The organism is Stenotrophomonas forensis, from assembly GCF_028752115.1.
GTDB classification, from domain to species: domain Bacteria; phylum Pseudomonadota; class Gammaproteobacteria; order Xanthomonadales; family Xanthomonadaceae; genus Stenotrophomonas; species Stenotrophomonas forensis.
In genome coordinates this window covers 3,459,202-3,686,769 of record NZ_CP082270.1, presented here as the reverse complement: position 1 = coordinate 3,686,769, position 227,568 = coordinate 3,459,202, and the positions used below count along the sequence as shown (strand labels likewise).

The 227,568-nt window shown below is 67.1% G+C and carries 198 protein-coding genes, 1 tRNA gene, 1 pseudogene and 2 riboswitches (2 of these 202 cut by a window edge); of the genes and pseudogenes, 109 read left to right on the top strand and 91 right to left on the bottom strand.

Annotated elements, in window-relative coordinates:
- The 9 genes from cysQ to K5L94_RS17000 all read left to right on the top strand — a co-directional run.
- Positions 1 to 79, top strand: partial view of a 3'(2'),5'-bisphosphate nucleotidase CysQ gene (gene cysQ, locus K5L94_RS17040; protein WP_053450542.1) — the final stretch only. The gene continues 725 nt to the left of window position 1, outside the view; the window shows 79 of its 804 coding nt (coding positions 726-804); the start codon falls outside the window, past its left edge; it ends in the stop codon at positions 77 to 79.
- Between the two features lie 13 nt (positions 80 to 92).
- Positions 93 to 932, top strand: coding sequence for a nucleoside triphosphate pyrophosphohydrolase (gene mazG / locus K5L94_RS17035; protein WP_053450541.1), 840 nt, complete (start codon positions 93 to 95; stop codon positions 930 to 932).
- Positions 929 to 1,258, top strand: a complete 330-nt coding sequence (locus tag K5L94_RS17030; protein ID WP_053451368.1) for a YnfA family protein — start codon at positions 929 to 931, stop codon at positions 1,256 to 1,258. Before mazG ends, K5L94_RS17030 begins: the two co-directional genes overlap by 4 nt.
- Positions 1,259 to 1,474: 216 nt before the next feature.
- Positions 1,475 to 1,777: an Mpo1-like protein gene (locus K5L94_RS17025; RefSeq protein WP_053450540.1), complete on the top strand. Its 303-nt coding sequence runs from the start codon at positions 1,475 to 1,477 to the stop codon at positions 1,775 to 1,777.
- A gap of 67 nt (positions 1,778 to 1,844) precedes the next feature.
- The gene (locus K5L94_RS17020) at positions 1,845 to 2,804 is read left to right on the top strand and encodes an SPFH domain-containing protein (protein WP_008268117.1); all 960 of its coding nucleotides are present in this window, start codon (positions 1,845 to 1,847) and stop codon (positions 2,802 to 2,804) included.
- A gap of 1 nt (position 2,805) precedes the next feature.
- Positions 2,806 to 3,249 carry an NfeD family protein gene (locus tag K5L94_RS17015; RefSeq protein WP_053450539.1) on the top strand — a complete coding sequence of 148 codons (444 nt, stop codon included), beginning with the start codon at positions 2,806 to 2,808 and terminating at the stop codon, positions 3,247 to 3,249.
- 81 nt (positions 3,250 to 3,330) lie between these two features.
- On the top strand, positions 3,331 to 4,443 hold the full coding sequence (gcvT, locus tag K5L94_RS17010; protein WP_164087788.1) for a glycine cleavage system aminomethyltransferase GcvT: 1,113 nt from the start codon (positions 3,331 to 3,333) through the stop codon (positions 4,441 to 4,443).
- Between the two features lie 93 nt (positions 4,444 to 4,536).
- The gene (gene gcvH, locus K5L94_RS17005) at positions 4,537 to 4,932 is read left to right on the top strand and encodes a glycine cleavage system protein GcvH (protein ID WP_053450537.1); all 396 of its coding nucleotides are present in this window, start codon (positions 4,537 to 4,539) and stop codon (positions 4,930 to 4,932) included.
- Between the two features lie 775 nt (positions 4,933 to 5,707).
- Positions 5,708 to 6,223: a hypothetical protein gene (locus K5L94_RS17000; protein ID WP_053450536.1), complete on the top strand. Its 516-nt coding sequence runs from the start codon at positions 5,708 to 5,710 to the stop codon at positions 6,221 to 6,223.
- Positions 6,224 to 6,467: 244 nt separating this feature from the next.
- Here the strand turns inward: K5L94_RS17000 and K5L94_RS16995 are convergent, their stop codons facing one another.
- Positions 6,468 to 7,868: a serine hydrolase domain-containing protein gene (locus K5L94_RS16995; protein WP_006464418.1), complete on the bottom strand. Its 1,401-nt coding sequence runs from the start codon at positions 7,866 to 7,868 to the stop codon at positions 6,468 to 6,470.
- Positions 7,869 to 8,154: 286 nt separating this feature from the next.
- Here K5L94_RS16995 and K5L94_RS16990 point away from each other — a divergent pair, with 286 nt between their 5' ends.
- Both K5L94_RS16990 and K5L94_RS16985 read left to right on the top strand, forming a co-directional pair.
- Complete coding sequence (locus K5L94_RS16990; protein ID WP_053451367.1) at positions 8,155 to 9,483, top strand: NTP/NDP exchange transporter; 1,329 nt, start codon at positions 8,155 to 8,157, stop codon at positions 9,481 to 9,483.
- A 30-nt stretch (positions 9,484 to 9,513) separates the two neighbouring features.
- Entirely contained in the window at positions 9,514 to 9,864 is a 351-nt protein-coding gene (locus K5L94_RS16985) for a DUF1304 domain-containing protein (protein ID WP_053450535.1), read from the top strand.
- A gap of 495 nt (positions 9,865 to 10,359) precedes the next feature.
- Here the strand turns inward: K5L94_RS16985 and K5L94_RS16980 are convergent, their stop codons facing one another.
- From K5L94_RS16980 to K5L94_RS16970, 3 genes are all read right to left on the bottom strand, one after another.
- A complete protein-coding gene (locus tag K5L94_RS16980) occupies positions 10,360 to 10,827 on the bottom strand; it encodes a hotdog fold domain-containing protein (protein WP_053450534.1) in 468 nt (155 codons plus the stop codon).
- Between the two features lie 76 nt (positions 10,828 to 10,903).
- Complete coding sequence (locus K5L94_RS16975; RefSeq protein WP_274510913.1) at positions 10,904 to 13,381, bottom strand: acyl-CoA dehydrogenase; 2,478 nt, start codon at positions 13,379 to 13,381, stop codon at positions 10,904 to 10,906.
- Complete coding sequence (locus tag K5L94_RS16970; RefSeq protein ID WP_133935352.1) at positions 13,378 to 14,295, bottom strand: alpha/beta fold hydrolase; 918 nt, start codon at positions 14,293 to 14,295, stop codon at positions 13,378 to 13,380. The genes K5L94_RS16975 and K5L94_RS16970 overlap by 4 nt, the downstream gene beginning before the upstream one ends.
- Before the next feature lie 140 nt (positions 14,296 to 14,435).
- On the opposite strand from K5L94_RS16970, the gene K5L94_RS16965 reads away from it, so the two are divergent.
- Positions 14,436 to 15,038 (top strand): TetR/AcrR family transcriptional regulator, encoded by a 603-nt coding sequence (locus K5L94_RS16965; RefSeq protein ID WP_006464233.1) that lies wholly within the window; start codon positions 14,436 to 14,438, stop codon positions 15,036 to 15,038.
- 137 nt (positions 15,039 to 15,175) lie between these two features.
- Here K5L94_RS16965 and K5L94_RS16960 read toward each other — a convergent pair whose 3' ends face one another.
- The 3 genes from K5L94_RS16960 to hslO form a co-directional block, all read right to left on the bottom strand.
- Positions 15,176 to 17,929, bottom strand: a complete 2,754-nt coding sequence (locus tag K5L94_RS16960; RefSeq protein WP_053450531.1) for a TonB-dependent receptor plug domain-containing protein — start codon at positions 17,927 to 17,929, stop codon at positions 15,176 to 15,178.
- A 389-nt stretch (positions 17,930 to 18,318) separates the two neighbouring features.
- Complete coding sequence (locus tag K5L94_RS16955; RefSeq protein WP_274510912.1) at positions 18,319 to 19,167, bottom strand: XOO1806 family protein; 849 nt, start codon at positions 19,165 to 19,167, stop codon at positions 18,319 to 18,321.
- 116 nt (positions 19,168 to 19,283) lie between these two features.
- Positions 19,284 to 20,177: an Hsp33 family molecular chaperone HslO gene (gene hslO, locus K5L94_RS16950; RefSeq protein WP_274510911.1), complete on the bottom strand. Its 894-nt coding sequence runs from the start codon at positions 20,175 to 20,177 to the stop codon at positions 19,284 to 19,286.
- 77 nt (positions 20,178 to 20,254) lie between these two features.
- Between hslO and mtgA the strand changes: the two genes are divergently transcribed.
- From mtgA to K5L94_RS16935, 3 genes are all read left to right on the top strand, one after another.
- Positions 20,255 to 21,004, top strand: a complete 750-nt coding sequence (mtgA, locus tag K5L94_RS16945; protein WP_006464101.1) for a monofunctional biosynthetic peptidoglycan transglycosylase — start codon at positions 20,255 to 20,257, stop codon at positions 21,002 to 21,004.
- A 64-nt stretch (positions 21,005 to 21,068) separates the two neighbouring features.
- Positions 21,069 to 22,088 carry a glycosyltransferase family 2 protein gene (locus K5L94_RS16940; RefSeq protein WP_053450529.1) on the top strand — a complete coding sequence of 340 codons (1,020 nt, stop codon included), beginning with the start codon at positions 21,069 to 21,071 and terminating at the stop codon, positions 22,086 to 22,088.
- Positions 22,048 to 22,479 carry a CBS domain-containing protein gene (locus K5L94_RS16935; protein WP_180879293.1) on the top strand — a complete coding sequence of 144 codons (432 nt, stop codon included), beginning with the start codon at positions 22,048 to 22,050 and terminating at the stop codon, positions 22,477 to 22,479. The genes K5L94_RS16940 and K5L94_RS16935 overlap by 41 nt, the downstream gene beginning before the upstream one ends.
- A 493-nt stretch (positions 22,480 to 22,972) precedes the next feature.
- Here K5L94_RS16935 and K5L94_RS16930 read toward each other — a convergent pair whose 3' ends face one another.
- The 4 genes from K5L94_RS16930 to K5L94_RS16915 form a co-directional block, all read right to left on the bottom strand.
- Positions 22,973 to 24,946, bottom strand: coding sequence for an AsmA family protein (locus K5L94_RS16930; RefSeq protein WP_274510910.1), 1,974 nt, complete (start codon positions 24,944 to 24,946; stop codon positions 22,973 to 22,975).
- Between the two features lie 84 nt (positions 24,947 to 25,030).
- Complete coding sequence (trhA, locus tag K5L94_RS16925; RefSeq protein WP_005418403.1) at positions 25,031 to 25,669, bottom strand: PAQR family membrane homeostasis protein TrhA; 639 nt, start codon at positions 25,667 to 25,669, stop codon at positions 25,031 to 25,033.
- 174 nt (positions 25,670 to 25,843) lie between these two features.
- Positions 25,844 to 27,448 (bottom strand): peptide chain release factor 3, encoded by a 1,605-nt coding sequence (locus K5L94_RS16920; RefSeq protein ID WP_053450526.1) that lies wholly within the window; start codon positions 27,446 to 27,448, stop codon positions 25,844 to 25,846.
- 66 nt (positions 27,449 to 27,514) lie between these two features.
- Positions 27,515 to 28,399 carry a M23 family metallopeptidase gene (locus tag K5L94_RS16915; RefSeq protein ID WP_274510909.1) on the bottom strand — a complete coding sequence of 295 codons (885 nt, stop codon included), beginning with the start codon at positions 28,397 to 28,399 and terminating at the stop codon, positions 27,515 to 27,517.
- A gap of 149 nt (positions 28,400 to 28,548) precedes the next feature.
- A riboswitch (SAM riboswitch) is annotated at positions 28,549 to 28,667 on the top strand.
- Positions 28,668 to 28,744: 77 nt separating this feature from the next.
- Between K5L94_RS16915 and metX the strand changes: the two genes are divergently transcribed.
- From metX to K5L94_RS16900, 3 genes are read left to right on the top strand one after another with little or no spacing between them, the layout of a single operon-like run.
- Positions 28,745 to 29,776, top strand: a complete 1,032-nt coding sequence (gene metX / locus K5L94_RS16910; protein ID WP_274510908.1) for a homoserine O-succinyltransferase MetX — start codon at positions 28,745 to 28,747, stop codon at positions 29,774 to 29,776.
- Positions 29,773 to 31,008 carry an O-succinylhomoserine (thiol)-lyase gene (locus K5L94_RS16905; protein WP_053450523.1) on the top strand — a complete coding sequence of 412 codons (1,236 nt, stop codon included), beginning with the start codon at positions 29,773 to 29,775 and terminating at the stop codon, positions 31,006 to 31,008. The genes metX and K5L94_RS16905 overlap by 4 nt, the downstream gene beginning before the upstream one ends.
- Entirely contained in the window at positions 31,005 to 32,072 is a 1,068-nt protein-coding gene (locus tag K5L94_RS16900; RefSeq protein WP_053450522.1) for a homoserine dehydrogenase family protein, read from the top strand. Before K5L94_RS16905 ends, K5L94_RS16900 begins: the two co-directional genes overlap by 4 nt.
- Positions 32,073 to 32,104: 32 nt before the next feature.
- On the opposite strand, the gene K5L94_RS16895 is transcribed toward K5L94_RS16900, so the two are convergent.
- Both K5L94_RS16895 and K5L94_RS16890 read right to left on the bottom strand, forming a co-directional pair.
- Positions 32,105 to 33,100 (bottom strand): alpha/beta fold hydrolase, encoded by a 996-nt coding sequence (locus tag K5L94_RS16895; protein ID WP_164087689.1) that lies wholly within the window; start codon positions 33,098 to 33,100, stop codon positions 32,105 to 32,107.
- Positions 33,101 to 33,178: 78 nt separating this feature from the next.
- Positions 33,179 to 34,561, bottom strand: a complete 1,383-nt coding sequence (locus tag K5L94_RS16890) for an L-serine ammonia-lyase (protein WP_006464040.1) — start codon at positions 34,559 to 34,561, stop codon at positions 33,179 to 33,181.
- A 99-nt stretch (positions 34,562 to 34,660) separates the two neighbouring features.
- Here K5L94_RS16890 and K5L94_RS16885 point away from each other — a divergent pair, with 99 nt between their 5' ends.
- A complete protein-coding gene (locus tag K5L94_RS16885; protein ID WP_053451366.1) occupies positions 34,661 to 34,933 on the top strand; it encodes a glutaredoxin family protein in 273 nt (90 codons plus the stop codon).
- Positions 34,934 to 34,966: 33 nt separating this feature from the next.
- On the opposite strand, the gene K5L94_RS16880 is transcribed toward K5L94_RS16885, so the two are convergent.
- The 3 genes from K5L94_RS16880 to K5L94_RS16870 are packed head-to-tail and all read right to left on the bottom strand — an operon-like array spanning position 34,967 to position 36,758.
- A complete protein-coding gene (locus K5L94_RS16880; protein ID WP_008268387.1) occupies positions 34,967 to 35,539 on the bottom strand; it encodes a YceI family protein in 573 nt (190 codons plus the stop codon).
- Between the two features lie 3 nt (positions 35,540 to 35,542).
- Positions 35,543 to 36,115 carry a cytochrome b gene (locus K5L94_RS16875; RefSeq protein WP_005410672.1) on the bottom strand — a complete coding sequence of 191 codons (573 nt, stop codon included), beginning with the start codon at positions 36,113 to 36,115 and terminating at the stop codon, positions 35,543 to 35,545.
- 10 nt (positions 36,116 to 36,125) lie between these two features.
- Positions 36,126 to 36,758 (bottom strand): YceI family protein, encoded by a 633-nt coding sequence (locus K5L94_RS16870; protein WP_274510907.1) that lies wholly within the window; start codon positions 36,756 to 36,758, stop codon positions 36,126 to 36,128.
- Positions 36,759 to 36,923: 165 nt separating this feature from the next.
- Here K5L94_RS16870 and K5L94_RS16865 point away from each other — a divergent pair, with 165 nt between their 5' ends.
- Positions 36,924 to 40,469, top strand: a complete 3,546-nt coding sequence (locus K5L94_RS16865; RefSeq protein WP_274510906.1) for a hybrid sensor histidine kinase/response regulator — start codon at positions 36,924 to 36,926, stop codon at positions 40,467 to 40,469.
- A 95-nt stretch (positions 40,470 to 40,564) separates the two neighbouring features.
- On the top strand, positions 40,565 to 44,092 hold the full coding sequence (locus tag K5L94_RS16860) for a hybrid sensor histidine kinase/response regulator (protein ID WP_274510905.1): 3,528 nt from the start codon (positions 40,565 to 40,567) through the stop codon (positions 44,090 to 44,092).
- A gap of 509 nt (positions 44,093 to 44,601) precedes the next feature.
- On the opposite strand, the gene mdtD is transcribed toward K5L94_RS16860, so the two are convergent.
- From mdtD to K5L94_RS16835, 5 genes are all read right to left on the bottom strand, one after another.
- Positions 44,602 to 46,011 carry a multidrug transporter subunit MdtD gene (gene mdtD, locus K5L94_RS16855; protein ID WP_049457960.1) on the bottom strand — a complete coding sequence of 470 codons (1,410 nt, stop codon included), beginning with the start codon at positions 46,009 to 46,011 and terminating at the stop codon, positions 44,602 to 44,604.
- Positions 46,012 to 46,103: 92 nt separating this feature from the next.
- Entirely contained in the window at positions 46,104 to 47,186 is a 1,083-nt protein-coding gene (gene hemE / locus K5L94_RS16850) for a uroporphyrinogen decarboxylase (protein ID WP_053512071.1), read from the bottom strand.
- 26 nt (positions 47,187 to 47,212) lie between these two features.
- Entirely contained in the window at positions 47,213 to 47,452 is a 240-nt protein-coding gene (locus K5L94_RS16845) for a WGR domain-containing protein (RefSeq protein WP_019660053.1), read from the bottom strand.
- 143 nt (positions 47,453 to 47,595) lie between these two features.
- Entirely contained in the window at positions 47,596 to 48,708 is a 1,113-nt protein-coding gene (gene aroB, locus K5L94_RS16840; RefSeq protein ID WP_274510904.1) for a 3-dehydroquinate synthase, read from the bottom strand.
- The gene (locus K5L94_RS16835; protein WP_010482764.1) at positions 48,705 to 49,247 is read right to left on the bottom strand and encodes a shikimate kinase; all 543 of its coding nucleotides are present in this window, start codon (positions 49,245 to 49,247) and stop codon (positions 48,705 to 48,707) included. Before K5L94_RS16835 ends, aroB begins: the two co-directional genes overlap by 4 nt.
- Positions 49,248 to 49,345: 98 nt before the next feature.
- Between K5L94_RS16835 and K5L94_RS16830 the strand changes: the two genes are divergently transcribed.
- Positions 49,346 to 49,549 carry a dodecin family protein gene (locus K5L94_RS16830; RefSeq protein WP_005410663.1) on the top strand — a complete coding sequence of 68 codons (204 nt, stop codon included), beginning with the start codon at positions 49,346 to 49,348 and terminating at the stop codon, positions 49,547 to 49,549.
- A gap of 6 nt (positions 49,550 to 49,555) precedes the next feature.
- Here K5L94_RS16830 and K5L94_RS16825 read toward each other — a convergent pair whose 3' ends face one another.
- Positions 49,556 to 50,383 carry a kinase gene (locus tag K5L94_RS16825; protein ID WP_053451365.1) on the bottom strand — a complete coding sequence of 276 codons (828 nt, stop codon included), beginning with the start codon at positions 50,381 to 50,383 and terminating at the stop codon, positions 49,556 to 49,558.
- Positions 50,384 to 50,423: 40 nt separating this feature from the next.
- On the opposite strand from K5L94_RS16825, the gene pdxH reads away from it, so the two are divergent.
- Entirely contained in the window at positions 50,424 to 51,023 is a 600-nt protein-coding gene (gene pdxH, locus K5L94_RS16820) for a pyridoxamine 5'-phosphate oxidase (RefSeq protein WP_053450514.1), read from the top strand.
- Positions 51,024 to 51,231: 208 nt separating this feature from the next.
- Positions 51,232 to 51,705 carry a DoxX family protein gene (locus K5L94_RS16815; protein ID WP_053450513.1) on the top strand — a complete coding sequence of 158 codons (474 nt, stop codon included), beginning with the start codon at positions 51,232 to 51,234 and terminating at the stop codon, positions 51,703 to 51,705.
- A gap of 77 nt (positions 51,706 to 51,782) precedes the next feature.
- Here K5L94_RS16815 and prpR read toward each other — a convergent pair whose 3' ends face one another.
- Positions 51,783 to 53,366 carry a propionate catabolism operon regulatory protein PrpR gene (gene prpR / locus K5L94_RS16810; protein WP_274510903.1) on the bottom strand — a complete coding sequence of 528 codons (1,584 nt, stop codon included), beginning with the start codon at positions 53,364 to 53,366 and terminating at the stop codon, positions 51,783 to 51,785.
- Between the two features lie 154 nt (positions 53,367 to 53,520).
- On the opposite strand from prpR, the gene prpB reads away from it, so the two are divergent.
- The 8 genes from prpB (at position 53,521) to pbpC (ending at position 69,375) form a co-directional block, all read left to right on the top strand.
- Positions 53,521 to 54,414: a methylisocitrate lyase gene (gene prpB / locus K5L94_RS16805; protein WP_010482769.1), complete on the top strand. Its 894-nt coding sequence runs from the start codon at positions 53,521 to 53,523 to the stop codon at positions 54,412 to 54,414.
- Between the two features lie 36 nt (positions 54,415 to 54,450).
- A complete protein-coding gene (gene prpC / locus K5L94_RS16800; protein ID WP_008265338.1) occupies positions 54,451 to 55,608 on the top strand; it encodes a bifunctional 2-methylcitrate synthase/citrate synthase in 1,158 nt (385 codons plus the stop codon).
- Between the two features lie 97 nt (positions 55,609 to 55,705).
- Positions 55,706 to 58,324, top strand: coding sequence for a Fe/S-dependent 2-methylisocitrate dehydratase AcnD (gene acnD, locus K5L94_RS16795; protein ID WP_053450511.1), 2,619 nt, complete (start codon positions 55,706 to 55,708; stop codon positions 58,322 to 58,324).
- Between the two features lie 94 nt (positions 58,325 to 58,418).
- Positions 58,419 to 59,123, top strand: coding sequence for a hypothetical protein (locus tag K5L94_RS16790; protein ID WP_053450510.1), 705 nt, complete (start codon positions 58,419 to 58,421; stop codon positions 59,121 to 59,123).
- Between the two features lie 29 nt (positions 59,124 to 59,152).
- Positions 59,153 to 60,331 (top strand): 2-methylaconitate cis-trans isomerase PrpF, encoded by a 1,179-nt coding sequence (gene prpF / locus K5L94_RS16785; protein ID WP_053450509.1) that lies wholly within the window; start codon positions 59,153 to 59,155, stop codon positions 60,329 to 60,331.
- Positions 60,332 to 60,402: 71 nt separating this feature from the next.
- Positions 60,403 to 61,863: a bifunctional 2-methylcitrate dehydratase/aconitate hydratase gene (locus tag K5L94_RS16780; protein WP_053450508.1), complete on the top strand. Its 1,461-nt coding sequence runs from the start codon at positions 60,403 to 60,405 to the stop codon at positions 61,861 to 61,863.
- Positions 61,864 to 62,036: 173 nt separating this feature from the next.
- On the top strand, positions 62,037 to 66,944 hold the full coding sequence (locus K5L94_RS16775; protein WP_274510902.1) for an alpha-2-macroglobulin family protein: 4,908 nt from the start codon (positions 62,037 to 62,039) through the stop codon (positions 66,942 to 66,944).
- Between the two features lie 49 nt (positions 66,945 to 66,993).
- Positions 66,994 to 69,375, top strand: a complete 2,382-nt coding sequence (pbpC, locus tag K5L94_RS16770; protein ID WP_053450506.1) for a penicillin-binding protein 1C — start codon at positions 66,994 to 66,996, stop codon at positions 69,373 to 69,375.
- An 84-nt stretch (positions 69,376 to 69,459) separates the two neighbouring features.
- Here the strand turns inward: pbpC and K5L94_RS16765 are convergent, their stop codons facing one another.
- Positions 69,460 to 70,035, bottom strand: coding sequence for a ferritin-like domain-containing protein (locus K5L94_RS16765; protein WP_164087459.1), 576 nt, complete (start codon positions 70,033 to 70,035; stop codon positions 69,460 to 69,462).
- Between the two features lie 29 nt (positions 70,036 to 70,064).
- Complete coding sequence (locus K5L94_RS16760) at positions 70,065 to 70,547, bottom strand: peroxiredoxin (protein ID WP_274510901.1); 483 nt, start codon at positions 70,545 to 70,547, stop codon at positions 70,065 to 70,067.
- Positions 70,548 to 70,808: 261 nt separating this feature from the next.
- On the opposite strand from K5L94_RS16760, the gene K5L94_RS16755 reads away from it, so the two are divergent.
- Positions 70,809 to 71,696 carry a DnaJ C-terminal domain-containing protein gene (locus K5L94_RS16755; RefSeq protein WP_049457947.1) on the top strand — a complete coding sequence of 296 codons (888 nt, stop codon included), beginning with the start codon at positions 70,809 to 70,811 and terminating at the stop codon, positions 71,694 to 71,696.
- Positions 71,697 to 71,770: 74 nt separating this feature from the next.
- On the opposite strand, the gene pilH is transcribed toward K5L94_RS16755, so the two are convergent.
- Together pilH and K5L94_RS16745 are read right to left on the bottom strand one after the other, a co-directional pair.
- Positions 71,771 to 72,142 carry a twitching motility response regulator PilH gene (gene pilH / locus K5L94_RS16750; protein ID WP_005410644.1) on the bottom strand — a complete coding sequence of 124 codons (372 nt, stop codon included), beginning with the start codon at positions 72,140 to 72,142 and terminating at the stop codon, positions 71,771 to 71,773.
- Positions 72,143 to 72,230: 88 nt separating this feature from the next.
- Positions 72,231 to 73,226: a YhdH/YhfP family quinone oxidoreductase gene (locus K5L94_RS16745; protein WP_274510900.1), complete on the bottom strand. Its 996-nt coding sequence runs from the start codon at positions 73,224 to 73,226 to the stop codon at positions 72,231 to 72,233.
- 153 nt (positions 73,227 to 73,379) lie between these two features.
- Here K5L94_RS16745 and hflK point away from each other — a divergent pair, with 153 nt between their 5' ends.
- The 4 genes from hflK to K5L94_RS16725 all read left to right on the top strand — a co-directional run bounded on the left by hflK (position 73,380) and on the right by K5L94_RS16725 (position 77,293).
- A complete protein-coding gene (hflK, locus tag K5L94_RS16740) occupies positions 73,380 to 74,513 on the top strand; it encodes an FtsH protease activity modulator HflK (RefSeq protein WP_006463285.1) in 1,134 nt (377 codons plus the stop codon).
- Complete coding sequence (hflC, locus tag K5L94_RS16735) at positions 74,510 to 75,373, top strand: protease modulator HflC (RefSeq protein WP_006463283.1); 864 nt, start codon at positions 74,510 to 74,512, stop codon at positions 75,371 to 75,373. The genes hflK and hflC overlap by 4 nt, the downstream gene beginning before the upstream one ends.
- Before the next feature lie 67 nt (positions 75,374 to 75,440).
- Positions 75,441 to 75,626, top strand: a complete 186-nt coding sequence (locus K5L94_RS16730) for a DUF2065 domain-containing protein (RefSeq protein ID WP_005410640.1) — start codon at positions 75,441 to 75,443, stop codon at positions 75,624 to 75,626.
- Between the two features lie 374 nt (positions 75,627 to 76,000).
- Positions 76,001 to 77,293 carry an adenylosuccinate synthase gene (locus tag K5L94_RS16725; RefSeq protein WP_006463282.1) on the top strand — a complete coding sequence of 431 codons (1,293 nt, stop codon included), beginning with the start codon at positions 76,001 to 76,003 and terminating at the stop codon, positions 77,291 to 77,293.
- 116 nt (positions 77,294 to 77,409) lie between these two features.
- Here the strand turns inward: K5L94_RS16725 and K5L94_RS16720 are convergent, their stop codons facing one another.
- Together K5L94_RS16720 and K5L94_RS16715 are read right to left on the bottom strand one after the other, a co-directional pair.
- Positions 77,410 to 78,933, bottom strand: coding sequence for a P-loop NTPase family protein (locus K5L94_RS16720; RefSeq protein WP_274510899.1), 1,524 nt, complete (start codon positions 78,931 to 78,933; stop codon positions 77,410 to 77,412).
- 12 nt (positions 78,934 to 78,945) lie between these two features.
- Positions 78,946 to 81,537: an ATP-binding protein gene (locus K5L94_RS16715; RefSeq protein ID WP_274510898.1), complete on the bottom strand. Its 2,592-nt coding sequence runs from the start codon at positions 81,535 to 81,537 to the stop codon at positions 78,946 to 78,948.
- A 200-nt stretch (positions 81,538 to 81,737) separates the two neighbouring features.
- Here K5L94_RS16715 and K5L94_RS16710 point away from each other — a divergent pair.
- From K5L94_RS16710 to K5L94_RS16700, 3 genes and pseudogenes are all read left to right on the top strand, one after another.
- Positions 81,738 to 81,968, top strand: a pseudogene (locus K5L94_RS16710) (adenylosuccinate synthetase); the annotation flags it as partial.
- A gap of 703 nt (positions 81,969 to 82,671) precedes the next feature.
- Positions 82,672 to 83,028 carry a hypothetical protein gene (locus K5L94_RS16705; protein WP_049457945.1) on the top strand — a complete coding sequence of 119 codons (357 nt, stop codon included), beginning with the start codon at positions 82,672 to 82,674 and terminating at the stop codon, positions 83,026 to 83,028.
- 154 nt (positions 83,029 to 83,182) lie between these two features.
- Positions 83,183 to 83,827 (top strand): hypothetical protein, encoded by a 645-nt coding sequence (locus K5L94_RS16700; protein ID WP_274510897.1) that lies wholly within the window; start codon positions 83,183 to 83,185, stop codon positions 83,825 to 83,827.
- A gap of 103 nt (positions 83,828 to 83,930) precedes the next feature.
- Here the strand turns inward: K5L94_RS16700 and K5L94_RS16695 are convergent, their stop codons facing one another.
- Both K5L94_RS16695 and K5L94_RS16690 read right to left on the bottom strand, forming a co-directional pair.
- Positions 83,931 to 84,575, bottom strand: a complete 645-nt coding sequence (locus tag K5L94_RS16695) for a M23 family metallopeptidase (RefSeq protein WP_274510896.1) — start codon at positions 84,573 to 84,575, stop codon at positions 83,931 to 83,933.
- Between the two features lie 4 nt (positions 84,576 to 84,579).
- Positions 84,580 to 85,539, bottom strand: coding sequence for a L,D-transpeptidase family protein (locus K5L94_RS16690; protein ID WP_274510895.1), 960 nt, complete (start codon positions 85,537 to 85,539; stop codon positions 84,580 to 84,582).
- A 235-nt stretch (positions 85,540 to 85,774) separates the two neighbouring features.
- On the opposite strand from K5L94_RS16690, the gene K5L94_RS16685 reads away from it, so the two are divergent.
- Positions 85,775 to 87,898, top strand: a complete 2,124-nt coding sequence (locus tag K5L94_RS16685) for a methyl-accepting chemotaxis protein (RefSeq protein ID WP_274510894.1) — start codon at positions 85,775 to 85,777, stop codon at positions 87,896 to 87,898.
- Between the two features lie 69 nt (positions 87,899 to 87,967).
- Here K5L94_RS16685 and K5L94_RS16680 read toward each other — a convergent pair whose 3' ends face one another.
- On the bottom strand, positions 87,968 to 88,399 hold the full coding sequence (locus tag K5L94_RS16680; protein WP_053450499.1) for a hypothetical protein: 432 nt from the start codon (positions 88,397 to 88,399) through the stop codon (positions 87,968 to 87,970).
- Between the two features lie 108 nt (positions 88,400 to 88,507).
- Here K5L94_RS16680 and K5L94_RS16675 point away from each other — a divergent pair, with 108 nt between their 5' ends.
- From K5L94_RS16675 to K5L94_RS16665, 3 genes are all read left to right on the top strand, one after another.
- Positions 88,508 to 89,230 (top strand): helix-turn-helix transcriptional regulator, encoded by a 723-nt coding sequence (locus K5L94_RS16675; protein ID WP_274510893.1) that lies wholly within the window; start codon positions 88,508 to 88,510, stop codon positions 89,228 to 89,230.
- An 82-nt stretch (positions 89,231 to 89,312) separates the two neighbouring features.
- Positions 89,313 to 90,680, top strand: coding sequence for an amino acid permease (locus K5L94_RS16670; RefSeq protein ID WP_053450498.1), 1,368 nt, complete (start codon positions 89,313 to 89,315; stop codon positions 90,678 to 90,680).
- Positions 90,681 to 90,782: 102 nt separating this feature from the next.
- Positions 90,783 to 91,193, top strand: coding sequence for a VOC family protein (locus K5L94_RS16665; protein WP_053450497.1), 411 nt, complete (start codon positions 90,783 to 90,785; stop codon positions 91,191 to 91,193).
- Positions 91,194 to 91,285: 92 nt separating this feature from the next.
- Here K5L94_RS16665 and gcvP read toward each other — a convergent pair whose 3' ends face one another.
- Positions 91,286 to 94,153, bottom strand: a complete 2,868-nt coding sequence (gcvP, locus tag K5L94_RS16660) for an aminomethyl-transferring glycine dehydrogenase (RefSeq protein WP_053450496.1) — start codon at positions 94,151 to 94,153, stop codon at positions 91,286 to 91,288.
- A 62-nt stretch (positions 94,154 to 94,215) separates the two neighbouring features.
- A riboswitch (glycine riboswitch) is annotated at positions 94,216 to 94,318 on the bottom strand.
- 300 nt (positions 94,319 to 94,618) lie between these two features.
- Between gcvP and K5L94_RS16655 the strand changes: the two genes are divergently transcribed.
- From K5L94_RS16655 to K5L94_RS16645, 3 genes are all read left to right on the top strand, one after another.
- A complete protein-coding gene (locus K5L94_RS16655; protein WP_053451363.1) occupies positions 94,619 to 95,845 on the top strand; it encodes a multidrug effflux MFS transporter in 1,227 nt (408 codons plus the stop codon).
- A gap of 141 nt (positions 95,846 to 95,986) precedes the next feature.
- Positions 95,987 to 96,883, top strand: a complete 897-nt coding sequence (locus tag K5L94_RS16650; RefSeq protein ID WP_164087451.1) for a siderophore-interacting protein — start codon at positions 95,987 to 95,989, stop codon at positions 96,881 to 96,883.
- An 82-nt stretch (positions 96,884 to 96,965) separates the two neighbouring features.
- Positions 96,966 to 97,358 carry a hypothetical protein gene (locus K5L94_RS16645; RefSeq protein WP_053450494.1) on the top strand — a complete coding sequence of 131 codons (393 nt, stop codon included), beginning with the start codon at positions 96,966 to 96,968 and terminating at the stop codon, positions 97,356 to 97,358.
- 121 nt (positions 97,359 to 97,479) lie between these two features.
- Here the strand turns inward: K5L94_RS16645 and K5L94_RS16640 are convergent, their stop codons facing one another.
- The 4 genes from K5L94_RS16640 to K5L94_RS16625 all read right to left on the bottom strand — a co-directional run bounded on the left by K5L94_RS16640 (position 97,480) and on the right by K5L94_RS16625 (position 104,296).
- Entirely contained in the window at positions 97,480 to 99,441 is a 1,962-nt protein-coding gene (locus K5L94_RS16640; protein WP_274510892.1) for a M2 family metallopeptidase, read from the bottom strand.
- Positions 99,442 to 100,055: 614 nt separating this feature from the next.
- Positions 100,056 to 101,705, bottom strand: a complete 1,650-nt coding sequence (locus K5L94_RS16635; protein WP_274510891.1) for a phosphoethanolamine transferase — start codon at positions 101,703 to 101,705, stop codon at positions 100,056 to 100,058.
- Positions 101,702 to 102,454 carry a phosphatase PAP2 family protein gene (locus K5L94_RS16630; protein WP_053450491.1) on the bottom strand — a complete coding sequence of 251 codons (753 nt, stop codon included), beginning with the start codon at positions 102,452 to 102,454 and terminating at the stop codon, positions 101,702 to 101,704. Before K5L94_RS16630 ends, K5L94_RS16635 begins: the two co-directional genes overlap by 4 nt.
- A 111-nt stretch (positions 102,455 to 102,565) precedes the next feature.
- The gene (locus K5L94_RS16625; RefSeq protein ID WP_425507570.1) at positions 102,566 to 104,296 is read right to left on the bottom strand and encodes an ArnT family glycosyltransferase; all 1,731 of its coding nucleotides are present in this window, start codon (positions 104,294 to 104,296) and stop codon (positions 102,566 to 102,568) included.
- A 103-nt stretch (positions 104,297 to 104,399) separates the two neighbouring features.
- Here K5L94_RS16625 and K5L94_RS16620 point away from each other — a divergent pair, with 103 nt between their 5' ends.
- Together K5L94_RS16620 and K5L94_RS16615 are read left to right on the top strand one after the other, a co-directional pair.
- A complete protein-coding gene (locus K5L94_RS16620) occupies positions 104,400 to 105,113 on the top strand; it encodes a response regulator transcription factor (RefSeq protein WP_133935311.1) in 714 nt (237 codons plus the stop codon).
- The gene (locus K5L94_RS16615) at positions 105,100 to 106,386 is read left to right on the top strand and encodes a sensor histidine kinase (RefSeq protein ID WP_053450488.1); all 1,287 of its coding nucleotides are present in this window, start codon (positions 105,100 to 105,102) and stop codon (positions 106,384 to 106,386) included. Before K5L94_RS16620 ends, K5L94_RS16615 begins: the two co-directional genes overlap by 14 nt.
- 471 nt (positions 106,387 to 106,857) lie before the next feature.
- Here K5L94_RS16615 and K5L94_RS16610 read toward each other — a convergent pair whose 3' ends face one another.
- Complete coding sequence (locus K5L94_RS16610; RefSeq protein ID WP_274510889.1) at positions 106,858 to 107,247, bottom strand: VOC family protein; 390 nt, start codon at positions 107,245 to 107,247, stop codon at positions 106,858 to 106,860.
- Positions 107,248 to 107,381: 134 nt separating this feature from the next.
- Between K5L94_RS16610 and K5L94_RS16605 the strand changes: the two genes are divergently transcribed.
- Together K5L94_RS16605 and K5L94_RS16600 are read left to right on the top strand one after the other, a co-directional pair.
- On the top strand, positions 107,382 to 108,632 hold the full coding sequence (locus tag K5L94_RS16605; RefSeq protein ID WP_274510888.1) for a DUF819 family protein: 1,251 nt from the start codon (positions 107,382 to 107,384) through the stop codon (positions 108,630 to 108,632).
- 186 nt (positions 108,633 to 108,818) lie between these two features.
- Complete coding sequence (locus K5L94_RS16600; RefSeq protein ID WP_274510887.1) at positions 108,819 to 109,949, top strand: DUF3103 family protein; 1,131 nt, start codon at positions 108,819 to 108,821, stop codon at positions 109,947 to 109,949.
- Positions 109,950 to 110,479: 530 nt separating this feature from the next.
- Here K5L94_RS16600 and K5L94_RS16595 read toward each other — a convergent pair.
- Together K5L94_RS16595 and K5L94_RS16590 are read right to left on the bottom strand one after the other, a co-directional pair.
- Positions 110,480 to 110,704 carry a YbdD/YjiX family protein gene (locus tag K5L94_RS16595; RefSeq protein ID WP_005410613.1) on the bottom strand — a complete coding sequence of 75 codons (225 nt, stop codon included), beginning with the start codon at positions 110,702 to 110,704 and terminating at the stop codon, positions 110,480 to 110,482.
- Positions 110,704 to 112,785: a carbon starvation CstA family protein gene (locus K5L94_RS16590; protein ID WP_274510886.1), complete on the bottom strand. Its 2,082-nt coding sequence runs from the start codon at positions 112,783 to 112,785 to the stop codon at positions 110,704 to 110,706. The genes K5L94_RS16595 and K5L94_RS16590 overlap by 1 nt, the downstream gene beginning before the upstream one ends.
- A 215-nt stretch (positions 112,786 to 113,000) precedes the next feature.
- Between K5L94_RS16590 and K5L94_RS16585 the strand changes: the two genes are divergently transcribed.
- Positions 113,001 to 113,852, top strand: a complete 852-nt coding sequence (locus K5L94_RS16585; RefSeq protein WP_274510885.1) for a pirin family protein — start codon at positions 113,001 to 113,003, stop codon at positions 113,850 to 113,852.
- Positions 113,853 to 113,980: 128 nt separating this feature from the next.
- Here the strand turns inward: K5L94_RS16585 and K5L94_RS16580 are convergent, their stop codons facing one another.
- The 4 genes from K5L94_RS16580 to K5L94_RS16565 all read right to left on the bottom strand — a co-directional run bounded on the left by K5L94_RS16580 (position 113,981) and on the right by K5L94_RS16565 (position 119,083).
- On the bottom strand, positions 113,981 to 114,439 hold the full coding sequence (locus K5L94_RS16580; protein ID WP_008266318.1) for a hypothetical protein: 459 nt from the start codon (positions 114,437 to 114,439) through the stop codon (positions 113,981 to 113,983).
- 196 nt (positions 114,440 to 114,635) lie between these two features.
- Positions 114,636 to 115,355 (bottom strand): aquaporin Z, encoded by a 720-nt coding sequence (aqpZ, locus tag K5L94_RS16575; protein WP_006462519.1) that lies wholly within the window; start codon positions 115,353 to 115,355, stop codon positions 114,636 to 114,638.
- A gap of 120 nt (positions 115,356 to 115,475) precedes the next feature.
- On the bottom strand, positions 115,476 to 116,339 hold the full coding sequence (locus K5L94_RS16570; RefSeq protein WP_053450482.1) for a pirin family protein: 864 nt from the start codon (positions 116,337 to 116,339) through the stop codon (positions 115,476 to 115,478).
- Positions 116,340 to 117,019: 680 nt separating this feature from the next.
- Positions 117,020 to 119,083 carry a 3-hydroxyacyl-CoA dehydrogenase NAD-binding domain-containing protein gene (locus K5L94_RS16565; protein WP_049456079.1) on the bottom strand — a complete coding sequence of 688 codons (2,064 nt, stop codon included), beginning with the start codon at positions 119,081 to 119,083 and terminating at the stop codon, positions 117,020 to 117,022.
- Between the two features lie 235 nt (positions 119,084 to 119,318).
- Here K5L94_RS16565 and rpoE point away from each other — a divergent pair, with 235 nt between their 5' ends.
- The 9 genes from rpoE (at position 119,319) to recO (ending at position 127,999) form a co-directional block, all read left to right on the top strand.
- Positions 119,319 to 119,939, top strand: a complete 621-nt coding sequence (gene rpoE / locus K5L94_RS16560; RefSeq protein WP_006462516.1) for an RNA polymerase sigma factor RpoE — start codon at positions 119,319 to 119,321, stop codon at positions 119,937 to 119,939.
- Positions 119,940 to 119,947: 8 nt separating this feature from the next.
- Complete coding sequence (locus K5L94_RS16555) at positions 119,948 to 120,829, top strand: sigma-E factor negative regulatory protein (protein WP_274512638.1); 882 nt, start codon at positions 119,948 to 119,950, stop codon at positions 120,827 to 120,829.
- Positions 120,830 to 120,903: 74 nt separating this feature from the next.
- The gene (locus K5L94_RS16550) at positions 120,904 to 122,439 is read left to right on the top strand and encodes a DegQ family serine endoprotease (protein ID WP_053450481.1); all 1,536 of its coding nucleotides are present in this window, start codon (positions 120,904 to 120,906) and stop codon (positions 122,437 to 122,439) included.
- Positions 122,440 to 122,619: 180 nt separating this feature from the next.
- The gene (lepA, locus tag K5L94_RS16545; protein WP_040007303.1) at positions 122,620 to 124,413 is read left to right on the top strand and encodes a translation elongation factor 4; all 1,794 of its coding nucleotides are present in this window, start codon (positions 122,620 to 122,622) and stop codon (positions 124,411 to 124,413) included.
- 54 nt (positions 124,414 to 124,467) lie between these two features.
- Positions 124,468 to 125,262 carry a signal peptidase I gene (gene lepB / locus K5L94_RS16540; protein ID WP_180880303.1) on the top strand — a complete coding sequence of 265 codons (795 nt, stop codon included), beginning with the start codon at positions 124,468 to 124,470 and terminating at the stop codon, positions 125,260 to 125,262.
- 52 nt (positions 125,263 to 125,314) lie between these two features.
- Entirely contained in the window at positions 125,315 to 125,698 is a 384-nt protein-coding gene (locus tag K5L94_RS16535; RefSeq protein WP_274510884.1) for a DUF4845 domain-containing protein, read from the top strand.
- On the top strand, positions 125,688 to 126,368 hold the full coding sequence (rnc, locus tag K5L94_RS16530; protein WP_053450480.1) for a ribonuclease III: 681 nt from the start codon (positions 125,688 to 125,690) through the stop codon (positions 126,366 to 126,368). The genes K5L94_RS16535 and rnc overlap by 11 nt, the downstream gene beginning before the upstream one ends.
- Positions 126,365 to 127,261 (top strand): GTPase Era, encoded by an 897-nt coding sequence (era, locus tag K5L94_RS16525; protein WP_005410599.1) that lies wholly within the window; start codon positions 126,365 to 126,367, stop codon positions 127,259 to 127,261. The genes rnc and era overlap by 4 nt, the downstream gene beginning before the upstream one ends.
- An 18-nt stretch (positions 127,262 to 127,279) precedes the next feature.
- Positions 127,280 to 127,999, top strand: coding sequence for a DNA repair protein RecO (gene recO / locus K5L94_RS16520; protein WP_274510883.1), 720 nt, complete (start codon positions 127,280 to 127,282; stop codon positions 127,997 to 127,999).
- A 528-nt stretch (positions 128,000 to 128,527) separates the two neighbouring features.
- On the opposite strand, the gene K5L94_RS16515 is transcribed toward recO, so the two are convergent.
- Positions 128,528 to 129,256 carry a response regulator gene (locus K5L94_RS16515; protein WP_040009454.1) on the bottom strand — a complete coding sequence of 243 codons (729 nt, stop codon included), beginning with the start codon at positions 129,254 to 129,256 and terminating at the stop codon, positions 128,528 to 128,530.
- 127 nt (positions 129,257 to 129,383) lie between these two features.
- Here K5L94_RS16515 and rlmD point away from each other — a divergent pair, with 127 nt between their 5' ends.
- From rlmD to K5L94_RS16470, 9 genes are all read left to right on the top strand, one after another.
- The gene (gene rlmD / locus K5L94_RS16510) at positions 129,384 to 130,718 is read left to right on the top strand and encodes a 23S rRNA (uracil(1939)-C(5))-methyltransferase RlmD (RefSeq protein WP_164087806.1); all 1,335 of its coding nucleotides are present in this window, start codon (positions 129,384 to 129,386) and stop codon (positions 130,716 to 130,718) included.
- Between the two features lie 33 nt (positions 130,719 to 130,751).
- Complete coding sequence (locus K5L94_RS16505; protein ID WP_274512637.1) at positions 130,752 to 131,237, top strand: CYTH domain-containing protein; 486 nt, start codon at positions 130,752 to 130,754, stop codon at positions 131,235 to 131,237.
- A gap of 113 nt (positions 131,238 to 131,350) precedes the next feature.
- Complete coding sequence (locus K5L94_RS16500) at positions 131,351 to 132,046, top strand: DsbA family oxidoreductase (RefSeq protein WP_053450477.1); 696 nt, start codon at positions 131,351 to 131,353, stop codon at positions 132,044 to 132,046.
- Between the two features lie 163 nt (positions 132,047 to 132,209).
- On the top strand, positions 132,210 to 133,217 hold the full coding sequence (gene nagZ / locus K5L94_RS16495) for a beta-N-acetylhexosaminidase (protein WP_053450476.1): 1,008 nt from the start codon (positions 132,210 to 132,212) through the stop codon (positions 133,215 to 133,217).
- Positions 133,217 to 133,771 (top strand): hypoxanthine-guanine phosphoribosyltransferase, encoded by a 555-nt coding sequence (locus K5L94_RS16490; protein ID WP_006461210.1) that lies wholly within the window; start codon positions 133,217 to 133,219, stop codon positions 133,769 to 133,771. The genes nagZ and K5L94_RS16490 overlap by 1 nt, the downstream gene beginning before the upstream one ends.
- A gap of 82 nt (positions 133,772 to 133,853) precedes the next feature.
- The gene (locus K5L94_RS16485) at positions 133,854 to 134,600 is read left to right on the top strand and encodes an S-methyl-5'-thioinosine phosphorylase (RefSeq protein WP_008266351.1); all 747 of its coding nucleotides are present in this window, start codon (positions 133,854 to 133,856) and stop codon (positions 134,598 to 134,600) included.
- Between the two features lie 88 nt (positions 134,601 to 134,688).
- Positions 134,689 to 134,895: a cold-shock protein gene (locus K5L94_RS16480; RefSeq protein ID WP_005410590.1), complete on the top strand. Its 207-nt coding sequence runs from the start codon at positions 134,689 to 134,691 to the stop codon at positions 134,893 to 134,895.
- Positions 134,896 to 134,996: 101 nt separating this feature from the next.
- Positions 134,997 to 136,265: an FAD-dependent oxidoreductase gene (locus tag K5L94_RS16475; protein ID WP_180880309.1), complete on the top strand. Its 1,269-nt coding sequence runs from the start codon at positions 134,997 to 134,999 to the stop codon at positions 136,263 to 136,265.
- 181 nt (positions 136,266 to 136,446) lie between these two features.
- Positions 136,447 to 136,716, top strand: coding sequence for a hypothetical protein (locus K5L94_RS16470; RefSeq protein WP_040009460.1), 270 nt, complete (start codon positions 136,447 to 136,449; stop codon positions 136,714 to 136,716).
- 1 nt (position 136,717) lies between these two features.
- Here K5L94_RS16470 and pdeM read toward each other — a convergent pair whose 3' ends face one another.
- The 4 genes from pdeM to K5L94_RS16450 are packed head-to-tail and all read right to left on the bottom strand — an operon-like array spanning position 136,718 to position 142,407.
- A complete protein-coding gene (pdeM, locus tag K5L94_RS16465) occupies positions 136,718 to 137,359 on the bottom strand; it encodes a ligase-associated DNA damage response endonuclease PdeM (RefSeq protein WP_197586648.1) in 642 nt (213 codons plus the stop codon).
- The gene (locus tag K5L94_RS16460) at positions 137,349 to 139,808 is read right to left on the bottom strand and encodes a ligase-associated DNA damage response DEXH box helicase (RefSeq protein ID WP_274510882.1); all 2,460 of its coding nucleotides are present in this window, start codon (positions 139,806 to 139,808) and stop codon (positions 137,349 to 137,351) included. The genes pdeM and K5L94_RS16460 overlap by 11 nt, the downstream gene beginning before the upstream one ends.
- Positions 139,805 to 141,412 (bottom strand): ATP-dependent DNA ligase, encoded by a 1,608-nt coding sequence (locus tag K5L94_RS16455; RefSeq protein ID WP_274510881.1) that lies wholly within the window; start codon positions 141,410 to 141,412, stop codon positions 139,805 to 139,807. Before K5L94_RS16455 ends, K5L94_RS16460 begins: the two co-directional genes overlap by 4 nt.
- Positions 141,409 to 142,407 carry a ligase-associated DNA damage response exonuclease gene (locus K5L94_RS16450; RefSeq protein WP_164087801.1) on the bottom strand — a complete coding sequence of 333 codons (999 nt, stop codon included), beginning with the start codon at positions 142,405 to 142,407 and terminating at the stop codon, positions 141,409 to 141,411. The genes K5L94_RS16455 and K5L94_RS16450 overlap by 4 nt, the downstream gene beginning before the upstream one ends.
- A gap of 113 nt (positions 142,408 to 142,520) precedes the next feature.
- Here K5L94_RS16450 and K5L94_RS16445 point away from each other — a divergent pair, with 113 nt between their 5' ends.
- A complete protein-coding gene (locus tag K5L94_RS16445) occupies positions 142,521 to 144,158 on the top strand; it encodes an acyl-CoA dehydrogenase family protein (protein ID WP_053450470.1) in 1,638 nt (545 codons plus the stop codon).
- Between the two features lie 289 nt (positions 144,159 to 144,447).
- Here the strand turns inward: K5L94_RS16445 and K5L94_RS16440 are convergent, their stop codons facing one another.
- From K5L94_RS16440 to K5L94_RS16430, 3 genes are all read right to left on the bottom strand, one after another.
- Positions 144,448 to 144,858 (bottom strand): hypothetical protein, encoded by a 411-nt coding sequence (locus tag K5L94_RS16440; protein WP_006461120.1) that lies wholly within the window; start codon positions 144,856 to 144,858, stop codon positions 144,448 to 144,450.
- A gap of 157 nt (positions 144,859 to 145,015) precedes the next feature.
- A complete protein-coding gene (locus tag K5L94_RS16435) occupies positions 145,016 to 145,357 on the bottom strand; it encodes a hypothetical protein (protein ID WP_004153024.1) in 342 nt (113 codons plus the stop codon).
- Positions 145,358 to 145,481: 124 nt separating this feature from the next.
- Entirely contained in the window at positions 145,482 to 146,657 is a 1,176-nt protein-coding gene (locus tag K5L94_RS16430) for a thiolase family protein (RefSeq protein WP_053450469.1), read from the bottom strand.
- Between the two features lie 183 nt (positions 146,658 to 146,840).
- On the opposite strand from K5L94_RS16430, the gene K5L94_RS16425 reads away from it, so the two are divergent.
- Positions 146,841 to 149,681, top strand: coding sequence for an autotransporter serine protease (locus K5L94_RS16425; RefSeq protein WP_274510880.1), 2,841 nt, complete (start codon positions 146,841 to 146,843; stop codon positions 149,679 to 149,681).
- Between the two features lie 46 nt (positions 149,682 to 149,727).
- Here the strand turns inward: K5L94_RS16425 and K5L94_RS16420 are convergent, their stop codons facing one another.
- On the bottom strand, positions 149,728 to 150,825 hold the full coding sequence (locus K5L94_RS16420; protein ID WP_049456104.1) for a Glu/Leu/Phe/Val dehydrogenase dimerization domain-containing protein: 1,098 nt from the start codon (positions 150,823 to 150,825) through the stop codon (positions 149,728 to 149,730).
- A gap of 279 nt (positions 150,826 to 151,104) precedes the next feature.
- Between K5L94_RS16420 and K5L94_RS16415 the strand changes: the two genes are divergently transcribed.
- Positions 151,105 to 152,181, top strand: a complete 1,077-nt coding sequence (locus K5L94_RS16415; RefSeq protein WP_053450467.1) for an HDOD domain-containing protein — start codon at positions 151,105 to 151,107, stop codon at positions 152,179 to 152,181.
- Between the two features lie 3 nt (positions 152,182 to 152,184).
- On the opposite strand, the gene K5L94_RS16410 is transcribed toward K5L94_RS16415, so the two are convergent.
- The 3 genes from K5L94_RS16410 to K5L94_RS16400 all read right to left on the bottom strand — a co-directional run bounded on the left by K5L94_RS16410 (position 152,185) and on the right by K5L94_RS16400 (position 155,121).
- Positions 152,185 to 153,774 (bottom strand): phospholipase D family protein, encoded by a 1,590-nt coding sequence (locus tag K5L94_RS16410; RefSeq protein WP_274510879.1) that lies wholly within the window; start codon positions 153,772 to 153,774, stop codon positions 152,185 to 152,187.
- Positions 153,775 to 153,865: 91 nt separating this feature from the next.
- Positions 153,866 to 154,564, bottom strand: coding sequence for an RNA pseudouridine synthase (locus tag K5L94_RS16405; RefSeq protein WP_274510878.1), 699 nt, complete (start codon positions 154,562 to 154,564; stop codon positions 153,866 to 153,868).
- A 56-nt stretch (positions 154,565 to 154,620) separates the two neighbouring features.
- Entirely contained in the window at positions 154,621 to 155,121 is a 501-nt protein-coding gene (locus K5L94_RS16400; protein ID WP_274510877.1) for a M48 metallopeptidase family protein, read from the bottom strand.
- Between the two features lie 62 nt (positions 155,122 to 155,183).
- Here K5L94_RS16400 and K5L94_RS16395 point away from each other — a divergent pair, with 62 nt between their 5' ends.
- Together K5L94_RS16395 and K5L94_RS16390 are read left to right on the top strand one after the other, a co-directional pair.
- On the top strand, positions 155,184 to 155,741 hold the full coding sequence (locus K5L94_RS16395; protein ID WP_274510876.1) for a DUF2058 domain-containing protein: 558 nt from the start codon (positions 155,184 to 155,186) through the stop codon (positions 155,739 to 155,741).
- A gap of 170 nt (positions 155,742 to 155,911) precedes the next feature.
- Positions 155,912 to 156,178: a DksA/TraR family C4-type zinc finger protein gene (locus K5L94_RS16390; RefSeq protein WP_006460850.1), complete on the top strand. Its 267-nt coding sequence runs from the start codon at positions 155,912 to 155,914 to the stop codon at positions 156,176 to 156,178.
- 574 nt (positions 156,179 to 156,752) lie between these two features.
- Here the strand turns inward: K5L94_RS16390 and K5L94_RS16385 are convergent.
- On the bottom strand, positions 156,753 to 157,346 hold the full coding sequence (locus K5L94_RS16385; RefSeq protein WP_006462204.1) for a mechanosensitive ion channel family protein: 594 nt from the start codon (positions 157,344 to 157,346) through the stop codon (positions 156,753 to 156,755).
- Positions 157,347 to 157,379: 33 nt separating this feature from the next.
- The gene (locus K5L94_RS16380; RefSeq protein WP_053450463.1) at positions 157,380 to 157,559 is read right to left on the bottom strand and encodes a hypothetical protein; all 180 of its coding nucleotides are present in this window, start codon (positions 157,557 to 157,559) and stop codon (positions 157,380 to 157,382) included.
- A 126-nt stretch (positions 157,560 to 157,685) separates the two neighbouring features.
- Between K5L94_RS16380 and K5L94_RS16375 the strand changes: the two genes are divergently transcribed.
- Genes K5L94_RS16375 through K5L94_RS16365 form a run of 3 tightly spaced genes read left to right on the top strand, consistent with a single transcriptional unit; the run spans position 157,686 to position 159,692 of the window.
- Entirely contained in the window at positions 157,686 to 158,264 is a 579-nt protein-coding gene (locus K5L94_RS16375; RefSeq protein ID WP_053450462.1) for an RNA polymerase sigma factor, read from the top strand.
- Positions 158,261 to 158,800 carry a hypothetical protein gene (locus K5L94_RS16370; protein WP_274510875.1) on the top strand — a complete coding sequence of 180 codons (540 nt, stop codon included), beginning with the start codon at positions 158,261 to 158,263 and terminating at the stop codon, positions 158,798 to 158,800. Before K5L94_RS16375 ends, K5L94_RS16370 begins: the two co-directional genes overlap by 4 nt.
- A gap of 10 nt (positions 158,801 to 158,810) precedes the next feature.
- Positions 158,811 to 159,692, top strand: coding sequence for a DUF4097 family beta strand repeat-containing protein (locus tag K5L94_RS16365; protein ID WP_053450460.1), 882 nt, complete (start codon positions 158,811 to 158,813; stop codon positions 159,690 to 159,692).
- Positions 159,693 to 159,741: 49 nt separating this feature from the next.
- Here the strand turns inward: K5L94_RS16365 and K5L94_RS16360 are convergent, their stop codons facing one another.
- The 3 genes from K5L94_RS16360 to K5L94_RS16350 form a co-directional block, all read right to left on the bottom strand.
- Positions 159,742 to 159,924 (bottom strand): hypothetical protein, encoded by a 183-nt coding sequence (locus K5L94_RS16360; RefSeq protein ID WP_005410566.1) that lies wholly within the window; start codon positions 159,922 to 159,924, stop codon positions 159,742 to 159,744.
- Between the two features lie 11 nt (positions 159,925 to 159,935).
- A complete protein-coding gene (locus tag K5L94_RS16355) occupies positions 159,936 to 160,187 on the bottom strand; it encodes a YkgJ family cysteine cluster protein (RefSeq protein ID WP_053450459.1) in 252 nt (83 codons plus the stop codon).
- A 271-nt stretch (positions 160,188 to 160,458) separates the two neighbouring features.
- Positions 160,459 to 161,820, bottom strand: a complete 1,362-nt coding sequence (locus K5L94_RS16350; RefSeq protein ID WP_008266863.1) for an Hsp70 family protein — start codon at positions 161,818 to 161,820, stop codon at positions 160,459 to 160,461.
- Positions 161,821 to 161,988: 168 nt separating this feature from the next.
- Here K5L94_RS16350 and K5L94_RS16345 point away from each other — a divergent pair, with 168 nt between their 5' ends.
- Positions 161,989 to 162,324, top strand: coding sequence for a zinc ribbon domain-containing protein YjdM (locus K5L94_RS16345; RefSeq protein WP_274510874.1), 336 nt, complete (start codon positions 161,989 to 161,991; stop codon positions 162,322 to 162,324).
- A gap of 7 nt (positions 162,325 to 162,331) precedes the next feature.
- On the opposite strand, the gene K5L94_RS16340 is transcribed toward K5L94_RS16345, so the two are convergent.
- A complete protein-coding gene (locus tag K5L94_RS16340; protein WP_274510873.1) occupies positions 162,332 to 163,483 on the bottom strand; it encodes a transglutaminase domain-containing protein in 1,152 nt (383 codons plus the stop codon).
- Between the two features lie 229 nt (positions 163,484 to 163,712).
- Here K5L94_RS16340 and K5L94_RS16335 point away from each other — a divergent pair, with 229 nt between their 5' ends.
- From K5L94_RS16335 to K5L94_RS16320, 4 genes are all read left to right on the top strand, one after another.
- Positions 163,713 to 164,315, top strand: a complete 603-nt coding sequence (locus K5L94_RS16335) for an HD domain-containing protein (RefSeq protein WP_053450457.1) — start codon at positions 163,713 to 163,715, stop codon at positions 164,313 to 164,315.
- Positions 164,316 to 164,364: 49 nt separating this feature from the next.
- On the top strand, positions 164,365 to 164,538 hold the full coding sequence (locus K5L94_RS16330; protein ID WP_008265759.1) for an oxidoreductase-like domain-containing protein: 174 nt from the start codon (positions 164,365 to 164,367) through the stop codon (positions 164,536 to 164,538).
- Positions 164,535 to 165,152 carry a DUF998 domain-containing protein gene (locus K5L94_RS16325; RefSeq protein WP_274510872.1) on the top strand — a complete coding sequence of 206 codons (618 nt, stop codon included), beginning with the start codon at positions 164,535 to 164,537 and terminating at the stop codon, positions 165,150 to 165,152. Before K5L94_RS16330 ends, K5L94_RS16325 begins: the two co-directional genes overlap by 4 nt.
- 78 nt (positions 165,153 to 165,230) lie before the next feature.
- Positions 165,231 to 166,577: a virulence factor family protein gene (locus tag K5L94_RS16320; RefSeq protein WP_053450455.1), complete on the top strand. Its 1,347-nt coding sequence runs from the start codon at positions 165,231 to 165,233 to the stop codon at positions 166,575 to 166,577.
- A gap of 201 nt (positions 166,578 to 166,778) precedes the next feature.
- Here K5L94_RS16320 and mprF read toward each other — a convergent pair whose 3' ends face one another.
- Entirely contained in the window at positions 166,779 to 169,343 is a 2,565-nt protein-coding gene (gene mprF, locus K5L94_RS16315) for a bifunctional lysylphosphatidylglycerol flippase/synthetase MprF (protein WP_274510871.1), read from the bottom strand.
- A gap of 192 nt (positions 169,344 to 169,535) precedes the next feature.
- Here mprF and K5L94_RS16310 point away from each other — a divergent pair, with 192 nt between their 5' ends.
- Entirely contained in the window at positions 169,536 to 169,883 is a 348-nt protein-coding gene (locus K5L94_RS16310) for a RidA family protein (RefSeq protein ID WP_049465077.1), read from the top strand.
- A gap of 64 nt (positions 169,884 to 169,947) precedes the next feature.
- Here the strand turns inward: K5L94_RS16310 and rnfB are convergent, their stop codons facing one another.
- The 9 genes from rnfB to K5L94_RS16265 form a co-directional block, all read right to left on the bottom strand.
- A complete protein-coding gene (rnfB, locus tag K5L94_RS16305) occupies positions 169,948 to 170,361 on the bottom strand; it encodes an Rnf electron transport complex subunit RnfB (protein WP_053450453.1) in 414 nt (137 codons plus the stop codon).
- A gap of 24 nt (positions 170,362 to 170,385) precedes the next feature.
- Complete coding sequence (locus tag K5L94_RS16300) at positions 170,386 to 170,976, bottom strand: HAD family hydrolase (protein WP_008264672.1); 591 nt, start codon at positions 170,974 to 170,976, stop codon at positions 170,386 to 170,388.
- 77 nt (positions 170,977 to 171,053) lie between these two features.
- Positions 171,054 to 173,135 carry a methionine--tRNA ligase gene (gene metG / locus K5L94_RS16295; protein WP_053450451.1) on the bottom strand — a complete coding sequence of 694 codons (2,082 nt, stop codon included), beginning with the start codon at positions 173,133 to 173,135 and terminating at the stop codon, positions 171,054 to 171,056.
- A gap of 100 nt (positions 173,136 to 173,235) precedes the next feature.
- The gene (locus K5L94_RS16290; protein WP_006462411.1) at positions 173,236 to 173,679 is read right to left on the bottom strand and encodes a DUF2147 domain-containing protein; all 444 of its coding nucleotides are present in this window, start codon (positions 173,677 to 173,679) and stop codon (positions 173,236 to 173,238) included.
- A gap of 337 nt (positions 173,680 to 174,016) precedes the next feature.
- A complete protein-coding gene (gloA2, locus tag K5L94_RS16285) occupies positions 174,017 to 174,421 on the bottom strand; it encodes an SMU1112c/YaeR family gloxylase I-like metalloprotein (protein ID WP_049457550.1) in 405 nt (134 codons plus the stop codon).
- Positions 174,418 to 175,488, bottom strand: coding sequence for a serine hydrolase domain-containing protein (locus K5L94_RS16280; protein WP_053450450.1), 1,071 nt, complete (start codon positions 175,486 to 175,488; stop codon positions 174,418 to 174,420). The genes gloA2 and K5L94_RS16280 overlap by 4 nt, the downstream gene beginning before the upstream one ends.
- A gap of 16 nt (positions 175,489 to 175,504) precedes the next feature.
- Complete coding sequence (locus K5L94_RS16275) at positions 175,505 to 177,445, bottom strand: DUF885 domain-containing protein (protein WP_053450449.1); 1,941 nt, start codon at positions 177,443 to 177,445, stop codon at positions 175,505 to 175,507.
- 94 nt (positions 177,446 to 177,539) lie between these two features.
- The gene (locus tag K5L94_RS16270; RefSeq protein ID WP_053450448.1) at positions 177,540 to 178,325 is read right to left on the bottom strand and encodes a queuosine precursor transporter; all 786 of its coding nucleotides are present in this window, start codon (positions 178,323 to 178,325) and stop codon (positions 177,540 to 177,542) included.
- Positions 178,322 to 179,005, bottom strand: a complete 684-nt coding sequence (locus tag K5L94_RS16265) for a DUF502 domain-containing protein (protein WP_006460795.1) — start codon at positions 179,003 to 179,005, stop codon at positions 178,322 to 178,324. Before K5L94_RS16265 ends, K5L94_RS16270 begins: the two co-directional genes overlap by 4 nt.
- A 76-nt stretch (positions 179,006 to 179,081) precedes the next feature.
- Here K5L94_RS16265 and K5L94_RS16260 point away from each other — a divergent pair, with 76 nt between their 5' ends.
- A complete protein-coding gene (locus K5L94_RS16260) occupies positions 179,082 to 180,395 on the top strand; it encodes a hypothetical protein (protein WP_053450447.1) in 1,314 nt (437 codons plus the stop codon).
- 8 nt (positions 180,396 to 180,403) lie between these two features.
- On the opposite strand, the gene K5L94_RS16255 is transcribed toward K5L94_RS16260, so the two are convergent.
- Both K5L94_RS16255 and K5L94_RS16250 read right to left on the bottom strand, forming a co-directional pair.
- On the bottom strand, positions 180,404 to 181,120 hold the full coding sequence (locus tag K5L94_RS16255; RefSeq protein ID WP_274510870.1) for a hypothetical protein: 717 nt from the start codon (positions 181,118 to 181,120) through the stop codon (positions 180,404 to 180,406).
- 47 nt (positions 181,121 to 181,167) lie between these two features.
- Positions 181,168 to 181,620, bottom strand: coding sequence for a DUF4442 domain-containing protein (locus K5L94_RS16250; RefSeq protein ID WP_053450445.1), 453 nt, complete (start codon positions 181,618 to 181,620; stop codon positions 181,168 to 181,170).
- Between the two features lie 226 nt (positions 181,621 to 181,846).
- Between K5L94_RS16250 and K5L94_RS16245 the strand changes: the two genes are divergently transcribed.
- Positions 181,847 to 182,299 (top strand): REP-associated tyrosine transposase, encoded by a 453-nt coding sequence (locus K5L94_RS16245; RefSeq protein ID WP_080374944.1) that lies wholly within the window; start codon positions 181,847 to 181,849, stop codon positions 182,297 to 182,299.
- A gap of 52 nt (positions 182,300 to 182,351) precedes the next feature.
- Here K5L94_RS16245 and K5L94_RS16240 read toward each other — a convergent pair whose 3' ends face one another.
- From K5L94_RS16240 to K5L94_RS16225, 4 genes are all read right to left on the bottom strand, one after another.
- Positions 182,352 to 183,974 carry a CHASE2 domain-containing protein gene (locus K5L94_RS16240; RefSeq protein ID WP_197586608.1) on the bottom strand — a complete coding sequence of 541 codons (1,623 nt, stop codon included), beginning with the start codon at positions 183,972 to 183,974 and terminating at the stop codon, positions 182,352 to 182,354.
- Positions 183,971 to 185,677, bottom strand: coding sequence for a FecR family protein (locus K5L94_RS16235; RefSeq protein WP_053450443.1), 1,707 nt, complete (start codon positions 185,675 to 185,677; stop codon positions 183,971 to 183,973). Before K5L94_RS16235 ends, K5L94_RS16240 begins: the two co-directional genes overlap by 4 nt.
- Positions 185,678 to 185,784: 107 nt before the next feature.
- The gene (gene trxA, locus K5L94_RS16230; RefSeq protein WP_053450442.1) at positions 185,785 to 186,642 is read right to left on the bottom strand and encodes a thioredoxin; all 858 of its coding nucleotides are present in this window, start codon (positions 186,640 to 186,642) and stop codon (positions 185,785 to 185,787) included.
- 142 nt (positions 186,643 to 186,784) lie between these two features.
- Positions 186,785 to 187,051: a hypothetical protein gene (locus K5L94_RS16225; RefSeq protein WP_053450441.1), complete on the bottom strand. Its 267-nt coding sequence runs from the start codon at positions 187,049 to 187,051 to the stop codon at positions 186,785 to 186,787.
- A gap of 156 nt (positions 187,052 to 187,207) precedes the next feature.
- Here K5L94_RS16225 and K5L94_RS16220 point away from each other — a divergent pair, with 156 nt between their 5' ends.
- The 9 genes from K5L94_RS16220 to K5L94_RS16180 all read left to right on the top strand — a co-directional run bounded on the left by K5L94_RS16220 (position 187,208) and on the right by K5L94_RS16180 (position 195,203).
- Positions 187,208 to 187,807 (top strand): DUF998 domain-containing protein, encoded by a 600-nt coding sequence (locus K5L94_RS16220; protein ID WP_053450440.1) that lies wholly within the window; start codon positions 187,208 to 187,210, stop codon positions 187,805 to 187,807.
- Between the two features lie 105 nt (positions 187,808 to 187,912).
- Positions 187,913 to 190,555: a leucine--tRNA ligase gene (gene leuS, locus K5L94_RS16215; protein ID WP_274510869.1), complete on the top strand. Its 2,643-nt coding sequence runs from the start codon at positions 187,913 to 187,915 to the stop codon at positions 190,553 to 190,555.
- 136 nt (positions 190,556 to 190,691) lie between these two features.
- Positions 190,692 to 191,276: an LPS-assembly lipoprotein LptE gene (locus K5L94_RS16210; RefSeq protein WP_053450439.1), complete on the top strand. Its 585-nt coding sequence runs from the start codon at positions 190,692 to 190,694 to the stop codon at positions 191,274 to 191,276.
- A gap of 9 nt (positions 191,277 to 191,285) precedes the next feature.
- Positions 191,286 to 192,323: a DNA polymerase III subunit delta gene (holA, locus tag K5L94_RS16205; RefSeq protein WP_274510868.1), complete on the top strand. Its 1,038-nt coding sequence runs from the start codon at positions 191,286 to 191,288 to the stop codon at positions 192,321 to 192,323.
- A 3-nt stretch (positions 192,324 to 192,326) separates the two neighbouring features.
- Positions 192,327 to 192,992, top strand: a complete 666-nt coding sequence (gene nadD, locus K5L94_RS16200; RefSeq protein ID WP_053450437.1) for a nicotinate-nucleotide adenylyltransferase — start codon at positions 192,327 to 192,329, stop codon at positions 192,990 to 192,992.
- A gap of 58 nt (positions 192,993 to 193,050) precedes the next feature.
- Positions 193,051 to 193,461, top strand: a complete 411-nt coding sequence (rsfS, locus tag K5L94_RS16195) for a ribosome silencing factor (protein WP_008265938.1) — start codon at positions 193,051 to 193,053, stop codon at positions 193,459 to 193,461.
- Positions 193,462 to 193,525: 64 nt separating this feature from the next.
- Positions 193,526 to 193,996, top strand: a complete 471-nt coding sequence (gene rlmH, locus K5L94_RS16190) for a 23S rRNA (pseudouridine(1915)-N(3))-methyltransferase RlmH (RefSeq protein ID WP_005418108.1) — start codon at positions 193,526 to 193,528, stop codon at positions 193,994 to 193,996.
- 22 nt (positions 193,997 to 194,018) lie between these two features.
- Positions 194,019 to 194,095 (top strand) — tRNA-Asn (locus K5L94_RS16185).
- Between the two features lie 160 nt (positions 194,096 to 194,255).
- Positions 194,256 to 195,203: an alpha/beta hydrolase gene (locus K5L94_RS16180; RefSeq protein WP_425507587.1), complete on the top strand. Its 948-nt coding sequence runs from the start codon at positions 194,256 to 194,258 to the stop codon at positions 195,201 to 195,203.
- Positions 195,204 to 195,223: 20 nt separating this feature from the next.
- Here K5L94_RS16180 and arcD read toward each other — a convergent pair whose 3' ends face one another.
- The 4 genes from arcD to K5L94_RS16160 all read right to left on the bottom strand — a co-directional run bounded on the left by arcD (position 195,224) and on the right by K5L94_RS16160 (position 201,405).
- Entirely contained in the window at positions 195,224 to 196,645 is a 1,422-nt protein-coding gene (gene arcD, locus K5L94_RS16175; RefSeq protein WP_053450436.1) for an arginine-ornithine antiporter, read from the bottom strand.
- A gap of 137 nt (positions 196,646 to 196,782) precedes the next feature.
- Positions 196,783 to 199,590, bottom strand: coding sequence for a TonB-dependent receptor (locus K5L94_RS16170; protein ID WP_053450435.1), 2,808 nt, complete (start codon positions 199,588 to 199,590; stop codon positions 196,783 to 196,785).
- Positions 199,591 to 199,790: 200 nt separating this feature from the next.
- Positions 199,791 to 200,450 carry an energy transducer TonB gene (locus tag K5L94_RS16165; RefSeq protein WP_053450434.1) on the bottom strand — a complete coding sequence of 220 codons (660 nt, stop codon included), beginning with the start codon at positions 200,448 to 200,450 and terminating at the stop codon, positions 199,791 to 199,793.
- A 217-nt stretch (positions 200,451 to 200,667) separates the two neighbouring features.
- Positions 200,668 to 201,405 (bottom strand): SIMPL domain-containing protein, encoded by a 738-nt coding sequence (locus tag K5L94_RS16160; protein WP_006460407.1) that lies wholly within the window; start codon positions 201,403 to 201,405, stop codon positions 200,668 to 200,670.
- 131 nt (positions 201,406 to 201,536) lie between these two features.
- Between K5L94_RS16160 and K5L94_RS16155 the strand changes: the two genes are divergently transcribed.
- Genes K5L94_RS16155 through tldD form a run of 4 tightly spaced genes read left to right on the top strand, consistent with a single transcriptional unit; the run spans position 201,537 to position 209,007 of the window.
- Positions 201,537 to 202,145 (top strand): Maf family nucleotide pyrophosphatase, encoded by a 609-nt coding sequence (locus K5L94_RS16155; protein ID WP_274510867.1) that lies wholly within the window; start codon positions 201,537 to 201,539, stop codon positions 202,143 to 202,145.
- Positions 202,138 to 203,625: a ribonuclease G gene (rng, locus tag K5L94_RS16150; RefSeq protein WP_008264487.1), complete on the top strand. Its 1,488-nt coding sequence runs from the start codon at positions 202,138 to 202,140 to the stop codon at positions 203,623 to 203,625. Before K5L94_RS16155 ends, rng begins: the two co-directional genes overlap by 8 nt.
- Positions 203,626 to 203,655: 30 nt before the next feature.
- Positions 203,656 to 207,501 (top strand): YhdP family protein, encoded by a 3,846-nt coding sequence (locus K5L94_RS16145; RefSeq protein WP_274510866.1) that lies wholly within the window; start codon positions 203,656 to 203,658, stop codon positions 207,499 to 207,501.
- 60 nt (positions 207,502 to 207,561) lie between these two features.
- On the top strand, positions 207,562 to 209,007 hold the full coding sequence (gene tldD / locus K5L94_RS16140; RefSeq protein ID WP_180878493.1) for a metalloprotease TldD: 1,446 nt from the start codon (positions 207,562 to 207,564) through the stop codon (positions 209,005 to 209,007).
- A 41-nt stretch (positions 209,008 to 209,048) separates the two neighbouring features.
- Here tldD and yjgA read toward each other — a convergent pair whose 3' ends face one another.
- Positions 209,049 to 209,636 (bottom strand): ribosome biogenesis factor YjgA, encoded by a 588-nt coding sequence (yjgA, locus tag K5L94_RS16135; protein ID WP_008267776.1) that lies wholly within the window; start codon positions 209,634 to 209,636, stop codon positions 209,049 to 209,051.
- Between the two features lie 68 nt (positions 209,637 to 209,704).
- Between yjgA and pmbA the strand changes: the two genes are divergently transcribed.
- Both pmbA and K5L94_RS16125 read left to right on the top strand, forming a co-directional pair.
- On the top strand, positions 209,705 to 211,072 hold the full coding sequence (pmbA, locus tag K5L94_RS16130; protein ID WP_274510865.1) for a metalloprotease PmbA: 1,368 nt from the start codon (positions 209,705 to 209,707) through the stop codon (positions 211,070 to 211,072).
- 87 nt (positions 211,073 to 211,159) lie between these two features.
- Positions 211,160 to 211,531 carry a DUF4870 domain-containing protein gene (locus K5L94_RS16125; RefSeq protein WP_053450429.1) on the top strand — a complete coding sequence of 124 codons (372 nt, stop codon included), beginning with the start codon at positions 211,160 to 211,162 and terminating at the stop codon, positions 211,529 to 211,531.
- Positions 211,532 to 211,624: 93 nt separating this feature from the next.
- On the opposite strand, the gene K5L94_RS16120 is transcribed toward K5L94_RS16125, so the two are convergent.
- The 5 genes from K5L94_RS16120 to K5L94_RS16100 all read right to left on the bottom strand — a co-directional run bounded on the left by K5L94_RS16120 (position 211,625) and on the right by K5L94_RS16100 (position 216,882).
- Entirely contained in the window at positions 211,625 to 212,503 is an 879-nt protein-coding gene (locus tag K5L94_RS16120; protein WP_274510864.1) for a polyprenyl synthetase family protein, read from the bottom strand.
- On the bottom strand, positions 212,493 to 212,753 hold the full coding sequence (locus tag K5L94_RS16115; RefSeq protein WP_010482975.1) for an exodeoxyribonuclease VII small subunit: 261 nt from the start codon (positions 212,751 to 212,753) through the stop codon (positions 212,493 to 212,495). The genes K5L94_RS16120 and K5L94_RS16115 overlap by 11 nt, the downstream gene beginning before the upstream one ends.
- 36 nt (positions 212,754 to 212,789) lie before the next feature.
- A complete protein-coding gene (gene tilS / locus K5L94_RS16110) occupies positions 212,790 to 214,076 on the bottom strand; it encodes a tRNA lysidine(34) synthetase TilS (RefSeq protein ID WP_274510863.1) in 1,287 nt (428 codons plus the stop codon).
- Between the two features lie 557 nt (positions 214,077 to 214,633).
- Positions 214,634 to 215,179, bottom strand: a complete 546-nt coding sequence (locus K5L94_RS16105) for a WG repeat-containing protein (RefSeq protein WP_053450426.1) — start codon at positions 215,177 to 215,179, stop codon at positions 214,634 to 214,636.
- Complete coding sequence (locus K5L94_RS16100) at positions 215,176 to 216,882, bottom strand: alkaline phosphatase (RefSeq protein WP_274510862.1); 1,707 nt, start codon at positions 216,880 to 216,882, stop codon at positions 215,176 to 215,178. Before K5L94_RS16100 ends, K5L94_RS16105 begins: the two co-directional genes overlap by 4 nt.
- A gap of 154 nt (positions 216,883 to 217,036) precedes the next feature.
- On the opposite strand from K5L94_RS16100, the gene K5L94_RS16095 reads away from it, so the two are divergent.
- Positions 217,037 to 218,371, top strand: coding sequence for a dicarboxylate/amino acid:cation symporter (locus tag K5L94_RS16095; RefSeq protein WP_008266950.1), 1,335 nt, complete (start codon positions 217,037 to 217,039; stop codon positions 218,369 to 218,371).
- A 197-nt stretch (positions 218,372 to 218,568) separates the two neighbouring features.
- On the opposite strand, the gene K5L94_RS16090 is transcribed toward K5L94_RS16095, so the two are convergent.
- Positions 218,569 to 219,339: a C40 family peptidase gene (locus K5L94_RS16090; protein ID WP_274510861.1), complete on the bottom strand. Its 771-nt coding sequence runs from the start codon at positions 219,337 to 219,339 to the stop codon at positions 218,569 to 218,571.
- Positions 219,340 to 219,470: 131 nt separating this feature from the next.
- Positions 219,471 to 220,010, bottom strand: a complete 540-nt coding sequence (locus K5L94_RS16085) for a C40 family peptidase (protein WP_053451358.1) — start codon at positions 220,008 to 220,010, stop codon at positions 219,471 to 219,473.
- Positions 220,011 to 220,121: 111 nt separating this feature from the next.
- Here K5L94_RS16085 and K5L94_RS16080 point away from each other — a divergent pair, with 111 nt between their 5' ends.
- The 7 genes from K5L94_RS16080 to K5L94_RS16050 all read left to right on the top strand — a co-directional run bounded on the left by K5L94_RS16080 (position 220,122) and on the right by K5L94_RS16050 (position 226,767).
- Entirely contained in the window at positions 220,122 to 220,604 is a 483-nt protein-coding gene (locus K5L94_RS16080; protein WP_008266927.1) for an FKBP-type peptidyl-prolyl cis-trans isomerase, read from the top strand.
- 99 nt (positions 220,605 to 220,703) lie between these two features.
- The gene (locus K5L94_RS16075) at positions 220,704 to 221,948 is read left to right on the top strand and encodes a DUF418 domain-containing protein (protein ID WP_274510860.1); all 1,245 of its coding nucleotides are present in this window, start codon (positions 220,704 to 220,706) and stop codon (positions 221,946 to 221,948) included.
- Between the two features lie 3 nt (positions 221,949 to 221,951).
- Positions 221,952 to 223,202, top strand: coding sequence for an NAD(P)/FAD-dependent oxidoreductase (locus K5L94_RS16070; RefSeq protein WP_274510859.1), 1,251 nt, complete (start codon positions 221,952 to 221,954; stop codon positions 223,200 to 223,202).
- Entirely contained in the window at positions 223,199 to 224,557 is a 1,359-nt protein-coding gene (gorA, locus tag K5L94_RS16065) for a glutathione-disulfide reductase (RefSeq protein ID WP_180878486.1), read from the top strand. The genes K5L94_RS16070 and gorA overlap by 4 nt, the downstream gene beginning before the upstream one ends.
- 186 nt (positions 224,558 to 224,743) lie before the next feature.
- Positions 224,744 to 225,664: a DMT family transporter gene (locus K5L94_RS16060; RefSeq protein WP_180878485.1), complete on the top strand. Its 921-nt coding sequence runs from the start codon at positions 224,744 to 224,746 to the stop codon at positions 225,662 to 225,664.
- Positions 225,661 to 225,999, top strand: a complete 339-nt coding sequence (locus K5L94_RS16055; RefSeq protein WP_224329410.1) for an MGMT family protein — start codon at positions 225,661 to 225,663, stop codon at positions 225,997 to 225,999. Before K5L94_RS16060 ends, K5L94_RS16055 begins: the two co-directional genes overlap by 4 nt.
- Positions 226,000 to 226,092: 93 nt before the next feature.
- Positions 226,093 to 226,767, top strand: a complete 675-nt coding sequence (locus K5L94_RS16050) for a rhomboid family intramembrane serine protease (RefSeq protein WP_008267505.1) — start codon at positions 226,093 to 226,095, stop codon at positions 226,765 to 226,767.
- Between the two features lie 134 nt (positions 226,768 to 226,901).
- On the opposite strand, the gene K5L94_RS16045 is transcribed toward K5L94_RS16050, so the two are convergent.
- Positions 226,902 to 227,568: the 3' end of a phytoene desaturase family protein gene (locus K5L94_RS16045; RefSeq protein ID WP_274510858.1), read on the bottom strand. The gene runs 917 nt beyond the window's last position; 667 of the gene's 1,584 nt are visible here — the last part of the coding sequence; its start codon lies beyond the right edge, outside the window; its stop codon occupies positions 226,902 to 226,904.

The following is a 227,568-nucleotide window of genomic DNA, read 5'->3' as shown; positions in this document are numbered from 1 at the left end:
CCGCGAAACCCTGTTGAACGGCGATTTCATTGCCCTTGGCGACACTAGCCTGCCGTGGCGCGACTGGTTGTCCGATTGACCCTGGAGGCCGCATGAGCGCGCATGACACCCCCACCCCGCGCAGCGCAGCCAGCACCGAGCTGGAGCGCCTGCTGTCGATCATGGCGCGCCTGCGCGATCCGCAGGGCGGCTGCCCGTGGGATCTGGAGCAGAACTTCGCGACCATCGCGCCGTACACCATCGAGGAAGCCTACGAGGTCGCCGATGCGATCGACCGTGGCGACCTCGACGATCTCTGTGACGAGCTGGGCGACCTGCTGCTGCAGGTGGTATTCCATGCGCGCATGGCCGAGGAGCAGGGCGCTTTCGCCTTTGCCGATGTCGCCCGCGCGATCAGCGACAAGATGCAGCGCCGCCATCCGCATGTGTTCGCCGACGTCAGCGTCGATGATGCCGACGGGGTGATGCGCAACTGGGAGGCGATCAAGCGCGCCGAGCGCGCCGCCAAGGGCGAGCAGGATACCTCCGCGCTGGCCGGCATCTCGCGCGGCCTGCCGGAATGGCAGCGGGCGGTGAAGCTGCAGTCGCGTGCGGCCAAGGTCGGTTTCGACTGGCCGGGCCCGCTGCCGGTGCTGGACAAGGCGGCCGAGGAGCTGCAGGAACTGCGCGAGGAGTTCGAGCGCGGTGACCTTGCCGGCAACAAGGTGCGGCTGCAGGAAGAACTGGGCGACCTGCTGTTCGTCTGCGCCAACCTGGCCCGCCACGCCGAGATCGACCTGGGCGCCGCGCTGCGCGGGGCCAATCACAAGTTCGAGCGTCGCTTCCGTTCGATGGAAGCGCAGGCCGAAGCTCAGGGCAGCACGTTGGCAGCGATGGACCTGGATGCGCAGGAAGGCTTGTGGCAGCGCGCCAAGGCGGCGGAAAAGGCGTGAAGACACTCGCCCTGTTCCTGCTGACCGCGCTGGCCGAGATCGTGGGCTGCTACCTGCCCTGGTTGTGGCTGCGCAAGGGCGGGAGCATCTGGTTGCTGCTGCCGGCGGCGGCCAGCCTGGCCCTGTTCGCGTGGCTGCTGACCCTGCATCCGACCGCCAGCGGCCGCGTCTATGCCGCCTACGGTGGCGTCTACATCGGCACCGCGCTGTTCTGGCTGTGGCTGGTCGACGGCATCCGCCCCAGCCGCTGGGATCTGATCGGCGCAGCACTGTGCCTGGCCGGCATGGCGGTGATCATGTTCGGGCCGCGCACCCCCTCTGTGTAGCGTCGAGCGTACTCGACTGCTCCGGCGTTCTATAGCGCCGGGCCATTCCCGGCGGATTCCGCTCTTCTGTAGAGTCGAGCCATGCTCGACTGCATCTGCGAGGGCCAGCCGAGCATGGCTCGACTCTACAAAGGCAGCGCCACCGGATCATGCACTGCCGCTTTCCCTCCCGGGAAGGCGCATGATGGCGGTGACCACGGCCCCCGGAGCACGTGCATGTCCCGATTCGCCAGCTTCCGCGAGTTCTATCCGTTCTACCTCAGCGAGCACCGCCATCCGGTGTCGCGCCGGCTGCACTTCATTGGCAGCTGCGGGGTCCTGCTGCTGCTCGCCGCGGCAATCCTGCGTGGACAGCCGGTGCTTCTGCTGGCCGCCCTGGCCTGCGGTTATGGATTCGCCTGGGTTGGCCACTTCTTCTTCGAGAAGAACCGCCCGGCCACCTTCCGGCATCCCCTGTATTCGTTCGTGGGTGACTGGGTGATGTTCGTGGACATCCTCCGCCGACGGGTTCCCTGGTAGCCCAGGCTGTGCATGCCGCCTTCACGCGCTATGCTGGGGCCTGGACGTCATAGATAAGGAAAGCGCGATGTTCCCCACCATGTTCTTTACCGTGGTACTGGCCTTCGTGGCCGTGGTCATTCTGTTCAAGGCAGTACGGATGGTGCCGCAGGGATACGAATGGACCGTCGAGCGCTTCGGGCGCTACACCCACACCATGACCCCTGGCCTGCACTTCCTGATCCCGATCGTCTACGGGGTGGGGCGCAAGGTGAACATGATGGAGCAGGTGCTGGACGTACCCAGCCAGGAAGTGATCACCAAGGACAACGCGGCCGTTCGCGTGGATGGCGTGGTGTTCTTCCAGGTACTGGATGCGGCCAAGGCCGCCTACGAGGTGGCCAATCTGGAAGTGGCGATGATCGCCCTGGTGCAGACCAACATCCGTACCGTGATCGGTTCGATGGACCTGGACGAATCGCTGAGCCAGCGCGAGGTGATCAATGCGCAGCTGTTGAGCGTGGTTGACCATGCCACCAACCCCTGGGGCGTGAAGGTCAACCGCATCGAGATCCGCGACATCCAGCCACCGCGCGACCTGCTGGATGCGATGGCCCGGCAGATGAAGGCCGAGCGCGAGAAGCGCGCGCAGATCCTCGAGGCAGAAGGTTCGCGGCAGTCGGAGATCCTGCGCGCCGATGGCGAGAAGCAGGCTACCGTGCTGGAAGCCGAAGGTCGCCGCGAGGCCGCGTTCCGCGATGCCGAGGCGCGCGAACGCCTGGCCGAGGCCGAGGCCATGGCCACCAAGGTGGTGTCGGCGGCGATCGCCGAGGGCGACGTGCAGGCGATCAACTACTTCGTCGCCCAGAAGTACGTGGAAGCATTCAAGGAACTGGCGAGTTCGCCGAACCAGAAGCTGGTGCTGATGCCGATGGAAGCCAGTGGCGTGATCGGTTCCATCGCCGGCGTGGCCGAGCTGGCCAAGCAGGCGCTGGCGTCCCAGGGCAATGCACCGGCGGGCAAGCGACCCCCGCCGATCGGGGGCTGACATGCGTTGGGAAGTCGTAGGCTGGGGCGCACTGGCATTGCTGCTGTTTGCCGCCGAGGCACTGGCGCCAGGCGCGTTCATGTTGTGGATCGGCATCGGTGCGGCGGCCGTGTTCGTACTGGTTGCCGTGTTCAGTGGCATTCCCCTGTTGTGGCAGGTGGTGGCGTTCGTGCTGCTGAGCATTGTTTCGATCCAGTGCTACCGGCGCTGGGGCAGGGCAAGGGCGCGGCCCAGCGATGCGCCCTTGCTCAACCGCCGCGCCGAGCAGCTGGTCGGACGGGTGGTGCCGTTGCAGCAGGGCATCGTCGGCGGGCAGGGCCGGGTCAGCATCGACGACGCGTACTGGCAGGTCAGCGGCCCGGAACTGCAGGCCGGCAGCCTGGTGCGGGTGGTGGCGGTGCAGGGCAGCACGCTGCAGGTCGAGCCGGCAGACCGCCCCCTGTAGAGCCGCTGCGCTGCGGCACGCCTGCGGGCGACCGATCTGGGATAATGGGGATTCTTGTTTCCTCTGCTGCCGGACCCGGTCATGACCCAGAAGACGCTGCTCAACGATACCCACCGCGCCCTCGGCGCCAAGATGGTCGATTTCGGGGGTTGGGACATGCCCATCCACTACGGCTCGCAGCTCGACGAGCACCATCTGGTGCGTCGCGAGTCGGGTGTGTTCGACGTCAGCCACATGACCGTGGTCGACCTGCGCGGTGACCAGGTCAAGCCGTTCCTGCGCCGCCTGCTGGCCAACTCGGTCGACAAGCTGAAGGTGCCGGGCAAGGCGCTGTACTCGTGCATGCTGAATCCGCGCGGCGGCGTCATCGACGACCTGATCGTCTATTACCTCGGCGACGATTTCTTCCGCATGGTGGTCAACGCCTCCACCCGCGAGAAGGATCTGGCCTGGCTGCGCGAGCAGGCCGCGCCGTTCGGCGTCAGCGTCGAGCAGCGCCCGGACCTGGCCATCCTCGCCGTGCAGGGACCGCAGGCACGCGACATCGTGGCCGGCCTGGTCGGCGGCGCCGACCGCGACGCGCTGGCCAAGCTTGGACGTTTCGCTGCCCTGCAGGTCAAGGCCGACGATGGTGTCGAGCTGTTCGTCGCCCGCACCGGTTACACCGGCGAAGACGGCTTCGAGATCCTGCTGCCGCAGGAAGCAGTGGTCGCGTTCTGGAACCGCCTGCTGGCCGCGGGCGTGAAGCCTGCGGGCCTCGGTGCGCGCGACACCCTGCGCCTGGAAGCCGGCATGAACCTGTACGGCCAGGACATGGATGAAGAGATCAGTCCTTATGAAGCGGCACTGGCCTGGACCGTGTCGCTGGACGAAGGCCGCGACTTCATCGGCCGCGACGTGCTGGAAGCGCAGAAGGCTGCCGGCACCGCGCGCCAGATGATCGGCCTGGTGATGGACGAGAAGGGCGTGCTGCGCCACGGCCAGGCGGTGACCACCGCCAGCGGCCAGGGCGAGATCCTGTCCGGCACCTTCTCGCCAAGCCTGGCCAAGGGCATCGCGTTTGCCCGCGTGCCGGCCGGCGAACTCGGCGAGGTTACCGTCGATATCCGTGGCCGGCAGGTGCCGGTGCGCGTGGTCAAGTTCCCCTTCGTGCGCGAAGGCCAGGCCCAGCCCGGCGTGCTTGCCGACGCCTGATCCGAACATGCCGGTCGTCACTGACAGCAGTGGCGGCCGGTTGGTTACACTAGCCCCGTTTTTTCCACCCCTGCATATCTCTGGAGCAGTCCCATGAGCGAGATCCCCGGCGACCTCAAGTTCCTCAAGTCCCATGAGTGGGCCCGTGTCGAAGGCAACGGCCGCGTCACCGTCGGTATTTCCGACCACGCCCAGGGCCTGCTCGGTGACCTGGTGTACGTCGAGCTGCCGGAAGTCGGCGCGACCGCCAAGGCCGGCGAGCAGATCGCCGTCGTCGAATCGGTCAAGGCCGCTTCGGACGTCTACAGCCCGATCAGCGGCAAGGTCGTCGAGGTCAACTCGGACCTGTCCGACAAGCCGGAAACCATCAACGAAGATGCCTACGGCGAAGGCTGGATGTTCGTGGTCGAACTGACCAACGCCGAAGAGCTCAACGAGCTGCTGGACCCGGACGCATACGCCGAAGCCCTGGAAAACGAAGACCACTGAGTCGTCGTTCCCGGGTTCGGACACGGCCACCTTCGGGTGGCCGTTTTTGTTTTGGCGAACGCGCCGGACTCATGACGCAGGGTTCGCTGCACACCCTCGACGCGGCATCAGCCGACCTGCGGGCGGTGCCGACGGGCGTGCGCAGTTTTGCGCAAATCCGCGTTTCCACCCTGCGTCGGCGCGTCCGGATGTGAAAACTTTTCGCCCCCCGTTGCGGTGCCGTTGTGCTGGCGTTGGCACTGGCGACGACCGCCGTTGGCGATGCGTGTCCGTCACTGCGAATCGCATCCGTGCATCTACGCGGAGTGCTTATTTCAAGTGTTTTTTGTTCAACGCATGCATTGCTGGTGTTGTCGCCAGCGTGCGTGCGTTGTGCTTTGAGGGTCGTTGCGGGCGGAGCGCAACGGCCGTGCAGGCGCCACCGGGAATGGCGCGGATGTGAAAATTTTTCGCGGGGGTTGTTGACAGTAAAAAAAACCGTGATTAGGTTTCGCCTCAGCAGACCTTGCCTGCCCAACCGAGTGCGCAGAATCAATCGTCCGATGCGAAGCAGCCCCTTCAAGACCACCGCGACCCTGATGACGGTGGACATGGCCCCGCTTCCCCCGGAGAAATGCAAGGCACCTCCCGTTCCGATGCCCGCTCCGCCGATCGAGGCGGGCATTGCCGCATCCGTAACGGCGCGCCTGACGCGCCGGCGGTCCCCGCACGCAGCACCTGCGGGTTTGATCCACCTGGGCGTTTCAACTCCCTATCACTGACGAGGAGCCATCCCATGGCAACCAAGAAAGCTGCGAAGAAGAAGCCCGCCGCCAAGAAAGCGGTGAAGAAGGTCGCGAAGAAGGCCGCTGCCAAGAAGGCAGTGAAGAAGGTCGCGAAGAAGGCGACCGCCAAGAAGGCAGTGAAGAAGGCTGCGAAGAAGGTCGCCAAGAAGACCACTGCGAAGAAGGCAGTGAAGAAGGCGGCGAAGAAGGTAGCCAAGAAGTCCACTGCCAAGAAGGCCGTCAAGAAGACCGCGAAGAAGGCCGTCAAGAAGGTAGCCAAGAAGGCCACCAAGAAGACTGCCAAGAAGGCCACTGCCCGCAAGCCGGCCAAGAAGGTCGCCAAGAAGGCAGTAAAGAAGACTGCAAAGAAGGCGGTGAAGAAGGCAGTCAAGAAGACCGCGAAGAAGGCGACCAAGAAGGCTGCCCCGAAGAAGGCAGCGAAGAAGGTTGCCAAGCGCAAGCCGGCCGCCCGCAAGAAGAAGGCCGCTCCGGTCGCTCTGCCGGCAACTCCGGCGCCGCTGATCTAAGTACTTCCCGATAGCCGCATCCTGAAACCCCTTCCCTGTTGCCCAGCAGGGAGGGGGTTTTTTTATGGGCGCTCGCCGCCATGGGCAACGGTAGAGTCGACTGCCAGTCGACTGCTTCACCGCCCTTGTAGGGTCGAGCACGCTCGACTCCATCGATCACCGGCGGTCGAGCACGGCGCTGTGCAGACGAACAAAAAGGGCGGCCCGCAGGCCGCCCCTCATGCTTACGGCACAGCTCGCCAGATCAGCGCGGCGACGCCACCGCGCGGTTGCTCGAAGCCCCCTTGCCCTTGCGCTTGTCCTGCTGCGCGGGGCTCGCGCCCTCGGCCATCAGGTTGTCGCTGCCGAAGTCGGTGTCCACGTCCAGCCAGCGCTGCGCCGGCAGGCCGAGCGCGGAATCGAGCACGGTCGGCAGCAGGCCACTGGGCAGGCCGCTTTCGCCGTTCCACATGATGGCGATGCCGAGATCGCGTTCCGGCACCAGCGCGACCAGGCCGCGATAGCCCTGCACCGCGCCGGCATGGAACACCACGTCGTGGCCGGCGTAGTCGAAGGTGCGCCAGCCCAGTGCGTAGCCGGCAGAATGCAGGCGCTCGCGGCGCCAGCCCGAACGCATCTCGCCGGGGGTGTTGATCAGGCTGGAATGCAGCGTCGCCAGCAGCGGTGCCGGCAGCACGTCCGGGCGGTGCCCGGTATGGGCCAGCAGCCACTGCGCCATGTCGCTGGCGCTGGCATTGACGCCGGCGGCCGGGGCGACGCGGTAGTAGGTCGGCTTCGGCGTCAGCGATACCCAGCCGTTGCGGCTGCGCACGTGCGGACGCGCCCAGCGCGAGCTGGCCTGGATGCCGGCCAGGCCGAGGCTGGCATCGTTCATGCCCAGCGGCTTGAAGATGCGGCGTTCGACCGATTGTTCGTAGAAGCTGCCCGAGGCGGCATAGACCACGTCGCCGATCAGGCTGAAGGCCACGTTCTGGTACGCGTAGCAGTCGCCCGGCAGGCACTTCAGGCTGGTGTTGGCCAGCTTCTGGGTCAGCGCGTAGTACTCGGCGTTGCCTTCGATGTCGCGGTCGTAGGCGTTGTAGGGCAGGCCGACGCGATGGCTGAGCACGTCGGCGACGGTCAGGCGGTCGGTGGCCTCCGGTGAGTTCAGGCGGAAGCCCGGAACATAGTCGGTGACCTTGCTGTCCCAGCGCAGGGTGCCGTCGTTGACCAGCAGGCCGGCCATGGTGCCGGCGAATGCCTTGGACAGCGAGGCCAGGCGGAACACGGTATGCGCATCGACCGGCAGCGGGTTGTTGACGTCGGTGACGCCGTAGCCGCGCGCGCTGAGGATGCGGCCGCCCTGCACGATCGCCACTGCCATGCCCGGCACGCGCTCGCCATAGGTGAGCTGCTGTGCCATCGACTCGATGTTGGCGACGTTGAAGCCTGCGGCCGGGGCCTGCACCTGCGGCACCAGGCCGGTGCGGTAGGCCGCCGGCTGGGTGTGGGCGACGGCGGTGGCGGCGGCCGATTCGATGTTGGCCGGCATCGGTGGCAATGCCGGCGGGGTCTGCGCGGTGGTGGACAAGGCAACGGGCATCAACATGCCCAGCAAACCGGTGGCCGCCGAACGGATCGGACGGCGCAGGCTGTTCTTTTTCATCGGTTGGACCCGTGCGCGACTGCTGATGGCGATTCTAGCGCCGCTTTTCCCCTGTGCACAAACAAAGCGAAGATGAATGCGCATCTCGTTGAAAAAGTTGGAATTTTGACGCTCCAAATGCGTGTGTCGGAACGTGTCATCCGGACCTTCCGTAGACCTGGCCCCAACGTCCATCGGCGGTCGCCTGCTGGCGATGTTGCATTGCATTGGCTAACGTACGCGCTTCACTGCGCCCGGAGCCTGCGATGCCACTGTCCAACCGCCGTCTGTGGGCGAGGGACGCCGCGTGAGCGCGGCATCGGGCAAGGGGCCGCTGCGCGGACTGGTGGCGGCGCTGCGCGAGTCGCCGGCGCTGTGGTGGTCCTTCCTGTATTTCTTCTGCCTGCTCAGCGGTTACTACGTGCTGCGTCCGGTGCGCGAGGCGATGGCGGCCTCGGCAGACCTGGAAACGGTGTTCCCGCCGATCCTGATCGGCTGGTTCGACCGTCATGGGATCGCGTTGAAGGACTTCGTCCTGCAGTTCCTGTTCACCTGCGTGTTCGTGATCATGCTGGTGTTGCAGCCGGTGTACGGCTGGCTGGTCAGCCGTTTCCCGCGCCGGGTGTTCCTGCCGGCGGTGTATGGCTTCTTCATCGTCACCCTGCTGGGGTTCTACGCGCTGTTCGACAGCGGGGTACCTGGCCGGGGCATGGCCTTCTTCCTCTGGGTCATGGTGTTCAACCTGTTCGCGGTAGCGGTGTTCTGGAGCTTCATGGCCGACGTGTTCTCCAACGTGCAGGCGCGCGCGTACTACGGCTACATCGGCGCCGCCGGCACCGTCGGTGCCTTCCTCGGCCCCATCATCACCAGTGCGCTGGTGATGCGCGTGGGTATCGCCAACCTCATGCTGGTCTCGGCCGGCTTCCTGCTGGTGTGCCTGCTGTGCATCTGGCGGTTGCGGCATTGGGCGGTACTGCGCGAACGCGAGCAGCAGCTGGTGTCGGGCGAGCAGCCGATGGGCGGCAGCGTGCTCGATGGCCTGAAGCTGATCGTGCGTGAGCCGCTGTTGCGCTGGCTGGCGGTCATGGTGGTGTTCGGGGTGGGCGTGGGTACGCTGCTGTACAACCAGCAGGCCAGCATCGTGCGCGCGGCCTTCACCGACCCGGCGGCCAGTACCGCGTTCTTCTCACGCATCGACCTGGCGGTGAACGCGCTGGCGCTGTTGATGCAGCTGGGCCTGACCCGCTGGCTGCTGTCACGCCATGGCATCGCGCCGGCGCTGCTGATCCCGGGCTTCGCGATCCTGATCGGCTTCTCGGTGCTGGCTGCCTCGCCGATGCCACTGATGGTTGCGGTGGTGCAGGTGATGACGCGCGCCAGCGAATTCGCGCTGGCCAAGCCGGCGCGCGAAACCATCTACACCCGCGTGGACCGCCAGTGGCGCTACAAGGCCGGCGCGGCGATCGACACGGTGGTCTACCGCGGTGCGGACCTGAGCTTCACCTGGGTGCACAAGGCACTGTCGTTGTTTGGATCGCATGTGGTGTTCATCGGTGGCGTACTGGTTGCCGGCTTCATGACCCTGGCCGCGTTCGGCGTGCTGCGCGAAGAAAAGAAGCTGCCGCGCGACCGCTGAACCGGTCCGGCTTTTTCGAGGAGAGGAACGATGTTGATGATCGCGCTGTTGCTGACCGTGCTGGTCGCGGTGCTGCACCTGTACTTCCTGGTGCTGGAGATGTTCCTGTGGACCCGCCCGCTGGGCCTGAAGACTTTCCGCAATACGCCGGAGAAGGCCGAGACCACGCGGGTACTGGCGGCCAACCAGGGCCTCTACAACGGCTTCCTGGCGGCGGGGATCGTGATGGGGCTGGTGATCGATCAGCCGGTGCTGGTGACGTTCTCGCTGGCCTGCGTGGTGGTGGCGGGGTGCTATGGCGCGTACAGCGTGAGCCGGCGCATTTTCATGATCCAGGCGGTGCCGGCGATTCTGGCGTTGGTTGTTCGCGCGGTGGTGTGAGTTTCCGGCCAACGGCGCAGCCCCTCGTGGGTGGGTCGCGTAGAGCTTGTTATGGGGTTGGTCGGGCGGGTGGACTGGGCAGGGGACGCCGTGAACCCGTCCCTGGGGGCTTGGCCGCCGCATCCATGCGGCGGACACCCCTGCCCAGCCCACCCGCCCGACCCCTGACAGTTTCCGTGCGCGGCCAGCCCACGGAGAAAAAAAGAAGATCAACAGCAACAGCAATAGCAACAGCAATAGCAACAGCAATAGCAAAAAGCGGCCGGTGGGCCGCTTTTGCTTTTGCTCTTCTTTTTTCTCTTCCGTGGCTGGACGCCGCAGAGATCTGTCAGAGGCCGGAGGGGTGGGGCCGGGCGGGGTATCCGCGCCATGGATGGCGCGGCTAAGCCCCCAGGGATGGGTTCACGGCGTCCCCGCCCGGCTTCACCCCTCCGGCCCAACCGATAAACCGCTTTCAGCGTCCAACCACGAGGGGCTGCGCCGTTCGCGGGAACCCTATTTCGCCGGCGACATCCACATGTCGATCACCGCGCTGAACACCTCGATGCCCGCACGGTCGCGCACGCTCACCGTCACCGGCAGTGCGTAGCCTTCAGCGGCCGCCACGATCGGCTGTGCCGGCAACGCCACCGCCTGCAGCGTGCCACGTGCCTTGGCCAGGTACTGCACCTGCATGCCCTTCGGAATCCAGCGCATGCCCTTCGGCAGCGAGGCATCCACCATCAGCCCGGCGGTCAGCTCGGCCAGGTTGCACATCGCGATCGCGTGCACCGTGCCGATGTGGTTGCGCACGCTGCGGCGGTCGGCCAGCGTGCCTTCGCAACGGCCATGCTCCAGGCGGGTGATGCGCGGCGCGATGCTGGCGAAGTAGGGCGCCTTGAAGCACACCGCGCGCGAGAACAGCCAGCTGCCGGCGGGCCAGCGCTGCAGGCGGTGATAGAGCGAGAGCAGGGGCGTGGACATGGTGGGTATTCCGGTCGGCGGATAAAGCGACGGCGGGCCGAGGCCCGCCGTCGAAGGCAACGCGTGTCGCGGGCGGTCAGGCTGCCTGCGAATGCGGGTCCTTGTGCTGGCGGTCGTAGTAACTGGCCGCGCGCAGTTCGTGGGTGTCGAAGTCGTCCACGGTGATCGTGTCCAGGGTCAGCGTGCGCAGCTCTTCCAGCAGGCTGCGCTCGTCCTGGGTGATCACGCCTTCGGCCACGGCTTCGTCCAGCTGCGCCTTGAAGTCCAGCGCCTCGATGCCCTTGCTCTTCAGCGCCTTCAGGAACTTGCGCTCCACCGGTTCGGCCATGATCGCCTTGCTCAGGTAGCTGTTGATGCGGCCACCCGGATTGTTCTCGCACGGGGTCAGGAACACGCCATTGGCCAGGCGGTCGCGGGCTTCGTTCGGCGCCATCAGCAGGGCGGCGACGCGGCGGCTCAGGCGGTCGCCCGGGGCTTCAGCACGACGGCCCAGCGGGAAGATCAGCGCCCACATCAGCCAGCCGATCGGACGGATCGGGAAGTTGCGCAGGGCGGCCGACAGCGATTCCTCGATCTTGTGCACACTGTCATGGAAGGCCCAGGCCAGCAGCGGCTGGTCGGCCTGCGGTGCGCCTTCGTCGTGGTAGCGCTTGAGCATGGCGCTGGTCATGTAGACATGGCTCAGCACGTCGCCCAGGCGGCCGGACAGCGATTCCTTGAACTTCAGCTTGCCGCCGAGCGTCATCATCGAGATGTCGGCCATCAGCGCCAGGTTGGCCGAGTAACGGTCCAGCTTGCGGAAGTAGCGGCGCGTGTAGGCGTCGCCCGGGGCGGCACCGAAGCGCGCGCCGGTCAGGCCGAACCAGAACGAACGCACGGCATTGGAGATGCCGAAGCGGATGTGGCCGAACAGGCTGCGGTCGAACTCCTGCAGGCCGGCACGGGTGTCCGGATCCTGCGCCGCCTTCATTTCCTTCAGCACCCACGGGTGGCAGAGGATCGCACCCTGGCCGAAGATCAGCAGGCTGCGGGTCATGATGTTGGCACCTTCCACGGTGATCGCGATCGGCGCGGCCTGCCAGCTGCGGCCGGCGAAGTTGCGCGGCCCCAGGATGATGCCCTTGCCGCCGATCACATCCATCATGTCCGAGATCACTTCGCGGCTCATGGTGGTGCAGTGGTACTTGGCGATCGCCGACGGCACCGACGGCACGTCGCCACGATCAACCGCCGCGGCGGTCGCCTGCGACAGCGCGCTGATCTTGTACGCCTTGCCGCCGATGCGGGCCAGCGCCTCTTCAACGCCCTCGAAGCGGCCAACCGACAGGCCGAACTGCTTGCGGATGCGCGCATAGGCGCCGGTCACGGCGGCACCGGCCTTGGCGCCGCCGCTGGCGGTGGACGGCAGGGTGATCGAGCGGCCCACGGCCAGGCACTCGTTGAGCATGTTCCAGCCCTTGCCGGCCATCGCGGCGCCACCGATCAGCTGGGTCAGCGGGATGAACACATCCTTGCCCTTGATCGGACCGTTCTGGAAGGTCGAGTTGAGCGGGAAGTGGCGACGGCCGATTTCCACGCCGGCGGTGTCGCGCGGCAGCAGGCCCAGGGTGATGCCGATGTCGCGGGTATCGCCGATCAGGCCATCCGGGTCGTACATGCGGAAGGCCATGCCGATCAGGCTCGCGACCGGGGCCAGGGTGATGTAGCGCTTGTCGAAGGTCAGGCGCACGCCGAGCACCTGCTCGCCGTTCCACTCGCCCTTGCAGACGATGCCGTAATCGGGAATCGAGGTGGCGTCGGAACCGGCGAACGGACCGGTCAGGCCGAAGCACGGAACCTCGCGGCCATCGGCCAGGCGCGGCAGGTACTGGTCCTTCTGTTCCTGGGTACCGTAATGCACCAGCAGTTCACCCGGGCCCAGCGAATTCGGCACGCCGACGGTGGAACTGACCACCGAGGACACCGAGGCCAGCTTCTGGATCACCTTGTGGTGGGCCAGCGCGGAGAAGCCCAGGCCGCCATATTCCTTGGGAATGATCATGCCGAAGAACTTGTTCTTCTTGATGAAGGCCCACAGTTCCGGCGGCAGGTCGGCATGGACATGGGTGATTTCCCAGTCGTTGACCATGGTGCACAGCTCTTCGACCGGGCCATCGAGGAAGGCCTGCTCTTCAGCGGTCAGCTGCGGCTTGGGGTAGTTCAGCAGGATGTTCCAGTCCGGATCACCGGTGAACAGCTCGCCTTCGAAACCGACCGAGCCGGTTTCCAGCGCGATGCGCTCGGTCTGCGACAGCGGCGGCAGCACCTTGCGGAACACCTTCATCATCGGGGCGGTCAGCAGCGGCTTGCGGATGAACGGCAGTAGCAGCGGCACGCCGATCACCGCCAGCACCGCGGCCGCGACGATCGTGGCGGTCTGGTTGACGTAGGGAATGAACCAGCAGGCGACCAGCAGGGCCACGCTGATCAGCGTCCAGGTAACCAGCCGCATGCGGTGGTAGGCGACGAACGCGCCTGCCAGCAGCAGGGCGAGGAAGGGAAGAACGATGCTCATGAGCGTGCTCCGGTGACGTGCTCGTTTGTGGCGGACGAAGCTGCAGCATCCGCTGCGGGCAACACGTCCAGATAGTCCAACACAGTAGCGGTAAAGGCGTCGTTGTCATCGCCGGCGACCATATGCGTGGCCTGCGGCAGCTGTACATGGCGCGCGTGCGGCGCCAGCGCCAGGAATTCGGCAACGGTCTGTGGCGTGACCAGGTCGCTGCGGCCGCCGCTGACCAGCAGCAGCGGGCATTTCACCTGGCGTGCGGCTTCGGCCAGCGCATCCTGGTGCTGCTCGCTGTCGCGGGCCAGCTCGGCCACCAGGCGCGGATCCCAATGCCAGCGCCAGCGGCCGTGGCCGTCCTCGCGCAGCAGCGCACGCAGCGACTGCTCGGACTTGCGTGGACGGTGCGGCATGTAGGCCGAGATCACATCGGCGGCCTGGGTCAGCGACGCGAAGCCGTCCGGGTGGGCCGTCATGAACGCAAGGATGCGTTCGACACCGGCGGTATCCCAGCGCGGGGTGATGTCGACCAGCACCATCGCCGAGAACAGGCCGGGCCAGCGCGATTCGGCCAGCAGGCCGAACAGGCCGCCCATCGACGCGGCAACCAGTACGGGCGGGCGTGGTTGCTCGCCAGCCAGGACGATCAGGTCATCGGCGAACTGTTCGCCGTGGTAAGGCAGGTCGGCGGCATTCCAGTCCGAATCGCCATGGCCGCGGGCATCGTAGGCCAGGGTCTGCAGGCCGGCCGCGTTCAGCGCGCGCGCAGTGGCATTCCAGGCGTGGCGGGTCTGGCCAAAGCCATGCGCGAACAGCACCCGGCCGCGGCGGCCGTGGTCACTGGCGGTCGCCGCCAAACGCGCGCCATGGGCAGCGTCCAGGCGCAGGTCATGGAACGCAGCGGGAGTAGGGGACGTAACCATACCGGATAGTATGGATTGCCTGAGGGGGAAGTCAATACTGCAGGGTATGGTGCACTGCGGCAGGGGGCCGGCAGGGCGCGTAACGGTTTCCACCGCAACGGCGTACTGCAACGAACCCCGGCGTATGGTTAAATCAGCCCATGAATCAACCTGACGCTTCCGCCGGCGAACCGCGCGCCGGCCGCAACAGCCGCCTGAGTGCCGAAGACTGGGCCCAGGCGGCCCTCGACCTGATTGCTGAACAAGGTGTGGGTGCCGTCGCGGTGGAACCGTTGGCACGGCGCCTGGGTGTGACCAAGGGCAGTTTCTATTGGCATTTCCCTTCCCGCGATGCCCTGCTGCAGGCGGCGCTGGAACGCTGGGAACTGTTCGAACAGGAACAGGTGTTCGGCAGCCTCGAGGACGTGCCCGATCCGCGCGTACGCCTGCGCCAGCTGTTCCAGATGGTGGCGCACGAAGTGCAGCCGCACATCATCTACAGCGAACTGCTGAAGGCGCTGGATCATCCGATGGTGCGCCCGGTGATCGACCGCGTGTCGCAGCGTCGACTGGACTACCTGATTGCCTCGTTCCGCCAGGCCGGGCTCAGCTCCACCGATGCGCGGCATCGTGCGCGCCTGGCCTATGCCGCGTATGTCGGCTTCCTGCAGCTGTCGCTGCAGCTGCAGCAGCCCAAGCAGGCCCGCGAGGATTTCGAGGCCTATGTCGAGCATCTCATCGAGACGCTGATTCCGAACGGCTGAAGCTCGCCGTACTGGTTACGAGAAAGCCGCGGCACTGCCGCGGCTTTTTTCTTGCCTGCCATCCACGTATTGCCGGCGGCACAAAGAACAACGGCCCCTTGCGGGGCCGTTGCTGCATCAGCCGATCAGTGGATCGATCAGAACTTCTGCTTGTACTGCATGTACATGTAGCGGCCCGGCAGGTCGTACTGCGGGTCGAACATGTTGGCGCGGACCGAGTAGGACACCGGCGGATCCTTGTCGAACGCGTTGTTCAGACCCAGCATGATGGTGCCCTTCCACGGGGTGTTGTAGCGAACCTGGATGTCGTGGTAGGTGGTCGACGCGATGTGGTTCTCGCCCTTCGCACCGTCGGAGCAGTACGGGAAGGTATCCGGGTCCTGGGTCGGGCTGAACGGGCATTCTTCGCGCATGCCGGACTTGTAGCGCAGGCCCCAGTTGACGCCGAAATCACCGTAGCTCCAATCCACATACAGGTTGGAGCGGATGCGCCAGTACGGATCCTGGTCGCGGTAACGGCCCTGACGGCCTTCAACCGGCGAATCCTGGGTCGACTTGGTATCCCACTTGGACAGATAGGTGCTGTCCCAGCTGATGGTGAACTGGCCGAACGAGGTCTCCGGCAGGCGGTAGGCCAGGCCCAGATCCCAACCTTCCACCTTGTACGATGCCAGGTTCTGCAGCGGCATGTTGACGTTGGTGATGGTGTAGCGCTGGTTGACGGTGCCGTAGTTCGGATCACGCGTGATCAGGCCGCAGTAGGCTGCCTGCTGCTGCGGGGTGCCGCCGTAGCAGTAGCTCATGATGTCCTGGATCGCCGGGCGGGTGATCGCGTCTTCAACCTTGATCTGCCACCAGTCCAGGGTAACGTTCAGGCCGGTGACGAAGCTCGGGCTCCACACCAGGCCCAGCGTCTTGCTGGTCGAGGTTTCCGGCTTCAGGTTCGGATTGGCCTGCCAGGTGAACGGCACAACCGTCTGCTTGCGGCCCGCACCGGCGCCCGGCTGAATGAAGTTGGCCGGGACGCCCTGTGCGGCACACTGTGCGGCAACCGCACCGGTACGCAGGCCGGCGTTGGACGAGCAGGGATCGATGTAGGTCTCGAAGGAGTCCGTGTCGCCGCGATACAGGTTGTTGATGCTCGGCGCGCGGAAGCCCTCGGAGTAGTTACCGCGGATCATCAGGTCGTCGATCGGCTTCCAGCGGAAGCCGAACTTGTTGTTGGTGGTGTTGCCGAAGTTGCTGTAGTCGGAGTAGCGCGATGCCACGCTGAAGTCCAGCAGCTTGGCGCCCGGCAGGTCCGCCAGCACCGGAATCGACAGTTCCACGAAGAACTCGTTCAGATCGTAGCCGCCCTTGGTCGGCGCCGCACCGTTGCCGGTGCTCAGGCCCGAAGCAATGAAGGCGTCCGGATCGAACTGACCGGTTTCCTTGCGGTACTCGTAACCGGCAGCGAAGCCCAGCGCACCGGCCGGCAGCTGCACGATCTCACCGGAGATGTTGGCGTAGTAGCCCTTCGACACCAGGCTCGCCGAGTCGTGTGCGGTGAACGAGGTGTAGTCCAGAGCTTCCTGCGAGATCGAACCCAGGCCGCCCAGCGGATTGATCGGCACGCAGCCGGCAATGACGGCACCCGCCGAATTCAAGCAGACCGGCTTGCCATCGCGCAGAGCCGACGGGCCATAGGCCTCGGCCAGACGCTGCCTGTTGAACAGGCCGTAGGTCAGGTCGTTCTGGTCGGTCTTGTCGTAGCGGTAGCCGACGTCCCAGTCGAAGTTGCGATCGGCGAACTCGAAGAAGCCTTCGAAGCCACCGTAGAAGTGCCAGTTCTTGACGTTCTGGTTGAACGAACGACCGCCGGATTCATTGAAGCGACGATTGACGCCGGTCAGTTCGACACCATACGGGTTGTACATGCTAGCCGCGCTCAGGCGCTGGCCGGTCACCGGCATGGAGGCCAGCAGCTGCTCGGACTTGCGCTCGTTGTACATCGCCTCGGTACGGAAGGTGATGTTGTCGGTCACGTTGTACGAACCCAGCACGAACAGCGAAGTGCGCTCGTTCGGGGTCAGCAGGTAGTTGTCCGGCGCGGTGTTGTAACCGTGGACGTTCGCATCGAACGGGGTTTCAACGCCATTGATGATGATGTACTGGTTGCCGTTGCGAACATAGCTGCCCGGGATGCCGGTTGCGCTCTGGCCACTGAAGAACGGCGGGCCACCGGCGGAGATCTTGCGATCGCCGGCCATCACGGACTTTTCGTTGACGTAGGACGCGCCGACGGTGATCGAGGCGCGGTCGGTCACGGTGCCCAGGGTGAAGTCATACGCTTCACGCTCGCCGTCGCCATCGCTGTACTGGCCCTTGTAGGCGTTGACTTCAGCACCATCGAAGTTCTGCTTGGTGATGATGTTCACCACGCCGGCGATGGCGTCCGAACCGTAGATGGTCGAGGCGCCGTCCTTCAGGATGTCGATGCGCTCGATCATCGCGGTCGGGATGGTGTTCAGGTCGACGCTGCCGTCCAGGCCGGTGGTCCAGCGGCGGCCGTTGACCAGCACCAGGGTGCGCTCGGAACCGAGGTTGCGCAGGCTGACGCCGGCCGAGCCGTCACCGCCGTTGTTGAACGTACGGTTCAGGGCGGCACCGTTGGCGGCGACGCGCTGCAGGATGTCGGCGACCGAGGTCACGCCCTGCTTTTCGATGTCGGCGCGGGTCAGGCTGAGCACCGGCTGCGAGGTTTCGATGTCGGTGCTCTTGATGCGCGAACCGGTGACCGAGATGCGGTCCAGGTTGGTCGCTTCCTGAGCCTGGGCGGTGGCAGTGGACGCCACACCGGCAACGAGCGCGACCAGGACGGCGTCGCGCAGCTTGTTGGACTTGAAGTTCATTGGCTCTCTCTCTCCAAGAAATCTTGGCTGGGTGATTGCCTGCGTACGGAGCGAAAAGGCGCTCCAAAAAACGCGAGGCTGAGCCGATAGTACTGGTGCGTTCTCAAAAATTAAAGGTGTGTTAATACAGGCCGTGGCAGGGCTGAATACGATAGGGGTAGGCCGTTGACGTCATTGAATTCAATGACTTGAGGTCGTTCTTGCCCAGCTCGCCAGTACTTCGTTAGTTTCATGTGAAAGAAAATATTTCGGTTGTTGCAGCGCGCAGGCGAAAGAATTCTGTCTGTCCATCGTCCATTCAGCATTGCTGCGGCGCAAAAAAAGAACGGGCGCCCTGCGGCACCCGTTCCCATTCAACCCCGAATTGTGAGCCCGCCGGTGATGTCCGGTCAGAGGTCCTGCTCGTAGCGGACGTACGGCACGGTGCCGTCGTCATTGCTTTCATTGCGCGGCGAGAACGGATTCTTGCCGCGGCTGATCACGTTCTCGGCGCCCACAGTGAGCTGGCCGGACCAGGGGGTACGCCAGGTCAGCCCGATTCCCAGGCCTTCCCACTTGCCAGGCTTGCCCGGCACGTCGACGACACGCCCGATGATGCTGCCGGTGAAGTTGCCGTAGCCGGCGCCGATGCTCAGGCTCTTGCTGTCCCAGCGATCGACGATGGCCGGTGAGGCATCAGCCAGCGGTACCAGGCGGGCCTTGGCATAGGTGCCGGCGATGGAGACGAAGCCCTCGCGGCCGATGTTCTTCTGCGCGAACACGGTCAGGTCGTTCTGCTCGGCGCGCAGCGAAGGGGTCTTGTTCGGGCCTGACAGCCAGGCCGGCAGGGTTTCACGGCCGGTACCGGCGGTGATGCCCAGGCGGCTGTTGCCACGGTTCAGTGCGGCGGTGCCGGTGAAGCGGCGGCTGTTGAGGTCGTCATCGTCGCCGAGGCTGGCCAGCATGCAGTGACTGGCCAGGCCGCTGATGCTGGTTCCGCTGCTGCTGTTGCAGAGCAGGCCCAGCGAATCGCCGGAGGACAGACCGAAGGCGGCATCCAGCGAGTTGCGGCCGAAGTGCCAGCGGGCGCCGGCCGCCTGTTCGCCGGTAGGTTCCAGATACAGCAGGGCCTCGACCTTGCCGCTGCCCTTGTTCCATACCGGCAGCACGGTACGGGTGTCCTTGCTCTGCGCATGCGCGCCCGTAATCGCGCCAAGGGCGATCAGCAGGGCCAGCGGTAGACGCAGGAAGGTACGCATCGGACCAGTTCAGACAGGGATGAACAACGGAAGTTCCCGCGGAAACGGGAACTTGATCGTAGGGCGTTTATGAATTCTTAACAAGCCTTGATCCCCCCAGATGCAAGACAAGCCGATTACTGAAGCCGTTCAGGTGCCGGCACAGTCCCCTCGGCACCGTGGAACAGTATGCCGAACTCCGTCAAAGGAAAGTGATACTCGCGCCCGCAGAATTCGCAGCGAACCTCGACCGCGTTGGTGGCCTCGGCGGCGGCACGGGCTTCGTCCTCGCCCAGCGATTGCAGCATCGATGCAACCCGTTCACGCGAGCAGGAGCAGGCGAAGGACAGCGGCTTGCCGCCCATCAGCTCGGGCTTCTCCTCGTGGAACAGGCGGTGCAGCAACTGCTCGGCCGGGGTGGCCAGCAGTTCGGCCTTGCCCAGAGTCTCGAACAGGGCGCTGGCGCGGGCCCAGCCGTCCTCGTCGCCCTCGTCGCCCGGCAGCTTCTGCAGCAGCAGGCCGGCGGCGCCGGTGCGGTCGGCGGCCAGCAGCAGGCGGGTGGGCAGCTGTTCGGACTGGCGGAAGTAGTCCTCGAAGGCTTCGTCCAGTTCCGGTGCGGTCAGGCCGACCAGGCTCTGGTACCGCTGCGGTTCGCGCGGGTCCAGGCCCGGGTTCTCGATGGTGATCGCGAGCAGGGCGTCATCGCCCAGGCTGGACAGGTCGCGCGGCGCATCGGCACCGTCGCTGAGCTGGGCGATGCCGCGCAGGGTGCCGGCGGCGGTGCATTCGGCGAACAGGGTGCGCAGGGCGGTGCTGCTGCGCAGCTGGATCGACAGGCGGCCATCGATCTTGGTGTGGCCGGTGAACAGTGCCGAGGCCACGCAGGCCTCGCCGAGCATTTCGGCAGCGGTATCCGGGTACTGGGCGTGGGACAGGATCTCCTGCCAGGTGGCCTGCAGGCGCACGTGGACGCCACGGACGCCAGCGTCGGGCAGCAGGAAGCGGATCAGGGAATCGGAGTTGGCGGTCATCGGCTCACATCGCGCGTAAACGGAGGCGGTTGCCGGATAATGCGCCGACAACCAGACAGAAGAAGGATGCACCAGTAATGGGGGCAGCGGGAGAGCAGCACAAGGTCGAGGCCGGGGCGGACGTGCCTCGGCGCAGGCGCTGGCGCTGGAAGCGGCTGCTGTGGCTGCCGGTGCTGCTGGCCGCCTTCAGCTGCCTGCAGGTACTGGTACTGCGGTTCATCGATCCGCCCGGGTCCATGGTGATGCTGTGGCGCTACGGCGAGGCGCTGGGCGAGGCGGACTGGTCCTATCGGCTGCACTACCAGTGGCGCGACCTGGACCAGATGGCGCCCAGCCTGCCGATCTCGCTGGTGGCGGCGGAGGACCAGCGCTTTCCCGACCACAATGGTTTCGACCTGCAGGCCATCGAGAAGGCGCGCGACCACAACGCAAAGGGGGGCCGCCTGCGCGGTGCCAGCACGATCAGCCAGCAGGTGGCCAAGAACCTGTTCCTGTGGCAGGGCCGCAGCTGGGTCCGCAAGGGCCTTGAGGTCTGGTACACGGTGCTGATCGAAGCGCTGTGGCCGAAGGAGCGCATCCTGGAGATGTACGCCAACATCGCCGAGTTCGGTGATGGCGTGTATGGCGCGCAGGCCGCGGCGCAGAAATTCTGGGGCAAGGACGCGGCTCGGCTGAGCCCGGCCGAAAGCGCGCGGCTGGCGGCGGTGCTGCCGGCACCACGGCGCTACAACGCGGCGGCGCCGGGGCCCTATGTACAGCGGCGTGCGGCATGGATCCAGCGCCAGGCGCGGCAGCTGGGTGGGGCGGCGTACCTGTCGGAGGAGTGAGGAGGCGGCCTGCCGGGTCTGCAGGCGGCGGCCCGCATGCGTGCCGGCAACGTACAATCCGGGCATGACCCGTGAACGGCTTACTTTTGTCATCGCCGCCTACAACGAGGCCCTGGCACTGCCGTTGCTGCATCCGCGGTTGTGCGCGGTGCTGGATGGCATGCCCGACATCGAAGGCCACATTCTGTATGTGGACGACGGCAGCCACGACGACACCTGGCCGGTGATCGCCGGCCTGGCCCAGGCCGATGCGCGGGTCTCGGCGCTGAAGCTCTCGCGCAACTTCGGCAAGGAGGCCGCGCTGACGGCCGGCCTGGACCTGGTGCGCGAGGGGGCGGCGATGATCCTCGATGCGGACGGCCAGGATCCACCGGAGCTGGTGCCGCAGTTCGTCGCGCGCTGGCGCGAGGGGCACGACAACGTCTATGGCACGCGCATGGCCCGCGATGGCGAGGCCTGGGTCAAGCGCGCCACGGCGGCGATGTTCTACCGGGTGATGGGGCGCCTGTCGCGCACGCCGATCCCCGCCGACACCGGGGATTTCCGCCTGTTGTCGCCTCGCGCGCTGAGCGCACTGCGCGAGATGCGCGAGCGCCATCGGTTCATGAAGGGCCTCTTCAGCTGGGTCGGGTTCAAGCGGGTGGCCGTGCCCTATCACCGCCACGCGCGCGTGGCCGGCACCAGCAAGTTCAGCCTGTGGCGGCTGTGGAACTTCGCCCTGGAGGGCATCACCGGCTTCTCTACCGTGCCGCTGCGGGCCGCCACCTATCTGGGGCTGGCAACGGCGGCGGTGGCCTTCGTGTTCGGCCTGTGGGTGATCGTCAAGGCGGCGCTGTATGGCGACCGGGTGGCGGGCTGGCCGACGATGATGGCGGTGATCCTGTTCCTGGGCGGGGTGCAGCTGATCGCGCTGGGCCTGATCGGCGAGTACCTGGGGCGGCTGTATGAAGAGTCCAAGCAGCGCCCGCTGTACCTGGTTGACGCATGGCTAGCATCCACCGTGGCAGACTCGGCCCTGCAACCCACCCTCGGAGGGCAGGCGGATGACCACGGTACGGCAACTGTTGGACGGCAAGTCTCCTGAAGTACACGCAGTCGCACCGGATGCGGCGGTGATCGATGCGATCCGGTTGATGGCGGAAAAGGGTATCGGCGCGGTGCTGGTGATGGATGGGCCGCGACTGGTCGGGATCCTGTCCGAGCGCGACTACGCACGCAAGATCGTGCTGCGGGATCGTTCGTCGCGCGATACGGCGGTGGCCGAGATCATGACGGCGCAGGTGGTGACGGTGTCGCCGGGCGAGCAGGTGGAACACTGCCTGCAGCTGGTGACCGATTTCCGTATCCGCCACCTGCCGGTGGTGGACGGCGCGCAGGTGCTGGGGGTGATTTCCATCGGTGACCTGGTGAAGTCGGTGATCGATGCACAGCGCAGGGAGCTGGATCAGCTGCAGCAGTACATCGTGGCGGGATGAGTTGTTCGCTGGCGGGCCTGCGGCCCGCCGGCCCGCTTCTCGAAGCTCAAAGTCAACGCCAAAGCCAAAGCCAAAGCAGCGCCTTCCTGATACGTTGGGAGGCGGAGGGCGCGGCTGGGCAGGACACGCCGTAAACCCATCCATGGGGGCTCGATGGCGCCATCCATGGCGCCAACGGTCCTGCCCAGCCGCACCCTCCGCCTCTGGACACGTTCCCGCGAGCGCGGTGCGTTTCAGTGCCGATCCCCCGCTCCTGGTAGATGCCAACCTTGGTTGGCATTGGCTTTTGATTCTGCTCATTCTTTTGACTTTGAACTTCGCTCTCGTTCCGCGCGCGCAGGAAACTGTCCGGAGCCGGAGCAAGGCGGCAGGCAGGACCGTGAGGCGCATGGATGCGCCGACCGAGCCTACAGGGACGTATTTACGGCGTGTCCTGCCTGTCGCCTTGCTCCGGCTCTACGCGCGGAAAAACGAGGCGCCGCGAACAAACGCCCTACTTCGCATACTGCCCACCGCAGTCGGCATCCTTGCCCGGCCCCAGTTCGATGGTCGCCAGCAGCGCCGCCGGCGGGGCGATGCTGCCCAGCGCCAGGGCCACCGCGCCACGAATGCCCAGCGCCTTGAAGTCCGGCCGGAACGATGGATCCTTGAATGTGCCGGTGATGTGCAGCGGCGAACGCAGCACCAGGATGCTCTTGTCCTTCGGGCGCGGCTTCAGCAGCAGGTCGAGGGTCTCATCGCGCAGGCTGACCGTGCCCTCGCCGATGATGATCGTATCGGTGGTATCCACCGCCAGCGCCTGGCTGGTCATCAGCCCGTCGCGCACGCCGAAGTCGGCGAAGGCGCAGCGCAGGGGAATCTGTTTGTCACCGGTCACCAGGAACTTCAACGACTCGGTGACATCCAGCCCGGCCAGTTCCATCACCAGGTTGCCGACATGGCCGCGGCCCATCGCCAGGCCGACCTTCCCGCTGCTGCTGCCCAGCATCGCGGCGATCGAATTGCCGCGACCGCTCAGGTCGACTTCGCCGCCGATGCCGCCCTTGGCCTGCTCGGCCAGTTTTGCATCCGGGAACAGCTGGCCCAGCTGCACGCCGCGCACGCTGGCTTCTAGCGCGGTGCTGATCTGCGCCTGACGTGCATCCATGCGGATCGTGCTGCGGATATCGCCGCCGGCCACGCCGAAGTTCAGCGGGTCCAGCCGCAGCACGCCGTCATCCAGCAGCAGGTGCGCATCCATGTCGTCCAGCGGCAGCGAGGGTGCGTTGATGCGATGGGCCTTCCAGCGCACGTCGGCATCCATCGCACGCAGCTTGCCGAGGTTGTAGGGCGTGTCGGGCAGTACCCGGGCACGGGCGGCGATACGCGCGGCCTCGGCCTTCTGCTCGGCGTTCGCGGTCTCGCCGCTGCCGGTCTTCGGTGGTGCACCGACGAAGCCGGCCAGATCGTCGAAGTCCAATCGCCGGGATTCGAGCGTGGCCGTCAGCCGCGGGCGTGCACCGCCGACGTCGAACTGCAGGTTGCCACCGAGATCGCTGTCGCCGACCTTGCCGGTGAACTGCTCGTAGCGCCAGGTGTCGTGGTCGCGCTTGAGGCGGCCATTCAACGCGTATGGCGGCGAGGACGGAATGGCGATGCCGAGCAGCGGGTACAGGTCGGCCAGGTCCTGGCCACTGAGTGCGAACTGCAGGTCGAACACGCGCAGCTGGAACGGATTGGTAAGCGTGCCGCTGGCCACCGCGTGGGTTGCCCCGGCGCGGCCATCGAGGTGGATGCGGAACGGATGGTCGCTGTCGGTCAGCTGCAGCGGTGATTCGGTGCCGCCGCGCAGGGTGAACGGATTGCCCTGCCAGCGGCCCTTGCCCTGCACCAGCAGCGGCGGTGCGGCATCGGCCTGTTTCGGCTGGCCGCTGCGCACATCCAGTCGGATGTCGGTGCGGCCGAGCGCATCCAGGAACTGCAGGCGGCCGTCGTCGATACGCAGGCGCTTGAGCTGGGGGCCTGGCCCGCCAGCGCTGTCACCGAGGAAATCCCAGTTGCCCGGCTCGCCCTTGCGCGGGGCCGTTTCCAGCAGGACGTCCGGCCGGGTCAGGCGCACTTCGGGCAACTGCACGCTGCCACGCAGCAGCGGCCACACCCGCACGTCGATCTCGACGCGATCGGCGTTGGCCATGTCCGGCTGCTTTGCCCAGCTGGCATTGGCGAAGGTGATCGCGTCGGCGCGGATCGTGCTGGTGCGGCCGAGATCCACATCCAGGTGGCCGATGTGCAGTACCCGGCCGGTACGCGCCTGCACGGCGCGTTCGACCGGCCCCTTGAACCAGTTCCAGTCCCACAGTGCGATCAACAGCAGGACCGCCGCCAGCAGGAAGATCAGGACCGTCAGCCAGCGCCGGCCGCGCGGGCCGGGTCGGCGGAGGCGCCAGCGGGAGGTGCGCGATGTGGCGGGGGAGGCGGCAGCATTCACGCTGTCATGGTTGCCCCCTCATCGTGGACGGGGCGCGAAGCACCCATGTGCGCGGTGTGCACAACCCGCGCGCGGGCCCCTGTCTTACAGCACCTGCATGGTGACCGCGACGAAGTGGCAGACGCTGCCGCCGATCACGAACAGGTGCCAGATCGCATGCGAATAGGGGATCGATTCGCGATGGTAGAAGTAGGTGCCCAGGGTGTATGACAGGCCGCCGGCCAGCAGCCAGCCCAGCGTCCAGCCGTCGATCGAGGCCAGCATCGGCTTGACTGCCACGATCACCAGCCAGCCCATGGCCACGTAGATCGCGGTGGACAGGCGCTTGAAGCGGCCGGTGTAGAACAGCTTGAACACCACGCCGGCCAGGGCCAGGGTCCAGATCGCCGCGAACAGCCCCCAGCCCCACGGACCGCGCAGGCCGATCAGGGTGAACGGGGTATAGGTGCCGGCGATCAGGACGTAGATCGCGCAGTGGTCGAACACCTTCAGGCGACCCTTGGCGACCGGGTGCTGGATGGCGTGATAGAGGGTGGAGGCCGTATACAGCAGCAGCAGCGCGATGCCGAACACGATGGCGCCGGCCAGCTGCCAGCCATCACTGTAGATGGCGGCCAGGGTGATCAGTACCGCGCCCGCGCCGAGGGCGAGCACGGCGCCCAGGCCGTGGGTCAGGGCGCTGGCGATTTCTTCGCGGATCGAAGCAACGGAAGTCGTGGACATGGCGTAGGCATCGTTCGCGGGGAGGGGGACCCGCACCCCCCTATCATCGCCGCGATGGGCGGCGCATGCACGCCCATCACCGTATGGTCGGTGAATCCCCGCGTTGCGCGGATGCGCCCGCGATCAGCAGATCCACGCCATGCGTGGATGAACCGCCGCGGGGCCCCTTGCGGTTCAGCTTGCCGACACCGTATGCGCCGCTTCGCGGGTGGCCGAGAAGCGCACATCCGGAGAACGTTCCTGCGCCAGCTGCAGGTTGACCCGGGTCGGTGCCAGGTAGACCAGGTGGCCGGCCGCGTCCAGCGCCAGGTTCAGCGCGTTCTTCTCGCGGAACTCTTCCAGCTTCTTCTCGTTGCTGCAGTGGACCCAACGCGCGGTGGTCACGCTGACCTGCTCGAACGTGGCTTCCACGCCGTACTCGTCCTTCAGGCGATAGGCGGCCACGTCGAACTGCAGCACGCCCACCGCACCCAGGATCAGGTCGTTGCTGGTGAGCGGACGGAAGAACTGGGTTGCACCTTCTTCGGACAGCTGGGCCAGGCCCTTCTGCAGCTGCTTGAGCTTGAGCGGATCGCGCAGGCGTGCACGGCGGAACAGTTCCGGGGCGAAATTGGGAATACCGGTGAAGGTGACCGCTTCGCCTTCGGTGAAGGTATCGCCGATGGAGATGGTGCCGTGGTTGTGGATGCCGATCACATCGCCCGGCCACGCTTCGGCGGCGATCTCGCGGTCGCTGGCCATGAAGGTCAGGGCGTTGGCCAGCTTCATCTCCTTGCCGGTACGCACGTGGAAGGTTTTCATGCCGGCGCTGAAACGGCCCGAGCAGACGCGCATGAACGCCACGCGGTCGCGGTGCTGCGGGTCCATGTTGGCCTGGATCTTGAACACGAAGCCGGTCAGCTTGTTTTCTTCCGGTGCGATCTCGCGGCCGGTGGTGGAGCGCGCCTGCGGTGACGGCGCATGCTCGACGAAGAAGTCCAGCAGCGGCTGCACGCCGAAGTTGTTCACGCCCGAACCGAAGAACACCGGGGTCTGCTTGCCGGCGCGGTACGCGTCCAGGTCGAAGGGGTGGCTTGCGCCCTGCACCAGTTCCAGTTCGTCGCGCAGGTCGGCCAGCATCTGCGCACCGATCTTCTCGGCCAGACCGGGGGCATCGATGGACGGGAAGATGGTCGAGTCCTGGCGGGTGAAGTTGCGGCCCGGTTCGTACAGGTGCACTTCGCCGGTCAGCAGGTGCACCACGCCCTTCAGGCGCTGGCCCATGCCGATCGGCCAGGTCACCGGGGCGCACTGGATGCCGAGCACGGTTTCCACTTCATCCAGCAGCTCGATTGGGTCCTTGCCCTCGCGGTCGAGCTTGTTGATGAAGGTCATGATCGGGGTGTCGCGCAGGCGGCACACTTCCATCAGCTTGATGGTGCGCTCTTCCACGCCCTTGGCCACGTCGATCACCATCAGCGCCGAGTCCACCGCGGTCAGCACGCGGTAGGTGTCCTCGCCGAAGTCGGCGTGGCCGGGGGTGTCGAGCAGGTTGACGATCTTGCCTTCGTACGGGAACTGCATCACCGAGGAGGTCACGGAGATGCCGCGCTCCTTTTCCAGTGCCATCCAGTCGGAGGTGGCGTGGCGGGCGGCCTTGCGGCCCTTGACCGAACCGGCCATCTGGATCGCGCCTCCGAACAGCAGCAGCTTTTCGGTCAGCGTGGTCTTGCCGGCGTCAGGGTGGGAGATGATGGCGAAGGTGCGGCGACGCGACGCTTCGTTGGCGACTTCGGACATGGCAGTGGCGCCCGCCCGGGGCGCTTTTCAAAGAGATAAGCGCCCGATTATACCGGCCGGCGCCGGTCAGCGCCCGATGCCGCCGTCTGCCCCGGCCTGGCGGGCGAACTGCAGCTGGCCCTGTGCGGCGAAGATGCGCACCGGCACCGAGCGCAGGCCCATTCCGCGGTTGACCTGCACCACGAAGTGCAGGTGCGGGGCACTGCTGTAACCACTGTTGCCGGACAGGCCGATCGGCTGCCCGGCCTGCACCGCCTGGCCGCGACGCACGCGCATGCCACCGGCCTGCAGGTGGCCATACAGGGCCATGCTGCCGTCGCTGTGCAGCACGCGGATGAAGTTGGCACGGGCACCATCGCGTTCGCGGTCCTGCCCGTTGCCACGGAAGCCATCCTGCATCTGCATCACCGTACCCTCGCGCGCGGCCAGCACCAGGGTGCCCTCCGGCAGTGCGAAGTCGACCGCCTCGCGGTTCTCCTCGTCATCGTGGCTGAACCGGCCCTGCGGCGCCTGGTCCACGCGCAGGCGGGCGGCCTCGAAGGGCAGGCGATAGGCGACATCTTCGGCCTGTGCGGCCGGGTTGCCCGGCACCGACTGCAGGCGCAGATCGAGCATGCGGCCATCGATCGGGGCGGGCAGATGGCCGACCACCAGGCTGCTGTCACCCTGCAGCAGTGATTCGACCGGGAGACCCTCGACCGGGTGTCCCGGCGCCGCGCGCAGTTCGATCTGCAGCGGCCCCGCCAGCCCGTTGTCGATCCGCGCCTGCCATTGTTCGCCCACCGGCTGCAGGCGCAGTCGAGCCATCGGCGTGGCATCCCGGGCCGATTCCCCAGCGGCGGCAGGGGCGGTCTTGGGCACCAGCCCCCAGCCCTGGCGCCAGTCGCCTGCATGGGCCGTCGCGCTCGCCAGCAGGCACAGCAGCAGGCAGGTCAGGGGCAGGCGTGGCATCCGTGGTTCCGGTCAAAAGGGGCCGCCGGGACTGTACCCGATCCTGAACGGGACGACCGGGACGGCCTCCGCAGAGTTCATCTGCAAATATCCATCGCTTTATCCGCATGAAGGGATTGACAGTGCTGGAAAGGGCTGGCATCGTGGCCCCACCATCGAGACCGGCAGAGGGACAGGCCCTTTGAAGCCGGGGCAGCCCGCAGGCGCGCAAGCGACTGCGTAGGTGCCAAATCCTGCGGGGACCGTGGCGTCCACCGAAAGATGGTTCGAACCATGCACCCCACGTGCATCTCGAACGCGGGCCCCGCGAAGGCTCGATGGCCGATTCCCCAACCGGATCCCGCCATGAGCTTCGCTGCCAGTACCGCACTTCGCCCCGAACCCTTTGTCCCCGTCAGCGTGCCGGTCGATGACCGCGTGCATGCCGAGCGCGGTGAGTTCGCCGCGGTGCTGTCGATGCGTCACGCCGGCCCCAGCCCGGTGCGCCTGCGCTATGAGTGGGTCGGCCCGGCGAATGCGCCGGTGGTGGTGCTGGCCGGTGGCATTTCCGCCCACCGCCATGTGGCGTCCAACGCACAGTTCAGCGAGAAGGGCTGGGCCGAGGATCTGGTCGGCAAGGGCCGCGCGCTGGACCCACAGCAGCTGCGCGTGCTGGCCTTCGACTTCATCGGGGCGGATGGCGCGCTGGACGTTCCGGTCGATACCGCCGACCAGGCCGATGCGCTGGCGCTGCTGCTGGATCATCTGGGCATCCGCGCGCTGAAGGCGTTCGTCGGCTATTCGTATGGCGCGCTGGTTGGCCAGCAGTTCGCGATCCGCCATCGTGCCCGCGTGCGCCAGCTGGTGCTGGCCAGCGGCGCGCATCGCCCGCACCCGTATGCCGCGGCCTGGCGCGCACTGCAGCGCCGCGCCGTCGCGCTGGGCCAGCTGCAGTGCGGCGAAGACCACGGGCTGGCGCTGGCCCGCCAGTTCGCCATGCTCAGCTATCGCACGCCGGAAGAATTCGGCGAGCGCTTCGATGCCGCGCCGGAAGTGATCAATGGCCGCGTGCGCGTGGCCGCCGAAGACTATCTCGACGCCGCCGGGGCGCAGTACGTCGCGCGCACGCCGGTAACCGCCTACCTGCGCCTGTCCGAATCGATCGACCTGCACCGCGTGGACCCTGCCTCGATCCTGCCGCCGACCGTGGTGGTGGCCGTGGAGGGCGATCGCCTGGTGCCGCTGGCCGATCTGGTCGGCCTGGTTGAAGGACTGGGCCCGCGCGGCAGCCTGCGCGTGCTGCGCTCGCCCTATGGCCACGACGCCTTCCTCAAAGAAACCGATCGCATTGACGCGATCCTCGCCACCGCCTTCCGTACTTCTGGAGAGTCCGCATGAGCCTGCACGCCAACGAGCCGTCCTGTAGCCGTACCACTGCCGCTGTCCGTGCCGGCATCGATCGCGATACCGCGCATGGTGCGGTCACTCCGCCGATCGTGTTGTCGTCGAACTTCAGCTTTGAAGGCTTCGGCAACAAGCGCCAGTACGACTACACGCGCAGTGGCAACCCGACCCGCGACCTGCTGGGCGAAGCACTTGCGGAACTGGAGGGCGGCGCAGGTGGGGTCGTCACCGCCACCGGCATGGGCGCGATCAATCTGGTGCTGAACGCGCTGCTGCAGCCGGGCGACACCCTGGTGGTGCCGCACGATGCCTACGGTGGCAGCTGGCGGCTGTTCAATGCGCTGGCGAAGAAGGGCCACTTCGAACTGGTCACCGCCGACCTGACCGATCCGCGTGCGCTGGCGCAGGCACTGGCCACCCAGCCGAAGCTGGTGCTGGTGGAAACCCCGTCCAACCCGCTGCTGCGCATCACCGACCTGCGCTTCGTCATCGACGCCGCGCACAGGGCGGGCGCGCTGGTCGTGGTCGACAACACCTTCCTGTCGCCGGCCCTGCAGCAGCCGCTGTCATTCGGCGCGGACCTGGTGCTGCATTCCACCACCAAGTACATCAACGGCCACAGCGACGTGGTCGGTGGCGCAGTGGTCGCGCGCGATCCGGCACTGCACGAGCAGTTGGTGTGGTGGGGCAATGCGCTGGGCCTGACCGGCTCGCCGTTCGATGCCTTCCTGACCCTGCGCGGCCTGCGCACGCTGGATGCGCGCCTGCGCGTGCACCAGGAAAACACCGCCTCGATCGTTGCCCTGCTGGACCAGCATCCGGCGGTCGGCGCGGTGTACTACCCGGGCCTGGCCGATCACCCGGGCCATGCCATCGCCGCACGCCAGCAGGACGGCTTCGGCGCGATGCTGTCGTTCGAGCTGGCGCACTGTGCCGGCGACGATCCGCATGCGGCGGTGCGCGCGTTCGTTGATGGCCTGCGTTGTTTCACCCTGGCCGAATCGCTGGGCGGCGTCGAAAGCCTGATCGCGCATCCGGCGACCATGACCCACGCGGCGATGACCGCCGAAGCGCGTGCGGCGGCCGGGATCAGCGAAGGGCTGCTGCGCCTGTCAGTGGGCATCGAGGCCGAGCGTGACCTGCTGGCCGATCTCGGCGCGGCACTGCAGCGCGCCGAAGCGGTGATCGATGCCGCTGCACGCCGCAAACAGGTGGTGGACGCATGAGCGCACTGGCCGCTGAAATTCCCGCGCTGGGCGCGGGACGCCTGGCGCTGCTCGGCACCGGCACGGTGGGTTCGGCGTTCGTGCAGCGCTACCAGGCGCTGCAGGCACGCGGGCTGGAACTGCCCAGCGTGCAGTGGTTGGCCAATTCGCGTACCGCGCTGGCGATCGATCGTGACCTGGCGTTGCCGTTGGAGCTGGCACGGCGTGCACCGCGTGATGGCCACAGCGCTCCGCCGTGGGCCAGCGCCGAAGGACTGGAGCGTGGCGACGTGGTGGTTGACGCGACCGCCAGCGAGGACGTGGCCGCACGCCACGTGCAGTGGCTGGCGCGCGGCGTGCACGTGGTGACCGCCAACAAGCTGGGGCGAGGCGCGCAGCTGGCGCGCGCTCAGGCAATTGCCGAAAGCTGCGCCGACAGCGGTGCACGCTACGGCGACAGCGCCACCGTGGGGGCAGGCCTGCCCCTGCTGAGCAGCCTGCGCGCGCTGGTGGCCGGCGGTGATCATATCCATGCCATCGAGGGCGTCCTGTCCGGATCGCTGGCGTGGCTGTTCCATCGCTACGATGGCCAGTCACCGTTCTCGGCCGCAGTGCGCGAAGCGCTGGCGGCAGGCTACACCGAGCCGGATCCGCGCCTGGACCTGTCCGGCGAGGATGTACGCCGCAAGCTGCTGATCCTGGCCCGCAGCAGCGGGTTGGCGCTGGACGCGTCGCAGGTGCAGGTGGATTCGCTGGTGCCTGAAACGCTCGCCGCGTTGCCGCTGGAAGATGCGGTAGCCGCGCTGGAACAGCTGGATGCGCCGCTGCAGGCACGCTGGCAGCAGGCGCGCGACAACGGCCGCGTGCTGCGTTTTGTCGGTCGCGTCGATGGCCAGGGTGCGCAGGTGGGCCTGCGCGAGCTGCCTGCCGATCATCCATTGGCGCAGGGCGCGGGCACCGACAACCGCGTGGCCATCCACAGCGATCGCTATCAGCGCCAGCCGTTGTTGATCCAGGGGCCGGGCGCGGGCGCGGAAGTCACCGCCGCCGCGTTGCTGGATGACGTGCTGCGCATCGTGCGGTAAGGGATCGCCGGGCATCGCCCGGCGCGCCCCCCTCAGCGCGCCTTCAACGCCTTCAACAACGCGGCGTTGAACTGTTTCGGATCCTGTACCTGCGGCGAATGGCCCAGCTCGGCGAATTCGACCAGTGTTGCGCCGGGGATCGCTGCCGCCGCGGCCTTGCCCAGTGCCGGGTAGTTGCCCAGCGTGGCCTTCAGCGCCGGTGATGCGCGGTCGCGGCCGATCGCCGTGCGGTCCTTCTGGCCGATGAACAGGGTGGTCGGTACCTGCAGGTGCTTCAGTTCGTAGACCACCGGCTGGTTGAACACCATGTCCGAGGCCAACGCCTGGCTCCAGGCAACGGCCTGCTTGCCCGGCCCTTCGTACATGCCCGACTGCATCCGGGCCCACGGCTCGTAGTCGGCTTTCCACTGGCCATCGTAGTAGACGTCCAACTGGTAGCGCCGGATGCTGTCGTAGCTGGTTTTCAGTTCGCCGGCATACCACTCGTCGACGCTGCGCCACGGCACGCCCAGCGCCTTCCAGTCTTCCAACCCGATCGGGTTGACCAGTGACAGGCTGCGCAGGTCCTGCGGGTACATCAGCGCATAGCGCACGGCGAGCATGCCGCCCATCGAATGGCCGACCAGGTGCACCGGCACATCACCCAGCTGCAGCTGCTGCAGCAGGGCGTGGGTGTTGGCGGCGAGCTGCGCGAAACTGTACTGGTAGCGCTCGGGCTTGCTGGATTTGCAGAAGCCCACCTGGTCCGGTGCGATCACCCGGTAGCCCGCGGCCAGCAGCGGGGCGATGGTCTGCTGCCAGGTGGCCGCGCAGAAGTTCTTGCCGTGCAGCAACACCACCACCCCGATGGCACGCCGTTTGGGCAACACATCCAGGTAGGCCATTTCCAGCGGCTGCTGCTGCGATTCCAGCGCGAAGGTCTTCACTGGATAGCCGTAGTCGAAACCTTCCAGCCGCGGACCATAGGTCGGCGCGGCCAGGGCGGACATCGGCAGGCAGGCGAGCAGGGCGGCAGCGAGCAGGCGCATGGCGTTCTCGGGGGCGAGGGAGCCCCCAGCGTAATGCATCCCGTCATGCGAAGCCGAGCATGGGCTCGGCTCTACACCTCAACACTCGATGACGTTCACCGCCAGGCCGCCGCGGCTGGTTTCCTTGTACTTGTCCTGCATGTCGCGGCCGGTATCGCGCATGGTCTTGATGACCTTGTCCAGCGATACCTTGTGCTTGCCGTCACCACGCATGGCCATGCGCGAGGCGTTGATTGCCTTCACCGCGCCCATCGCGTTGCGCTCGATGCACGGAATCTGCACCAGGCCGCCGATCGGATCGCAGGTCAGGCCCAGATTGTGTTCCATGCCGATTTCCGCGGCGTTCTCGATCTGGCTCGGGTTGCCGCCCAGCGCCGCGACCAGGCCGCCGGCCGCCATCGAGCAGGCCACGCCCACTTCGCCCTGGCAGCCCACTTCGGCACCGGAAATCGAGGCGTTCTCCTTGTACAGGATGCCGATCGCCGCCGAGGTCAGCAGGAAGTCGAACACGCGCTGCTCGTTCGCGCCGGGGCAGAAGCGGTCGAAGTAGTGCAGCACCGCAGGCAGCACGCCGGCGGCACCGTTGGTCGGCGCGGTCACCACGCGGCCACCGGCGGCGTTTTCCTCATTCACTGCCAGCGCGTACAGATTGACCCAGTCCAGCGTGGTCAGCGGGTCGCGCATTGCTGCTTCCGGCTTCGACGACAGTTCGCGGTACAGCGCCGGTGCGCGCCGGCCGACCTTCAGGCCACCCGGCAGCACGCCTTCCTCGCGGATGCCGCGCGTCACGCACGATTGCATCGCGCTCCAGATCTCGCGCAGCTGGGCGCGGATCTCGTCCTCGCTGCGCCAGCACTTCTCGTTCTCGAACATCAGCTGGGCGATGCTCAGGCCGCTGCGCGCGGTCTGCGCCAGCAGCTCGTCGCCGCTCTTGAACGGGTAGGGCAGCGGCGTCTCGTCGGGCACGATGCGGTCATCGGCCGCGTCGTCCTGGTTGACCACGAAGCCGCCACCAACGGAGTAGTAATCGCGGGTGGCGATCACTTCGTCGTCGGCGTTGTACGCGGTGAAGCGCATGCCGTTGGTGTGGTACGGCAGCTTCTGGCGCTTGTTCATGCCGAGGTCGCGCTTCTCGTCGAAGGCGATCTCGTGCTGGCCCATCAGCTGGATGCGCTTGCTGCTGCGGATGCGCTCCAGGGTGGCCGGGATGATGTCCGGGTCGATCAGGTTCGGCCGCTGGCCTTCCAGGCCGAGCAGGATCGCCTTGTCGGTGCCGTGGCCGCGGCCGGTCAGCGCCAGCGAGCCATAGACATCGGCGCGGATGCGCGCGACCTCGTGCAGGCGGCCCGGATCGAGCAGCCAGCGATGGATGAATCGCTCGGCGGCCTTCATCGGCCCGACGGTGTGCGAGGAACTCGGACCAATGCCGATCTTGAAAACGTCGAACGTGCTGACAGCCATGGATGCCAAACTGCGGGTACCGGACAAGCCGCTATTCTAGCGGCTTGCCGGGCCATGCGATGGCTGCGGCGCAGCATTTCCGCCACGGGAGCCGAACCGGTGTTGACCCTGATCCAGCGTGACGATTGCCACCTGTGCGACCTGGCCCTGGCCGAACTGGCAAAGGCGCGGGCACCGGAGTTCGAATCGGTGTTCCTGGACGACCAGCCTGCGCTGGAGACGCGCTATGGCGCGCGGGTACCGGTGCTGCGCGACGAGGCGGGGCAGCGCGAACTGGACTGGCCGTTCGATGCGGCCACCGTGCAGGCCTGGCTGGCCGAATGCGATCAGGTAGTGCCGGCCGCTGGCCGGCAACCACCCGATATCCGTTAATGCCGGGCAGCGCCCGGCACTACCGGGATCGTCTTATTTCGCGTTGAACTTCACGATCGTGCTGATCGCGGTTTCGTCGGGGATGGTCTTGGTGTCGGCCCAGTCACCGCCGCCCACGCCGAAGTCCAGGCGCTTCACGGTGGCCTTGCCGGTCAGCACCGGCTGGGTGCCCGGCTTCCAGGTGAAGGTGAGGGTGACCGGCTTGCTGACGCCGCGCAGTTCCAGGGTGCCATCGGCGGCGAACTGGTCGTTGCCCACTGCGCGGAAGCCCTTGGCGGTATAGCGTGCGGTGGCGAACTTGCCGACGTTGAAGAAGTCGGCGGTCTGCAGGGTCGAGTCGCGGTCGCTGTTGCCGCTCTTGGCACCGGCCAGCGGGATCACCACGTCCAGCGAGCCGGCGGCCGGGTTGGCCGGGTCGAAGCTGAGCTTGGTGGCGAAGCCCGGGAAGCTGCCGGTGAAAACTTCACCGTCGTACTTGGTGGCAAACACCAGGATCGAACCGGCACCGGGAGCCTGCGCGTAGTCGGCGGCGAGCACCGGGGCAGTGGCCAGCATGCCGGCCAGGGCGGCGGCCACGGCGGCCGGGGTGGTCAGTTTCAGGGTCATCGGTCAGTCCTTCTGAGGGGAGGCGAGCCAGCCGCGCGGCAACATGCGGGACAACGTTGCATCGCGCTGGAACAGGTGGTGGTAGAAAGCAGCGCCGGCATGGGCCAGCACCACCGCGATCAACAGCCAGAAGCCGTATTCGTGGATGGCATGGGACACCGCGACAACCTGAGGGTCGGGGCCGCTCAGCTTGGGTACGTCAACCAGCCCGAACCAGCGGAACGGGCGCAGGCCACTGGCCGAGTCGTACAGCCAGCCCGACAGCGGAATGGCGAACATCAGCACATACAACAGCACGTGGGTTGCACTGGCGATGCGCTCCTGCCAGCTGGGCACACCCGGCACCGGCTTGGGCGCGCCGGCATACAGGCGCCAGCCGAGGCGGAACAGCACCAGCGCCAGCACGGTGATGCCGATCGACTTGTGCGCGGTGTAGACCCAGAAATACTTCGGGGTCTTGGGCAATTCACCCATGGTCAGGCCGACCACGCCCAGGGCGAGGATCAGCAGTGCAATCAACCAATGCAGGATCTGGCTGACACTCCCCCAGGCGGCGGGGGTGTTCTTGGCGGTCATGAAAGGTCCTCTAGCGGGCCGTCTTGGGGTCGGAGTGCGGGACGGGAGCGGGAGTTCCCGGGGCGTCGCTGCGGTCGAGAGTGGCCTCAGCCTCGATCCTCAGCTGTACGGCATCACCGATGACGCCCGGCCAGGCGGTGATGCCGAACGCGCGCCGGCTCAGCGTGGTGCTGGCGGAAAAACCGGCGGTGCGTCGAAATGGGGGAAGGGGATAGCGCTTGATGGCATTGAGCGTCACCTCCAGCGTGATCTCCTGGCTGACCCCGCGCAGGGTGAGGGTGCCGATCACGTGGGCACGCCTGGCATCGATCGGTTCCACGCGGCTGGAGACGAATCGCGCGTTCGGGAATCGTTCGCCGTCGAGCAGGCTGCGGGCCAGCGTGGCCTGGTTCCACTTGGCATCGCCAAGGTCCAATCGCGACACGGGTACCTCGACGTCCAGCGTGGCTTCGCGCCAGTTGTCGGGATCGAACTGAAGGCGGCCTTCACTGCCCGAGACCGTGCCCATGGCCTGCGAGTAACCCGCGTGGTCGATGCTGAACAACACCCGGGTATGCACCGGATCGAGGCGATAGGTGTCTGCATCCGCCCAGGCGGGGGCGGTGGCGAGCAGCATCGGCAGCAGGGCCAGGCAGGGACGCATCGATGGCGGGCTCCGGAAGGGGGACGTTGCGATCATACGCACAGGCCCCTGCCAACGATGCGTGCATGGCTGCAACAGTTCGTGGTGCCACTGCCCGTGGAAACAGGCTGTTGCAGTCATGAACCCGTGCCTGTGTGACAATCGGCCCAGGACAGGGGGTTCAGGATGACGAGCAGCTGGCGCCTGTGGTGGCGAGGCATCGCGGGATTGGGGCTGTTGCTGATGGCGTTCGCCGCAGCGGCTGCGCCCCTGGAAATGGCGGAAACACCGCGCCTGCGACGTTTCGGCGCGGCTGAAGGCATGCCCTCACGCATGGTGCTGGCGCTGGCCGAGGATCGCCAGGGCCACGTCTGGGCCGCCACCGATGGCGGCCTGGTGCGTTACGACGGCAGCAGCCTGCGGGTCTGGGAGCACGATCCGGAACAGCCGGGCTCGCTGCCGGGCAATGAGATCGAGACGCTGCTGGTCGATCCGCTGGACCGCGTCTGGGTGGGCATCAATGGCAAGGGGCTGGCCCGCCTGGATGCCGACCGTGAGCGCTTCAGGACCTTCGATGCGGTCAATGGCCCATGCCTGGGCCAGTTCTGGACGCTGGCCTATGCCGAGGACGCCTTGTGGATCGGCACCAGCAGCCAAGGGATCTGCCGGCTCGGAGAGGACGGCAGCCTGCGCTTCTTCAAGCATGATCCTGCGCGCGCGGACGGCCTGCCCAGCAACACCATCTACAGCAGCCTGGTCGATGCGCGCGGGCGCCTGTGGATCGGCACCGAGGCCGGCGTGGCACGCTGGAACGGCCATGGGTTCGAGCCGGTGGCGGCGCGGGAGCTGGGCACGTTGAGCGTGCTGCGGATGAGCCGCGATGCGGATGGCTCGATCTGGATCGGCAGCCAGAACGACGGCCTCTATCGCATCGATGCGCAGGACCGGGTCAGCCGCCCGCGGTGGACCGACAGCGCCCGCCTGCGTTCGGCACTGGTACTGGCCGACCGCCAGGGCGGCTACTGGGCGGGTACGTCCGACGGTCTGCTGCGCGGAGATGCCAGTGCGTTGTGGCGGCTCGACGGCGACCGTGGCAGTGGTTTCCTTACCGCCCAGAGCGGTGTGCTCGATCTGCTGCAGGACCACGAGGGCGGAGTGTGGGTGGCGCTGCTGACCCAGGGGCTGGCTTACCTGCCGCCGGACTGGCGCCGTTTTTCGATCTGGAACCAGCTCGATGGCAAGCCGTTGGACAGCCAGTACCTGCTGAGCGCGGCCAGCGACGGCCAGGCGTATTACGTGGGCTCGGCGCACGGTGTGTACCAGCTGGATGCGCACGGCACGCTGCGCCTGCTGGCCAGCGACCGCCAGATTGGCAGTGGCGCGGTGTGGTCGGTGCTGCCGCGGCCGGACGGGCGCCTGTGGCTGGGCCGTGCCGGCCGCATCAGCGTGTACGACCCGGCCAGCCGCGCGCTGCAGGATTGGCGGATCGACGGTGGCGCCGACCTGCGCCAGCGTATCGATCTGATGCGGCAGGCCCCCGATGGCACGGTCTGGCTGTCGGTGATGAACCTGGGCCTGCAGCAGCGCAGCGCCGATGGCCGGGTGCTGCGCAGCTATCCGCTGGATGATTTCCGCAAGGCGGCCGATTCACCGATCGAACAGATCCGCTTCGATGCCCATGGCAAGGCGTGGGTCATGGGTGAAATGGGCATCTGGCGCGAGCAGGCGGGGCGCTTCGAGGCGGTGCCAGGGGTATCCAGCGGGCTGATCTTCGACCTGGTGTGGGTCGACCCGCAGCAGCTGTGGCTGGCCCGGCAAGGCGCGCTCGAACGCTACCAGTGGGATGGCATGAGCCTGCGCCTGATCCAGCGCGTTGATGGAAGTGCCGGCGTGCCGCCGGTGAGCATGGGCGGACTGGCATTGGCCGACGACGGCCGGGTGTGGGCGACCACGCCGCGCGGCCTGTTGCGCTGGGATCCCAAGGCGCGGCGACTGCAACTGTTCAATGAACGCGATGGCCTGTCCGATGCCGAATTCACCAGCCGGCCTCCGGCAGTGAACGCCGATGGCCGCGTCCTCGCCGTGGCCCAGACCGGCCTGGTCGCGTTCGACGTGAATGCCGTTGACGTCGCGTTGCCCGCGTCGTCGCTGGTGATTGCCGAGGTGCGCGTGCGCCGCGATGACGCGCGCGGCTGGCAGCCCCTGCCGGACACCGGCACCCTGTTGCTGGGGCCGGATGATCGTGACCTGCAGATCGACGCACGCCTGCTGTCGTATGCCAATCCGCAGGGCAACCGCTACCGCTTCCGGGTGCGCGGCTATGACCAGGACTGGGTGGAGCAGGGCGGGGATGGCCAGCGTACGCTGTCCCGGCTGCCCACCGGCAGCTACGTCATCGAAGTGCAGGCGGCCACCGCCAACGGTGCATGGACGCCTTCGCAGCAGTTGAAGGTGAAGGTGCTGCCGCCGTGGTGGCGCAGTGGCATGGCGATCTTCGGCTACATCCTGATCGGTTCACTGCTGCTGCTCACCCTGGCCTGGTCGATCAGGGGGCGCCTGCGCCGTCGCCAGCAGTGGCAGTTGACCGTGCACAAGCAGGAACTGGCCGAGCAGGCTTCGCAGGCCAAGAGCCGCTTCCTGGCCACGCTGGGCCATGAGGTACGCACGCCGATGACCGGTGTGCTGGGGATGAGCGAGCTGCTGCTGGCCACGACGCTGGACCCGGTGCAGCGCAGCTATGCCGGCTCGATCCAGCAGGCCGGGAGCCACCTGTTGCGACTGGTCAACGATGCGCTGGACCTCGCCCGCATCGAGGCCGGCCGGCTGGAGCTGGACCTGCGTCCGTTCGATCTGGCCGGCCTGCTCGACCAGGTGCAGGTGCTGATGCAGCCGATGGCCAAGCAGCGCAGGCTGGATTTCCAGCGTGGCAACGATCCGCAGGGTCCGATCAGCGTCAGTGGTGACGAGATGCGGGTGCGCCAGATCCTGCTCAACCTGCTGGGCAACGCGATCAAGTTCACCGAGCGCGGCCATGTCGGCCTGGCCGTGCGCCTGGAGGACAACGGCGGGGGCGTCTGTTTCGAGGTGTACGACAGCGGGCCGGGCATCAACGCCGAGCAGCAGGAGCGCCTGTTCCACCGTTTCGAGCAGGCCGATGGCCCACGCACGGCCTCGCGCTATGGCGGCAGCGGGCTGGGCCTTGCGATCTGCCAGGAGCTGGCGGTGGCGATGGGCGGGCGCATCGACGTGGAAAGCTCGCCCGGCAAGGGCGCGCGCTTCCGGGTGCGGTTGCCGCTGCCCTGGACGCGGCAGGCGGCCGCTGCCGCAGGTGACGTTCCGTCGCTGCCGGTACTGCCGCCGCTGCGCATCCTGCTGGTGGAGGACGATGCCACCGTGGCCGAAGTCATCGCCGGCCTGCTGCGCAGCCGGGGGCATGACGTCGTGCACGTGCTGCACGGCCTGGGGGCCTTGTCCGAGATCGCCACCGACGGCTTCGATGTTGGCCTGCTCGATCTCGATCTGCCGGCATTGGACGGCACCGCGATCGCCCGCCAGCTGCGCGCGCTGGGCTATGAGCTGCCGCTGGTGGCGGTGACCGCGCGTTCCGACGCCTATGCCGAGTCGCAGGTTCTCGCCGCGGGATTCGATGGTTTCCTGCGCAAGCCGGTCACCGGCGACATGCTGGTGGCGGCGATCGTGCAGGCTCGTGCCAAGCGACAGGACATGGCCTGAAAGCGTCGGAGCCAAGCGTGAACGACGCGACTTTCGGTTTACCATGCCGACGCCCGCAGCGCGGGAATCATCAGGGCAGCGTGAGGAGGCAATCGGTGGCGTATCTGCGGGCGGCGATGCTGCTGCTGATCCTCCTGTGTGGCCTGTCACCCGCTGCCGCGCAGCCTGTGCCCCCGAGTCCGCGCCAGGTGACGGTGTTCGACGGCCTGCCGTCCAATACCGTCAACCGCATGGCCGAAGACCGCTACGGCTACCTGTGGATCGCCACCAACGACGGCCTGGCCCGCTACGACGGGCGCAACTACCGGATCTGGCGTTCGGAGGACGGATTGCGCGACAACCGGATCTGGACGGTGCTGGTCGATGCGCGCAACCAGCTCTGGATCGGGACCGAGAATGCCGGCCTGGTGCGGATGTCCGCCGACCGCCGCCAGCTGCACTTCTACGACCGCAGCAGCCAGCCGCTGATGGGGACCAACACGGTCTGGAGCCTGGCGGCCACGCCGGACGGTTCGGTCTGGTTCGGTACCCACGAGGGAGGGTTGTACCGGCTGGACAACCAGGATCGGCTGCAGCGCTTCCTGCCGGAGGCCAACAATCCGCGCAGCCTGCCGGCCGCATCGGTTCCGTATCTGGCAACCCTGGCCGACGGCAGCCTGTGGATTGGTACCAAGCATGGCGTAGCGCGCTGGACCGGGACCGACTTCGAACGTGTCGGCACCGACGTCATCCCCAGCCTGCTGATCAATGGCCTGACCGCCGAGCCCGACGGCAGCCTGTGGATCAGCACGATGGCCGGTGCCACCGTGCGCCGCCCCGACGGTCGCTTCGAGACTCCGCCGTGGAAGCTTCCGCAAGGGGAGCAGGTGTTGGGCATGATGCTGCGCGACGAACAGGGCGGCTACTGGCTGGACACCCGAACCGGCCTCGGCCGTGCGGTCGACGGCCAGTACCAGGCCGTGCCGTTGTACAGCGCGGTGGCGCGTGGCCCGGTACGACCGAACTGGACCGGTGCCTACGAAGATCGTGAGGGTGGAATCTGGCTGGCCAGCACCAATGCCGGGCTGTGGCACCTGCTGCCCCGCTGGTGGCAGTTCTCGGTGCTGTCACGCTTGGAGGACGACCCCAGCTCGCTGCGCAACGCCTTTGTCCTGGGCACCAGCCCCTCCAGCAATGGCGGCATCTGGACGGTGGGTGGCCATGGTGCGCTGGACCGCTTCGACCCAAAGACCGGCAAGGTCGAACAGCACCGCACCTGGGTCAATGGCATGCACTGGCTGACCTCGGTGCGCGAGGATCGACGCGGCCAGGTCTGGATCGGTTCGAACGATGCACTGCTGCGCTATGACCCGAAGCTGCGCGATCTGCGCCGCTGGGGGCGTGATGCCGGTGCCGATGCGACCATGGAAGGGGTCATCGAATCGATGATGACCTGTGATGGCGACAGCCTGTGGCTGATGCTGCCGTCCGGCCTGCAGCAGCGCGACCTGGACGGGCGCCTGCGCCGCCAGCTGGACAATGGCCAGCGCGGCCTGCAGCAGGGGCAGCTCAACCTGGATGTGGAGTGCGGGCCGCAGGACCACATCTGGCTGGCCAGCAGCCGCGGCCTGCTGCAGTGGTTGCCGGAAAGCGAGCGCTTCCAGCCGGTACCGGGCGCCCCTGCGACCGCGATCCATGCGCTGCACGTAGGCCGCGATGGCCAGGTGTGGTTGTCCGAGGATGGCCGGCTGTCGCGCTATCGCTGGAGCCAGGGGCGGCTGGAACGGCAGGCGGTGGTCGGCGCCGAGCAGGGCTATCCGGCGATCTCCGCGTCGGGGTTGGTGGTCGACGCGCAGGGCGTGGCGTGGGCCACCAGTGCGCGCGGCCTGGTGCGGATTGGCGCCGACGGCCAGAGCGTGCGCCTGTATGGGGTGCACGATGGCCTGCCCAGCCAGGAATTCCGCGAGCACACCCTGGTGATGTCAGGCGACGGCCACCTGGTGGCGGGAACGCCAGCCGGCGTGGTGGTGTTCGATCCGGAACTGGTGCGGCCATCGGTGCGGCGCGCGCCCCTGGTGATCGAACGGGTCGAGGTGCGCCGCAACGAGCAGGTGCTCGACCTGACCCATGACACGCCGCTGCAGATCGTCGATGGTGATCGCGACCTGCGCATCGTCGCACGGCTGCTGTCGTTCGCCGATTCGGCCTCCAATACCTATCGCTACCGCCTGGCCGGCTACGATCCGGATTGGGTCGAAGTCGGGCCGGCCGGTGAGCGCCTGTTCTCGCGCCTGCCCCCGGGCAGTTATCGGCTGGAAGTGCAGGCACGCTCGGCCGACCATGTCTGGTCGCGGGTGCAGAGCCTGGAGTTCCGCGTGCAGCCGCCGTGGTGGCGCAGCCTGTCTGGCCTGCTGGTGCTGGCCTCCATCGCGTTGCTGCTGACCAGCTGGTTCGCCTGGTTGTACCGGCGTCGCCTGCAGCGTCGTCACGCCTACCAGCTGGCGTTGCACAAGCAGGAACTGGCCGAGCAGGCCTCGGCGGCCAAGACCCGTTTCCTGGCCAACCTCGGCCACGAGATCCGCACGCCGATGACCGGCGTGCTGGGCATGAGTGAACTGCTGCTGGCCTCGCCGCTGGACCCGCAGCAGCGGGGCTACACGCAATCGATCCGGCATGCCGGCGAACATCTGCTGCACCTGGTCAACGACGCGCTGGACCTGGCGCGTATCGAGTCCGGGCGACTGGAGCTGCAGCACAAACCCTTCGCGCTGAGCTGCCTGCTGCAGGATCTGGCCGCGCTGATGGGGCCGCTGGCTGCGCAGAAGGGGCTGCGCTTCACCCTCGACAACCAGCTGCCGCCCGGCCTGCAGGCCACCGGCGATGCGATGCGGGTGCGGCAGATCCTGCTCAACCTGCTCTCGAACGCGGTCAAGTTCACCAGCCGTGGCACCATCACGCTGCACGCGCGCAGCGATGGTGAGCTGCGCGCGCTGCATTTCGAGGTGCGCGACACCGGCCCGGGCATCAGCCAGGAACAGCAGCAGCGCCTGTTCCGGCGCTTCGAGCAGGCCGACGGTGCACGTACCGCCGCACAGTACGGTGGTAGCGGCCTGGGCCTGGCGATCTGCCGCGAACTGGCGCAGGCGATGCAGGGGCGCATCCAGGTGGAAAGCCAGCTGGGCCGCGGCACCTGCTTCGGCGTTACCCTGCCGTTGCCGCTGGTGGTCGATGCCAGTGCCGAAGCCGAGGGCGGAACGCATCGCGAGGAGGCTGCGAACATGCCACCGCTGCGGGTGCTCCTGGTCGAGGACGACGCGACCGTGGCCGACGTGGTGCGCGGCCTGCTGAGCGCACGAGGCCACGAAGTGGTACATGCCGGGCATGCGCTGGCGGCGCTGCGCGAGATCAGTGCCGGCGATTTCGACGTCGGCCTGCTCGATCTGGACCTGCCGGGCCTGAGTGGATTCGAGCTGGCCCAGCACCTGCGCAACCAGGGCTACATGCTGCCGCTGCTGGCGGTGACCGCGCGTACCGATCCGGATTTGCAGCAGCAGGTTGAAGCGGCGGGTATTGGCGGCTTCCTGCGCAAGCCGGTCACCGGCGAACTGCTGGTGGAAGCGATCGCCCGGGTGATGGGCAGGTAGGTTCGGCAGGGCCGTAGGCCCTGCACCCGCCGGATCAACGTCAACGTCAAAAGCGTGCATTCCGTGGAATGGCGGGGTGGGTCCGGTTGCGGGAGACGCCGTAAACCCGTCCGTGGGGGCTTGGCCGCGGCATCCATGCCGCGGACACTCCCGCAACCGGACCCACCCCGCCTTCGACAGTTTTCTCCGATCTGTCGGAACGACGCTCGGGGTCAGATCCGTTTTCCGAAGGAAAACGGATCTGACCCCAGATGTATTTCGATTTCTGACCGATGTGTCGACCAAGGTCGACACCCACCAACAGCAGCGACCATCTGTCAGAGGTGGGGCGGTGTCGGGTTGCGGGGTGTCCGCGGCATGGATGCCGCGGCCAAGCCCCCATGGACGGGTTCACGGCGTCCCCGCAACCCGGCACCGCCCCGCCATCCCACGGAATACCGCTTTGGCTGCTGTTTCAGCTGTTGCCGTTGCCTGTAGCAGGTGCAGGGCCGCAGGCCCTGTCGACCCCTTCACTCCGCGACGTGCTCGACCTGCCGCGGTTCGGGCTTGGTGTCCGGCAACTGCCAGAAAATCATCGTCGACGTCAGCGTGATCGCACCCACGCACAGGAACGTGGCATGCAGCGCAGCGGTGGCACTGTTGCTGTCCAGGTGGGTACCGAACGCAGCCAGCAGGCTGCCCGCCGCCGCGGCACCGAAACCGGCGGCGAGCATCATCACCATCGACAGCAGGCTGTTGCCGGAGCTGGCGAACTCGCGGTCGAGATCGCGCAGGGTCACGGTGTTCATCACGGTGAACTGCAGCGAATTGACCGCACCGAAGAACGCCAGCTGCAGCAGGCGCCACGCCAGGTGCTGGCCCGGTGTCATCAGGATGAAGCTGGCCATCGCCAGCCCCACCAGCACGGTGTTGACCATCAACACGCGGCGGTAGCCGTAGCGCTCGACCAGCTTCACCGCCAGCTTCTTCGACACCATGCCGGCCGCAGCGACGGGCACCATCATCAGGCCGGCGTTCATTGGGCCCAGGCCCAGGCCGACCTGCAGCAGCAGCGGGATCAGCATCGGCATGGCACTGCTGCCGATGCGCGAGAACAGGTTGCCAAGGATGCCGATGCGGTAGCTGGGCACGCGGAACAGTGCCAGCGAGAACAACGGCGCGGTGGAGTTGGCCGCGTGCAGCCAGTAGCCCACCAGCGCTGCCAGGCCGGCAACGGTCATCAGCATCACCAGCGCGTGCGGCGTGCCGAGGCCGGAGATGCCGTCCAGCGCCAGCGACAACACCACCATCGCGAAGGCCAGCATGACGTAGCCGCGCAGGTCGAAGCGGGTGCGATGGCTGGCGTAGTGGTCGGGCATGATCTTCATCGCGGCGATGAAACCGATCACGCCGATCGGCAGGTTGATCAGGAACACCCAGTGCCAGGACGCGATCTCGACCAGCCAGCCGCCCAGCGTCGGGCCGATCAACGGGCCGATCAGGGCCGGAATGGCGATGAAGCTCATCGCGCGCAGGAAATCCTCGCGCGACACCGAACGCATCACCGCCAGGCGACCGACCGGCAGCAGCATCGCGCCGCCGATGCCCTGCAGCACGCGCGCACCGACCAGCTGGTGCAGGTGCTGGGCCAGCGCGCAGGCCAGCGAGCCGAGAGTGAACAGGATGATCGCCACCAGGAAGGTGCGCCGCGTGCCATAGCGGTCGGCGATCCAGCCGGAGGCGGGAATGAAGGTGGCGACCGCCAGCGCGTAGCTGAACACCACCGACTGCATCTGCAGCGGGCTCTCGCCCAGGCTGGCCGCCATCGCCGGCAAGGCCGTGTTGACGATGGTCGAATCCAGCATCTGCATGAAGATCGCCAGCGACACCAGCCACAGCAGGGGGCGGTGGCGGGTGTAATTCGATGACGATGTGGACATGGCGTGCGGCCGGTGCAGCGTGGGGGATGCCATGATCGCGCAATGCGGGTCACGGCGCGATCAACATCGCGCCGTGGTTGCCTGCGCAATGCTCAGCGCTGGCTGTGCGCGTGCACCGCGTCGACCAGTACCTGCACGTGTGTCGGGTCCATGTCCGGTGACATGCCGTGGCCGAGGTTGAACACATGGCCCTCGCGCGAACCGCCATTGCCGGCGGCGTAGGTGTCGAGCACGCGCGCGGCGGCCGCGGCGATGGCATCAGGCGAGGCGTACAGCGTGGTCGGGTCGAGGTTGCCCTGCAGGGCGACGCGGCCGCCGGTGCGGCGCAGGGCCTCGTCCAGGTCCAGCGTCCAGTCCAGGCCGAGCGCATCGGCGCCGGTCTGCGACAGCGCTTCCAGGTGCAGGCCGGTGCCCTTGCCGAACAGGATCAGCGGCGTACGCTCGCTGCCTGCGCCACGGTCCAGGCCCTGGGCAATCCGCTGCAGGTAGCGCAGCGAGAACTCGCGGTACATCGCCGGCGACAGCACGCCGCCCCAGGTGTCGAACACCTGCAGCGCCTGCGCACCGGCGGCGCGCTGCGCGCCGAGGTAGGCGATCACCGCCTCGGTGGTCACTTCCAGCAGGCGGTGCAGGGCCTGCGGGTGGTTCAGCGCCATGGCCTTGATGCGCGAGAAGTCCTTGCTGCCGCCGCCTTCCACCATGTAGCAGGCCAGCGTCCACGGGCTGCCGGAGAAGCCGATCAGCGGCACCTGGCCGTCCAGCTCGCGGCGGATCAGCCGCACCGCGTCCATCACATAGCCCAGGTCCTGTTCCATGTCCGGCACTGCCAGCCTGGCGATGGCGGCTTCATCGCGCACCGGGTGGCGGAATTTCGGGCCTTCGCCTTCGACGAAGTACAGCTCCAGGCCCATCGCATCGGGAATGGTGAGGATGTCCGAGAACAGGATGGCCGCGTCCAGCGGGAAGCGGCGCAGCGGCTGCAGGGTGACTTCGCAGGCGATCTCCGGGGTCTTGGCCATGGCCAGGAAGCTGCCGGCCTTGGCCCGGGTCGCACGGTATTCCGGCAGGTAGCGGCCGGCCTGGCGCATCAACCAGACGGGGGTGCAGTCCACCGGTTCGCGGCGCAGGGCGCGCAGCAGGCGATCGTTGCGGAGAGGGCTGGTCACGATGGGCATTCCTTGGGCGAAAGTTGGCAGCGGCGTCAGTCGCCGTGCGAAAGGATCTGGAAGCCGCGATGCAGTTCGGCATCACGGGCCTTCTCGAAGGCATGGCGTGCTTCATCGGCCTGCAGGAACAGCTCGCGCCGAAGCTGCGAGCGGCCACCGACGCGACCGCTCTCACGCAGCAGTTCCCAACCGCCGAACAGGTCCGGCTGCAGGCTCAGGCGCAGGAAGCGCGGTGCCTGGGCACCGGCATCGGGATGTTGCAGGTAGACGTGCATGGCACTGATTGTAGCGGGGCACGGGTGACCCCTGCCGCAACGCGGTAGTGCCGGCCGCTGGCCGGCAATGTCAGCAACGGGGAAGCCGGCCAGCGGCCGGCACTACCGGGCTGCGCGGGAGGATTGCCGGCCAGCGGCCGGCACTACCGGGCCGACAGCACCTTCAGCACCGCTGCCTCATCCACGTCCGGCACCACTTCGGCACGGCCCATGCCCCGCCACAGCACCAGGCGCAGGCGGCCGGCCACGTTCTTCTTGTCCAGCCGCATGCGGCCGAGCAGGGCCTGCGGGTCCAGCCCGGCCGGGATCGCCACCGGCAGGCCGAGGCGCTCAAGCAGCGCCTGCAGGCGCACGCGGTCGGCGTCGTCGGCCAGGCCGAGATCGGTGGACAGCTTTGCCGCCAGCACCATGCCCACCGCCACCGCTTCGCCGTGGTTCAGCGCATCGCGGCCGGGGGCCGAGTAACCCTGTTCGGTCTCGATGGCATGGCCGAAGGTGTGGCCGAGGTTGAGCAGGGCGCGCTCGCCCTTCTCGAACGGATCGCGTTCGACAATCGCGGCCTTGTGCCGGCAGCTGCGTGCGATCGCTTCGGACAGCACGCCGTCTTCGCCAGCAACCAGCGCCTCGGCATTCTGCTGCAGCCAGTCGAAGAAGGCGGCATCGCCCAGCGCACCGTACTTCACCACTTCGGCCAGGCCGGCACGCAGTTCGCGCGGTGGCAGGGTGGCCAGCACGCGGGTATCAGCGATCACCGCGCGTGGCGGGTGGAAGGCGCCGACCAGGTTCTTTCCGGCCGGAATGTCCACCGCGGTCTTGCCGCCCACCGACGAATCGACCATCGCCAGCAGGGTGGTCGGCAACTGCACGCAGTCCACGCCACGCATCCAGCACGCCGCAGCGAAGCCCGCCAGGTCGCCGACCACGCCGCCGCCCAGCGCGAACACGCAGGCATCGCGGGTGGCACCCAACGTGGCCAGCGCTTCGATGGCGCGGCCGAACTCGGCCAGGGTCTTGGAGGCTTCGCCCGCAGCCAGCACGTGTTCGCCGATGATCAGGTCGGGACGTGCCGCCAGCAGCGTCTGCTTCACCGACGCCAGATAGCGCGGCGCCACTTCACTGTCGCTGAGCAGCAGCACATGGCGGCCGCGTACGTGCGAGGCCAGCGCGGCGCCGTCGGCCTGGGCGCCAGCGCCGATGGTGATGGTGTAGGGACGGTCGCCGCCAACGGCGACCTGCAGCGGTGCGGGGAAAGTCATGCGGTCAGGTCCTGGCGCTGCCATTGCGTGGCCAGCTTGACCACCAGATGGGCGGTCGCGTCGGCAGCGGTGTATGGGTCGGTATCGAGGGTGAGGTCGGCCAGCTCGCGGTACAGCGGGTCGCGGTGTGCGGCCAGATCGTGCAGCACCTGCTCGCGGTCCGGGCGCTGCAGCAACGGCCGGCCCTTGTCGCGGGCCAGGCGTTCCAGCTGCGCGGCCACACTGACCCGCAGGTAGACCACGAAGCCGCGCTGGGCGATCAGCGCACGGTTGCCGGGGTCCAGCACCGCACCGCCGCCGGTGGAGACCAGCTGGCCACGGCCTTCCAGCACGCGCGCCAGCGCCTCGCGTTCATGGCTGCGGAAGCCGGCTTCGCCCGAATGCTCGAAAATGGTGGGGATGCTGGCGCCGGCGGCATCGACGATGGCCTGGTCGACATCGACGAAGTCCAGCGTGAAGCGCTCGGCCAGGCGGCGGCCGATGCAGGTTTTGCCGGCGCCCATCGGGCCGATCAGGATCAGGTTCGGAGCAGGATTCATGCCCTCTGATGCTAACACCTCCGTGCCCCGGCCTTTACGTTCTTCACGTCAGGGTAGGCGTTCCTGCGGGGTCTCCCGCGCCAGCCGGAGTACAGGCCATGACGGTCGCCAAGGTCATCGAAATCACCGCCTCCTCGCCGAAAAGTGTGGAGGACGCGGTGCGCAGCGGGCTGAAGAAGGTTTCCGAGACGGTCAAGGGCATCCAGGGCGCCTGGGTGAACGAGACCAAGGTGGTCACCAACGGCAGCGGCGAGATCACCGAATGGCGGGTCAACCTGCGGGTGACGTTCCTGGTGGAGTAGATGGCCTCAGCGCACGTCCTGCACCTGGCGCTGCCCGTCCAGCACCACCACGTGGTCGGCCAGGGCGGGCAGGGCCTGCAGCGCCTGGCGGCTGACCCGCTCGTAGTACTGCACGAAGCGCTCCAGCTGCGGCCGGCTCATGCCGTGCCGGCCCGGCTGTGCCGCCTGTAGATTCTGTTCCTGCTGCCAGCGCCAGCGCGGCACCACCGAGAAGTCCGGTGGCTGCAGGAACCACAGGCGGTGGCAGCGCTGCCACAGCGCCGGGTAGTCGCGGGCCAGCGCCTGGTTGCACCAGCGCCGCCAGCGGCCATCGGTGTCGGCCTCGCGTTCCAGTGCGTTCAGCGGGCTTTCCAGCGCCTCTTCATCCTGCGCGGGCGTGCCGAGGAACCAGCCTTCGAATACCAGCAGGTCCAGCGGTTGTTGCAGGCGAGGCCACTGCGCCTCGGGCAGGCGCTCATCGGCCAGCTTGTCGAAGCGTGGCATTGCGAAGGGCTGGCGCGCGGCCACGGCGTCGAGCACGGCGTGGGCCAGTGGCAGATCGTGGGTGCCGGGTGGGCCACGGGTGATCAGCAGCGGATGCACCTGGCGGGCCAGCCGTTGACGCTGCACCCGGGTGAGGTAGACGTCATCGATCGACAGCGTGGCCGCGTTCAGGCCGCGTGCCTGGGCGCGTGCCACCACCTGCGCGGCCAGCGTCGATTTGCCGCTCCCCTGCAGGCCGCTGATCGCCAATACTGGAACCGTCATGCCGCTGCCCAGCACATCGTCCAGAACCCGCTCGGCCAATGTTTCGGGGAATCCTTTCACCTGGGGCATATACGCAGCAGCGACCATGCCGCCACAATAGCCCAAACCGTGTGAGAAGAACGCAATCATGAGCGACCTGTACGCCGAAGCCCTGTCCACGTTTGCCGGCCTGTTCGAAGAGGCCAAGCAGAGCCGCGAGGTCGAGCCGAACGCGATGACCGTGGCCACCGCTGATGCGCAGGGCCGCCCCTCCGCGCGCACCGTGCTGCTGAAGGCGTTCGACGAGCGCGGCTTCGTGTTCTACACCCACCTGGACAGCCACAAGGGCCGGGAACTGCAGGCCAATCCGCAGGCCGCGCTGCTGTTCCTGTGGCGCAGCCTGCGCGAGGCGGGTATCCAGGTGCGCATCGAAGGCCGTGTCGAACAGGTCGCCGATGCCGAAGCCGATGTCTATTTCGCCAGCCGCCCGCGCATGAGCCAGATCGGCGCGTGGGCTTCGCAGCAGTCGAAGACGCTGGCGACGCGTGAGGAATTCGACGCGCGCGTGGCCGAGATCGAAGCCCGCTTCGAGGGCAAGGACGTGCCGCGACCGGAAGGCTGGAGCGGCCTGCGCGTGGTGCCTGACCGCATCGAGTTCTGGTACGGCGCGCAGTTCCGCCTGCACGAGCGCTGGTGCTATGAGGCCGGTGCCGAAGGGCGCTGGAGCAAGCGGCTGCTGTACCCGTGAATGATGCGGCCCGGCTGACGTGTCCTCTGTAGGGCCGAGCCATGCTCGGCCGCTTTCGTAGAGTCGAGCTTGCTCGACTGCTCTATACCCAGTCGAGCAAGCTCGACTCTACGAAAGCGGGTTGTCGTGTTCGGACTGGCCCGCTTCATCTGCGAGCAGGCTGCCAACCGGCACACTGCGATCGATTCCCTCGACATCCGGAGTTGCCATGCCCTCCTGGCGTTGCCTGTTTGCCGTGCCATCACCGCGCCGTGGCGTGGAAGCGTCTCTTCTGCTGCTTGCCCGCATCGTGGCCGGGGTAATGTTCTGCGTCTCCGGCTGGAACAAGGTGTTCACCGAGGCCGGCCGCGAACGCATGGTGCATACGCTGGTCGATGCCGGCATTCCGTTCCCGGTGTTCAATGCGCCGGTGCTCGGCGCAATTGAGTGGATTGCGGGTGGACTGCTGGTGTTGGGCCTGCTCAGTCGCCCGTCTGCCCTGCTGCTGGCCGCGATCTGCGCGGTGGCGGCGCTGACCGATGGCATTGCGCGCATTCCGGCAGGACTGAGCGTGCCGGACTGGCTGAGCTGGTTCTTCTACCTGAGCGAAGTGCCACTGGGCGTGCTGTTGCTGTGGATAGCGGCAGTGGGCAGTGGCCGCTTCGCCATCGAGGCACGCTGGGCGCGCTCGCGCAATCTGTAGAGTCGAGCTTGCTCGACTGCTTTTCTGTGGGGCCGAGCCATGCTCGGCTGATTTTCTCTAGTCGAGCAAGCTCGACTCTACAGCCCTTCCGCGCGCAGCCAGCGCCATAGCGTGGTGCGTGACACGCCCAGCGCCTGCGCCATGCCTTCGCGGTCATTGCGGTGTTCCTGCAGCACGGCTTCCAGCTGCGCACGCGGGGGGCGCTTGCCGTTGCTTTCCACCGGCATGGCAGGGGTGCCCTCGCGCATCAGCTCCGGTGCCAGCTGCATCAACCGCGCGGTGTTGATCAATTCTTCGCCCGGCTGCCAGTGGATGCGCAGGCGATCCACCAGGTTGCGAAGCTCTCGCACGTTGCCGGGCCATTCGGCGTTGGTCAGTGTGGTCATTGCAGCCTCGTCCAGCGGCGCGTCGATGCCACGCAGCTGGCGGAAGAAATGCTGTGTCAGCAGCGCAATGTCACTGCGCCGCGCACGCAGCGCGGGCAGGGCAATGCGCAGCGCAGCCAGGCGGTAATACAGGTCGCGGCGGAAACTTCCGGCGGCGGCGCGCTGTTCCAGTGACTGCAGCGTGGCAGCGACGACGCGCAGATCCACGGGGGTGGGTTCGGTGGCACCCACGCGCAGCACTTCGCGTTCTTCCAGCACCCGCAGCAGGCGGGTCTGCAGCGGTAGTGGCAGTTCGCCGATTTCATCCAGGAACAGAGTGCCGCCATCGGCCGCCTCGACCAGGCCGACACGGCCCCCCCGCCGCGCGCCAGTGAAGGCGCCATCGCTGTAACCGAACAGCTCGGCCTCCAGCAATGATTCGCTGATCGCACCGCAGTTCAGCGCCACGAAGCGTCCACGACGACCACTGGCCGCATGCAGCTGGCGCGCGACCAGTTCCTTGCCGGTGCCAGTCTCGCCGCTGACCAGCACGGTGCTGTCATGCGGCGCATACAGCGCGATCTGTGCGCGCACCTGCGCCATCGCGTCGCTGTCGCCGAGCAGCTCATGCGCATCGGCGCGCGACGCGGCGCGGCGACGCGGGGCAGGGCGGGTGCCACCGGAGCGGGCCAGGGCCTGGGTCAGTTCCAGTGCGTGTTCAAACGCCTGCCGCACCGAATCGGCCGAATACAGCAGCACGCCCGGCAGGCCGGCCTGCTCGGCGTGGTCGATGGCCATGCCGGTGCCGACGATCACCTCGATGCCGTTGGCGCGCAGGTCTGCGATGCAGTCGCGCGCGTCCTCGCGGGTGACAAAGCGCCGATGCTCGATATCCAGGCCGAAGCTCTGCTGGAAGTTGCTGAATACCGGTACGTCACTGGCGTGGGTGACCAGGCCGATGCGGCTGGCGATGCGCCGTGCACGCGCCAGTGCCTCCATCAGGTCGAAGCCGTTGGCCTGGATGGGCACCAGCGGCAGGTCGAGCCGGCCGCGCAGCCAGGCGGCGTTGGAGCCACCGGCGATGACCACGTCGCAGTGCTCGCGGCGCAGGCGCTGGCCGATCACGTCCACCGCTTCCTCGAAGCCGAGGTTGATCTGCTCGATGCGCGCACGGCGGTCGAACTCGGGAATGACGTCGCCGAGCAGGCCGGTCAGGCGCGAGACGCTGACCGTCCAGATCACCGGGCGGCCGGGGTCGGTGTCGGCATGGCGCAGGGGCGAGCGGGGCAGGTACATGGCGGTGGCAAGGACGAATGATGTTTCATGATACATCCGTTTCAATGTTTCATATGTTTCACTGCTGCGCCATGGTCATGCCTTTGAAATCAACCGCTTGCAGCTTGGCACGGTGTTTGCGCCTACCCCTGCGTTCTTCAACCTGGATTGCCGCATGACCGCTTCCACTCCTTTTTCCGCCGGTGCCCGCTTCCGTGAGGCGCTGGCTGCCGAATCGCCGCTGCAGGTGATCGGCGCGATCAACGCCAACCACGCCCTGCTGGCCAAGCGCGCCGGCTTCCGCGCCATCTACCTGTCCGGTGGCGGCGTTGCCGCCGGCTCGCTGGGCCTGCCGGACCTGGGCATCAACACCCTGGAAGACGTGCTGGTGGATGTGCGTCGCATCACCGATGTCTGCGACCTGCCGTTGATGGTCGACATCGACACCGGCTTCGGTCCGAGCGCGTTCAACATCGCGCGCACCGTGAAGTCGCTGATCAAGGCCGGCGCCGCGGCCTGTCATATCGAAGACCAGGTCGGCGCCAAGCGCTGCGGCCACCGCCCGGGCAAGGAGATCGTGTCGCAGGGTGAAATGGTCGACCGCGTGAAGGCCGCAGCTGACGCCAAGACCGATCCGGACTTCTTCCTGATCGCACGTACCGACGCCATCCAGGTGGACGGCGTGGACAAGGCCATCGAGCGCGCCATCGCCTGTGTCGAGGCCGGTGCCGATGGCATCTTCGCCGAGGCCGCCTACGACCTGGACACCTACCGTCGCTTCGTCGACGCGGTGAAGGTGCCGGTGCTGGCCAACATCACCGAATTCGGCGCAACCCCGCTGTTCAGTCGCGATGAACTGGCCTCGGCCGGCGTGGCCATCCAGCTGTTCCCGCTGTCCGCGTTCCGCGCGGCCAACAAGGCGGCGGAGAACGTCTACCAGGCGGTGCGCCGTGATGGCCACCAGCGCAACGTGGTGGAGACCATGCAGACCCGCGAAGAACTCTACGACCGCATCGGCTACCACGCCTTCGAGCAGCAGCTCGATGCACTGTTCGCCGCCAAGAAATAAGCAGTACCCTGCACCATCAGTTTTCGGAGGGAAAACATGAACGATACGACCGCAACCCCGACCTTCAAGCCGAAGAAGTCCGTCGCCCTGTCCGGCACCGCCGCCGGCAACACCGCGCTGTGCAGCGTCGGCCGCAGCGGCAACGACCTGCACTACCGTGGCTACGACATCCTGGACCTGGCCAACACCAGCGAGTTCGAGGAAATCGCCTACCTGCTGGTGCACGGCAAGCTGCCGACCCGCGCCGAGCTGGTTTCGTACAAGGCCAAGCTGAAGTCGCTGCGTGGCATTCCGGCTGCGGTGAAGGCCGCGCTGGAGGAGCTGCCGCCGTCGGCGCACCCGATGGACGTGATGCGCACCGGCGTGTCGGTGCTCGGCTGCGTGGCGCCGGAGAAGGACGACCACAACCACCCGGGCGCGCGTGACATCGCCGACAAGCTGATGGCCTGCCTCGGCTCGATGCTGCTGTACTGGTACCACTGGAGCCACAACGGCCGCGCCATCGATGTGGAAACCGACGATGACTCGATCGGCGGCCACTTCCTGCACCTGCTGCATGGCGAGAAGCCGCAGGATTCGTGGGTGAAGGCGATGCACACCTCGCTGATCCTGTACGCCGAGCACGAGTTCAACGCCTCGACCTTCACCTGCCGCGTCATCGCCGGCACCGGCAGCGACATGTACAGCGCGATCTGCGGTGGCATCGGCGCGCTGCGCGGCCCGAAGCATGGCGGCGCCAACGAAGTGGCGTTCGAAGTGCAGAAGCGCTACGACAACCCGGATGAGGCCGAGGAAGACATCAAGGCCCGCGTCGAGCGCAAGGAAGTGGTGATCGGTTTCGGCCACCCGGTCTACACCGTCTCCGATCCGCGCAACAAGGTGATCAAGGACGTCGCCCGCGAGCTGTCCGAAGAACAGTCGAGCATGAAGATGTACGACATCGCCGAGCGCCTGGAATCGGTGATGTGGGACATCAAGAAGATGTTCCCGAACCTGGACTGGTTCAGCGCCGTCAGCTACCACATGATGGGCGTGCCGACCGCCATGTTCACCCCCCTGTTCGTGATCGCCCGCACCGCCGGCTGGAGCGCACACATCGTCGAGCAGCGCATCGACGGCAAGATCATCCGCCCGAGTGCCAACTACATCGGCCCGGAAGACCGCGACTTCGTCGCCATCGACAAGCGCGTCTGATCCACCTGCTGTATCCATCCGGCCGGCCCTATGCCGGCCGGGTGCTTTCGCCGCCGCACCGCCGGCACCCGGCCCGCCTCAAGCACTCCGCCAGCCCATGAATACCGATTACCGCAAGACCCTTCCCGGCAGCGCGCTGGACTATTTCGACGCGCGTGCCGCCGTCGATGCGATCCAGCCCGGCGCCTATGCCACCCTGCCGTACACCTCGCGCGTGCTGGCCGAGAACCTGGTGCGCCGCTGCGATCCGGCCACGCTCAGTGACTCGCTGAAGCAGTTGATCGAGCGCCGCCGCGACCTCGATTTCCCGTGGTTCCCGGCCCGCGTGGTCTGCCATGACATTCTCGGCCAGACCGCATTGGTCGATCTGGCTGGTCTGCGCGATGCGATCGCCGACAAGGGCGGTGATCCGGCCAAGGTCAATCCGGTGGTGCCGGTGCAGCTGATCGTCGATCACTCGCTGGCGGTGGAGTGTGGTGGTTACGACCCGCAGGCGTTCGAGAAGAACCGCGCCATCGAGGATCGCCGCAACGAAGACCGCTTCCACTTCATCGACTGGACCAAGCTGGCGTTCCAGAACGTGGACGTGATTCCGCCCGGCAACGGCATCATGCATCAGATCAACCTGGAGAAGATGTCGCCGGTGGTCTACGTGCAGGACGGTGTTGCGTTCCCCGATACCTGCGTGGGCACCGACAGCCATACCCCGCACGTGGATGCGCTGGGTGTGATCGCGATCGGTGTAGGCGGACTGGAGGCGGAGAACGTGATGCTCGGCCGCGCCTCGTGGATGCGCCTGCCCGATACCGTCGGCGTCGAACTGAGTGGTCGCCCGCAGCCGGGCATCACCGCCACCGACGTGGTGCTGGCCCTGACCGAGTTCCTGCGCAAGGAGCGCGTGGTCGGCGCGTGGCTTGAATTCTTCGGCGAGGGTGCGGCGGCACTGACCATCGGTGACCGCGCCACCATCTCCAACATGTGCCCGGAATACGGCGCGACCGCGGCGATGTTCTACATCGACGCGCAGACCATCGACTACCTGCGCCTGACCGGCCGCGAGGAGTCGCAGGTGGCGCTGGTGGAAAACTACGCGCGCACCACCGGCCTGTGGGCCGATGACCTGGCCACCGCGCAGTACGAGCGCGTGCTGCGTTTCGACCTGTCCAGCGTGGTGCGCAACATGGCCGGGCCGTCCAACCCGCACAAGCGCGTGGCCACCGCCGAGCTGGCCGAGCGCGGCATCGCCGACGAAGCCAAGCTGGAAGCGGGCAAGGCCGAGCAGGCGCAGGGCCTGATGCCCGATGGCGCGGTGATCATCGCGGCCATCACCAGCTGCACCAATACCTCCAATCCGCGCAACGTGATCGCCGCCGCGCTGCTGGCGCGCAATGCCAATGCGCGTGGCCTGCAGCGCAAGCCGTGGGTGAAGTCGTCGCTGGCGCCGGGTTCCAAGGCCGTGCAGCTGTACCTGGAAGAGTCCGGCCTGCTGCCGGACCTGGAACAGCTGGGTTTCGGCATCGTGGCGTTCGCCTGCACCACCTGCAACGGCATGAGTGGCGCGCTGGACCCGAAGATCCAGCAGGAAATCATCGATCGTGACCTGTACGCCACGGCTGTGCTGTCGGGCAATCGCAACTTCGATGGCCGCATCCATCCGTACGCCAAGCAGGCCTTCCTGGCTTCGCCGCCGCTGGTGATCGCCTACGCCATCGCCGGTACCGTCCGCTTCGATATCGAGAAGGACGTGCTGGGCGTGGACGCCGACGGCAACGAGGTGCGCCTGAAGGACATCTGGCCGAGCGATGCTGAAATTGATGCCGTGGTGAAGGCCTCGGTGAAGCCCGAGCAGTTCCGCAAGGTCTACAACCCGATGTTCAACGTGCGCGTTGAACATGGCGCTGCGGTCAGCCCGCTGTACGACTGGCGCCCGCAGAGCACCTACATCCGCCGCCCGCCGTACTGGGAGGGTGCATTGGCCGGTGAGCGCACGCTGGCCGGCATGCGCGCGCTGGCGGTGCTGCCGGACAACATCACCACCGACCACCTGTCGCCGTCCAACGCGATCATGGCGTCGAGTGCCGCTGGTGAATACCTGGCGAAGATGGGTTTGCCGGAAGAAGACTTCAATTCGTACGCCACCCACCGCGGCGACCACCTGACCGCGCAGCGCGCCACGTTCGCCAATCCGAAGCTGTTCAACGAGATGGTGCGCAACGACGACGGCAGCGTGAAGCAGGGTTCGCTGGCGCGCGTGGAGCCGGAAGGCAAGGTCATGCGCATGTGGGAAGCGATCGAAACCTACATGGACCGCAAGCAGCCGCTGATCATCATCGCCGGTGCCGACTACGGCCAGGGCAGCTCGCGTGACTGGGCTGCCAAGGGCGTGCGCCTGGCTGGCGTGGAAGCGATCGTGGCCGAAGGCTTTGAACGCATCCACCGCACCAACCTGATCGGCATGGGCGTGCTGCCGCTGGAGTTCAAGCCGGGCACCACCCGCCTGACCCTGGGCATCGACGGCACCGAGACCTTCGACGTGGTCGGCGAGCGTACTCCGCGTGCCGAGCTGACCCTGGTCATCCATCGCCGCGATGGCCAGGACGTGATCGTGCCGGTCACCTGCCGCCTGGACAGCGATGAGGAAGTGGCGATCTACGAGGCCGGCGGCGTGCTGCAGCGCTTCGCCCAGGACTTCCTGGAAGGCGCCAAGGTGGCGTAAGGCAGCGGCTGGCTGCCTTGTGTCGAGTTGCCGCCATGCTGGCTTCGGCCCGCATGGCGGTGGTCACGAAGGAGAGGGGCGTTGCCCCATCTGCATGGGAACCGCGTTCTACAACATCGCAGGTACGGTCAACACCGCCTTCATCCTGCTGAGCCTGTTGGGTGTGGGCGCGCAGCTGCGGCTGGTGCGCCGCCGCCGGGAACGTGCGGGCGCGGCTGACAGCGCCACTGCGGTGCTTTCGCTGAACCAGTTCACGGTCAGCTTCCTGGCCTACCTGTCCTTCTTCGTCTATGGCTACAGCATCACGCCGTTCAATCACTTCATTGTCTGGCCGCGCTTGCTCGCGTCGCTACTGGTCATGGCCATCCTGGTGGAGATCTGGCGCGACCGACGGAGCCGCTCCGCTACGACCAGCGTGCTGACAGCCGCCCTGTTGTTGCTCTGCGCACTGGCCGGGCTGGCCTGGGGTGACCGGCATGTGGATGAGGGCAGGGTAGTCGCCAGCGCGATGATAGTGGTCATTACTGCCTTGCTGGCGCAGGGCTACACGCATCAGATCCTGCTGATCCTGCGCAATGGCCATACCGGTGCAGTGTCGCTGCGGATGAGTCAGTTGATCCTGCTGATGGACCTGTCGACGATCGTGTTTGCCTTCGCCATGGGGATGCAGATGGGATGGCCGTTGCTGCTGCTGGCCGTGGTGAGCGGCAGCACCAAACTGGTCATCCTGTATCTGTTCCGCTGGCAGCAGGGGGCCTCCGCCGCAGATCGTCGGCGACAGCGGTTGCAGCCTGCGTAGTGCGTGTTCCTTACCTTATCGAGAATGTCATGAGCTTCCTTCCGCAACTCCGTATTCCCGCCACCTACATGCGCGGTGGCACCAGCAAGGGCGTGTTCTTCCGCCTGCAGGATCTGCCTGAAGCCGCGCAGGTGCCGGGCGCCGCACGCGATGCACTGCTGATGCGCGTGATCGGTTCGCCCGATCCGTATGGCAAGCAGACCGACGGCATGGGCGGTGCCACCTCCAGCACCAGCAAGTGCGTGATCATTTCCGCCGCTTCGGTGCCTGACCACGACGTGGATTATCTGTACGGCCAGGTCTCGATCGAAACCGCCTTCGTCGATTGGAGCGGCAACTGCGGCAATCTCAGCACCGCGGTCGGCCCGTTCGCGATTGCCAACGGCCTGATCGATCCGGCCCGCGTGCCGCGCGATGGCCTGTGTACTGTGCGCATCTGGCAGGCCAACATCGGCAAGACCATCATCGCCCACGTGCCGATGCGCGATGGCCAAGTGCAGGAGACCGGCGATTTCGAGCTGGATGGCGTGACCTTCCCGGCCGCCGAAATCCAGCTGGAATTCATCGATCCCTCCGACGACGGTGATGCCGGCGCGATGTTCCCCACCGGCAATCTGGTGGACACCCTCGACGTACCCGGCGTGGGCAGCTTCGAGGTGACCATGATCACCGCCGGTATTCCGACCATCTTCCTCAACGCCGCCGATCTGGGCTACACCGGCACCGAACTGCAGCCGGCGATCAACGAGGACAAGGCGGCGCTGCAGAAGTTCGAAGCCATCCGTGCGCATGGAGCGCTGCGCATGGGCCTGATCTCGAAACTTGAAGACGCGGCGACCCGCCAGCACACGCCGAAGGTGGCCTTCGTGGCGCCGGCACAGGACTACGTATCGTCCAGCGGCAAGGCCATTGCGGCCTCGGCCATCGACCTGCACGCGCGTGCGCTGTCGATGGGCAAGCTGCACCACGCGATGATGGGTACCGCGGCCGTGGCGATCGGCACCGCGGCGGCGATTCCAGGCACCCTGGTCAATCGTGCCGCCGGTGGCGGCGAACGCGAGGCGGTGACCTTCGGCCATCCCTCCGGCACGCTGCGCGTGGGCGCGCAGGCCGGCCGCGTTGACGGCCAGTGGACGGTGACCAAGGCCATCATGAGCCGCAGTGCCCGCGTATTGATGGAAGGCAAGGTGCGGGTGCCGGCCGAATAGTGCTCTGGTAGCTGCCAACCTTGGTTGGCTTGGTGCACGGGCAACCGTGCACCGCAACGAGGAGATCGACGATGTCCAGCAACCCCGTTCCATCCAACGAACGTGCAGCGTGGGATGCGCTGCTGGTGGACATTGTCGACTACGTGCGCGACGCGCGCATCGACTCACCGCTGGCGTTCCAGACCGCGCATCACTGCCTGCTCGATACGCTGGGCTGCGGGCTGGAAGCGTTGTCCTTCCCGGCCTGCAGCAAGCTGCTCGGGCCGCTGGTGCCGGGCATCAGCGTGGTCAACGGCGCGCGCGTGCCGGGTACGCACTACGTGCTGGACCCGGTGCAGGCCGCCTTCAACCTCGGCGCGATGGTGCGCTGGCTGGATTTCAACGACACCTGGTTGGCCGCCGAATGGGGGCATCCGTCGGACAATCTCGGCGGCATCCTCGCCGTCTGTGATTGGCTGGGACGAAACGCACAGGCCCTGCGTCGCCCGCCGCCGACCCTGCACGACGTGCTGCTGGCGATGATCAAGGCGCACGAGATCCAGGGCGTGCTGGCCCTGCAGAATTCGTTCAACCGGGTCGGGCTGGACCATGTGGTGCTGGTCAAGGTGGCCACCACCGCGGTGGTCGCGCACCTGCTCGGGCTGGATCGCGAACGCATGCTCAATGCGCTGTCGCTGGCCTGGGTCGATGGCCAGGCGCTGCGGACCTACCGTCATGCGCCCAACACCGGCTCGCGCAAGAGCTGGGCGGCGGGCGATGCGACCAGCCGTGGCGTGCGCCTCGCCTTGATGGCGGCCAGTGGCGAGATGGGTTACCCAAGCGTGCTGAGCGCACCGACCTGGGGCTTTGAGGCAGTGTCGATGCATGGCCAGCAGCTGACGCTGGGGCGGCCGCTGGGCAGTTATGTGATGGAGAACGTGCTGTTCAAGATCAGCTACCCGGCCGAGTTCCACGGCCAGACCGCGGTCGAGGCCGCGATCACGCTGCACCAGCAGCTGCGCGCGACGGGGCGCCGGGTCGAAGACATCGCGCACATCGCGATCCGCACCCAGGAAGCCTGCATCCGCATCATCGACAAGCAGGGCCCGCTGCACAATCCGGCCGACCGTGACCACTGCGTGCAGTACATGGTCGCCATCGCGCTGCTGCATGGGCGGCTGGTGGCCGAGGATTACGAGGACGACGTTGCCGCCGATCCGCGCATCGACGCGCTGCGCGCGAAGATGGCCTGCCATGAGGATCCGCGGCTCAGCGCCGATTACCTTGACCCGGACAAGCGCAGCATTGCCAACGGCCTGAGCGTGCGTTTCACCGATGGCAGCGAACTGCCGGAGGTGCTGGTGGAGTACCCGCTCGGTCACGCCCGGCGCCGCGAGGAAGGCATCCCGCTGCTGATGGACAAGTTCCGCCGGCACCTGGCCCACCGTTTCCCGACCGTCCAGCAGCAACGCATCCTGGCCGCGTCGCTGGACCCGGTGGCACTGGCGGCGATGCCGGTGACCGACTACGTGGACCTGTACCTGCCGGGGTAGGGGCGCGTTGGTGGGTGCCAATCTTGGTTGGCATGAGGGCGCCAACCAAGGTTGGCGGCTACCGGTCCTGCCGGTCAGCGGCCGGCACTACCCGCCCCGGGCAATTGCCGGATTCGCGTCAACACCTTGACGCGGCGCGCCTATAATGGCCACCTCGATCAAGGAGTGACGATATGAGCGGTCCGGCGCGGCGGAAGCGGTGGGGATGGGCGGCGGCGGTACTGGCAGGAGGCCTGTTGCTGGGCCTGGCCGGCTGCCGCAACGACAGCGGGCAGTTGCCCAAGACCAGCGGTGAAGCGATCACCGCCAAAGCCGAGCAGGTGAAGGAATTCACCCTGCTGCGCGCCTACCCGGACCAGAAGAATGACGGCCTGTCGCTGGCGCTGGAGTTCTCGCGCCCGCTGGTCGGCACCCAGGACTTCGACAAGCTGGTGCGCTTCGAAGAGAAGGTCGGCACCGATGACAGCAGCTGGACGCTGTCCGACGACGGCCTGACCCTGCGCTACCCGTTCGTCGAGGCCGGCAAGGAATTCAGCCTGGTGGTCTCGGCCGACCTGCTGGCCGCCGATGGCAGCCGTCTCGGCAAGGAACTCAAGCAGAAGGTATTCAGCGGCGAACTGAAGCCGGTGGTCGGCTTCGCTTCGCAGGGCAGCGTGCTTCCGGCCAAGGACAGCCGCGGCCTGCCGGTGGTCTCGGTGAACGTGCCGGAGGTCGACGTCGAGTTCCTGCGCGTGCGCGAGAAGGACCTGCCGACCTTCTTCAGCCAGTACCAGCGCGGCGGCCGCCGTGGCAGCTGGGAACTGAGCAGCGACTATGAGCGCAGCCCGATCAACAAGCTGGCCGAACCGGTCTACGTCAACCGCTTCATCCTCGGTGGCAAGCAGAACGAGCGGGTGCTGACCTACCTGCCGACCCAGGACATCAAGGAGCTGCAGGAGTCGGGCCTGTATTTCGCCCTGCTCAAGCGTACCGGTGACTATGAAGGCGAGTTCGATACCGCGTTCTTCTCGGTCAGTGACATCGGCCTGCATACCCGTGCCTACAAGGACAAGCTGTTCGTGCACACCGCCGGCCTGAAGGACGGCGCGCCGCTGAAGGGCATCGACCTGCGCGTACTCGATGCCAAGGGCGAGGTGGTGCTGAAGGGCAGCACCGACGGCAACGGCAACGCGTTGCTGAACTACACCCTGGATGCGACCCACGTGCTGGTCGCCAGCAGCGGCAAGGACACCAGCTTCCTGCCGTTCAACCAGCCGGCGCTGGACCTGAGCGAATTCGCCGTGGCCGGTCGTGACAATGCCTGGTTCGACGTCTACGCGTGGTCGGGGCGTGACCTGTATCGCCCGGGCGAGACCGTGCGCCTGTCCGCACTGCTGCGCGACAACGATGGCAAGCCGGTCAAGGCTCAGCCGGTATTCCTGCGCCTGAAGCAGCCCGACGGCAAGACCTTCCGTGAGACCCGCCTGCAGCCGGGCGACCAGGGTTACATCAACTTCGAACAGGTGATTCCGGCCGAGGCGCCGACCGGGCGCTGGCAGGTCGAGTTCCGCACCGACCCGGCCAGCAAGGAAGCGATCCAGGGCATGACCCTGCGCATCGAGGAGTTCCTGCCCGAGCGCATGAAGCTGGACCTGGACAGCGCGCAGAAGACCCTGAAGCCGGGCGAGGCGCTGCGCCTGCAGGCCAATGGCGCGTACCTGTATGGCGCGCCGGCCGATGGCAACCGCTTCACCGCGCGCATGGCGGTGGCGGCCGAACAGAAGCCGGTGGACGGCCTGCCGGGGTATTTCTTCGGCGACCCGACCCTGCAGCTGCCGCGCGAAGCCAAGGACGTGGTCGATACCACGCTGCCGGCCAATGGCCAGCTGCGCGAGGACGTGGCATTGCCGGAAGAGGCGGCCAAGGCCAAGGCGCCGATCGCGGTGGTGCTGTCCGGCAGCCTGTATGAAACCGGTGGCCGCACGGTCACCCGTACCCTGAAGCGGGTGATGTGGCCGGCCAATGCGCTGGTCGGCGTGCGCCCGCTGTTCAACCCCGATGATGGCGCCGATTCCAACGGCAATGCGCGCTTCGAGCTGATGCGCGTGGACGCCGCCGGTAACCCGCAGCCGGCCAAGGGCCTGAAGGTCACCCTGGTGCGCGAACTGCGCGATTACCACTGGACCTTCAACGACAACCGCTGGGATTACGATTTCACCCGCCGCTTCGAGAACAAGGAAACCCGTACCGTCGATGCCGGCAGCAGCGCGGTCGCCTTCGATTTCCCGGTGGAGTGGGGCGAGTACCGGGTGGACGTGTTCGATCCGTCCACCGGCCTGACCAGCCGCTACCCGTTCCGCGCCGGCTGGAGCTGGGGCGATGACAACCGCGGCCTGGACGCACGCCCGGACAAGGTCAAGCTGGGCCTGGACAAGACCGGCTACAAGGCCGGTGACACGCTGGAAGTGACGGTGACCCCGCCGCACGCTGGCAAGGGCATCCTGATGGTCGAGACCGACCGCATGCTGTACGTGCAGGACATCGAGGCCAAGCCGGGTTCGACCTTCAAGATTCCGGTCACCGCCGACTGGGAGCGGCACGACGTCTACATCACCGCGCTGGTGTTCCGTGGCGGCAGTGCGCCGAGCAAGATCACCCCGGCCCGTGCCGTGGGCGTGGTGCATGTGCCGATGGACCGCAAGGGCCGCACCGTGGCCGTCGGCCTGGTCGCGCCCAAGCAGATGCGCCCGGAGCAGGACCTGCCGGTAACCGTCAGCGCACCGCAGCTGGCGGGCAAGACCGCACACGTCACCGTGTCGGCGGTGGACGTGGGCATCCTCAACATCACCCGCTTCCCGGTGCCGGATGCCGGCGCGCACTTCTTCGCGCAGCGTCGTCTCGGCATTGATGCCTACGACATCTACAGCCGGGTGATCGAGAGCTTCGACGGTGGCGCCGGCAAGCTGAAGTTCGGCGGTGACATGGCGCTGCAGGCGTTGCCGCAGGCCAAGCGCCCCACCGCCCGCGTGCAGACCGTGGACCTGTTCTCCGGCCCGGTGCAGCTCGATGCCAAGGGCATCGCCCGCATCCGCCTGAAGGTGCCCGACTTCAACGGCACCCTGCGCGTGTCGGCACTGGTCTACAGCGATGACCAGTACGGCAAGCGCGACGTGGAAACCGTGGTGCGTGCGCCGATCCTGGCCGAGGCCAGCATGCCGCGCGTGCTGGCGCCGGGCGACCGCAGCACCGTGACCCTGGACGTGCAGAACTTCACCGGCAAGCCCGGCCAGTTCAACGTGAAGGTGGAAAGCGAGGGCCCGCTGAACCTGGGCGAGGGCAGCCGCAGCGTGCAGTTGAATGCCGATGCCAAGACCACGCTGAGCTTCCCGCTGTCGGCACGCGAGGGCCACAGCGTGGCCAAGGTGCGCGTGCGCGTGGACGGCAACGGCTTCAAGGCTGACCGCCGTTACGAGCTGCCGGTGCGTGCGGCCTGGCCGCAGGTGCTGCGTTCGCAGGTGCGCACGCTCGATCCGCTGGCTGCGGTCAGCCTCGACAACAGCCTGACCGATGGCCTGATGTCCGAGTCGGTGAATGCGCGCCTGCTGGTCAGCCCGCTGCCGCCGATCCCGTTCGCCAGTGCGCTGCAGGGCGCGTTGAACTACCCGTATGGCTGTGCCGAGCAGACCACCAGCAAGGGCTACGCCGCGCTGATCCTGGACCAGGCCACGTCGTCGATGCTTGGCGCCGACGGCCTGGACGCCAAGACCCGCCGCGAGCGCATGGAAGGCGCGTTTGGTCGCCTGGCGTCGATGCAGGTGGCCAACGGCAACTTCTCGATGTGGGGTGACGATGGCTACGTGAACCCGTGGCTGACCCCTTACATCACCGAGTTCCTGCTCGACGCCAAGGATGCTGGCTTCGCGGTGCCCGACAACGTGCTGCAGAAGGCGCTCAACCGCCTCAGCGAGGACCTGCTGTCCGGTGGCAATCAGTTCTACGGCCAGGACGACCGCGAGAAGCTGAAGTTCGCCAACCAGGCGTATTCGGGCTACGTGCTGGCCCGGGTCAACCGCGCTCCGCTGGGGACGCTGCGCACGCTGTATGACAACGAGCGCAGCAAGGCGGTCGGCGGCCTGTCGCTGGTCCATCTGGGCGTGGCGCTGTCGCTGCAGGGCGATGCCAAGCGTGGCCAGGCGGCATTGGCCGCGGCCTTCGCCAAGTCCAGCATCGAACGCCCGTCGTACTTCGGCGACTACGGCAGCGCGATCCGTGATGACGCGCTGATGATCGCGCTGACCCACGAGAACAAGCTGGCCAAGCCGGCCTGGGATGCGCGTGCGGTGGATCTGGGCCGTGGCCTGGACGCGCGCCGCAATGCTGGCTGGATGTGGCTCAGCACGCAGGAACAGGTGGCCATCGCCCGCCTCGGCAAGGCCTTGGCCGCCAACCAGAAGGCGCTGGTGGCCGGTGAGCTGGTGATCGGCGGTACGACCGAGGCGATTGGCGAACGCAAGCTGTTCGGCCGCAACTTCAGCGCCAGCGAACTGGCCAGTGGCGTGCGCTTCACCCCGCAGGGCCAGCCGCCGATGTTCGCCAGCATCGACGTGGCCGGCATCCCGCGCAGTGCACCGGCACCGGACAACAGCGTGCTCGGCATCGAGCGCAGCTACTACGGCACCGATGGCAAGCCATGGTCGCCGCGTCCGCTGAAGGAAGGCGAAGCGCTGATCGTGCGCGTCACCGTCACCGCCGATACCACGATGCCCGACGCGCTGCTGACCGACCTGCTGCCGGCCGGCCTGGAGATCGAGAACTTCAACCTGGGCGATGCGAAGCAGTGGGCTGACGTGGTGGTCGATGGCATCACCATCAGCGACCGCGGTGAAGCGGCCGATACCAAGCACGAAGAGTTCCGCGACGACCGCTACGTGGCCGCGCTGAAGCTCTCGCGTGGCAGCAAGGCCAACGTGTTCTACCTGGTGCGCGCGGTGACCCCGGGTACCTACTCGGTGCCGCCGCCGCTGGTGGAGGACATGTACCGCCCGCAGCTGCGTGGCGTGGGCCGCAGCAACCCGACCACGATCACGGTGGTGCAGCCGTGACCGCGCGGACGGGCCGCGACGGCGCGGCCCGTCCCCCTGGCAACCTGCAATGAAACGCACGATGACGACCCGGCTGGCGGCCCTGCGCCGCTGGCTGCGGCCGCTGTGGCCGTGGCTGCGATGGGGCACGGCAGCCATGCTGGCGCTGCTGCTGGTGCTGGACGTCGCCTTCCCGCCACCGCTGCCGAAGCAGCGCGATACCAGCACCCTGGTGGTGGCTGCCGACGGCACGCCGCTGCGTGCATTTGCCGATGCCGAAGGCGTGTGGCGCTATCCGGCGTCGATCGACAGCGTCTCGCCGTTGTACCTGCAGGCGCTGCTGACCTACGAAGACCGCTGGTTCTGGCGGCATCCGGGCATCAACCCGCTGGCGATCCTGCGTGCCAGTGGCCAGCTGCTGCGTGGCGGCCGCATCGTGTCCGGCGGTTCGACCCTGACCATGCAGGTCGCACGCATCCTCGACCCGCACACGCGCACGCCGTGGGGCAAGCTCAAGCAGATGCTGCGCGCGGTGCAGCTGGAAGTGCACCTGAGCAAGCGGCAGATCCTGGCCCTGTACCTGGAGCGCGCGCCTTACGGGGGCACCATCGAGGGCGTGGAAGCGGCCAGCTGGGCCTACCTGGGCAAGCCGGCGGCGCAGTTGTCGCACGCCGAGGCTGCGTTGCTGGCGGTGCTGCCGCAGGCGCCGAGCCGGCTGCGCCCGGACCGCCACCCGGAAGCGGCGCAGAAGGCGCGCGACAAGGTGCTGTCACGCATGGCCGAACTGGGTGCATGGACGCCGGACGAGGTGGAGGACGCGCGCATCGAGAACGTGGTGGCACGCTCGCTGCGGCCGCCGCTGCACGCCGCGCTGCTGGCCCAGCGCCTGCATTCGGCGCATCCGGGCCAGGCGCGCATCCAGAGCAGCATCGACATCGGCCTGCAGCGCACGCTGGAAGAACGCGTGGCCAGCTACTTCTCGACGCTGCCGGAACGCACGTCTGCAGCGCTGCTGGTGGTCGACAACCAGACCCTGCAGGCGCGCGCTTATGTCGGCACCCTGGCGTTCGGTGACCGCCAGCGGCTGGGTCACGTGGACATGGTGCAGGCGTGGCGCTCGCCGGGCTCCACGCTCAAACCATTCCTGTACGCGATGGCGCTGGATGATGGCCTGATCCATTCGGAAAGCCTGTTGGTCGACGCACCGCAGAGTTTCGGCAGCTACCGCCCCGGCAATTTCGACATGGCGTTCAACGGGCCGATCGGCGCCGCCAGCGCGTTGCGGCTGTCACTGAACGTGCCTTCGGTGGACCTGCTGCAGCGGGTCGGCGCGGCGCGCTTTGCCGCGCGCCTGTCGCACGCCGGCATCCAGCTGCGCTTCCCGCCCGGCAGCACGCCCAACCTGTCGTTGATCCTGGGCGGCACCGGCGCGCGCCTGGAGGATCTGGTCGGCGCGTTCGCTGCGCTGAACCGCAACGGCATCGCCGGTCGCGTGCGCTACACCGATGACGAGCCGATGATCGAGCGCCGCCTGGCCTCGCCGGGGGCCAGCTGGATCGTGCGCGAGATGCTGGAGTCGAACCCGCGCCCGGGTTACAGCGTCGGCACGTTCGACGTCGGTGGCCGCCCGCGCGTGGCCTGGAAGACCGGCACCAGTTATGGCTACCGCGATGCGTGGGCGATCGGCAGCACCCGCCACTACACCGTGGGCGTGTGGGTGGGGCGTCCGGACGGCACGCCGCTTCCCGGCCAGTACGGCGCGGTCACCGCTCTGCCGCTGATGTTCGAGGTAGTGGACAGCCTGCCGCGCCAGCGCGGTGACTCGGCTGCCGCACCGATGCCGGCCAGCGTCAGCCAGGAAGACATCTGCTGGCCGACCGGCGAGCGGGCCGAAGGCCTGCCGGCGGCGCTGTGCCAGCGGCGGATGCCGGCGTATCTGCTTGAGGGCGCCGCACCGCCGACCTTCCCCGAGCGAGAGGCGCGGCGCTGGCAACCAGGCCGCCAGCGCTACCTGGCCGATGCGCGCAGCGGCCTGCGGGTGTCTGCTGATTGCAGCGCGCCCCATGAAGAAGTGGCGCGCGAGATCGCGCGCTGGCCGGCGCTGCTGTCGCCCTGGCTGTCCAAGGCCACGCGCGAGGCCTCGCAGCTGCCGCCGTTGTCGCCGGATTGCCGTGATGATGGCCGCGAGGCCAGCGTCGCACTGCACATCGACGGGCTCAATGATGGCGCCACGCTGGCGCGCGCGCCGAATGCCGAGCATGGCGTGCGCCTGCAGCTGCGCGCGCTGGGCAGCGAGCAGGCGGTGGACTGGCTGCTGGATGGACGCTGGATTGCACAGACCCGTGGCGCGCAGCTGATGCAGCGTGAGTTTGCCGACCCGGGCGCACACACCCTGACCGCGCTGGCGGCCGATGGGGCATGGACGCAGGTGCGGTTCAACGTCCTGCGGTAGCGCCAGGCCCTTGTAGAGTCGAGCCATGCTCGACTGCTTCTCCCGAGTCGAGCATGGCTCGACTCTACCGGGAGCGTTATAAGGCTATTCGCCGATCCACCCATCCAGCAGGTCGGCGAATTCGTCGGCGTGTTCCTCTTCCTGCGCGAGGATCTCTTCGAGGATGCGCTTGGTGGTGGTATCGCGGTCGCCGATGAAGTTGATCATCTCGCGGTAGCTGTCGATGGCGATGCGCTCGGCCACCAGGTTCTCGCGGACCATGTCGCGCAGGTCGCTGCCTTCCTTGTACTCGGCATGCGATCGTGCGGTGAGGGTATCGGGGTTGAAGTCTGGCTCGCCGCCGAGCTGGACGATGCGCTCGGCCAGCTTGCCGGCATGTGCCTGTTCCTGCTGGGCGTGTTCGAGGAACTCGGCCTTGACCGCGTCGGCCAGCATGCCCTTGGCCATGAAGTAGTGCCGGTAGTAGCGCAGCACGCACACGTATTCGGTGGCCAGGGCATCGTTGAGCAGCTTGATCACCACCTTGCGGTCGGCGCTGTAGCTGTCGGTGATCGCACCATCCTCGATGTTGCGGCGGGCGCGGTCACGCAGGGTCTTGCGGTCGCTGATGCCGGGAATCTTCGCGGTGGGCTTGGGGGCTTTGGCTGGCTTGCTGGACATGGCTGGCCGTTTCCTCTTGCGGTTGGTAGTCAGGTGGGCAGGTGCTCCAGCACGTACTCGGCTGAAGAGACTTCGAACTGGCCGGGCTGTTCGATCCAGGCTGCGCGCACCACGCCGTCGACCACGTACAGGGCGAAGCGGCGCGAGCGGATGCCCATGCCCGAGGCGCTGGCATCGAGTTCCAGGCCGAGCGCGCGGGTCAGTTCGGCATTGCCATCGGACAGCATCAGCAGGCCATCGGGCACATTCTGCTCGGCCGCCCAGGCCTTCATCACGAACGGATCGTTGACCGCCATGCAGTAGACGTCGATGCCGCGCTTGCGGAACGCCTCGAACTGCTCGACGTAGCCGGGCAGATGACGGGCCGAGCAGGTCGGGGTGAACGCACCGGGCACGGCGAACAGCACCACCTTGCGTGCGTCGAACAGCGAATGCGTATCGAGCGTTTCGATGCCCTCGCGGATGCGCTTGAGGGTGACTTCCGGAATGTGGTCGCCAACGTGGATGGTCATGGGGAACTCCTTGCTGGGGCAGGCTAGTGGGCCGGATGGGACAGGGGCGTCAAGACATTGGAAAACCCGTGTGCAGGCCCCATCTTCAGGCGTTGCGGCGGGGGCTTCCAGCCACAGCCTGGGGCATCGGGATGGCAGCCGCATTGCGCAGGATCAGTCGGCCTCACCGGGGCCGCACGATGGGCGGCGTAGCATCGCTGGCGCGTAGAATGAACCCGGGGCGGCGCCACCGGCGCGGCCGAAGCGAATCGAGGTAGCTGGATGGAATTCAAGGATTACTACGCCACCCTGGGGGTGGAACCGAGCGCGGGCGAGGCGGAGATCAAGACCGCCTATCGCCGGCTGGCACGCAAGTACCACCCGGATGTCAGCAAGGAGGCCGGGGCCGAAGACAAGTTCAAGGCGGTCAACGAGGCCTACGAGGCGCTGCGCGATCCCGAGAAGCGCGCAGCCTACGACCAGCTGCGCGCGCAGGGGTACCGCCCGGGCGAGGAATTCAACGTGCCGCCGAACTATGGCGGCGCCGGTGGCTTCAATTTCGAGGAAGTGTTCGGCGGTGGCGGCCCCAATGGCGGCTTCAGCGACTTCTTCGAGAGCCTGTTCGCACGCCAGCGTGGCGGTGCCGGCCCGGGGCCGGGCTTCAGCAGCCAGGGGCATGCGCCCAACCGTGATACCCGCGCCAAGCTGTCGGTTCCGCTGGAGGCGGCCTACAACGGCGACAGCCTGCGCATCACCGTCAACGGCAAGCAGCTGGACGTGCGCGTGCCCAAGGGCATCCGCCCGGGCCAGGTGATCCGCCTGGCAGGGCAGGGCAACCACGGTGGCAACCTGCTGCTGGAAGTGGAGTACGCCGCGCACCCGCAGTTCGAGGTCGATGGCCGCAACATCCTCTACACGCTGCCGGTCACGCCATGGCAGGCCGCGCTGGGCACCAGCATCAGCGTACCGACCCTGGGCGGAGCGGTGGAGCTGAAGATCCCGGCCGACTCCGATGCCGGGCGCAAGCTGCGCCTGCGCGGACGTGGCCTGCCGGGCAATCCGGACGGCGACCAGATCGTCGAAATCGAGATCGTGGCCCCGGCTGCGACCGACGAGGCGCAGAAAAAGGCCTACCGGAACCTGGCCAAGGCGTTCGGCGAAACCATTTGAAGGTAGTGCCGGCCGCTGGCCGGCACCCACCAAGCAAAGGCGTGCCAACCAAGGTTGGCACCCACCGGAATGTTTCAGCCCTGCCCGGCGAACACCCGCTCCAGCACCTCGGACAGTTCGTCTTCCGAGAACGGCTTGGTGATGTAGGCCTTGGCGCCCTGGCGCATGCCCCACATGCGGTCGGTGTCCTGGTCCTTGGTGGTCACCAGGATCACCGGGATGTGCCGGGTGGCCTCGTCGCGGGCGAGGGTGCGGGTGGCCTGGAAACCATTGAGATTGGGCATCACCACGTCCATCAGGACCAGGTCGGGCAGTTCGGCCTTGGCGGTTTCGACCCCAGCGGCGCCATCGGTGGCGGTCAGGATCTGGTGCCCGAGCTTCTCGACGATGCGCTGTATCCCCAACAGCTGCGACGGTGAGTCGTCGACGATCAGAATGCGTGCCATGTTGTTCCCCATGTAATGCCCGCAGTGTAGTGCGGGCACATTACCGGCGGGAGGGCCACGTCTGCCGTCCGTCGCCTGCCTGCGACGTTCAGTCGATCCGCACCACGGTGCGGCCCAGCGAGCCGCCGGCCAGCATCCGCTCGAACACCGCCGGCAGGCCATCAAGGCCGACCTCGGCGGTGCAGATGCGGTCCAGGTGCTGCGGTTTCCACTCGTTGCCCAGGCGTGCCCACACTTCCTCGCGCAGCGCGCGTGGTGCGTTTGCCGAAGACACGCCCAGAAGCGACACACCGCGCAGGATGAACGGCATCACCGTCATGTCCAGCGTCGGGCTGGCCGCCAGGCCGGCGCTGACCACGCTGCCATAGGGCACGGTCTGCGCCAGAAGGCTGGCCAGCATCGGGCCGCCGGCATTGTCGAGGCCACCGCCGAAGCGCGCCGACTGCAGCGGGCCGGTGTCGGCCAGCGCCGCGCGCGGCAGCACCTCGCTGGCACCGATGGCGCGCAGGAAGTCGGCCTGGTCCGGCTTGCCGCTGATCGCGTGCACGCTGTAGCCGGCACGGCTGAAGATCGACAGTGCCAGCGCACCGACGCCACCGCTGGCCCCGGTGACCGCCAGCGGGCCGAGGTCCGGGGTCTGCCGGTTGTCCTGCATGCGCAGCAGCGCCAGCGCGGCAGTGAAGCCGGCGGTGCCCAGCACCATCGCCTCGCGCGGGCTCAGCCCGGCCGGCTGCGCGATCACCGCGCGCGACTCCAGCCGCACGTACTGGCTGTAGCCGCCGTCACGGGTCTCGCTGAGTCCGCAGCCGGTGGCCAGTACTGCATCGCCTTCACGCCAGTCCGGGTCGGTGCTGGCGACCACGGTGCCGGCCACGTCAATGCCGCCCACCAGCGGGAAACGGCGCAGGATCTTCCCCTTGCCGGTGCCGGCCAGGGCGTCCTTGTAGTTGACCGAGGACCAGTGGGCGCGGATCAGCACCTGTCCAGGGTTGAGGTCGTCCACCCTGAGCTGGGCCAGGCCACTGCGGTAGCCGGCGTCGTCGTTTTCGATGCGGAAGGCGGTGAACGGGGTGGTGGGGGCCATCGGCGCTGCCTGACTTCGAGGAAAACGTCACCTTACCCCGTTGCCCCCCTTTCGATCCTGCCGATCCGCCCCATCTTGTATGATCGGTAATGGTTTCACGGCTGGCGCCGCGGGAAGGGCCCGCGCCGCAGCCCACATCTTGATGGAGCGTGCATGGCCTGGAATACACCCGGCGGCAACAAGGGCGGACAAGGCCCCGAGGACAATCGACGCGGGCCGTTCGGGTCGCGCGGCGGTGGCAATGGTGGTGGCTGGGGCGGACTGCCCGGGCCGCTGAAGGACCTGTTCGACGGCGGCATCATGCGTTGGGTGGTGGCAGCCGTGGTGCTGCTGGTGCTGTTCTCCAGCTTCCAGCTGATCGGCGAACAGCAGCGTGGCGTGGTGCTGCGCTTCGGCCAGTTCTCGCGGATCCTGCAGCCCGGCCCGAACTTCAAGCTGCCGTGGCCGATCGAATCGGTCACCAAGGTCAACGCCACCGAGATCAAGACCTTCTCGATCCAGGTGCCGGTGCTGACCCGCGACGAGAACATCGTCAACGTCTCGTTGAACGTCCAGTACCGCATCGACGACCCGCAGCAGTACCTGTTCGGCACCGTTGATGCCAACCAGGTGCTGGAGCAGTCGGCGCAGAGCGCGGTGCGTGAGGAAGTCGGCCGCGCCGACCTCAATGCCGTGCTGAACAACCGTGGCCCGCTGGCCGTGGCCGCCGAAGAGCGCCTGCAGGCGCTGCTGAAGGCGTTCAAGACCGGCCTGACCGTGACCGGCCTGACCCTGCAGGACGCCCGTCCGCCGGAAGAAGTGAAGCCGGCGTTCGACGAGGTCAACGGCGCCCAGCAGGTCAAGGAACGCCTGATCAACGAAGCCCAGGCCTACGCCGCCAAGGTCGTGCCGGAAGCCCGAGGCCAGGCCTCGCGTGCCCGTACCACCGCCGAGGGCTACAAGCAGGCCGTGGTGTCCAAGGCCGAGGGTGACGCGCAGCGCTTCAGCCTGTTGCAGGCCCAGTACAAGGACGCCCCTGAAGTGACCCGCAAGCGCCTGTGGCTGGAGACCGTGCAGCAGGTGCTGAGCGAGAACCGCAAGGTGATCGGTGGCGATGGCCGCCAGTTGATCTACGTGCCGATGACCGGCGATACCCGTCCCAGCACCTCGGCCCCGGCCGCAGTGGCGAATCCGGACGTGGTGATGCCGTCGCTGCCGGGTGCAGCGGCGGAAGCTTCCCGTGATCCGGGCCGGCCGGTGGGCCGCCCGACCGGGCGACCGAGCGGCCGTGAGGAGGGCAGCCGATGAAGAGTCCTATCTGGATCGCCGTGATCGTGGCGGTGGCGCTGGGCCTGCTCGGCTCGGTGTACGTGGTCCGCGAGGACCAGACTGCCATGGTCCTGAACCTGGGCAAGGTGGTGCGTTCGGACATCAAGCCGGGCCTGCACTTCAAGGTGCCGGTGGTGGAAACGGTGAAGGTCTTCGACCGCCGCTTCCAGGTGCTCGACACCGCGCCGGCGCGCTACTTCACCGCTGAGCAGAAGGACGTCAGCGTCGACTTCTTCGCCATCGGCTACATCTCCAACGTGGGTGACTACTTCCGTGCCACCGGCGGCGATCCGCGCATCGCCAATGCCCGCCTGGCCCCGATCATCACCGACTCGCTGCGCAACCAGATCAACTCGCGCACCCTGCAGCAGCTGGTCTCCGGCGACCGCAGCGAGCTGATCGCCGAGCAGCTGAAGGGGATCAACGAGGCCGTGGCCGGGCTGGGCATGCAGATGATCGACCTGCGCATCAAGCAGGTGGACCTGCCGACCGACAGCCAGGTGATCAATGATGTGTACGAGCGCATGCGCGCGCAGCGCAAGCAGGAAGCGGCCAAGCTGCGTGCGGAAGGCGAGGAACAGTCGCTGACCATCCGCGCCCAGGCCGACCGTGACAGCACCGTGCTGATCGCCGAAGCCGAGCGTGATGCACAGCGCCTGCGCGGTGAAGGCGATGCCGATGCCGCCCGCATCTACGGCAAGGCCGGCTCGGCCGACCCGTCGTTCTATGCCTTCTACCGCAGCCTGGAGGCCTACCGTGGCTCCATGACCGACGGCAACGGCGTGATCGTGCTCGACAAGAACGACCCGTTCCTGCAGTACCTGAAGAACGACCGCTGAGGTCACAGGGCATTACCCCACGGGGCCCGGCCAGATGCCGGGCCCCGTGCTTTTTCCGGAGTCCCCCATGAAAGATCTGTTCGCCGCCGTCTGCCTGGTGGCGGTGCTGGAAGGCCTGTTCCTGTTCGTTGCCCCGTTCGCCTGGAAGCGCATGGCCGAGCGCCTGCTGGACCTGCCCAGCCCGGCCCTGCGCAGCTTCGGCGGGCTGGTGCTGCTGGCCGGCCTCAGCCTGCTGTGGTGGGCCCGGCATTGAAAGGGTAGTGCCGGCCGCTGGCCTGGGATCGCCGGCCAGCGGCCGGCACTACCGGGAGGCGCCTGACCGGCCGGTACATGCGTGGCCCGGCTCTGGTAGAGGCCAACCTTGGTTGGCATTGCCGGCCAGCGGCCGGCACCACCGGGAAGGCGCCTGACCGGCCGGTGAAGCCGCCCGTCGGAAAGGTGGCACCCGACCCCGGAAACCCGGATAATGCACAAAAGCCGGACGGGCCTCCCCGTTCGGCTTTTTCCGTGTCTGGGCCTTCCATCGCCGGCGCTCCCCGTTTGGAGCCGCCATCCAGGTGCTGGCCAGCCCCGCCACGGTTTACCCGTCCGCGGCCCCGATGGCCGCAACAAATCGAGGAGCCCGTCATGGGTCAGTCTGTCGTAGTGTTGGGTGCCCAGTGGGGCGATGAAGGCAAGGGCAAGATCGTCGATCTGCTCACTGAGGAAATCGGCGCCGTGGTGCGCTTCCAGGGCGGCCACAATGCCGGCCACACCTTGGTCATCAATGGCAAGAAGACCGTCCTGCACCTGATCCCGTCGGGCATCCTGCGTGACGATGCGCTGTGCCTGATCGGCAACGGCGTGGTGATCTCGCCGGCCGCGCTGCAGAAGGAAATCGCCGAGCTGGAAGCCTCCGGCGTGGAAGTGCGTTCGCGCCTGAAGATCTCCCCCGCCGCGCCGCTGATCATGCCGTACCACATCGCCCTGGACCAGGCGCGCGAACGCGCTGCCGGCGGCAAGGCGATCGGCACCACCGGCCGTGGCATCGGCCCGGCCTACGAAGACAAGGTGGCGCGCCGCGGCATCCGCATCGCCGACCTGCACTATCCGAAGCAGCTGGAAGAACTGCTGCGCACCGCGCTGGATTACCACAACTTCGTGCTGACCAAGTATCTGAACACCGATGCGGTCGACTTCCAGAAGACCTTCGACGAAGCACTCGCCTTCGGCGAGTACGTGCAGCCGATGAAGTCCGACGTGGCCGGCATCCTGCACGACCTGCGCAAGCAGGGTAAGCGCGTGCTGTTCGAAGGTGCGCAGGGTGCGCTGCTGGACATCGACCACGGCACCTACCCGTACGTCACCAGCTCCAACACCACCGTCGGTGGTGCGCTGGCCGGTTCCGGCGTCGGCGCCGATTCGATCGACTACGTGCTGGGCATCGCCAAGGCCTACGCCACCCGCGTCGGCGGCGGCCCGTTCCCGACCGAGCTGGACGACGAAGTCGGCCAGGGCATCCGTGACCGTGGCGCCGAGTACGGTGCCTCGACCGGCCGTCCGCGTCGTTGCGGCTGGATGGACATCGTCGCGCTGAAGCGCGCCGTGGCCATCAACGGCATCAGCGGCCTGTGCATCACCAAGCTGGACGTGCTGGATGGCATGGAAAAGCTGAAGGTCTGCATCGCCTACGAATACAACGGCAAGCGCACCGAGTACGCGCCGCTGGACGCACAGGGCTGGGAAGACTGCACCCCGGTGTACCTGGAGTTCCCGGGCTGGAGCGAGAACACCCACGGCATCACCAACTGGGACGAGCTGCCGCCGGCCGCACGTGCTTACCTGCGTTCGCTGGAAGAACTGGCCGGTTGCCCGATCAGCATCGTCTCCACCGGCCCGGACCGCGACCACACCATGGTCCTGCAGGACCCGTTCGCCTGAGTGAGTGACCGCTGGCGACGGGCCATGCCCGGCATCGCTGCAAGGAAAGCCCCGCACATGCGGGGCTTTCCTTATCCGCAAACATAAAAAATCTAATGATTTGCAGAGATGGTGGTTTAAGATGCTGGAGGGATCCTCTCACTTTTCTCTAAAATCACTATTAGATCGTCACATGCTATCCGGCACCTTTCTAGCTCTTTGGCGGGGACCTGCGAGAAGTGTGCGCGGTCGTTTCGTACTGGCGCGATGGCTCTAATCAAGTCCTCCAATTGTCTCTTGTCGCGGAAAAGATCCCTAAATTGCGCCCACGCGGAATTGCTTAGAATAAGTGATTGGAGATCTCCAATATACATGCATGACATTATTTCCCTTTCATTACCGCCTTTACTAAGTGGATACTGGCGTGAGCTTTTATCTCTCACGGCCTCAATTTTGGACCAGCTAATCTCTCCTAGGACTGACTTCATTTTGTCCTGATAGTTCTCGCCAAAATGCTCCTCGTATTTCGACCGAACAATCTCACGGAGAAGTAGTTCGGCAGCCTCGATCAATCTCCAGGTTTCATTGGTTGATGGTTTGATGTTTGAGTCCGGGATGAATGAATTGAAGTACTCCCAGAATATTTCGGATGACCGGATGGCGGACCCGTTTGATTTGACAGAAATTCCGGTAAAACAAAGCTCATCCAGTGCGCGATGGCTGTGAAATCTGTTGTGCCCATTAGCATCCAAGATGCTGGCGGCTTCTGAAATGCTTACTTTTTGTTTAGATGCTAATGCTTGCGCTATGCACAGCGCATCCGTTGTAAGTGAAGATATCCAGTTGTCAAAAAGTGGCCGGCTATGCTCTGCAATCCAGGCTGACGCCTGCTCGACATCCTGTAATGAGTTGTAGGGCCTATGCTCCGCCATTCTCCGAGAAAGGCCAGCGTGTCCTCCCGAAAGTTGGTGGATGCGCTCGGAAACGTTTGGTTGACACTCTTCCTCTACATCACGTGCGATGATCTCGTGCACTGCTTGCATGTTCAAGTTGCACAAGTGGACAGGCGCGGCTCGGCTTGCAATAGGTGATGTGTCGTCCTCCGAAAGCTTGTATAGGTGTTGAGAGCCAGCAAAGACCATTGAAATCCTTATGGGGCGCAGGTCTTCTTCGCCGTAGAGAAGGGCAAATAAATTGTCTTGAAACCCCCTTCCAAACCGATCTCCGAGAACTCGCTTTGCTTCATCTAAGAGAAAAATTAGATGCATTTCCACTTCGCCGCTAGATATTTTTAGCTGTGAAAGGAATGCAGAGAAGCTGGATAAGGGGTCTATTTTTGAATCAAGTGGCGAAATTATGTCGCGATTAAATCCGTCGATCTGAGACGAACACTGATCAACCGCGCTCGTGGCGAGAAAGTGGAAAAAGTCTGATGCTGCAGCATCTACAGGTAGTCGCATGAGGTCGACATACACAGCGATGTCGACGCTCGATAGAGATTCGCGATCAATCCTAGGTGATGATAATTCTTGGCATATTTTCCTCAGGATGGTTGTTTTTCCTGACTGCCTCCCGCCAAAAAGCAGTACTGATCCGTGCTTGGTGGCAAGGGTGACGATGTTTCGCTGGAGAATTTCTCTTCCTACGCAAAATACATTCATCAAATTATTCCATTAATTCGCATTTTTGCTTGGTGGGCTTGACTCTTTCTCAAGCCAGAGCCTCATTAATTCGATAGACATTGCAGCCCTTCCTTCTTTGACTTCAATTATCTGATAACCAATAAGGTGGCGAATGTTTATGCTTGAGTTCCCGCCTTTTGTCGTAATCTCAGAAATCGAGATTGGTGTAGGGCTGTGCGCGATTTTTACGCAGGCTTCTAGTTCATCAGGATAGTCTCTTGAAAATCTCTCTGTGATCTCCTGGAAGTCTTTTCCAGAAAATTCAAGATATCCTTCGGATAGTGAGTTCACTATGTCTGACGTAACCTGTAGTGGGCGCTCTGAATTCTGCTCAGAGATATAACTGCATAGCTGTCTTGTGAAGAATGGATGCCCGCCAGTTAGTCTGTGTATGTGGTTGCAGGCGTCGTCATCTATTGTTATTCCCATGCCTCGACCAAGGGTTCTGACCATTGTTTTCATTTCCTTCAATTGCAGGAGAGGTAGGTATATCTCCCTGAAGAAGTTGAAAACGGGGTTGTCTCGTTCATTGAACTGAGAAACCTCTGCAATAGCCGCGTTGGCTGCGGTGACAATAGGAACAAAATCCTCGGATTCCTGTGAAACGCCCCGGAGGTAACTTAATAGATCGAAGAATCCCTCAAACCCTTCCTTTCCAAGTGTATTGGGTAGAAGTCTCTCAACTTCGTCCAGCATGATCACGATTTTTGGTGTGGGCGCATTTTCGTTGTGTGCAGTTGCGCGCAACGCCTGAGTTAGGTCGGAGTCAAACGCAGTGGCGATCGGAAAATCACTCGGAACGTCAAGGAAATCTCTATATTGCGGGCCGATACGCCATCTTATATCCTTTAGCCCAGCTCTTGTGGCTGCTGTATGGAGTTCGACACCAAGCTTCCAATAGATCCATCGGGCATTTTTGATATCAGCAGGAACTCGGAGTAGATCGACATAAATTACAATATCGCCTGCCTCTGTTCCTCGTCGCTCTACTTCCTTCAATATCGATGTCTTGCCAACTTTGCGTAATCCAAAAACTCCGGCCGCTGTGCCAGATGATATGGCCTCTCGCAATTCCGTTATGGCCTTCTCCCGACCGAAGAATCGCCTTCCGGAGACGGGAGTGTTTAGAGAGAAGAGATCTCTTCTGTATAGCCATTGGTCTAAGGTCTTTCGCAATGTGTCCATTGGGTCGGAGCTAGTCTCCAACTCCTCTTGAGTTATGGGCACGATTGCTGGAACGGACCTGGATCGGTCTTCGAGCCTTCGATAGAGGGTGCTTTGTAAGGTTTCCGGTAGCGACGAAACGACCGCGATCACTACCTGCTCATCAATTAGGCCTGACTCTCCTTCTGATTTGGCGTAGTTGTCAATGCTCTCAAGATCGCTTCTGTTTATGTCGGATTTAAAGAAGCATCTAACTAAAATGCTTCCCGATATTCCGTAGCTTTCAAGTAGCTCTGGCCTATTTATTTCGACAATAAAGTCTGCGCCAGCGGTTGCTTGGTCAAACAGTCTTGCTCGCTCAATTTTAAATCCTGAAGATTGGATGAAATCAAAGGTGACACTGCCGCGATGATGTTGAACTCGAACACGAGCATTTTCCTTCATGAGGATGTCATTTCGAGGTAATGATTGTCGCCTTGAGCTCGTTTGCGAGTGCTCTCGCTCGGCTGCTTCATACGTGGCAATGCAATTTCTCAAGTCGCTGCGAGAGCCTCCTTTGTAATACGCACGTGCGAGCGAAAGTAGAAGCCCTCCTGTTGGAGAGGCTGGCGTGCTCTTTGCTAAATCTAGGCCGCCTTTGAAATAGATTATGGCCTGCTTCAAGTTGTTCATTGAGATGGCGAGATTGCCCGCGTCATCTCTCAATTTTATATTGTTGGGGAATAGCTTCATTCCCTCTTCATATATGCGCATTGCTTCTGCGCGCCGGTTGCGGTTCTTCTGCATAGCAGCATAACTCGTCACAAGTTGCACAGAGCCATGCTTTTTCATGCCTAGTTCGTAGAGCCTTTCTGCCTCACTAAATCTTCTTGCATCCCTAGCAAGAATCGCTTGGGCTAGGATGTTGCTTCCATTCTTAGGGGCGGCATCGCTCCCGCCTCGAAGTGCTCCCACTTCCTCGATGCTTTCAATCTCAATTCTAACTTGCGACGCCTGTGCGCCAATAGAGTTTCTCGTTGGCAAGAAAGAAACTCTATCCCCTATTTGAGGTGGGTGGTCGCTATTTGTAATTTCTGACGTGTGGAAGGTGTACGATTTCTGTTGCGCTGTCCTTAGAACTCCTTGGCTGGTCGAATTGTCGAATTTATGAATCGATCCAAACGCTTCCTGTGCGTTACTTGGAGTTGGCGGAGCTTCTAGATGAACGTCCGCCGCTAGTGCTCCGCGAGGGACAATTTCAGTTTTGAATACAACCCGGTCGCCCTTGCTGAGTAAGAGTGATGGCTTCTCTAGGCTGCGCCGATGGACGATATGCTTGGCGGCGTCAGCTCCGTCGCCGATGACGGGATCAGGGATGATTATTCCATATCCCCCTTTGTCGTCGTAACTATCTACAGTTCCGCGCTTAAATTCGCTCATGATGCTCGAATTCTTCCAGTGAATTAATTGAGGAATTAGTGAATGTAAACTTGTCGTCGGTGTACAGTCATGACGGTGTTGGGAATTGCGAATATATAATATGAATTTGCAAGGGCTTGTTCTATAAATTTTCTCATCTGTTCGACCCTGCTCGCTTGCGGTTGATCCGCGGTGCAGATTACATGAATAGTTCAAGCTGCACCGAGTACGCGCCGCTGGACGCGCAGGGCTGGGAAGACTGCACCCCGGTGTACCTGGAGTTCCCGGGCTGGAGCGAGAACACCCACGGCATCACCAACTGGGACGACCTGCCGCCGGCCGCACGTGCTTACCTGCGTTCGCTGGAAGAACTGGCCGGTTGCCCGATCAGCATCGTTTCCACCGGCCCGGACCGCGACCACACCATGGTCCTGCAGGACCCGTTCGCCTGAGTGGGCGGTAGCGCCGGGCCATGCCCGGCGTGGTGGTAACGCTGTTCAATTGAAAAAGAGCGCCGCGACTCCCTGAGGGTCGCGGCGCCTCTTTTTTGGTTCTCCACCAACTCCCGTAGTGCCAGCCCATGGCTGGCAGAACCGAAGCCACCAGCATGTCGCTTCCGGCACTCTAAATCGGCCATCCACGTCAGATTCCCCCAAGCCAAACGCCACTCGTAATTCCCGCACGCCCCCCGCATACAACTTCTAGTAAGCGATAAACGTCACGCGGCATTCGGACGTTCGGGTTGTTTGCGTCACCGCGCGTCGCTCTCGCCCGCCTACCAGCACGGTCGCGCCTATTCCTGTCGCATCCACCGCTCTCCGCGCATGCAAGAATTCCCGGAGTGCGCTCGACTCAGCCGAAATTTTCGGATTTTTCTCATTGAGCCGATCGTGCAGGCGTAGACACCATGGCGCGCCACCGGAAAAGGGTGGCCGGGCGTGCAAACCCGAGATAGGTGTTACTTACGCTTGCCAGCCGGCACCGTCCTGAAGCGGTGCCGGCTGGCAATCCGTCGGCCTTTATGGCGGGCGGTGCGTGGGGGTCTTCGGACCCGCCGGTCATTGGTAACTATCTATCCCGGTTTGCAACCCGCACCGTCCGCCACCCCGCTTCCGCGCGGTGGCGATGTTACGTACAGCCACGGAAGCCGACGCCATGACCAGTCGCAAGACCCCGCCGTTCCATGTTGTTGAGCCCATCAACGACGACGCCAATCCCGCCGACGATCTCAGCACGTTCCAGGGCTGCCTCACCCGCATCCGTGATGGCGAAGGCTCCGATGGCATGTTGTGGCCGGAGGAGGCCCTGTCCGACGGACGACGTCAGTCCCTGGCGCGGATCGACCGTGCGGCTGTGGGCATCCTCACCGCGGTGGAGATGCTGCATGCGGCCAACCGTTGCGCCAGCATGGCGACGCCGCGCAGGCACCTGGACGAAGGTGTGGTGGAAGGGCTGTTCTTCGCCTGCCGCGAACTTGCCGAGCTGGTGTGCAGGGAAGTCAGGCCGGCCTGACTCCTTCCGCATGTGCGATGCCCGGCCTCGCCATATGGCGAGGTACCGGGTGGGTTCACGCGCTGCTTTACGCCGGCACTGTGGGCACGTGCAGTTCTGCGCTACGTTGTGGCCAATGCCAGCAGGGATGCAGCGCGATGACCGGAGGTTCGGCATGAAGGGCGAGACGGTCGCACGGGTGGCCCTGTGGCTGCTGTGGAGCCTGTGGACGCTGGCCTGCATCGTGCTGCTGCTGGGCGCGGTCGCCAACCATCTGGCCTCGCGCACGCAGACCCTGCCACTGGTGCTGCAGCCGGGCGCCTCGGCCGAGATCACGGTCTACCGTTTCATCGATGATCCGCTGCGCCTGCGACTGCGCTATGCGGGCGATGGCCTCGAGCCGTCGATCGATCCGGAGGTGCGCCTGCGCGCTGAAACGCCGACCGATCGCAATGAGTTCCGCGCGGATACGCGCTCACCTTCGGCAACGGCCGACGTCATTCGTGCACTGGAATCGGTCGAGCCCGACCGCTTCGCCGCCTCGTACTTCGGCTACGGCCGCGGTGATGCATTGCCGCGTGGGCGTTCCTGGCTGCGGCTGACCGTGCTGGCGGTCGACCCGGCGCTGGCTGGCCGTGCGGCCTCGGTGGACCTGCTGCCGCCGATGGACGTGCTGAAACTGACCGACCTGGACTACCTCTGGCTGTGGCCGTTCTTCTTCTGGCAGCCGGTGGCGCTACTGCTGCTGATTGCCGGTGGTGGGCTGGCGGCTGCCAGCATCGCGCTGCGGCGCTGGCGACGCCGTCCTCCACCCCGGTAGCGCCGGGCCATGCCCGGCAGTGCACTTGCCAGATAGCCAATTTGGGTAGGATCGTGCCCAGATCGGGCATCACTGCGACTGGCTCTGCCACGCGGCAGACGCGCTAGCCTCCCGCCCGCAGCAGCGGGTATGGATTGATCGACTCGCCTTTCCACCATTGCCTCTCCGGGCCCAGCACATGCACCTCGAAATGCAGGTGCGGGGCCTCGGCGCTGGCATTGCCGGTGCTGCCGACGTAGCCGATCACTTCCCCGCGCTTGATCACCTTCTTTTCCGCCAGCCCATCGGCATAGCGTTGCAGGTGGGCGTAGTAGTAGCACCAGCGTCCGCTGGGTTCGAACTGGTAGATCGTCAGGCCGCCGCGCTCGCTGTCGAACAGCTTTTCCACGGTGCCATCAGCCACGGCCAGCACCGGCGTACCGGCGTCGGCCATGATGTCGATGGCATCGTGTACGCGCCCTTCGCTGCGTGCATCGGTGAAGGTGTCGCGCAGCTGCGAGGCTTCGATGCCCTGTACGGGCAGCAACAGGCCGGTTGGCGTGTCGCCCGCGTTGGCCGACGGTGCCACCGATGCGGAAGGCGCTGCATCCACCTGCGGAGCTGCAGGCGCCTTCACCGGCGTTGCAGCCACTGCGGGTTGCGGGGCAGGCTGGGCAACGGCCACCGGCTGAGCCACATCCCGGCGCAGCCACCAGCCAGCACCCAGGCCCAGCAGCACGCCCAGCACGATCAGCTGCGAAAGACGCATCGCATCACTCCTGCATCACGACGGGAACGGAGGTATCCACCGCATCGGCTACGCGCAGCGCATCCCAGTTGGTCATGCGCACGCAGCCATGCGATTCGGTCTTGCCCACGTGGCCGGGCTCGGGCGTGCCGTGCAGGCCATAGTGCGGCTTGGACAGATCGATCCAGACCCGGCCCACGGGATTGTTCGGGCCCGGCGGCAGCGTGGCCTTCTTCTCGCCCTTGCGCGCATCCCAGAACAGCTTCGGGTTGTAGTGGAAGGGCGGATCGCGATACACGCCGAGGATCTTCCATTCACCGATCGGCAGCGGGTCATGCTGGCTGCCCGAGGACACCGGCACCTGCGCAATCACCTTGCCCTGCGCATCCAGCAGCTGCAGCGTGGAATCGGATTTGTCGACCACGATCTTCGTGGCCTTCGGCAATGCAGCCGGTGCGATGTTGGGGACCTGGATGCGGCTGCCCGCCTTGGCCAGATCGACGCCGGGGTTGAGCACCTTCAGCAGTTCCGGCGAGGCGTGGAAGCGCTCGCCGAGGGCTTCGGCCACGCTGCCGTAGCCCAGCGATTTCAACTTGGCCTGTGCGGCCGGTCCTTTGGGAATCGCCTGGAAGGGGCCGGCCACATCCTCGGCGGTCAGGGTGTAACTGGCCAGCGGCCCAACCGTATCGGCCTGCAGCGCTTTCCAGGTGGCGTCGTCCAGTTCCCCCGTCACGGTCAGCCCGCGCGCTGCCTGGAAGCCGGATACCGCCCTGCGCTGGTTGCTGCCGACCTCGCCGTCAATCTGGCCCGGCGAGAAATTCGCGCGATCCAGCAGCACCTGGGCGTGCAGGGCAGAGCGCGGCGCGGTATCGGGTCCTGCCTTCTCGGCAATGGGCTCGGGCAGCTGGGCCGGCGGCGGCACCTGCGCGAAGGTGGGCGAGATCAGCAAGGACAGGGCGAGCAGGGCGGGGCGGGGTACGGGCATGGAGGACTCCGGCAGATGGCAGCTCTACCCTGCCCGGAGAGGCTGCGCAGCCCCCGTGAAAGCGACCTGATGCCGGCATGAGCGGGGCAGCCCCGGCGTGGCCTGGGCCCTTGTCGCAGAAGCGCCGTGCGTGCCATCACCAAGGTGAACGGCTGCCGACGCCCGTGCGTGTTGCCGATCAAGAATGCCGGCGGCGCGGCCGATACGGGCGCATCCCCCCGTTTTGGATGTACCGATGAACTACTTGAGGAATGTCAGGGTTGCCTGGCGTCTTGGGCTGGGCTTTGGCCTGTTGTTGCTGCTGGTCGCCGCCGTGGTGGCCACGGGTGCCACCGCCAGCGTCGTGCAGAAGCGCGCGATGCAGCAGGTGGTCGATGTCAGCGTGGCCAAGGTGCGGTTGCTGTCGCAGATGCTCGATGCCAACAACCAGATGATGGTGGTGCGCCGCGAGATGCTGATCCGCCAGGGCGATGACCGTGGCCACGACGAGCAGCGCATTGCCGATCTGGTCAAGCGCTATGAGGCCAGCTGGTCCGCCTACCAGGCGCTACCCAGCGATGCCGACGGCAAGGCCATTGCTGAAACCATCGCAGCCAAGCGCGCCCTCGCTCGCCCGCTCAACAAGCAGACCAGCGAGTTGATGGAGCAGGGTGACTATCCCGGCGCGGTGGCGCTGACCCTGGGCCCGGTGCAGGAAGCGGCCAACGGCTGGAACAAGGCGCTGTCCGACGGTGTGGACTTCGAAGAGAAGGAAAGCCGTGATGCAGCCGCCGAGGCGATCCGCCTAGGCGAGCGCAGCCTGCTGCAGCTGCTGGTGCTGGGCGGCGTTGCATTGCTGGTTGGCATTGCTGCCTCGGTGATGATCGGCCGCAGCCTGACCGGTCCGCTGGCGCGCGCAGTGAACCTGGCCGAGCGCCTGGCCAAGGGCGAGCTGGATCAGGAATTCCGGCTTGGCGGTCGTGACGAATTGACCCAGCTGGGCCAGGCGATGGCCAGTGTGCGGCAGAGCGTGCAGGCCGCGATCGGCGCGCAGCTGCAGATGGCCGAGCAGCATGAGGCGGGCGCGATCCGCTATCGCATGGATGCCAGCGCGTTCCCGGGTGATTTCGGCCGCATGGTGCAGGCCACCAACAGCCTGGTCGAATCGCACGTGCAGGTGGAACTGCTGATGGCCGAGGTGATGCAGCGCTACGCCATCGGTGACCTCAGCCGTGACCTGCCGGACTACCCGGGCGAGAAGGGCGCGCTGACCCGCACCCTGTCCGCCGTGAAGCAGAGCCTGATGGCGATCAACGCGCAGATCGATGAACTGGCCCGCGCCGCGCGCGCCGGCGACTTCAGCATGCGCGGCGATGCCGCCGCATTCCAGTACCAGTTCAAGGCGATGGTCGAGCATCTCAACGGCATGATGGCCAGCTCGCAGGCCAGCATCGCCGATGTCTCCGACGTGCTGCGCGCGATCTCGCATGGCGACCTGACCGCACGCATGGACGGCGAGTACGACGGCGTGTTCGCGCGCATGCGCGACGACGCCAACACCACCACCGCGCAGCTGACCGGCATTGTGCGTGGCATCCAGGTGGCGGCCGACAGCATCAACAACGCGGCACAGGAACTGGCCGCCGGCAACAACGACCTGTCGCGCCGCACCGAGCAGCAGGCGGCCAACCTGGAAGAGGCCGCTGCATCGATGGAGGAACTGACGTCCACCGTGCGCCAGAATGCCGAGCTGGCCCGTCAGGCCGACAGCGAAGCACACGCCGCCGGTGCCGCGGTGCGCGAGACCGAACAGGCGATGGCACAGATGGCTTCGGTGATGGGCGAGATCGACCAGTCGTCGGCACGCATTTCCGAGATCTCCACGGTGATCGACGGCATCGCGTTCCAGACCAACATCCTCGCGTTGAACGCCGCAGTCGAAGCTGCCCGTGCGGGCGAGCAGGGCCGTGGTTTTGCCGTGGTCGCCAGCGAAGTGCGCACGCTTGCACAGCGCGCCGGTGTCGCCGCCAAGGAGATCAAGGAACTGATCGAAGACGCCGCTGCCAAGGTGAAGAGTGGCCTGGCGGTGACTGTTGAATCCGAAGCGGCGATCGCACGCGTGGCCCAGGCCAGTTCGCGCACCACGCAGCTGATGAGCGACATTGCCGCGGCCAGCAAGGAGCAGGCGGCCGGCATCGAGCAGGTCAACCAGGTGGTGGTGCAGATGGACCAGGTGACCCAGCAGAACGCTGCGCTGGTGGAGGAAGCCACCGCCGCCAGCCGCGCGCTGGAAGAACAGGCGCATGCGCTGACTACGTCGGTGTCGGTGTTCAAGGTGGAAGGCGCAGCAGTTTCCGCCGTGCCGCGCCGCGCGGCCTGAGCACGTCACTTCCGTTGAAATTGTGCGGCCGCAGGGCACTGCGGCCGCGTTCCAGTGGAAGGATCGCGATCAGCCACTGGCGCGGGTGCGCGCCGCCTTCTTCGCCGCCGCTTTGCGCACACTCTTCTTCGCGGCACGGGTCTTGGCTGCCTTCTTCGCGGCCGCACTGCGCGAAGCAGCGGTGCTGGCCTTCTTTGCCGCTGCCTTGCGAGCGGGAGCCTTCTTTGCGGCGGTCTTCTTCGTTGTGGCCTTGCTGGCAGTCGTCTTCCTGGCTGCCGACGTCGTGGCCGATTTCTTTGCCGGTGCCTTGCTGGCAGTCTTCCCGGCACTCTTGCGCGCGCTGCCGCTGCGCTTGCCACCCCCATCCTGCTTGTTCACCGTGGCCCAGGCGATGCGCTCGGCCGTGCCTTCGCTGGCACCGCGCTGGCGCTCGCTCTCTTCGATGTGCTCGGCCTGGCGCTTCTGCTTGTCGGTATAGGCGGATTTGTCACCGCGTGGCATGGCAGGGTCTCCGGTGGGGGCTGGCCCCCACGGTGGCCCTGGCGGCGTTAAGCACAAGTCCCGCAAGGGTGATCGCACCGGCAAGGCCGCCTCGGCTATGCTTGCCGCATGCGAGTCGAGCCCGCCGACATCGAAGCCCTGTTCGACGCCATTCCGGATGTGCTGTTCTTCATCAAGGACCGCCAGGGGCGTTACACCCACGTCAACCAGACCATGCTGCGGCGGCTGGGCCTGCGCGCGCGCAAGGATGTGATCGGGCGTACCGCGGCCGAGATCTACCCGACCGGGCTCAGTGCGGACTATGTCGACCAGGACGCCCGCGTGCTGTCCGGCGAGGTGATCGAGAACCTGATGGAGCTGCACCTGTTTGCCAACCGCGAACCGGGCTGGTGCCTGACCTGCAAGCGCCCGCTGCTGGTCGATGGGGCCATCGAGGGCCTGATCGGCATTTCCCGCGACCTTGGCCAGAAGGACAGCCTCGGCACCCAGTACGAGCAGCTGCGGCTGGCCCTGGCCCACCTCAATGCGCACTACGCCGAGAACGTGCGCATGCAGACCCTGCTGGATATCACCGGCTTCTCGCTGTCCAAGCTGGAGCGCAGCTTCCGCAAGGTGTTCCAGATGACCCCGCAGCAGGTGCTGACCCGGCTGCGGATCCAGATGGCCATGCACCTGCTGCATGGCGACGACAGCGTCGCCTGCATCGGCCAGGCCTGCGGTTTCAGCGACCAGAGTGCGTTCACCCGCAAGTTCAAGGCTGAAACCGGTTTCTCGCCGCGTGCCTATCGGGCCCGTATCGGTGGGAACGTCGGCGAACCGGCCCTGGCCTGAGCCGCCTGCTGCGCTGTGCCTATCCCCGTGGGCATGGGACAGGGTAAGGTGTCGCCCCTGTAGCCCGCCGCCAGCCCTGCCGATGCCCAATTCGATTCCGACCGCTTCGCCGTCCCGCCTCGGACATTCGCTCAAGCCCCGCCAGCTGATCATGATGGGCCTGGGCAGCGCCATCGGCGCCGGATTGTTCCTCGGCTCGGGCGTGGGTGTGCAGGCGGCCGGTCCGGCGGTGCTGGTGTCCTATCTGGTCGCCGGTGCGCTGGTGATCATCGTAATGAACGCGCTGGGCGAGATGGCGGCGGCCAAGCCGACCAGCGGTGCGTTCTCGGTGTACGCCGCCGACGCCATGGGCGCCACGGCCGGCGCCACCGTCGGCTGGCTGTGGTGGGTGCAGCTGGTGATCGTGATCGCCGCCGAGGCGGTGGGTGCGGCTGGCCTGCTGGCCACGGTCTGGCCATCGATACCGGTACCGATGGCGGCGCTGGCGTTCATGCTGTTCTTCACCGCGATCAACCTGCTCGGGGTGAAGAACTTCGGCGAATTCGAGTTCTGGTTCGCGATTCTCAAGGTGGTGGCGATCCTGGCGTTCATCGCCATCGGCGTGGCGCTGCTGATGGGCTGGCTGCCCCAGGTGACCTCACCGGGCCTGAGCAACTTCACCGAGCATGGCGGCTTCGCACCGAAGGGGCTGGCCGGCATCGGTGCAGCGCTGCTGGTGGTGGTGTTCGCCTTCGGCGGTACCGAAATCGTGGCCGTCGCCGCCGCTGAAACCGAAGACCCCGAGCGCAGCATCGCGCGTGCCATTCGCACCGTGGCCTGGCGCATCCTGGTGTTCTACATCGGCTCGCTGAGCGTGATCATCGCCGTGGTGCCGTGGACCAGCGAAGCGCTGAAATCGCCGTTCGCCGCGGTGCTGGATATCGCCCGTATTCCGGGTGCGGGCACCGCCATCACCCTGATCGCGGTGATCGCGCTGCTGTCGGCGCTCAATGCCAACCTCTACGGTGCCTCGCGCATGATGTATTCGCTGGCGCAGCGCCGCGAAGCCCCGGCCGTGCTCGGTTGGACCGATCCGCGCCAGGTGCCGGTGGTCGCCGTGCTGGCCAGCGTGCTGTTCGGCTTCGCCGCCACGGTGATGGAACTGCTGTTCCCGGACCGGGTACTGCCGGTGCTGCTGAACATCGTTGGTTCCACCTGCCTGCTGGTGTGGACGCTGTCGCTGGTCTCGCAGCTGGTGCTGCGCCGCCGCGCGGATCGCCTGGGCACGCGCCTGCCGTTCCGCATGGCCGGCTTCCCGTGGCTGACCTGCTGCGCGCTGGCGATCCTGGCGCTGATCTTCGGCCTGCTGCTGAGCGAATCGCATACCCGCCTGCAGTTCCTGTCGATGGTGGCACTGACCGCCACCATCGCCGCTGGCAGCGCCATTGCGCGGCGGATGCGCGAGGCGTGATGAAGCTGCCGGCCAGCGGCCGGCACTACCACGGGGGCTGCACATCCGGCGTGCGATGCTGATCGTGTGGGTCGTCACCGGCCCGTCGAACAGGAGTTCCGCATGCTGCGCAGCCGTCCGTTCCTGATGTTTACCGGCCAGGCCGAAGCCGCCCTGGCCCTGTATGCCGAGGCCTTTGCCGATTTCCGGCTGCTGGCGCTGCAACGCCACCCGGAGGGGCCCGGTGCCGGCGTGCCCGGCCAGGTCCGCCAGGCCATCTTCCTGCTCGGCGGCACCCACTACCTGTGCTTCGACAGCCTCGATGTGCACGGTTTCACCTTCACCCCGTCCATCTCGCTGTTCGTGGAGTGCTCCGGCGCCGAGCAGTTCGAGCGCGCGGCGCGCGTGCTGGGCGAGGGCGGCCATTGGCTGATGCCGGTGGGCGACTACGATTTCAGCAACCGCTACGGATGGGTGCAGGACCGCTTCGGCGTGTCCTGGCAGTTGAGCCTGGGGCAGATGCCGGACCCGTGATCGGATTTTTGTGGGTGTGGACCTTGCTCCACAGACCCTTGAAAAAACGGCCCGCTTGCGCGGGCCGTTTTCATTTCCGATGGATCGAAGGCTTACGCCTCGACTTCATCGTCCTTGTAGGCATCGACCGGGATGCAGGCACACATCACGTTCTTGTCGCCGTACACGTTGTCGACGCGCGCTACCGGCGGCCAGTACTTGCTCTGCTTCAGGCTGGCCAGCGGGAAGGCGGCCAGTTCGCGCGGGTAGGCGTGGGTCCACTCGCTGGCGGTCACTGCGGTGGCAGTGTGCGGTGCGTTCTTCAGCGGGTTGTCCTCGCGGTCCAGGCGGCCGTCTTCGATCGCGCTGATTTCCTCGCGGATCTGGATCATCGCGTTGATGAAGCGATCCAGTTCGTGCAGCGATTCGCTCTCGGTCGGTTCGACCATCAGCGTGCCGGCCACCGGGAAGCTCAGGGTCGGGGCGTGGAAGCCGAAGTCGATCAGGCGCTTGGCCACGTCCTCGGCACCGATGCCGCTGGTCTTTTCCAGCGGGCGCACGTCGAGGATGCACTCGTGCGCCACCAGGCCGTTGCGGCCGGTGTACAGGGTCTTGAAGTGCGGGGCCAGGCGCTTGGCGATGTAGTTGGCGTTGAGCTGCGCGACCTGGGTGGCCTTGCGCAGGCCTTCGCTGCCCATCATGGCGATGTACATCCAGCTGATCGGCAGGATCGAGGCGCTGCCGAAGCTGGCCGCGCTGACCATGCCGACCGGGCCGTGGTCACCCAGCTTGCCCGGCAGGAACGGGGCCAGGTGCTCCTTGACCGCGCACGGGCCGACGCCCGGGCCGCCACCGCCGTGTGGGATGCAGAAGGTCTTGTGCAGGTTCAGGTGCGAAACGTCCGAACCCCACTTGCCCGGCTTGGCCACGCCGACCAGCGCGTTCATGTTGGCACCGTCGGTGTACACCTGGCCGCCGTGCTTGTGGATGATCTCGCAGATCTCCACCACCTCTTCCTCGAACACGCCGTGCGTGGACGGGTAGGTCATCATGATCGCGGCCAGGCGGTCGCTGTACTTTTCGGCGTTGAGGCGGATGTCTTCGACATCGACGTTGCCGTTGGCGTCGGTCTTGGTCACCACCACCTTCATGCCGCACATCTGCGCCGAGGCAGGGTTGGTGCCATGCGCCGAGTCCGGAATCAGGCAGATATCGCGATGACCTTCGCCGCGCGAGCGGTGGTAGGCGCGGATCGCCAGCAGGCCGGCGTATTCGCCCTGCGCGCCGGAGTTCGGCTGCAGGCTGACCGCGTCGTAGCCGGTGCACTCCACCAGCATCGCTTCCAGCGTATCGATCAGTTCCTTGTAGCCCAGCGCCTGGTCGGCCGGCACCAGCGGATGGATCTGCGAGAACTCCGGCCAGGTCACCGGAATCATCTCGGCGGTGGCGTTGAGCTTCATGGTGCACGAGCCCAGCGGGATCATCGTGCGATCCATCGCCAGGTCCTTGTCGGCCAGCGAACGCAGGTAGCGCAGCAGTTCGTGCTCGCTGTGATGGGTGTTGAACACCGGGTGGGTCAGGAACGCGGACTGGCGCTGCAGGCCGGCCGGCAGCGCATCGGCGGTGCTGGCATCCAGCGCGTCGACATCCAGTGCGGCACCGAATACGGCAGCCACGGCAACGATGTCGGCGCGGGTGGTGGTCTCGTCCAGGCTGATGCCGACCGAGTCGCTGTCGATCGCGCGCAGGTTGTAACCGGCGGCGCGGGCCTTGGCGTGGATCTCATCGGCGTGCACGCCGGTGACATGCAGGGTGTCGAAGAAGTCGCCACCGACCTGCACGCCGGCCGTGCGCAGCGCCGCGGCCAGGATCGAGGCCAGGCGGTGGGTGCGGCGGGCGATGCGGGTCAGGCCGTCCGGGCCGTGGTAGACGGCGTACATCGACGCCATCACCGCCAGCAGCACCTGCGCGGTGCAGATGTTGGAGGTGGCCTTCTCGCGGCGGATGTGCTGCTCGCGGGTCTGCAGGGTCAGGCGATAGGCCGGGTTGCCCTGCGCATCGACCGAGACGCCGATCAGGCGGCCCGGCATCGAACGCTTGTAGGCATCACGGCAGGCCATGAAGGCAGCGTGCGGGCCACCGAAGCCGAACGGCACGCCGAAACGCTGGCTGTTGCCGACCACGATATCCGCACCCCATTCGCCCGGGGCGGCCAGCAGGGTCAGCGCCAGCAGGTCGGTGGCCACGGCCACCAGGCCGCCGCGTGCGTGCACGGCATCGACCAGCGCCTTGTAGTCGCCGACCTGGCCGAAGGTGTCCGGGTACTGCAGCAGCAGGCCGAAGGCTTCCGCTTCCAGTGCCTCGGCCGGGGTGCCGACGCGCAGCACGATGCCCATGGGCTCGGCGCGGGTGCGCAGCAGTTCCAGCGTCTGCGGGTGCACGGCGTCGTGCACGAAGAAGGTGTCCGACTTCGACTTGGCCGAACGCTTGGCCAGGGTCATTGCTTCAGCGGCGGCGGTGGCTTCGTCCAGCAGCGAGGCGTTGGCGATTTCCATGCCGGTCAGGTCGGCGCACAGGGTCTGGAAGTTGATCAGCGCTTCCATGCGGCCCTGCGAGATTTCCGCCTGGTACGGGGTGTAGGCGGTGTACCAGGCCGGGTTTTCCAGGATGTTGCGCAGGATCACGTTCGGCGTGTGGGTACCGTAGTAGCCCTGGCCGATGAAGCTGCGCAGCACGGTGTTCTTGTCGGCGATCGCACGGATCTTCGCCAGTGCCTGCACTTCGGTCATCGATTCGGGCAGTGCCAGCGGTGCGGGCGACTTGATCTTGGCCGGCACGATGGCATCGGTCATCGCATCCAGCGACGCGTGGCCGACGACGTCGAGCATCTGCGCGATCTCGGCATCGTTGGGGCCGATGTGGCGCTCGACGAACGCGGAATGGTGCTCGAGCTCACGCAGGGAAGGGGTGTTCTGGGACATGGCGAAGGATCCGTCAGGAAAGGGCACACGCACGGGCACAAGCCGCCGGTCGGCGGTCTGCGGGGCGCCCCTCTGTCCTTTTGCCTGAGAGTTTGGAAGTGCGGCTGGCCGCAGCTTCGTGCCCCTTCGGCGCCGGATCGAACCGGTCTCTCCAGAGTTGTGTTACGGGTGGTATCGGGCCTGAGCGATTACGGGCGTTGCGCCTTCGGCAGCGGTGTTCCGCTTCTCCCACCGTGTTGCCCGCCGATTATAGCCCGTCGCGGGCCCGTGGGCCGCCCCCGGCGGGTGCGGCCGCGCCTGAATGGCCGATGGCCCGTCCGTACGTTTTGTGCACTGCTGCATGGCATCGGGCGCAATCCCCACCTATGATGGGCGGATACCCGAATTCATCTGGCGCCGTCCCTGCTGCAGGGGGACCGGCGCCCGCCGTGCGTGCCACGCATGGCCCTGCCGGACGCCTTCCCCATGACCGCCGCTGTTGCTCCTTCCACCCGCCGCATGGCCCTGCTGCTCGCCGGCCTGGCCATGTTCGGTCCGTTCTCGATCGACACCATCTTCCCGGCCTTCCCGCAGCTGGCCCAGCGCCTGGCGGTGGACGAGGTGGCGGTGCAGCAGACCATCAGCGTGTACCTGCTGTTCTACGGCCTGATGAGCCTGGCGCACGGCCCGCTGTCCGATGCCTGGGGCCGCAAGCGGGTGATCCTCGGCGGCCTGGTGGTGTTTGTCGGCGCCTCGGTCGGCTGCGCGCTGTCCACCGACCTGACCACGCTGCTGGCGTTCCGCGCGCTGCAGGGCCTGTCGGCGGGTGTCGGCATGATCGTCGGCCGCGCGGTGATCCGCGATCTCTACCACGGCCATGACGCGCAGCGGCTGATGAGCCAGGTGTCGATGCTGTTCGGCATCGCCCCGGCGATCGCGCCGATCATCGGCGGCTGGATCCTGCTCAGTGGCGCGGGTTGGCCGCTGATCTTCTGGTTCCTGGTGGTGTTCGCACTGGTGCTGCTGGCGGCCACCGCACGCTTCCTGCCGGAAACGCATCCGGTCGAGGCGCGGGTGCCGCTGTCGCCGCGGGTGCTGATGCGCGACTACGTGCGCATCGGCTTCAATCCACGTTTCCTGCGCCTGGCGCTGGCCGGCAGCATCGGCTTCGGCGGCATCTTCCTGTACATCTCCTCGGCGCCGGTGTTCGTGATGCAGCATCTGCATCTGGGCGAGGGCGGATTCGCCTGGCTGTTCATTCCGACCATCGGCGGCATGACCACCGGCTCGTTCCTGTCCGGGCGCATGGCCGGGCACGCCACGCCCACCCGCCAGGTCGCCATCGGTTTCGCGCTTTGCGCATTGTCGGCACTGCTGAACGTCGGCTACGTGGCACTGGCGCCGCAGTTCGTGCTGCCGTGGGCGGTGCTGCCGATTTTCCTGGGTGGCATGGGCATGGCGCTGATCTTCCCGATCCTGGCGCTGGCGGTGCTGGACATGTACCCGCATCAGCGTGGCCTGGCGTCTTCGCTGCAGGCCTTTGCGCAGCTGATGATCAGCACCGTGGTGGCGGGCGTGGTATCGCCGCTGCTCAGTGCCAGCCCGTTGCACCTGGCACTGGGCCAGGCCGCCTTTTTCGCCCTCGGTTTCGTGTTCTGGTACTGGGAACACCAGCGCGAACGCGTGGCGCAGGCAGCCTGCACGGGCCATTGAGCAGCGCGCAGGGGTAGGGCGGGGCGCGATGCCTGCAACCCTTGCGACCGAACACCACCGGATTAGGCTGGGGACTCCAGCCAGCCGGTGCAGGGGTGCACGACAGCCAGCCGATCCAATGTCGTTGCATGAGGTTCCCCCATGGCTGCGCAGCAGACCTACCGCCTGTTCGAGGTGGCGCTGAAAGAGCGCCGCGTGCTTTCCCCTTCGCTGGACCGCATGGTGTTCACCGGTGCCGACGTGGCACGGATGAAGACCGAAGGCCCGGACCAGCGGATCAAGGTGTTCTTCCCCTTGCCCGGCCAGGACCTGCCGCAGGTCCCCAGCGGCGAGGACTGGTACCCGCGCTACCGGGCCCTGCCTGACGACCAGCGCCCTCCGATGCGCACCTACACCATCCGCCAGCTGCGCGCTGAGCAGGGCGAGGTCGACGTCGATTTCGTCATCCACGGCGTGACCGGGCCCGCCTCGCGCTGGGCCATGCATGCACGCCCGGGCGACCGTGTGGTGCTGCTCGCTCCGGATGCCGACTGCGCCGACAGCAGCGAAGGCTGGGAATGGAAGCCGCCGGCCGGTGTGGGCCAGGTGCTGCTGGTGGCCGACGAGACCGCGTTGCCGGCCGTGGCCGGCATCCTGGAGGAACTGGCCGCGCTGGCGGACCCGCCACGCACGCTGGCCCTGCTGGAAGTCGCCCAGGCCGGTGATGCGGTGCCGTTGACCGCGCCGGCCAGCGCCGAACTGGTCTGGCTGCCGCGCGGGCAGGCGGCCTACGGCCAGCCCCTGCTGCAGGCGGTGCAGGAACGCCTGGCAGCGGCCTCGAGCGTGGCCGCCGGCGATGAGCTGGAGGAGATCGACGTCGATGCGCAGATCCTCTGGGAGCAGGCCGATGCCAGCGTGGCCGGGCCGCTGTACGCATGGGTGGCGGGCGAGGCCGGGGCCGTGATGGCGATCCGCCGGCATCTGGTCCGCGACTGCGGGCTGGACCGCCGCGCGATCACCTTCATGGGCTACTGGCGGCACGGCAAAGTACTGGACTGATCGTGCGGGATTGAACGTGCGTGAAGTGGCCCGGCGGGCGGGGTGCGCTATCCTTGCGCCCCCCTCGCCGCGGTACCGCACCATGTCCACCAGCTCCAAGACCCGCCGCGACCAGCGCCGTCGCCAGGAAAAGCAGGCCGCCAACAAGGTTGCAGCCCAGGCCTCGCCGGTGGAGCCGCATGCCGAACTGCGCGACGCGCAGCGCACCCTGCTGGCCGGGGTCGTGCGCCGTGACGGCGAATGGGTGCTGGGCATGGACGGCCGCATCGCTGGCCACAGCGAGAGTGCTGCGCAGGTGCTGGCGCTGATCATGCAGGCCGGTGAACTGCACGAGCGCAACGGCACGCCGGTGCGCCTGATGTACTCCGATGCGCTTCGCGATGCCGCGCAGGCCGAAGCGAAGGAGAAGGGTCAGACCTTCGAGGAATTCAAGGCCGAGCTGGCCGCGGCGATGGCGGCGAAGAAGAACAGCTGACAGGCATTTCGGTAGAGCCGGCCGCTGGCCGGCTGCCGGATGGAATTTCACCGAGCTGTTGCCGGCCAGCGGCCGGCACTACCGGAAAGGGGCGGATCCTCGCGGATCCGCCCCTTCTTTTTTACTTCGCAGGGGCCGCGTTGGCCTGCCAGCCGCACATCTGGCCTTCGTTCTGCTGCTTCAGCCACTCGTTGACCGGGGTGAAGTACTCGATCATCGGGCCGGCATCGAGCTTGTCGGTGCCGGTCAGTTCCTTCAGCGTGGCCTGCCACGGCTGGCTGGCACCCTTGCTCAACATCGCCCAGTACTTCTGGCCGGCTTCCTTGTTGCCGTAGAAGGTGCACTCATGCAGCGGGCCCTTGTAGCCGGCCGCATCGCACAAGCCCTTGTAGAACTGGAACTGCAGGATGCGCGCCAGGAAGTAGCGGGTGTACGGGGTGTTGCCCGGCACGTGGTACTTCGCGCCCGGGTCGAAGAACTCTTCGCCACGGCTGCTGGCCGGGGCGACGCCCTGGTACTTGGCCTTCAGGTCCCACCACGCCTTGTTGTAGTTGTCGGCGGTGATCGAACCGTCGAACACGCCCCAGCGCCAGCGGTCGATCATCAGCCCGAACGGCAGGAAGGACACGCCCGACAGCGCCATGCGCATCTGGTTGTTGATGACCGCCTCACGACTCTCGGTCGGCGCATCGACCAGGCCGATCGAGCTGAGGTACTTGGGCGTCATCGCCAGCACGATGGTGTCGCCGATCGCTTCATGGAAGCCATCGTTGGCACCGCCCTGGAACAGCGGCGGCAGCGGGTTGTAGGCCAGGTCGTAATAGATGTGGCCCAGCTCGTGGTAGATGGTGGTGAAGTTCTCTTCGTTCGGCTTGATGCACATCTTGGTGCGCACATCGCCTTCCATGTTCATGTCCCAGGCGCTGGCGTGGCAGACCACGTCGCGGTCGTCGGGCTTGATGAACTGGGTCTTTTCCCAGTACGACTGCGGCAGCGAGGGCATGCCCAGCGACACGTAGAAGTCCTGCGCGCGCTCGGTCATCTGCCTGGCGGTACGCAGTTCGGCCTCGCGCTGCGCCTTGTACTGCGCGGCCACGTTGGCATCCTTGCCGGCCTTGGCCAGCGCGGCGCTCAGGTTGCTCTGGTACTGCTTTTCAAGCGCTGCGGTGATGTCCAGGCTGCCGGCACCGGGGTACGGTTCCAGCTGGTCCCACAGGTTCGACCAGTCCTGCTGCCACATGTTGCCCAGCAGGTGCGCGGCGATCAGGCCATTGCCCACTTCGGCCTTGTCCTTGCCGTAGGTCTTGTCCAGCTTGCCGCGTGCGTAGCAGTGCAGCTGCTCGTACATCGGCTTGACCTGTTCCCACAGGCGGTCGGTTTCCGGGCCGATCTGCTCCGGCGGCATGTCGTAGCCGCTGCGCCACATCTGCCCGGCATCGGTGAAGCCCATGCCCTTGGCACCTTCGTTCACCAGGCCGACGAACTTCTGGTAATCGCCGCGCATGCTCTTGGTGGTGCTGTGCCAGCCCTGCCAGGCATCGAGCTGCTTGTCGTAGTCGCGGCTGCGCGCCAGCACCTGCTCCAGTTCGCCCAGCTGGCGGCAGGAGTTCGGATCGTTGGCATCGGTGCAGTACTTGCCGGCCCCGTAGCTGCCCTCCATGCGGGTGGCGATCTGGGTCAGCTCAGCCAGCTTGGCCGGGTCACGCGGCGCCGGCATCGAGGACATCAGCTTCAGCAGGTGGATGGCGCGCTTGCTGTCCTCGCTCATCGGCTTGCCTTCGAACTTGGCGGCCTGCTCGATCCAGCTGTTGAGCTGGGTCAGCGAGCGCTCGTTGGCCTTGGCCGCGATGCGTTCGGAATCGCTGTTGATGTAGGTGGAGGACAGCCACTGCGCCGAGGTCATCTCCGGGTAGGCGGCCTTGAATTCGGCATTGATGCGGGCCACGAACTGGTCGGCGGTTTCGCCGGCCGGCGCGCTGGGGCTGGCGGTCTCGGTGCCGGGCGACGGTTCCTTCTTGCAGGCGACCAGGGCCAGCGTGGCGGCGGCGATTGCCGAGGCCAGCAGGAGATGGCGGTGTTTCACGGGCGGTCCTTGGGTGGTGAACGACGGCCGAAGGCTAGTGGGCAGCCGCTGCCACCGCAAGTGGCGGAGGTTGGCCGGGCGGCGCCCGGCACCCGCCGAAGCAACGGCAACAGCAACATCAACATCAAAAGCGGGCTATCCGTGGGATGGCGGGGCGGTGTGGGCTTGCAGGACACGCCGTAAACCCATCCATGGGGGCTCGATGGCGCCATCCATGGCGCCAACGGTCCTGCAAGCCCACACCGCCCCACCTCTGACAGATCGCGGCGGCCGTTGGTAGGTGTCGACCTTGGTCGACACATCTGTCAGGTATCGAAAGTCAAATTTGAATCAGATCTACCGTGTCGACCAAGGTCGACACCCACCAGAGCAGACTGCCGTTCCAACAGATTGCGGAAAACTGTCGAAGGCGGGGTGGGTCCGGTGGCGGGAGTGTCCGCGGCATGGATGCCGCGGCCAAGCCCCCAGGGATGGGTTTACGGCGTCTCCCGCCACCGGACCCACCCCGCCAACCCACAGGAAGCCTGCATCTGCTGTTGCTGTTGCTGTCGAGGCTGCCGGCCAGCGGCCGGCACTACCGCAGGTGCAGGGCTGCAAGCCCTGCCAAACAACCCTCACCCTTCGCAGTTGGCGAACACGTCGCGGTCGCGCTCGTACAGCGAGGTCTTCACCTGCATCAGGCCCAGCACCGATGGGAACAGGTTGTCATGGTCGGCATAGGCCGCCGAACGCTTGCGCACGCACTGCAGGTCCAGACCGCGGCTGCTGGCGAAGCCCGGCGAGAACCACATCGTCATCGGCACGCGGGTCTGCTCGGCCGGGGCGATGGCGTAGGGCACGCCGTGCAGGAACAGGCCCTTCTCGCCCAGTGACTCGCCGTGGTCGGACAGGTAGATCATCGCCGTGTCGTAGTCCTGCAGGCCCTGCAGCGTGCCGATCGTCTTGCTCAGGAAGTGATCGGTGTACAGCACGGCATTGTCGTAGCTGTTGGTGATCTCCTCGCGCGAGCAGCGGCCGATGTCACGGGTGTCGCAGGTCGGGGTGAAGCGGCGGAATGCCGGCGGATAGCGCTCGAAGTAGGCCGGGCCGTGGTTGCCCAGCTGGTGCAGCACCACCACCCGGTCGCCGGGCTTGGCGCGCACCTGGGTGGCCAGGTCCTGCAGCAGGATCTCGTCCATGCAGCGGCCATCGGCGCACAGCCCCGGCGTGGTCGCGTCGGACAACGACTGGAAGTCCAGGCCTTCGCACACGCCCTTGCAGCCGGACTGGTTGTCACGCCACAGCGGTGCGATACCGGCACGGTTCAGCACATGCAGCAGCGACTGGTGCGCGCGGATCTTCTTCTCGTCGTAGTCGTGGCGGCCCCATGGCGAGAACAGGCACGGCAGCGAGACTTCGGTGCTGGTACCGCACGAGTGCATGTCCGGGAAGTTGATCACCGGCGCCTGCGCCAGTTCCGGCGTGGTGTTGCGGCCGCCGTTGAGGCCCCAGTTCTGCGCGCGCACGGTCTCGCCCATCACGATCACCAGCAGGCGCGGCTTGCTGGCCGGTGTACGCGGGGTGGCCTTGGCGTCGGTGCCGATCGGCAGCTTCGGCGCGCGCTGCACCGGATTGTCGCCACGCAGCGCACGCGGCATGCCCAGCAGCACGTTGGCCGGGGTGGCGAGATAGCGTACTTCGCGCTGGTTGCGCATCAGCGCCGAGACGTCCTGGAACGAGATCAGCGCGCCGCCGACCGCGGTCACCGCTGCCACTACCAGGAAGCCGAGGCGCCACAGCAGGCTGCGTCCCCAGCATCGGCGGCGCAGCTGCACACGCCACAGCACCACCATCGGCAGCACCGCCAGCAGCAGCACCGGCCACACCAGCGACACCGTCATCAGTTCGCGGCTTTCCTTGGGGTCGGTCGCCAGCACGTTGCGCAGCATGTCCGCATCCAGGTAGATGTGGTAACGGCTCATGTAGTGCGCGGCGAATGCAGTCACCAGCAGCAGCAGGCTGATCACCACCTTGGCGTTCCAGCGCCAGACCAGGATGCCGAGCAGTACGCCGTGCGTACCCAGCAGCAACAGCAGCAGCGAAAGGGCGTAGCGCAGGCTGCCCGGATGGCTGGCCATCGCGCTGTGCCAGAACAGGCCGTTGCCGGCCACCGCGAAGAACAGGCTGGTCAGCGCGATCAGTGCTTCGGTGGACAGCTGCGGCCGCCAGCGGAGGACGCTTGCCAGGGCCGGCAGGCGGGTAGAGCGTTGGACCGATGCGCTCATGCGTTTGCCTCCTGGCGGTGGGGACGGTCCAGCTGACGGCGGATCAGGACATACAGGCCCAACGAAAGCAGCCAGCACGTCAAGGCCGTGGCAACGTCATGCGAAAGGAAGTGCGCACCGCGCAGCTGCTGGCTGATGCCGAACACCAGGCCGCTGCCCAGGCCGATCCACAACCCCGCCCAGCGCCACGACGGCCGCCACAGCAGGGCGAAGAAGTACAGGCAAAGCCAGGCGTAGCCCGCGCTGGCGTGCCCGGCCGGGAAACACGCCTGCGGTGCCATGCCGGCCGGGCGCAGGGTGAACAGTCCGATGAAGGGCTGGTGGCCGCCATAGCGCAGCAGGTCCCACGGGCATTCCATCGGCACCAGCGACTTCAGCAGGGAGATCACTCCGGTGCCCAACGCCATGGCAACAACGACATAGAGCAGCGCCCAGCGCAGGGTCCGGTCACGGCCCTTGCGCCAATGGTGGAAGCACAACAGGATCGCCACCAGCGCGGCTGCCGTGCTCATCCACTTGCCGGCCTTGTGGACGAGCGTGCGGGTGACCCAGGCGTCCTGCAATGCCCAGTGGCCACCCTCAAGGCGGAACAGGTGGTCGGCGACCCACTGATCGCCACCGAAGCCCATCAGCAGCGCGAACACGGGCAGGCCGATGGCGACAGGCAGCCAGAGGTGAGTTACGGCAAATCTTGACGCCAGCGGCGATGTCGCAAGCGGCGCTACCGAATCAATGGGACGGACGGGCATGCTGGGAAAGGGCGGTTCGGGAATCCGCGGCCATGCTCGTCACCTGGATGTCGGAGAAGGGTCGGACGCTCGTTCGTGCCGGGTTAATGTTTGCCCGGCACGAGCCAACGTTCAGTCTTCTTCGGCGGTCGACCCGGCCCGCTCGGCATGGCATTGCGGGTCCCAGGCGGTACCCGGAAGCAGCTGCCAGCGATTGCGGTTTGCCACGCCGATGTCGATCACCTTGGCTGGGTCCACGCAGGGGCTCATCGCATCGTCCAGTACCAGCAGCCAGCGCTTGTCCGGCGCTTCGGCCAGCCACGGGCCGGCATCGTGCCATTGCTCGGGCCAGGGGCGCTTGAAGCCGAACTCGCGCACCGGGCGGTCGGCCTGCAGCAGGTTCTGTTCGCGCCAGGCCACCAGCGCCAGTTCGGCATCGGGGCCGATCCGTGTGCCAACCCGGCGCATCAGCGCCGAGGCCGATGCATAGGGATCCAGCGCCGGAATCAGCACCAGTCCGTACAGCATCCACAGCATGCCGTGGGTCAGCAGCACCAGTGTCGCAGCGCGCCGTACCCGCAGCCATACGATCAACGTGGCCAGGGCGATGGCGAAGGTCAGCAGGCCGTCGCCGAGCACCGGCAGCAGGGTGTCAGGCATGGCCCGGCGCTCCAGCTGCGCCACCGCCCACGGATGCTCGGTCATCAGCATCACGCCGAGCACGCCGGTGGCCAGCATCAGCACCACGCTGTAGCCGAACAGGTAGCGGCGCACGCACAGCCGGCGCAGCAGGCCCGGCAGCAGCGGTGCGACGGCCAGCGCCATCGCCGGCAGCATCGGCAGCAGATAGACCTCGCGCTTGCCCGGGCTGGCACTGAAGAACACCAGCACCAGCAGCGCCCAGCCCAGCAGCAGCCACTGCCGGCGGTCGCCACGGCGCAGGCGGCGCCACCACGGCTTGAACAGCAGCGGCAGCAGCAGGCTGCCTGGCAGCCACAGGGTGAGGATCACCTGCAGGTAGTACCAGACGGGCTGGCGGTGATGCCAGGCGTTGGCGTAGCGGGTGCCGGTCTGCTTGAACAACAGCTCATGCGCGTAGGCCTGAAGCTCGGCGCTGGGCGCATGCAGCAGGGCCCAGCCCAACGGTGCCAGCCACACCCCCACGCCCAGCAGGAAGGCCGGGATGAGCCAGAGCAGGCTGACCGGATGCGGGCCGTCCACCACATGGCCACGGCGACGCTGGTACAGCCACCAGCCGAACCAGGGCAGCACCATCAGCAGCGGCAGGAAACCCACGCCCTTGGTCACCGTGCCCACGCCGGCGGCGAAACCGGCCAGCCACAGGGTGGGCAGGTTGCGTCGCTCGCACAGGTGGCGCATCAGGCCCCACAGGGCCACCGTGGTCATGCCCACCAGCACCATGTCGATCTGCGCGCGCTTGGCCATCAGGCCGAACTGCAGGGTGCAGAACAGCGCAGCCACGGCGTAGAGCGAATGCCGGGGGGACCACAGGCGCCGCGCCAGGTCCGAGACCAGCCACAGGCTGAGCAGGGCACCCAGCAGCGAGGGCAGCAGGAACGACCACTGCCAGCTGCCGACCACCTCGTAGGCCGCCGCCTGCAGCCACATGAACACCGGAGGCTTTTCCGCATACAGCTCGACGCCACGGTGGGGCAGCAGCCATTGCCCGCTCTCGACCATGGTGCGGGCAGCCAGCACGAAGCGGGGCTCGTCCGGCGGTTGCGGCTGGCGCATGCCGATACCGGCCGCCAGCGCGGCAATGATCAGCAGCCACAGCAGGGGCAGGCGCCAACGACGGGGCAGGGCTACGGGCACGGCGGGCTCCGGGAGCAAAACAGCCATTCTGAGGCGGCAGGGGTGGGAAAAGCGTCGGAGGTGGCCAAGGCGACCGCATTCCGACATGGGCAGCGCTACCATGTTACGAACTTCCGTGGATGTTTCGTGCATGCGTCTGTTGGTGATCGAGGACAACCGCCAGCTGGTGGCCAACCTGTTCGACTATTTCGAGTCGCGCGGGCATGTGCTGGACGTGGCCCCGGATGGCATCACCGGCCTGCACCTGGCCGGCAGCCACCCCTACGATGCGGTGATCCTGGACTGGATGCTGCCGCGCATGGAGGGGCCGGAGGTGCTGCGCCGCCTGCGCGCCGAGCACGCCTCGGAAGTGCCGGTGATCATGCTGACCGCACGTGACGAGCTGCCGGACAAGATCGCCGGCTTCCGCGCTGGTGCCGACGACTACCTGACCAAGCCGTTTGCCCTTCCCGAGCTGGAGGTGCGGCTGGAGGCGCTGCTGCTGCGTGCGCAGGGCCGCAATCCGCGCAAGCGGCTGCAGGTGGGCGACCTGGTGCTGGACCTGGCGACCCTGGAGGCGCAGCGCGGCAGCCAGGTACTGCATCTGTACCCGGCCTGCCGCAAGCTGCTGGAAGTGCTGATGCGTGCCAGCCCCGGTGCGGTCACCCGCCAGCAGCTGGAGTTCGCGCTGTGGGGCGACGAACCACCGGATGGAGACCTGTTGCGTTCGCATGTCTACGAACTGCGCCGCAGCGTCGATGGCCCGTTCGCTGACAAGCTGATCCACACCCTGCCGCGGGTCGGCTATCGGCTGGCGGTGACTTCGGCCAACGATCCGGCCAGGGATGACGATGAAGGCGCGTAAGCCGGGACCGCTGTACCGGCGCGTGGTGTGGTGGTTGCTGGGCTACCTGGCGCTGTTGTCGATCGCGGTGTTCAGCGTCGGCAACTACGTGCATGAGCACGCCGAGCATGCGGCCTGGCGCGCGCTGCTCAACTCCGAACTGGACAGCATCGTCGACCATACCGAGCACGAGCCGCATTACCGCTGGCAGGACTCGGACACGCTCAGCCTGTTCCGTTTCGATGAAGGCAACATGCCCGAGAGCGTGCGCACGCTGCACCCGGGGCTGCACGATGGGGTACCGATCAAGGGGCGGCAGACCGCCGTGATGGTGCGCGACACCGGCTCGATGGGGCGGGTGGCGCTGGCGCTGGACATCTCCGACTTCCATGACCTGGAGCAGTTCGCCACGCGCTGGGTGATGCTGGCCGGGGTGATCATGATCTTCGTCACCGTGCTGATGGCTTCGTTCGGCATGGAGCGGATGGTGCGTCCGCTGAGCCTGCTGGCCCAGCATATCGGTGCGCTGCGGCCGGGTGTGCAGGGGCAGCGCATCAACGTGGACCCGCGCGGCAGTTCCGAGCTGCATACCATCGCCGATGCGCTGAATGACTACCTGGACCGCAACGAGCAGTTCGTCGAGCGTGAGCGGGTGTTCATCAGTACCGCCAGCCATGAGCTGCGCACGCCGATCGCGGTGATGACCGGCGCCGCGGAACTGGCACTGGAACAACCGGGCCTGCCGGATCGGGCGCGCCAGCAGATGCAGCGCGTGCTGCGTACGGCGCAGAGCGTTGAGCAGCTGATCGAGCTGCTGCTGGTGCTGGCACGCGATCCGGCGCGACTGGCCGCTCGCGCCGAGCGCATCGCGCTGGACCAGTTGCTGCCCGAGATTGTCGATGACCACCGCCACCTGCTTGGCGACAAGGACCTGAGCATCGGCATCCAGGCCGCGCCGGTGGATATTGTTGCGCCGTTGGCGGTGGTACAGGCGGCGATCGGCAACCTGTTGCGCAACGCCATCGAGAACAGCGGCCGTGGCCATATCGAACTGCGACTAAGTTCGTCGGCAGTGCTCACCCTGCAGGACCCGGGGCACGGCATGAGCCCGGAGGAGATCGCCGCGATTCATGCGCGCATGGCCCGGGGCGACCGCGCCGACCGCGGTGGAGGCATCGGCCTGGACCTGATCGCGCGCCTGTGTGAACACCTGGGCTGGACCCTGCGGCTGCAGCCCTGCGAAGCGCGTGGTACGCGCGCCACCCTGGATTTCAGCGCTTCGCGCCCGACCTGATCCGGCTGTCCTGGTAGATGCCAACCTTGGTTGGCATACTGCCCGTCGACCAAGGTCGACGCCTACCCAGGCAATGGGCGGCCTGTGTCGTGGTAGATGCCAACCTTGGTTGGCATGCTGTCCGTCGACCAAGGTCGACGCCTACCCAGGCAATGGGCGGCCTGTGTCGTGGTAGATGCCAACCTTGGTTGGCATGCTGTCCGTCGACCAAGGTCGACGCCTACCCAGGCAATGGGCGGCCTGTGTCGTGGTAGATGCCAACCTTGGTTGGCATACTGCCCGTCGACCCAGGTCGACGCCTACCCAGGCAATGGGCGGCCTGTGTCGTGGTAGATGCCAACCTTGGTTGGCATGCTGTCCGTCGACCAAGGTCGACGCCTACCCAGGCAATGGGCGGCCTGTGTCGTGGTAGATGCCAACCTTGGTTGGCATGCTGTCCGTCGACCAAGGTCGACGCCTACCCAGCAGTGGTCACCGTCCGTCCGCGCGCGCCACGTGCTGGTCGATCAGGATCACATTCCCATCAGGATCGGCCAGCTGCAGGTAGCCGGTGCCCTGGCCCTCAGGGTCGGTACGTACTGCCAGCTCGATGCCCTTCGAGTCCAGCTCGGCCTGGAGTTCACGCACGTCCTGGAAGTGGGGCAGTTCCTGCCTGTGCTGGTCCCAGCCGGGATTGAAGGTGAGCAGGTTGCCCTCGAGCATGCCCTGGAACAGTCCGATCACCGTGCCGTTGCTGCGCAGTACCAGCCAGTTCTGTGCCGGGTCGCCACCAGTGACCGAGAAGCCCAGCGCTTCGTAGAACGCGCGGGAGGCGGCCAAATTCTTCACCGAGAGGCTGACCGAGAAAGCGCCGAGCTGCATGGGGAGGCTCCCGGAGGGGATGGGGTCGTGGTCGGCACTGCAGCATGACCCGGCGTGAAGACAATGTTAATCTCAACCTGCGCCGCTTCATGCGGCGCTTTTTTTTCCCGCTCTTTCGATCGACAGAGGATCCCATGCCGACCGAACCCGCTACCGCCCTGATCAGCAACGACATCGTTGGACTGGGCCTGATTGCCGCCACCCTGGCCCTGATCTTCTGGGCTGCCAGCGGTCCGACCCCCTTGCTGAAGAAGATCTTCGCCTGGGTGCCGGCACTGCTGCTGTGCTACTTCATCCCCGCCATCTACAACACCGCCGGTGTCATCGACGGCCACAACACCTCGCTGTACAACCCGGTCGCACGTGATGTGCTGCTGCCTGCCGCGCTGGTCCTGCTGACCCTGTCGATCGATCTCAAGGGCATCGCCAAGCTCGGTCCGAAACTGCTGATCGTGTTCTGTGCTGGTACCGCCGGCATCATGCTCGGCGCCATCGTCTCGTTCCAGCTGATGAAGCTGATCCACCCGGAAACCGTGGCCGGCGACACTTGGGCCGGCATGGCCGCACTGGCTGGCAGCTGGATTGGCGGCGGCGCCAACATGGTCGCGATGCGCGAAGTGTTCGGTACCGATGCCACCACCTTCGGACAGTTCGCGGTGGTCGACGTGGCCTGCGCCAGCCTGTGGATGGCGATCCTGCTGTTCCTGGCCAACCGTGCACAGCAGATCGACACCCGCAATGGTGCCGATACCCGCGCCATCGACGAGATGAAGGCCCGCATCAGTGCCTACGAGGCGCAGAATGCGCGCATTCCCAGCATGACCGACCTGATGGTGATCGTCGGCGTGGCGCTAGGCGGCGTCGGCCTGGCCCATGCGATCGCGGCGCCGCTGTCGGGCTGGTTCAAGGCCAACATCAGCTGGGCCAGCCAGTTCAGCCTGGACAGCCAGTTCGTGTGGGTGATTCTGCTGTCCACCGCAATGGGCCTGGGCCTGAGCTTCACCCGCGCACGCCGGCTGGAAGCGGCGGGTGCCTCGCGGCTGGGCACGGTGTTCCTGTACTTCCTGATCGCCTGCATCGGCATGCAGATGAACCTGCTGTCGCTGCTGGATCGTCCGTGGCTGTTCCTGCTGGGTGCGATCTGGATGGCCACGCACGTGCTGGTGCTCTGGATCGTTGCCAAGCTGCTGCGCGCACCGTTGTTCTTCTTCGCGATCGGTTCGCAGGGCAACATCGGTGCGGCGGCATCGGCCCCCGTGGTGGCGGCGGCTTTCCACCCTACGCTGGCCCCGGTGGGCGTGCTGCTGGGCACGGTGGGCTATGCCACCGGTACGGGCCTGGCGTATGTCACCGGCTTGATCCTGAAGTGGATGGCTACCGGCTGAGCCGGGCCACACCTGGCATCGCGATCCCGTGTAGAGCCGAGCCGATGCTCGGCTCTGCTTTTTTCAGGCCGCAGGCAGAACTGTGCGGTACATACCGGATCGTATGGTGACCGCGTCGTAGCGTAGGCAGCACCTGTCGCTCATCCAGAGCGACGTTGCCTGGGGGCTGGAATGACGCATCGACGGATGATTGGGGGGACCACGCTGCTGGCACTGCTGTTGGCCAGCGCCGGGGCAGCTGCGCAAGGCGATGCTGCCACGCGTGGTGCTCAGATACAGGCCGTAACCGAGGCCAGTGCGCGTGAGGTGGCGGGATTGATTGCCCAACCCGGCTTCGCCGAGGCCGTGCGCACCACGCTGGCGGCCTCACCGGAACGGGGCGTGGCACTGGACGCCGTGATGGAGCGCTTCGACCCGGGCGTCCGCACCCAGGCCAGCGTCTCGCTGACCAGCAACGATCAGCAGCTGCGCCGGGCCAAGGGCTTGCCAGCGCAGGGCGCAGGGCTGCTGCAGCTGCGCGCCTACGTGCCGGACGGCCAGTCGCTGGCCGACATCGCGCCGCGCCAGTTGTGGGTGGCCAGCCTGCCACGGGGCAATGATCGTGACTGGACCACGCTGACGGCCTACGACGCGCAGGGCCGCGCGCATGTGCTGGACGCAAGGCAGGCACCGGCATTCCCGGTCTTGATCGTCGATGTCGATACCCGCCGCTCGGTGCAGGAAGGCATGGCGCTGGTCAACGCCGGCCTGCGCGCACGGGGCCTGCAATCGCCCGAGCGCATCCAGCTGTCGGACGATGGCGCGCGTGCATCACTGGACATCACCCGGCTGGACCGCATCCGCCTGGCCGACGACCAGGAGCCGTGGGCGCTGGGCGCGGCGGAGGTGTTCGCGGTGGTGTCCGGGCTGCAGATCGGCAAGGCGGAGCCGGAGATGGCCACGGTCGACATGCCCTACCTGGACCATGACAAGACCGACTACACGCCGCAGCAGGCGCTGGTGCTGTGGGGCAACTATCGGTTCAACGCCGCCAACGTGCAGTTGTTCGAGGATGACGGTGACACCAACTACCAGGACCTGCTGGTGGCGTTGAGCAACGGTGTGAAGGCAGCGCTGGGTGCGTTCGCACCGGAGTATGCGGTCATCGCCGATATTGCCGGCGCGATCCTCAAGGCGATGCCGTCGTCGTGGTTTTCCAACGACATCGATTACCTGGACAGCTTCTATCTTGTCCAACGCGGGCAGGCGTACACCGATCGCATGGGAGCAGCGAACAACGCCAAGGTCACGCTCACTCCCATTACCCTGGTGGAGTAGGCCGGCAGGGCTTGCAGCCCTGCACCCGCTTCAATCAACGGCAACGTCAAAAGCCGAAGCGGCATTCCGTGGGTTGGCGGGGCACTGTGGGTGTGCGGGGACGCCGTAAACCCATCCATGGGGGCTTGGTCGCCGCATCCATGCGGCTCACACCCCGCACACCCACAGTGCCCCGCCTTCGACAGGTTCACGCGGCTGTTGGTGGGTGCCGACCGTTGGTCGGCACATCTGTCAGATATCGATAAACAAAATGGGGTCAGATCCGTTTCCTTCGGGAAACGGATCTGACCCCGCATGTGTCTCGCCGTCACCGGCAATCTGTCAGAGGTGGGGCGGTGTGGGCTTGCAGGACCGTTGGCGCCATGGATGGCGCCATCGAGCCCCCATGGAAGGGTTTACGGCGTGTCCTGCAAGCCCACACCGCCCCGCCAACCAAACAGAAACCCAGAGCCGACGCTCTTGCAGTTGCAGTTGAAGTTGAATCGGCGGGCGGCGGGCGGCGGGCTGCAAGCCCGCCACCCACTTTCACCTCAGCAGCATCGACCGCCATTGCGGCCGCCATATCGCGCTTCCTGCCGCTCACGGAAGAACGTCTTGTAGTCCATCGGCTCCTGGTCCGGATGCTTCTCCAGCATGTGCCGGACATAGTTGTCGTAATCAGGAATGCCACAGCACAGCCGAGCGGTCTGCACCAGGCGCCGCCAGATGCGGCGGTGCGCCTGGTACTGGCCGGCGGGAACCAGTTGCGTGCTCATCACAGATCCACCATTTCATGTGGCTTCAGCGCCACGTACGGGGGCTCGCGGTCGCTGCGCTGCGGGTTGCGGCGGGCGGCCAGGATGGTCTTGATCGAATACACCAGCACCGCCCCCACCACCAGCAGGAACAGCGCGGTCAGCCCGGTATTGACGTAGGCGTTGACCACGATCTGCTTCATCTGCGCCACCGACTTGGCCGGCGCGGTGATGGTGTCGCTGGCAAGCGCCGCCTGGAACTTGTGCGCCTGTGCCAGGAAGCCCTGCGCCGGGTTGCTGTCGAAGATCTTGATGAAGCCGGCGTAGGTGGTGCAGATCAGCAGCCACACCGCCGGCACCGCGGTGACCCACGCGTAGCGGTCACGCTTCATCTTGAACAGCACCACCGTGCCCAGCATCAGCGCGATGCCGGCCAGCATCTGGTTGGAGATGCCGAACAGCGGCCACAGGGTCTGGATGCCACCGAACGGATCGACCACGCCGGTGTACAGCAGATAGCCCCACAGCGCCACGCAGCCGGCGGTGCCGATGATGTTGGCGGTCCACGACTCGGTCTTCTTCAACGCTGGCACGAAGTTGCCCAGCAGGTCCTGCAGCATGAAGCGCCCGGCACGGGTGCCGGCGTCCACCGCGGTCAGGATGAACAACGCTTCGAACAGGATCGCGAAGTGGTACCAGAACGCCATCATTGCGTCGCTGCTGCTTGGAATCGCCTGGTGCAGGATCTGCGCGATGCCCACCGCCAGCGTGGGTGCGCCACCGGCGCGGTGCAGGATGGTCGGCTCGCCGATCGCTGCTGCCGTGGCGGTCAGCTGTTCCGGGGTGATGGTGAAGCCCCAGGTATTGGTGATGTAGTGCGCGGCCGACGCCACATCCGGGCCGATCACCGCCGCCGGGCTGTTCATCGCGAAGTAGATGCCCGGATCGATGATCGAAGCCGCCACCAGCGCCATCACCGCCACGAACGATTCCATCAGCATGCCGCCGTAGCCGATGTAGCGCATGTGCGCTTCATTGGCCAGCAGTTTCGGCGTGGTGCCGGAGGAAATCAGCGCATGGAAGCCGGACACCGCACCGCAGGCGATGGTGATGAACAGGAACGGGAACATGCCGCCCTTCCACACCGGGCCGTCACCGCTGGCGGCGAACTGGGTCAGCGCCGGCATCTTCAGTTCCGGCATCACCACGAGGATGCCGATGGCCAGCGCGATGATCGTACCGATCTTGAGGAAGGTCGACAGGTAGTCACGCGGTGCCAGCAGCAGCCACACCGGCAGCACCGAAGCGACAAAGCCATAGCCGATCAGCATCCAGGTGATCTGGGTGCCGGTGAAGGTGAACGCCGGGCCCCAGGTCGGGTCGGCCGCGACCTTGCCGCCGAACCAGATCGCGGCCAGCAGCAGGATCAGGCCAACGATCGAGATCTCGCCGATCTTGCCGGGGCGGATGTAGCGCATGTACACGCCCATCAGGATCGCGATGGGCATCGTTGCGATCACCGTGAACATGCCCCAGGGGCTCTCGGCCAGTGCCTTGACCACCACCATCGCCAGCACGGCCAGGATGATGATCATGATCAGGAAGGCGCCGAACAGGGCGATGGTGCCAGGCACCTGGCCCATCTCCTCGCGCACCAGGTCACCCAGCGAACGGCCATTGCGGCGGCTGGACAGGAACAGGACCATGAAGTCCTGCACCGCGCCGGCCAGCACGACGCCCACCACCAGCCACAGCAGGCCGGGCAGGTAGCCCATCTGCGCGGCCAGCACCGGGCCGACCAGCGGGCCGGCGCCGGCGATGGCGGCGAAGTGGTGGCCGAACAGCACGTGCTTGTTGGTCGGCACGTAGTCCAGGCCATCGTTGTTGATCACCGCCGGAGTGGCCCGGGTTGGATCGAGCTGCATCACCTTGTTGGCGATGAACAGGCTGTAGAAGCGATAGGCGACGAGGTACAGCGACACCGCCGCGACGACGATCCACAGGGCATTGATGTGTTCGCCGCGACGCAGCGCCACGGTGCCCAGACAGAACGCGCCGAGCAGGGCGAGTACCGCCCAGCCCAGTTTGGAAAACCCTTTCATGAGGTGCTCTCTCCCGGAAAGACAGACAAAGAGTCCTGCTTGCCCTCGACACGGTCAATTGGCACAGGACGAATCTGCGGTAGTACTTTGGTCGTACGAAGGGAATGCTGACGTGCAGCGAACATCAGCGATGGAACAATCGGTTGCGGAGCCGTCCATTGGCGTCCGGCCGTGTGGCGTCCATCTTCAGGGGCATCCATCCAACAGGAGTCGCCATGAGCTTTCCCGAACCGGTCCGCGTACTGCGCACCATCCGTGGCATGCCCACCTCCGATGGTGCCGGCGTGCGCCTGACCCGCGTCATCGGTGGCCCGACGCTGCCCGACCTGGATCCGTTCCTGCTGCTCGATGAATTCGGCACCGACCGCGCCGAGGACTACATCGCAGGTTTCCCGGAGCATCCGCACCGTGGTTTCGAGACGGTGACCTACATGCTCGACGGGCGCATGCGGCACCGCGACAACCACGGCAACGAAGGCCTGCTGACCCCGGGCAGCGTGCAGTGGATGACGGCGGGGCGCGGCCTGGTGCATTCGGAGATGCCCGAACAGGAAAGCGGGCAGATGCGCGGTTTCCAGCTGTGGGTGAATCTGCCGGCGAAGGACAAGATGACCGAGCCGAAGTACCAGGAGTTCGCGCCCGAGCGCATTCCGCGGGTGCAGCCGGCCGCCGGCGTGGAGGTGAAGGTGATTGCCGGCAGCGTCGACGGTACCCGCGGGCCGATCGTGCAGCCGGCCACCGATCCGCTCTACCTGGACATCTCGCTGGCGCCCGACCGCGCCTGGACCTACGCACTGCCGGAAGGGCACAACGCGTTTGCCTATGTATTCGAAGGTGCGATGACGGTGGGCGAGCAGGACGCCGCGCGTGACGTGGCGCGCCAGGAACTGGCGGTGCTGGGCGGTGGCGAGCAGCTGCACATCTCGGCCGGCCGTGATGGCGCGCGGTTGATCCTGGTGGCCGGCCGTCCGCTGCGCGAGCCGGTGATGCGGCACGGCCCGTTCGTGATGAACACACGTCAGGAGCTGATGCAGGCCTTCGTCGATTTCCAGGAAGGCAGGTTCTGAGGAGGGGCCGGCCGCTGGCCGGCCACTGCGTGAGGTCATGGCGGATCGGGGTGCCGGCCAGCGGCCGGCACTACCGTCGGATCGGGCCGCATTGCGGGGATGCTGCCAGGCAGTCATCCCCATCACGGTCAGCGCCCGGCGGCCACGGCCGACGGCGTCAGGCTCATGCCCTGCGCCAGCTGCTGCAGCGAGCCCAGTTCCTGCGGGCTGTCCGGATACAGCGAAATCTGCGCGTAACGCCCTTTGTCGAGCTTGACCACGCTGATCCGCCGCTCGGCATAGCCGGGCGGCTGCTGGCCGCCGAGGTCGGGCTGGTACCAGTAGAGTGATTCACCGCCGAAGCTGCCCTTTTCCTGGCGCAGCGAACGGTTCAGTGGAATGGACGGATCACGTGCACTGAGCATCAGGCTCAGCACTTCGCGGCCGTCGCCGGTGCTGGCGCGGCAGACCAGGAAATCGGCCTGCGCCTGCTGCTGCCATTGCAGGCCGCTGCTGGCGGGCAGCGAAGGACATTCGGTGGGAGCCTGCGCGGCGGCCTGGGCCACGGCGAACAGCAGGCTCGACAACACTACAGGCGCGAACTTCATGCATCCCCCAAGGTGGTGTGTCGTTTGGCGCCGCCCGATGGATGGGGGCGTTGGCATCCCATCCCCGGATGCCACCCCGCCCGGCATGTGCACGGACGGTCAACTCAACCTTAACGGAACGTGAGCGATCGCACAAATTGCGGTTACAAGCGTAACCATTGCGGCCGATGGTCGGCCGCAATGGTCCGCACAGGCCTCAGCGGTCGTTGCCGATCCACTTGTAGATGATGCCGCCGATCGCGCCGCCCAGCAGCGGGGCGACCCAGAACAGCCACAGCTGGCTGACCGCACCGCTGCCGGCGAAGAACGCCACCGCAGTGGAGCGGGCCGGGTTCACCGAGGTGTTGGTCACCGGGATGCTGATCAGGTGGATCAGGGTCAGCGACAGGCCGATCGCCAGCGGCGCGAAGCCGGCCGGTGCCTTGCCATGGGTGGAGCCCATGATCACGATCAGGAACACCGCAGTGAGTACCACTTCGCACAGGAAGGCGGCTGCCACGCTGTAGCCCCCCGGCGACAGCGCGCCGTAGCCGTTGCTGGCAAATGCACCGGCCTGGCTGCCATCAATGGCGAAGCCACTGGCACCGGAGGCGATCTGCAGCAGGATGAAGCCCGCCAGCAGGCCGCCAGCGACCTGGGCGATGATGTAGGGCACCAGGTCCTTGGTCGGGAAGCGGCCACCGGCCCACAGACCGACGCTGACCGCCGGATTGAAATGCGCGCCGGAGATGTGGCCGAACGCATAGGCGCCAGTCACCACGGTCAGGCCGAAGGCCAGCGCCACGCCGAGGAATCCGATACCCAGCGGATTGCCGTCACCGCCGAACTTGGCGGCCAGCACCGCGCTGCCGCAGCCACCCAGAACCAGCCAGAACGTGCCGAGGAACTCGGCGGACAAGCGTTTACCCATGCTCATGTGTTGCACTCCTTTGACGGTGAAAGTGTGATTTATGTCACATTTCAGTGATCAGCGGGTGACTGTAGCGTCAACGCCGGGTGCAGGGATACACCTTCGGATGTGTGCAACACGCGATGTTCAGTACTGCGGCAGCGGGATGAACTCCTTGTCGTCGCCGGGGATGGTGCCGAAGCGGCCGGCTTCCCAGTCGTGCTTGGCCTGCTCGATGCGCTCCTTCGAACTGGACACGAAGTTCCACCACAGGTGGCGCGGGCCATCCAGCGGTTCGCCGCCGAACAGCATCGCCTTCACCGGGGTCTTCGCGCGCAGGCGGCCGACGGCGCCTGCCTCGGGAATGATCAGGTGCTGGGCGGGCACGTCCACGCCATCCAGCTGCGCGTCGCCTTCGAGGATGTACAGCGCGCGCTCGCGGTGGCCATTGTCGATATCGATCTCCGCATCCGGGTCGAGGTCGATCGCCACGTTGAGCGTGTCGGCGAACACCTTCACCGGCGACTCCTCGCCGTAGGCGCGGCCGGCGATGACCCGCAGCCAGGCACCCTTGCGGCGCTGCTCGGGCAGGGTGGCAGCGGCATGGTGGTAGAACGCCGGCTCAATCTCTTCATGCGACTTCGGCAACGCGACCCAGGTCTGCATGCCGTGGATCGGGTTGTCGTGATCACGGTCGGGCTGCGGCGTGCGTTCGGAATGGGCGATGCCGCGGCCGGCAGTCATCCAGTTGACGTCACCGGGACGGATCACCTGGTCCGAGCCCAGCGTGTCGCGGTGGCCGATGGCGCCCGACCACAGGTAGGTGACGGTGGCCAGGCCGATATGCGGATGCGGGCGCACGTCGATGGCCGTACCGGGATGCATGAGCGCCGGGCCCATCTGGTCGACGAACACGAACGAACCGATGCTGCGTGCCTGCAGGGTCGGGACGGCGCGACGGACTTCGAGTCCGCCGATGTCGTGCACGCGCGGGGCGATGATGGTGGTCATGCGGGCGTTCTCGCTGGCAGGGATCAGGTGGTCAGCATCGCATGCAGCTGTGACGGGGGCATGCCCCGTATGGGTAACAGGTTGTTCCAGCCAACGGCGCAGCCCCTCGTGGCTGGACGCGCAATGCGTATCTCGTGTTTGGCCGGGCGGGTGGGTTGCGCAGGACACGCCGTAAACCCCCCTCCGGGGTCCGGCCCAGCCGCTGGCGGCTGTGCGTTCGGGCGCTTGCGAAGCAGTGCTTCGCAAGCAAAGCGCCCTCACCCATGGGGGCTCGATGGCGCCATCCATGGCGCCAACGGTCCTGCGCAACCCACCCGCCCGGCCTCTGACAGTTTCCGTGGGCGTCCAGCCACGGAGAAGAAAAAAGAAAATCAAAATCAAAATCAAACGCCGGTCGCTTCGCTCAGGTGTCGACCAAGGTCGACAGCTACCGGGTTCGTAGTTCACCCACCGTCATCGGGAAACTGTCGGGGGTGGGGCGGTGTCGGGTTGCGGGGTGTCCGCGGCATGGATGCCGCGGCCAAGCCCCCAGGGATGGGTTCACGGCGTCCCCGCAACCCGACACCGCCCCGCCCACCCAAACAGAAAAGCCAGAGCCGGCTGTTGCTCCGGCTCTGGCTCTGGCTCTGGCGTTGGCTTTTGATCCAGCGAGTGCCGGGCCGCAGGCCCGGCCGATCAACTCACACCACCGGTTCGCGCAGGGCCGGGTTGTCCCAGCCCGGGCGCGGCGCGAAACGATCGCCATGGCGCTGCTGCAACGCCTTCAGCCGCTCGACGATCGCATCGGCACCCACCGCACGGATGTGCTGGATGGGACCGCCGCGGAACGGTGCGAAGCCGGTACCGAAGATCACGCCGGCATCCAGCAGGTCCGCGTCGGCCACCACGCCTTCGTGCAGGCAGGCCACCGCCTCGTTCAGCAGCGGCAGGATCAGGCGGTCCTCCAGGTCGGCCGGGGCCTGGTAATCGCTGGCCACGTCCGGCTTCTTCGGCTTGCCGTTCTCCCAGGTGTAGATGCCCTGGCCATCCTTCTTGCCGCGCTTGTCCGGTTCCACCGTCTGCAGCGCCGCCGGAATCTGCAGGCCCAGGAACGGCGCCAGCTCGCGGCCGACACCGGCGGCCACGTCCAGGCCGACGGTGTCGATCAGTTCGATCGGGCCCATCGGCATGCCGAACTTCACCGCGGCCTTGTCGATCACCGGGCCCGGAATGCCTTCGGCATACGCGGTGGCCGCTTCCAGCATGTACGGGAACAGCACGCGGTTGACCAGGAAGCCCGGGCTGCCGGCCACCGGCACCGGGAATTTGCCCAGTGCCTTGCAGAACGCGGCCAGGCGGCGCTCGGTCTCCGGCGCCATGCCGTCGTGATGGATGATTTCCACCAGCGGCATCTGCGCCACCGGGTTGAAGTAGTGCAGGCCGGCGAACTGCGCTGGGCGCTGGATGTGGTCGCGCAGTTCCACCAGCGGAATCGACGAGGTGTTGGTGGTCAGCAACGCGTCGTGCTTCATCTTCGGCTCCAGCGTCTGGTACAGCGCACGCTTGGCCTCCGGGTTCTCGATGATGGCCTCGATCACCAGATCGGCCTCGGCCACGCCGTTGCCGTCCAGGTCGGCACGCAGGCGCGCGGCCACCGCCGGGCGCTTGCTGTCGTCGCGCACCTTCTTGGCGAACAGTGCCTGCGCACGCTCCATGGCCGGGTCGATGAATCGCTGCTCGCGGTCCTGCAGGGTCACTTCGAAGCCCTTGTAGGCGGCCCACGCAGCGATGTCGCCGCCCATCACGCCGGCACCGACCACGTGCACGTGCCGGATGCCGGAATCACCGCCGCCCAGGCCCTTCAGGCGTTCGGTCAGGAAGAAGATGCGGATCAGGTTGCGCGCGGTCGGCGTGCTGGCCAGCTTCACCACTGCGCGGCGTTCGGCATCCAGGCGCGCCTGGATCGGCTTGCCGCCGCTGCGCTGCCAGGTGCTGATCAGCGCGTACGGCGCCGGGTACTGGTCCTTCTTGGCCTTGCGCGCGACCTGCTTGACCATCTGCGGCGCCAGCAGCTGGCGTGCCGGCCAGGTATTGGTGGCCCAGGCCAGCGCACGCTGCTTGAACGGACGGGTGGTGCCGGACAGCGCCAGCGCGACGGCGGTGTCGAGCACGACCGCCGGCGCCACCACCTTGTCGACCAGGCCGATACCGCGTGCCGCCGAGGCCGACAGGGTACGGCCGGTCAGCATCATGTCCATCGCCGCCGGGGCGCCCACCAGCTGCGGCAGGCGCGCGCTGCCGCCCCAGCCCGGGAAGATGCCCAGCTGGGTTTCCGGCAGGCCGATGCGGGTGCTGGTGTCATTGGAGGCCACGCGGTAGCGGCAGGCCAGCGCCAGCTCGGTACCGCCGCCCAGGCAGTGGCCGTGGATGGCCGCCACGGTCGGGCAGGGCAGCTCGGCCAGCTTCTGGTAGGTGGCCTGGCCGCGGCGGATCGCATCGTTGACGGTGCCGCGGCGGTCGAATTCCTGGAATTCCTTCAGGTCCGCACCGGCAATGAAGCCGGCCTTCTTCAGCGACTGGATCACCACGCCCTTCGGCGGGTCCAGCGCGATGCGCTCAAGCAGGTCGCCCAGTTCCAGCAGCACGTCCTGCGACATCGCGTTGACGCTGCTGTCCTGACGATCCAGGGAGAGAACCACCACGCCGTCGTCGCGGATCTCGGGGTGCCAGTGGCTGAAGCGGAGACCATCGAAGCCTGAAAGCATGGACGTTCCATCCGGTTGTGTATGGAGAAGCGGCTATGATCCAGAGGTTGTTTCCCCCGCGTCAAATCCCAATAGCAGGGGAGTGGCGACCCCGGATCCATGGCCGTGGACCGGGACGCTAACGGAACGGTGGTTAAAAGCTGGTGCGGCGCCGGGTGATCGGCGACTGAACTTTTCCCGGGATTGGCAGTCTCATTGCCCGACGTCGGTTGGGCTGACAGGAGTGCGGCCCCTCATGGCCGAGGTTGATACACCACAGGAGCTGGATCTGGAACTGGTCCGGCGTGTGCAGCGCGGTGAGAGCGCGGCGTTCGATGTCCTGGTACGCAAGTACCAGCATCGGGTCGTGGCCCTCGTCGGTCGCTACATCGCCGACTGGAGCGAATGTCAGGACGTCGCCCAGGACACTTTCATCCGTGCGTACCGCGCGATCGGAAGTTTCCGTGGTGATGCCCAGTTCTCAACCTGGTTGCATCGAATCGCCGTGAATACCGCCAAAAACTACCTGGCTTCACACAATCGACGGCCGCCGACCGATGACATCGACATCGGCGACGCCGAACAGTTCGACAGCGGCACGCGCCTGCGCGACACCGACACGCCCGAACGCGAGTTGATGCGCCAGGAGCTGGAACAGACGGTGATGAAGGCCGTCAACGCGCTGCCGGAGGAACTCCGGTTGGCGATCACCCTGCGCGAGGTGGAAGGCCTGAGCTACGAGGATATCGCGCAGAAGATGGGGTGCCCGATCGGCACCGTGCGTTCACGGATCTTCCGGGCGCGCGAGGCGATCGACACCGAACTCCGGCCGCTGTTGGACATCGGCAGCGCCACCCGTGAGAAGAGCCGCGTATGACCAGCAATCTGACCAGCAATCCGTTCAACGAATCGCAGAACCATCAATCCCCTGCCGGGCAGCGCCTGGACCAGCGCCACCGCGAACAGCTGTCGGCCCTGGTCGACGGCGAGCTGGGCGCCGATGAAGCGCGCTTCCTGTTGCGCCGCATGGAGCATGATCCGGAGCTGGCGGGTTGCCAGGAACGTTGGCAACTGCTGGGCGACGTGATGCGCGGGCAGGCCCCGGCACTGGCCCCGGCCGGCTTCAGTGCCGCCGTGGCGGCTGCCATCGCGGCCGAACCGGCACCGCAGGCCGAGCCGCGCCGCCAGGCGCGTCGCAGCGGCTGGCGGGCCTGGGGCGGTGGTGCCGCACTGGCCGCCTCGGTCGCTGCCGTGGCCCTGTTCATGGGCGGCGAGAAGCTTCAGGAGGCCGCCCCCGGCGAGCCGCTGGCACCGCAGGTGGTCGCCAGCCAGGCTGAACTGGCGCCGGCGCCGAGCGGCCCGGCTGCGGTCACCGAGGCGTCGGTGGATACCGCAACGATGGCCGTGGCGGCTGCGCCGGCGGTGGCAATGGCCGCGGCCAGCCGCCGCCAGGACAGCCGTCGCGCCAGCGCGACCCGCAGCCAGCAGGCCGCGCGCGTCGCCCAGCGTGATGACAGCCCGCAGCGTGCGGTGGCCGCCGCGCAGGCGCCGTTGACCCCGACGGTGCCGGCCAACGCCAGCCGCAACCTGCCGTTTGGCGAGGTGGGAGCACTGCAGGCGCGACCGTGGCCCCGCTCCAGCCTGGCCCCCGCTGCCGGTGGCGCGCTCAATGCCAGCTTCCCGGCCCACGCCGGTGGTGCTGCGTTCTACCCGTTCGAGCCGCGCCTGCAGGATGACCTGCCGGTGCCGCCGCGCCCGCGCGACTGAGCCGGGCGCTTTCACGCCCCGCCGTCGGCGGGGCCCGTATTCCTCTTTCCACCCGATCCGGAGGTTGCCGTCCGATGACTCCCCGACTCCGCACGCAGGCCATCGGCCTGCTGGCCCTGACCCTTCCCTTGATGGCCTGCGCCCAGGCGCCGGCGCCTGCGGCGCAGACCCAGCCCGCGCCGGCTGCGGCGCCGCGGGCGCCCGCGCAGCCGCTGGTCACCGGCCTGCCTGACTTCACCCACTTGGTCGAACAGGTCGGGCCGGGCGTGGTCAACGTCGACACCACCATCGTGCGCAACAACCGCCAGGCCTCGCGGGGCCCGATGGGCGGCGACGATGACATGCCCGAGTTCTTCCGCCGCTTCTTCGGCCCGGACTTCCCGATGCCGGGGCAGGGGCCGGGTGGCCAGGATGGCGGTCCCAGCATCAAGGGCCGCGGCATGGGCTCGGGTTTCATCATCTCGCCTGACGGTTATGTGCTGACCAACTACCACGTGGTGGCCGATGCCAGCGAGGTGAAGGTGAAGCTGGGTGACAGCCGCGAGTTCAACGCCAAGGTGGTGGGCAGCGACCAGCAGTACGACGTGGCCCTGCTGAAGATCGACGGCAAGAACCTGCCGACCGTGCGCGTGGGGGATTCCAACACTCTGAAGCCGGGCCAGTGGGTTGTCGCGATCGGCTCGCCGTTCGGCCTTGATCACTCGGTTACCGCGGGCATCGTCAGTGCGCTGGGCCGCAGCACCGGTGGCGCCGACCAGCGCTACGTGCCGTTCATCCAGACCGACGTGGCGATCAACCAGGGCAACTCCGGCGGCCCGCTGCTGAACACCCGCGGTGAAGTGGTCGGCATCAACTCGCAGATCTTCTCCGCCTCCGGTGGCTACATGGGCATCAGCTTCGCGATCCCGATCGACCTGGCGATGAGCGCGGTCGAGCAGATCAAGAAGAGTGGCAAGGTCACCCGTGGCCAGCTGGGTGCGGTGGTCGAACCGATCGATTCGCTGAAGGCCCAGGGCCTGGGCCTGCCGGACAGCCGTGGTGCGCTGGTCAACCAGATCGTGGCCGGCAGTGCGGCAGAGAAGGCCGGCGTACAGATCGGTGACGTGGTGCGCTCGGTCAACGGCAGCCCGGTCAACAGCTGGTCGGACCTGCCACCGCTGATCGGTGCGATGGCACCGGGCAGCCGGGTCACCCTGGGCGTGATCCGCGATGGCAAGCCGCGCGACCTCAGCGCAACGCTGACCGCACTCAGTGAAGATGGCCAGGGCAATGCCCGCGCGGCCGCCACGGCCAAGCCCGATGCGGCGCCGCAGGCCGGGGCCAATGCCCTGCTGGGCCTGGACGTCAGCGACCTGACCGCGCCGCAGCGCAAGCAGTTCGGCCTGGACGGCAACGAGGGCGTGCGCATCACCGGGGTCAAGGGCCAGGCGGCGCGTGATGCCGGCCTGTCTCCGGGCATGGTGATCCTGCAGGTCGGGCGCACCCCGGTTGGCAGCGTGGATGGCCTCAACCGCGCGCTGTCCAGCTACAAGAAGGACGATGTGGTGATGCTGCTGGTGCGTACCGGCAACGGCAACAGCGCGTTCGTGGCGGTGAAGGCCGGCCAGTAAGGCCTGTCTGGGCCGCTGCTGCGGCGGCTGCCATCTACCCCGAAGCCCCGCCCCGGCGGGGCTTCGGCCGTTCCGGGCCGGCCCGACGAGGCCGTTTTCGCGGCGAGGCGCCGGGCATGCGATAATCGACCGTTACCCTGACGACGCCGCGCGCCGCCGCCACCTATGTCTTCTGATTCGATGCGGAACATCCGCAACTTCTCCATCATTGCCCATGTCGACCACGGCAAGTCCACGCTGGCCGACCGCATCATCCAGCTCTGCGGTGGCCTGCAGGCCCGTGAGATGGAAGCGCAGGTGCTCGACTCCAACCCGATCGAGCGCGAGCGTGGCATCACGATCAAGGCGCAGTCGGTGTCGCTGCCGTACCTGGCCAAGGACGGGCAGACCTACCACCTGAACTTCATCGATACCCCGGGCCACGTCGACTTCTCCTATGAAGTCAGCCGCTCGCTGGCCGCCTGCGAGGGCGCGCTGCTGGTCGTCGATGCCGCCCAGGGCGTGGAAGCGCAGTCGGTGGCCAACTGCTACACCGCGGTCGAGCAGGGTCTGGAAGTGGTGCCGGTGATCAACAAGATCGACCTGCCCACCGCCGACATCGAACGCGCCAAGGCCGAAATCGAGGCCGTGATCGGCATCGACGCCTCCGACGCCGTGCCGGTCAGCGCCAAGACCGGCCTGAACGTGCAGGACGTGCTGGAAGCGATCGTGCACCGCATCCCGCCGCCGACGCCGCGCGACACCGAGAAGCTGCAGGCGCTGATCATCGACTCGTGGTTCGACAACTACCTGGGCGTGGTCTCGCTGGTGCGCGTGATGCAGGGCGAGATCAAGCCCGGTGACAAGCTGCAGGTGATGTCCACCGGCCGCAACCACCAGGTCGACAACGTCGGCGTGTTCACGCCGAAGCGCAAGGTGCTGCCGGCGCTGCGTGCCGGTGAAGTGGGCTGGGTCACCGCCAGCATCAAGGACGTGCACGGCGCGCCGGTCGGCGACACCCTGACCCTGGCCGGCGACCCGGCACCGAAGCCGCTGCCGGGCTTCCAGGAAATGCAGCCGCGCGTGTTCGCCGGCCTGTTCCCGGTCGATGCCGAGGATTACCCGGACCTGCGCGAAGCGCTGGACAAGCTGCGCCTGAACGATGCCGCGCTGCGTTTCGAGCCGGAAAGCTCCGAGGCGATGGGCTTCGGCTTCCGCTGCGGCTTCCTCGGCATGCTGCACATGGAGATCGTGCAGGAGCGCCTGGAGCGCGAATACAACCTGGACCTGATCAGCACCGCGCCGACGGTGGTGTATGAGGTGCTGAAGACCGATGGCTCGATCATCAACATGGACAACCCGGCCAAGCTGCCGCCGGTGAACCAGGTCGAGGAGATCCGCGAGCCGATCATCCGTGCCAACGTGCTCACCCCCGAGGAGTACATCGGCAACATCATCAAGCTGTGCGAAGAAAAGCGCGGCAGCCAGATCGGCATCAACTACCTGGGCAGCCAGGTGCAGATCAGCTACGAGCTGCCGATGGCCGAAGTGGTGCTGGACTTCTTCGACAAGCTGAAGTCGGTCAGCCGTGGCTATGCCTCGCTGGACTACCACTTCGTGCGTTTCGACGCCGGCCCGTTCGTGCGTGTGGACGTGCTGATCAACGGCGACAAGGTCGATGCGTTGTCGCTGATCGTGCACCGCAGCCATGCCGATCGCCGCGGCCGCGAGCTGTGCGAGAAGATGAAGGACCTGATCCCGCGCCAGATGTTCGACGTGGCCATCCAGGCCGCGGTCGGCTCGCAGATCATCGCCCGTACCACGGTCAAGGCCATGCGCAAGAACGTGCTGGCCAAGTGCTATGGTGGCGACGTTTCGCGCAAGAAGAAGCTTCTGGAAAAGCAGAAGGAAGGCAAGAAGCGCATGAAGCAGGTCGGCCGCGTGGAAATCCCGCAGGAAGCGTTCCTGGCCGTGCTGCAGATGGACAACAAGTAAGCCCGCACCGGCCCCTGCGGGCCGGTCGTCTGGTGACGTTGCAAAGGACCCTGAATGAAACTGTTTGAGATCCTCCTGGTCGTGCTGACCCTGGCCTCGGGCCTGATCCTGCTCGCGGACAAGCTGTACCTCGCCAAGCGCCGCGCCCAGCGTGCGGGCCTGCTCGATTCCGAGCCGGTGCTGGTGGACTACTCGCGTGCGTTCTTCCCGGTGCTGGCGATCGTGCTGATCGTGCGCAGCTTCATCGCCGAGCCGTACAAGATCCCGTCCAGCTCGATGATGCCGAACCTGCTGATCGGCGACTTCATCCTGGTCAACAAGTTCTCCTACGGCCTGCGCCTGCCGATCAGCAACACCAAGATCGTGCCGTTCGGCGAGCCGTCGCGTGGCGACGTGGTGGTGTTCCACTTCCCCGGCCACAGCGACAACGACCCGGCCAAGGGCGAGAACTTCATCAAGCGCGTGATCGGCGTGCCGGGTGACACCATCGTCTTCGAAGGCGACGGCGTGATCCTCAATGGCGAGCCGCTGAAGTACGACAACAAGGGCATCTATGCCGGCCACAAGGGCCAGGGCGAGGGCGCCAACCTGCTGGTCGAGCACCTGCCGGGCCGCACCCATACCGTGCTGGAGACCGAGTATCCGCGTGGCCAGGGCCAGTGGACCGTGCCGGCCGGCAAGTACCTGGTGATGGGCGACAACCGTGACAACAGCGATGACGGCCGTTTCTGGGGCCTGCTGCCGGAGGAAAACCTGCGCGGCAAGGCATTCCTGATCTGGCTGAACTGCCAGGGCTGGTTCTGCAAGGATGGCTTCGAGCCGTCGCGAATCGGCTCGAGCATCAACTGATCGGGCATCACCTGAGTATTTTCACATCCAACGCGTATCTGGGGAGAACGCAATGAAGACGATGAACACGCAGCGCGGCATGACCCTGACCTCGTTCCTGACGGTCCTGATCGTGGTTGGCTTCTTCCTCTACATCGGCATGAAGCTGTTCCCGATGTACCAGGAGTACTACGCGGTGCGCTCGGCGATGAAGAGCCTGGCCAACGAGCCGGGCGTGGGCAACATGGAGCCGACCCGCATCCAGGACCTGTTCTTCAAGCGCCTGTACATCAACTACTCGGACAACGTGAAGCCGGCCAATGTGAAGTTCGATCGTCGCGACAACGGCTGGACCCTCAAGGTCAACTACGAAGTGCGTCGTCCGCTGATCGGCAACCTCGATGTGGTTGGCAATTTTGATTCTTCCCAGGACCTGACACGAAGCGGTGCCCAGTAAATTCATCCAACGTAGCGACCTGATCGGTCATCCCTTCCGCGATGCGGCCCTGCTCAAGCAGGCGCTGACCCATCGCAGTGCGGGTGCGCCGCACAACGAGCGCCTGGAGTTCCTCGGCGACAGCATCGTCAACATGATGGCGGCCGAGGCGTTGTACCGGCGCTGGCCGAAGGCCGACGAAGGCGCGATGACCCGTGCCCGCGCCGAGCTGGTGCGTGAAGGCGCGCTGGCGGTGATCGGGCGCAGCCTGGAACTGGGCGAGCGGCTGACGCTGGGCCCTGGCGAAATGAAGTCCGGCGGTCATCGCCGCGACTCGATCCTGGCCGACGCGGTGGAAGCCGTGGTGGCCGCGATCTACCTGGATGCCGGTTTCGAGGCCTGCCGGGCGGTGGTACTGCCCTGGTTCAGCGCGTCGATCGAGGCACTGCCGGCCTCCGGCCGGCCCGAGAAGGACCCCAAGACCCGCCTGCAGGAATGGCTGCAGGCCCGACAGAAGGCGTTGCCGCAGTACGAACTGGTGTCAGAATCCGGTGACGACCACGCCAAACACTTCCGGGTACGCTGCAACGTAGCTGACCCGGCCGCCAGCACCGAGGGCGAAGGCGCCTCGCGGCGGCTTGCCGAACAACAGGCGGCTGCGGCCGTCCTAGAACAACTGGATTCCAAGTGAGCGAACAAACTCCCCATCATTGCGGCAGCGTGGCCGTCATCGGCCGCCCGAACGTGGGCAAGTCGACCCTGACCAATGCCCTGGTCGGCGCCAAGGTCAGCATCGTCTCCAACCGCCCGCAGACCACGCGCCATCGCCTGCTGGGCATCGCCACGTATCCGGAAGGCCAGCTGGTGCTGGTCGACACCCCCGGCCTGCACAAGGTGCAGAAGCGGGCGATGAACCGGGTGATGAACCGCGCCGCGCGTGGCTCGCTGGAAGGCGTCGACGCCGGCCTGCTGGTGATCGAAGCCGGGCGCTGGGACGAAGAAGACAGCCTGGCCTTCAACGTGCTGCGCGATGCCGGCATCCCGGTGGTGCTGGTGGTCAACAAGATCGATCGCCTGAAGGAAAAGGGCGCGCTGCTGCCGTTCCTGCAGCAGGTGACCGAAGGCCGCGACTTCGCCGCCGTGCATCCGATTTCCGCACAGAAGCGCAATGGCCTGGAAGCGCTGGTGCGCGACGTGCTGAAGCTGCTGCCGGAAGCCCCGCCGATGTTCGGCGAGGACGAGATCACCGACCGCAGCCAGCGTTTCCTGGCTGGCGAACTGGTGCGCGAGCAGCTGATGCGCCAGCTCGGCGAAGAACTGCCGTACGCCACCACGGTGGAAATCGAGCGCTTCACCGAAGACGGCAACCTGCTGCGCATCGGTGCGGTGATCTGGGTCGAGCGCGAAGGCCAGAAGGCCATCGTGATCGGCAAGGGTGGTGCGCGCCTGAAGGAGATCGGTGCCAAGTCCCGCCTGCAGATGGAGCGCCTGTTCGGGGCCAAGGTGTTCCTGGAAACCTGGGTGCGCGTGCGTGAAGGCTGGTCCGATGACGAGGCCGCGCTGAAGGCCTTCGGCTACGAGTAGGCCGACCCGGTCGCTTCGATGATGATCGAGGACGACACCGGCTTCGTGCTGCATGCACGGGCCTATCGCGAGACCAGCCTGCTGGTCGAGGTGTTGAGCGCGCAGCATGGCCGCATCGGCCTGCTCGCGCGTGGTGTTTCAACGGCGAAGGGGCAGGTGCTGCGCGCCGCCCTGCAGCCGTTGCAGTGGATCCGTTTCAGCGCCCAGCAGCGCGGCGAGCTGGCGCAACTGCGCGCTGCCGAGGCGCTGGATGCTGCGCCGCGATTGGTCGGCCAGGCAATGCTGGCCGGTTTCTACCTGAGTGAACTGACCCTGCGCCTGGCCCCTCGCCAGGACCCGTTGCCGGAGCTGTACCTCGCCTACGGTGAGGCGCGCGCGCGGCTGGCGGTCGGTGCCGGCCTGGCCTGGACCCTGCGTCGTTTCGAACGCGAACTGCTGTCCGCGCTGGGCCTGGGTTTCGAACTGGACAGCGCCAGCGACGGCCAGCCGATCGACCCGGCTGCACGCTATGCGTTGGACCCGCAGGAAGGGCCGCAACGGCTGCTGAGCGAGCGTGGCGGCGAGCGCCAGGCGGCGGCCACGGGCTCGGCGCTGCTGGCACTGGCGGCCGACGAAGAGCCCGACGCGGCCGACCTGGTCAGCCTGCGCCTGCCGATGCGGCGGGTGCTGGCCCATCATCTGGGACCACGTGGCCTGAAGTCCTGGGAACTGCTCGAGCAGCTCGCCCCCAGGCGTTGAGGGGTGTCCGGCAGGGCTTGCAGCCCTGCACCCGCCGAATCAACGTCAACGTCAACTGCAAAAGCTGGCTATCCGTGGGTAGGCGGGGTGGGTCCGGTTGCGGGAGACGCCGTAAACCCATCCATGGGGGCTTGGCCGCGGCATCCATGCCGCGGACACTCCCGCAACCGGACCCACCCCGCCTTCGACAGATTTCCGCAATCTGCAGTAGATCCACGCCATGCGTGGATGAATTTCCATCGGAATCGAATATTTCGAATTGGAATCGAAAAGCATCCACGCATGGCGTGGATCTACCGTGTCGACCAAGGTCGACACCCATCCACAGCCGCCGGAATCTGTCAGAGGTGGGGCGGTGTCGGAGTGCGGGGTGTCAGCCGCATGGATGCGGCTGCCAAGCCCCCATGGACGGGTTCACGGCGTCCCCGCACTCCGACACCGCCCCGCCATCTCACGGGATGCCCGCTTTTGATGTTGAATTTGACGTTAGCTTCGGCAGGTGCAGGGCGCAGCCCTGCCGAACACCCCTCAGTGCAGCAGGGCAGCCACCGCCGCACGGAACCCGTCCTGGGCCTGCCCCGACTCGGGCGCATGATGCAGCTGGCGCACCGCCCGGCCCAGCCGTGCCGCACCCACGAAGCCGCAACTCGCCTGCAGCCGATGCAACTGGCTGCGCAGTTGCCGCTCGTCATGCTGGTGCACCGCCTGCTCGACCGCGTCGCGCACGCCGGGCAACTCGGCCAGGAACAGTTCTCGCAGCGCGATCAGGTGGTTGCGCTGGCCATTGAGTGCGGCCAATGCCGCGGTCTCGTCCCAGTCCTGCACCTGCAGCTCGACCGCTGCCGGGGCCTGGGCCACGAAGATGCCCGCCGGGCTGTTCACCAGGGCCCGGCGCACTGCCTTCAGCAGCTGGTCGCGGCCCAGCGGTTTGACCAGGGTGTCGCTGAAACCGGCTTCGCGCAGGCGGGCATGAATGGAGGTGTCGCCATCGGCGGTATGCGCCAACGCCGGGGTATCGGGGTGTGAACGGCGCAGTTCGCGCAGCAGCTGCGCGCCATTGCCGTCGGGCAGATTGACGTCGATCAGCCACAGGTCATGCGCGCCGGGCTCGGCGCTGGCCAGCGCGCTGGCAAGTGAGTCTGCGGTGTCCACATCCGCTGGTAACGTTTCCAACGCCGCCTTGAAAAAACCGCGGCTGATGATGTCGTCCTCGACAAGCAGGAAGCGGGGCCGGCTGGTCCGCGGGGTCATCTGCATCAGGGCTGCCTCCATGTCAGCTGGTCCAATCATCAAGCACGACGGCGACGGGCGCAAGCGGGTGCGGACCCTGCCGGTCAGGATCTGCGACAATACGGCCCCATTTTTGCCCGCAGCCTGTCGCCACGTGGCCCGATCCCGCTCCCGCATCGACCGTACCCCGTTCCAGACCGAAATCCTCGACCTCAGCCATGATGGTCGCGGTGTCGCCCGCCGTGAAGGCGAGGGCGGCAAGGTCACCTTCATCAGCGGCGCCTTGCCGGGTGAGGTGGTGATGGCGGAACAGACCGCCCGCAGCCGCCATTTCGACGAGGCGCGCACGGTACAGGTGCTGCAGGCCTCGCCGCAGCGTGTCACCCCCAAATGCCCGCACTTCGGCACCTGTGCTGGCTGCGTGCTGCAGCATCTGGACGAAGACCAGCAGATCGTCGCCAAGCAGCGCGTGCTGATGGACAATCTCGAGCGCATCGGCCACGTGAAGCCGGGCACCGTGCTGGCGCCGCTGGTCGGCGAGAGCTGGGGCTACCGCCGCAAGGGCCGCTTCTCGGTGCGCCGGGTCGAGAAGAAGGACAAGACCCTGGTCGGTTTCCGCGAACAGGACCCGCGGTTCGTGGCCGACCTCGGCCAGTGCCTGACCGTGATTCCGGAGATCGGCACCAAGGTCGAGGCCCTGTCCACCTTCATCGAATCGCTCGATGGCAAGCGTGACATCCCGCAGATCGAATTCATCGCTGGCGACCAGGCCGTGGTCCTGACCGTGCGGCACCTGCAGCCGCTCAGTGATGTCGACCGCGCCGCCTGGGCCGCCTTCGGCCAGCAGCATGGCTTCGTGATCTACCTGCAGTCCGGCGGCGTGGACACCGTGCAGCCGCTGGACGGGCAGGGCGTGCCGCTGTCGTTCCGGCTGGCACCGTGGGATGTCGAGCTGGCATTCCGCCCGCTGGACTTCATCCAGGTCAACGCCAAGCTCAACGAGAAGATGATCGCCCACGCCCTGGACCTGCTGGAACCGGGTGAGGACGAGCGCGTACTGGACCTGTTCTGCGGCCTGGGCAACTTCACCCTGCCACTGGCCCGTCGCGTGCGCGAAGTGGTTGGCGTGGAAGGCGATGCTGGCCTGGTCGCGCGTGCCCGCGAGAATGCCGAGCGCAACGGCCTGGCCAACGCGCAGTTCTTCAGTGCCGACCTGACCCAGGACCAGCGCAGCACCGCGTGGATGCGCCAGGGCTTCGACAAGCTGCTGCTCGACCCGCCGCGTTCGGGTGCGATCGAAGTGCTGCAGCAGCTGCCGCTGAAGCAGTTCAAGCGCATCGTCTACGTCAGCTGCCACCCGGGCTCGCTGGCGCGTGACGCCGGCTACCTGGTCAACGAACAGGGCTTCACCCTGGTCAGCGCCGGTGCCATGGACATGTTCCCGCACACCGCACACGTGGAAAGCATTGCGGTGTTCGAGAAGCGCTGACGGGCTGTCATGCCCATCGCGCATAATGGCGCGATGGGCATCGAAATCGAACGCAAATTCCTCGTCAGCAGCGATGGCTGGCGCACCGCCGCGCACCGGGTGATCCCGATGGCGCAGGGCTACATCAACGACATGGGCGCGCTCGACCGCGGCACCCAGAACGCTTCGGTGCGCGTGCGTGTCGAGGGCGAACACGCCGCGTTGAACCTGAAGTCGCGCACCATCGGCCATACCCGGCAGGAGTTCGACTACCCGATCCCGGTGGAAGACGCGCGCGCGCTGCTTGCACTGTGCGTAGGCGGGCTGATCGACAAGCGTCGCCATCTGGTGGACCACGCCGGGCTGACCTGGGAAGTGGACGAGTTCCTCGGCGACAACGCCGGCCTGGTCGTGGCCGAGGTCGAGCTGGACAGCGCCGACCAGGTCATCGACCTGCCGGACTGGGTGGGTGCCGAAGTGACCGATGACGCCCGCTACTACAACGTCGCCCTTGCCAGTCACCCCTATTCACAGTGGTGAACCCCTAAAAAGGGGACGGAGGGGATTAAGTCGTCTTTACCCCGCCTGTGCGGAAAGCGGCTTAATCCCCTCCGTCCCCTTTTTTCGAAGGCCGCGGCCCCCATGTGGTGGGCATGAGAATCGACATCTACTCCGACGTGGTCTGCCCCTGGTGCTGGATCGGCAAGCATCGTTTCCAGCAGGGCGTGCAGTTGCTGGGCGCCGATGCGCCTGAACTCGACATCCACTGGCAGCCGTTCCAGCTGGACCCGGACGCGGACGCAAAGCCGGTGCCGCTGCGCGAGGCCTATGTGCGCAAGTTCGGCGGTGTCGAGCGCACCGAGCAGATCCTCAACCAGACCCAGACCACGGCGCGCGCCGAAGGCCTGCCGATGGACTTCAGCCAGGGCCAGGTGCGGGTGACCACGCTGCCGGCCCACCGGGTGCTGTGGCTGGCCGGCCAGCATGGGGTGCAGGACGCGGTGGGCGAGGCGTTGTTCCGCGCCCATTTCGAGCTGGGCCAGAACCTGGCTGACAGCTCAGTACTGGTCAAGGCTGGCGTAGCCGGTGGCCTCGACGCGGGCGAGATCACCCAGATGCTGGCCTCCGACCGCGGCCTGGCGGAGGTCGAGGCAAAGCTGCAGGAAGCCCATGCACTGGGCATCTCCTCGGTGCCGACCTTCGTCATCGACGGCCGCTGGGCCATTTCAGGCGCCCAGCCGCCGGAGGCGTTCGCCAACGCGCTGCGCCAGATCGCGGCCGAGCAGGGCACATCCGCGTCCCCGGCAGAGGGCGACGAGGCCTGCGGCCCGGACGGCTGCAAGGTCTGACCAGCCGCGAAAAGGGGACGGAGGGGATTAAGTCGTTTCCAGCTCGTGAGGGCCGATTGCGGCTTAATCCCCTCCGTCCCCTTTTCGCGACCACTGCGCCTGTCGGCCGGTTCTGCGACAATGCGGCACTGCGCCATGCGGGCGCGCGTTGTGGAGATCGACCATGCTGCTGATCGGCGTTGCCGGCACCGAACTGACCGCCCAGGAACGTGACTGGCTGCAGCACGATGCTGTGGCCGGGGTGGTGCTGTTCAAGCGCAACTTTGCCTCGCGCCAGCAGGTGACCGATCTGAGCGCGGCGATCCGCGCCGCCGCCCCGCGCCCGCAGCTGATCTGCGTCGACCAGGAAGGCGGCCGCGTGCAGCGTTTTCGTGAAGGCTACAGCGAGCTGCCGCCGCTGCAGGAGATCGGGGCGCTGTACGCGACCGATCCGCAGCGGGCGCTGGCGCTGGCCGAGCAGCACGCCTGGCTGATGGCCAGCGAGGTGCGCGCCAGCGGTGTGGACCTCAGCTTCGCGCCGGTGGTCGACCTCGGCCGTGGCAACCGTGCCATCGGCAACCGCGCCTTCAGTGAAGACCCGCAGGTGGTGGCCGCGTTCACCGCCGCCTACGTGCGTGGCATGCACGCCGTTGGCATGGCGGCCACGCTCAAGCATTTCCCTGGCCACGGCACGGTGCTGGAAGACACCCACGTGGACACCGCGATCGACCCGCGTGCGCTGGACGAGCTGCGTGCGCAGGACCTGGTGCCGTTCCAGGCCGGCATCGCCGCCGGTGCCGATGCGGTGATGATGGCGCACGTGATCTACCCGCAGGTGGCACCGGAACCGGCCGGCTATTCGCCGCGCTGGATCCAGGACATCCTGCGCGGCGAGCTCGGCTTCCGTGGCGTGGTGTTCTCCGACGACATCGGCATGGCCGCCTCGCACAGTGCCGGCGGCGTGCCGGCGCGCGTGCATGCACACCTGGATGCCGGTTGCGACGTGGTGCTGGTCTGCCACCCGGAACTGGTCGATGAAGCCCTGCACGCCGTGCAGGGACGCTCCCTCAATACTGCTGCGCTGCTGGGGCTGCTTGGCCGCGGCGCGCTCGGCTGGGACGGCCTGCTGGCCGATGCCCGCCATGGCGACACCCAATCCCGTCTGCTTGAAACCCTTGGAAGAACCGTCTGATGCCCAACCTCACCATTTCCCAGGCCCTGGCCCAGGCTGACCTGCTGGTCGACCGCCCCACCATCGACAAGGCCATCGCTGGTATCGCCGACGCCATCGCGCGCGATTACAAGGGCGAGGTGCCGCTGTTCCTGTCGATCATGCACGGCGCGCTGCCGTTCGCCGGCCAGCTGGCGCTGGAACTGGGCGCGCGCGGCCAGGACGTGCAGTTCGATTACCTGCACGCCACCCGCTACCGCGGTGAGACCACCGGCGGCGACCTGGTCTGGAAGCACAAGCCGGCCACCTCGCTGTTCGGCCGCCGCGTGCTGCTGATCGACGACATCCTCGACGAGGGCTACACCCTGCAGGGCGTGCGCACCTGGTGCCTGGAGCAGGGCGCGACCGACGTGCGCATCGCTGCGATGACAGTGAAGAAGCACGACCGCGCGCTGCCGGACGTGGTCGCCGACTACGCCGGCATCGAACTGCCGGACCGCTACGTGTTCGGCTTCGGCATGGACGTCAACGAAACCCTGCGCTGCGTGCCGGCCATCTACGCGATGAAGGAATAACGGCGCCGCCGCCCGCGGCGCGTGTTCTTCTGCCGCCGGCATCCTCGGGTGCCGGCGTTTGTCTTTTCATGGAGTGCTTCGAATGCAACAGATCGCCCTGGCCGTGATCGGCGGTACCGGTGTCTACAACCTGGCCAAGCTTGACGACGTGCAGACCCATGAGGTCGACACCCGCTTCGGCCGCCCCTCCGGCCCGGTGCGCGTGGGGACGCTGCTCGGCCATCGCGTGGCGTTCCTGGCACGGCACGGTGAAGGCCACTCGCTGCCGCCGCACAAGATCAACTACCGCGCCAACCTGGCGGCGCTGCAGCAGCTGGGCGCGCAGCGGGTGCTGGCATTGAACACGGTCGGTGGCATCACCGAACACTTTGGTCCGCGCGTGCTGGCCTGCCCGGACCAGATCATTGACTACACCTGGGGCCGCATCAGCACCGTCTGTGAAGAAGAAGGCACCGACGTGGTCCACGTCGATTTCGGCCATCCGTACACGCCGATGCTGCGCAGCAAGATACTGGCCGCCGCGAAAGTGACCGGTGTCACGGTCCATGACGGTGGCTGCTACGGCGCTACGCAGGGCCCGCGCCTGGAAACCATCGCCGAAATCGCCCGCATGCGCCGTGATGGCTGCGACCTGGTGGGCATGACCGGCATGCCGGAAGCCGCGCTGGCACGGGAGCTGGGGCTGGATTACGCCTGTCTGGCCATCATCGCCAACTGGGCCGCCGGCTGTGGAGATGGCGAGGAGATTACGATGGCCGAAGTGCTGGCCAACGTGCAGGCGGCCAGCAACGGACTTCCGGAACTGGTGGGCGAATTGGCACGGGGGTGATTGTCTTCCCCGAGCAAGCTTTGCATACTCAGCTTGTGCGCGGGTTCAGCGTACACCACCCATTCATTGCATAAGGTCTCGCATCACCATGCCGAACGGTACCGTCAAGTGGTTCAACGACGCCAAGGGATTTGGCTTCATCTCGCCGGAGGATGGCAGCGCCGACGTGTTCGCGCACTTCTCCGCCATCAACTCCAAGGGCTTCCGCAGCCTGCAGGAAGGCCAGCGTGTCACCTATGACGTGACCCAGGGCCCGAAGGGTGCCCAGGCTTCGAACATCACGCCGGCCGAGTGATCCACTCGACAGTGCGTTGAAAACCCCGCTCCGGCGGGGTTTTTTTTGCGCAGCCGTCTGCATTCCGATCGCCTTCTGCCGGCCTCGGGCACAATGCAGGCATGAAGGAACGACTGCGCATCGCCGTTATTGGCTACGGCACCGCTGGACAGGCATTGTCCATCCTGCTCACCCGTGATGGTCATGAGGTGGACATTTTCGAGCGCGTGCCCACGCCGGGGCCGGTCGGCGCCGGCTTCCTGCTGCAGCCCAGTGGCCTGCAGGTGCTGTGGCAGATGGGCCTGCTCGACGCCGTGCGCGCGCATGCTGCACCGGTGCACCGCCTGTACGGCGATACGCCGTGCGAGCGCGCGGTGATGGACATGCGCTACGACGGTCTGGACGCGCGCCTGCATGGGCTGGGCATGCAGCGCGGAGCGTTGTTCTCGTTGCTGGATGAAGCGCGGGACGGCGCAGGGCAATTGCGTGCCGGCATCACGATTACCGGAGTGGATGCCGAACAGGGCCGTCTGCGCGACGGCGAAGGCCGCACGCATGGCCCGTTCGACCTGGTCGTAGCTGCGGATGGCGCAGCGTCGACGCTGCGCAGCACCATTGCCGCAGGTGCCGGGCTGGATCGCGTGTATCCGTGGGGCGCGCTGTGGTGCCTGCTGCCGGCCGAAGACTGGCCACACGTGCAGGAGTTGCGCCAGCGCTACGTGGCCGCGCGCAAGATGATTGGGCTGCTGCCGGTGGGCACCCGCCCCGGTGACGACACGCCGCGCCTGAGCTTCTTCTGGAGCCTGCCACGCACAGATTTCGAGCGCTGGCAGAACGATGGCATGCCGTCCTGGCTGGAGGAACTGCACACGCTGTGGCCGCAGGCCGCTGCGCGCTTCGCCCACCTGCGTGATGCCGGCCAGCTGGCGCGCGCGGTCTATCGCGATGCAGTGATGTCGCGCTGGCACCAGGGGCGCCTGGTGCTGGCCGGTGATGCCGCGCACGCGATGAGTCCGCAGCTGGGGCAGGGCGTGAACATGGCGCTGCTCGATGCACTGGCGCTGCGCGATGCGGTGCGCATCCACGGTGGCGGCACGGCCGCGCTGCAGGCCTACCAGGCGCAGCGGCGCGCGCATGTGGCGGTGTACCAGCGCTGGAGCCGATGGCTGACGCCGTTGTTCCAGTCCGATCGCGATGGCTGGGCGAAGGCGCGTGATGTGCTGCTCGGTCCGATGGGGCGCCTGCCGGGCGGTCGCAGCCACATGCTGCGCGTGCTGAGCGGCACGCAGCATGGCTGGTTCGGTTCGCTCGCGCTGGAACCAGCCTTCATTGAGGCGCTGCGCAGCGCAGCCGAAACGCCTCGCACTGGCGCTGCAATCGCAGGTGTGTGAAGCAGACCGTCACGTGAATTAACGGTTGCCTCACCGTGGTTGTGCGACAAGAGGGGAGCACGCGACAGCCGCGTCGCCCGTTTTCCTTTCCGTGATCAACATCGCGCGTGGCCCGGGCGCCGCCGCCGTTGCGGCCTGCTGCGGCCCGGACGTGCCGCCGGATGTTGAAGAGGAGGACGCCATGTTGTTCGCGGTCGAAGAGCTGGAATCGGAAATCTGCAAGCTGCGCGGCCTGTTGCAGATGCTGCACGAGGACCAGCCCGACGTACTGGAGGACGTGTTCGAGTTCCATGTCGGCAGCCTGATCAGCCATGCATCACCCGAACACCACGCACGCATCCGTGCCTGCGCGCAGGAGATGCTGGCAGCGATCCAGGCCCTGCCGCGACGACGTGACGATGACACGGCGGATTTCCGCCTGATGCCGGCGCTGGGCCTGCGCCCGGCCTGATTCAGCGGGCGGGAAGCTGCACCAGGCCGCCGTCGACGCAGGCAATCATCCGTTCGCCGCGGATGGGCACAGGCACGATGCCAGCGGTGAATGCGGAGAACGCGGGCAGGATCGTCATCCGCTCGCGCAGCCAGAATGCGGGAAAGCGCCGCCGCAACGAGGGCAGTGCGACCTGCGGGTGCAGATGCCCTGCGATCACGTGCATCGCCGCGTCCGGCACCGGCTCATGGCGAAGCAGGAACGGCGCCAGCGGGATTTCATCGTGGATCTGTACCTGCAGCTGCGCGTGCGGCAGCTGCCGATCGTGATTGCCACGCAGTACGTGCACGTCCAGGCCGGCATTGTGTTCGCGCCAGCCCAACCATTGCTGGTACCAGGCGGCGCGATGTGCCGGCCCATGCAGGATGTCGCCGAGAATCCACAGTTCGCGGCAGGCGTGCATGTCCAGCAGTGACTGCAGGCGTTGCAGGTCGTCGACGGTGCCGCCGCGGGGCAGCGCGATGCCGGCACGACGGAACACGTCGGCCTTTCCAAGGTGCAGGTCGGCGATCAGCAGCGCCTGCCGCGCCGGCCAGTACAGCGCACGCGCGCCGATCAGGACCATGGCTTCACCGGCAAGCCGCACGGGCAGTTCATCGACCATGGCGGCGTTCCAGTTGCTGTGCGGCACGCTGCACGCGTGTGCGCCAGTCTTCGTTGCTGAACTGCCCGCGCAGACGCTCGGCCCACAAGGGAAAGCCCAGCGGCGTCAGCGACGCCGGACGCTGCACCGACAGCGCCTGCGTGCTGATGCGCGCCAGCACCTGCTGCAGGCCAGGCAGGTCCAGGCTGTCATGCAGGACCTCGTGTTCGGCCAGCGCCAGCAGCAGATGGCCCGGATCGTGCTCGCGAAGCACGTCGTACAGCAGGCCCGCCGAGGCCTGCAGCTGGCGGAGCGAACGCGGCATGCCGCCGGGCAGGCTGGGCACCAGCAGGCCCGCCACGCGCGCGATGCCGCGGAACTGTCGGCGTGCCAGCTCGCCCAGGTTCACGGCTGCACGCAGATCGTCCAGCAACCGATCACCGGTGAACAGCGTGCGCCAGTGTGCCGTGTCCAGATCGATGGCCTGCGCCGGCGCCAGCACCAGGCCATGGTCGTTTACCGCATAACCGATGCTGTTGCGCTGCAGGCGCGTGCAACGCAGCGCCAACAGGGCCGCCAGTGCCTCGTGCACGTGACGGCCGGCAAAGGGATAGACGAACAGGAACTGGCCGTCGCGGCGGCGTACGTCCTCCACCAGCAGATGATCGGGCGCGGGCCGCGCCGACATGCGTTGCTGCAGGGTCAGCAGCGGAGCCAGCCATCGTGATTCCGCACTGTCATCGGCGCCGGACAGGACCGACTCCAGTTCGCGGCCCAGCGCCATCGACAGCGGCAACTGGCCGCCTTGCCAGCGCGGCACGACACCGTCACCGCGCCCGCGTGCCAATCGCACGAAGGCGGTCATGTCGCGCAGCTGCACCAGCTCCAGCAGGCGCCCGGCGAACTGGAAGCGATCTCCACGGCGCAGGCGGCTGGCGAACTGTTCCTCGACGGCGCCCAGGCCACCGCCGCGCAGGAACTGCACGCGTACGCTGCCATCGCTGCTGATGGTGCCGATCGAGAGCCGATGACGCAGCGCCTGGCGACGGTCGTGCATGCGATAGCAACCGTCGTCATCGCGTACCACCTTGTGGAAGTCGGGGTACTGGGCCAGGGCCTGGCCACCCTGCACGATGAATGTCAGCACGGCCTGCCACTGTTCTTCACCGAGCGTGGCAAAGGCATGGGTACGGCGTACCTGCGCCAGCAACGCGTCGCTGTGGAATCCACCGGCCAACGCGCGGCTGACCGCATGCTGGGCCAGCACATCCAGCGACAGTGTCGGTGGCCTGCGCGCCTCGACCACGCCCTCGGCCAGTGCACGGCGCACGGCGGCGTACTCGGCCAGCTCCAGCGCGTGGCTGGGTATGCAGAGGATGGCGCCGCCGGCTCCGGGTCGATGGCGCGCGCGCCCGGCGCGTTGGCGCAGGCGTGCCACCCCCTTCGGGCTGCCCAGCTGCAGCACCTGTTCAACCTCGGGGAAGTCCACGCCCAGGTCGAGGCTGGAGGTCGCGACCACGCAACGCAACGTGCCCGCACGCAGGCCATCTTCCACCTGCTGGCGCAGCGCCGGATCCAGCGAGCCATGGTGCAGCGCCAGCGTATCCGGGTCTTCCGGCCAGACTGCCGCCAGCGCCTGATGCCACAGTTCGGCCTGCGCGCGGGTGTTGGTGAACAGCAGGCTGCTGCGCGCCTGCATCAGCGCTTCCAGTACGCGCGGCAGCTGCGCCAGGCCGAGATGCCCGGCCCACGGGAAGCGCTCGCCGGGCTCGGGCAGCAGGCTGCGCACGCTGATCGCGCGCGGGCGTACGCCCTGCACGATCGGTGCATCCGGCTGCCCAGGCAGCAGCACGTCGCGTGCCTGCTGCAGATTGCCCAACGTGGCCGACAGCCCCCACAGCTGCAGCGCAGGCGCGGCCTCGCGCAGCACAGCCAGGTTCAGTTGCAGCAGGACGCCCCGCTTGTTGCCCAGCAGTTCGTGCCACTCATCCACCACCACGCAGCGCAGCTGGCGCATCCGCGGCAGGGTATCCGGATAGCTCAGCAGCAGTGCCAATGATTCCGGCGTGGTCACCAGCACGTCGACGCGGCCCTCGCGCGCCTGCCGCCGCTCGCGGTTGCTGGCATCACCGCTGCGCAGGCCCACCCGCCATCCCAGGCCGAGCCCGTCGACCACCGCCTGAAGGGCGCGCGCGGTGTCGCTGGCCAGTGCGCGCAACGGCGTCACCCACAGCACCTGCAGCGGACGCACCGCACTGGCGCGACGGGGTGATACCGGTGGGTCGATCATCGCCTGCAGCAGCGGCCCACCGAACATGGCCAGCGTCTTGCCGCTGCCGGTGGGCGTGTGCAGCACGCCCGATTCACCGGCCAGGTAGTGCCGCCACATCGCGCGCTGGAACGGCAACGAGCGCCAGCCGCGGGCCGCGAACCAGTCCTCCAGCCGACGCAGCGCCTGGCTGCGGGTCATCGCGCCAGCGCCTGCAGCGTGGCCAGCTGATCGGCCTCGCTGGCGGGCTTGTCGTGGCGCCAGCGCAGGATCCGCGGGAAGCGCACGGCAACGCCCGACTTGTGCCGTGAACTCTGGTTGACCGCTTCGAAGCCCAGTTCGAAGACCTGTTCGGCGCGCACGCTGCGTACGGGCCCGAAGCGCTCGCGCGTGTTGGCGCGGATCCAGCGGTCGAGTGCGAGGATTTCCTTGTCGTCCAGGCCCGAGTAAGCCTTGGCCACCGGCACCAGGGCGTCGCCATCCCAGACGCCGAACGTGTAGTCGGTGTACAGCGTGCTGCGGCGGCCGTGTCCGGCCTGCGCATACAGCAGCACGGCATCGATCGTGAGCGGATCGACTTTCCATTTCCACCAGTCGCCGCGGCGTCGCCCGGCCTGGTAGGGCGAGCCACGTCGTTTCAGCATCAATCCTTCCACGCCGCGTTCGCGCGCCAGCTCGCGCATCGCGGCGGCGTGCGCCCAATCGTCGGCCACCACCTCGGGCGACAGCTGGATGCGGGTATCACTCAGCCCGCCGATGACCTCTGCCAGCCGCAGGCGTCGCTGCTGCAACGGCAACGCGCGCAGATCCTCTCCGTCGAGTTCAAGCAGGTCATAGGCGAGCACGCGCACCGGCGTGTTGCGCAGCGTGGCGGCACCGGGCTTGCGACGCTGGATGCGGGTCTGCAGCGCAGTGAAGGCGCGCGGCAGGTCGCCACTCTCGTCCCAGGCCAGCAGCTCGCCGTCCAGTACGCACCCATCGGGCAGGGCCAATGCAGCCTGTTCGATCTCAGGGAAGCGACCATCCAGCCGTTCCTCGCCGCGTGACCACAGGGCTGTTTCGCCGCGCCGCCGCAGCAGCTGCAGGCGGATGCCGTCCCACTTCCATTCCAGCATCCAGTCGTCGATCGGGCCGAGGCGGTCTTCCGGTTCGCCTTCCAGTGGCGAGGCGAGGAAGAATGGGTAGGGCTGCTGCCGGTCCAGTGGCAGCTCGTCCGGTGACAGCAGCTGGTCCAGCAGCCCGGGTGAGGGGACCCATTCGCCGAGCATGCGCTGGGCGATGCGTGCGATGTCCAGGCCCGACCATTCGGCCAGCGCCTGCTGCACCAGTCGCTGCGAAACACCGACACGCAGTGCGCCGGTCAGCAGCTTGTTGAACACCAGCCGTTCGCTGCTGCACAGCTGCTGCCAGCCGGCAACGACTGCTGCGCGGCGTACCGGCTCGTCCTGGTTGGCCACGGCCAGCAAGTGCTGTTCGATCCATTCGGCGAGGGGCCGGTCGGCAGCCGGTTGCGCCGGATCATCCAGCAGCAGGGTGAGGGTTTCGGCCAGGTCACCGACCTGCGCATAGCTGTCTTCGACCAGCCACGGTGGCAGACCCGATTGTTCGGCAATCCAGGCGCGCAGTTCGCCGCTTGCAGCGATCTTCCTGCGCGCGCCGCCGACCTTGCCGCCACTGAGCAGGTACAGCGCCCATGCCGCATCATGCGCACATGCCTGGCGGAAGTAATCGACCAGCGCCGCACGCTTGTCCAGCGTGGCGGTGCTGCGGTCCAACCGCTGGTAGAGCGCGGCGAAGGCTTTCATTCCTCGCTCCCGAAGTCGGTACGGAAGGCTTCGGCAGCCACCCCGCGCTCGCGCAGGAAGGGGATCAGCGCGTCGGTGTTGCCATGGGTGGCGATCACCCGCTGCGCGCCGGTCTGTTCGATGGTCTGCAGCAGCGCAGGCCAATCGGCATGGTCGGAAATGACGAAACCTCGATCAACATTGCGCCGGCGCCGATTGCCGCGCAGCTGCATCCAGCCGGACGCGAAGCCCAGCTGATGGCGGCCGAAGCGACGCATCCACGGCGTGCCCGCGGCCGAGGGTGGCGCGAGGATCAACTGGCCGGCTGCATCCGGCTGGCGCCCCTGCTCGGCGACGGTGTGCGTCTCCAGCATCGGTACGCCGGCCTGCCGGTAGACCGCTACGCCATTGGCGATGGCGCCATGCAGCCAGGCCGGGCGATCATCCAGCAGCAACAGTTCCGCCAGTACCCGCTGTGCCTTGCCCAGTGCGTAGCACAGCAGGATCGCGGCCTCGCCACGCTGTTCGCATTCGCGGCGCCACGCCACGATCCCGGCAGCCACTGCCGGCGTGTCCGGCCAACGGTAGATCGGCAGCGCGAAGGTGGCCTCCGTGATGAAGGTATCGCAGGGCACGACCTCGAACGGCGTGCAGGTTGGATCAGGCTGGCGCTTGTAGTCGCCGGACGCCACCCAGACCTGCTGCCCGTCATCGATACGGACCTGCGACGAACCCAGCACATGCCCGGCCGGGTGCAGCGATACCTGTACCCGCCCCAGCCGGAACGGCACGCCCTCGGCATGCGCCTGCACCGGCACGTCACCCAGGCGCCAGCGCAGGATCGGCAGGCTGCCTTCGCTGCAGTGGTACTCGCCCATGCCCGGGCGCGCGTGATCGCCATGGCCATGGGTGATGACCGCACGTGGCACCGGCCGCCAGGGATCGATGTGGAAGTCACCGGCGGCGCAGTACAGCCCCTCCGGGCGCAGGACCACCAGATCGTCGTTGCCTGTCATGCGGTCACTGTGGCCGCTGCCTCGTGCACGGGGTGAGAACCGGCCTGAACGCGGGCTTGGCAGGTGATGCGGCACAATCGAGCCGCACACTTCTTGCCGCCAGGATGGACCGGATGAGTGGACCGAGCTTCAGCAGCAGCGCGCCCTTCGAAACCCATGTGGTGCTGAACCAGCCGCCACCGTTCGCCGGCCGTCATCTGTGGACCGACGACGTGGCATTGATGGACGCGGTGCAGCGGGAGGGTGCGGGCGGCTTCGCACCGCGCCTGGCGGTGTACGGCGCGCTGGCCGGTGACGAACTGTACCGGCTCGGCTTCGATGCCAACCGTGATCGGCCACGACTGCGTACGCATGATGCGCAGGGCCATCGCATCGATACCGTGGAGTTCCATCCGGCCTATCACCAGCTGATGGGCACGGCCAAGCAGCATGGCGTGGCTGGACTGTCGTGGCACGAGCCGCAGCCCGGTGCGCATGTCGCGCGTGCGGCCCTGAGCTACCTGCATCACCAGGCCGAGGCGGGCACCAGCTGCCCGTTGACCATGACCCACGCCGCGGTGGCGGTACTGGATCCGCACCCGCATCTGGCCGAGTGGGCGCGCAAGGCTGCTGCGCCGGTCTACGACCCACGCGACGTGCCGGTGGCGGACAAGGCCGGCATCACCCTGGGCATGGGCATGACCGAGAAGCAGGGCGGCTCGGACGTACGGGCCAACAGTACCCGCGCCGAACCGATCGATGGCGAGCGCTACCGCCTGGTCGGCCACAAGTGGTTCTTCTCTGCGCCGATGTGCGATGGCTTCCTGGTGCTGGCGCAGGCGCCAGGTGGACTGACCTGCCTGCTGATGCCGCGCCGGCTGGCCGATGGCGACCGCAACGCGTTCCGGCTGATGCGGCTGAAGGACAAGCTGGGTGACTGGGCCAATGCGTCCAGCGAAGTCGAGTTCTGCGGCGCACAGGCATGGCGCGTGGGCGAGGAGGGGCGCGGTGTGGCCACCATCATCGGCATGGTGATGATGACCCGCCTGGATTGCATGCTGGGTGCGGCAGCGGAGATGCGCATGGCATTGGCACAGGCGCTGCACCATGCGCGCCACCGGCGTACCTTCGGCACGCTGCTGGTCGATCACCCGCTGATGGCCAACGTGCTGGCCGATCTGGCGCTGGAGTCGGAAGCGGCCACGGTGTTGTCGATGCGTATCGCGCGCGCGGTGGATCGTGCCGGCGTGGATGGCAACGAAGCGGCGCTGGCGCGGCTGGGCACGGCCCTGGGCAAGTACTGGATCTGCAAGCGTGCCGCGGCGTTCGTCAATGAAGCACAGGAATGCCTGGGCGGTGCCGGCTACGTGGAGGAATCGATGCTGCCGCGGCTGTACCGGCAGGCACCGTTGAATTCGATCTGGGAAGGCAGCGGCAACATCCAGTGCCTGGACGTGCTGCGCGCGTTGGCACGTGAGCCCGAGGCGATGGTGGCGCTGCGCGGTGAACTGGCCGCGGTGGCCGATCGTGATGCGCGCTATGCGGCCGCCCTGCAGCGCTGGGCGGCGGCACCGCCGCCGCAAGAATCGCAGGCGCGGATGTTCTGCGAGCGCACAGCGCTGCTGCTGCAGGCGGCGCTGCTGTTGCGTGCGCGCAGTCCGATGGCCGAGGCATTCGTGCGTAGTCGTTTGCAAGGGGAGCACGGGCTGGCGTTTGGGACGCTGCCGGCGGGGCTGGATGTGCCGGGGATGCTGGCGCGCGCGTTGCCGTAGGCGGCGGCCAACGGCCGAGCCCCTCGTGGCGGGCGGCGCGGAGTCTGCGTCGTGAGCGGGCCGCGCGGGTGGGTTGCGCAGGGGGCGCTGCAAGTACGTCCATGTAAGCTCGGTCGCCGCATCCATGCGGCTCACGCCCCTGCGCAACCCTCCCGCGCGGCCGCGGACAATTTCCGTGGGCGCACACCACGAAATCAACAGAAAAAGCGAAAAGCAGAAAGCAGAAAAGCCGCGGCGGTGCCGCGGCTTTTCCTGTGGCGCCGAGCGCATGCCCGGCTGCCGGTATGCCTCAGTGCTTGGCTTCTTCCTTGGCGGCGTTGGCCTTCGCGTCATTGGCGACATCGCGGGCCTTGTCGGCGACCTTCTGTGCGGCGTTGGCGGTCGCGTCGCTGGCATGAGCCGCGGCGTCGGTGGCAGCGTCCTTGGCCTTGTCGGCGGCATTGGCGGTGGCGTCTGCGGCCTTGTCCAGCGCCTGCTGGGTATCGGCAGCCGCCTGTTCGGAGGCGGCGGCGGTCTTGTCGGCGGCTTCGCGGGTGGCGGCAGCGGCCTTGTCGACAGCGTCGCGGGCGGCAGCGCCAGCGCTGTCGGCGGCCTGCTGTGCGTCCTGCTTGGCCTGTTCGGCTTCCGGGCCCTTGCAGGCGGCCAGCGCCAGCAGCAGGGAGGCAGCCAGCAGGGTGGTGGTGATCGGACGAATCTTCATGGCGGACTCCGGTGCTGCAATGGATGGGGACGCCAGCCTATTCATGCCGTTGTGAAGACGGGGTGGCGATGCAGTGGCTCAACCGCCGGCATCGGCGCAAAGAAAAAGCCGCTGGCGAACCAGCGGCTTTTCCAGAACAGCGTGAAGAAAGAAGTTATTACTTCTTGGCTTCTTCAGCAGCGTCCTTGGCCTTCTCGGCAGTGCCTTCGGCAGCCTTGGCAGCGTCGGCAGCAGCGCCGGCAGCAGCGTCGGTGGCAGCAGCGCCAGCCTGGGCAGCGGCGTCAACCGAAGCGTCAGCAGCGGTGGCGGCGGTGTCAGCGGCCTGCTGGGCAGCGTCGGCGGTCTGGGCGCCAGCAGCGGCGGCCTGGTCGGCAGCAGCCTGGGCTTCGGTGGCGGCTTCGTTGGCCGAAGCAGCGGCGTCCTGGGCAGCTTCCTGCTTCGAGCAGGCGGCCAGGGCCAGAGCCAGGGACATCGCGACCAGCAGCTTGTTGATGCTCATTGTGTAAATCCTCGTCGTTAGAATTAGGCAACGCGCATGCTGCGCGCCGACAACATGATGACAAGCCAATATTGGGTGTCAAGCGATCCCGCATTCATTTTTGCGAAATCATCGTTAAATCTTTTCAAATCAATTCGATGGCGATTGCGGTTGCTTCGCCGCCACCGATGCAGAGGGTGGCAATGCCGCGCTTGCCACCGCGCGTGCGCAGCGCGTTGACCAGGGTGACCACCAGGCGTGCACCCGAGGCACCGATGGGATGGCCCAGCGCGCAGGCACCGCCATTCACGTTGAGCTTGTCGTGCGGGATGCCCAGCTCACGCATCGGCGCCATCGCCACCACGGCAAAGGCTTCGTTGATTTCGAACAGATCGACCTGGTCCAGCGACCAGCCGGTCTTGTCCAGCAGCGTGTGCAGCGCGCCGATCGGTGCGGTGGTGAACCACTCCGGCTCCTGCGAGTGGGTGGCGTGGCCGACAATGCGGGCCAGCGGGGTGATGCCACGCGCGGCGGCATCTTCCTCGGTCAGCAGGACCACGGCGGCCGCGCCATCGGAAATGCTGGAGGAGCTGGCGGCGGTGACGCTGCCGTCCTTCTTGAAGGCCGGACGCAGGGTCGGGATCTTGGCGATGTCCGAGCGCCCCGGCTGTTCGTCGGTGGCGACCTCGACCTCTCCCTTGCGGGTAGCGACCTTCACCGCGACGATCTCATCGGCGAACGCGCCATTGGCCTGCGCAGCCTGCGCACGCTTGACCGATTCGATGGCGTAGGCGTCCTGCTCTTCGCGGCTGAACTGGTACTTGTCCACGGCGCATTCGGCGAATTCGCCCATCGCCTTGCCATCGTAGGCATTGACCAGGCCGTCGTGGGCCATGTGGTCGACCGCCTGGAAGTTGCCGAAGCGGTTGCCGGTGCGCGAGTTCGGCAGCATGTGCGGCGCGTTGGACATCGATTCCATGCCGCCGGCCACCACGATGCTGGCCGAGCCGGCCTTGATCAGGTCATGGCCAAGCATGATGGTCTTCATGCCCGAGCCGCACACCTTGTTGAGGGTGGTGGCGCCCACCGACAGCGGGATGCCGGCGGCGATCGCCGCCTGGCGGGCGGGCGCCTGGCCGAGGTTGGCCGGCAGCACGCAACCCATGAGGACCTCGGAGACGTCGCTGGCCGGAACACCCGACTGTTCCAGGGCGGCGCGGATGACGGCCGCGCCCAGGGTGGGGGTCGGCACGCCGTTGAACTGGCCGAGGAAGGAGCCGATGGCGGTGCGCTTGGCGGCGGCGATGACGATGTTGGACATGGCAATCTCGTTGATGCGTAAGCAATGTTCGGAAAGGAGACCGGAGGCCGTTGGAAGCGCCCCGGTTTCCCGGCAGACTGCGTGGGGGTCGGCCCAAGTATAGAGGGTCGCGGAGGGCCGTCGCTGGGCGCGGCCGCATGCCAGCCAGGATCAGGGCCGGCCAACGTTCATGGGAAGGAATCGATGGAACGCACGATGATGGTGAGGTCTGCCCTGGGTACCGCGCTGGCCATGGCGCTGACGGCATGTGGCGGAGGCGGAGGCGGCAGCAATGTACGCATCGATCCACCGCCGACCGCGCCGCCCCCGACCACGCCTCCCCCCACCACGCCGCCGCCGGCCAAGCCGCAGGAGCCGGCCTTCGATGCGCATCTGTCAGTCACCAACGCGCGGGCCGCACAGGCGGCCGGTCTGACCGGGCAGGGCGTGCGCATCGGCATCGTTGATTCAGGGGTGCAGCGCAATGCGGTGGCGCTGAACGGGCGGGTGCTGGCCAACCTCAACTACATCGATCCGGCCAGGAACAATCTTGCGGTCGACGATGTGGTTGGCCACGGCACGGCGGTGGCCAGCCTGGCCGCCGGTGCAGCGGTGGGAACGTGGCCGGGAGGCATCGCGCCGGGGGCGCAGATCGTATCCGCGCGGATCATTTCCGACACGCCGCCAACGGATGACGGCAGTGGGCGCGGCAATGCCTTCAGCGGTCCGCTGGGCGTGGCGCAGGTCCACCAGGACCTGATCAGCTACAACGTGAAGGTGATGAACAATTCGTGGGGCGGTCTGTACTGGACCGACCTGCCGACCACCGCACAGGTGGCGGCCGAATACCGCCCGTTTGTCATCAACCACGGCGGCCTGGTGGTGTTCGCAGCCGGCAATGACGCGCGCACCGAACCCAGCAGCCTGGCCGCGCTGCCCAGCCAGAAAGGCGTGGCCGGCACGCTTCCGGCGGCCGACCTGGAGCGCGGCTGGCTGGTGGCGACCGCGGTTGATCCCTACACGCCGGGTGCGCTGGCCAGCTATGCCAATGCCTGCGGCCAGGCGGCCCGCTACTGCCTAGCAGCGCCGGGCAGCGCGGTCTATCCCGATGCCAGCGGTGGCAGCTATTACTGGAACTACGGCACGTCATTCGCCGCGCCGTTGATCTCCGGTGCGGCGGCGCTGGTCTGGCAGCGATTCCCCTACTTCAACAACGACCTGGTGCGGCAGACCCTGCTGGGCACCGCCAAGGACATTGGCGCGCCTGGCGTGGACCCGGTGTTCGGTTATGGCCTGCTGGACATCGGCCGAGCGATCAAGGGCCCCGGGCGCTTTGACTGGGGTGATGTGGTCGCCAACGTGGATGTGGCCTCGACCGGCTCGCTGTGGAGCAACGACATCGTCGGCAGTGGCGGCCTGGTCAAGCAGGGCAGTGGAACCCTGGTGCTGGGCGGCAACAACAGCTACACCGGTGCCACCCGCATCGAGCGCGGCATCCTGTCGCTGCAGAACGGCGGTGTCATCCGTTCCAACGTGACCATCCTGGGCCAGCCCGATCCGGATTCGACGGGCCTGCAGTTCAATGGTGGCACGCCGCGGGTGATCGGCAACGTGGTCAACGGCAGCAGCGTGTTCCTGACCACCGGCAGCACCACCGGTACCATCGAGGGCAACTACACGCAGCAGGCAGGTGGCCAGCTGATGATCGCGCTCGGTGCCAATGCGCTGCAGGTGACCGGCACCGCCTCGATCAATGGTGGCGTGCGCGTGCATGGCTTCGTCTCCGGCTATGTGCCGCAGAGCGGCAGCCGCCAGGACCTGGTCCATGCGGCCGGTGGCCTGAGCGGCACCTTCAGCAGCCCGGCCACCTCCAGCGGCCTGCAGGGCCTGTCGCTGCTGCAGAGCAGCTATGGCTATGACAGCAACAATGCCTGGTTGAACCTGACCCAGGTCAGCGTCACTGCGGCGGCGACCGGGCTCACGGCCTCGGCGCAGTCTGCCGCGCAACGACTGGAAGGTGCGTTCAGCGCGCTCGATGGCAGTCCCGTCCTGCAGGGCTCGGCGTTCGGCGCGGCGGCCGGCGCGCTGCAGTGGACCGGCGGTGGTCGTGATGGCCTGGCCGCCAGCCTGCAGAGCCTGTCGGGACAGGCGCATGCGCGGGCCGAGTCGGCCACCTTCGACAGCATCGACATGTCACGCCGCGCGATCGCCGAACGCTTCGATCGGGTTCAGGCCGCACCACGGCTGCGTGGCACCTGGCAGAGCGCCTTGGGCGAGGCCGGGCAGGGCAGCTTCGCCGGCAACAGCGCCGACAGCCGCGGCTGGATGACTGGCCAGGATCTGGCCTTGGGCAGCAACGGGCTGATGGGCGTGGCCTTCGGCGAGACCCGCAGCAACGGTGGCAGCAGTTTTGATGGAGATCGCGGTCGTGATCGCCAGGCGCAGGCGCAGTTGTATGCCGGCTGGAACCTGGGGCGTGGCTATGCGCTGGCCCAGCTCGGCAGCGGCCAGTTCACCCGCACGCTGGATCGCCAGCTGCTGCTGGGTGCCGGCGCCTACGGTGTCTCTGCGCGCTACGGCGGGCGCTTCAGCAGTGCCAGCGTGGAAGGCGGCTATCGCTTCGGCCGCGCCGGTGCGTCGCTGACGCCTTACCTCGGCGCCAGCACCACGCGTGTGGAGACCGGCGCCTTCCAGGAGCTGGGTGGTTTCGGCTTCGGCCTGCGTGGCGATGCCAACCGCGTGCAGCGCAGCCAGATGCTGGCCGGTGTGCGCGGTGAGCGTGGATGGGGGCGATGGACGCTGCGCGGTCATGCCGAGTGGCAGCAGCGGCTCGATGGTGCCGATGTGGATTGGCAGGCCAGTTTCGTCGGCGTCGATGCCTGGGCGCCACTGGCGGGCTGGAACACGTCGCGCGGAAGTGCGCTGTTCGGCGTGGCACTGGAATCGTGGTGGGGCCGCAATGGCCGCCTGAGCCTGGGCTTCGACCAGCGTGTCGGTGGCGAAGGCGCACGGCAGGCGGCCCTGCGCTACAGCACCGGGTTCTGAGTGATCGGTCGCGCCGGGGCCCAGGCCCGGCGCGACCCCCGCAGGCTCAGCCGCCGCGCAGGTTGCCCAGGCGCGGGGTGCTGCGGCCCAGCGGCATCTTCAGCTTGCCGATCGACAGGATGCGGCTTTCGGCGATGCGGTCGGCGGCACGCTGCGGCGCGATGTTCTCGCGCTGCGACAGTTCGAAGATGCGGGTGAGGTTGTGGTAGATGCTGCGGATCAGGCGCATCGCGCGTTCGCGGTTGTAGCCGTCGATCTCCAGCGAAACGTTCATCACGCCACCGGCGTTGACGGCGTAGTCCGGTGCATACAGGATGCCGCGCGCATGCAGCTCGTCGCCGATTTCCAGGCTCGACAGCTGGTTGTTGGCGGTGCCACAGATGATCTTCGCCTTGATCCGCGGCAGGGTATCGGCATTGATCGCGCCTTCCAGCGCGCACGGCGCGAACACATCGGCGTTGACCTCGTGGATCTCGTCCGGCTTGACCGCTTCGGCGCCGAAATCGCTGACCGCACGATCGACCAGGCTGCTGTCCAGATCGGTGACATACAGCTTGGCGCCGCGGTCGCGCAGCAGCTTCACCAGCTCCATGCCGATGTGGCCCAGGCCCTGCACCGCGATGCTGGTCTTGCCCACTTCTTCATGCCCGAACTTGAAGCGCATCGCCGCCATCAGCGCCTGCAGCGCACCGTAGGCGGTGAAGGGGGCGGGATCGCCGGAGCCGCCATGGACCTGGTGAACGCCGGTCACGAACTGGCTCTCCAGGTAGATGTTCTCCATGTCGTTGACGTCGGTACCGACGTCCTCGGCGGTGATGTAGCGCCCGCCCAGCGAATCGACGTAACGGCCGAAGGCGCGGAACAGCACCTCGGTCTTGTCCACCTTGGGGTCGCCGATGATCACCGCCTTGCCGCCACCGACATTGAGGCCGGCCAGCGCATTCTTGTAGGTCATCGTCCGGCTCAACCGCAGCACGTCGGCCAGCGCCTCGTCGGTGCTGGCGTAGGGGCGCATGCGCACGCCGCCCAGGGCCGGGCCCAGGGTGGTGTTGTGGATGGCGATGATCGCCTTCAGCCCGGCATCGTGGTTGTGGCAGAACACCACCTGTTCATGGCCGGTGGTGGCGAGGGTTTCGAATAGCATGGCATCTCCGATGGCGCGAACAGCGGCGAACTGCGGCGAACGGCCAGTGAACGGTAGGGTCCCAAAAACAAAAAAAGCGACGTCGTCGGTGCAGGGGGACGGGTCGCGCGGCGCCATTCTAGTCCATTCCTCCGGCCGCTGCCGTCGACATCGGCGGACGCCCGGTTAAAGAAGATGAAAGCGCGGCCGATGCTGCGACGACGGCGGGTCGCCGGATTCGTGTGAAGAGGCAGGACGGTCAGTGACGGCAAAGGCAGCACAACGACAGGGCGGGCGGCGATGACGCCGGCCTGGTGGCGATCGCTGCGCGCGTGGCTGGCGCGCTCGACCGGGGCGGCGCCGTCGCGGTTGGCCGCAGCATCGCGGCAGGCGGTGGCCGCCGCTGCGGCCAGCCTGCAGGGCGAGGCGCTGCCACCAAGTGAGATCGCGGCGCACCTGCAGCGCGGCCTGCATGCGCTGGCGCTGTATCCGCGGCTGGCCGGCGAACCCGCGCCGGTCCAGGACCCGGCGCTGGGCGAGGCGGTGGCACGCGCGCTGCAGGATCGCGACTGGGCGGCCCGGCACCTGCCCCGGCGTCCGCAGCTGTTGCCGCAGCTGATCCAGACCGTCAACGACGACGCGGCCTCGGCGCGGGTGATGGCGGCGATCATCGGCCAGGACCCGGTGCTGACCGGCAACCTGCTGCGCATTGCCAACAGCCCGGCGTACAAGGTGCACGAGCGGCCTGTGGAAAGCCTGCAGCGGGCGGTGACCCTGGTCGGCACCGAAGGCGTGCGCCAGATCATCAGCGCGGTGCTGGTGCAGCCGGTGATGCAGGTGCAGTGCGAGGTGTTCCCGCAGTTCAGCACGATCATCTGGGAGCATGCGTTGCTGGCCTCGCGCGCGGCCGCCGACCACGCACGCACGGTCACCTTCGGCGATGCTTTCGCCGCCCAGTGGCTGGGCCTGGTGCAGGGGCTCGGCGCGGCGCTGGTGATGCGCCAGCTGCTGCAGGAAGCGCAGGCGCGCGGCGAAACCGTGGAGCCGGCCCTGGCCCTGCAGCTGCTGCAGCAGTGGTCGTTGCCACTGGCCCAGCGCGTGGCGGCGGCCTGGGAATTGCCCGAACCGGTGCACCAGGCTCTGGCACCGGAAGCGGACGGACCGCTGGCCGACAGCCTGCGCCTGGCCAGCGCCGCTGCGGCTGCCAGCCTGCTGTGCAGGCACGGGCATGCCAGCCAGAACCGCATGCTGGCCCTGCTTGAACAACTGCCGTCGGCACCGCCGCATACCCTGCGCTGGATCTGGCGGCGCCTGCACGGGCGCAGTGTGGAAACGCGCGATGAGGCCGGGCAGGAACAGGCATCGCCGTCGCCCTGAGCGCTACAGCTGCGATTCCACCGGCAGCCAGCTGATCACCCGTGCGGTCCAGCGCTTGCCCAGGCTCGCCCCGGGTTCGGCCTCCACCCAGTGCGGCGGCGGTTGCCGCTCCAGCCAGCGCAGCGCATCGTCGTGTCCCAGGGCCAGCCACCAGCTGTGCGCAGGGCTGGCCAGGCGCAGGTACTCGTCGCGCAGCTGCGCACCCAGCACCGGATCGTCGAACAGCACTCCCATCTCGGTATTGAGGTAGGCCGAGCGCGGATCGAGGTTGAACGAGCCGACGAAGCCGCGGCGGTCGTCGACCACGAATGCCTTGGTATGCAGGCTGGCGCCGCTGCTGCCGAACAGGCTGGTATCCGGCTGGCCGTGTGCCTTCAGTTCGTACAGCTGCACGCCAGCCTTCAGCAGGGGTACGCGGTAGCCCATGTAGCCGCCGTGCACCGCAGCCACGTCGTTGGCGGCCAGCGAATTGGTGACCACGCCCACCTGGGCGCCGCGCGCGGCCAGTCCCGAAAGGCCCTCCACGCCATCGCTGCCTGGCACGAAGTAGGGCGAGATCAGCAGTGCGCTGCGACGGGTGGTTGCCAGCTCGTCGCTGAGCGTATTGACCAGCCAGTGGCGGCGATCATCGTCGCGATGCTTCATCGGCGGATCGGAGGCGATGCGCACGTTCGCGCTCCAGTGCAGGGGCTCCGGCGTAGGCCGCTGCAGGCCGCGCGATGCGGCCACGCGTTGCAGGTAGGGCTGCGCCCTGGCATGCAGCGCATCCAGGTCCGACTGCCGCACGAGTTGCCGCAGCTGTTCATCGCTGTAGGAGGCCAGCGCGGAAATCGGAATGGCCGTGCTGCTGTTCCAGTAATCGTCGAAGATCCGGTTGGCCTGCTGCACGGCCGGTCCGGCCACCACCAGGTCAAGATCCTGGAAGTTCACATCGTCGCGTGCACTGAAGTATTCCTCGCCGATGTTGCGCCCGCCGACGATGGCGATGCGGCCATCGGCGATCCAGCTCTTGTTGTGCATGCGGTGGTTCACGCTGAAGGCGCGTTGCACCAGCTCCAGCGTGCGTGCGATGCCACTGCGGTTGCGGAACGGGTTGTACAGGCGGATCTCGATGTTTGGATGCGCATCGAGCGCCATCATCAGCGCATCCTTGTCCCTGGCGTTCATGTCGTCGAGCAGGATGCGCACGCGCACGCCGCGTTCGGCGGCGTCATACAGCGCCTTGGCCATCAGGTGGCCGACCAGGTCGTCGTGCCAGATGTAGTACTGCAGGTCCAGGCTGCGTCCTGCGTGCGCGGTGATCATCGCGCGGGCCGCGAACGCATCCATGCCATCGCTGAGGAAGGCCACGCCGGACTTGCCGGGATGGGCCTGCTGCAGTGGCACGATCTGCTGGTCGATGCGCGTCTGCGCCGGTTGCAGTGGCAGCACGTGCGAGGGCGCGCCCTGTGCCTGCGGCGTGAGATGGTCGGCCAGCAGCAGGCCGGACAGGACCAGCAGCAACAAGGCGGCGACGATGATCGCAGCGACACGCAGCAGGCGTTGCCACAGGGGCTTGGGCGGACTCATGCCCCGATGGTAGATCCACGCCATGCGTGGATGAAAGCCAGAAGACCCGTTGCAATGGCTCCACGACTTGCGTGGATGGCTTCTTCAGGCAATGTCATGCCATGCGTGGATGGGGTCAGAACCGCTCGTCACTGCCCAGGTAGCGCCACTGGCCTGGCGGCAGCGGCCCGAGTGCCACGCGCCCGATACGCAGGCGACGCACGGCCGCGACCTGCAGCCCGGCGGCGGTCACCGCCACGCGCAGGCCCTTGGCGGTCAGCCCCTTGCCGGCAAAGCGCAGGCGCTGTTCGCTCTGCCAGCTGACCTTGGCACCGCCGGATTCGTGCTGCAGCCGCGCCAGCAGCCACGGACCGCGCTCGGGGCCGCCTTCGGCCACTTCGATGAGGTACTCCTGCTCGGTGCGGCCCAGGTTGCGCTGCAGATGGGCGAGGGTGGCCGGGTCCTGGCTGACCACCACCAGGCCGCTGTCGGTCGCCGGCAGCGATGCCGCCAGCTGCAGCCCATGGAAATGACGCTGCAGTGGACGGATGCCGCTGGCATCAAGCTCGCTTCGGCTGTCGCTGCTGACCAGCGCGCACAGGGTCTCGGCGGCGACGCCGGCCGGCTTGTGCAGCAGCATGCTGACCCGCTCGGCCTTGTCATCGCTGGCCTGCTCGGCCACCACGATCACGGCGTTGTCGTCGACCGGGCGCTGCGGCTGTTCCACCACCTCGCCATCGACCGTGACCCAGCCGCCCTCGATGTAGCGCCGGGCTTCGCCGCGCGGGATGCCGAGCAGGGCGGACAGGCGTTTGTCGAGACGGATCGGTTCCATGGCGGGCGGTTCGGTCAGGTCGGGCAGGGGGCGCGCAGTGTAGCTGCTGCGGCCGCTCAGCGCTGGCCGCGGTTGGCCAGCTCGGTCAGGTACAGGCGGGTGTCGAATTCCAGCTGCAGGTAGTCCGGCTCCATGTGCTGGCACAGCTGGTAGAAGGCCTTGTTGTGGTCGGCTTCCTTCAGGTGGGCCAGTTCATGCACCACGATCATGCGCAGGAATGCCGCCGGCGCCTGGCGGAACACGGTGGCGATGCGGATCTCGCGGCTGGCCTTGAGGCGACCGCCGTGTACGCGGGAGATGGCGGTGTGGGTGCCCAGCGCGTGCTTGATCACTTCCAGCGTGTTGTCGTAGCAGACCTTGTTGAGCGGCACCGACTTGCGCAGGTAACGGTCTTTCAGTTCCTGCGTGTAGTCGTACAGCTGGCGGTCGCTGCGCACCGCGTGCGGGTCCGGGTAGCGCTGCTGCAGCCATGGGCCGAGCTTGCCCTGCGCCAGCAGTTCACTCACCTGGGCGACCAGGGGTTCGGGATAGCCGGTGAGGTACTTCATCACTGCCATGCAGGGGGGGCGGGGCGCCGGTAGAATGGGGCCTCCAAGATTACACGCGGTACGCAACGATCATGGCAAAGCCCAACGCGCTGCAGGAACAATTGCTCAAGGCCGGCCTGGCCAAGAAGTCGCAGGCCAGCGCCGCCGCGAGCGCGCAGGCCAAGGCCCGCCAGGGCAAGGCCGAATCGACCTCGGCCGAGGTCCAGCGCGAAGCTGAACGCGCCCGCGCCGAGAAGGTCGAGCGCGACCGCGCGCTGGCTGCCGAACGCAACGCCCAGGCCCGGCAGGCGGAACAGAAGGCGCAGGCGAAGCAGATCATCAGCGCGCACGCCGTGCCCCACAAGGGCGATGACGAATACCGCTTCAGCGACGGCGCCACGATCCGCACCCTGCTGATCGACCCCAAGCTGCGCAAGGCACTGTCGGTGGGCGTGCTGGTCATCGTTGCCCATGGCGAGGGCTACGCGCTGCTGCCGCGTGCCGCCGCCGAGAAGGTGCGTGAACGCGCCCCGGAAGCGATCATCGTCGACCACGGCCAGCCGGGCTCGACCGCCGAGATCTCCACCGGCAACGCCGAGGACGATGCCTACTACGCCCAGTTCCAGGTGCCCGACGACCTGGTCTGGTAAGCAAAAAGGGGACGGAGGGGATTAAGCCGCAATCGGCCTGATCGAACCCGTTCGCATCCTGTTCGTCTTCCTGAAGAGCAGCCGAGCACGGCTCGGCTCCGCATCACGGCCTGTCTTTTTGCCGGCGTGTATCGTCCCCATATCAGGCGACACACCTGCGGAGGATGGCCATGGCCACCGGTTGGGCGGGAGATGGCGCGGTCCAGGATCAGATCGACGCTACCGTTGATGATGCGATTGCCCGCGCGCGGCGCCAGCTGCGCCAGGGTCCGGGTCTGGAACACTGTGAGGAATGCGACGCGCCGATCCCGTTGGCGCGGCGCCAGGCCGTGCCCGGGGTGCGCCTGTGCGTGGCCTGCCAGCAGGCGCTGGATGATGAGGAGCACGCGCACAGCGGCTACAACCGGCGCGGCAGCAAGGACAGCCAGCTGAGGTAAGGGTTGTTCGGCAGGGCTGCGCCCTGCACCCGCAGATGCTTCAAGCCAAGGCAACAGCAACAGCAAAAGCAAAAGCTGGCATTCCGCGGGTTGGCGGGGCGGTGTCGGGGTGCGGGGACGCCGCAAGTACGTCCATGTAGGCTTGGCAGCCGCATCCATGCGGCTGACACCCCGCAATCCGACACCGCCCCACCTTCGATAGGTTCACGCCGCTGTTGGCAACGGCGGCCGTTGGAACGCGCGGCTGTTGGTAGGTGTCGACCTTGGTCGACACGACTCTTCTGTCAGATATCGAGTGAATCATCCGCGCATGGCGCGGCTCTACTGTGTCGACCAAGGTCGACACCCACCAGAGCGGAACGCCGTTCCGGCAGATCGCGGGAAACTGTCGAAGGCGGGGTGGGTCCGGTGGCGGGAGTGTCCGCGGCATGGATGCCGCGGCCAAGCCCCCATGGACGGGTTTACGGCGTCTCCCGCCACCGGACCCACCCCGCCATCCCACAGGAAGCCAGCCTTTGACGTTGACGTTGCCTCGGCGGGTGCAGGGCGCAGCCCTGCAAAGAAAAAAACCCCCTCAGCCGTCGCCCTGGATCCCGCCGGGAGCCTGCGCCGGGTCGCGCCAGCGACGCACCGTGCGCTGGAAGAACAGGTTGTTCGGCAGCTGCAGCACCGTGCCCTCGTGGCCATCACCGGTTTCCTGCAGCGTCGTGTAGATCAGGTTCACGTCGATCACCCGGCCCTTCAGCCCAGGTTTCTCGCCGTTTTCCAGCACCTCGATGTAGTCGTGCAGGCGGAACGGACGGGTGGTGAAGATCAGCAGCGTGCAGAAGATGTTGGACAGCACGCTCCAGGCCGCGAAGAAGGCCACCGCGCCCACCGCGGCGAAGCCGGTGAAGGCGGTCCAGAGTACCGACGGCTTCGCGCCGAGCAGGCTGAGGATGTACAGCAGGGCACTGAAATAGACCACGAAGCTGGTGATCCGGCGTGCGCCCATCACCATCTCCGGCGGCAGCGTGTAGTGCTCGGCGAAGCGGCGGATCAGGCGACGGGCGAGCAGACGCAGCAGCCAGGCGACCAGCAGCACCAGCACGATCTGCAGGGCGACGCCGGCGTAGTTCAGCCACGGGTGGGTCCAGGGCGGCAGGTGGTCTTTCAGCGACAACATCATGGGGCGACTACGGCGGGGGAACGGCCCCCGATGTTACCCGGCGCGTGCGGGGGATTCGACCGTGGGCGTCCAGGCCAGGCAGACCAGCTCCTTGCGATGCTGCTGCAGGCAGGCGCGGCCGTTGTCGGGGCGAAGCTGCAGCGACAGCCCCAGCGCCTGCAGCAGGACGCAGGCGGCGATCACCAGCAGGGCAGCGCAGGATGGGCTGGACATGGCAGGACTCCCGGACGGCATTTTCGCGAAGGACCCTGCATGGATGCAGCGGCCGCCGAAAAGGTTGCAGGGAATCGATCATCATCCGGCTCTAAACCTTTTCCCGGGCCGCCGCATCCAAGCGATATGCTCGACACCACCATGCCCGCGCCGCCTGCCGCCAACGACGCCGTCGACGAATCCGCCCTGGTGCGGGCGGCGGCCGCTGGCGATACCGCCGCCTACGAACTGCTGTACCGGCGCCACGCGCCCCGCGTATTTGCCGTGCTGTGGCGGCTGTGTGGGGGCCAGCAGGCGCGTGCCGAAGATGCGCTGCAGGAGGCCTTCCTGCAGGCCTGGAAGGCGCTGCCGGGGTTCCGTTTCGAGAGCAGCCTGTCGACCTGGCTGCATCGGCTGGGCGTCAATGCCGCCCTGATGGAACTGCGTGGGCGCGCGGCCGGGCAGGACCACGACAGTCTGGATGAGGTCGACGGCGGGCTGCAGGAACTGGCGGTGCATGACCGCTGTGCCGGCACCGAGCGCGACCTGGAGCGCGCGCTGTCGACGCTGCCACCACGGGCACGTGCGGTACTGGTACTGCACGATATCGAAGGCTGGAAACACCAGGAAATCGCCGAGCAGCTGCAGATGGCTGTCGGCAGTTCCAAGGCACAGTTGCATCGTGCGCGCGGTTTGTTGCGTGCACGGCTGGGAGACATGACATGACGACACACGACCACGATTCCGATTCCGATTCCGCGCTGCTGGCACGCCTGCGTGCCCTGTCCAGCGAACGCAGCGTGCCCGCCGATGGCTGGGAGCGCCTGTCGGCCCGGCTGCCACCGCGTGAACCACCGTCGGCGCCTGCAGCGGATGGCAATGTGGTGGCCCTGCCCATGCGTCCGAGGCGGCGCTGGTGGCTGCCGGTGGGCGCGGCCCTGGCGGCCAGCCTGGCGGTGTATGCGGTGGCGCCGTGGCGCCATGCGCAGCCTGACATGCCGGCGCCGTCCGCGCTGCAGCTGCAGGCCGCGGCGATGACCGAGCAGTACCAGCAGGCCGTGGCCTCGCTGCCCGATGGCCGGGCGCCGGAATGGCAGCCGGCCCTGCATGAACTCGATGAAAGTGCCGCGCAGATCCGCGCCGCACTGGCGCAGGACCCACGTGCGCCGCACCTGCTTGGCCAGCTCAAGCGCACCTATGCGCTGCGTCTGGAACTGACCCGGCAGGCGGCCTATGCCGCCGAGTCCGGCCTGGCGACCTGAGGAGACCCCCATGACCCGAACCCTGATTTCCTGCTGTGTGGCGCTGTTGCTGGCACCCTCGCTGGCGCTGGCCGACACCCGTATCGACGAACGCCACACGCTGGCCGCCGGCGGTCGCATCGAACTGAGCAACGTCGCCGGCAAGGTGACCGTGCGCGGCTGGGACCGCAATGATGTGCAGCTCACCGGCACGCTCAGTGACGGCCTGCAGCTGCGCCAGGAGAAGAGCGCCAACCGCGTGCGCTGGGAGATCGAGTACCCGCGCCGCAACAACAACGGTGGCGCCACCCTGGTGCTGAATGTGCCGCGCTCGGTGGAACTGCTGCTGAGTACGGTCAGCGCCAGCCAGGACATCAGCGGCATCGACGTGCGCCGCCTGCAGGCCGATACGGTCAGCGGCAGCCTGAGCGCGGCCGGGCGCAGTGGCGACAGCAAACTCAACACGGTCAGCGGCAGTGTCAGTGCACGCCTGCAGACCCCGAAGCTTGACGTCAATACGGTCAGTGGTCGGATCGAGGCCGGTGGCGGCGTATCCGGTGATATCGGTGCGCAGACCGTGTCCGGCCGGGTCGAGGTGGACGCCGGGCGGGTGCAGCGGCTGGCGGTGGAAACCGTGTCGGGCAGCATCGAGCTGGCAGCGGCCGGGTTGGCACCGGGTGGCCGCGTCAACGTCGAATCGGTGAGCGCCTCGGTGACGCTGAGCCTGCCGCGCACGGTGTCGGCGCAGCTGTCGGTGAACAGCTTCAGCGGTTCGATCAACAGCGATGCCGGGCAGGTGGAGCGGCCGCGCTACGGGCCGGGCAGCCACCTCGACACGCGGCTGGGCGGCGGTGATGGTGACATCCGCATCCAGTCGCATTCGGGCAGTGTGCAGGTACGCCTGGATCGCTGAGCGCGGTCCGGCAGGCCGCGGCGGCAGCGCCGCCGCGGTCGGTACTGGGTCAGCTGGCTTTCTTCAGCGCCCAGGTGGTGCCGAGGACTTCGATCTTGCCACCGGCCTTGCGGAACGCAGCCAGGTCCGAAGCGATCGAATCACTGCTGACCACGGTGCTGGCGGCCGCGCCCTTGCGTTCGCTGCGGATGCTGTTGCTGGCCTTCGCGGGGGTCTTTGCCTTGCGGGGCATGGTTGCTCCTGTCAGGTGGAAGGGGAGGAAAGCGACCAGGCATCAGCCTGGCGCAGGTAGTCCTGCCGCTCGCGGCGGCAGTCATCGCCGCCCATCGAAAACTGGCGGCAGATCGCCGGGCGCTGCGAATAGATCGTGCAGCGCAGGTGATAGGGATCGATCGCCGCGCACCAGCCTTCCTCGTTGCGTGCCATCACGGCACGGCCGTGGGCGTCGCGCGAAAGGAACTGGCCGGGCACCTGGTCGCCGGGCTGCAGCAGCACGGGCAACCGGCAACAGACCGCGTCACAACGGCGGCAGTCGATGGGTGCAGGTGCTGCGTCAGGTTGTAAGGCCTCTGGGGCCTGGCGGGTGCCCAAAGCGGGTCTCGATGGCGGCTCCGGTGGTACGCGGACCATGAACGAGCCAGGAAGGCATGGTCGCTAGGCCCGCAGGGCGGGCCGGGCTGCACGGAAGACACGCACCGGCGTGGCCGGTGGAAGGTGCAGCTGGGTTCTAGCCGACCAAGGGTAACTTAGACCGCGTAACGTTTTGTTAATCCTGGCTGGCTGCGGCCAGCGCAAGGCCCTGGACCACCCCCAGCGAGGGTTCGCCGTGGACCATGCGGGCGCCCGGGAAGGCCTCGGCCACGGCCTGGCGCAGGTAGCCGGCACGGGACATGCCGCCGGTCAGGAACACCGCGTCCGGATCGCCACCGATATCGCTGCGGACCTGGGCCAGCAGCTCGCGGATCTGCTCCAGGTACCCATGCGCGGCGGAGGCCAGGCCGTCGGCGCTGCTGTCGGCATGCAGGTCGCGGGCGATGTAGTCCAGCGTGCTGCGGTGTTCACTGGCGGCGCTCAGGGCGATCTTCGCGCGTTCGACATCGCGGTACAGGCGCGCGGTGTTGCCGGTGTCCTGCAGGGCCTGCAGGCGGTCGCCCCAGGGCGCGTCCACATGGTCGTACTTGTGCAGGCGGAAATCGCGCTGCCGGGTCATGTCCTGCACGGTGGCCGCTTCCACGTAGTGGTGGGTGGGCACGCGGGTGATGCCGCGGCCGAACAGCGGCATGTAGCTGGACAGGCTCAGCGCCAGGTCGATGTCGGTACCACCACGGGCGATACCCCAGGCGCGGTGGATGCGCGGTGCGTCGTCGCCGCCGACTTCGGCATGCGCGATGTCGGTGGTACCGCCGCCGATGTCGACGATTACCGCCTGGTGCCGCTCGCGGCTTTCGGCGTGGTAGTGCATGGCCGCCGCCGCCGGCTCTTCGAGGAAATCGATCTGGTCGAAGCCGGCCTGGGTGGCGGCCTCGCGCAGGATGTCCAGTGCCTGGTCGTTGCCGGCCGCGCCGATCGAACTGCGGAACTGCACCGGGCGGCCGAGCAGGGCGGCACGCAGCGGGCGGCCAAGCTGTGCGCTGGCGGTCAGGCGGATGTGTTCAAGGATGTGCGCGGCGATGCCGGTGATGGTCTGCCTGGCGCGCGGGTGCAGGTTGTAGCCCAGCATCGACTTCGGGCTCTGCACCAGGTTGCCTTCGTGTTCCTCGAAATACGCTTCCAGAGCCTCATCACCGTAGACCGCGTTCTGCAGCAGGTCGCTGGCGCTGCGTTCCTGGCCGGCACGGGCTTCCATCCACTCGCGGCGAAGCGCGCGCAGGGCTTCGCGGCGCAGCGCCTGTGGCGTGCGTTCCTGGCCGGCGGCACGCGCTGCGCGGGCGGCGCTGTCGATCATCTGCTGCAGCTGGTGTTCCTGGCCGTCGTCGAGCTGGAAGTCGTCCGGGTCGGGCACCACGCCGGGGAAGTACACGCTGGTGCGGAACTGCTCGGCGTCACCGAAGCGGATCGGCAGCAGTTTTCCCTCATGCACGATGGCGGCGGCGGAGTTGCTGGTACCGAAGTCGATGCCGAGGCGCATGGGGAGTTCCGGGGACGATCAGGGGTCGCGCACTCTGCTGCAGTTCGCTACCAACTGCAAGTTCCAGCGCCTTGTGGAGGGGGGACCGCCGGCGCCCCTCCGACGGAATGGGAAAAAGGGCCGGCCGGTTACAATGGCGCCTGTTGATTCATTTTGAGGTACTTGCCGATGTCGTCCGCCCCCGCCTGCCCGCAGTGCACCCTGGAAAACACCTATGCCGATGGCGCGCGGTGGATCTGCGCCGACTGCGGCTTCGAGTGGACCGCCGAGGAAAGCGCCGGTTCGACCCTGGTCGTGCGTGACAGCAACGGCAATACCCTGCAGACCGGCGACACCGTCACCGTGATCAAGGACCTGAAGGTGAAGGGCTCCTCGATCCCGCTGAAGCAGGGCACGGTGATCCGCAACATCCGCCTGGTCGAGGACGATGCCGAGCACATCGAAGGCAACTCGGACAAGATCAAGGGGCTGGTCCTGAAGACCTGTTTCCTCAAGAAGGCCTGACCGGACCTCAGCGCCTGGCCTGCTGCGCGCGCCAGCGCGCCAGGCTGTCCAGCTTGGCCTGGTAGCGTGCCTGCTCCTGGGCCCCGCCCAGTTCCTGCGCGCGCAGCATTTCGCGATCGGCACGCTTGAGCTGGCCGGCCAGGAAATAGACCCGTGCCAGCCCGAAGTGGAACTGGTGCGCGGTGTCATACAGGCGCACCGCCTGGCGGTAGTAGCGGATCGCCGCATCCAGCTGGCCCGCACGCTCGGCCTTGGCGCCCAGCATGTACTGCGCGAACGGGTCCTCGCGCTGCACCGACGTCAACCGGCGCTCCAGCGCCTGCGCCTGTGCGGTCAGGCCCAGGCTGCGGAACAGTGCCGAGGCATTGGTCAGCGCGGCATCCTGGCGTCCATCCAGCTGCAGCGACCTGTCCAAGGCCTGTCGGGCGCCCTCGTTGTCGCCTGCGCGATGGTCGAGCACGCCGACGTTGTTCCAGACCGGAGCGAACCCGCTGTCCTGGGCCAGCGCAGCGTCGAAGAACGCGCGTGCGCCCACCAGGTCACCTTCGGCAAGGTACTCGGCGCCGCGGTTGTTGTAGAAATGCGCCAAGGCCCGCGCACGGCTGACCGGAACCGGCCCGCGCCGGTCGTAGAGCACGTTGCGGTCGAGGTCGACGGTACCGAAACGCCCGCCGACGTCGACGCCGGCATTGACGTGCCCGACGTTGTAGACCACGCCGTTCTGCTGGTCCTGGTACCACGACACCACCTGTCCCACTTCCTGCACGCGGGCCTGGATGCCGGCTTCGCGGGCAAGCGTCACGAACAGCAGGGTGAAGGCCAGGCAGTTGGCCTGGCGGTGCTGCCAGATCTCGCTGACGGTGTAGGTCGCATTGGCGTCGTACTGCAGGTTCAGCCCGTGCTGGTCGAAGATCATTTCCACCAGCGCCTGCAGGCGCTGGTCGCGGGAGTAGCTGCGCTGGATCACCTGCTTCTGCAGCATCGCGCGCAGGTCCGCCGGAATGGCGAACACCTCCTCCGGCGTCGGCACGCGCGGAGCCGACACGGTGATGGTCGGAGTGGTCACCAACGTTGCAGGCGGCGCCAGGTCCGCGCCGAAGGCCGGCGCACAGAGGGCGAGCAGCGAAAGGGCCAGGCAAGGGACGGAAGGACGGTACATGACAGCTCCCGGCAGCGGCGGGCGCTCCCGCCTGTGGCGAGTGTAGACCCAGGGATGTTCCGCTGCAGCGACCGTTGGTCGGCGTCGCGGTTCATCCACAACCGGTGTGGACCAGCGCTCGACAAAGCTGTGGACAACCGCGCCCAGGCCGCGCCCGGCAAGCGTTGTGAGTGCGTGGTGAAAAAACAGCCAGCTTGCCCGCCGCCGACGCAGGCGGGATGATCCGGGCATGGACTTCTCACCGCTCTCGCTTGCCCCGGCGCAGTGGCAGGCGCTGCAGGACAGCTATGCAACGCCGCCCCGCGCCTACCACCACTTCGGCCACGTGCGCGCCGTGCTGCAGCACTGCCAGCAGGTGGCTGATGGCCCGGGCTGGCAGCAGCCGGCCGAGGTCTATCTGGCCGTGCTGTACCACGATGCGATCTACCAGGCCGGGCGCAAGGACAACGAGGCACGCTCGGCGCAGTTGGCCTTGCAGGCAATCGCACAGGCACCGGAACTGGCCGCCGTCGATGCCGCCCGGGTCGAGCAGCTGATCCTGCTGACTGCCCGCCATGGCGAGCTCGGCCCGGACGATGTCGATGCCGAGGCCGCGCTGTTCCTGGACTGCGACATGGCGATCCTGGCCGCGCCGGAACCGGTGTTCGCCGCCTACGACCGGGGCGTGGCCGAGGAGTACACGGGCGTGGTGCCGGGCTTTCTGTACCGCGCCGGGCGCCGGCGTTTCCTGCAGGGCCTGCTGCGTGCGCCACGCATCTTCCTCAGCGACTTCTTCCACCAGCGCCTGGATGCCGCGGCCCGCGACAACCTGCGCCGGCAGCTGGACCGCTGAGCCAGCCCGGTACACTGGGGTCTGTTTCCACCGATCGCCGTTTCCGACCGTGTCCGTTCCTGATCCCGATCCCCGTCCGCTGCCACCGGAAGAGCCTGGTCCCAATGAGTGCTGCGGCAGTGGCTGCCCGCTGTGCGTGCTTGACCTGTATGCCGATGAGCTGCAGCGCTACCGCAAGGCCCTGGCCGAGTGGCAGGCGCGGCATCCGGAAGCGGCGCCATGAACCGCGCACGTCCGGCGGCAGTACTGGCACTGGTGGCGTTGCTGCTGTTCGTGGTCACTGCGCTGTGGACCCAGTTCGTGCGCACCGACCTGGACTGGGTGCGGGCCACGCTCAGCCTCTACCTGCATGGGCCGTGGGGGCTGGCACTGCGCGCGGCGTATTGCCTGTTGGCGCTGGCCATCGCGGTGCTCGGCATCGCGCTGTATCGCGGCAGCATCGGCCCGCGTCGCAGCGGGGCCGCGCCGCTGCTGTTCACCGTGTCCGCACTGGGGCTGGCCACCGTCGCCATCGGTGACAGCTGGCTGCCCGATGCAACGCCGTTGCTGGCACCGTTCATCCATGGGCTGGCGGCCAACACCGCGTTCCTGTGTGCCAGCGTCGGCATGCTGCTGCAGGCCTGGTACCTGCGCCGCGAACCGGGCTGGCAGTCCGCCGCTGGCCTGCTCTGGGGCTGGGCGTGGCTTGCGTTCGTGCTTCTCTGGCTGCACGTGCTGTGGCGCGCCGGGCCACCGCGTGGGCTGGGGCAGAAGGTTGTGATTGCGGTGATCGTGGGCTGGCTGCTGTACCTGGCGCTGGCGTTGTACCGCCGCAGCCGCCGTCCCGCCCCTCACTGAACCCCCAACGGCCTGCGCCGGTACGTGCCGTGCACGCGGTGGCGGCGTATCGTGTGCGCATTCCATCGGGGCTGCGATATGAAGCGTGCAGGGCTGGGCAGGGCAATGGGTGTGGTACTGGCGCTGGCTGCGCTGCCGGCAATGGCGGCGGCCAACGTGCAGCAGTTCAGCCACGGGCGGTTCGAACAGATTCCGGTGCATATGCCGTCGGGAACGCCGCAGCGGGTAGTGATCTGGTTCCATGAACCTTCTGCCGGCGGTGATACCAGCCGTTTGCCGATCGAGGCGCTGCGTGCCGATGGCGCGATGGTCGCGGCCGTGGACATCGCGCATCTGCGCGGCGTGCTCAAGCGCGAGGGTGACCCGACCTGCTCCTTTGGTTCCGGCGATGTCGAGAACTTCTCGCGCTGGCTGCAGGCGTCGCTGCATCTGCCCGGCTACCACCTGCCGCTGGTCGGCGGCGATGGTGAAGGTGCCGAAATGGCCTACTCGCTGGCGGCGCAGGCCGATACCCAGGTATTCGCCGGCCTGCTCACCACCGGCTTCTGCCCGGACCACAGCCACGAACGCATGGTCTGCGGCGATGGCGTGAAGCGCAACAGGTTGCAGCCCGCCGAACTGAACTTCCCGTGGTTGAGTGCGGCCGGTGATCACGGCTGCAAGGTGGGCGAGGCCAGCGGGTTCGTGCAGCAGGTGGCGATGGCGCGCGAGTTCAAGCGCACCGCGCGCGGTGACGCCTCGCCGGGGCTGGTGGCTGCGGCGCGGGTGATGGGGGCGCAGGCAGGTGTCAGCCTGGCACCGCCACCGGCTGCGCTGAAGGGCCTGCCGGTGGTGGAAGTGCCTGCAGCCGGCAACGGCGACACGCTGGCCGTGTTTGTCTCCGGCGACGGTGGCTGGGCCGGCCTGGACAAGGACGTGGCGTCGTCGCTCAACGAGCACGGCGTGGCGGTGGTCGGCATCGATTCGCTGCGCTACTTCTGGAGCGAGCGCACGCCGAAGGGCTTTGCTGCGGACCTGCAGAAGATCATCGATCACTACCGCCAGCAGTGGCACCGCGACAAGGTCATGCTGATCGGATTCTCGCAGGGCGCCGACGTGCTGCCGGCCACCATCAACCAGCTCGATGCAGATACCCGCGCGGCACTGGACCGTATTGTGCTGCTGTCGGTGGGCAAGAAGGCCGACTTCGAGTTCCATGTCAGCAACTGGCTGGGCGGCGGCGGTGACGGCCTGCCGATCGCGCCGGAAGTGGCGAAGCTGCCGGCTGGCAAGACGTTGTGCGTGTATGGGCAGGACGACGATGACGCGTTGTGCCCGGGCCTTCCCGCCAACGATGGCGTGCAGAAGGTGAAGCTGCCGGGCGACCATCACTTCAATGGTGACTACGACCGCCTGGCCGAGGTGATCCTCAAGGGTGGCGCCTGACGCTCATGTAGCGTCGAGCCATGCTCGACGGACGTTGGTAGGCGCCGACCTTGGTCGGCGCCGGGGAGCGTGTCGACCAAGGTCGACACCTACCTGGGGTTGCGAAGGGCGGCGCGTAAAGCGGAGGGCGTGCGAACCAACGGTTCGCACCCACCAGAACGCGCCGCAGTAGCGTCGAGCCATGCTCGACGGATCGCGGCCTCAATTCCGCCGCGGATCCAGCGAGATCAGGCGCGTGGCATCCAGCAGCGCCGCCGGCAGGTGCATGCCGCCGGGTGCTGCCAGATAGCGCGGCCGCCACTGTGGATCGAACTTCGACTTGAAGCGGCGCAGACCACTGAAGCCATAGAAGCGTTCACCGTGCCGCGCTAGCAGGCCGGCCAGCCGGTTCCAGCGGCCCGCGAGCCGATGCTGGGCCAATCCGGACAGCGGCGCCATGCCCAGCGAGAAGCGCGCGTAGCCCTGCGCGCGGCCCCACAGGAACAGTTCGATGAAGAGGAAGTCCATCGTGCCCTTGGGCGCCTCGTTGACATGGCGCATCAGGTCCACCGACAGCTCGGCGCCGGCCGGTGCCTGCCACAGGTTGGCGAACGCCACGATCTGGCCTTCGGCCTCGACCAGTGCGACCGGGAAGCGCGCCAGGTAATCCGGGTCGTAGCTGCCCAGCGAGAAGCCCTTTTCATCGCCGGCCTTGTCGTCCAGCCAGGCGTTGGAGATGGCATGCAGGCGTGGCAGCAGGCTGGGAATCTCTTCCACGGGCGCCACCCGGAATGACAGGCCGCTGCGCTTGCCGCGGTTCCAGGCCTGGCGCAGGTCGGCACGTTCGCGGCCGTCCAGGCCGAAGTCGTGCAGCGGCACCATCGCCTCCTCGCCCAGCTTGACCAGGCCCAGGCCAAGGTCCAGGTAGGTCTGCCAGTAGGTCTCGCCCACCTGGTAGAACACCGGGCGCAGGCCGAGCCGGTCGGCCTCCTCGCGGAAGCGCCAGATCAGTGCGCGGGCGACCTCCGGCGGTCCGACCGGATCGCCCATCGCGATCAGCGAACCGCCATAGCGCTGCATCATCACGAAGCCCTGCTTCGCATCATCGCGCAGCACCGCCTTGTCGGCGGTCAGCACCAGGCAGGCCTGGGTATCGGTGGCACCGGCCAGCACAGGCGCCAGCGATTGCAGCGTGGCTTCATCGGCGGCCGGCAGCGGGCTGCGGGTGCTGTGCAGCAATCGCGCCAGGCCGAACATCACCAGCGCGATGGCCACCACCAGCAGCGCACGCAGCGCACGCGGCGCGTTGCCGGACACCGCGAATTCCCACCACAGCTCGTTCTGGTATTCGACGTGGCTGTAAGTGAAGAACAGCAGCCAGGTGACCGCGACCAGCACCAGCCCGAGGTTGCGCAGCCATGGCCACGACCAGGCCTCGTCCAGCAGCGCACCCTGGCGGTAGAACTCGCGGCGCGCGGCCCACAGGGCCATCGCCGCCAGCACTGCGGAAACTGCGATCAACCATTGGCCGCCGCGCAGCCACAGCGGCAGCGGGGTGATCACACACACCGCCATCGCCAGCATCCACGCCGCGTGGCTGCGCCGGGACAGGCCCTGGCCGATCAGCAGCAGGGCGACACCGCTGAGGCTGCCGATCAGGTGCGAGGTTTCCAGGATGGGCAGCGAGGCGTTGACCAGATGACGACGCGGGGTCGGCAGCGTGCCGTCGATGACCAGCGCCGCGCCGATGCTGAACACCGCCAGCGCGATGATCTGTGGCAACCAGGGGCGCAGTGCGTTCCAGCCGGCGCGGGTGGCGCCGGCGCTGGCCTGCAGCGGTTGCCGCAGCGCAGGGGCCAGCGCGAGCAGGGTGGCCAGCACCAACGGCAGCACGTAGTAGGTAACGCGGTAGATCAGCGCGGCGGCCAGTACTGCCGCCGGTGCGACCTGCGGCAGCAGCTTCAGCAGGCTCCATTCGAACACGCCGAGGCCTGCGGGGACGGTCGAGACCAGGCCGGCCAGCACTGCAACCAGGTACAGGCCGACGAAGCCGGGCAGGCCGGTGGGCGTCGAGTCCGGCAGCAGCACGTAGAACGCAGCGCTGGCCAGCACCAGTTCGATCACGCTGAGCACGGTGACGCCGATCATGGTGCGGCGGTCGGGCAGCCACAGGCCATGCCCGAACACGCTGAACTGGCGGCCTTCGCGGCCGACCAGCAGCAGCATCGCCAGATAGGCGAACAGCGCGATGACGCCGACCACGCGCACCGCGTCCGGATTCAACGGCAGTGCCAGCGCCGCGGCTTCAGGCTCCATGCACAGGGCCACGCTGATCAGCAGCCAGGCACCGAACACGAAGCCGAGCGTGCTCATCAGCACCACCTGGCCGATCTGCGCCAGGTCCAGGCCGGCAGTGCGGTAACCGCGCAGGCGCACCGCGCCACCGGTCAGCGCAGCGAAGCCCACGGTCTGGCCCAGCGTATGTGCCAGGAATGCGGTGATGCCGATGCGTGCCGGATGTACGCGGATGCCGCTGCGGCGCAGGCCGATGGCGTCAAAGCCGATCAGGCAGGCGTAGCTGGCCAGGCCAAGCACCACGGTAAGCGCGATCTGCGTGCCGCTGAGTTGATGGAAGGCATGGCGGATGGCGCGGTAGCCGTTCTCATCGAATTCATTGGCCAGCCCATGCAGGGCCAACGCGAGGATCAGCAGCGGGATGACGATGGTAAGGACCCGCTTCCATGCCGGGGTGGAGGAAGCGGTGGCGGGGTCGGTGGTTTCGGTCATCGGCGCAAGGGTGCGTCAGGGAGGGGGAGGGCGGTGTCAACGCGGGCGTGGCGCATCGTGCGCCTGTCGCGGGCATTTGACCAGCGGGTGTGTCGGAGCCCGGTAGTGGCGTTGCGCGGCACGTCCGCGTGCACCCATCGTTGACCGCTTTGGAGGACAATGCAGGCCTGATCACCCGCAGGAGCCACGCCCATGATGGAGCGTTACGACGTCGGACCGCGCATGTCCGAAATGACCGTGTACAACAAGGTCGCCTACCTCTCCGGCCAGATTCCGGAAGACACCAGCCAGGACATCACCGGTCAGACCCGGCAGGTGCTGGCGGAGATCGACAAGCTGCTGGCGCTGGTGGCCAGCGATCGCCAGCACGTGCTGCGCGCGGAAGTGTTCCTGGCCGACATCGCCGACTTCGAGGGCATGAACAAGGCGTGGGACGAGTGGGTGGTCGAGGGCGCGACCCCGGCCCGCGCAACGTTCGAAGCCAAGCTGGCCCACGCCGAGTGGAAGGTCGAGATCGTGGTGACGGCGGCGGTGCCTTAATCATTGAAAGGGGTCAGATCCCTTTTCCGTTGGAATAAGGATCTGACCCCTTCTGCAGACCCCGTTACAGGGGCAGCATCTCGATGCAGTCCACCGGGCACGGCGGAATGCACAGCTCACAGCCGGTGCACAGATCGGCGATGACCGTGTGCATGTACTTGGCACCGCCGACGATGGCATCCACCGGGCAGGCCTGGATGCATTTGGTGCAGCCGATGCAGTCGGCCTCCACGATCAACGCAACCTGCGCGGCCTTGTGCTCGCCGCGCGAGCGGTCAAACGGAATGGCCGGTGTGCCCAGCACCTGGGCCAGTGCACGCGCACCGGCGTCGCCACCCGGTGGGCAGCGGTCCACGCCCGCCTCGCCGCGCGCCATCGCCTGCGCGTAGGGGCGGCAGCCGTCGTAACCGCATTGCCCGCATTGGGTCTGCGGCAGCAGTCGGTCGAGGCGTTCGGTCAGGGGCGGGGTCAGGCTCATGCGTGGCGAAGGCTGCGCGTTGGGTTACTTCAGGGGTTTGCCACGGAACCAGCGCTCGTGGGCCAGTGCCAGCATCGGCTTGTCTTCGGAACTGTCGCCGTAGGCATGGATGCGCACGTAGCGCGACAGATCGAACTGGCGACGGATGTGCTCGACCTTGCGCGGGCCGCAGTCGCCACCGGCATAGCGACCGGTCAGGCGGCCGTCCTGGCTCTCCAGCCGGTTGCAGATCAACTGCAGGCCCAGCTGCTCGCACCATGGCTTCAGGTACAGGTCCAGCGAACCGGACACGATCACCACGGTGTGCTGCTGTTCCTTGTGCCAGCGGATCTGCTCCAGCATTTCCGGGCGCACCACCTCGGGCAGGAATTCGCGCGAGAAGCCGGCGGCCAGCGTGGTGATGTCATCGCTGTGGCGGTCGCTGAAGGTCAGGCGGGTGACGCGTGCACGGATGCGTTCGGCCGAGATCAGCTTCAGCTTGTACGCCACCAGCCACGGGCCGACTTTCCACCACGCCTGCGCCAGCTGTTCGGCCGTGGCCACGCGGCGCAGGAAACGGCCATAGGTATCGCAGGTGGTTACGGTGTGGTCGAAGTCGAACAGCGCCAGTTCCATTCCGTTGCCTCCCATCGCGTTGCCCCCGTGGCCGGTGCTGCCGGCGGGCGCGGCCGTGGCCACGCCCGCTTGAGGCATCAGCGGACCGGCATGCCCGGCAGTGCGCCGCTGTCGGCGTCCAGCAGCGCCAGCGCGCCGCCGTCGAAGCCGGCCGACAGGATCATGCCTTCGCTCAGGCCGAAGCGCATCTTGCGCGGGGCCAGGTTGGCGATGAACACCACGCTGCGGCCCACCAGCTTTTCCGGCTCACCGTAGCTGCCGCGGATGCCGGAGAAGATCTGGCGCTTGCCCAGCTCGCCGGCATCCAGTTCAAAGCGCAGCAGCTTGTCCGAGCCTTCCACGAATTCGCACACCAGCACCTTGCCGATGCGCAGGTCGAGCTTGGCGAAATCATCGATGCCGATGTAGGCCGGCGCGTCGGCGCTGTTCGCTTCGTCCTTGGCCGGTGCCGGTGCGGCCGGCTTGGCGGCGTCGGCCTTGGCGGCGGGGGCAGCAGCGGCGGCCGGCTGCAGGGTGTCCTTGGAGGCGTCGATCATGGCGTCAATCTTCTTCGGGTCGATACGGGTGAACAGCGGGGTGTAGTCGGTGATGCGGTGGCCCAGCAGCGGCTGCACCAGGTCGGTCCAGTCGTTCACCGGCGCAGCCAGGAAGGCCTCGGCCTGCGCGGCGGTGGCCGGCAGCACCGGCTTCAGTGCGGTGACCAGCACGCGGAACAGGTTCAGGCCCTGGCTGCACACCGCCTGCAGCTGCGCGTCGGCGCCTTCCTGCTTGGCGATCACCCACGGCTTGACGTCGTCGATGTAGCGGTTGGCTTCGTCGGCCAGGGTCATGGTCAGGCGGATCGCCGCAGCCGGGTCGTTGCGCTCGTACGCTTCGCGGATCGGCGCCAGGCCATCGACGAAACGCTGGTACTGCGCCGCATCGGGCAGCTGAGCGGCCAGCTGGCCGTCGAAGCGCTTGCTGATGAAGCCGGCGCAGCGGCTGGCCAGGTTGACGAACTTGCCGACCAGGTCGGCGTTGACGCGGGCGATGAAGTCACCCAGGTTCAGGTCGAGATCGTCGACGCCACCGCCGGACTTGGCCGCGTAGTAGTAACGCAGCGCTTCCGGTTCCAGGCCAGCGTCGAGGAAAGTGCGGGCCATTACGAAGGTGCCGCGCGACTTGCTCATCTTGGCGCCGTCCACGGTCAGGTAGCCGTTGACGTGCAGGCGGGTCGGCGCGCGATGGCCGGTACCGTGCAGCACCGCCGGCCAGAACAGGCCGTGGAAGTTGACGATGTCCTTGCCGATGAAGTGGTGCAGCTCGGTGCTGGTGCCGGCACGCAGGTGCGCTTCGAAGTCTTCGCCGAGCTTGCCGCACAGGGTCTGGAAGCTGGACAGGTAGCCGATCGGCGCGTCCAGCCAGACGTAGAAGTACTTGCCCGGCTGGCCGGGAATCTGGAAACCGAAGTACGGCGCATCGCGCGAGATGTCCCACGCGCGCAGGCCGCCTTCGGCATTGAGCCATTCACCCAGCTTGGCCTTCACGCCCGGCAGGGCGACATCGCCGGCAAGCCAGTCGCGCAGGAACGCATCGAAGTGGCCGACCTCGAAGAAGAAGTGCTCCGAATCGCGCATTTCCGGGGTGGCACCGGAAATGACCGAACGCGGCTCCTTCAGGTCGGTCGGCGCATAGGTGGCGCCGCACACTTCGCAGTTGTCGCCGTACTGGTCGGGGCTGCCGCAGTTCGGGCAGATGCCCTTGACGTAGCGGTCGGGCAGGAACATGCCCTTGGCCGGGTCGTAGAACTGCGCCACCGAACGGCGGCTGATGTGGCCGGCCGCTTCCAGCTTCAGGTAGAACTGCTCGGTCAGCGCCTGGTTGGCCGCCGAGTTGGTCGAGTCGTAGTGATCGAAGGCCACGCCGAAGGCGGCGAAGTCACGCTCGTGGCTGGCCTGGATGTTGGCGATGAAGGTTTCCGGGGTGACCCCGGCCTTTTCCGCGGCCAGCATGATCGGCGTGCCATGGGTGTCGTCGGCGCAGACGAACCAGGCCTTGCCGCCGCTCATTCGCCGCGCACGCACCCAGATGTCGGCCTGGATGTAGCCGACCAGGTGGCCCAGATGCAGCGGGCCGTTGGCGTAGGGCAGGGCGGTGGTGACGAGCGCGGTACGGGTCATGGTCGCGGGGTGAAGCCGAGGGGAACCGCAGAGTATCGCATGCCCGCAACGAGGTGACCCGGCCGGGGCCGGGTCACGGGGGTGAAGCGGGCCAGGGCGCTTATTCGCGCTGCCAGGTCTGCGCGCGGCAGATGAAGGCGATGCAGCCGGATACGTCCAGCTTGGTGCCACCTGGCTGCAGTTCCATCTTCGACTTGTAGGTCTTGCCGTTGGCCGGGTCGAGGATGGTGCCACCGGACCACTTGTTGGCGCCGTCGGCCTTCAGGTTCCAGAGGATGGTCATGCCCTTTACCGGCTTGTTCTTGTTGGCGCCTTCACAGCCGTCGCAGACTGGGTTGGGACCCTTGTCCGAGTGCAGGATGTCGACCACCTTGCCGGTCAGGGTGCCATTGGCGGCCTGGGTGATCTCGACGATCGACTTCACCTTGCCGGTCTTGTCGTCGATGGTCTTCCAGCGGCCGGCGGCGCCGTCGGCGGCCTGCGCCGAGAGCGCGGCCAGGCACAGCGGCAGCGCCAGCAGCAGGGTCTTGAAGGTCTTGCGCATGGTCCCCTCCCAGGGTTCATTCCGGCACGATGCCGGTACGGGTCGACTGTATACCCATTCGGCGGGGTATGGGGAAGGGGGGGGCTTTGCAGGGCTTGCAGCCCTGCACCTGCTCAATGCAACGGCAACGGCAACGGCAACGGCCAGAGCCAGAGCCAGAGCGGCATTCCGTGGGATGGCAGGGCACTGTGGGTTTGCGGGGCCGCCGTAAACCCGTCCATGGGGGCTTGGTCGCCGCATCCATGCGGCTCACACCCCGCAAACCCACAGTGCCCAGCCTTCGACAGGTTCACGCTGCTGATGGTGGGTGCCGACCGTTGGTCGGCACGCGGTCGGCTCAACCGACTTCGTACAGCTCCAGCGGCAGGTCGTCGGGGTCGGCGAAGAAGGTGAAGCGGCGGCCGGTGTATTCGTCCACGCGGATCGGTTCGCAGGCCACGCCATGCGCTGCCAGATGCTGGATGAACGGCTCCAGCGCGGCAACCCGGAACGCGAGGTGGCGCAGGCCCTGGGCCTCGGGGCGGCTGGGCCGCGGCGGCGGCGAGGGGAACGAGAACAGTTCCAGTTGGCCGCCGTCGGGCAGGGCCAGGTCCAGCTTCCAGGAATCGCGCGCGCTGCGGTGGTTCTCGGCCAGCACGCGCAGGCCGAGGATACGCACGTAGAAGTCCTTCGAGCGCGCGTAGTCGCTGCAGATCAGTGCGGCGTGATGGATGCCCAGCAGGGCGTCGGAAGCAGCCGTCATTGCAGGATGTCCAGCCAGCGCTGGGCGATCTTCAGCGCCAGCGGATAGGGTTCGGGGTCGTTGCGGTTGGTCAGCACGATCACGGTCAGGTGCTTTTCCGGGTGGCGAACGATCACGTTGCGGAAGCCGATGCTTTCGCCGCTGTGCCATTGCACAGCGCCATTCAGGCGCCAGCCGAAGCCGTAGTGCGGCACGTCAGGTTCGGTGGTCGTGGTGGCCGGGCTGAACATCGCGCGGCGCGAGGCCTTGGACAACAGGCGGTCGTCATACAGCGCGGCATCCCAGCGGGCCAGGTCGTCCAGCGAGGAATAGATGCCGCCATCGCCGAGTACGGCGCTGGTGGTGCTCTGGTCGGTGCGCTGCCAGCGGCCATCGAGCCAGCTGTAGCCATAGGCACGCGTGGCGATCGTGTCGACACCGTCCTGGTGGGCCACGGTATGGGCCATGCCCAACGGGCGGAAGATGCGCTGCTGCAGGAAGGCTGCGAAATCCTGGCCCGAGGCGCGTCCGGCGATCAGTGCCAGCAGCGCGTAGCCGCTGTTGCTGTACCGGTACTGCGTGCCGGGCGTGAAGTTCAGCCGGTCTTCGCGCGAGAGCAGGGCCAGCACGTCGGCATCGTGCACCTGCCGCGGGTCGGCCGGGTCCATCAGGTCTTCGTAGTCGAGCAGGCCGCTGGTATGCGACAGCAGCTGGCGGATGGTGATGGCGGCGGCAGCCGGTGGCAGTTCGGGCAGCCATTGGCGGGCGGTCTGGTCCAGCCCGAGCCGGCCGTCCTCCACCAGCAGCAGCACCGCCGCGGCGGTGAACTGCTTGCTGACCGAGGCCAGCCGGAAGTTGCTGGCCGGGGTGACCGGGGTGCCGTCTTCCACCACCGCCAGCCCGTAGCCGCGACGGAATACCGGCTGCCCGTCATGCAGGACCAGCACCGCAGCGCCGGGCACCTGGCCGTCATAGGCCTGCATCAGGCCGTCGATACCCGCATCCGGTGGGGTCAGCACCGGGGCGGCGGAGCTGGCTGGGGGTAGCAGGCCCAGCACGGCGACGAGCAGGACGACGGCAGGGCGCATGAGGGCTCCGGTCGGGTCAGGGTGAAGGGGCGGGCGTGGCACTGGCCGGCTCGGCCATCCAGCGTTCCATCTTGCGGTCCAGCACGTCCAGCGGCATCGAGCCGTCCTTCAGCAGTTCGGCGTGGAAGCGACGCAGGTCGAAGGCGGCTCCCTGGCGGGCCCTGGCCTTGTCGCGCAGGGCCACGATGGTGGTCAGGCCAGCCACGTTGGAGAGCGCCTGTCCGGGCTGGGCCATGATCCGCTCGACTTCGGCATTGGCGTCATCGCTGCTCATGTCGACCGTCTTCTGCAGGTAGGCCACGGCCTGCTGCTTGCTCCAGCCCTGTGCGTTCACGCCGGTATCGGCCACCACGCGCGCGGCACGCAGCAGGCGCGAGTACAGGTAGCCGATGCGGTCGTAGGGATCGGTGTAGATGCCGAGGTCTTCGCCCAGCGTTTCGGCGTACAGGCCCCAGCCTTCGACGAAGGCGAGATCACCTCCGAGGCGGCGGAAGCGCGGCAGCTTGGCCAGTTCCTGCTGCAGGCCCAGCTGCACGTGATGGCCGGGGATCGCCTCATGCAGGTACTGCACCGGCACGATCCAGCGTTTGCGGCTGGCCAGGTCGCGGGTGTTCACGTACAGCACGGCGGACTGCCCGGGCAATGCCGGCTGGTACGCGGCGGCAGCGGCAGTCAGCGCCCGCTCCGGTTCCACCGCGCGCACCTCAAGCGGTGCCTTCGGCAACGTATCCAGCACCTGCGGCAGGCGTGCGTTGACCTGCTGCTGCACCTGGCGGTAACGGTTGATCAGTGCATTGGCGTCCCCGTACTGGAACTGTCGATCGTTGCGCATGCTGCGCAACAGCTTGGCCGGGGTGCCGCGCAGCTTGGCATCCTTCATCACCGTGGCGATCTGGGCCTGCAGCTCCTGCGCGCGCTGTTCGCCCAGCGCATGCAGCTGCGCGGCGGACTGGTTGCTGGCGGTGGTCTGCACGATCAGGTTGGCGTACCAGGCCTGGCCATCGGGCAGCGCGCCCAGGCCACTGCTGGCACGCGTGGCCGGCAGGTACTCGGTGGCGATGAAGCCGCGCAGGGCGCGATAGGCCGGCATGATGCGCAGCTCGATCATGCGCTTGTATTCGGCGCTGATGCGCGCCTTGTCCTCGGCCGCGATGGTGTCCGGCATGGTGCGGATCGGCGACCAGAAGATGCTCTCTTCGGCGGTCGGCTTGATCACCGCATCCAGCTGCGGCAACACTTTTTCCATCAGGTCGCGTGGCTGCACGACGCCGGCCTTCATGCCCTGGCGCATGTTGTCGATGGCCTGGTCGAACAACTCGGGAATGCCGAGCGAGCGGCGCGACCAGGTGTCGTAATCCTGCACGGTGTTGAACGGCTGCGCGCCGGCACCGGCACCGAGAATCGCCATGATGCTGCCGATGTTGTAGTACTGGCTGATCGGCATCATCCAGCTCGGGTAGCGCTCGGCGGCCAGCGAGGCGCGTGCGTCGCGCACGAAGATCTCGTAGCTGAGCAGGTCCTGGCCCTGCAGGCCGTCACTGCCGAGTTTCTCGACCTTGCCCAGCCATTGCGTGGTGAAGTCGTGCGACTGCTGGCGCCAGGCGGCTGACAGGATGTTGGGCAGCTGGTCGTTGTAACGCGGCTCGCCCTGGAAGGTCGCCTGCAGCGGGTTCAACCGCATCGAGGCATCCCAGTATTCGTCGTACAGGCGCTCCAGCTGTACCTGCTTGGGTACGGCGCGCGCGGGGGCTACGGGACGCGGCGTGGCGCGGCGCGCCGAACTGCCGCGGGCCGGCGCGGTGGCGCGGGCGGGCTTGGCCTTGGGCTTGGCCGCCTGGCGGGTCTGCGCGGTGGCAGGGCGGCTGGCCTTCTTCTTCGCTGCTTCGGCCGGCGGTACGGCACTGAACAGGAACAACGCGGCGATGGCGGCGGCCAGGACGCGGGTGGGATGCGGCATCAGGAGCTTCCGTGGAACACAGACCGTGGAGCTTGCACGATCCGGCCGCGTACGGCCAGCGTGAAGGCGCAGTCAGCTGGCGCTCGCTGGGGCTTCAGTCAGCCGCGGCGGCGGCGCGCAATGCGGCCGCGCGTTCGACGCCCAGGTAGCGGGTGATCGCACGTCGCATCAGGTACAGCAGGGGGATCAAGGCGATCGCAAAGCCCATCTTGTAGATGTAGTTGACGCTGGACACCGCCAGGAACAGCGACGTCGGCCAGTGCTGCGGGCCGAGCACGAAGGCGATCCAGATCACCACGAAGCTGTCCACCACCTGCGAGATCGCAGTCGAGCCGGTCGCGCGCAGCCACACATGGCGTTCGCCGGTGGCCTGGCGGATGCGGTGGAACACCGCCACGTCGATCAGCTGGCCAAGCAGGAACGCGACCAGCGAACCGGCGATGGTCCACATGCCCTGGCCGAACACCGCAGCAAATGCGGCCTGGTAGTCCGGCACGCCGTGAGCGTCCATCGAGGTGACCCACCAGCTGGCCGGCGCCAGCGAAATGGCCGCAAAGGCGAACAGGAAGCCGTAGCCGATCAGCACCACCGCCAGCCACGAGATGAAGCGCACGCCGCGCTTGCCGAAGAACTCGTTGATGGTGTCGGTCATGATGAACACCACCGGCCACAGCAGGGTGCCGGCGGTGAAACTCAACGAGCCGGTCTGGCCGAACAGGTTCCAGTTCAGCGGATCGATCCCCAGCGTGTCTTCCAGGGCGAAGATCTTCACCCCGATCAGCTCGGCCAGCACCGCATTGCCGCAGAAGAACGCGGCCAGCACGATGAACAGCAGGACCGCGCGGTCCTGCAGCGGGCGCTCGATCGGCGCCGGGGTCATTCGGCGCGGTCGCCGGCGCGGGTGAACGGCACGCTGGACGGTGCCACGGCGCCGCCGGAAATGATGAAGCTCATGGCCTGGTCGACGGTCCAGTCGGTCGGGGTCAGCAGCTCCACCGGCACGATTTCCAGATAGCCTGATGTGGGGTTCGGCGTGGTCGGCACGTACACCGCGGCCAGTTCACGGTCGGTGCCGTGTTCCTTGATCACGCGGGTGACCAGCCCGACCGACTTCATGTCACGGTGCGGAAAGTCGATCAGCACCACGCGCTGGGTGCTGCCCGGTTCGGTCTGCAGCATGTCCAGCAGCTTCTTGGCGCTGTCGTAGATGATGCTGGCCAGCGGAATGCGCTTGATGATCGCCCCGACCCAGCGCAGCAGGCGCTGGCCGAGTACACGGCGACTGGCCACGCCCACCGCCAGGATCACCAGCAACGTGGCCAGCAGGGCGATGGTGTCCTGGATCCATTCGGCGCGCACCCAGCCGAGGTAGTGCGGGAAGCTGGTCGCGATCTGCTCGGACAGCGGTACCACCAGCGGGCTGGAAATACCCGACAGCAGCACGAACACGAACTTGACCACGACCCAGGTCAGCCAGATCGGCAGCAGGGTCAGCAGGCCGGTCAGGAACAGGCGCTGCAGGGAGGGGCGGGGAACCAGGGCGGGGGCTTCGAGCGACATGCGCGCATTGTAGCGGTCACCGCGGGTCGATTACGCTGGGCAATCAACTGCGGCAACGGCACATGGAAGGGACGCTGTGTTGAAGATACTGCGTGGGTTGGGTTGGACCCTGCTGGGCCTGCTGGTGCTGGCCATCGTCGTGTGGTGTGCCTCGCGCATGTGGCCCATCCCCGAATCGCGGCTGCAGGCGCAGCAGCGGCTGGAAACCCGCCTGCCGGCAACCGGGCGCAATGGCTATGCGCAGTTGTGGACGCTCGGCGTTGACGGCCTGGATGCCCGCCAGCGCGAGCAGGCGCTGGCCGAAGACGTGCGGCGCTGGGACGCCGACCCGCACGGCAATAACGTCACACAGCCCCAGCTGGCCAGCGCCCCCGGCGGCTTGCACTCGCGCCCATCCGCCAGCTGCGGCCCGGCCGCCAGCGGCTGCCTGGCGCAGGTGCGCGCCGATCCGCAGCGGTTTGCCGAAGCCCACGCCGGTCACCAGCTGCTGCATGCGCGCCTGGACCAGCTGGCCGAGGCGGACCACTTCGTGTCGCCGTTCCAGCCGAAGGGCGAAGGCATCCAGGTGCCCCTGCCGACCTATGGCCTGGTGATGGATGCCACCAGCGCCCGCGCGCTGGCCTACGTACAGGGCGATGTTGATGGCGCCCTGCGCGGCAGTTGCCTGGGGCTGCAGCTGGGGCGCCGGCTGGTGCCCGGGGGCAGCTATCTGGTCGAGAGCATCGTCGGTGCCAGCCTGGTCCAGGCCAATGCACAGCTGCTGGCCGACATTCTGGTCGAGCTTCCGGCCGACCACCCGTTGCCCGCGGAATGCGCACGGGCGATGCAGCCGCTGCGGGCCGACGAACAGAGCCTGTGCCGGGCGATGCAGGGCGAGTACGCGATGAGCCAGGCGGCGATCGAAACCTCGGCGAGGGAATTCGGCGGCGTGCTGGTACTGGACCGCAGCAGCACCCTGGCACGCGTGGCCGGCAACCTCGGCTGGGCCTGCGGCGCGGCAGCGACGGCGGCACTGGAGGCGGATCGTCCGTTGCCCGTGTCGTCGCCGCCACAGCGTGACTTCGGTTGCCTGTCGAACATCATGGGTTGCGTGCTGACGGATATCGCCGCACCGGCCTATCCCGCCTATTCGTCGCGTACCCAGGACGCCGCTGCGATGCTGCGGCTGCTTGGGGCGCAGCGCTGGCTGCGGCAGCAGGCGGATGACCCGGCAGACGCGCTGCGGCGCCTGCCGGAACAGTTCCGCTCGCCGGTGCGCGCCCCGCAGCTGTCGGCCGATGGCAGCCGCCTGCAGGTGCCACGCCGCTCCCCGTCGCGCAGCAACCAGGAAAACGCCTGGCTGTCGGTGCCGCTGATCGTGGATACGCCTTCAGCCGCCGCGCGCGATTGAGGTCGGGTTCAACCGGTGCCGGCCAGCGGATCGAATGCCCAGCCATCGCCAACCGTTTCAAGCGTCCAGCGCCGACTGCTGCGCAACGGTTGCCAGCGCACGCGGTCGGTATCGGACTCGATGCTGCCTTCAACCTGTTTCACCTTGCGGGTGGAGAAGTTGACGCTCAATGATTCGGTCTGCCCGGAATTGCGCATCACCGAGTCGCGGTCGTAGCCGATCAGGGTGAAGGCGCCGTCCTGCCAGCGGAAAGTGAATGCAGTCGTGCCCATTGACCAACTGCCTGCACTGGCGAACGAAAACAGCGCCACCTTCAGGGTGCCACGCTGGATGCTGATCCCGCCGTCCTCGAGCGGATCGCTGAGTACCGGATTCTCCGGGCGCGGGATCAGCGCATGGTCCTGTGCGGCCAGCACATAGCCGGACGGGCGTGACCAGGCGATGGCGAGGATGCGGGGGTTGCTGTCATACGGCGACGGACCGAATCCCTCGTGCTCGATGACGTTGCGCGGGTCCTGCTGGCGCAACACCAGCACCAGGTCCGCGCGCCCATCCTGGTCGAGGTCGCCTTCCACTTGTGACTCCAGCATCCAGCCACCGGGCACGAAGCCGGCAGCATCGGCCGCCTGCGCCGGCAGCGCCGGGAACTGCACCGGCGGAAGATCCAGTGCGTGGACGGCGAAGGACAGCGGGGTCAGCAGTGCAGCAAGGGCGAACGGGCGCATCGGAGCCTCCATGGCGGGGAGGCAGAGGATAGCGCCGTTGCAGCCGATCAGCGTGCGTGTGGCTTCAGCCGCAGGTAGACCTGCTTGCGCACCTGCGCGACCACTTCACCGCTTTCATCAACCACGTCGTTGCTGAACCAGCGCAGCACCTTTTCGCCGCTGGCCGCTTCGGCGCGCAGTTGGTCCAGCAGCGCGTCATCGATGCGGAACGAGGTTCGCACGGTGCCGCGGCCGGGCTTGAGGAAATCGATCGCACCGGCGCGGTCCCACACGTAGTAGTCGCGGCCGAGGATGTGCAGCAGGCCGAGCATCCAGAACGGATCGGTCATCGCGAACAGGCTGCCGCCGAAGTGGGTGCCGACGTAGTTGCGGTTCCAGGGCCGCATGCGCAGTTCGACGTCGATCTGCCGGTAGTCCGGCGAGACCCGGGTGACGTGGATGCCGGTGAACAGGAACGGCGGCCAAAGATTGATGCCGAAGCGGAACAGGCGGGCGTTCATGCGGGTCCGGGGGCGCAGGGCGAGGCCTACAGTCTAACCATTCGCATGCGTATGTTGCACCGGGTGGCGGATCATCGCCATTCTGGCGTGACGGCAGGCGAGAGTCGAGTCGAGCTTGCTCGACTGCTTCCAGCGGGCCTCAATCGAACGAGTTCAGACAATGTCTGATCGCCATTTCGGGGTCTCCTGATAGGTCTGGCCGTGAACCGCGGTCCATGCTGCCCGTATGCCCAGTCCAGCCTTGTTGCGCGGCCGATGCTCCACGGTCGGATGCTTCTACGTAGTCACCACTGTCACTGCCGGACGCCAACGCGTCTTTGCAGACCCGCGATGCCTGGATGCCTTGACTGATGAGCTGCGAGGCAGCGACTGCAAGGGGATCACGCGGTCATTGGCTTGGGTGGTGATGCCGGATCATCTGCACTGGGTTCTGCAGTTGCGCGAAGGTACGCTTGGCCGTTGCATGCAATCACTCAAGTCCAGGGTGGCGATCGCGATCAACGCGCACTCCGGTGAAGGACGCCCGGTGTGGCAGCGGGGCTACTACGATCACCTGATCCGGAATGAGCAGGATGTCCGGCAACAAGCGCTGTATGCCATGGCCAACCCTGTACGTGCGGGTCTGGCATCAACCCTGGGGGAGTATCCATTCGCATGGTGTTGTTGGCCGCTCGAATGATGGGCGCGCAGTCGAGCAAGCTCGACTCTACAGGTGGAGTGCACATGGTGCCTCACGCGCCGTCGATCACACATCCGTCGCGGCCATTGGCCTTGGCCTGGTACAGGGCGGTGTCGGCGCCCTCCACGAAGTCGTGCGGCTGCAGTTCGCCGTCGGGTACGCGGGTGAACACACCAATGGTGAGGGTGATCCGCTCGCCGCCGCCATCACCCGGGGGCGGCAGTGCCCGCACGCAGGCGATGAGGTCTTCGATCACCAGGCGCGCGCCCTCGGCCGGTGTATCCGGCAGCACCAGCGCGAATTCGTCGCCGCCATAGCGTGCGGCCATGTCGCGCGGGCGCCGCGCATGCGCGCCGATCAGGCGGGCGACATCGCGCAGCACGCGATCACCCACCTGGTGGCCGTGGAGGTCGTTGTGACGCTTGAAATGGTCCACGTCGATCAACGCCAGGCTCAGCGGCTTGCCACTGCGCCGCGCGGCGTCGCATTCCTGCTGCAGCGACTGCTCGAAACGCAGGCGATTGCCGAGGCCGGTCAGCGCATCGCGGTTGGCCTGGCGGTGCCAGGCCGAGATCCGCCAGATCGCCCAGGCCAGAAGCACCAATAGAATGCCCAGCATCGCGGTGGCCGGCGCCCACCACAGATCGCTGCTGCGCAGCAGCAACCAGCTCAGCAATGGGGCCGCCGGCAACGACGCCAGCGCCGCAAGCCAGGGCAGGCGCAGGCCGAGCAGGAGGACGCACAGTGCGACCAGCACCGCGCTGATGGCCTGTTGCCATGCCGAGGGCAGTACATCGATCTGCTTGTGCTGCAGCAGCATCGAAGCGATGTTGGCCTGGTACTCGCTGCCGCTCATCCAGAATTCGCGGGTGGTCGGTGTCAGCAGGCGCGGCGCGATGCCGCTGGCGGTCATGCCGACCACGATGCGGCGGCCCTGCAGCATCGCCATGTCGACGTGGCCGTCGAGTACATCGGCGTAGGACACCTGCGGCAGTCGCTCCGGCGGGCCGGCGTAGCGCACGCGCACATAGTCGTCGCGCCGCCATTGATAGGGCGAGCCGACTCCGGGGTCGGGGTCGGGCAGGCCGTGCACGGCGCCTGCCGGCAGGCCGGCCAACGCCAGGCCCAGCGCGGGCCAATGTGGCTGGCCGATGCCGGCGTGCAGGTAGAGGCCGCGGGCGACACCGTCGCCATCCACTTCGACATCGGTGTGGCCGATGGCTGCGGCGCTGGCCGCGATCTGCGGGATCGGCAGCATTTCCTCGGCCATGCGGTCACCCGCGGCGGGCGCGGCCAGTACCGGCAGCACCACTCGGCCATTGCGGCGGATGGCCGCCGCCAGCGCATCGTCCTGGCGGCTGTCGCGCCGATCCGGTTCGGACAGCATCAGGTCCAGCGCGACGCGCTCGGCACCAGCATCGGTCAAACGGTCCAGCAGGCGCGCGTGTATCGAGCGCGGCCAGGGCCACTGGCCGATGCGTTGCAGGCTGCCTTCGTCGATGGCCACGATCAGCACGCTGGGGTCGGGGCGGTAGTCCCAGTCACCGACCAGCGCGTCGTAGGCGGTCTCGTCCTGTCGCCACAGCCATTGGCCCTGGCTGGCCAGCACGGTCAGCACACCGGCCAGCAGGGCCAGTGCGATCCGCTTGCTCCACGGCAGTGGCGAACGCCTCACAACAGCAACCAGAGCAGCACGGCACCACCGCCAGCGCCGTAGCACAGGCGGCACGCCAGCTTGATCTGCTGGGCGGGCGAAAACTCGCCGGCATGGCCGTCATCGTCGATGTACTGCACGCGCACATGCAGGGTGCCGCTCCACGGCCGCTTGAAACTGACCTGCGGCTCGGCCACGGTTTCGTCGACCAGCGGTGCCTTGAAATCGCCATGGCGATCGACCTGCACCCGGTAGCGCTGGCCTTCGCTGCCAGCCTGCCAGCGCAGGGTCAGTTCACCATGAGCCGCTTCCGGCGGTTGCAGCGCCGGGTCGACCGGTTCATTGCTCAGCTGCAGTGGCAGTGCCTGGCCGTAGCGGCCCTGGTGGCCATTGCCATCACGCGACGCGACGCGCCAGAAGTACTGGCCTGGCGGCAGTGGCTGCGCCAGGCGCAGGTCGGTGCCATGGGTCGCCTGTTCCTGCAGTGGCTGCTGGAACGTGGGATCGGAGGCGATCTGCAGCACACTGCTGCGCGCGCCGGGGGCCTGGCTCCAGCGGAAGCGCGGGCGGTCGCTGTTGATCGTCTGCGCGTGCAGGGGGGACACAGTCAGCGGCGGGGGTGGCTGGTCACTGAGTTCGAAGTCGGCGCTGGCGTCCAGGCCCTCCACGCCCTGTGCATCGACGGCGCGCAGCAGGATGCGCAGCTGGCCGGGCGGGAGGTCGCCGATCGCCAGGCGTGTATCGGTGGTGGTGGCGGCATACAGCAGGATTTCCGGGGTTGCGGACTGCACCACTTCCACGCGGTAATGCGCGGCACCCGCAACGGGCTCCCAGGCAAGCAGCGTCGGCAGCGGCGCCAGGCGCAGTTCGTCGTTGTGCAGCTGCGGTGCCGGCAGCAGCGGGGAGACCGCGTCCGGTGCGGCGTCGGCGCTGCCGCTGAGCGTGGCCTGGCCCGGCCGGACCAGGCGCTGTCCGTGGGTGTTGCCGACCTGCACCTTGCCCTGCAGGACCTCGGTCGCACCGACCTGGCCGGCGTCGCCGGCGCTGACCCGGAATACGGTGCCGCGTACGCTGCTGGTCGCGGTGGGCGCATCGATGATGTAGCGCGATGCCGGGCCGCGGGCGGGCGTGACCCGGTTGCTGGCGCGGCCCTGCTGCAGGCGCAGGCGGGTGTCCACCATGCCGGTGTGGCCATAGCGGCTGAGCTGGTCCAGGCGCAGCCGTGAGTACTCGCGCAGCTGCAGGCGCGAGGCGTCGGCGAACTCGAGGGTGACGCTGGATTCGCCCTCGGTCTGCACGGTGTCGCCGATACGCAGCTGCTCGCCCGCCAGGATCGCGCGCGTGGCGCTGCCATCGGCGCCGGACAGCTCGACCTTGCCGCGAACCGACAGCACGCGGGCCGGCGCAGGCTCTGTACGCAGCCAGCTGATCGGGAAGCGCAGCAGCTGGCCGGGCGGCAACCGATAGGGATTGTCGATGCGGTTGTGTTGCTGCAGCTGTTGCCAGCGTACCGAGGGCTTCAGGTACAGGCCGCCCAGATCCCACAGGGTATCGCCGGGACGGACCCGGTAATTCCAGTCCTGGGCGCCGGCCACGCCTGGCAGCAGCAGGAGGAGAAGGGCACACAGCATGGCGCCCTGGAAGCGCTTGGCGAACGACAGCGAGCGGACGAAGGTCACAGTTTGCAATCCCGGCAATGCGGAGGTGCAGCTGCAAGACCCCATGGCCCCGACCTCATCCCCCCGAACGGATCGTGGCGGCCGAACGGCCGCCATCTCGCGCATTATTGCCCGCGTTCAGTGCAGGGATTCTGAACGAAGGGGGCTCCCGTTCAGAACAGCAGAGAGGCCATCCTGCGGCGGTACTGGCCAACGAGGTCCTCGTCGGAGATCACATTGAAGGCATCGATCAGGGCCTTGCGCGGCAACCCTTCCTCGAAGCTGCGATCGATCCGCAGCATTTCCAGGAACTGTGCCAGTGCGGCCTCGTCATGGCCGCCGAGCAGCAGCTGAACCCCCCGCAGGTGGCGGGCCTTGAGGTCATTGCCGTCGGCGGCGATGCGCGCCTCCAGCACTTCGGCCGCGGGGGCATCCTTCAGCGCGGCCGCGAAGGACAGGCGGGCACGGGCACGGACGGCGCGGTCATCGGTGGCCAGGTTGGCGGGCAGGCCGTCGATCAGCGTGCCGGCTTCATCCACGCCGCCGATCTGCAGCAGGGCCAGGGCCAGGTCGAGCTTGAGCTCATCCTTGTCCGGCTCGGCGGCGATCTGCGCGCGCAGCACGTCCACCTGCGCCTGCGGGTCCAGCGGTGCTTCGTCCTCGGAGGTGGCATCGCCGATATCGGCGGGCACGATGCCGTGCTGGGCCAGGAACTCGCGCAGCTGGCCTTCCGGAATCGCGCCGGGGAAGCCGTCCACCAGCTGGCCACCCTTGACCAGGAACACGGTCGGTACCGAGCGGATCTGGAACGCCGCCGCGATCTGCTGTTCCTGGTCGACATCGACCTTGGCCAGTTCGAAGGCGCCGTTGTATTCGGCTGCCAGCTTTTCCAGCATCGGGCCGAGGGTCTTGCACGGCCCGCACCAGGTGGCCCAGAAATCGACCAGCACCGGCGTCTGCAGCGACTTCTGCAGGACTTCGGCCTCGAAGGTCGCGGTGGTAGCGTCGAATACGTAGGTCGTCTCGGTCATGGGGGAGGCATCGTCTGGCATCTGGAGACCGATTCTATGGTGACGATCGATGTCAGACTCAACCCTTTGGTGGCGCCACCAACCATGGCCATTCCGGGCGGGAGAGGGGCAGGCGCGGGGCCTGCCCTCGATGCGCCAGCCGTTACGTCAGCTCATCGCAGCGGACGTGATGCACGATCCAGCGCCCGGTCTTCAGCGGCAGGGTCGTTTCGGAGATGCGAGCCTGATACAGCTCAGCTGCGGTGCGGGCGTCGGGCGCCTTGATGGTGGGGCCCCCGAAGAAGTTGCTGCTCGGCGGTGCCGTGGCGCTGGGCGCGCCGATCCAGGCTGAGCACTGGAACTCGCCGGCGTGGGCCGTGGTGGCCAGGCCCAGGCTGAGCGCGCCGGCGACGAGGATGCGATGGATCATGGGAGGTCTCCCTGCATGGCGGGACTGCCATGCCCCGAGCATCGCGCGCGGCATGCCTGCGCGGATATCGAATGATTCTGAAATGTGCCGCCGCTTGGCGCCCCGCATCGTTGCCGCGACAATGGCCGGTCTTCCGCTTCTTGGTGAATCCGCGCGATGTCCGTGCTCCGGCGTGATCGTTGGTGGGGGCTGCTTGCTGCAGCCATCTTCGTCCTGGCCGTGGTGGGCTTCGGCGCGGCGCTGGACGGCTACGCGCAGGCGCGCCACCCGGTGGCTCTGCTGGGCGCACGGGGCGTGCCGCATGCGCTGGGGTTCAATCTGCTGGGCTTCGTGCTGCCCGGCCTGCTGGCGGCGGCGGTGGCCGAGTGCCTGCGCCGCCGCCTTCCGGCCACGGCCGGCTGGGCGCCGCGGGTGGGCAGCCAGATGCTGCTGCTGGCCGGCCTGGCCTTTGCGGCGATGGGGCTGCTGCCGCTGGACGTGGATGACCTGCATGGACCGGCCAGCCAGCTGCACGCCAGCGCCTGGATGATCTGGGTGCTGGGATTTGTTGCCGGCGCCCTGCTGCTGGGCATCTCCCACCTGCGCCAAGGTCTTGGCAAGGCCCTCGGTGGGGTGGCGGTCATCTGTGCCGTACTGGCGGCAATGGCGGCCTTCGCCCTGCAGGGCGTGCTGCCGGCACCGCTGGCGCAACGCGTGGCTTTCGCCTGCTGGGCGGTCTGGCTGGCCCTGGCCCTGCCTCTGTCGCGGCCTCGCTGAGACGCTCTCCGCGCACGGGCGGCGCCTGCACGCGGCAGGCAGGATTGGAGACGTTTGCCGCACTGCGGTACGCTGTACCGCTTTGCCGCCGCATCCGCGTGTTCCATGACCAGCGCTGAAACCAACGCCTACGACCCGCAGCAGGTTGAATCCGCCGCCCAGCAGTACTGGGACGCCACCCGTGCCTTCGAGGTCGACGAGACTTCGGACAAGCCGAAGTACTACTGCCTGTCGATGCTCCCGTACCCGTCCGGTGCGCTGCACATGGGGCACGTGCGCAACTACACCATCGGTGACGTGATCAGCCGCTACAAGCGCATGACCGGTCACAACGTGCTGCAGCCGATGGGCTGGGATGCGTTCGGCCTGCCGGCGGAAAATGCCGCGATCAAGAACAAGACCGCGCCGGCGGCGTGGACCTACAAGAACATCGACCACATGCGCAGCCAGCTGCAGTCGCTGGGCTATGCCATCGACTGGTCGCGCGAGTTCGCCACCTGCCGTCCGGACTATTACGTCCATGAGCAGCGCATGTTCACCCGGCTGATGCGCAAGGGCCTGGCCTACCGCCGCAACGCGGTGGTGAACTGGGACCCGGTCGACCAGACCGTGCTGGCCAACGAGCAGGTGATCGACGGCCGCGGCTGGCGTTCCGGTGCCCTGGTCGAGAAGCGCGAGATCCCGCAGTGGTTCCTGCGCATCACCGACTACGCCCAGGAACTGCTGGACGGCCTGGATGAGCTGGAGGGCTGGCCGGAATCGGTCAAGACCATGCAGCGCAACTGGATCGGCCGTTCCGAAGGCCTGGAGATCCAGTTCGACGTGCGTGACGTGGACGGCGGTGTGCTGGATCCGCTGCGCGTGTTCACCACCCGCCCGGACACCGTGATGGGCGTGACCTTCGTGTCGATCGCCGCCGAGCACCCGCTGGCGCTGCACGCGGCGAAGAACAACCCGGAGCTGGCCGCGATGCTGGCCGACCTGAAGCAGGGCGGCGTGTCCGAGGCTGAACTGGAAACCCAGGAAAAGCGCGGCATGGACACCGGCCTGCGCGCCCTGCACCCGGTCACCGGTGAGCAGGTGCCGGTCTGGGTCGCCAACTTCGTGCTGATGGGCTACGGCACCGGCGCGGTGATGGCCGTCCCGGGCCATGACCAGCGCGACAACGAAGTGGCCAACAAGTATGGCCTGCCGATCAAGCAGGTGATCGCGCTGAAGGATGCGCGCAGCGAAGAAGAGCGCAGCTGGGACGGCAGCCGCTGGCAGGACTGGTACAGCGACAAGAGCCGGCAGACCGAACTGGTCAATTCGGCCGAGTTCGACGGCCTGGACTTCCAGGGTGCCTTCGAAGCACTGGCCGAGCGTTTCGAGCGCAAGGCCCAGGGTCAGCGCCGCGTCAACTACCGCCTGCGCGACTGGGGCGTGAGCCGCCAGCGCTACTGGGGCTGCCCGATTCCGGTGATCTACTGCGCCAAGTGCGGTGCGGTGCCGGTGCCGGAAGAGCAGCTGCCGGTGGTGCTGCCGGAAGACGTGGCGTTCTCGGGCACCGGTTCGCCGATCAAGACCGACCCGGAATGGCGCAAGACCACCTGCCCGGAGTGCGGCGGTGCGGCCGAGCGCGAGACAGATACCTTCGACACCTTCATGGAGTCGAGCTGGTACTACGCCCGCTACACCTCGCCGGGTGCGCGCGATGCCGTCGACAAGCGCGGCAACTACTGGCTGCCGGTCGACCAGTACATCGGCGGCATCGAGCACGCGATCCTGCACCTGATGTATTTCCGCTTCTACCACAAGCTGCTGCGCGACGCGCGGATGGTGGACAGCAACGAACCGGCGCGCAACCTGCTGTGCCAGGGCATGGTGATCGCCGAGACCTACTACCGCCCGAACCCGGACGGCTCGAAGGACTGGATCAACCCGGCCGATGTGGAAGTGCAGCGCGATGAACGCGGCCGCATCACCGGCGCCACCCTGATCGCCGACGGCCAGCCGGTGGTGGTCGGTGGCACCGAGAAGATGTCCAAGTCGAAGAACAACGGCGTGGACCCGCAGGCGATGGTCGGCAAGTACGGCGCCGACACCGTGCGCCTGTTCTCGATGTTCGCCGCGCCGCCTGAGCAGTCGCTGGAGTGGAACGAGGCCGGCGTGGATGGCATGGCCCGCTTCCTGCGCCGCCTGTGGGCCCAGGTGCAGAAGCACGCTGCCGACGGTGCGGCCCCGGCGCTGGACGCGGCCGCGCTGGATGCCAGCCAGAAGGCCCTGCGCCGCAAGACCCACGAAACCATTGGCAAGGTCGGCGATGACTATGGCCGCCGCCACAGCTTCAACACCGCCATTGCCGCAGTGATGGAGCTGATGAACGCGCTGGCCAAGTTCGAGGACGGCAGCGGGCAGGGCCGTGCGGTGCGCCAGGAAGCACTGCAGGCCATCGTGCTGCTGCTGAACCCGATCACCCCGCACGCCAGCCACGCCCTGTGGCAGGTGCTGGGCCATGGCGAGACGCTGCTGGAAGACCAGCCGTTCCCGCAGGCCGATGCCGGTGCGCTGGTGCGTGATGCGCTGACCCTGGCCGTGCAGGTCAACGGCAAGCTGCGTGGCACCATCGAGGTGGCGGCCGATGCCGCGCGCGAGCAGGTCGAGGCGCTGGCCCTGGCTGAACCGAACGCGGCCAAGTTCATGGAAGGCCTGACGGTGCGCAAGATCATCATCGTGCCAGGCAAGATCGTGAACATCGTCGTTGCCTGATGCATCCCGCACCGGCCACCTGCGTGGTGGCCGGTGCCTTTCCGGTGCCGGGCCATGCACTTGATGGCCCTGCATTCACGCGGCTTCGGGCAGGCTGTGTGTTGCCGTGATCGCCCGGCTCCGCCAGACTGTCTACATGACCCGAATCCTGCTTGCCCTTGTTCTTGCCCTCGGCCTTGCCGGCTGCGGTTTCCATCTGCGCAGCAAGCTGATGCTGCCGACCGACACCGCGCCGGTGAAGGTAGTCTCCACCGCGCCGTACAGCGAACTGGTCAAGCTGCTCAACCGCAGCCTGCTCGCCTCCGGCGCCAAGCTGGCCGATGAAGACAGCAAGGAACCCAGTACCCAGCTGCAGGTGCTGTCCGAAAGCTGGGGTGACCTGCCGATCGCCATCGATTCGCAGGGCCGCGCACAGGAATACAGCCTGCGTTACGCGGTGATCTTCATCTTCCGTCGCGAAGACGGCAGCGAGCTGGTGCCGCAGCAGGTGATCGAGCTGTCGCGTGACTACGTGTCGCCGCCGACCGACGCCACCGGTACCACCACCGAGCGCGAGATCCTGGCCGATGAGCTGCGCCGGGAAATGTCCGCATCGATCATCCGCCGCATCGACAGCGTGGTCCGCGCCGAGCTTGAGAAGGGGGGCAGCCTGTCGGCACCGAAGGCCAAGCCCGTCGAAGGCGCGGTGCCGGCCGAGCCGGTTCCCGCAGCCAAGCACTGAGCAGCGAAGATGGAACTGCGTCCGGAGCAGCTGGCCAGCCAGGGCGCTGATGTTGCACTGGCGCCGGTCTATCTGATTGCCGGCCCGGAGACGCTGCGCGTGCTGGAGGCGGCCGACGCCATCCGCGCGCGTGCGCGCAGTGCCGGGATCGGCGAGCGCGAGGTGTTCGACGCCGATGGCCGCGATTTCGACTGGAACCAGCTTGACGCCAGCTTCAATGCGCCGAGCCTGTTCAGCGCCCGTCGCCTGGTCGAGGTGCGCCTGCCCAGCGGCAAGCCGGGCAAGGACGGCGCCGAGGTGATCAGCCAGTTCTGCGCCAACCCGGCGCCGGACGTGGTGCTGATGATCATCGCCAACGAATGGAGCAAGGCCCACCAGGGCAAGTGGGCCGAGGCGGTCAACCGCATCGGCGTGCTGTCGGTGGCCTGGGCGATCAAGCCGCACGAACTGCCGGACTGGATCGAGCGCCGCCTGCGTGGCAAGGGCCTGCGGGCCGACCCGGCCGCCGTGCAGCGACTGGCCGAGCGGGTGGAAGGCAACCTGCTGGCCGCTGCCCAGGAGATCGACAAGCTGGCATTGCTGGCCGATGGCCAGCCGCTGGATGTGGAACGGATGGAATCGCTGGTGGCCGATGCCGCCCGCTACGACGTGTTCCGGCTGCTGGAGGCGACGTTCTCCGGCCAGCCGCCGGCGGTGCTGCGCATGCTGGCCGGCCTGCGCGGCGAAGGCGAAGCGGTGGCCGCACTGATGCCGATGGTGATCCGCGAGCTGCTGGCCGGTGCCGGCCTGGCCCGGGTGCAGGCGCGGGGCGGCAACCTGGCCGCCGAAATGAAGTCGCGGGGCATCTGGGAGTCGCGCCAGGCGCCGTACAAGCGTGCGCTGCAGCGCCACCCGGAAGGCAAGCGCTGGGAGCGCTTCGTGGCCGAAGCCGGGCTGGTCGACCGCATCGCCAAGGGGCGGGCCGACGGCGATGCCTGGCTGGCGCTGGAGCGCCTGCTGGTGGCCGTGGCCGAACCGCGTGCGGTGCGCCTGCTGGCGCGGGCCTGAGCGATGAGCCTGCGGATCTATTACGGGGGCACCTTCGATCCGGTGCACCTCGGGCACCTGGCGATCGCGCGTGCCGCCCGCGATGAACTGCAGGTGGCGGTGCGCATGCTGCCGGCGGCCGACCCGCCGCATCGCGCGGTACCCGGTGCGACCGCCGAGCAGCGCTGCACCATGCTGTCGCTGGCCATTGGCGACGAGCCCGGCCTGCTGCTGGACCGCCGCGAGCTGGACCGTGCGGCGCGTTTCCCCGGTCGCCCGTCCTACACCGTCGATACCCTGCGCGAGCTGCGCGCCGAACTGGGGCCGAGCCGGCCGCTGGCCTGGCTGGTCGGTGCCGACAGCCTGCTGGGCCTGCCCAGCTGGCACGAATGGGAGGCCCTGTTCGGGCTGGCCCATTTCGTGGTGGCCGAACGCCCGGGCAGCCCGCTGCGGGCCTCGGTTGACGGCGCGCTGGGCCGTGCCCTGGAAGGGCGCTGGGCCGACAACGAACAGGCGCTGTTCGCCAGCCCGGCCGGCCGCATCCTGCGCCTGCACCACCCACTGCGTGACGAATCAGCCAGCGCAGTGCGCTCGCAGATCGCCTCCGGCGGGCCCTGGCGTGCGCTGCTGCCGCCCGCCGTGGCCGACTACGTTGCCGTCCACGGGCTGTACCGCCCCTCCACGCCGTGAATGCCGCAGCTGCGGCTTGCCCGTATAATCGCCCCCACGTTTATCGAGTCGATCCACTTTGAGCAACCAGACCCAGCCCCAGACCATCAAGGTCGATCTGCCCAGCCCGCCGCCGTCCGTGCCGGAACTGCTGGCCAGCGTCCGCCAAGCCACCGAAGACCTGAAGGCCAAGGACCTGGTCGAGATCGACGTGCGCGGCCGGTCCAGCGTTGCCGATTACATGATCGTGGTTTCGGGTACTTCGACCCGCCACGTCAAGTCGATTGCCGACGAAGTCGTGCGTTTCGCCAAGAACATCGACGTGATGCCGCTGGGCGTGGAAGGCGAGCGCGAAGCCGAGTGGGTGCTGGTTGATCTGGGCGACGTCATCGTCCACGTGATGCTGCCGCGCGTGCGCGAGTTCTACGCGCTTGAGCGCCTGTGGACGGTTGGCGACCAGCCGCCGCCCAGCGACGACGAAGTGGCCTGAGCCACGCAGTGCTGCACCCTTCGACGGCGCCGATGGCGCCGTCGACGTTTTGGAGATGCCATAGATGAAAGCGCGCCTGATCGCCACCGGTGAACGCGCACCCAGCTGGGTCGCGCAGGGGTTCGCCGAGTACCAGAAGCGGCTGTCGCACTGGCTGCCGTTCGAGCTGGTGGAAATCGAGCCTGGCCTGCGTGGCAAGGGCCGCGATCCGCGCCGCGCCACCGAAGACGAAGGCAAGCGGGTGATCGCTGCATTGCCGAAGAATGCGTACGTGGTCGCGCTCGACGTGCCGGGTCGCCAGCTCAGTTCCGAACAGCTGGCGCAGCGCCTGGAACATTGGCGTGGGCAGGGCAGGGACCTGGCCTTCCTGATCGGCGGCCCGGAAGGGCATTCGCCTGAAGTCTCGGCATTGGCCGATGAGAAGTGGTCGATCGGGCCACTGACGCTGCCGCACATGCTGGTGCGGCTGGTGGTGGCCGAGCAGCTGTACCGTGCTGCGGCGATGATTGCCAATCACCCCTACCATCGCGCGTGAAGAGTGGTTATACTAGTCGTCTGCCCGAATAGCTCAGCCGGTTAGAGCACTTGACTGTTAATCAGGGGGTCGTTGGTTCGAGTCCAACTTCGGGCGCCACTTTGAAAAACCTGCATCGCGAGATGCAGGTTTTTTTTTGCGCCGGGTAGAGTCGAGCTCGCTCGACGGCTCTGTTGATCGGCCACGACCGTCGAGCAAGCTCGACTCTACAATGCAGCGTCATCGACCAAGGATGTTGATCGTGCGCGCACTCCTGTTGCTGGGCTCGCTGCTGCTTGTGGTGCTGCCGTTCGCCTCGGCGAAAGCTGAACCTCCCACCTGGCACCCGCCGCAGGGCGCCACGGAGCTGCCGTTGTGGCCGGATGGCAAGGCGGCGGTGCCGCCGAAACTGAAGGGACCCGAGCAGCTCAGTGAGGCGATTTCCGAAGCCAGTGGCGAACGCTGGATGATGCTGCAGAACGTGGCGGTGCCGACCCTCACCGTGTTTCCGCCGAGGGAGCCAGGCAACGGCGCTGCAGTGATGGTGGTGCCGGGCGGTGGCTACCGCGTGCTTGCGATGGATCTGGAAGGCAGCGAGATCTGCCAATGGCTGACCACGCAGGGCATCACCTGTGCGTTGCTCAAGTATCGCGTGCCGGCGTCGGGACCGAACTGGGACCGCGACTGCAACTGCCGCGACAACCCATCGGTGCCGATGGCGCTGCAGGATGCACAAAGAGCGATGGGAATGCTGCGTGCGCAGGCCGCGCGCTGGAAGATCGACCCGAAACGCATCGGCGTGATCGGCTTTTCCGCGGGTGGCCATGTGGTGGCTGGCCTGAGCACGCATGCGCGGCGCAGCTACACGCCGATCGATGCGGCCGATGCACAGCCGAGCCGGCCCGATTTCGCGATGGTCATGTATTCCGGGCACCTGTGGGCAGGGCACGGCAAGGGACTGTCGCTGGTCAAGGACATCGTCGTGGATGACAAGGTGCCGCCAACGTTCATCGCGCAGGCCACCGATGACCGTACCGATGACGTGCGCGAATCGCTGGCCTACTACCGTGCCTTGATCGATGCGGGCGTGCCGGTGGAAATGCACCTGTTCGCACGCGGCGGCCATGCGTTCGGCCTGCGCAGGCAGGATGCACCGGTCGCGGCATGGCCCCACCTGGCCGAGCGCTGGATGCAGGACATCGGCATGTTGCCGGAACGCCCGTTGTAGAGCCGAGCCCATGCTCGGCTCTACAGCGTCAGCTGGCCCTTCGAGAACGCCACCAGCGTGGCAATCGCCACCAGCAGAATCGCGCCGAACAGCACCCACTCCCAACGCGTGAACACCCGCTCGCCGCGCTGGCGCCGGGTCAGCGCGAACAACACCACACCGGGTACGTACAGCAGTACCGACAGCAGCAGGTTGTCGAGGCCGCCGGCATACACCAGCCACAGCGCATAGGCACTGGCCAGCAGTGCGACGCCGAAATCGCGCCAGCGCACGCTCGGCTCGCCTGCGTAGGCGTGCCCGCGCCAGGCCAGTTGCACGCCGAACGCGGTGGACAGGAAATACGGCACCAGGCTCATCGACGCGGCCAGCAGCACCAGCCCGGTGTAGCTGCCCGCATTGACCAGCACCAGCAGCAGGAACAGCTGGATCAGGCCGTTGCTCAGCCAGAGCGCGTTGGCGGGCACGCCGCGTGCGTTCTCGCGGCCCAGGAACGCCGGCATGGTGCCGTCGCCCGCTGCGGCATACAGCACTTCGGCACACAGCAGCACCCAGGCCAGCAGCGCACCGAGTACGGAAATGATCGAACCGATGATGATCACCGTGGCGCCCCACTCGCCGACGATGGCACGCAGCACGTAGGCCATCGAGGGATTGGGCAGCCCGGCCAGTTCAGCCTGCGTCAGCACGCCCATCGACAGCAGGCTGACCAGTACCAGCAGCAGCCAGACGCCGAGGAAGCCGATCACCGTGGCGCGGCCGACGTCGGCGCGGCGGGCGGCACGCCGCGAGTAGATGCTGGCGCCCTCGATGCCGATGAACACCCACACGGTGACCAGCATCATGCCGCGCAGCTGCTGGCCGAGGTCGCCGAGTGCAGGCGTACCCAGAAAGTCTGCGCGAAAAACATCGAGACGGAACGCACCGGCGGCGAGCACCAGGAACAGCGCGATCGGCAGCAGCTTGGCCACGGTCACCAGGCCGTTGACGATGGCCGCGGTGCGCAGGCCACGCAGCACCAGCAGATGCACGGTCCACAGCAGCACGGACGATGCGGCAACCGCAGCCGGCGTATTGCCTTCACCGAAGACCGGCATGAAGTGGCCGAGGCCACTGAAGATCAGCACGAAGAAACTGGCGTTGCCAAGCACGGAGGCGACCCAGTAGCCCCACGCCGCAGAGAAACCGATGTAGTTGCCGAAGCCCTCGCGCGCATACGCGTAGATGCCGGTATCCAGGTCCGGCCGGCGGTTGGCCAGCGCCTGGAACACGAAGGCCAGCATCAGCATGCCGGCGCCACTCACCGCCCAGCCGATCAGCGCCGCGGCCGGGCCGGCGCTGCGCGCGACGTTCTGTGGCAAGGAGAAGATGCCGGCACCGACCATCGAGCCGACCACCAGTGCGGTCAACGCGGGCAGGCCCAGTCGTTGCGATGTTGCGGCCATGGAGATCCCCTGCGGCAGTGATGCCGCGTGGACACGGTAGCCGCGTGGCCGTGAACACGCCTGCAAGGGCCAGGAAGACGAAGGCCCGGGCAGGTGCCCGGGCCTTCGAAGGTGCTGCATGCAACGGCGATGCGCTGTTACTTGAACGTGTACTTGAAGCCGACGGTGTAGTAACGGCCCAGTGCACCGGAGAAGTGCATCGGGTTGTAGTTCACCGCACCGTAGGTGGTCGGATCGAGCGGGGCGATGCGATCGAACACGTTGGCCACCGAGGCATTGAGTTCGAACGAATCGTTGATGCTCCAGCGGCCCGACAGATCCATCGTGGTGAACGAAGAGATCTTGGTCACCGGCGTTTCGTCAGCGTAGAAGGCCAGGTAGCTGCCGCCACGACTGCCCGTGTTGTCCATCTTGCTGATGTAGTTGACGATGCCGCTGACGCTCCACGGGCCCTGCTTCCAGGTGGTGCCGAAGTTGACCTTGTCCTTCGGCGTACCGATGCAGTTGGTGACATCGCAATTGCCGTGGGTGCCCACATAATCGACCGTCTTGCCGCCTTCGGTACGTTCGAACTTCAGGATGTGGCTCCACTGCAGGTCCAGCTCCAGCTGGCCCGGGCCGATCTCGAAGGTCTGGCGGATGTCGGTGTCGATACCGCGGACGCGCGAGGAACTGGCATTCACGTAGCCGGTGTTGACCGCCAGGATGGTGCCGCTGTTGGCCACGCCATTGAGGTCATTGCTGTCACGCAGCACGTTGCCGGCAAGGATGGCGTCTTCGGTGTTGCCCTGGACGATCTCGTTGGTGCGCTTGATCTGCCAGGCGTCGACGGTCATCGAAGTGGTCGAGGTCGGCTGCAGTACCAGGCCGATCGAGTAGCTCTTGGACTCTTCCGGCTTCAGCAGCTTGTTCGGCTTGGTGATGATGGCCACCGAATTGGCACCGCACTCGCTCGCTGCGCCGCCACTGATCTGGCAACGCACCGGATCGACCGCGGAGGAGAAGGCGGCCAGGCCACCATCGCCGTTCTCGGCTGGGTTCGGCGCACGGAAGCCTTCGGCGTAGCTGGCGCGCAGGGCGATCCAGTCGGCCGGGGTCCACTTCACGCCCAGCTTCGGCGTGGCCTTGCCTTCACCGCTTTCGTACTTGTCGTAACGCAGCGCGCCGGACAGTTCCAGCTGCTCCAGTACCGGTGCCGACAGTTCGACGTAGCCGGCGTAGACGTTCTGGGTGCCGTCGTAGGCCGAATAGCCCAGGCCGATGATGTCGCCCTGGTCGGTGTAGGTCTGCGGGGTCAGGCTGTTGCTGGTCTTGCGCCACTCGGTACCGATCGCCAGGCCCAGCGGGCCACCCTTGAGGTCCATCAGGCTGCGCGACACGGTGAAGTCGAACATGTCCAGGCTCGACTTGGCACGCGCGCTGATCTTCGGCGAGATGTAGTCGTACAACGCCTGCGAGTTCTTGCCCGCATCGTCACCGATGCGCCACACGCCACCGGCGCAGTTCGCATTGCCCAGTGCGCACTGCACGGCGCTGTAGCGCAGGAAGCCGGTGCGCTCGTTGGTCAGGTCGGTGCCCGAGTGCAGGTAGGCGGTGTCGTAGCTCCAGTCGCCCCAGTTGCCCTTGATGCCGACCAGGAAGCGGTTGAACTCGTTGGTGTTGTCGGTCACGCGCGGGCCGACATCCCAGGCCGAGTAGCGCACGCGGACCGGGGTGGCGCCCGGCTGCCCGTAGAACGGGTTGTCCGGGTGGTTGGCACCCAGCACGGTGGCACCCGGGCCCGAGTTGGCGTTGACCGGACCGCCCGGGTAGCCCCAGCCGCCCGACACGCCGGACGGGGTGTTGCTGAAGATGGTTTCCTTCTTCGAGTAGCCGATCTCGGTGTAGATCTCGCCGCCCTCGCCGAAGGCGAAGCTGGCGCGGCCGAACACGTTGACGTACTTCTCTTCCGGAATCAGGTCGCGGTACTGCTGCGCCGGATCGAACAGGCAGCCGTCGGCGGCAATGCTGGCCGGGGTCTGGCCACCGATGGTGGTCAGGCCTTCGCAGCCGGGCAGCGGAACCAGGTGGCCGGTGGCGTCGAGGTAGGATCCGTTGGGGCCGGAGCCGCCGGAAGTGCCGCCACGGGTGTAAGCACCGCCAAGGAACTGCGCGGTCTTGTCATAGCCCCACGGGCGGGTGTCGCCGGTACCGATCCACTTGCGGTTCTTGCGGTCGCTCAGCTTGATCGCGTCGGTCTTGCCCACGTCCAGGCTGAAGAACGCATTCCAGCCATCGGTGGCCAGATCGCCGGTACCGGCGGTCAGGGTCGCCTTCTTGGCGTCGCCATCGCTGTCACCGGACAGCCCGTAGGAGCCGCGCAGGATGACGCCCTGGAAGTCGCTGCGCAGGATGATGTTGACCACGCCGGCGATGGCATCGGAACCATAGATCGCCGAGGCGCCGTCCTTCAGCACTTCCACGCGTTCAACGGCGTCGAGCGGGATGGTGCTCAGGTCGGTGAAGACCTTCTGGCCGTCATCGGCCAGGCCATAGGTCGCCATGCGACGGCCATTCAACAATACCAGCGTCGAGCCGGCGCCCAGGCCGCGCAGCGAGATGCCCGCGCCACCGCCGGCAAAGCCGTTGCCGAAGGTCTTGGGAATCGAGCCGGCGCCATCGGCGGTGATGGTCTGCAGGTACTCGGCCAGCGAGGTCTTGCCGGTGCGGTCGATTTCCTGGCGGGTCACCACCTGCACCGGGGACGGTGTTTCGGTGTTGGTACGCGGGATGTTCGAACCGGTGACCGTGATGCGGTCGAGGTTGGTGGCCTTTTCCTGCGCGAAGGCGGAGGAGGAAGCCATGGTGCCCACCAGCAGCAGGGTGCCGCCGGCAAGGACGTGGGTGATGGACGATGCCAGGGTGCAGCGGCGGCGGCTGGCGGGCCGTTGGATCAGGTGTTTCACAGCTTCTCTCCTAACTGGAAAACCGTAGCGTTGAGGGCTGTCTCCGGTACTGTCCGGGACGGATCAATCTAGGTTTCCGACAGGTGACGAAGTAGTGAAATTTTGCTTAATTCGTAACGCTTGATCGCGGACTTTGCCGAGTCTGTCCTTTCGCGTGTGAAGGCCGGCCCGGAAAGGTTGCCGGGCCGGCCCTGAAAGCCTCAGTCCGGCAGCGAGAACTGCACCGGTACCAGGCCGATGGCCGGTACCGCTATGCCATCACGCTGTGCGGGCTCGAAGCGCCAGCGCTTGAGCACCTGCTGGCGAGCGGCCAGGTCCAGGCTGCGCGAGCCGCTGCTGCGCTCGATGCTGACCGCGACTGGTTGGCCGCTGCTGTCGACCTCCACCCGCAGCAGCACCGTGCCCTGCTCGTGGTTGCGCAACGCCGGCACCGGATAGGACGGCGGTGGGGCGCTGCGGTACTGCAGCTGGGCACCGGCCAACGGTGTCGAACGGTCGATGCCCGGGGCCGACTGCACCGGTGTCGATTCCGCGGCGGGCGTGATGATGCCCTGTGCCTCCTCCAGCGTGGCGGTCGGCGTCGGCAACGGCGTTGTTTCCTTCGGCACGCTCTGCTGCTTCGGCACGACGTCCACGTGCTGTGGCTCCACGTACTTGGGCGGCGGCGGCAGCGGCTTGGGCAGTTCCCTCGGAATCAGCCGCACCGTGGTGGTGTCGCGCGGCAGTGTGGTGATGGCCTGATAGGTGGCCGGAATCAGCAACAACAGGAACGCGAGCAGATGCAGGGCGATGGCCGCGCTCCAGGCGGCAACGCGGGCGGGGTCGAAGTGCGGGGATGCAACGGGATACGTACGAACCATGGTCCACCTCCATGCCAGTGACGAAGTCCTCAACGCACCAGGGCCCGTGGCGGGGTTGCCGCACGCGGCTGGCAGTGCATCAGTAGCGCGGCATGGCGGCCACTGCCTAGAGGCACGGGCTGGATCGTTGGGCTGGCCTTCAGCCAGCCCCGGCAGCAGGCATGAAAAAAGGCGGGCCCCGTTCGGGACCCGCCTGGTTCGGCACGGGCGGCGGCGATCAGCGGCCCAGTTCGAACACCACGTCCAGGTTGACCGACACGGTCGATTCACCCGGCGCGACCGGGGTGGCCTTGTCCATCGCCGCCCCGGCGGCCATGGCACGCATCATCGGCATCGGGCGGTAACCGCCACCGGCGTTCTCGGAGATGCTGACGATGCGGCGCACCTGCAGGCCCAGGGACTTCGCGTAGGTCTGGGCACGGGCCTGGGCCTTCTTCAGCGCCGCCAGGCGGGCTTCGTCATACACCGGTTCGGGCTGGTCGATCTCGAAGCTGGGGCCGTTGATCTGGTTGGCACCCTGCGCCGCCAGTGCGTCCAGCACCTTGCCGAGCTTGGCGATGTCGCGCACCTTCAGGCTGACCGTGTTGCTGGCCTGGTAGCCGGTGATCTTCGGTGCTTCGTTGTCGGCATAGCGGTACTGCGGGTTGAGGCTGACACCGCTGGTCTGCACGTCGCGCTCGGCAATGCCGGCGGCCTTGATCGCGGCCAGCACCTTGTCCATCTGCTGGGCATTCTGGCGCATGGCGCTGTTGCCATCGGCGGCCTGGGTAACCACGCCGGCCGACAGGGTGGCCACGTCCGGTACGCGGGTGGCCTCGGCGTTGGCCGAGATGTTCAGCAGGGTGCCTTCCGCGGGGGCGGCGATCGACGGCGACGGCGGGGCAGCATGGGCGGTCATCGAGGTTCCAAGGGCAAGGGACAGGGCGAGCAGCAGCGGGGTGGCGGTCAGGCGCATGGAGAACTCCTTGTTGTGCCAGTGAGGGTGGTGTCGTAGCGATGAACGCGCTGTGAGCCTGTTCGGGGTTGAACGCGTTCCGGAACGGGTTGCCGACGATTCAGGTGGCGGCCTCAGGTTATGCTGTGCCGATGCTCTATCTTGCTTCCCGCTCCCCCCGACGCAACCAGTTGCTGGCCCGACTCGGACGCCCCTTCCAGGCCCTGGACCTGGAGGTCATCGAGCAGCGCGCTGCGGCTGAAAGTGCCGAACAGTATGTCTGCCGGGTCGCCGCCGACAAGGCGCGCGCCGGGCTGGCCCGGGTGCTGGCCGATGACCCGCAGGCGCGGGTGCTCGGTTCGGACACCGAAGTGGTGCTGGACGGTGAAGTGTTCGGCAAGCCGGTCGATGCCGCCGATGCGTGGGCGATGCTGGCGCGGCTGGCCGGGCGCACCCACCAGGTGATGACCGCCGTAGTGGTGGTCGGCGCGCAAGGGCTGGACAGTGAGCTGGTCATCTCCGAGGTGACCTTCGCGCCGATCGACGCCACCGACATCGCCGCCTACGTAGCTACCGGCGAACCGTTGGACAAGGCCGGTGCCTACGCCATCCAGGGCGGCGCCGAACGCTGGATCGAGCACCTGTCCGGCAGCTACTCCGGCGTGATGGGGCTGCCGTTGCTGCACACTGATCGTTTGCTGGCGCGCTGCGGCGTGCCGGCCCCCATTGCCGATGCCGCCAGGGAGGCTGCAGATGTCTGAGGAAATCCTGGTCAATGTGACCCCGCGCGAGACCCGGGTCGCGGTGATCGAAAACGGCATGCTGCAGGAACTGCACATCGAGCGCGGCTGGCGCCGGGGTGTGGTCGGCAACATCTACAAGGGCAAGGTGCAGCGGGTCATGCCCGGCATGCAGGCCGCCTTCGTCGAGGTCGGGCTGGAGCGCGCCGCGTTCCTGCACGCCAACGACGTGGTGCGCCCGGCCCCGGTGGCCAGCGCCGATACCGAGAACACCACCCTGCCGCCGCCGGCCAGCGTGCCGATCGTCGAACTGCTGCGCGACGGCCAGGACATCGTGGTGCAGGTGGTGAAGGATCCGATCGGCACCAAGGGCGCGCGCCTGACCACGCAGATCAGCATTCCCTCGCGTTACATGGTGCTGCTGCCGCAGTCCAAGGTAGTGGGCGTGTCGGCCCGCATCGAAGACGAGACCGAGCGTGCACGGCTGAAGGCGCTGGTGACCGAGCTGTCGGCCCAGCATGGTGGCTACGGCTACATCGTGCGCACCAATGCGGAGGGCCAGCCGGCCGAGGCCATCGCCGAGGACATCGCCTATCTGTCACGGGTGTGGAACGTGGTCGAGCGCCGCGGCCGCGAAGCCGCCTCCTGCAGCATCATCTATGAAGACCTGAGCCTGCCGCTGCGTTCTGTGCGCGACCTGATCCGCAAGGACGTGGACAAGGTGAAGGTCGATTCGAAGGAGACCTTCGGCCAGCTGCAGGCCTTCGTTGCCAAGTACATGCCGGTGCTGGCCGAAAAGCTGGAGCTGTATTCCGGTGACCGCCCGATCTTCGACATGTTCGGGGTGGAGGATGAGATCGGCCGCGCGCTGGACAAGCAGGTGCCGCTGAAATCGGGTGGCTACCTGGTGATCGACCAGACCGAGGCGATGACCACCATCGACGTCAACACCGGTTCGTTCCTCGGCCAGCGCAACCTGGAAGAGACGGTGTTCCGCACCAACCTGGAGGCCGCACAGGCGGTGGCGCGGCAGCTGCGGCTGCGCAACCTGGGCGGCATCATCATCATCGACTTCATCGACATGGACGATGCCGAGCATCGCCGCCAGGTGCTGCGCACGCTGGAGAAGGCGTTGGCCCGCGACCATGCCAAGACCACCGTCTACGACTTCTCGCCGCTTGGCCTGGTGGAGATGACGCGCAAGCGCACGGTCGAGAGCCTGGAGCGCCAGCTGTCGGAAACCTGCCCGCAGTGCAGTGGCCGCGGCAGCATCAAGACCACCGAAACGGTGACCTACGAGATCTTCCGTGAGATCACCCGCGCGGTGCGCCAGTTCGATGCTGCGCGCCTGCTGGTGATCGCTTCGACCAAGGTGGTCGCGCGCATCACCGACGAGGAATCCTCGGCGGTGGCCGAGCTGGAGGAGTTCCTCGGCAAGAGCATCCGCTTCCAGGCGGACGAGCAGTACCTGCAGGAGCAATTCGATGTCGTTCTGCTCTGATCCTCGCCGGCCGCAGGCCGGCGGCGGCCGATGAGCGCGCCGCCGCGCCTGCGACTGCGAAGGATCCGCCGTCATTTCATTGCCGCGTGTGCGGTGGGCCTGGTCGGGCTTGCCTTGCTGGTGGGCAGCATCAGCCAGCTGCTGCCGCTGGCCGAGCGCCATCCCGACAGGATCGCTGCGTGGCTGAGCGAGCGTGCCGGCCAGCCGGTGCGTTTCGACCAGCTGCAGACTGCGTGGACCCGCCGTGGCCCGTTGCTGCAGCTGAAGGGCCTGCGCATCGGCGCCGGCCAGGGCCTGGCGATCGGCGAGGCGGAAGTGCTGGTGTCGATGTACAGCGGGCTGCTGCCGGGACGTTCGCTGACCGAGTTGCGCCTGCGTGGCCTGGCGCTGGACCTGCAGCAGGGCGAGGACGGCCGCTGGTCGGTGCGGGGCCTGCCGCAGTCAACCAAGGGCGGTGACCCGCTGGATGCGCTGCGCCGGCTGGGCGAACTGCAGGTGGTCGAGGGCCGCCTGGGCGTGCGCGCGCCGGGCCTGGGCGTCGATACCACGCTGCCGCGCATCGACCTGCGCCTGCGCGTCAACGGCGACCGCCTGCGCGTGGGCGTGCGTGCCTGGGCGCAGGCCGACGCACTGCCACTGACCGCGGTGCTGGATGTGGACCGCGTGCGTGGCAACGGCCAGGCCTGGCTGGGCGCCGATCCGGTTGATTTCAACGCCTGGTCGCCGCTGCTGGCAGCCGGCGGCGTCCGCCTGCGAGAAGGCAAGGGCGAGCTGAACCTGTGGCTGACCCTGCGTGATTTCGCCCCCGTTGCGCTGACCACCGATTCGGACCTGCGCGACGTCCGCATCGATGGTGCTCCGATGCCCGACCTGGCAGCTCCGTACCTGAAGCTGCAGCGCCTGCAGGCACGCCTGCGCTGGCAGCGCCAGGCCGAAGGCTGGGCCCTGCAGGTGCCGCGCCTGCGCCTGAAGACCGAAGACGGCGAGCAACAGCTTGACGGCCTGCAGCTGCAGGTCGGCAGGCAGCTGCGGGTGAGTTCCGGCGACGTGCAGGCCGGCACCGCGCTGCGCGCGCTGGCGCTGAGTGATCGCCTCGACCCCGGCCTGCGCCACTGGCTGTTCCTGTCCCGGCCGCAACTGGATGTGCGTGAGCTGCAGCTGTCCGGCCAGCGTGATGGCCCGCTGTGGGCGCAGGGTGAACTGAAATCGCTGGGCTTTGCCAGCGTGGGCCATTCGCCGGGCCTGCGCGGCCTGGGGGGCCGTTTCGAGGGCGATGCCGATGGTTTCAGCCTGCAGCTGCAGCCACGCCAGCAGCTGCAGTTCGATTGGCCGACCGGATTCGGCGTGCGCCATGACCTGCACCTGGCAGGACAGGTGGTGGGCTGGCGAGACGAAGCGGGCGGCTGGCGCATCGGCACCGCGGCGATGCGCGTGGAAGGCACCGACTATGCCGCCGACGTGCGCGGTGGTGTCTGGTTCCAGGGTGATGGCACCCGGCCGTGGCTGCAGCTGGCGGCCAAGCTGGACGACGTGCCGATGACCGCGGCCAAGCGTTTCTGGATCCATTCCAGGATGAGCAAGGGCGCCACCGACTGGCTCGACATGGCACTGGTCGGTGGCCAGGTGCGCAACGGTGTCGGCCTGGTCAGCGGCGACCTGGACGACTGGCCGTTCGACAACAACGATGGCCGCTTCGAGGCCACCGGCCACATCACCAATGGTGACATCCGTTTCCAGCACGACTGGCCCCTGATGAGCCAGGTCGACGCCGATATCGCCTTCATCGGCCCCGGCTTCGACATGCACGGGCGCGGCGACCTGGCCGGTGTGGCGGTGCAGACGTTCGAGGCGGGCATTCCGGATTTCGGCCAGCAGCCGCTGTACGTGCGCGCCGACACCCAGAGCGAGGCCGGCAGGCTGCTGGCGATGCTGCGGCAGAGTCCCTTGCACAAGGACTATGGCGACACGCTCGACAACCTGACCGCGGCAGGCCCGGCGCATGTGACCTTCGACCTGCTGCAGCCGCTGCACCTGGATGAAGGCGGCGGCCATCTGCAGGGCACGGTCGACCTCGACGGTGTGAAGCTGGTCGACAAGCGCTTCCAGCTGACCTTCGACAACATGCATGGGCAGGCCCGCTACGGCAACGGCGGTTTCGGTGCCGAGGAACTGGCGGTGCGCCACCTCGGCCAGGACGGTCGCCTGAGCCTGCGTGCCGGCAGCTACGTGCATGACAGCAAGCTGGCGTTTGAATCGCTGCTGTCGGCCCACCTCGATGCCGGCGTGCTGATCGACCGCGCGCCGGAAATGGCATGGCTCAAGCCGTACATCGCGGGCACCTCGCCGTGGACCATCGCGGTCAACCTGCCCAAGGTTGCACCGGGTGCGCCGGCGCCGCCCAGCGAGCTGCGATTGAGTTCGGATCTGGTGGGCACCCGCCTGGACCTGCCTGCGCCACTGGACAAGCCGGCCGGCGAACCGCTGGCGACCACGGTGGCCGCACAGCTGCCGATGGGGGCCGGTCGCATCGACGTGGCCTTTGGCCAGCGCCTGGCGCTGGCTGCGCGCAGCCACAACAACCGCACCGGCGTGCAGGTGACCCTGGGCAGCGATCATGTTGATCGCGAGCCACCGCCGAGCGGGCTGGCCGTCAACGGTCGCAGCCCGACCCTGGACGCACTGGAGTGGATCAGCCTCGCGCGCGGAGGCGGTGACTATGACGGCATGCCGCTGCGTGCGGTGGATGTGCAGGTCGGCAAGCTGATGCTGATCGGTGGTGTTTTCGAACAGACCCGCCTGCAGCTGCAGCCGGGCGCGCAGGCGCTGGACGTGCGCCTGGATGGACCTTCGCTGGCAGGTCGCCTGAGCGTGCCCAATGCCGAGGGTGGCACCATCAGCGGCCAGCTGGACCGCGTGCACTGGCAGTCGCTGCCGGTGGCGCCGGGTGCGCCCGCGGCGCCGGCGCGGGTGCAGGCCGGTGCCAACGACATGGACCCGGCCAAGCTGCCGCCGTTCGCGCTGGACATCGCCGACCTGAAGTTCGGCAAAGTGGTGCTGGGGCAGGCGGTGCTGCGCACGCGCCCGCTGGCCAATGGCCTGAACGTGGACGAGCTGCGCTTCCGCGCGCCGGACCAGGAGATCGACATCAACGGCCGCTGGTTGGGTCGTACCGGTGGCGCCCGTACCGAACTGACCGCGCAGGTACGCAGTGAAGACCTGGGCGGCCTGATGCAGAACCTCGACTACGGTGGCCAGCTGCGTGGCGGCTCCGGGCAGGCACAGCTGCAGGCGTCGTGGAGTGGCGGTCCTTCGGACTTCCAGCTGGCCAACCTGCAGGGCCGGCTCGACCTGCACGCACGCAACGGCCAGCTGCTGGAGCTGGAGCCCGGTGCCGGCCGCGTGCTAGGCCTGCTCAGCGTCACCCAGTTGCCACGGCGCCTGATGTTCGACTTCCGCGACTTCTTCTCCAAGGGCTTCGCGTTCAACCAGGTCGACGGCAGCGTGCAGTTCGGCCAGGGCATGGCCCGTACCGACAAGGTGCTGATCGAAGGCCCTGCGGCGAACATCACCATCCGCGGCCAGGCCGACCTGCGCAACCAGCAGTTCGACCAGACCATCGACGTCAACCCGCGTGCCGGCAATCTGCTGACCGTGGTCGGCGCGGTGGCCGGTGGGCCGGTGGGCGCGGCACTCGGCGCGGCCACCAATGCGGTATTGTCCAAACCGTTGGGCGAGATCGGCGCCCGTACCTACAAGGTGACCGGCCCATGGAAGGAGCCGAAGGTGGAAGTGATCGAACGCAGCCGCGACAAGGCGCCGCCCGCTCCGGCCCCCGGCATTCCGCCAACCGTCACCGACCTGCCACGCTCGCGCTGAGCGTGGCTTTCCTGTTCACGGGGCTTGCCTCGGCGCCCCCGCATCCCCAGATCGAGAGCCATGACTGATATCGCCCTGACGCTTGCCCAAGACCGCCTGCTGCGCCCCGGCGGCCTGGATACCGCTGGCCTGGAGCACACCTTCGGCCAGCTGCTGGGGCCCGGTGTCGACTTTGGTGACCTCTACTTCCAGCACGCCCGCCGCGAGAGCTGGAGCGTGGAGGACGGCATCGTCAAGGACGGTGCCCATTCCATCGAGCAGGGCGTGGGCGTGCGGGCCATTTCCGGCGAGAAGACCGGCTTCGCCTACTCCGATGACATCCATGCCGATGCGCTGCGGGTAGCGGCGCAGTCGGCGCGCGCGATCTCGCGCGAAGGCGGCGCGCAGTCCGGGCGCTCGCTGCTGCGTGGCAGTGCGCGTGCGCTGTACCCGGCGCTGGACCCGATCGACGGTATCGGCAACGAGGCCAAGGTCGAGGTGCTCAAGCGCCTGGACGGCTATCTGCGTGCCGCGGACCCGCGCGTGAAACAGGTGATGGTCAGCCTGTCCGGCGGCGTGGATACCGTGCTGATCGCCCGCAGCGACGGCGTGCTGGGCGCCGACGTGCGCCCGCTGGTGCGCCTGAACGTGCAGGTGATCGTCGAGCACAACGGCCGCCGCGAGTCCGGCTATGCCGGCGGCGGTGGCCGCTATGGCTATGCGGAACTGTTCGCCGACGGCCGGCCTGAAGCGTTTGCGCGCGAGGCGCTGCGCCAGGCGCTGGTGAACCTCGAAGCGGTACCGGCGCCGGCCGGCGTGATGCCGGTGGTGCTCGGCCCGGGCTGGCCGGGTGTGCTGCTGCATGAGGCGGTCGGTCACGGCCTGGAGGGCGACTTCAACCGCAAGGGCACCAGCGTCTATGCCGGCCGCATCGGTGAACGCGTTGCGGCGCCGGGCGTGACCATCGTCGACGACGGCACGCTGGATGGCCGCCGCGGTTCGTTGAACATCGATGACGAAGGCCACCCCAGCCAGTGCACCACGCTGATCGAGGACGGCATCCTGGTCGGCTACATGCAGGACAGCCTCAATGCCCGCCTGATGGGCGTGGCACCGACCGGCAACGGGCGCCGCGAATCGTTCGCGCACCTGACCATGCCGCGCATGACCAACACCTACATGCGTGCCGGCCAGCATGACCCGCAGGAGATGATCCGCTCGGTGAAGAAGGGCCTGTATGCGGTCAACTTCGGCGGCGGCCAGGTCGACATCACCAGCGGCAAGTATGTGTTCTCGGCCACCGAGGCCTACCTGATCGAGGATGGCCGGATCACCACGCCGGTGAAGGGCGCGACCCTGATCGGCAATGGCCCGGAAACCATGCAGAAGGTGCGCATGGTCGGCAACGACCTGGCCCTCGACGAAGGCGTGGGCATCTGTGGCAAGGACGGGCAGAGTGTGCCGGTGGGAGTCGGCCAGCCTTCGCTGTTGATCGAGGGCATCACCGTCGGCGGTACCCAGGCCTGAGCCGGGCGATGGCCAGTGCCACCGCCCACGCCGGGGAGGACTCAGTCCTCGTCGGCTTCGCCGGTCTCGACGTCGTCGGCCTCATCGGCCGCGGCCTTGAGGCCCAGCGCGGCAGGCAGCATCAGGCCGCGCAGCACCTGGAAGATCTCGCGATAGGCGCGCGGCGGCTTGTTCTTCGCTTTCTCGGCCTGCGCATTGCGCACCAGCGTGCGCAGCTGCTGGCGGTCGGCCTGCGGGTAATCGTTGAGCAGTGCGGCCAGCGCTGTGTCGCCTTCTGCCAGCAGGCGGTCGCGCCAGTCTTCCGCGCGATGCATCATCGCCACTTCGCGGCGGCCGGTTTCGCTGTTCGCGTCCAGCGCATCGCGGATCGCATCCAGCGTGGCGTCCTCTTCGCGACGCATGTGCTTGGCCAGGAACGCCAGCTGGCGCTTGTGGGCGATATGGGCAGTGATGCGCTTGCACTCGGCGATATGCGGCAGCAGGTCTTCCGGAATCGGCAGGCGCGCCAGCTGGGCCGGGGTCAGCGACACCAGCTTCTCGCCCAGGGCCAGGACATCGAGCGCGTCGCGCCGGTTCTGGCTGCGGCTCTTGTCGTGGAATTCACCGGTTTCTTCGTCGCGTCCGCGCATCGTCCCTACCTGATCTCAAAAAAAGTCGCCCGGCGTGATGCCGGGCCCAACCTGTACAGGATAAAGCATTGAACGTGATCGCCCCTGAAGTGGCCGTCGGCGACGACAGCCCGGCCCGGCTGGAACGGCTGGCCGACCTTTCCCAGCAGCTGCTCGACCGCGCCCGCGCGCTGGGCGCCAGCCAGGCCGAGGTCAGCTGCAGCGAGGACCGCGGCCTGGAGGTCAATGTCCGCCTCGGCGAGGTCGAGACCGTGCAGTCCACCCGCGACCGCGGCATCGCGGTGACGGTCTATTTCGGCAAGCGCAAGGGCAGTGCCAGCACCGGCGACCTGAACGAGGCCAGCCTGGCGGCCACGGTCGAGCAGGCCTGCGCGATCGCCCGGCACACCGAGGACGACCCGGCTGCCGGGCTGGCCGAGGCGGCGCTGATGGCCTGTGACTTCCCCGAGCTGGACAGCTGGCACCCCTGGGCGCTGCAGGCAGACGAGGCGGTGGACCTGGCCCTGGCCTGCGAGCAGGCCGGTCGCGGGGCTGATGCACGCATCAGCAATTCCGACGGTGCCTCGGTGTCGAGCATGCAGAGCGTCTCGGTCTATGCCAATTCGCATGGCTTCATCGGCCGCGAGCGCGGAACCCACCATTCGGTTGGCTGCGCCCTGATCGCTGGCACTGGCGATGGCATGCAGCGGGATGGCTGGTACACCGGCGGCCTGGCCCGCGAGGACCTGGAGGCGGCCGACAGCGTGGGCCGCCGCGCCGCCGAGCGTACCGTGGCCCGCCTGCAGCCGCGTTCGCTGCCGACCGGCAGCATGCCGGTGCTGTTCGCCCCGGAAGTGGCCCGCAGCCTGGTCGGCCACCTGCTGTCGGCGGTATCCGGCGGCGCCCTGTACCGGCAGGCCAGCTTCCTGCTGGACAGTGTCGGCCAGCGGCTGTTCCCGGAGTGGATGCAGATCGAGGAATTGCCGCACCTGCGCCGCGGCCTGCGTTCGGCCGCCTTCGACGGTGACGGCGTGGCGACCCGTGCGTCGGCCCTGGTCAGCGACGGGGTGCTGCAGCGCTACGTGCTGGGCAGCTATTCGGCGCGCAAGCTGGGCCTGCAGACCACCGCCAATGCCGGTGGCGTGCACAACCTGCAGCTGGCCGCCAACGCCGGCTCGCTGCAGGAGATCGCGCGCCAGATGGGCGACGGGCTGCTGGTGACCGAGCTGATGGGGCAGGGCGTGAACGGGGTGACCGGTGACTACTCACGCGGCGCCGGCGGTTTCCGTGTCGAGAACGGCGAGATCCAGTACCCGGTGGACGGCATCACCATCGCCGGCAACCTGCGCGAGATGTTCAGCAGCATCGAGGCGGTCGGCAGCGACGTCGACCCGCGCTCACACATCCGGACCGGTTCGATCCTGCTGGGACGGATGACCATTGCCGGTAATGATTGATGGCATTGATGGCGTAAGCTATGCGCGCCTGACGCGACCAGCTTGGTGCTGGTGGGTCAAGACCACCCAATGAAAAGGAGTTTTGTCGTGAGTGAATTCGATAACGTCCCGCCGCCGCCGGCCACCACTGACGCGCCGGCCGACCAGCGCACCATGGCCCTGGCCGCGCACCTGCTGGGCATCTTCACCTGGTTCATCGGCCCCCTGATCATCTGGCTGATCAACAAGGATGATGCCAGCAAGGCTTTCGTGACCGATCAGGCCAAGGAAGCACTGAACTTCCAGATCACCATCACCATCGCAATGCTGATCTGCATCGTGCTGACCCTGGTGATCATCGGTGGCATCCTGGCCCCGATCGTCGGCATCCTGAACCTGGTGTTCTGCATCATCGCCGCGGTCAAGGCCAACAACGGCGAAGCCTACCGCTATCCGTTCGCGCTGCGCCTGATCAAGTAAATACGGCTGCACGTGGATATGGAAACGCCCGGCCATGCCGGGCGTTTTTGTTTGCGGCGCGGGGTAGCGCCAGGCCATGACCGGTGGCCTCGATCAGTGATCCCGTTCCACCGCCAGCGTCGCCAGCGCGCGCAGCGCATCGGCTTCCTCGCCATGGCCGGCCAGGATCGAGTGCATGCGCGTGGCAAGCTCCTGCAGCTGGGCCTTCGCGCCGTCCATGCCAAGCAGGGCGGGAAACGTGCTCTTGTCCTGCGCCTGGTCCTTGCCGGCAGTCTTGCCCAGCTGCTCGGAACTGGCCTCGACATCGAGGATGTCGTCACGCACCTGGAACGCCAGGCCGAGTGCATCGGCGAAGCTGTCGAGCTGGGCCAACTGCGGTTCGTGGGCCTGGCCACACAGCGCACCCATGCGCACCGCGGCGCGGATCAGCGCCCCGGTCTTCAGCGCATGCATGCGGGTGAGGGCGGCCAGTGTCTGCTGCTGGCCGGTGGCATCGATGTCCAGGGCCTGGCCGCCGCACATGCCGGCGGCGCCGGAGGCATGGGCCAGGGTCTGCAGGCAGGCCACGCGCAATGTGGCCGGCAGCGGCGCATCGGCCAGCAGGCCGAAGGCGCGGGCCTGCAGGGCATCGCCAGCGAGGATCGCCGTGGCTTCGTCGAAGGCGATATGCGTGGTCGGCTTGCCGCGGCGCAGGGCGTCATCGTCCATTGCCGGCAGATCGTCATGCACCAGTGAATAGGCGTGGATCAGTTCGACCGCCATCGCGGCCGCGTCCAGCGCTTCCGGCTGCGCACCGAACAGGTGGCCGCTGGCATACACCAGCAACGGGCGCATGCGCTTGCCGCCGCCCAGCACGGAATAGCGCATGGCCTGGTGCAGGCCCTGCGGTGCCTCGGCAGGCGAGGGCAGTGCGGCGTCGAGCTGGCTTTCAATACGGTCGCGCCAGCGCGCGAACAGGGCCTCAGCCGTCATGGCTGGGCGGGTCGAACGGCTCGGCCGCTTCCGGCTGGGCCGGATCGCTGAGCAGGCGCACGCGCAGTTCGGCCTGCTCCAGCGCCTGCTGGCACTGGCGATACAGGCCGACGCCGCGTTCGTATGCACTGAGCGAAGCTTCCAGGCTCAGCTCGCCGGTTTCCATCTGCTCCACCAGCTGCTCCAGCGACTCGAGCGACTGCTCGAACTGGGCGACCGGGGAGGCGTTTTCGGGGGACTTCTTGGCCATGCCGCAAGTGTGGACGGGCCGCGCGCGGGGGTCAATTCACCAGCCGCCCGGGCGCCACTGCAGTTGCGCCCCATGGGCCTGCAACCAGGCCTGCAAAGGTGCTGCGATGACCACGTCGGCGGCGGCCAGCAACTGCGGGCCATCGAAGATCAGCGGCAGCTGCGCGCGTCGCCAGGGCGCGAGGTGTTCCCGTTGCAGGCAGTCCTTCAGGGCATGCGAATGCTGGCGTCCTGGCAGCTGGATGCGCTCACCACCCACGCGTGCGCGAACCTGCAGCGTGCGTTCGAAGGCCGCGGCGCCCTGCAGGCGCAGCTGGCCGCCATCGGGCAGCGGCAAGGGCGTGCGTCCATCCCATTCGGCCTGCCAGTCGCGTGGTAGTACGGGAAGCGTCGCGGGGAGCAGGTACGCATGGTCCCGCCATTGCTGGATCGCATGATCGTGCCACCCCACGCGCGCCTGGCGGTCGTTGTCGGTGGGAAGCAGTTCGGCCAGTGCCTGCTGCAACACCGTGGCCGGCAAGGGGGCTGCACCGTGGGCCAGCACCCAGCCACGCAGCACGCGTGCGGCGCGGCCCGGCGAAATCTGCCGCAGCAGCTGCAGCGACAGCACGCGCGGTGCCACCTCCAGATGCGCGATCAGCTCGGCATCTTCTTCATCAAGCAGCTCACGGGTCTGCCCGCAATGCGCGGCGCTGCCGGCCAGCGCCGCGGCCGCATGTGGCCAGCGCTGGCGCAGCAGCGGCAGCACCTGCAGGCGCAGGAAATTGCGGTCAGCATGATCGTCGCCATTGCTGGGATCTTCGATCCAGTGCAGTGCATGCTGGTGCGCGTAGTCCAGCAGTGCATCGCGCGGGACCTGAAGCAATGGTCGCCACAGGGCGTGTCCACCAAAGCGACTGTGTACGGACATCGCAGCAAGGCCATCGACGCCGGAACCGCGCAGGGCGCGCAGCAGGAAGGTCTCGGCCTGGTCGTCCTGGTGCTGGGCCAGCGCCAGTGTTTCGCCGTCGCGCAACTCGGCGGCGAAGGCAGCGCGCCGTGCCTGCCGCGCTGCGCCTTCGAGGCCCAGGCCTGCGGTGTTATCGATTCTTACGTGGTGCACGGCCAGGTCGATGCCCAGCGCTGTGCACTGCTGCTGGCAGTGCCGCACCCAGTCGTCGGCCGCGGACTGCAGGCCATGGTGCACGTGCACCGCACGCAGCGGAGTGCCGGAGGCTTGTGCGCAGCGGCACAGCCAGTGCAGCAGCACGGTCGAGTCGACACCGCCGCTGTAGCCGACCAGCAGCGGCACATCCAGCGGAACAAGGGCAGGGAAGGCAGTCACGGCCGCAAGTATAGGGTTGCCCGGCAGGGCTGCGCCCTGCACCCGCTACGATCAAGAGCAACAGCAACAGCAACGGCAACAGCAGAAGCAGAAGCAGGCTTCCTGAGGGATGGCGGGATGGGTCCGGTTGCGGGGGCCGCTGCAAGTACGTCCATGTAAGCTCGGTCGCCGCATCCATGCGGCTCACGCCCCCGCAACCGGACCCACCCCGCCTTCGACAGTTTCCTGCGAACTGTCGGGCATGTTGATGGGGTCAGATCCGTTTTCCACAGGAAAACGGATCTGACCCCGGATTCAATTCGATATCTGACAGATGTGATCCACGCATGGCGTGGATGATCCAACCGTCACCGGGAACCTGTCGAAGGTGGGGCGGTGTCGGATTGCGGGGTGTCCGCGGCATGGATGCCGCGGCCAAGCCCCCAGGGATGGGTTCACGGCGTCCCCGCAATCCGACACCGCCCCGCCAAACCCACAGAAAACCAGAGCCGCTTTGGCTGTTGTTGTTGCTGTTGCTCTGGCTTGCAGCAGGTGCAGGGCGCAGCCCTGCCGAACCCCTACTTCACCCGACGGCCCGAACGGTCGATGCGGAACCGCTCTCCGCCTTCCATCGGCGTGTGCCCATCCGCATCCGGCGTGCCGCGACGGCAGCCGTTGCAGACCTCTGCCACGCCATCGCGGAACGGCCAGCCGAAATCAAAGGTGCCCGGCACCACCTGGCGGAACTTCAGATCGAAGTAGCCCACGCGGTTGCCGACGCGGGCCCGCAGCAGGCCCTCCTGCGGTGTCTCCGGCCCGTTGTCCCAGGTCAGCACCGGCAGGCTGCGGCCCTTGCGGTTGACGTAATGGAAACCCTGGTCGGCATACACCACGGCCAGGCCGTGGTCGTCGAAGTTCAGGTCTTTCAGCGTGTCGGGGTGGATCCTGGGCCGGTGATCGACCACCTCGCAGTTGGGCAGCGGCCACAACCCGTGCTCGTCGGTGAGCAGCTTGCAGGCCGGTGCCTGTGCCAGCGCAGTGCTGCTGGCCAGCATGCCGAGCAGGACCAGCGACCGCGCGAGGCGGCCGCTGGCGGGGGCAGGGCGGGCCTGCCGCGCGATCACTTGGCCTCGGCCTTGCGCTCGAAGGCGGTCGGCGCCGGCAGCTGCACCGGCACGCCCTTGTCGTCGCAGGTGCCGGCCTGGCACAGGCGTTCGCGCAGGGCCGGGGTGGCCTGCACGATCATGTGGTAGATCGCGTTCTGTTCCAGCGTGCCGCGGATCGCCTTGCTGCCCGGGCCACGGGCCCAGATGCCGACGTCTTCGCCACCGTGCGATTCAGCCTTCATCGGCACCAGCGCTTCCTGCATGTAGTCCGGGTGCTCGGTGTCGACCTCGCGCAGGTTCGGGCGGCCATTGGCCGGTTCGAAACTGCTCGGGTTGTGCGGGTAGCGCTTGGCGCCGGCCGGCTGCTGGTTGCTGGCGCCGGTGTGCCCTGGGCCGTTGGCGTAGGTCAGGGTGGTGTACGGCTGGCCGCTGCCGTCCAGCGCATAGTCCAGCTTGCCGGCACCGTCTTCGCCGCCCTTGTCCTTCACCTTGCCCAGGATCGGGTTGCCGCGTGCCGGGTAGCCGACGAAGTTCAGGGTGTGCGAGTGGTCGGCGGTGACGATGATCAGGGTGTCGTCGGCCGAGGTCAGTTCGTTGGCCACGCGCACCGCGTCGGACAGCGCCACGGTCTCGGTCAGGGCACGGTAGGCGTTGCCGCTGTGATTGGCGTGGTCGATGCGCGCGCCCTCGATCATCAGCACGTAGCCCTCCTGGTGCTTGGCCAGGTTCTTGATCGCCGCGGCGGTCAGTTCGGCCAGGCTCGGCTCGCCGCCCGGATCCTGCGGGCGCTCATACTCGTAGCGCATGTGGTCCGGCTCGAACAGGCCGAGGATGGCCGGCGCGTTGGCGGCGGCGGCCAGCTGCTTGCTGTTCCAGACGTAGGCACCCTGCGGGTGCGCCTGCTGCCATTCCTGCACCAGGCTGCGGCCGTCCAGGCGCTGGCCGACCTTGTCGTCGTATTCCGGATCGCGCTCTTCCACGGTGGTGAATTCACCGCGACCGCCGCCGAGGGCGACCAGCGGGCCACGGCCATAGCGCGAGGTCGACAGCAGCTGCTGGGCGATGTCCTTGCAGCCGGCCGCCTTGGCCGCTTCGGTCAGGTCGGTGTCGTTTTCCCAGTTGCGCTCGGGCGAGTTCGCGTAGGTGGCGGCGGGGGTGGCGTGGGTCAGGCGTGCGGTGGACACCACGCCGGTGGCCAGGCCGGCGCTGTCGGCCAGCTGCAGCCAGGTCAGCAGGCCCTTGGACAGGCTGTCGGCACAGTCGGTGCGGCTGCCGGCGCTGACGCCGATCGCACCCATGTGGGTCTTCACGCCGGTGGTGATGGCGGTCATGGTGCCGGCCGAATCCGGCGTCTGCGAATCGGTGTTGTAGGTCTTGCTGAACGCCGTGGCCGGGAAGCGCTCCCAGGACAGCAGGTTTTCTTCGCCCGAACCGCCCTTCTGCTGACCCTCGTAGATGCGCGAGGCGGCCACGGTGGTCAGGCTCATGCCGTCGCCCAGGAACAGGATGACGTTTTTCGCCTTGCCGGACATCGCGCCGTTGGCGGCCGCCTGGGCGGCACCGCTGCGGTACCACCACTGCGGGGTCTCACCGGCCGGGTGGGCGACGGGATCGACGGCGACCTTCAGGCCGGCCGGGGCAGAGGCGGGGGTTGTGCTGGCGCAGGCGCCCAGCAGCAGGGTGGTGGCGCAGGCGGCCAACAGGGAGACGGAACGGCGCATGGACGCTGGGATCTCACAAACTGTAACGGGACGTTCATTATGCCCGGCCCCGCAAGGCACGCCGATGACACACTGATTTGCCGGCCGGGCGGTCGTTCTGCCGGCCACCTTGGGCTATCGTTCCAGCATCCCTTTCTTCCCCTCTGGATTGCCTATGAAGCTGGTCTCTGCCTGGCTGCGGATTCCATTCTGGCAGCGCGTGGTCGGTGGCTTCGTGCTCGGCGCGCTGGCTGGCTGGGCGCTGGGCCCGGCCGCGGAAACGTGGTTCGGCCCGCTCGGCGAGCTGTACGTCACCCTGATCAAGATGATCGCGGTACCGCTGGTGTTCTTCGCGGTCATCAACGCGATCTCGTCACTGCACGGCCAGAAGTCGGTCGCCGCGCTCAGTGGCCGCACCTTCCTGTGGTTCGTGATCACCGCCGCGCTGGCGGTGTGCGTCGGCCTGGGCGTGGGTACCGTGCTGCAGCCCGGCGCCGGTGGCCTGCAGCTGTCGATGGCCAGCAACTATGTGCCGCGCGAAGTGCCCAGCGTGGTGCAGGTGCTGCTGGACGTGGTGCCGGCCAATGTCTTCTATGCGCTGTCCGGCATCGGCACCAAGGTCAATGCGGCCGGTGAAACCGTGCTGGCCGCCGGTCGCGGTTCGATCCTGCCGGTGATCTTCTTCGCCGGACTGGTGGGCTTTGCCATCGTCAAGCTGGGCGAGAAGGTGACCGAGGCGCGCAAGCTGGTCGGCCAGATGAGCGACATCATGATCCAGGTGACCCGCTTCGTACTGGAGGTCACCCCGATCGGCACCTTCGGCCTGATCGCCGGCCTGGTCGGCAGCTACGGGTTCGAGAAGCTGCTGCCGCTGGGTCATTTCGTACTCGCCCTGTACGTGGCCTGCGCGCTGCACATCGTGGTGGTCTACAGCGCGCTGCTGCTGGCGCACGGCCTGAACCCGCTGAAGTTCTTCCGTGGCGCGGCACCGGGCATGCAGGTGGCGTTTGTCAGCTCGTCCAGCTTCGCGGCGATGCCGGTGGCGCTGCGCTCGATCACCCACAACCTGGGCGTGAACAAGGACTACGGTTCGTTCGCGGTGCCGCTGGGCGCCAGCATCAAGATGGACGGCTGCGGCGCGATCTACCCGGCGCTGTGCGCGGTGTTCATTGCACAGTACAGCGGCGTGCCGCTGACTCCGGAGCAGTACGTGGTGGTGCTGATCGCCTCGGTGCTGGGCAGCTTCGGCACCGCCGGCGTGCCGGGCACCGCAGTGATCATGGCCACGGTGGTGCTGAGTGCGGCCAACCTGCCGCTGGAGACCATCGGCTACCTGTATGCCATCGACCGCATCCTGGACATGATGCGAACGATGACCAATGTGACCGGCCAGATGCTGGTGCCGGTGATCGTGGCCAAGGAAACCGGCCTGCTGGATCAGGCGGTGTACGACAACCCGTCCGGCAATGTGGGTGTGGACGACCCCGACCCGACACCGCCGCGCAGCTGAGGTTGTGCGTAGCGATGAAAGGCCCGCCCTGACCGGCGGGCCTTTTGTTTGGCAGGCGGCTGATGCGGTACCGACCAACGGTCGGTACCCACCGGGGGTGGCCGGCGCCTATCCGTCATTGCGGGCCCAACAAAAAAAGCCGCTGCAGGGCAGCGGCTTTCTCGTGTCAGGCGGCGCGTTCTCGCCAACCGGTCAGATCAGAGATCGACCCGGCGGGCCTGCATGAACTTGTTGCCCCAGTAGCCACTGAGCAGGGTATCCACGCGCACGTCCTTGCCCGAGCTCGGGGCATGCAGGAAGCGGCCGTCACCGACGTAGATGCCGACGTGGTCCACGCGGCCCTTGCGGCCGAAGAAGACCAGGTCGCCAGCGGCCAGCGCGGTGCGGTCGTTGATCAGTTCGGCGTTGTCATCGTGGGCCATCTCGCGCGAGACGCGCGGCAGCTCGATGCCGAGGGCGGAGCGGAACACGTAGCCGACCAGGCCGCTGCAGTCGAAACCGCTGTCCGGATTGCTGCCCCCCCAACGGTACGGGGTGCCCAGCAGGGTCATCGCACGGCGCAGCAGCGACTGCACCTTGCCGTTGTCGGCGGCGGTACCGACAACGCTGCCATTGGCGGCGCTGCTGGTGTCGTAGTTGGCGAGCAGGCGGCTGAGATCGCCGGCCACCACGGCCGAGCGGTCCATCAGCGGGATGGTGTCATTGGCGGCCAGGTGCGGCAGCAGGGCAGCCAGCGTGGCGCTGGCGGCGGCATCGACGCGGCTGCGCTGCGGAGCGGCGGCCTCGGCCTTGGCGGCCGGGCGGGCGGTGCTCTCGGCCACCGGGGCCGAGGCGGCATCGGAACGGGGAGCAGTCTGCGACCAGGCCGGAAGGCTGGTCAGACACAGTGCCAGGCCGAGCAACAGCGGGCGGGCACCACGTGAAGATACGGAAGTCTGGCCTTCGCTTTTCAGGTCGTCAGTCGTCACGCGTCGGTCACAGAAAAAAAACGATGGGGCATCATGCCCTGTAAAAGCGTCAATAAGTTAAAAATTCCGTTAGTAATCCGTTAGTTCCATTGTGATGTGCGTCACAGTTTTGAACATATCGCCTGTTCATTTTAGCGAAGGACACGTTTCGCGCCGGTGTAGTGGTCCTTCCAGTAGGGCCCGCTGAGCGAGTCGAGCCGGACGGTGCCGCCGGTGCTCGGCGCGTGCACGAAACGACCTTCGCCGACATAGATGCCGACATGGGTGACGTTGCCGCGGCTGCCAAAGAACACCAGGTCGCCGGTCGCCAGGCGCTGTGGGTCGATCTTCGGGCCCTGTACCGCCGCCAGGTCACGCGAGGTGCGCGGCAGCTTCAGGTCCAGCATCTCGCGGTACACATAGGCGACCAGTCCGCTGCAGTCGAAGCCGGAATCGGGAGTGTTGCCGCCGTAGCGGTAGGGCGTGCCGACCAGGCTGATGGCACGCATCAGCACCGAGTTGGCGGCCTCGGGGTTGTCCGGCACGGTCTTCGGCCAGTGGGCCGTCGGCGGGGGCGGAGCGGGGCGGGTGGCCTTGCCGCCGCCACAGGCGGTCATCAGCAGGGGCAGGGCCAGCAGCAGGGCCGGGGCGAGGAGCCGGCGCAGGCCGGACGAAACTGGCGTGATGTGCATGATCTCCGGATAATGCGCCACCTTGGATTGGCCGTCATGATGGCGGCGTCCCCGCCGGGCGACAACCCGCCCCAACCCGCCTGCCTCCGGCAGATCCAGACAGAGTTGCGCATGAAGATCGAAAAAGACCGCGTTGTCCGCTTCCACTACACCGTTTCCGAAGTCGGCCAGGAGCCGATCGAATCGTCCAAGGACCGCGGCGAGCCGCTGGCGATCCTGATCGGCCACGGCAACATCATTCCGGGCCTGGAAAACGCCATGATGGACAAGGAAGCCGGCGCGACCTTCAGCGTCGACGTCACTGCGGCGGACGCCTACGGCGAGCGCCGCGAGGGCCTGTCCCAGCGCGTGCCGAAGAAGCACTTCGGCAACACCAAGCTGGCCCCGGGCCAGCAGGTCGTGCTGCAGACCAACTTCGGCCCGCGCGCGGTGACCGTGCAGAAGGTCGGCATGAGCGTGGTCGACGTTGACCTGAACCACCCGATGGCCGGCAAGGACCTGCATTTCGACGTGGAAATCGTCGATGTGCGCGAAGCCGGCCAGGAAGAGATCGACCACGGCCACGTCCACGGTGACGGTGGTCACCACCACTGATCGCAGCGCGATCGTGATGGCAGCAACGGCCCGCTTCGGCGGGCCGTTGCGTTTCTGGAACACGGCGCGGGCATCCATGGCGCGTGGGCCGGCGGCATAATGGCGGACCTGCCCGACGGATGCCCCGTGAACGCCGCTTCTCCCTCCCTGCAGCCGATGGCTTCCGGCGAACGCATCGCCGTGCTGGACATCCTGCGTGGTGCCGCCCTGCTGGGCATCCTGTTGATGAACATCGAGGCCTTCAGTGGCCCGCTGGACCTGGCGTTCACCGGCATCGACGTGCGCTGGCAGGGCATCGACTACTGGGCCGATGCCTTTGTCTATGTGTTCGTGCAGGGCAAGTTCTTCACCCTGTTCTCGCTGCTGTTCGGCGCCGGCTTTGCGGTGATGGCGCAGCGCGCCGACGTGGCCGGACGCAATTTCACTCCGTTCTACCTGCGCCGCAGCGCCGGGCTGCTGCTGATCGGCCTGTGCCACGCGCTGCTGGTCTGGTCCGGCGACATCCTGGTGATGTACGCGCTGATCTCGCTACCGTTGCTGGCCTGCCGCGAGGCACCGCGCAGCTGGCTGCCGTGGATGGGCGTGATCGTCTACCTCGGCGGCGTGGCGATGATGCTGCTGGTCGGCGCGATGGTGTCGATGGCCTCGGCCGAAGAGGTGCAGGGCATGCTCGGCGAAGCGCAGCAGAGCATCGCGCTGCAGCGTCAGGTATACGGGCAGGGCAGCTGGGCGCAGGCCACCGTGCAGCGCTTGAGCGAGTTCGGTACCTCGATGGGCGCGCTGCTGATCACAGGCCCGGAAGTGCTGGGCATGTTCCTGATCGGCAGCTGGTTCGCCGGCAGTGGCGCGCTTGCCGCGCCGGAGCGCTTCCCACGCCTGTACGCCTCGCTGCGCTGGATCGCGCTGCCGCTGGGCCTGCTGGTCACGGTGCTGGGTGTTGCCTGGAAACCGTACCTGGCACCGGGTGCTTACGATCTGCCGGTAACAGCCGCAATGGCACTGGTGACGATCGGCGGCCTGCCGATGTGCCTGGGCTACCTGGCGTGGATCGTGCACTGGCGCACGCGGCTGGCATGGCTGGCGCCGGTCGGCCGCATGGCGTTGACCCACTATCTCGGCCAGTCGCTGCTGTGCACCTGGGTCTTCTACCACTACGGACTGGGCAGGTTCGAGATGGTGCCGCGCAGTGTGCAGCTGCTGTTCGCGCTGCTGCTGTTTGCCGTGCAGGTGGGCATCTCGCACGTGTGGCTGCGCCATTTCCGTTTCGGGCCCATGGAATGGCTGTGGCGTGCGATGACCTACCGGCAATGGCCGCCGATGCGGCGCGGAGCCGGGCAGGGCTGATCGATGTCGAGGGCGCGCGAGGACGTGATCGTGGTCGGCGCCGGGGCCATCGGCCTGGCCAGCGCGCTCGCGTTGCGCGCGCAGGGCCGGCAGGTGCGCGTGATCGACCGGGCGCGCGTCGGGGGCGCGACGTCGCATGGCAACTGCGGCACCATCACCCCCAGCCACGCACCGCCACTGGCGGCGCCCGGGGTACCGCTGCGCGCGTTGCGCTGGATGCTCGATCCACGCGCGCCGCTGTACGTGCGCACGCGGCTGGATCCCACGCTGTGGCGTTGGTTGCTGCAGTTTGGTGCACGCTGCAATCCACGCGACTGGCTGCAGTCCACGCGTGCACGCGCTGCACTGCTGGATGATTCGCGGCAGCGCCTGGCCGCATGGGTGCAGGCGCATGCGCTTGACTGTGAGTTCGCTGCGCGCGGGCTGGACTACGTGTTCGGCGATGCACGCAACTTCGACCACCATGTGGCTGAATGCGAGGCACTGAACGCGCAGGGCATCGCCACGACCTGCATCGGTGGTGGCGACTATGCGCGCGCGAATCCGGCCTTCCACGATCACCTGGCCGGTGCGATCCATTTTCCTGGTGATGCGCAGCTGCGGCCGGATCGCTACACCGCCGAGCTGGCACGCGTGCTGCGCGCGCAGGGCGTGGTGATCGACGAGCAGGTGGACGTGCAGGGATTCAGCGATGACGCACAGGGTGTACGCGTGCAGGCGGATGGGCAGTTGCTGGCCGCGCGCGAGCTGGTACTGGCGACCGGGCCGTGGTCGCGGCACTGGGCCCGGCAGCTGGATCTGCGCGTGCCGATCCAGCCTGGCAAGGGCTACTCGCTGACCTGGTCGCGGCCGGCGCTGGTGCCGCAGCGGCCGGTGGTGCTGAAAGATCATTCCGTGTTCGTGATCGCCTGGCGCGAAGCGCTGCGGCTGGGCGGTACCATGGAATTCGCCGGTGCCGATCCAAGCTTGCGCGCGACCCGCCTGCGCGCGCTGCAGCAGGCTGCCGACCACTACCTGCGCGCGCCACGCGGTGCGCAGCTGCAGGAGCAGTGGTGCGGTTGGCGACCCATGAGCGTGGACGACGTGCCGTTGATCGGCCGTGCGCCCGCGCATCCTCACGTCTGGCTTGCAGCGGGGCATGGCATGCTCGGCATCAGCATGAGCGCCGGCACCGGCCAGCTGATCGCCGATCTCGTCTGCGGCCGCACCCCAGCGATCGATCCTGCCCCTTACCGACCCGAGCGATTCCGATGAGCACTGCACCCTATGATTACGACCTGATCGTCCTTGGCGGCGGCTCCGCCGGCCTGGCCGGTGCGATCCGCGCCGCGCAGCATGGCAAGCGGGTGGCAATGCTGGAGCCGGGCGAACTCGGCGGTACCTGCGTCAATGTCGGCTGCGTGCCGAAGAAGGCGATGTGGCTGGCGGCCGACCTGCACGAACGCATCGGCCTGGCCAGTGCGATGGGCTTCGATGTCGAGGCGCGCCCGGCGCTGTCGTGGAAGGAACTGGTGATCCATCGCCAGGCCTACATCAGCAACATCCACACCAGTTACCACAAGCGCCTGGACGAGACCGGCGTGGTGCGCATTCCGGCGCGCGGCCACCTGCTCGATGCGCACACGGTGGCCTGCAGCGATGGCGTGCGCTACAGCGCCGAGCACATCCTGATCGCCACCGGCGCGCACCCGCTGCGGCCGGACATTCCGGGCGCCGAACTGGGCCTGGTGTCTGATGACTTCTTCGATCTGCGTGCGGCACCTGCCGACGTGGCGATCATCGGCGGTGGCTACATCGCGGTGGAACTGGCGGGCCTGCTGCAGGCGCTGGGCAGCCGGGTCAGCCTGCTGGTGCGTGGCAAGCGCCTGCTGGAGCGCTTCGATTACGAGCTGACCGATCAGCTGGCCGAGAACCTGAAGCAGCAGGGCGTGCGAATTCATTTCGACTACCGCCTGCGCGAACTGCAGCGCGATGGCGAGCGCGTGCGCGCCTTCGGCCACGACGGTCCGCTCGACAGCGTGTTCGATGCGGTGTTCTTCGCCACCGGCCGGCGCGGAAACAGCCGTGATCTGGGACTGGAGGCACTCGGCATCGGCATCGGCGAACACCAGCAGGTGCAGGTGGATGAGTGGCAGACCACCAGCGTGCCGAGCGTGCATGCCGTGGGTGACATCGCCGGCAAGGTCGGCCTGACCCCGGTGGCAGTGGCGGCATCGCGGCGGCTGATGGATCGCCTGTTCGGTGGCCGCCCGCAGTCGAAGATGGATTACGAGAATGTGGCCAGCGTGGTGTTCTCGCACCCGCCGTTGGGCGCGGTGGGCATGAGCGAAGAGGAAGCGCGCGCGCGTTTCGAGCAGGTGAGCGTGTACCACAGCCGCTTCCGCCCGATGCTGCAGGCGCTGGCCAACGGCACCCAGCGCAGCCTGTTCAAGATGGTCTGCGCCGGCCCGGAGGAACGGGTGGTGGGCATCCACCTGCTGGGCGAAGCGGCCGATGAGATCCTGCAGGGCTTCGCGGTGGCGGTGAAGATGGGCGCAACCAAGGCCCAGTTCGATGACACCGTGGCGATCCATCCGACCTCGGCCGAGGAAGTGGTGCTGATGCGCTGACCCGGGCCGTTGTAGAGCTGAGCCATGCTCGGCTGCCGTGCGAAAGCAGTCGAGCATGGCTCGACACTACAGAAGGCGGCATTCGGGCACGCTCAGCGCTACCGGGGTGGGCACCGGTCGCCCCCATGCGACAATGGCTGCCCCCACGCCATCCCGGGCCGCCCCGCGCGGCCCGCCGTCGTCCTGATGTCCAGCCCCGCTTCCCGTATCGCCACCGCTTCCCCTCGCATCGCGCTGGGGGGCATTGGCCTGGCCGCGATCGGCGCCATCGCCGCCTCCGGCAAGGCGATCATCGTCAAGCTCGGCCTGCGCCATGGCGTGGATGCCACTACGCTGCTCGCGCTGCGCATGCTGATGGCGTTGCCCTTGTTCGTGCTGATGGCGCTGTGGGCCGCGCGCCGGGCCGCGCCGCTGTCCTGGGCCGACCGCGCCCGGGTGCTGTGGCTGGGTTTCACCGGCTACTACCTGTCCAGCCTGCTCGACTTCCAGGGACTGCAGTACATCAGCGTGACCCTGGAACGGCTGATCCTGTACTTGAATCCAACCCTGGTGCTGTTGATCAACGTGCTGCTGGCACGCCAGCGACCCGGCCGATGGCAGGTCGGCGCGCTGGTGCTGAGCTATCTGGGCGTGCTGCTGGCGTTCGGCCACGACCTGCAGCGCGAGGGCGGGCAGATCATCATCGGAAGCCTGCTGGTGCTGGGCAGTGCGCTCAGCTACGCGCTGTACCTGTTCGGCAGCGGCCAGGTGGTCGCGCGAATCGGCGCGGTACGGCTGACCGCCTACGCCAGTTGCGTGGCCAGCGTGCTGGTGCTGCTGCATTTCGCGGTCACCCATCCGCTGCCGCTGCTGTGGCAGGCGCCGGCACCGGTGCAGTGGCTGTCGCTGGTCAACGCCACTGTGTGCACCGTGTTGCCGGTGCTGGCGATCATGCTGGCGGTGCAGCGCGTGGGTTCGTCGCTGGCCGCACAGGTCGGTATGCTGGGCCCTGTTTCCACCATCGTGATGAGCCTATGGCTGCTCGACGAACCGATGGGGCCGGCGCAGATCGCCGGCACCGTGCTGGTGCTGATCGGCGTACTGCTGGTGACCCGCCTGCGGCGCTGACGCCGGAACAGGCGCGCGCGCGCATCCTGGCGGTGATCCGTGCCATTCCGGCGGGGCAGGTGATGGGCTACGGGCAGGTGGCGATGCGTGCCGGCCTGCCCGGGCGGGCGCGGCTGACCGCACGCATCCTCGGCCAGAACGACGACCCGGACCTGCCCTGGCATCGCGTGCTGCGCTCGGATGGGCGCATCGCCATGGAAGAAGGCTCGGCGGGCTGGCGCGAGCAATCGCAGCGGCTGCGCGCCGAAGGCGTGGTGGTGGAGAACGGCCGGGTGCGGATGCCGGCCACCGATCCGGCCGCGGCGCTGGATGCGGCGGTGTGGGGGCCGGGCTGAGCGCGGCTGGCGACTGAACAGGCCGTGCCTGGCGGTCGCCAACAAGGCCGGGTGCTGCGGCTATGATGGAGGCCGATCCATGCCGGTGCTCCCATGTTCCCGCGACTGCCAACCGTCACCAAGGCCCTGCTGATCGCCAACGCGATCCTGTTCCTGCTGCAGCAGCCGTTCCTGCTCGGCATGCAGACCTTCGAGCCGTTCATGCTGCAACCGTTGCAGCAGGGCTTCGATGCGTTCTCGCCGGGCGGCAACTTCCAGCCCTGGCAGCTGCTGACCTATGGCTTCCTGCATGGCAGCTTCGGCCATCTGTTCTTCAACATGCTGGCGGTCTTCATGTTCGGCGCGCCGCTGGAGCAGACCTGGGGCGAGAAGCGCTTCCTGCTGTACTACCTGGTCTGCGTGGCCGGCGCCGGTGTCTGCCAGCTGCTGGTGGGGACGCTGCTGGAGAACCCGGCGACGGTGCTGGGCGCCTCCGGCGGCGTATTCGGCCTGCTGCTGGCCTACGGCATGCTGTTCCCCAACCAGCGGGTGATGTTGCTGTTCCCGCCGATCCCGATGAAGGCACGGACCTTCGTGATCCTGTTCGGCGTGGGTGAACTGGTGCTGGGCATGACCGGCTGGCAGCCGGGCGTGGCCCATTTCGCGCACCTGGGCGGCATGCTGTTCGGCTGGTTGCTGATCCGCTACTGGCGCGGGCAGCCGCCGTTCAACAAGCGCCGCCCGCCGGGCCCGCCGAATCGACCGAACCATCTGCGCAGCGTGAAGTGAGGCGCTATGCGCCCCACTTCACGCGGGTAGGTGCCAACCTTGGTTGGAACGCTTTGAATGGGATCATTTGACGCGGTAGGTGCCAACCTCGGTTGGCGTTCACTCTGCCGCTCTGTGCCAACCAAGGTTGGCACCTACCCATCCTGCAACACCACCTGCGCGGCATTGTGCCCCGGTGCACCGGTAACGCCGCCGCCCGGATGGGTGCCCGAACCGCACAGGTACAGCCCGGGCAGCGCGCCGCGGTAGCCGGCCTGGCCGACCATCGGCCGCGCCGAGAACAACTGGTTGGCACTGAGCGCACCGTGGAAGATGTCGCCACCGATCAGGCCGAAGGTCCGTTCAAGATCCAGCGGTGACAGCACCTGGCGGCCCAGCACGCTGCCGGCGAACCCTGGCGCATAGCGTTCGACGGTGGCGATCATCAGGTCGGCTACGGTGTCCCGATGATCATCCCAGTGGCGGCCGTCGGGCAGCACCGGTGCCACGTGCTGGCAGAACAGGCTGGCCACATGCTGCCCGGGCGGTGCCAGCGAATCGTCCAGCGTACTCGGAATCAGCATCTCCACGATCGGTTCGCGTGACCAGCCCTCGCGGCGCGCATCCAGCCAGGCGCGGTCCATGTAGTCCAGGCTGGGCGCCATGATGATGCCGGCGCTGAGGTGATCGCCGGGGCCGGGCAGGGCGCGGAACTCCGGCAGCCGCGACAGCGCCACGTTCATCCGGAACGTGCCGGAACCGCAGCGCCAGTTCGCCATGCGTTCGCGTGTGGCGGGTGGTACGTGCGCCGGTTCCAGCAGA

Coding starts and splice junctions, on each gene's coding strand:
- K5L94_RS16985 (WP_053450535.1), top strand. CDS start 9,514: ATGTTGATGATCGCGCTGTTGCTGACCGTGCTGGTCGCGGTGCTGCAC.
- K5L94_RS16225 (WP_053450441.1), bottom strand. CDS start 187,051: ATGATCCATCGCATCCTCGTCGCCGGCGCGCTCAGCCTGGGCCTGGCC.
- K5L94_RS16210 (WP_053450439.1), top strand. CDS start 190,692: ATGACCCGAATCCTGCTTGCCCTTGTTCTTGCCCTCGGCCTTGCCGGC.
- pdeM (WP_197586648.1), bottom strand. CDS start 137,359: ATGGTCGATGAACTGCCCGTGCGGCTTGCCGGTGAAGCCATGGTCCTG.
- K5L94_RS17000 (WP_053450536.1), top strand. CDS start 5,708: ATGGCAACCAAGAAAGCTGCGAAGAAGAAGCCCGCCGCCAAGAAAGCG.
- K5L94_RS16955 (WP_274510912.1), bottom strand. CDS start 19,167: ATGCGTACCTTCCTGCGTCTACCGCTGGCCCTGCTGATCGCCCTTGGC.
- hflC (WP_006463283.1), top strand. CDS start 74,510: ATGAAGAGTCCTATCTGGATCGCCGTGATCGTGGCGGTGGCGCTGGGC.
- pbpC (WP_053450506.1), top strand. CDS start 66,994: ATGAAACGCACGATGACGACCCGGCTGGCGGCCCTGCGCCGCTGGCTG.
- leuS (WP_274510869.1), top strand. CDS start 187,913: ATGACCAGCGCTGAAACCAACGCCTACGACCCGCAGCAGGTTGAATCC.
- K5L94_RS16905 (WP_053450523.1), top strand. CDS start 29,773: ATGAGCCTGCACGCCAACGAGCCGTCCTGTAGCCGTACCACTGCCGCT.
- aroB (WP_274510904.1), bottom strand. CDS start 48,708: ATGACTTTCCCCGCACCGCTGCAGGTCGCCGTTGGCGGCGACCGTCCC.
- K5L94_RS16595 (WP_005410613.1), bottom strand. CDS start 110,704: ATGAGCACGCAACTGGTTCCCGCCGGCCAGTACCAGGCGCACCGCCGC.
- nagZ (WP_053450476.1), top strand. CDS start 132,210: ATGCTGCTGATCGGCGTTGCCGGCACCGAACTGACCGCCCAGGAACGT.
- K5L94_RS16480 (WP_005410590.1), top strand. CDS start 134,689: ATGCCGAACGGTACCGTCAAGTGGTTCAACGACGCCAAGGGATTTGGC.
- K5L94_RS16405 (WP_274510878.1), bottom strand. CDS start 154,564: ATGGAACCGATCCGTCTCGACAAACGCCTGTCCGCCCTGCTCGGCATC.
- K5L94_RS16270 (WP_053450448.1), bottom strand. CDS start 178,325: ATGACCCCGGCGCCGATCGAGCGCCCGCTGCAGGACCGCGCGGTCCTG.
- prpC (WP_008265338.1), top strand. CDS start 54,451: ATGAACGATACGACCGCAACCCCGACCTTCAAGCCGAAGAAGTCCGTC.
- K5L94_RS16380 (WP_053450463.1), bottom strand. CDS start 157,559: ATGTCCAGCCCATCCTGCGCTGCCCTGCTGGTGATCGCCGCCTGCGTC.
- K5L94_RS16325 (WP_274510872.1), top strand. CDS start 164,535: ATGAACCGCGCACGTCCGGCGGCAGTACTGGCACTGGTGGCGTTGCTG.
- mtgA (WP_006464101.1), top strand. CDS start 20,255: ATGGGGGCAGCGGGAGAGCAGCACAAGGTCGAGGCCGGGGCGGACGTG.
- K5L94_RS16760 (WP_274510901.1), bottom strand. CDS start 70,547: ATGACCATCCACGTTGGCGACCACATTCCGGAAGTCACCCTCAAGCGC.
- K5L94_RS16145 (WP_274510866.1), top strand. CDS start 203,656: ATGAGCGCGCCGCCGCGCCTGCGACTGCGAAGGATCCGCCGTCATTTC.
- K5L94_RS16625 (WP_425507570.1), bottom strand. CDS start 104,296: ATGGCTGTTTTGCTCCCGGAGCCCGCCGTGCCCGTAGCCCTGCCCCGT.
- K5L94_RS16460 (WP_274510882.1), bottom strand. CDS start 139,808: ATGACCCGCAGCCAGGCGCTGCGTCGGCTGGAGGACTGGTTCGCGGCC.
- gloA2 (WP_049457550.1), bottom strand. CDS start 174,421: ATGACGGCTGCTTCCGACGCCCTGCTGGGCATCCATCACGCCGCACTG.
- prpB (WP_010482769.1), top strand. CDS start 53,521: ATGACCGCTTCCACTCCTTTTTCCGCCGGTGCCCGCTTCCGTGAGGCG.
- lepB (WP_180880303.1), top strand. CDS start 124,468: ATGAAACTGTTTGAGATCCTCCTGGTCGTGCTGACCCTGGCCTCGGGC.
- tldD (WP_180878493.1), top strand. CDS start 207,562: ATGACTGATATCGCCCTGACGCTTGCCCAAGACCGCCTGCTGCGCCCC.
- K5L94_RS16670 (WP_053450498.1), top strand. CDS start 89,313: ATGCCCAATTCGATTCCGACCGCTTCGCCGTCCCGCCTCGGACATTCG.
- K5L94_RS16085 (WP_053451358.1), bottom strand. CDS start 220,010: ATGCACATCACGCCAGTTTCGTCCGGCCTGCGCCGGCTCCTCGCCCCG.
- K5L94_RS16435 (WP_004153024.1), bottom strand. CDS start 145,357: ATGAGCATCAACAAGCTGCTGGTCGCGATGTCCCTGGCTCTGGCCCTG.
- K5L94_RS16825 (WP_053451365.1), bottom strand. CDS start 50,383: ATGGTCGCTGCTGCGTATATGCCCCAGGTGAAAGGATTCCCCGAAACA.
- K5L94_RS16165 (WP_053450434.1), bottom strand. CDS start 200,450: ATGGTTCGTACGTATCCCGTTGCATCCCCGCACTTCGACCCCGCCCGC.
- K5L94_RS16590 (WP_274510886.1), bottom strand. CDS start 112,785: ATGAAAGGGTTTTCCAAACTGGGCTGGGCGGTACTCGCCCTGCTCGGC.
- K5L94_RS16420 (WP_049456104.1), bottom strand. CDS start 150,825: ATGCTATTCGAAACCCTCGCCACCACCGGCCATGAACAGGTGGTGTTC.
- K5L94_RS16775 (WP_274510902.1), top strand. CDS start 62,037: ATGAGCGGTCCGGCGCGGCGGAAGCGGTGGGGATGGGCGGCGGCGGTA.
- K5L94_RS16695 (WP_274510896.1), bottom strand. CDS start 84,575: ATGCGTCTTTCGCAGCTGATCGTGCTGGGCGTGCTGCTGGGCCTGGGT.
- K5L94_RS16700 (WP_274510897.1), top strand. CDS start 83,183: ATGAAGGGCGAGACGGTCGCACGGGTGGCCCTGTGGCTGCTGTGGAGC.
- K5L94_RS16920 (WP_053450526.1), bottom strand. CDS start 27,448: ATGTCCGAAGTCGCCAACGAAGCGTCGCGTCGCCGCACCTTCGCCATC.
- K5L94_RS16880 (WP_008268387.1), bottom strand. CDS start 35,539: ATGACCCTGAAACTGACCACCCCGGCCGCCGTGGCCGCCGCCCTGGCC.
- K5L94_RS16765 (WP_164087459.1), bottom strand. CDS start 70,035: ATGTCCAGCAAGCCAGCCAAAGCCCCCAAGCCCACCGCGAAGATTCCC.
- K5L94_RS16455 (WP_274510881.1), bottom strand. CDS start 141,412: ATGAAAGCCTTCGCCGCGCTCTACCAGCGGTTGGACCGCAGCACCGCC.
- K5L94_RS16635 (WP_274510891.1), bottom strand. CDS start 101,705: ATGAGCGCATCGGTCCAACGCTCTACCCGCCTGCCGGCCCTGGCAAGC.
- K5L94_RS16895 (WP_164087689.1), bottom strand. CDS start 33,100: ATGCGCCTGCTCGCTGCCGCCCTGCTCGCCTGCCTGCCGATGTCCGCC.
- K5L94_RS16900 (WP_053450522.1), top strand. CDS start 31,005: ATGAGCGCACTGGCCGCTGAAATTCCCGCGCTGGGCGCGGGACGCCTG.
- K5L94_RS16335 (WP_053450457.1), top strand. CDS start 163,713: ATGGACTTCTCACCGCTCTCGCTTGCCCCGGCGCAGTGGCAGGCGCTG.
- K5L94_RS16300 (WP_008264672.1), bottom strand. CDS start 170,976: ATGGAACTGGCGCTGTTCGACTTCGACCACACCGTAACCACCTGCGAT.
- K5L94_RS16570 (WP_053450482.1), bottom strand. CDS start 116,339: ATGACCACCATCATCGCCCCGCGCGTGCACGACATCGGCGGACTCGAA.
- K5L94_RS16565 (WP_049456079.1), bottom strand. CDS start 119,083: ATGCTTTCAGGCTTCGATGGTCTCCGCTTCAGCCACTGGCACCCCGAG.
- K5L94_RS16550 (WP_053450481.1), top strand. CDS start 120,904: ATGACTCCCCGACTCCGCACGCAGGCCATCGGCCTGCTGGCCCTGACC.
- K5L94_RS16115 (WP_010482975.1), bottom strand. CDS start 212,753: ATGGCCAAGAAGTCCCCCGAAAACGCCTCCCCGGTCGCCCAGTTCGAG.
- K5L94_RS16875 (WP_005410672.1), bottom strand. CDS start 36,115: ATGACCGCCAAGAACACCCCCGCCGCCTGGGGGAGTGTCAGCCAGATC.
- K5L94_RS16610 (WP_274510889.1), bottom strand. CDS start 107,247: ATGCAGCTCGGCGCTTTCTCGGTCAGCCTCTCGGTGAAGAATTTGGCC.
- K5L94_RS17015 (WP_053450539.1), top strand. CDS start 2,806: ATGCGTTGGGAAGTCGTAGGCTGGGGCGCACTGGCATTGCTGCTGTTT.
- metX (WP_274510908.1), top strand. CDS start 28,745: ATGAGCTTCGCTGCCAGTACCGCACTTCGCCCCGAACCCTTTGTCCCC.
- nadD (WP_053450437.1), top strand. CDS start 192,327: ATGAGCCTGCGGATCTATTACGGGGGCACCTTCGATCCGGTGCACCTC.
- K5L94_RS16650 (WP_164087451.1), top strand. CDS start 95,987: ATGGCTGCGCAGCAGACCTACCGCCTGTTCGAGGTGGCGCTGAAAGAG.
- K5L94_RS16835 (WP_010482764.1), bottom strand. CDS start 49,247: ATGAATCCTGCTCCGAACCTGATCCTGATCGGCCCGATGGGCGCCGGC.
- rng (WP_008264487.1), top strand. CDS start 202,138: ATGTCTGAGGAAATCCTGGTCAATGTGACCCCGCGCGAGACCCGGGTC.
- K5L94_RS16235 (WP_053450443.1), bottom strand. CDS start 185,677: ATGGGGTCTTGCAGCTGCACCTCCGCATTGCCGGGATTGCAAACTGTG.
- K5L94_RS16980 (WP_053450534.1), bottom strand. CDS start 10,827: ATGTCCACGCCCCTGCTCTCGCTCTATCACCGCCTGCAGCGCTGGCCC.
- K5L94_RS16665 (WP_053450497.1), top strand. CDS start 90,783: ATGCTGCGCAGCCGTCCGTTCCTGATGTTTACCGGCCAGGCCGAAGCC.
- holA (WP_274510868.1), top strand. CDS start 191,286: ATGGAACTGCGTCCGGAGCAGCTGGCCAGCCAGGGCGCTGATGTTGCA.
- K5L94_RS16425 (WP_274510880.1), top strand. CDS start 146,841: ATGGAACGCACGATGATGGTGAGGTCTGCCCTGGGTACCGCGCTGGCC.
- K5L94_RS16395 (WP_274510876.1), top strand. CDS start 155,184: ATGGCAAAGCCCAACGCGCTGCAGGAACAATTGCTCAAGGCCGGCCTG.
- K5L94_RS16390 (WP_006460850.1), top strand. CDS start 155,912: ATGGCCACCGGTTGGGCGGGAGATGGCGCGGTCCAGGATCAGATCGAC.
- trhA (WP_005418403.1), bottom strand. CDS start 25,669: ATGTCCACGACTTCCGTTGCTTCGATCCGCGAAGAAATCGCCAGCGCC.
- K5L94_RS16580 (WP_008266318.1), bottom strand. CDS start 114,439: ATGAAGTTCGCGCCTGTAGTGTTGTCGAGCCTGCTGTTCGCCGTGGCC.
- K5L94_RS16915 (WP_274510909.1), bottom strand. CDS start 28,399: ATGCCACGCCTGCCCCTGACCTGCCTGCTGCTGTGCCTGCTGGCGAGC.
- lepA (WP_040007303.1), top strand. CDS start 122,620: ATGCGGAACATCCGCAACTTCTCCATCATTGCCCATGTCGACCACGGC.
- K5L94_RS16535 (WP_274510884.1), top strand. CDS start 125,315: ATGAAGACGATGAACACGCAGCGCGGCATGACCCTGACCTCGTTCCTG.
- K5L94_RS16605 (WP_274510888.1), top strand. CDS start 107,382: ATGCCGACCGAACCCGCTACCGCCCTGATCAGCAACGACATCGTTGGA.
- recO (WP_274510883.1), top strand. CDS start 127,280: ATGATGATCGAGGACGACACCGGCTTCGTGCTGCATGCACGGGCCTAT.
- K5L94_RS16890 (WP_006464040.1), bottom strand. CDS start 34,561: ATGGCTGTCAGCACGTTCGACGTTTTCAAGATCGGCATTGGTCCGAGT.
- K5L94_RS16345 (WP_274510874.1), top strand. CDS start 161,989: ATGTCGTCCGCCCCCGCCTGCCCGCAGTGCACCCTGGAAAACACCTAT.
- K5L94_RS16730 (WP_005410640.1), top strand. CDS start 75,441: ATGAAAGATCTGTTCGCCGCCGTCTGCCTGGTGGCGGTGCTGGAAGGC.
- trxA (WP_053450442.1), bottom strand. CDS start 186,642: ATGACCGAGACGACCTACGTATTCGACGCTACCACCGCGACCTTCGAG.
- pdxH (WP_053450514.1), top strand. CDS start 50,424: ATGAGCGACCTGTACGCCGAAGCCCTGTCCACGTTTGCCGGCCTGTTC.
- K5L94_RS17020 (WP_008268117.1), top strand. CDS start 1,845: ATGTTCCCCACCATGTTCTTTACCGTGGTACTGGCCTTCGTGGCCGTG.
- K5L94_RS16720 (WP_274510899.1), bottom strand. CDS start 78,933: ATGAATGTATTTTGCGTAGGAAGAGAAATTCTCCAGCGAAACATCGTC.
- K5L94_RS16060 (WP_180878485.1), top strand. CDS start 224,744: ATGTCCAGCCCCGCTTCCCGTATCGCCACCGCTTCCCCTCGCATCGCG.
- K5L94_RS16245 (WP_080374944.1), top strand. CDS start 181,847: ATGCCCAGTCCAGCCTTGTTGCGCGGCCGATGCTCCACGGTCGGATGC.
- K5L94_RS16100 (WP_274510862.1), bottom strand. CDS start 216,882: ATGCGCCGTTCCGTCTCCCTGTTGGCCGCCTGCGCCACCACCCTGCTG.
- gcvP (WP_053450496.1), bottom strand. CDS start 94,153: ATGTCCCAGAACACCCCTTCCCTGCGTGAGCTCGAGCACCATTCCGCG.
- aqpZ (WP_006462519.1), bottom strand. CDS start 115,355: ATGAGCATGGGTAAACGCTTGTCCGCCGAGTTCCTCGGCACGTTCTGG.
- gcvT (WP_164087788.1), top strand. CDS start 3,331: ATGACCCAGAAGACGCTGCTCAACGATACCCACCGCGCCCTCGGCGCC.
- K5L94_RS16630 (WP_053450491.1), bottom strand. CDS start 102,454: ATGCCCGTCCGTCCCATTGATTCGGTAGCGCCGCTTGCGACATCGCCG.
- K5L94_RS16410 (WP_274510879.1), bottom strand. CDS start 153,774: ATGGCGTGGATCTACCATCGGGGCATGAGTCCGCCCAAGCCCCTGTGG.
- K5L94_RS16970 (WP_133935352.1), bottom strand. CDS start 14,295: ATGGTTACGTCCCCTACTCCCGCTGCGTTCCATGACCTGCGCCTGGAC.
- hslO (WP_274510911.1), bottom strand. CDS start 20,177: ATGACCGCCAACTCCGATTCCCTGATCCGCTTCCTGCTGCCCGACGCT.
- K5L94_RS16870 (WP_274510907.1), bottom strand. CDS start 36,758: ATGCGTCCCTGCCTGGCCCTGCTGCCGATGCTGCTCGCCACCGCCCCC.
- K5L94_RS16655 (WP_053451363.1), top strand. CDS start 94,619: ATGACCGCCGCTGTTGCTCCTTCCACCCGCCGCATGGCCCTGCTGCTC.
- K5L94_RS16350 (WP_008266863.1), bottom strand. CDS start 161,820: ATGCGCCTCGGCATCGACTTCGGTACCAGCAACTCCGCCGCCGCCATC.
- gcvH (WP_053450537.1), top strand. CDS start 4,537: ATGAGCGAGATCCCCGGCGACCTCAAGTTCCTCAAGTCCCATGAGTGG.
- K5L94_RS16725 (WP_006463282.1), top strand. CDS start 76,001: ATGGGTCAGTCTGTCGTAGTGTTGGGTGCCCAGTGGGGCGATGAAGGC.
- K5L94_RS16995 (WP_006464418.1), bottom strand. CDS start 7,868: ATGAAAAAGAACAGCCTGCGCCGTCCGATCCGTTCGGCGGCCACCGGT.
- arcD (WP_053450436.1), bottom strand. CDS start 196,645: ATGGCCGCAACATCGCAACGACTGGGCCTGCCCGCGTTGACCGCACTG.
- mprF (WP_274510871.1), bottom strand. CDS start 169,343: ATGACCGAAACCACCGACCCCGCCACCGCTTCCTCCACCCCGGCATGG.
- rpoE (WP_006462516.1), top strand. CDS start 119,319: ATGGCCGAGGTTGATACACCACAGGAGCTGGATCTGGAACTGGTCCGG.
- K5L94_RS16280 (WP_053450450.1), bottom strand. CDS start 175,488: ATGCGCCCTGCCGTCGTCCTGCTCGTCGCCGTGCTGGGCCTGCTACCC.
- K5L94_RS16050 (WP_008267505.1), top strand. CDS start 226,093: ATGTTCCCGCGACTGCCAACCGTCACCAAGGCCCTGCTGATCGCCAAC.
- K5L94_RS16075 (WP_274510860.1), top strand. CDS start 220,704: ATGGCGGACCTGCCCGACGGATGCCCCGTGAACGCCGCTTCTCCCTCC.
- K5L94_RS16505 (WP_274512637.1), top strand. CDS start 130,752: ATGGGCATCGAAATCGAACGCAAATTCCTCGTCAGCAGCGATGGCTGG.
- mazG (WP_053450541.1), top strand. CDS start 93: ATGAGCGCGCATGACACCCCCACCCCGCGCAGCGCAGCCAGCACCGAG.
- K5L94_RS16780 (WP_053450508.1), top strand. CDS start 60,403: ATGTCCAGCAACCCCGTTCCATCCAACGAACGTGCAGCGTGGGATGCG.
- gorA (WP_180878486.1), top strand. CDS start 223,199: ATGAGCACTGCACCCTATGATTACGACCTGATCGTCCTTGGCGGCGGC.
- K5L94_RS16340 (WP_274510873.1), bottom strand. CDS start 163,483: ATGTACCGTCCTTCCGTCCCTTGCCTGGCCCTTTCGCTGCTCGCCCTC.
- K5L94_RS16485 (WP_008266351.1), top strand. CDS start 133,854: ATGCAACAGATCGCCCTGGCCGTGATCGGCGGTACCGGTGTCTACAAC.
- K5L94_RS16865 (WP_274510906.1), top strand. CDS start 36,924: ATGACGAGCAGCTGGCGCCTGTGGTGGCGAGGCATCGCGGGATTGGGG.
- K5L94_RS16220 (WP_053450440.1), top strand. CDS start 187,208: ATGTCCGTGCTCCGGCGTGATCGTTGGTGGGGGCTGCTTGCTGCAGCC.
- prpR (WP_274510903.1), bottom strand. CDS start 53,366: ATGTACCTGCCCCGCTCGCCCCTGCGCCATGCCGACACCGACCCCGGC.
- K5L94_RS16415 (WP_053450467.1), top strand. CDS start 151,105: ATGACGCCGGCCTGGTGGCGATCGCTGCGCGCGTGGCTGGCGCGCTCG.
- K5L94_RS16275 (WP_053450449.1), bottom strand. CDS start 177,445: ATGCCGCATCCCACCCGCGTCCTGGCCGCCGCCATCGCCGCGTTGTTC.
- acnD (WP_053450511.1), top strand. CDS start 55,706: ATGAATACCGATTACCGCAAGACCCTTCCCGGCAGCGCGCTGGACTAT.
- K5L94_RS16080 (WP_008266927.1), top strand. CDS start 220,122: ATGAAGATCGAAAAAGACCGCGTTGTCCGCTTCCACTACACCGTTTCC.
- K5L94_RS16690 (WP_274510895.1), bottom strand. CDS start 85,539: ATGCCCGTACCCCGCCCCGCCCTGCTCGCCCTGTCCTTGCTGATCTCG.
- K5L94_RS16450 (WP_164087801.1), bottom strand. CDS start 142,407: ATGACAGGCAACGACGATCTGGTGGTCCTGCGCCCGGAGGGGCTGTAC.
- K5L94_RS16715 (WP_274510898.1), bottom strand. CDS start 81,537: ATGAGCGAATTTAAGCGCGGAACTGTAGATAGTTACGACGACAAAGGG.
- K5L94_RS16615 (WP_053450488.1), top strand. CDS start 105,100: ATGAAGGCGCGTAAGCCGGGACCGCTGTACCGGCGCGTGGTGTGGTGG.
- K5L94_RS16120 (WP_274510864.1), bottom strand. CDS start 212,503: ATGACGGCTGAGGCCCTGTTCGCGCGCTGGCGCGACCGTATTGAAAGC.
- metG (WP_053450451.1), bottom strand. CDS start 173,135: ATGACCCGTACCGCGCTCGTCACCACCGCCCTGCCCTACGCCAACGGC.
- K5L94_RS16070 (WP_274510859.1), top strand. CDS start 221,952: ATGTCGAGGGCGCGCGAGGACGTGATCGTGGTCGGCGCCGGGGCCATC.
- K5L94_RS16965 (WP_006464233.1), top strand. CDS start 14,436: ATGAATCAACCTGACGCTTCCGCCGGCGAACCGCGCGCCGGCCGCAAC.
- K5L94_RS16290 (WP_006462411.1), bottom strand. CDS start 173,679: ATGCGCAAGACCTTCAAGACCCTGCTGCTGGCGCTGCCGCTGTGCCTG.
- K5L94_RS16940 (WP_053450529.1), top strand. CDS start 21,069: ATGACCCGTGAACGGCTTACTTTTGTCATCGCCGCCTACAACGAGGCC.
- K5L94_RS16500 (WP_053450477.1), top strand. CDS start 131,351: ATGAGAATCGACATCTACTCCGACGTGGTCTGCCCCTGGTGCTGGATC.
- K5L94_RS16600 (WP_274510887.1), top strand. CDS start 108,819: ATGATTGGGGGGACCACGCTGCTGGCACTGCTGTTGGCCAGCGCCGGG.
- K5L94_RS16490 (WP_006461210.1), top strand. CDS start 133,217: ATGCCCAACCTCACCATTTCCCAGGCCCTGGCCCAGGCTGACCTGCTG.
- K5L94_RS16155 (WP_274510867.1), top strand. CDS start 201,537: ATGCTCTATCTTGCTTCCCGCTCCCCCCGACGCAACCAGTTGCTGGCC.
- K5L94_RS16375 (WP_053450462.1), top strand. CDS start 157,686: ATGCTCGACACCACCATGCCCGCGCCGCCTGCCGCCAACGACGCCGTC.
- K5L94_RS16250 (WP_053450445.1), bottom strand. CDS start 181,620: ATGAACGCCCGCCTGTTCCGCTTCGGCATCAATCTTTGGCCGCCGTTC.
- K5L94_RS16475 (WP_180880309.1), top strand. CDS start 134,997: ATGAAGGAACGACTGCGCATCGCCGTTATTGGCTACGGCACCGCTGGA.
- K5L94_RS16645 (WP_053450494.1), top strand. CDS start 96,966: ATGTCCACCAGCTCCAAGACCCGCCGCGACCAGCGCCGTCGCCAGGAA.
- K5L94_RS16815 (WP_053450513.1), top strand. CDS start 51,232: ATGCCCTCCTGGCGTTGCCTGTTTGCCGTGCCATCACCGCGCCGTGGC.
- hemE (WP_053512071.1), bottom strand. CDS start 47,186: ATGCCCATCGTGACCAGCCCTCTCCGCAACGATCGCCTGCTGCGCGCC.
- K5L94_RS16745 (WP_274510900.1), bottom strand. CDS start 73,226: ATGGCCCCCACCACCCCGTTCACCGCCTTCCGCATCGAAAACGACGAC.
- K5L94_RS16585 (WP_274510885.1), top strand. CDS start 113,001: ATGAGCTTTCCCGAACCGGTCCGCGTACTGCGCACCATCCGTGGCATG.
- K5L94_RS16845 (WP_019660053.1), bottom strand. CDS start 47,452: ATGCACGTCTACCTGCAACATCCCGATGCCGGTGCCCAGGCACCGCGC.
- mdtD (WP_049457960.1), bottom strand. CDS start 46,011: ATGTCCACATCGTCATCGAATTACACCCGCCACCGCCCCCTGCTGTGG.
- K5L94_RS16975 (WP_274510913.1), bottom strand. CDS start 13,381: ATGAGCATCGTTCTTCCCTTCCTCGCCCTGCTGCTGGCAGGCGCGTTC.
- K5L94_RS16365 (WP_053450460.1), top strand. CDS start 158,811: ATGACCCGAACCCTGATTTCCTGCTGTGTGGCGCTGTTGCTGGCACCC.
- K5L94_RS16935 (WP_180879293.1), top strand. CDS start 22,048: ATGACCACGGTACGGCAACTGTTGGACGGCAAGTCTCCTGAAGTACAC.
- K5L94_RS16160 (WP_006460407.1), bottom strand. CDS start 201,405: ATGCGCCTGACCGCCACCCCGCTGCTGCTCGCCCTGTCCCTTGCCCTT.
- K5L94_RS17025 (WP_053450540.1), top strand. CDS start 1,475: ATGTCCCGATTCGCCAGCTTCCGCGAGTTCTATCCGTTCTACCTCAGC.
- K5L94_RS16830 (WP_005410663.1), top strand. CDS start 49,346: ATGACGGTCGCCAAGGTCATCGAAATCACCGCCTCCTCGCCGAAAAGT.
- pilH (WP_005410644.1), bottom strand. CDS start 72,142: ATGGCACGCATTCTGATCGTCGACGACTCACCGTCGCAGCTGTTGGGG.
- K5L94_RS16310 (WP_049465077.1), top strand. CDS start 169,536: ATGATGGAGCGTTACGACGTCGGACCGCGCATGTCCGAAATGACCGTG.
- K5L94_RS16680 (WP_053450499.1), bottom strand. CDS start 88,399: ATGCCACGCGGTGACAAATCCGCCTATACCGACAAGCAGAAGCGCCAG.
- K5L94_RS16385 (WP_006462204.1), bottom strand. CDS start 157,346: ATGATGTTGTCGCTGAAAGACCACCTGCCGCCCTGGACCCACCCGTGG.
- K5L94_RS16095 (WP_008266950.1), top strand. CDS start 217,037: ATGAAGCTGGTCTCTGCCTGGCTGCGGATTCCATTCTGGCAGCGCGTG.
- K5L94_RS16430 (WP_053450469.1), bottom strand. CDS start 146,657: ATGTCCAACATCGTCATCGCCGCCGCCAAGCGCACCGCCATCGGCTCC.
- K5L94_RS16400 (WP_274510877.1), bottom strand. CDS start 155,121: ATGGCAGTGATGAAGTACCTCACCGGCTATCCCGAACCCCTGGTCGCC.
- K5L94_RS16445 (WP_053450470.1), top strand. CDS start 142,521: ATGAGTGGACCGAGCTTCAGCAGCAGCGCGCCCTTCGAAACCCATGTG.
- K5L94_RS16320 (WP_053450455.1), top strand. CDS start 165,231: ATGAAGCGTGCAGGGCTGGGCAGGGCAATGGGTGTGGTACTGGCGCTG.
- K5L94_RS16755 (WP_049457947.1), top strand. CDS start 70,809: ATGGAATTCAAGGATTACTACGCCACCCTGGGGGTGGAACCGAGCGCG.
- hflK (WP_006463285.1), top strand. CDS start 73,380: ATGGCCTGGAATACACCCGGCGGCAACAAGGGCGGACAAGGCCCCGAG.
- rnfB (WP_053450453.1), bottom strand. CDS start 170,361: ATGAGCCTGACCCCGCCCCTGACCGAACGCCTCGACCGACTGCTGCCG.
- rlmH (WP_005418108.1), top strand. CDS start 193,526: ATGAAAGCGCGCCTGATCGCCACCGGTGAACGCGCACCCAGCTGGGTC.
- K5L94_RS16685 (WP_274510894.1), top strand. CDS start 85,775: ATGAACTACTTGAGGAATGTCAGGGTTGCCTGGCGTCTTGGGCTGGGC.
- prpF (WP_053450509.1), top strand. CDS start 59,153: ATGAGCTTCCTTCCGCAACTCCGTATTCCCGCCACCTACATGCGCGGT.
- K5L94_RS16620 (WP_133935311.1), top strand. CDS start 104,400: ATGCGTCTGTTGGTGATCGAGGACAACCGCCAGCTGGTGGCCAACCTG.
- K5L94_RS16470 (WP_040009460.1), top strand. CDS start 136,447: ATGTTGTTCGCGGTCGAAGAGCTGGAATCGGAAATCTGCAAGCTGCGC.
- K5L94_RS16960 (WP_053450531.1), bottom strand. CDS start 17,929: ATGAACTTCAAGTCCAACAAGCTGCGCGACGCCGTCCTGGTCGCGCTC.
- K5L94_RS16675 (WP_274510893.1), top strand. CDS start 88,508: ATGCGAGTCGAGCCCGCCGACATCGAAGCCCTGTTCGACGCCATTCCG.
- K5L94_RS16790 (WP_053450510.1), top strand. CDS start 58,419: ATGGGAACCGCGTTCTACAACATCGCAGGTACGGTCAACACCGCCTTC.
- K5L94_RS16255 (WP_274510870.1), bottom strand. CDS start 181,120: ATGCGCCCGTTCGCCCTTGCTGCACTGCTGACCCCGCTGTCCTTCGCC.
- K5L94_RS16440 (WP_006461120.1), bottom strand. CDS start 144,858: ATGAAGATTCGTCCGATCACCACCACCCTGCTGGCTGCCTCCCTGCTG.
- K5L94_RS16705 (WP_049457945.1), top strand. CDS start 82,672: ATGACCAGTCGCAAGACCCCGCCGTTCCATGTTGTTGAGCCCATCAAC.
- K5L94_RS16265 (WP_006460795.1), bottom strand. CDS start 179,005: ATGTCGCTCGAAGCCCCCGCCCTGGTTCCCCGCCCCTCCCTGCAGCGC.
- K5L94_RS16370 (WP_274510875.1), top strand. CDS start 158,261: ATGACGACACACGACCACGATTCCGATTCCGATTCCGCGCTGCTGGCA.
- yjgA (WP_008267776.1), bottom strand. CDS start 209,636: ATGCGCGGACGCGACGAAGAAACCGGTGAATTCCACGACAAGAGCCGC.
- K5L94_RS16515 (WP_040009454.1), bottom strand. CDS start 129,256: ATGCAGATGACCCCGCGGACCAGCCGGCCCCGCTTCCTGCTTGTCGAG.
- K5L94_RS16360 (WP_005410566.1), bottom strand. CDS start 159,924: ATGCCCCGCAAGGCAAAGACCCCCGCGAAGGCCAGCAACAGCATCCGC.